The organism is Amycolatopsis sp. MJM2582 (assembly GCF_000754115.1).
GTDB classification, from domain to species: Bacteria; Actinomycetota; Actinomycetes; order Mycobacteriales; family Pseudonocardiaceae; genus Amycolatopsis; species Amycolatopsis japonica.
Map to the genome: position 1 here is coordinate 1,057,159 of NZ_JPLW01000003.1, position 213,055 is coordinate 1,270,213.

Sequence of the window (213,055 nt, forward strand, 5' to 3'; positions counted from 1 at the left end):
TCAACTCGGTGTCCTTCAGCGCCGACGGCGGCGCGGTCGCGACGGCGGGCTGGGACAAGACCGCGCGGGTGTGGAATGTCGCCGATCCGGCGAAACCCGGGCCGGGCGTGCTGGTCGGGGAGCATCCGGGCCGGGTCAACGCGGTGGCGTTCAGCCCGAAGGCGGCGGTGCTCGCCACCGCGGACGGCGAGGGCACGGTGCGCCTGTTCGACGTCCGCGACCTCGCGAAACCGGTGCTGACGGCCACGCTCACCGGGCACACCGGCAACGTCAACGGGCTCGCCTACGCCCCCGACGGGCGGACGCTCGTCTCGACCGGCGCCGACAAGACCGCGCGGCTGTGGGACGTCGCCGATCCGCTCCAGGCCAAACCGCTCGGAGTGGTGAACGGGCACACCGCCGGCGTCCACTCCGCGGCGTTCAGCCCGGACGGACGGACGCTCGCCACCGCGAGCATCGACCAGACCGCGCGCCTGTGGAACATCGCCGACCCCACGGCGCCGTCACCGCTGGGGACGATGACCGCGCACAAGTCCATCGTGCGGTCCGTGGCGTTCAGTCCCGACGGGACGACGCTGGCCACGACCGGTTTCGACCGCGCCGCGCGGCTGTGGGACATCACCGATCCGGCGAAGCCGCGCGAGAAACCGGCGCTCGTCGGGCATACCGCGGCCGTGGTCTGGGCGGTGTTCTCCCCGGACGGCCGCACACTGGTGACCGCGAGCGACGACCAGACGGTGCGGATGTGGGATCTGCCGGGGCCGGCGATCAGCGGCCCGGCGAGGTCGGCCTGCCGGGCGGTGTTCAGCGCCGGCGGGGAGCTGCTGGCCACCGGCAGCCAGGACGGCGTGGTGCGCCTGGTCGACGTGTCCGACACGCGGAACCCGCGTGAGCTGAGCAAGATCACCGGCTTCGGCCAGGGTGTCTGCGGGCTCGCGTTCAGTCCGGACGGCCGGGCGCTCGCCGCCGGCTCCTGGGACCACACGATGCGGCTGATCGACGTCACCGATCCGCGCAAGCCGGTCGACGCGGGCGTCTTCTACCGCCCGGCGGACGAGATCGACCCCGTCGCGTTCAGCCCGGACGGCCGGACGCTCGCGACCGCGGGTTCCGGGCACACGATGAAGCTGTGGGACGTGGCCGACATCCGGCGGCCCGTCGAACTCGCGACCCTCACCGGGCACGAGGACGACGTCCACTCGCTCGCGTTCAGCCCGGACGGCCGCACCCTGCTCAGCGGGGGCTGGGATCACACCGCTCGGCTGTGGGACGTCTCGATGCCGAAGGCGCCGAAGCAGCTTTCGGTACTGAAAGGACACTCCGACACGGTGTTCTCGGTGGCCTACAGCCCGGACGGGAAACTCGCCGCCACCGGAAGCGCCGACCGCACGGCCCGGCTCTGGGACGTGACGGATCCGGCGGCACCCCGGGAGGCTGCGCTGCTGGCGGGGCACACCGACAACGTCATCTCGGTCGCGTTCAGCGGCGACAGGAAGACCTTCTCGACCGGCAGCTACGACCGGTCCGTGCGACTATGGGACGTCTCCGATCCGGGATCCGTCCGCGAATCGGCGAACCTGACCGACGACGTCGACCGGGTCAACGCCGTGGCGTTCGCCCCCGACGGGCACACCCTCGCGGGCTCGGTCGCGGACGGCAGCGTGCGGTTGTGGGAGACCAGCCCCGAGCGGGCGGCCGAACGCATCTGCGCGACGGTGTACCCGCGGATCACGGCGGGCGAGTGGGAACAACACCTGCCGGGGCTCGATTACCAGCCTCCGTGCCCGTGACCACGGCCGATTCGTTGTTCGGCGTTGTTGTTCGGTGAAATCGCGGTGACACCGAACAACGAAGAGGCGCTAGAAATACCCCTGGACGTGCGATGCGTCCCCACATCGTTCACTCACCGGGGGTCTGAAGGGCTCCTTCAGGGCATTCACCAGTGTCCTGAAGGAGCCCTTCAGCTTTTTTCGCCCGCGTTTCGTCCTCTGGATGCGGTAGTTGCACGCGCAAGCACCGCATCCAGAGGACTAAATGCGTGAGGGGGTCAGGCCGCCGGGATCCAGTCGGGGTTGGACGCCAGGACGGTCAGCTGCTGGGTCGCGCGGGTCAGCGCGACGTACAGCACCCGGCGGCCGGTGGTCGACTCGGTGATGAGGTCGTTCGGCTCCACCAGCACGACGGCGTCGTACTCGAGCCCCTTGGAATCGAGGCTGCCGACGACCTTCAGCCGCTCGTCCGAAAGCCCTTCGAGCCAGCCCTCGACCTCGGGCACCCGGTCCATGGCGGTGATCACGCCGACGGTGCCTTCGACGGCCCCCATCAGTTCCTTCACCGCGGCCTGCGTCGCCGCTTCCAGTCCGGACGCCTCGACGGGCCGGACCTCCGGGGTGATGCCGGTCTGCCGTACCGCGCGCGGAAGCTCGTCGGCCTCGGCGTGCCCCGCGACGACCTTCGCGGCCAGATCGAAGATCTCCGCCGAGTTCCGGTAGTTGGTGCGCAGGGTGAACCGGCGCCGGGTCGTCTTGAGCCCGAACGCCTGGTCCCGCGCCATCGCGGCCTCGGCCGGATCCGGCCACGAACTCTGCACCGGGTCGCCGACCACGGTCCAGCTCGCGTACTTCCCGCGCCGCCCGACCATCCGCCACTGCATCGGCGAGAGGTCCTGCGACTCGTCGACGACCACGTGCGAGTACTCGTCGTAGTGCTCGGGCCGGGTGGGGGCGCCACCGCGCTCCGGGTTGACTTCGATGTTCTGGCGGGCCCGTCGGCTCTTCGGCGGCGTGCCGATGAGGACGCGGAGCTCGTCGAGGAGCGCGACGTCCGCGATGGTCCAGCCGCGCGAGCGGTCGGCGAAGTCGGCCGCGAGCATGCTGATCTCGTTGCGGTTGAGCAGGCCCTTCGCCGCGGAGGCGAGCCGCTTCTCGGTGCCCAGCCACCGCAGGATCTGCGCCGGGTACAGGATCGGCCACCAGACCACGAGGAACCGGTGGAACTCGATGCGCTCGCCGAGCTCGGTGATCAGCTCGGCCTTGTCGATCTGACGGCCGTCGTCCTTCGCGTGCTGCTCGGCCTTCGCGGCGAGCGCGTCGAGCAGGAGTTCGGCGGCGCGGATCCGCGATCGGTTCGGCGGCCCGCCCGCGGTGTGCACCTTGCGGCGCACCTTGTCGAGCTCGCGCGCGTTGAGCCGCAGCACCTCGCCGCGGTACACGATCTTCATGTCCTCGGGCGCGTCTTCCGGTGTGTCCCGCAGCGCGCGCAGCAGGATCTTCCGCATCCGCAGCGAACCCTTGATCGCCGCCAGGGGAGCCGGGTCCTGCCGGGTCGCTTCGAGGCCGTCGAGGACCTCGCCGAGCGCGCGCAGTTCGACGTTCGTCTCACCCATCGACGGCAGCACCCGCGAGATGTAGCTGGTGAACACGCCGGACGGGCCGATCACCAGCACTCCCGCGCCGCCGAGCTGACGGCGGTGGCGGTAGAGCAGGTACGCCGCGCGGTGCAGGGCGACCGCGGTCTTGCCGGTGCCGGGACCGCCGGTGATCTCGGTGACACCGCGCCAGGGCGCGCGGATGACCTCGTCCTGTTCCTTCTGGATGGTGGCGACGATGTCCCGCATCTTCTCGCCGCGCGACCGGCCGAGCGCGGCCATCAGCGCGCCTTCGCCGACGATCTGCATGTTCTCGGGGACCGCGTCGGCGATCAGGACGTCGTCGTCGACGTCGAGCACGGTCTGGCCGGAGCACCGGATCACCCGGCGCCGGACGACGTCCATCGGCTCCTCGGCCGTCGCCTGGTAGAACGCCGCGGCCGCGGGCGCGCGCCAGTCGGTGACGAGGTTGTCGAACTCGGCGTCGCGGATGCCGAGACGGCCGACGTAGATGTGGTCGTTGTCGAGGTGGTCGAGCCTGCCGAAGACCAGGCCCTCGTACTCCGCGTCGAGGGTCTGGAGGGTCTGATTGGCGTGGTACACCATCATGTCCCGCTCGAACAGCATGGACGCCTGCTCGAAAATGGCTTCCCGCCCGGCGCCATGGCCGATCTCGTAGCCCTTGGTACGCATGGCCTCAGCCTGGGCTCGCAGCTCGGCGAGCCGGGTGTAGACGGTGTCCACATGGGCTTGCTCGATGGCGATCTCGGCCCGTCTGACCCGAGGTTCGGACACGCAACGCTCCTAAACGCTTCTATCGCCTCCGAGGGCGAAGGACGACTCTACGCGAGCTGGACGGAGGCTTCACCAAGTCCCGGCCAACGTCACGGCGGAAGGCGTTGAGGCACGATGCTCCCATGACCAGGATCGTGGCGGGGACCGCGGGCGGCAGGCGGCTGAAGGTCCCGCCGAAGGGCACGAGGCCGACCTCGGAACGGGTGCGCGAGGCGCTGTTCAACGCGCTGGAGGTCGCCGGCGAGCTGCAGGGGGCCCAGGTCCTCGACCTTTACGCCGGTTCGGGCGCGCTCGGGCTGGAGGCGTTGTCCCGCGGCGCGTCGGGCGCACTGTTCGTCGAGTCGGACCGGCGCGCGGTCGAAGTGCTCAAGGGGAACGTCGCCGCGCTGGGGCTCGGCGGCGCGGTCCGGGCGGGCGCCGTCGAGTCCGTCGTGGCCGCTCCGGCGGCGGACACCTTCGACATCGTCCTCGCCGACCCGCCCTATGCTGTGGATTCCACCCGCCTGGGGGAGGTCATGGCCGCGCTTGCGGCGAACCGGTGGATCAAGGACGGGGCGCTGGTGGTCATCGAGCGGGCGGCGCGCGACGGCGAGCCGGACTGGCCGGCGGGCTTCGAGCCGATGCGGACGAAGCGCTACGGCGACACGGCGCTCTACTGGGCCGAATATCAGGTGTGACGCAACCCTGATGAGCGCGCAAGGGGCCACTCTCCTTGGTAGCGTCCGCGCCATGCGGCGTGCGGTCTGTCCCGGGTCCTACGACCCGGCCACCAATGGACATCTCGACATCATCGAGCGGGCGGCGAAGCTGTTCGACGAGGTCGTCGTCGCGGTGGGGGTGAACAAGAGCAAGAAGGGCCTGTTCACCACCGAGGAGCGGATGGACATGCTGCGCGAGATCACCGCGAAGCTGCCGAACGTGCGCGTCGATTCCTGGCAAGGACTCCTGGTCGACTACTGCCGCGAGAACGACATCATCGCGGTCGCGAAGGGCCTGCGGTCGGTCAGCGACTTCGACTACGAGCTCCAGATGGCACAGATGAACCGCGAGCTGACCGGGCTCGAAACCCTGCTGATGGCGAACAACCCGGCGTACGGATTCGTGTCGAGCTCGCTGGTCAAAGAGGTGACCGCGCTCGGTGGCGACATCGAGCACCTGGTGCCGCCGATAGTGTTCAAACGCCTCTCGGAGAAGTACTCCGAACGAGGTTGACCCGAACGGCCGAAGCCGTTGGTCGGGCAGTCGCGGGCGGCGATGAAGAGTTCATCTCGACGCCTTCTGGTGAATACACGATCGAGTTACGGTCCGAAAATGACCAACAAACGATCGCGGATCGCCGCCGCGCTGCTCGTTCTGCTTGTCAGCTTCTTCGGTGGGCTCAGTGCCGCGCAGGCCACGGCCGCTCCCGTCTCCGTCCAGCAGAACCCGTGCGGGGATCTCACCGGGTTCAAGCACGTGTCGTTGTCGTCGCTGCCCGCCGAGGCGTCGACGACCTACGACCTCATCAAGAAGGGCGGGCCGTTCCCGTACCCGGACAAGGACGGCACGGTCTTCTCGAACCGGGAGAACATCCTCCCGAAGTGCGCGTCGGCCTACTACCACGAGTACACGGTCCCGACGCCCGGTTCGCCGGACCGCGGCGCGCGGCGCATCGTCACCGGCAACGGCGGGGAGTTCTTCTACACCGCCGATCACTACAAGACCTTCTCCGTGATCGACGTCGACGGAACCCCGGCGCCGTCCTGCGGTGACACCTCGAAGCTGACGACGATCGGCTACTCGACGCTGTCGTCCGCGGCCAAGTCCGTGGTGGACAAGGCCCGCGGCGGCGCGACCGGCACCGTCTACGAGAACCGCGAAGGTGTGCTGCCGTCGTGCGCCGCCGGCTACTACCAGCTGTTCCCGGTGGGCACGAGCGACCGCGTGATCTCCGGCAAGGGCGGCGAGATCGTCTACACGCCGGACCGCTACGTCACCTTCAAGCTGGTGAACCTCGCCGGCTGACCCGTCCGTGCAACGTTTCGTGCCTCCCCGTCCGTGAGATACACCGGAACACGGACGAGGAGGCACGATGCGGTCTGGGGACGATGCGAGCTTCAGGGAGTTCGCCAGGGACAAGGCGCTACCGCTCAGACGGACGGCGTATCTGCTCTGCGGCGACTGGCATCTCGCGGAGGATCTGGTCCAAACCGCGCTCATCAAGCTCTACCGGGTCTGGCCGAAGGTCCGCCGGAAAGGGCCCGTCGACAACTACACGAGGCAGATCCTGATGCGCTGCTGGCTCGACGAGCGGCGACGACCTTGGCGGAGCAAGGAGAACCGCGACGGCGTCGTCCCCGACGAGCCCGCCGCTCCGGCCACGGCCGGCATCTCGGATTCGCTGCTTCGCGCCCTCGCCGAAGTTCCCCCGAAACAGCGCGCCGCCGTCGTGCTGCGCTACTGCGCCGATCTCCCGGTCGCGGAGGTCGCCGTCGCGCTGCGCTGTTCGGAAGGGACGGTCAGGAGCCAGGCCGCGCGGGGACTCGACGTCCTCCGCGCGGCCCTGCAGAGACAGCACGACGAGGCTGTCTCCGGGAGGAGCGCGTGATGGACGAACTCGAAAACAGGCTGCGCGGGATCACACTGGCCGAGCCACCGCTCGGCTTCGACCCGGACGAAGTCGCTGGGAAGGCGGCGAAGAAGGCGCGAAACCGGCGAGGGATCGTCGCCACGAGCGTCGCGACGCTGGCGGTGATCGCGGCGGCGGTGGTGTTCGTGGCGCCCGGGGGCGGCCCCGCGCCGCTGGCACCGGCGGCGTCGTCGCAGGCCGCACCGAAGGACCCGCTCCAGCACCTGAAGGATGTGATGCCGAAGGTGCTCACCGGCGCGAAGGACATCCAAGTGCGGGACTTCGTGGGGTTCGGGGACCTGAAGACCTCGGAAGTCAGGTACACCGATGCCGAAGGGCGGCAGCGGGGTGTCAACCTCACGATCGCCGGTCCGGTGAGCACGAAGGACGGATACCCGCGCGAAAACCGGTGTGACCCGGCGAAGAGGGCCGACGCGATCGGGTCGGATCGCAAGCCGACGCGGTGCGTGGAACTTCCCCAGCCGGACGGGAACTTCGTGGTGATCTCCGAAACCGCGCCGAAGTCGGCGGAATCGGACGGCGACGTCATCCTCGGTCAAGGTTTCACGACCGGGAGGGTCGTCACCCGCGGCGCGATCGCCTTCCCGCCCGGTGGCGGTGGCTCGGTCAACATCGCCGATCTCGGCACGCTGGACGACGGCGACCGCGGTGCCCCGTCCTTGACCGACCAGCAACTGCTCGCGTTGGTCCTGGATCCGGCGTTCGCTCCGAGGTGATCATGGCGCGCGGTACCGGCGGGGACACGCCCGGTACCGCGCGCTTTCACCCCTTACGGCGGTGATGAGGGCAAACTGAACTCAGGGAATGTGGGGATCGCTGTAGGTAGGGAGTGGCCGTGTACCGGGTTTTCGAGGCGCTCGACGAGCTCGTCACCATCGTGGAGGAAGCCCGCGGCGTGCCGATGACCTCCAGTTGCGTCGTCCCGCGTGGCGACACCCTGGAGCTGCTCGACGACATCCGTGACGCCCTGCCGGGCGAGGTCGACGACGCGCAGGACGTGCTGGACAAGCGTGATCAGCTGATCCAGACCGCCCGCACCGAGGCGGCGGAGACGATCACCACGGCGAACACCGAGGCCGACCGCACGGTCGCCGACGCGCAGGCCGAGGCCGAGCGCATCCTCGCCGACGCCCGCGCCCGCGCCGAGCAGATGATGAGCGACGCGCACGCCGAGGCCGAGCGTATGGTCGCCGCCGGGCAGGCCGAGTTCCAGAACCTCACCGACCGCTCGCGTGCCGAGTCGGAGCGGATGATCCAGGCCGGTCGCGACGCCTACGAGCGCGCCATCGAGGACGGCCGCGCCGAACAGGCCCGGCTCGTCGCCCAGACCGAGGTCGTCCAGGCCGCGCACGGCGAGGCGGCGCGCATCGTCGACGAGGCGCACGTCGAGGCCGACAAGCAGCGCGGCGACTGCGACGCCTACGTCGACGGGAAGCTTGCCGAGTTCTCCGAACTGCTGGCGACCACGCTGCGGACGGTCGACTCCGGGCGCAACCACCTGCGGTCGCCGGTCAACCTGCCGGGCAACAGCCGGACCTCGCTGTACGACTACCAGAGCTGATCGCCTGGGCACCTTCTGAAGTACGTGAAGGCCCCCTTCACTGCGCTAGACGCGGTGAAGGGGGCCTTCACGTCAGATGAAGGTAGTGAAGGCCTCCTTCACTACCTTCAGGGTAGGTAAGGGGGCCTTCACGGACGGGCTCCATCCGGTGCGCGCCCAATGTGGCATCGGAGACGCTCAGTGTCCCCAATGCCACATTGGGGGCACTCATCCGTCGAAGCGAGTCCCTCAAGGAGGCCTTCACGGACCTCCCGGCCTCCGGCCGCCCGAAAGTGAGTGGCGGTACCTGCGTACCCTGGTGACCGATGTCTGAGAACAAGTCGCCGCAGGCCAGGCCTGCGCAGCTGGACGACCGGAACCCGTGGGTGCTCGACACCCGCGAGCTCGGCCGTCACGCCGGCCTGAGCAAGGCCGTCCAACGCTCGATCCCCGTCGAGTCCGCGCTCGGTGTGCCCGACGTCATCACCATCGACGCCGGCTCCAGCCTGGAGCTCGACCTGATGCTCGAATCCGTCGTCGAGGGTGTGCTCGTCAGCGGTACGGCGTCCGCCGTCGCGACGGGGCACTGTTCGCGGTGCCTCGACCCGATCACCGAGGACGTCGAGGTCGACCTGACCGAGCTCTTCGCGTACCCCGGCTCCGCGACCGAGGAGACCACCGACGAGGACGAGATCCCCCGCCTGGTGGACGACCGGATCGATCTCGAGCCGACCGTCCGCGACGCGGTGGTGCTGGCGCTGCCGCTGGCCCCGCTGTGCACCGAGGACTGCCGGGGACTGTGCACCGAATGCGGTGTCAAGTGGGCCGATCTCGAGCCCGGGCACGGGCATGAGAAGATAGACCCTCGGTGGGCCGCGCTGGTCGATCGTTTCGAGGACGAAACGGGCGATGACCAGGCCGATGGCCCCGGAAAGCAAGCCTGACGAGCACCAGCTCGTTCCGGAGAAGCAAGTTCGCTCGCGACCGCGGGCAGACCGTCTGAAGGAGATCTACTCGTGGCCGTCCCGAAGCGGAAGATGTCGCGATCCAACACCCGCGCGCGCCGCAGCCAGTGGAAGGCGGCTCCGGTTCAGCTGGTGCCCTGCTCCAACCGCGCCTGCAAGCAGCCGAAGCTCCAGCACATCGCGTGCCCGGCCTGCGGCCAGCACAACGGTCGCCAGGTCGTCGAGCCCGCCTGATCGGCAGCTGACGACATGGGGGGCAAGTCGGCCGGTGGACCACCCGCGGACCCCGCACCACTGCTCGAAGCACTCGGGATCACGATCGAGCCCGAGCTGCTGACGTTGTCGTTGACCCACCGTTCTTATGCCTATGAGAACGGTGGGTTGCCGCCGAACGAGCGTCTGGAGTTCCTCGGGGACGCGGTGCTGGGCCTGGTCGTCACCGACCACCTCTACAACACCCATCCCGAACTGGCCGAAGGTCAGCTCGCGAAGCTCCGTGCCAGCGTGGTCAACATGCACGCGCTGGCCAGGGTCGCGCGCGGCCTCGGCGAAGGCGGGCTGGGCAGGCACCTGTTGCTGGGCAAGGGCGAAGAGCTCACCGGCGGCCGGGACAAGGCGAGCATCCTCGCCGACGGGCTCGAAGCCGTCATCGGCGCCGCGTACCAGCAGCACGGCATCGACGTCGCGCGCAAGCTCGTGCACCACCTGTTCGACGACCTGCTCGCCGAGGCGCCGCTGCGTGGCGCCGGCCTGGACTGGAAGACCAGCCTCCAGGAGCTGACGGCGTCGGCCGGGCTCGGTGTGCCCGAGTACAAGGTCGAGGACACCGGGCCCGATCACCGCAAGGAGTTCAGCGCCACCGTCCTCGTCGGCGGGCGCGAACTCGGCTACGGCTCGGGAACGACCAAGAAGGAAGCCGAGCAGAAGGCCGCCGAGACGGCCTGGCGCCAGCTTTCGTCCGAGCTCGACATCGAGCAGCCGCCGAAGACGACCTGAGTCCCCTTCACCGGGACGGTTCGTTGACGCACGAGTCGGTGAATCAGTAACCTCATCGCAGTCCGCCGCCACTGACGCGACCATTCAGGTCGCCTGTCGAGAGGTCGGCGGATGCGTCATTTCTGCCTGGTCACAGCTGCGCTTTTGACGCTGGTGACAGGTCCTGCCACGGCTTCGGCCGCCCAGGTCGTCCGGGTGACGTCGTTGAGCGCGTTGCAGTCCGCGATCGACAAGGCCGGTCCCGGCGACGAGATCCGGCTGGCCGACGGGAGCTACTCGGCGGGCTCGGCGATCGCGATCAAGCGGTCGGGAACGGCGAACGCGCCGATCACCATCACCGCGGAACACGTCGGCAAGGCCGAGATCAAGGGATCCGCGGGGTTCTCGTTCTCTTCGGGCGCTTCGCATGTCGTGCTGCGCGGGTTCAAACTCCGGCACGGCGGCTCGATGAGCGTGCCGGTGGGCAGCACGCACAACCGGCTGACCCGGCTCGATGTCCAGCTCTCCGGCGGCGGCAACTGGGTCACGCTCAACGGTGACGACACCGAGTTCGACCACAACGTCCTGCAGAACCGCACCACCCAGGGCGTCTTCCTGCAGGTGCTCGGCCCGGCCAAGGACATGGCGAAGCGAGTCAAGGTGCACCACAACTACTTCGCCAACCACAAGTTCACCGGTTCGAACGGTGGCGAGTCGATCCGGTTCGGGCTGAGCCACCACCAGAAGTATTCGGCGGGCGGGGTCGTCGAGTACAACCTGTTCGAGAAGGCCGACGGTGATTCCGAGGCGATCTCCGTGAAGTCCTCGGACAACGTCGTCCGGTACAACACGATCCGCGACAGCCGCGGCTTCATCGTGCTGCGCCACGGGGATCGCAGTGTGGTGGAGGGCAACATCCTGCTGGGCCGGTCCGGGATCCGCTTCCACGGCAACGACCACAAGATCGTCAACAACTACGTCCACACCACGGCGGACCGCGGGATCGTGTTCGGCTCGGGCAACGAGGCGGACAGCGGGCCGGACAGCAAACTCCACGACCGGCCCGACCGGGTCGTGGTCGCGTACAACACCGTCGTCGGGACCACCGACGGCATCCACGGTGACGGCGGCGACTTCAAGCCCAAGGACTGCGTGCTCGCGAACAACATCCTGCAGGGGACCGGAAAGCTCGTGAGCATGCCGGGCGGTTCGGACGTGAAGTACGAGGGCAACATCGCCTGGGGCGGGCCGGCCGGAATGCCTTCGGGTGGCTACAAGGCCGTCGATCCCAAGCTGGTTCAGGACGGGTTGTACCGGCTGTCCGCCGGAAGCCCGGCGATCGACGCCGGTGTCGGCTCCTACCCGTACGCGGGGACCGACTTCGATCTGCAGACGCGGTCGGGGAAGTACGACGTCGGAGCCGACGAACTCTTGCCCGGCGGGGCGCGGAAAGCCTTGACGCGGGCGGATGTCGGGCCGCTCGCTCCCTGACCGTCCTCACCGTTCACGGGGGCCGGTGGGAGAATCGGCGGTATGCCCGAACTCCCCGAGGTCGAGGTCGTCCGTGCCGGGCTCGAGGCGCATGTCTCCGGCCGGACGATCACCGAGGTCGAAGTCCTCCACGCCCGCGCGATCCGCCGCCACGAACTCGGCGCCGAGGACTTCAGCGGACGGCTTTCCGGCGTGAAGATCGCCGCCGCCCGGCGCCGCGGCAAGTACCTGTGGCTGGAGCTTTCCGACGGTCAGGCCATGCTCGCGCATCTCGGCATGAGCGGCCAGATGCTCGTCCAGCCCGGGGACGCGCCGGACGAGAAGCACCTTCGCGTGCGATTCCGCTTCGCCGACAAAGGGCCGGAGCTGCGCTTCGTCGACCAGCGGACCTTCGGCGGGCTCGCGCTCGCGGAACTCACCGAGGTCGACGGGACGGCGCTGCCGGGCACCATCGCGCATATCGCCCGCGACCCGATGGATCCGCGGTTCGACCTCGACCAGGCGGTCCGCGCGCTGCGGTCGAGGCGGACCGAGCTCAAACGCGCCCTGCTCGACCAGACGCTCGTCTCCGGGATCGGCAACATCTACGCCGACGAGGCGCTCTGGCGGTCCAAGCTCCATTGGGCCCGCCCGACCGACAGACTCACCGCGGCCCACGGCCGCACCGTGCTCACCGCCGCCAGCGAGGTGATGGCCGAGGCGCTGGTCGTCGGCGGGACGTCGTTCGACGCGCTTTACGTCAACATCAACGGCGAGTCCGGATACTTCGACCGCTCGCTCGACGCGTACGGCCAGGAAGGACTGCCCTGCGGACGGTGCGGGACGCCCATCCGGCGCGATCCCTTCATGAACCGTTCGTCGTTCTCCTGCCCCCGTTGCCAGCCGAAGCCGCGCACGAGGTGAAAACTGTCGTGTACGGCGCGGGGCCCGCGTCAACTAGCATGAACGGGCACGACATGTAGGGAGTGGGATGGTGGCCGCGACCGAGCCCGGTAAGACGACGCTCGCCGAGAAGATCGACAAGCTGTTCCAGATCGTGCTCAGACCCGATCGCGAGCCGTACAGCCACGAGGAGGTCGCCAAGGCCTGCCGCGAGGCCACCGGCGAGAGCTTTTCGACGACGTACCTGTGGCAACTGCGCACCGGTCGTCGCGACAACCCGACGAAACGCCATCTCGAGGCGCTCGCCCAGTTCTTCGGCGTCTCGCCCGCGTACTTCTTCGACGACGAGCAGAGCGCCAAGATCGCCGAGGAACTCGCGCTCCTCGGTGCCCTCCGCGACGCCGGCGTCCGCGACGTCGCGCTCCGGGCCGTAACGCTTTCCCCCGACGGACTCGACACCATCAGCGACATGATCGACGCGATCGCCCGCAGGGAATCCGGACGGGGCGGCCAGAAGAAGGAGTCGTGAGTGGATCGCCGCCGTAAGGAGTTGTGGCGCCGCTGCCGGAGTCTCGCCGACGGCGTGGCGCTTCCCGAACCCTTCGACGCGGAGTCCTTCGTCGCCGAACTGGCCGCCGGACGCGGCCGCCCGATCGAATTGATGCAGGTCAGCGTCCCCTCCAGCGGCCCGTGCGGGCTGCTGATGAGCACCGAGCGCGCGGACTACATCCTCTATCCGACCAACACCACCGCCCTGCACCGGCGGCATATCCTGCTGCACGAGGTCGGCCACCTGCTGTGCGGTCACGTTGGGGCTAACGCGGGAGCCGACGGGATCGCGCTCGACGCCGCCGCCAGCAAGGCCCTCATGCCGAATCTGGCGCCCGAGCTCGTCCGCCGTGTCCTCGGCCGCACGAGTTACAGCGCGGTCGAGGAGCAGGAGGCCGAACTGCTCGCCAGCCTCCTCGCGCAACGCGTGGCGCGGACGTCGGTGCGCGGCACGGTCCGGCACCACGAGGACGGAAGTGATCTCGCCGGCGGATTGGCGCGGGTCGACGACCTCTTCGGCAGCCGGAAACGGCGCCTGCCGTGACCGAGACCATCGCGTACTTCTGTTGCGTGGTGGCCTTCGCGGGTTTCGGGTACAAGCTGATCCAGGCCCGGCACACCCAGCCTCGACGGCGGATGTGGTTCCTCAGCGGCTTCGGGATGTGCATCGCGGGCGGCATCATGCTGCTCACCCCGGCCATGGAGAACGCCGTCGGCGTCGAAGAACCCATCGGCAGCCTCCTGAACCTCGCGGCCGACCTGCTCAAGATCGGCGCGATGGCCTTCGCGGTCGCGTTCGCGCATTCGCTGAAACTGGGGGAGGGCAAGCGGATCGGCTGGCACGCCCTGCTGTCGTGGACCGTCGTGGCCGCCGAGATCGCGCTCTTCTTCCTCTCCGGCAGCTACCGCGTCGGCGAGCACACCGCCGCCGGACCGGGCGGGCTCGGCTGGTTCGTCGCGTACAACGTTCTTTTCCTCGTCTACGGCCTGATCAGCCTGCTGACGTTCTCGATCGTCTTCGCCCGTTTCGCGCGGCATGCCGATCCCGGCCCGCTTCGCACGGGGCTGTGGCTGCTCGTCGGCGGCGGGGTTTCCGCGCTGGGCTGGACTTTCTGGGACGTCGACGACATCTACGTCCTCGCCACCACCGGCGCGGTCGACGCCGGTGAGGACACGCTCTCGGCGATCCTGGCGGCGCTGAGCGTCGGGCTCGCCGGGGCGGGCGCGACGCTCAGCGTGTGGGGGCCCGCGCTGGCCACCCCGTTCCGGCTGCTCGGCACGTACCGGACGTACCGGCGGATCGAACCGTTGTGGGCCGCCTTGCGCGAAGCCGTCCCGGGAATCGCACTGGACCCGGGCCCCGGTATGCCGGGTGGCGTGGAATTCGCCTTGTACCGCAGGGTCATCGAGATCCGGGACGGCCATCTCGCACTGCGGCCCTACTTCGATCCGGACCTCCCGCCGGTCGCCGAGGCCGAAGCACGCAAGGCGAAGATCCCCGACGCCCGCGTGGCCGCGACGGTCGAGGCCGCGACCTTGGCCGCCGCGCTCGTCGCCTCCGAGGCAGGCCGCCGGTACGCCCCCGACGACGTACCGGCGACCTACCTCGACGAGCCGGACATCGCCACCGAAGCGGCGTGGCTGGTGGAGGTCACCCGCGCCTGGCGACGGTCCGCCGTGGTCGGCCGCATTCGGGACCGGGTCCGCGAATCCGAACTCGCGTGATTCAAGCCGGAACTCGCGTGATCGAAGGCGTCATTCACGAGTTCCGCCTCCAATCACGCGAGTTCCGTGCCCGATCACGCGAGTTGCGACTAGACGATCGCGGTGACGGCGGCCGCGGCCGCGACCAGTGCCAGCCAGACCGGCGGGGCGATGTCCTTGACCCCGTCGCCCGCCCGCGCGTGGGAGATGGCCGCCCCGATCAGCAACGCCACCAGTCCGATCGCCGCGGCGATCCCGAGTGGCGGCCAGAAGAATCCGGCCGCCAGGCCCGCCGCCCCGGCGATCTCCAGCGCCCCGATCCCCTGGATCCCCCGGACCGAGAAGCCGAGCCTCTCGGTCCGGGAGACCAACGCCGGCTGACGCAGGACCTTCGCCACCCCCAGTACGGCGAAGATCGCGATCAGCATCACCGACAACACCACATGAGCCACGTCCATAGCGGAACTCCTTGGTGTGTAAGGAATCTCAGACGGTGACGCGGCGCATCGTGGTGAACCCGCCCGCCCCGGCGAGGCAGACCAGCAGGGCGAGCACCCCGGTCATCCCGCCGACGGTCAGCGTGCTGAAGAACTCTCCGAGCTTCGACCAGGAATCCGTCCAGCTGAGCAGCAGCACCCCGCCCAGCAGCACCAGGACCTGCGCCGCGCCGAACAGGACGACACCCACCACCGCGGCGCGCCGGTAGATCAGGCCGTACCACATGCCGTAGACGAACATCAGCAACAGGAACACGAACGAGGTGAGCAGCGTCAGGTACCAGGGACCGTCGAGCAGCCAGGGAACGCGGAAGTAGTTGAGACCGAGCCCCCAGCCCCCGGTCGCGTCCTCGATCACCTGGAACACGGTGACCCCCACCGCGTACACCGCGGAGAGCCCGGCGACCAGCAGGATCGTGCCGAGGTAGTAAGACCGCCTCGACACACCGAGCGCGAGCCCGAACGGGAGCGATTTCGTCATGCTCAGCGCCCCGCAGACGAGCATGAACACGAACAACGTGAACAGGCCGCCGGAGTAGTTCTCCTCGGGTGTTTCGGGGATCAGCGAGAAGATCGCGAGATTCACCCCGAAGGCGAAGAACGTGACGCCGACCGGGAGGACGACGTACTGGAGCCGGTCCACCAGGTGGTAGCGCGCGACGTTGACCAGGGTGTTCATGCGGACGCCTCCTCTGCGGTCTGTCCGTTGGAGGTGTGCACCATCAACTGCTGCAAGGAAAGCGGCTCCAGCTTCAGATGCAAGGCCTTCGCCTTCGCCTTGTCGGCGGGGCCGAGCGCGTCGGCGACGGTGATCGAAGCACGCGACCCGATCTTGCGGCGGTGCAGTACCCGGCGGCCGGCGACGAAGTCGTCCACCGCGAGGGCGGGGCCGGAAACCGTGACGGCCGTGCCGCGCAGTTCGTCGGCGGGCGCGTCGAGGACGACGCGGCCCTTGTCGATCATCACCACGTGCTCCAGCAGATCGGCGACCTCGTCGATCAGGTGCGTGGAAAGCAGGATCGTGCGCGGATGGGCCGAATAGTCGTCCAGCAACCGGTCGTAGAACAGTTGGCGTGCGACGGCGTCGAGTCCCGCGTACGGCTCGTCGAGCAGCGTGAGCTCCGCCCGGGCCGCGAGCCCGATCGTGATCGACAGCGCCGAACGCATCCCTCGCGAGAGCTTCTTGATCGGGCGTTTCGTCGGCAGATCGAAGTCACGGAGCAGGTCTTCGGCCAGTTCCGCGTCCCAGTTCGGGTAGAACCACGACGCCGCCGAAAGGGCGTGCCGGACCTTGAAGTCCGGGAACTGCTGGTCTTCGCGGACGAGCACCAGGCGCCGCAGCACCCGCTCGTTCTCGACCGGGGTCTCGCCGAACACGCGGACCGAGCCCGCGCTGGCGAACTCCTGCGCGGTGACGATGCGCAGGAAGGTGCTCTTGCCCGCGCCGTTGCGGCCCAGCAGGCCGGTGATCTTTCCTTCTTCGATGTCGACCGAGACATCGCCGAGCGCGGTGTGGTCGCCGTAGCGCCGGGTCAGGCCGGTGGTCGAAATGGTCGGCGTCATGCGGCGGGTCCTCCGTTCCGGTGTCCGTTCCCGCGGATGAGCGAGATCAAGGTTTCGTCGTCGATGCCGAGGCGCTTCGCTTCGATGAGCATCGGGTCGAGGTACTGCTCGGCGAACCGCTGCCGCCGGTCGGTGAGCAGCTTCTGCCGCGCGCCGGTGGCGACGAACATGCCGATACCCCGGCGCTTTTCGAGCAGGCCGTCGTCGGCCAGCACGTTGATCCCCTTGGCCGCCGTCGCCGGATTGATCCGGTAGAAGGCGGCGAGTTCGTTGGTTGACGGCACGCGTTCCCCCTCGGCCAGGCTTCCCTCGGCGATGTCGTCGGCGATCTGTTCGGCGATCTGCACGAACAGGGGTGTTCCTTCGTCGAGCACGACACCTCCGTCCCCAGTCTTCGAGCACCCTCTCGGGGTGCGGTGGTTCATTACTGGACTAAGTAACCCATGAACCACCCCGTCGGCGCAAGTGGCTTCCGCCGTGCGCACTACTGTGCAATGCGTGGTACCTTCTGTTGCGTAAGACTGGGAGGGACGCGACTGTGGAGATCAGTCAGCTACTTAAAGGCGTGCTGGACCTCGCCGTTCTCGCGGTGCTTCGCGGAGAGGACGGCTATGGCTACGACGTGCTCCGAAGACTCCGTATCGCGGGGTTGCAGGAAGTGGGCGACGCTTCGGTGTACGGGACGCTTCGGCGGCTGTACAAGGCAGGCCTGCTGACGTCCTATGTGGTGCCGAGCGAGGAAGGCCCGCACCGCAAGTACTACAGCCTCAACGAGCCGGGTCGTCAGCGCCTCGAAGAGTCGGGGCAGACCTGGCGGACTTTCGCCACGACAATGAACAGCCTGTTGGGAGAGGCAGCATGAGCACGCAGAATCCGACCGCCGTGCGGGTGTATCTGGCGAGGGTCAGGAGCGCGCTCGCCGACCTGCCCGAGAGCGAAGTCGAGGAAATCCTCGAAGACGTCCGGCCGCATCTCGCCGAGATGGAGGCGGAGCTGGGGGAGAACCCCAAGGTCGACGCCTTGATCGAACGTCTGGGGAGCCCGGAATGCTATGCCGCCGAATTGCGGGCGTCCGGCGGCTATCCGCCGCGTCCGCCCGACGCGGGCGACAAGACCACCGCGCTGAAGGTGAAGACCGGGATCGGCGGAGCGCGGTTCGCGTTCTGGGGCTTGGTGTTCTCGGTCGGCGGCTTCGCGTTGTTCGGTTTCGCGGCCGCGGTGTGGGTGCGGGTGGAACCGTTGCTGGGCCTGCTTTTCGTCGCACCCGTACTCGCGATCAGCGTCGCCTACGTGGTGCGGAAGGGGGTCGCCCCGATCGTCGAGCTGCCCGAGGTGGTCAAGCTCCGCGAGCTCGCGACGTCGTTCCAGAACAACCGGAACAGCAAGGGAGTCAACTACTTCCGCACGCTCAAGCCGGCGTGGTGGGTGCTGTGCGCGGCGGTGCTGGTCATCTTCGGCCTGCTGCTCGTGCTGCGCGACACCGAGGCGGTGCTGTTGCTGCCGCTGATGCTGCTGGCCGCCGTCGCGGTGGTCTGGGCGGGCCCGAAGCTGAAGACCGACCGGCGGCTGCTGTGGCTGGCCGTGCCGATCTCGGCGTTCGTCATCGGCAGCATGCTCGGCGGGGCGGGAGCGGCGGTCGACCTGATCGCGAAGCGGTCCTATGGCGGCGGTTCCTACAACAGCTCCTATGGGCCGAGCTACAACGACAGCTACGGGAACCCGCAGCTGACGTACGGCAGCCAGGACGTGGAGAACATCTACGCGTTCGACGCCGAAGGCAAACCGCTGACCGAGATCTACCTCTACGACGAGAACGGCCGCCCGCTCAGCACGACCCGGTACGCCTGCGAGCAGAGCACGGGCGAGAAGCGGAAGATCGGCGACGACAACCGCTATCCGCGGCCGCGGCTCGATCGGGGAGTCCGGGACAACGACGGAAACCTCAACGGCTACAACGGTTACCGCAGCTACTGTCTGGAAAGGACGGACGTGCCGTTCAGTGCGGCGATCCCGAAGATCACCCCGGCGCCGCCTTCCACGACCGCCCAGGCGCCGCCGTCTTCCCAAGCGCCGCCGTCGAACTCCACCCAGCCGACACGCTAGGTGGCCGGGTGGAGGCGGACGCCGGGGGCCGCCTCCACCCGCGTTTCGTCCTCTGAATGCGGTGGTTCGCGATGCCAACGACCGCATTCAGAGGACGAAATGCGGCACCTCGTGGGGTGAGGCTCAGTGGTTGAACGCGCTCCTGGCGGCCAGGTCGGCCAGCAGGGCGCGGCCCTTCTCGGCGTTGCGCGGCTGGGCCAGGACGTCGTAACGCCGGGCGACCAGCTGGCTCTGCGAGATGAACCCTCGCTTGTTCTTCGACGACGCGTACCCCAGCGCGCCGAACAGCAGGTTGAACCCGATACCGCCGACGAGGCCGACGATGATCGGCACCAGCCCGGCGCCGGGGTTCAGCAGGCTCAGCACGAGCCCGAGGAACACACCGAACATCGCGCCGGACAGCGCCGAGCTGGTCAGCACCTTGCTCCAGCCCATGCGTCCGGCGATGCGCTCCACCAGGATCGGCTCGACACCGACGATCGTGACGTCCGTGATCGGGAAGTCCGTTCCCGCGAGGTGGTCGACGGCACGCTGCGCTTCGGAGTACGACTCGTACGAGCCGATCGGCCACCCACTGGGCATCGTCGGGAGCTGAGCCCGCCCCTGGGGCTCGGTGAACGTGGTCTGCTGCGTGAATGCCTGTGTCATTCCTTCTCACCTCTCTTGATCCGTACAACGTCCCGGATGCGCGGATCTCCTCCCGGTGCGGCGGGATTCACAGCATCTTCTCAGCCGGGCATCACAGACAATCCGCCCAGGGATCAACTACGGTGAGCAATGGGTAACGAACCAGACCATTGACGGAGTTGACCGGGTTCGGCCGACCCGGTAGGAAGAACCCGCAAAGGTACCGCTTCGAACCTTTAGGTGAGGCTGATGGCGAACAGGCGCGGCATGCTCACGCTGGATCGGCTCCGGGAACTGGTCGAGGACGGCACCGTCGACACGGTGCTGGTGGCGATCACCGACATGCAGGGCAGGCTGCAGGGCAAACGCTGCGCCGCCGAGTACTTCCTCAACGAGGTCGTCGAGCACGCCACCGAAGCGTGCAACTACCTCCTCGCCGTCGACGTGGACATGAACACCGTCGACGGCTACGCGATGTCGTCCTGGGAGACCGGCTACGGCGACTTCGTCATGCGCCCGGACTTCGACACGCTGCGCTTGCTCCCGTGGCAGGAGGGCACCGCGCTGGTCCTCGCCGACCTCGAACGGGTGCAGGGCGGCGCGGTGGCCCCCTCGCCCCGCCAGATCCTCCGCGGCCAGCTCGACAGGCTCGCCGAGCGCGGTCTCGCCGCCTACGTCGGCACCGAACTGGAGTTCATCGTCTTCGACGACACCTTCGAATCGGCCTGGGACAAGCGCTATCAGGACCTTCGCCCGGCCAACCAGTACAACGTCGACTACTCGATGCTCGGCACCGCCCGGATCGAACCGCTGCTGCGCCGCATCCGCAACGACATGGGCGGCGCCGGGCTGTACGTCGAGTCGGCCAAGGGCGAATGCAATCCCGGCCAGCACGAGATCGCGTTCCGCTACGCCGACGCGCTGACCACCTGCGACAACCACAGCGTCTACAAGACCGGGTCGAAGGAGATCGCCGCGCAGGAGGGCAAGAGCCTCACGTTCATGGCGAAGTACAACGAACGCGAGGGCAACTCCTGCCACATCCACATCAGCCTGCGCTCGGCCGCGGGCGACCCTGTTCTGGCCGGAGACGGACCAGGTGGATTCTCGCCGCTGATGGAGCACTTCCTCGCCGGTCAGCTGGCCGGACTGCGTGAGCTGACCTACTTCTTCGCGCCGAACATCAACTCCTACAAGCGGTTCGTGCCCGGGAGCTTCGCGCCGACGGCCGTCGCGTGGGGCACGGACAACCGCACCTGCGCGCTCCGCGTCGTCGGGCACGGGGACTCGCTGCGCACGGAGAACCGCGTCCCCGGCGGCGACGTGAACCCGTACCTCGCGGTGGCCGCGCTGATCGCGGCCGGGCTGCACGGTATCGAGAACGAACTGGAGCTGGAGCCGGAGTTCCACGGGAACGCCTACGGTTCCGCCAAGCCGACCGTGCCGACCACCCTGCGGGAGGCCGCGGCGCTGCTGGACGGGAGCGAACTCGCGAGGACCGCGTTCGGGGACGAGGTCGTCGACCACTACCTGAACGCGGCGAAGGTCGAGCTCACCGCGTACGACGCCGCCGTCACCGACTGGGAGAGGATCCGTGGCTTCGAACGCCTCTGAACCCCTGATCGGGCTCACGTCCTATTTGGAACCCGCGAAGTTCCTGGTGTGGGAGACCGAAGCGGCGCTGCTCCACCGCGTCTACGTCGACGGGATCGTCGCGGCGGGTGGGATCCCGGTCCTGCTGCCACCGGTGAGCGAGGCACACGATCGGCTGATCTCCGCCGTGGACGGTCTCGTGCTCGTCGGCGGCGCGGACGTCGACCCGGCACGTTACGGCCAGGAGCAGCACGCGACGACGTACACCAGGCCGAACCGGGACGCGTTCGAGTTCGGGCTGCTGCGGTCCGCTTTGGACAGTGGGAAACCGGTGCTCGGCGTGTGCCGCGGGCTGCAGGTGCTCAGCGTCGCGCTGGGCGGCACGCTCGTCCAGCACCTGCCCGAGACGGTGGACAGCAAGGATCACCAACCCGCGCCCGCGACCTTCGGCACCACTACGGTGACGCTTGCCGAGGGCAGCCGCGTCGCGTCGATCCTCGGCACGGAGACCAAGGTGCCGTGTTACCACCATCAGGCGATCGACAAGCTCGGTGACGGGCTGGTCCCGGCCGGCTGGGCCGCCGACGGGACCATCGAGGCGGCCGAACTGCCCGGCGACGGGTTCGTCCTCGGCGTCCAATGGCATCCCGAACAGAACCCCGACGACATCAGGCTTTTCGAAGCGCTGGTGAAAGCTGCGAAGGAGCGCGAATGACCACGTTCGAGGTGATCAACCCCGCCACCGAAGAGGTGGTGAGGTCGGTCGAGCTGACCTCGGCCGAGGAGACCGACGCGGCGATCGCCCGCGCGCACGCGGCGTTCCCCGCCTGGCGCGCGGTGGCCCCCGCCGACCGGGCGCGGCTGCTGCGCCGGTTCGCCGACGCCGTCGACGCCGACATCGAGAACCTCGCCGCGCTGGAGGTCGCCAACGCCGGCCACACGATCGGCAACGCGCGCTGGGAGGCGGGCAACGTCCGCGACGTGCTGACGTACTACTCGGCATCGCCCGAACGGCTGAGCGGCAAGCAGATCCCGGTGCCCGGCGGTGTGAACATGACGTTCCACGAGCCACTGGGCGTGGTCGGGGTGATCGTGCCGTGGAACTTCCCGATGCCCATCGCGGGCTGGGGATTCGCGCCGGCGCTCGCCGCCGGGAACACCGTCGTGCTGAAACCCGCCGAGCTCACCCCGCTCACCGCGATCCGCCTCGGCGAACTCGCCCGCGAGGCGGGGATCCCCGAAGACGTCTTCCAGGTGCTCCCCGGCAAGGGATCCGTGGTGGGGCAGCGCTTCGTGGACCATCCGGCGGTGCGGAAGGTGGTGTTCACCGGCTCCACCGAGGTCGGCAAGCAGATCATGGCGGGCTGTGCCGCGCAGGTGAAGCGGGTGACGCTGGAGCTCGGCGGCAAGAACGCGAACATCGTGTTCGCCGATGCCGACCTGGAGAAGGCCGCCGCCACCGCGCCGTACGGCGTCTTCGACAACGCCGGGCAGGACTGCTGCGCGCGGTCGCTGATCCTGGTGCAGTCGAGCGTGTACGAGAAGTTCATGGAGCTGCTGGAACCCGCGGTGAACGGCGTCGTCGTCGGGGATCCGCGGCTGGAGGTCACCGAGATGGGCCCGCTGATCTCGGCGGGGCATCACGCGAAGGTGTCGTCCTATGTGGACGATTCCGCGCCGGTCGCCTTCCGGGGCAACGCGCCCGTCGGTCCCGGGTACTGGTTCGCGCCGACCGTCGTCACGCCGCCGGACCTGCGGCATCCGCTCGCGTCCGAGGAGATCTTCGGCCCGGTCGTCGCCGTGGTCCCGTTCGACGGCGAGGCGGACGCGGTGACCATGGCCAACCGGACCGAGTACGGGCTGTCCGGCTCGATCTGGACCCGCGACGTCGGCCGCGCCTTCCGCGTCGCACGCGGTGTCGAGGCCGGGAACCTGTCGGTCAACTCGCATTCGTCCGTCCGGTACTGGACGCCGTTCGGCGGGTTCAAACAGTCCGGGCTGGGCCGTGAGCTGGGGCCGGACGCCGTCGACGCCTTCACCGAGACCAAAAACGTCTTCATCAGCACGGAGGAATAGGAATGGTTCAGCGTTTCGAAGGCCGCGTCGCCGTCATCACCGGCGGCAGCAGCGGGATCGGCCTCGCCACCGCGCGGCGGCTGGCGAGCGAAGGCGCGAAGGTCGTCATCGGCGACATCTCCGCCGAGGCGGGCAAGGCCGCGGCCGACGAGGTCGGTGGCCTGTTCGTGCAGGCCGACGTCACCGACGCCGAGCAGGTCGAGGCCCTGTTCCAGACCACTGTGGACACCTTCGGCTCGGTCGACGTCGCGTTCAACAACGCCGGTATCTCCCCGCCCGAGGACGACTCGATCCTCACCACGGGTATCGACGCGTGGGAGAAGGTGCAGAAGGTCAACCTGACGTCGGTGTACCTGTGCTGCAAGGCGGTCCTGCCGCATATGCAGCGGCAGGGGAAGGGCTCGATCATCAACACGGCGTCGTTCGTCGCGGTGATGGGCGCGGCGACGTCGCAGATCTCGTACACCGCGTCCAAGGGCGGGGTGCTGGCGATGAGCCGGGAACTGGGTGTGCAGTTCGCGCGGGAGAACATCCGGGTGAACGCGCTGTGCCCGGGTCCGGTGAACACGCCGCTGCTCAAGGAACTGTTCGCGAAGGACCCCGAGCGGGCCGCGCGGCGGCTGGTGCACGTGCCGGTCGGGCGGTTCGCGGAGCCGGAGGAGATCGCGGGCGCGGTGGCGTTCCTGGCGAGCGACGACGCCTCGTTCATCACGGCTTCGCAGTTCCTGGTGGACGGGGGCATCTCGGGCGCCTACGTCACGCCGCTCTGACCCCCGCCCGCGTTTAGTCCTCTAAATGCGGTGCTCCTCGGGCTCCTCTGTCCGTGAAGGCCTCCTTCCCTACTCTCAAGGTAGGGAAGGAGGCCTTCACGGACTCGGGGCCGGCCGTCGCGCTCGGTCCTGGGGGCCGAAGGACGCGTTCCCCTCATTTCATGCCGTGAAGGGGTCCTTCACCCCAGGCCCAGCTGTGCCCGGCCCGCATTTAGTCCTCTGAATGCGGGCCGGAACTCGCGTGATCAGAGCCGGAACTCGCAAGTGACGTCGTCGGTGGGAAGTAGACGCGCGCTGAACAGGCCAGGTACGGTGTGCGCACAACTGCAGATCGGGCCGTCGAGCTGGAGCGGGAGAGCCCCCATGAACGTGGTGGGGCACCGAAGGAGCAAACTCCCCGGAATCTCTCAGGTACCCACTACCGCTTCACGCGAGGCCACTCTGGAAAGCAGGCGCGCAAGTGCGCCTCACCCAAGGTGAAAGCCACCCTCATCGGTGGTGAAACTCTCAGGTGCCATGACAGAGGGGGAGTTCCCAGCGCACCGGTCTATCCGGCGCCTGACCCAAGGAGCTCCCTTGACCAGTACGTCCTTCGACGACCGGCACATCGGCCCCTCGGAGTCCGAGCAGGCCAAGATGCTCGCCGAGGTCGGCTTCGGCAGTCTCGATGCCCTGGTGCAGGCCGCGGTGCCGTCCGCGATCCGCGTCACCCGCGACCTCGACCTTCCCCCCGCCGCGTCCGAAGAGGACGCCATCGCCGAGCTTCGCGCGCTCGCCGCGCTCAACAAGCCGATGACGCAGATGATCGGCCTCGGCTTCCACGACACGGTCACCCCGGCGGTCATCCGCCGCAACGTGCTGGAGAACCCGGCCTGGTACACGGCGTACACGCCGTATCAGCCGGAGATCTCGCAGGGCCGTCTCGAAGCCCTCCTCAACTTCCAGACCATGGTCTCCGAGCTGGCCGGTCTCGCCACCGCGAACGCCTCCCTGCTCGACGAGTCCACCGCCGTCGCCGAGGCCGTCATGCTGATGCGCCGCGCGTCGAAGGCGAAGTCGAACAAGGTCGTCCTCGACGCCGAGTGCCTGCCGCAGACCATCGCCGTCGTCCGCACCCGCGCCGAGGCCATGGGCGTCGAGGTCGAGGTCCGCGACCTGCTCACCGGCCTGCCGGAGGAGTTCTTCGGCGTCGTCGTCCAGTACCCGGGCGCTTCCGGCGTGCTGCGCGGCGCGGGCTTCTACTCCGCCATCTCCGAGACCGCGAAGGCCGCCGGCGCGCTGTACACCGTCGCCGCCGACCTGCTCGCCCTCACCCTGATCACCGCGCCGGGTGAGTTCGGCGCCGACATCGCCGCCGGTTCCACCCAGCGCTTCGGTGTCCCGCTCGGCTACGGCGGCCCGCACGCCGGGTACATGGCCGTCCGCGCCGGGCTCGAGCGCTCGCTGCCGGGTCGCCTGGTCGGCGTGTCGGTCGACGCCGACGGCAACCCCGCGTACCGCCTCGCCCTGCAGACCCGCGAGCAGCACATCCGCCGCGAGAAGGCCACCTCCAACATCTGTACCGCGCAGGTCCTGCCCGCCGTGCTCGCCGCGATGTACGCGGTCTACCACGGTCCGGACGGCCTCAAGCGCATCGCGACCCGCGTCCACGAACTCGCCGCCGGACTGGCGGGAGCCCTCCGTGAGGGTGGCGTCGAGGTCGTCCACGAGGGCTTCTTCGACACCGTCCTCGCCCGCATGCCCGGCCAGGCCGAAGCGGTCGTCGCGGTCGCGCGCGAGAACGGGATCAACCTCGGCCCGGTCGACGCCGACCACGTCCGCATCGCGGTCGACGAGGTCACCACGCCCGCGATCATCGCCAAGGTGCTCAACGCGTTCGGGATCGAAAACCCGGCCGGAAGCGCCCAGGCCCTGCCCGCGGGCCTCGGCCGCCAGAGCGAGTACCTCACCCACGAGGTCTTCCACTCGCACCGCTCCGAGACCGCGATGCTGCGTTACCTGCGGAGCCTTTCGGACCTCGACTACGCGCTCGACCGCGGCATGATCCCGCTCGGCTCCTGCACGATGAAGCTCAACGCCACCACCGAGATGGAGCCGATCAGCTGGCGCGAGTTCGCAGGGATCCACCCGTTCGCGCCCGCCGACCAGGCCGAGGGCTACCACACCCTGGTCGAGCAGCTGTCCGGCTGGCTCGCCGAGGTCACCGGCTACGACAAGGTGTCGCTGCAGCCGAACGCGGGCAGCCAGGGCGAGCTCGCCGGTCTGCTCGCGATCCGCGCGTACCACCACGCCAACGGCCAGACCGAACGCGAGGTCTGCCTGATCCCGTCGTCCGCGCACGGCACGAACGCCGCCTCCGCGGTGATGGCCGGGATGCGCGTCGTCGTGGTCAAGTGCACCGACGAGGGCAACGTCGACCTCGAAGACCTGCGGGCCAAGGTCGAGGCCAACCGCGACACGCTGTCCGCGATCATGGTCACGTACCCGTCCACGCACGGCGTGTACGAGAACGGCATCGACGAGCTGGCCAAGATCGTCCACGACGCGGGCGGCCAGGTCTACGTCGACGGCGCGAACCTCAACGCGCTGCTCGGGCTCGCGAAGCCGGGTGAGTTCGGTGGCGACGTCTCGCACCTGAACCTGCACAAGACCTTCTGCATCCCGCACGGTGGCGGCGGCCCCGGCGTCGGCCCGGTCGCGGTGCGCGCGCACCTCGCGCCGTACCTGCCGAACCACCCGCTGCTGGAGAAGGCCGGACCCGAGACCGGTGTCGGCCCGATCAGCGCCGCCCCGTACGGCTCGGCGTCGATCCTGCCGATCTCGTGGGCGTACGTCCGCATGATGGGCGCGGGCGGGCTCACCGCCGCGACGCAGGTCGCCGTGCTCGCCGCGAACTACGTGGCCAAACGCCTCAACCAGCACTACCCGGTGCTCTACACCGGCCAGGACGGCCTGGTCGCGCACGAGTGCATCCTCGACCTGCGCGGGCTCACCAAGGAGACCGGCGTCAGCGTCGACGACGTCGCGAAGCGCCTGATCGACTACGGTTTCCACGCCCCGACCATGTCGTTCCCGGTCGCGGGCACGCTGATGGTCGAGCCGACCGAATCCGAGGACCTCGGCGAGATCGACCGCTTCATCGCGGCGATGATCGCCATCCGCGCGGAGATCGACGCCGTCGCGCAGGGCAAATGGGCCGCGGACAACAGCCCGCTGCGCAACGCCCCGCACACCGCCGAGACCCTCGTCGGCGACTGGGACCTGCCCTACGACCGCGAACTGGCGGTGTACCCCGCCGGAGTGAACCGCAAGTCCAAGTACTGGCCTCCGGTGCGCCGCATCGACGGTGCGCGCGGGGACCGTAACCTCGTCTGCTCCTGCCCGCCGCTCAACGCCTACGAGAACTGAGGCACTTGATGTCGAAAGAGACGTCCCTGCACGGAGTCCACAAAGGACTGGGTGCGCTGTTCACCGATTTCGCGGGCTGGTCGATGCCGATCCGCTATTCCAGCGAACTGGCGGAGCACAAGGCGGTCCGCGAGGCCGCCGGTCTGTTCGACCTGTCGCATATGGCCGAGATCGAGGTGACCGGCCCGCAGGCCGCCGACACCCTCGATTACGCGCTGGTCGGCAACCTGTCCGGCGTGAAGCCGGGCCGGGCGCGCTACACGATGATCTGCGACGAGAACGGCGGCGTGCTGGACGACCTGGTCGTCTACCGCCTCGCCGACGAGAAGTTCCTGGTCGTGGCCAACGCGGGCAACGCCGACGTGGTCGCGGAGGCGCTGGCCGAGCGGGTCTCGGGTTTCGACGCGGTCGTCGAGAACAAGTCCGAGGACGTCGCGCTGATCGCCGTCCAGGGTCCGAAGGCCGTCGAGATCCTCGGTGCCGTCACCGACGCCGACCTGGGCGCGCTCAAGTACTACGCGAGCGTCCCGGCCGTCGTGAAGGGCCACGACGTCCTGCTGGCCCGCACCGGCTACACCGGCGAGGACGGCTTCGAGCTGTACGTCCCGGCCGGTGAGGCCCCCGCCGTCTGGCGCATCCTCACCGAAGCCGGCGAGCCGCACGGCCTGCTCCCGGCGGGTCTCGCCTGCCGCGACACCCTGCGTCTCGAAGCCGGAATGCCGTTGTACGGCAACGAACTCAGCCTCCAGCTGAGCCCGTTCGAGGCAGGCCTCGGCAGGGTGGTCAAGTTCGAGAAGCCGAACGACTTCGTCGGCAAGGCCGCGCTCGAAGAGCTGTCCAAGAAGGACGTTCCCCGGGTCCGCGTCGGGCTCAAGGGCTCCGGTCGCCGCGCGCCGCGTCACGGCTACACCGTCCTGGCGGGCGAGACCGAGATCGGCGAGGTCACCAGCGGTGCCCTCTCGCCGACGCTGGGTTACCCGATCGCCATGGCCTACGTGGACCGGGAGCACTCCGAGCCCGGCACCGAGCTTTCCGTCGACATCCGGGGCCGTATCGAGCCCGTCGAGGTCGTCGCCCTGCCCTTCTACTCCCGCGCCTGAAAGGCCCTTCCCACATCATGAGCATCCCCCAGGACCTGAAGTACACGAAGGAACACGAGTGGCTGAACGTCGCCGACGGCGTCGCCACCGTGGGCATCACCGCCTTCGCCGCCGAGTCGCTCGGTGACATCGTGTTCGTCCAGCTCCCCTCGGTCGGCGACACCGTCACCGCGGGCGAGGTGTTCGGCGAGGTCGAGTCGACCAAGTCGGTCAGCGAGCTGTACGCACCCGTGGACGGCGAGGTCGTCGAGGTGAACGAGGCCACAACGGACACCCCCGAGCTCATCAACTCGGACCCGTACGCCGAAGGATGGCTCCTGAAGGTGCGTCTGTCCGGCGACGTGCCCGCCCTGCTCGACGCCCAGGCGTACGCCGTCCTGACCCAGGAGAACTGACATGTTCAACGCTGCCCTGTCCGATGTGGACCCCGAGGTCGCCACCGCCGTCGCGGCCGAACTCGACCGGCAGCAGTCGACCCTGGAGATGATCGCCTCGGAGAACTTCGCCCCGGTGGGCGTGCTCGAGGCGCAGGGTTCGGTGCTGACCAACAAGTACGCCGAGGGCTACCCCGGCCGCCGCTACTACGGCGGTTGTGAGCACGTCGACGTCATCGAGCAGCTGGCGATCGACCGCGCGAAGGCCCTCTTCGGCGCCGAGCACGCCAACGTCCAGCCGCACTCGGGCGCGCAGGCCAACGCCGCCGCGATGGTCTCGGTGCTCAACCCCGGCGACACCATCCTCGGTCTCGACCTCGCCCACGGTGGTCACCTGACCCACGGGATGAAGATCAACTTCTCGGGCAAGCTCTACAACGTCGTCGCGTACCACGTCGACAAAGAGACCGGGATCGTCGACATCGAGGAGATCGAGCGCCTCGCCAAGGAGCACAAGCCGAAGCTGATCATCGCCGGCTGGTCGGCATACCCCCGTCAGCTCGACTTCGCCGAGTTCCGCCGTATCGCCGACGAGGTCGGGGCGAAGGTCATGGTCGACATGGCGCACTTCGCCGGTCTGGTCGCGGCCGGGCTGCACCCGAGCCCGGTGCCCTACGCCGACATCGTCACCACGACCACGCACAAGACCCTCGGCGGTCCGCGCGGCGGCATCATCCTGTCCCGCCAGGAACTCGCCAAGAAGATCAACTCGGCGGTGTTCCCCGGCCAGCAGGGCGGTCCGCTGGAGCACGTCATCGCCGCCAAGGCCGTCGCGCTCAAGATCGCCGCGAGCGAGGAGTTCCGCGAGCGTCAGCAGCGTGTGCTCGAAGGCGCGAAGATCCTGGCCGACCGCCTTTCTCGCACGGACTGCAGCGAGGCCGGCGTCCGCGTGCTGACCGGCGGCACCGACGTGCACCTGGTGCTCGTCGATCTGGTCAACTCCACTTTGGACGGTCAGCAGGCCGAGGACCGGCTGCACTCGGTCGGTATCACGGTCAACCGCAACGCCGTCCCGTTCGACCCGCGTCCGCCGATGGTCACCTCCGGCCTGCGGATCGGCACCCCGGCGCTGGCGACCCGCGGCTTCGGTGCCGAGGACTTCGCCGAGGTGGCCGACATCATCGCCGAGGCGCTGCGCCCGGACTTCGACGAGGACCTGCGCCAGTCGCTGGCCTCCCGGGTCGAACTGCTGGCCAAGAAGCACCCGCTGTACGCGGACCTCAACCGATGAGCGCGCTCCCCGAGGGGCGCAAACTTCTCCGGCTGGAAGTCCGCAACGCGCAGACCCCGATCGAGAAGAAGCCGCCGTGGATCAAGACCCGTGCGCGTATGGGTCCGGAGTTCACGGAGCTCAAGGGCTTGGTCAAGCGTGAAGGCCTCCACACCGTGTGTGAGGAGGCCGGTTGTCCCAACATCTACGAGTGCTGGGAAGACCGCGAGGCGACGTTCCTGATCGGTGGCGACCAGTGCACGCGGCGGTGTGATTTCTGCCAGATCGACACGGGCAAGCCTGAGGCGCTGGACCGGACCGAGCCGCGCAAGGTCGCCGAAAGCGTCCAGGCGATGGGCTTGCGCTACTCGACGGTGACCGGTGTGGCGCGTGACGATCTGGAGGATGGCGGTGCGTGGCTGTACGCGGAGACCGTCCGGCAGATCCACGCGTTGAACCCGGGTACGGGTGTCGAGCTGTTGATTCCGGATTTCAACGCGGATCCGGATCAGCTCGCCGAGGTGTTCGGTTCCCGTCCCGAGGTGCTCGCGCACAACGTCGAGACCGTGCCGCGGATCTTCAAGCGCATCCGTCCCGGCTTCCGCTACGCGCGGTCGTTGGAGGTCATCACGAAGGCCCGCGAGGCCGGTCTGGTGACGAAGTCGAACCTGATCCTCGGCATGGGCGAGACCCCCGAAGAGGTCGCGCCCGCGATGAAGGATCTGGTCGACGCAGGCTGCGAGATCCTCACGATCACCCAGTACCTGCGCCCGTCACCGCGTCACCACCCCGTGGACCGCTGGGTCAAGCCGGAAGAGTTCGTCGAGCATTCGAAGGCAGCTGAAGCGATGGGCTTCGCTGGTGTGATGGCCGGGCCGCTCGTACGCTCGTCGTATCGGGCCGGTCGGCTGTTCGCTCAGACGAAGGCCCACCGCGGCGAAGCGCTGTCGGAGAATTTGGCCCATCTCGCCGCCGAAGGGCCCGCGGCCCAAGAGGCCAGCTCACTGCTGGCCAGATAGGAAGGAGGGCAGATCAATGGCGATCAGCGTCTTCGACCTGTTTTCGATCGGCATCGGCCCCTCCAGCTCCCACACGGTGGGCCCGATGCGCGCCGCACTGACCTTTGTGGACGGTCTGGCGGCCGACGGTGACCTCACCGCGACGGCACGCGTCCAGAGCGAGCTTTTCGGCTCGCTCGGCGCGACCGGGTTCGGGCACGGCAGCGACAAGGCCGTGCTGCTCGGGCTGTCCGGGGAGCGTCCGGAGGAGATCGACACCGACACCGTGCCCGGCAAGATCGCGGCGATCCGCGAATCCTGCCGGCTGAAGGTGCGGGGCGAGCACGAGATCGTGTTCACCGAGGACACCGACCTGACCATGCACCGGCGGAAATCCTTGCCGGCGCACCCGAACGGGATGATCTTCCGCGCGTTCGACGCCGACGGGAAGGTGCTGCGCGAGCGCACCTATTACTCCGTCGGCGGCGGGTTCGTCCGCGACGAGTCCTACGAGACCGACACCGTCGTCGTCGAGGACTCGACGAAGCTGGAGTTCCCGTTCCGCACCGGCGCGGATCTGCTGAAGCACTGCGAGGACACCGGGCTGCCGATCAGCGAGATCATGCTGCGCAACGAACTCGCGTGGCGCACCCGCGAGGAGATCCGCGAAGGGCTGCTGGAGATCTGGCAGGTCATGGCGGAATGCGTGCGCAACGGCTGCGAGCACGAGGGCGTCCTGCCGGGCGGCCTGAAGGTTCCGCGGCGCGCGAAGGCGTTGCACGAGAAGCTGCTCGCGGAGGACGGCGTCGGCGATCCGCTGTACGCGATGGACTGGGTGAGCCTGTACGCGCTGGCGGTCAACGAGGAGAACGCCGCGGGTGGCCGCGTCGTCACCGCGCCGACCAACGGCGCGGCGGGGATCATCCCGGCCGTTCTGCACTACTACCAGCGGTTCATCCGCGGCTCGTCGGACGACGGCATCGTGACGTTCATGCTCACTGCGGGCGCGATCGGCTCGATCCTCAAGCAGACGGGGTCGATCTCGGGCGCCGAGGTCGGTTGCCAGGGTGAGGTCGGTTCGGCCAGCGCCATGGCCGCCGCCGGGCTCACCGAGGTCCTCGGCGGTTCACCCGCGCAGGTGGAGAACGCCGCCGAGATCGGCGTCGAGCACCACCTGGGGCTCACCTGTGACCCGGTCGGCGGGCTGGTGCAGATCCCGTGCATCGAACGCAACGCCGTCGGCGCGTCGAAGGCGATCCACGCGGCGCGGATGGCGATGCGCGGCGACGGTTCGCACGTCGTGACGCTGGACAAGGCGATCAAGACGATGCGCGAGACCGGTGCCGACATGAGCGTCAAGTACAAGGAGACCGCGCGCGGCGGCCTCGCCGTGAACGTCATCGAATGCTGATGTCCCCGCGTTCAGTCCTCTGGATGCGGTAGTTGCACACGCAAGTACCGCATCCAGAGGACGAATTGCGGGCCGCCTAAACTCGAGTGGTGGAGTCGAAAGCGGGTGACGCGCTGTTCCGCCCGGTGCGCGCGGGCAACGCCTTCGAGGAGACCGTCGAAAGGCTGCTCCAGGCGATCCGGCTGGGCGTGGTGGGCGCGGGGGAGCGGCTGCCCTCGGAACGTGAGCTCGCCGAGCGGCTCGGGGTCAGCCGGGTGACGCTGCGCGAGGCCATCCGCGCGCTGTCCGACGCGGGTTACGTCGAGTCGCGGCGCGGACGGTACGGCGGCACGTTCGTCAACGACGTCCTGCCCGACCCGCCCGCCGCCGACGGCCGGAAGGTCGACAACGCCACGCTGGAGGACGCGCTCGGCCTCCGGCACGTCCTGGAGACCGGTGCCGCCGAGATGGCGGCCTCGCGTTCGCTCAGCCCGGCCGACCGGCAGCATCTGACCAGCACGCTCGCCGAGGCCGCGGCGGCCGACGTCGGTGACTACCGGCGCAAGGATTCGCGGCTGCATCTGGCGATCGCCGAGGTCACCGCGTCCGGCTCGCTGACCACCGCGATGGCCGACGCGCGGATGCGGGTCAACCAGCTGCTCGACATGATCCCGCTGCTGGAACCGAATCTGGAGCATTCCAACGCCCAGCACGAGGCCATCGTCGACGCGATCCTGGCCGGGGACTCCGAGGCGGCCCGCCGGGCGATGACGGAACATGTCGAAGGGACCGCGTCACTGCTTCGCGCTTTCCTCGCTTGAGGTCAGCAGGGCGTGCGCGAAATCGATCGCGTGCGGCGTATCCGGGAAGACCCGGCCCTCCGCGCGGAGCCGGTCCGCGACGCCGAGTTCGTCGAGCACCTTCTCGTGGCCGGGTTTGATGCCCGACACCAGGACCGTGATCCCGCGATGTTCGAGACGTTCGATGGCGTCGCGCAGGACGAGGGCGCCGGTGGCGTCGATGGCCGACACCCGCGACATCCGGAGGATGACCACCCGGACGTCGGCGACCTCGGACAGCTCCAGCAGGAACTGGTGCGCCGCGGCGAAGACGAGCGGTCCGTCGAGCCGGAACGCGACGATGTGCTCGTCCAGGAGCGCCCGCTCCTCGGCGACGTGATCGGCGTGGTCGAGCGCCACCTCTTCGATGCGAGCCGCCTTCGCGATCGCCCGCAGCGCCAGTGCGCCAGCCACGACGAGACCGAGGATCACCGCGGTGACCAGGTCCAGGATCAGCGTCGCGGCCGCGGTGAGCACGAGGACCAGCGCGTCACGCCGGGTGGACCGCAGGAGCGCTCGCACCGAGCCCGCCTCGACCATGCGGACGGCGGTGGCCAGCAGCACCCCGGCGAGTGCCGCGATCGGGATCGTGGCCACGAGCGGCGCCGCCGCGAAGACGATCACCGCCAGCACCATCGCGTGGGTGAACGAGGCCAGCCGCGACTTCGCCCCGGCACGGACGTTGACCGCGGTGCGCGCGATCGCCGCGGTGGCGGGCACACCGCCGAACAGCGGGGTGACGAGATTCGCGAGGCCCTGCCCGAAGAGTTCCCGGTCCGGGTCGTGGCGTTCGTTGACGCTCATCGCGTCGGCGACCGTGGCCGACAGGAGGCTTTCCAGCGCGGCCAGCGCCGCGACCGCGACGGCGGAGGGCGCCAGCGCGCCCAAGGTCGACAGATCCAGGAAGTCCAGCGAGGGCGCGGGAAGACCGTTGGGCAGCGCGCCGATCCGCGCGACCGGCAGCTGCGCGAAATGACTCACGAGGGTCGCGACGGCCACCGCGACCAGCGAGAACGGGATCGACGGCCGCCATCTCGCGCCGAGCAGCATCAGGGCGGCGACCCCGGCGGCGATCGCGATCGACGGCCAGGCGGGATGCCCGGCGAAATCGGCCACCGCCTTCGCCGCGACGACGGCCACCTTCTCGCCTTCCGGGGTGGCGACGCCGAGCGCGGCGGGGACCTGCTGCAACGCGATGACCCCGGCGATGCCCAGCGTGAAGCCTTCGACCACCGGCGTCGGCACGTAGCGCATGTACCGGCCGGCGCGGGCGACCGCGAGCAGGAGCAGCAAGACCCCGGCGAGCAGGCCCACCGTCAGCACGCCGCCCGCACCGTGCGTGGCCATGATCGGTACCAGCACCACGGTCATCGCGCCGGTCGGCCCGGACACCTGGAGATTGGAGCCGCCGAAGATCGCGGCCAGCGCGCCGGCGACGATCGCGGTGACCAGCCCGGCTTCGGCCCCGAGGCCGGACGAGATGCCGAAGCCCAGCGCCAGCGGCAGGGCGACGATCGCGACGGTCAGGCCCGCCGTGAGGTCCCGCCGGGGAGCGCGCTTGAGCGTCCGCAGGTCTTCACGTCCGGGCAGGAGCGAGCGCAGTTCCGAAAGTCTCAGACCCGCCACGCCGTCACTCCGCGTCGCGTAGCTGGGCGAGCAAGGCGTTCTGGTCGGCCAGCAGCTCGGTGAGGATGCGCCGGGCCGCGCGCAGGAGCTCGACGACGTCGCCGCCGGCGAGCGCGTACACCACCGTCGAGCCCTCACGGGTCGAGGTGACGATCCCCGATCGCCGCAGGACGGCCAGCTGCTGGGAGAGGTTGGAGGCCTCGACCTCGATCTCGGCGAGCAGTTCGCGGACGGCTTTCGGGCCTTCGGCGAGCAGCTCCAGTACGCGGATCCGGACCGGGTGGCCCAGCATGCGGAAGAACTCCGCCTTGGCCTGGTACAGGGGGACGGGCATCTGGCCACATTATCAAATGAAGAATTCTTCAAGTCGTGAACAGGAGGCAGTTTGGTGACTTTCCCACAACCTTTTCACTCGTTCGGGCGTCTAACCTGGCGTGGAAAACCCGGATGAGGCAGACGCACCCGAGTCGGAGACCACGGCCACCCCGGAGCCGAAGCCGAAGAAGCGCAGGTGGCGCAAGATCGTCGCGTGGACGCTCGGCCTGGTGATCGGCATCCCGGTCGTCGCGTTCGGGCTCGCGTACGTCCTGCTCGACGTCCGCAGCCCGCAAGAGGTGCTCGCCGATCTCGACAAGACCGTCGTCCTGCAGAACGCCGACGGTTCCGAACTGCTCAAGGTGGTCCCGCCCGGCGGTGACCGGCTGTTCGTGCCCTACGACGCCGTCCCCGCGAAACTGCGCGACGCGATCGTCGCGACCGAGGACCCGACCTTCTGGGACAACGAGGGTTTCGACCTCACCGGGCTCGGTCGCGCGCTGGTGACCGGGGTCGGCGGGGGCTCGGGGATCACCCAGCAGTACATCAAGAAGTCCACCGGCAACGAGGACGCCACCCTCACGCGGAAGTTCTCCGAACTCGTGCTGGCCACGAAGATCACGCAGCAGCAGACCAAGAAGGAGATCTTCGAAAGCTACGTCAACATCATCTCGTTCGGCCGCGGCACGTACGGCCCGGCGTCGGCGATGAACGCCTACTTCGGACGCAAACTCGACGACTCGATGACCTGGAGCGAAGCGGCCTTCCTCGCGGGGATGATCCAGTCGCCCTCGGTGCACGACCCGTACGCCTCCAGCCACGAGCACGCCATGAAGCGCTGGTCCTACGTGGTGAACAAACTGGTCGCGCGTGGCTATGTGAGCCAGGCGGAAGCGGTCGCCATGACCTATCCGGAGGACGCGATCCAGGCGCCGTCGGAGACCCGCGCCGGTCGCGTCACCTACGAGCAGTACCACATCAAGCAGCAGGTCCTCGCCGAACTCGAGCAGGTCGGCTACCCGCTCGACCGGCTGCGCGGCGGCGCCATGAAGGTCGAGACGACCATCGATCCGCGTGCCCAGGCCGAAGCCGAGAAGGCGGTCAAGGAGCGGTTGAAGGGTCAGCCTGAGCATTTCCGCGCGTCGCTGGTCGCCGTCGAACCCGGGACGGGGGCCATCCGCGCTTATAACGGCGGCGGCTGGAGCGTGCACGACTACGCGGGCACCCCGTACGGCACCGGCTCGGCGTTCCAGCCGTTGATCCTCGCCGCCGGGCTCGAACGGGGCGTGAACGTGGACGAACCGCTGAAGTCACCCGCGTCGGTCGATTTCCTCGGCGAGACCTTCGAGTTCCAGGACCAATGCGGCGAAGGCGGGAAGTGCACGCTGCGCGAGGCGATGGGGCGGGGCGCTCAGGGTCCGTTCGTCGACCTGGCGAAGAAGCTCGGCGCCGAAGCGGTCCGGGAAGGCGCTCGCGCGGCCGGGATCCCCGAGTCCGTCGACGGCGCCGTGACCCTGCGGGAGAAGGACGGGTTCCTGATCGGCCCGGGGATCGCCGTCGGCCGGTATCCCTTACGCCCCAGCGACATGGCCGGTGCATACGCGACCTTCGCCGCCGACGGCATGCGCGCCACCCCGCATCTGGTGTCGAAGATCCGGGACGAGAACGGCGAAATCGTGTGGGAACGGCCGCCGGACAAGACGCCCGCCTTCCAGGGCGACGAGGCGCTGAGCCGCCGGATCGCGGGGACGATGAGTCAGGTGCTGGCCACCGGTCTGAAGGATCGTCCGGCGGCGCTGAAGACCGGCGACTTCCGGTTCGACGAGACGGACGACAACGCGGGCGGCTGGGCGGTCGGGTACACGCCGCAGCTCGCGACCGCGGTCTGGGTCGGCTCTGACGAGCCGCGCCGGATGCGGGACGCCGCCGGGGAGAAACTGACCGGCAGGACACTGCCGTCGGACATGTGGCAGCGCTTCATGAACGGTGTCCATCGAGGACAGCCGGCGCGGTGGCCAGACGGCTCCGAACCGCGTCCCGCCACGACTGCGCCGCGGTGATGCTTCGGTCCAGTGGGTCGTGAGTGGCGATTCGTGTTCTAACCCGAAACGCCACTCACGACCCGCTGGACCGAGGCGGTTCCGTCAGGGCTTCACGAGAACGACGGTCAGGCCGTCGTAGCCCTTGCTGCCGACCGTCTGGATCGCCGTCGCGTCGACGCGGGGTTCGGCGGCGATCATCTCGTGCAGCCGCCGGATGCCCTGGATGTTCGGGTCCTCGCTGGCGGCGTCGGTCACCGCGCCACCGCGGACGACGTTGTCGACCACGATCACGCCGCCGGGCCGGACGAGCTTCAGCGACGCCTCGAAGTAGGCCGGGTTGTTGGCCTTGTCGGCGTCGATGAACGCCAGGTCGATCGGGCCGTCGACCGACGGCAGCAGGTCCAGCGCCTTGCCGACGCGGACGTCGACCAGCCCGCCGAGCCCGGCCGCGTCGATGTTGCGGCGCGCGACTTCGGCGTGCTTCGGGTCGTATTCGAGGGTGACGAGCCTGCCCTGCGGCGGCAGGGCGCGGGCGAGCCAGATCGTGCTGTACCCGCCGAGCGTGCCGATCTCCAGGATGGACCGGGCGCCGATCATCCGCGCCATCAGGTTGAGCAGTTTGCCCTGATTCGGCGCGACGGCGATCGACGGCAGCCCGGCCTCGTCCGACGCCTTCCGCGCGCCTTCGAGGGCGGGGTCGGACGGGACGAGCACCCCGGACAGATAGTCGTCCACTTCGGACCACAGTTGCTGTGACATGGCACCTCCGCCGCCAACCTACTCCGAGTGCATCAGGCGGCGCGGCGTCCGGCTTTCGGGATCACCAGCGGGGTACCGGTTTCCGGGCACGGCATGACCCGGCAGGGCAGCTCGAAGATCTTTTCGACGTTGGCGGCGGTCACGACCTCTTCGGGCGCGCCGGTCGCGAGGACCTCTCCGCCGCGCATCGCGATCATGTGCGTCGCGTAGCGGGCGGCGTGGTTGAGGTCGTGCAGCACCGCGACCAGCGTCCGGCCCTGCTTCTGGTGCAGTTCCGCGCACAGGTCGAGGATGTCCATCTGGTGCGCGATGTCCAGATAGGTCGTCGGCTCGTCGAGCAGCAGGAGATCGGTCTCCTGCGCCAGCGCCATCGCCATCCACACGCGCTGCCGCTGACCACCCGACAGTTCGTCGACCAGCCGCTCGGCGAGATCGTCGACGCCGGTGGCGCGCATGGACTCCGCGACCACGGTGGCGTCCTCACGGGACCACTGGCGCAGCAGGCGCTGGTGCGGGTACCGGCCGCGCGCGACGAGGTCCGCGACGGTGATGCCGTCGGGCGCGATCGAACTCTGCGGCAGCAGGCCGAGCCGCCGGGCGACCTCCTTGGCGGGGAAGGAGCTGATCACCTGGCCGTCGAGGAACACCGAACCCTGGCGCGGTTTGAGCATCCGCGCGAGCGCGCGCAGCAGGGTGGTCTTGCCGCAGGCGTTCGGCCCGACGATGACGGTGAACGACCGGTCGGGGATGACCACCCCGAGGTCTTCGGCCACGGTCCGGCCGTCGTAGGCGAGCGTCAGCGCGTCCGCGTGCAGACGGGACGTCGTGCTCTGCTCGGTGAGGGTTTCCACGGTCTCCACGCAGGTTAGGCTAACCTAGGACGTCGCCGTTGTGGTGTTCCGTAGGTCGCAGTCGGCTCACAACGTGCTTCGATGGCATCATCCCCAGTGCAATCGCGTGAATGCACTCGGTGCGATCGAAGGACGGCATGGAGGACTACCGGATAGTCGCGGACGAGATCTCCGCCGACGTCGAGGCTGGCAGGCTCCGGCCGGGCGACAGGCTGCCGCCGCAGCGGCGGTTCGCGAAGGAACGCGGGATCGCGAACTCGACGGCCGCGCGGGTCTACGGCGAACTCGTCCGGAGGGGTGTCGTGGTCGGCGAGGTCGGCCGGGGCACGTTCGTCCGCGCCGGCCGACCGCCGCTGGAGACCGCGCTCGCCGAGCCGGGTGGTGCGACGGTCGACCTCGAACTCAACTTCGCCGTTCTTCCGGAACAGTCGGCGCTGGTCGGGAAGGCGCTGGAGCCGCTTCTGCGCGAAGACGTCCTGACAGCGGCGTTGCGGCCGGGAAACGTCTCGGGCTCGAAGCAGGCGCGTGACGCCGTCGCCGGCCTGATCGCGAAGGACGGCTGGACGCCCGAAGTCCTCTTCGCCGGAAGCGGGCGCCAGGCCATCGCGGCCGCTATCGCCGCCTTCGTGCCGATGGGGGAACGGCTCGCCGTCGAAGCCATCACCTACCCCGTGGTCAAGGCGCTGGCCGGGCGGCTCGGCGTGCAGTTGGTGCCCATCGAGACCGACGACCGGGGTCTCATTCCCGAGGCGCTCGAAGCCGCGTCCGTCCGCGCGCTGTACGTCCAGCCGACGCTGCAGAACCCGCTCGGGTCCACAATGGACGAAGCACGCCGGGTCGAGCTGGCCGAAACCGTGCGCCGGATGGACATCCCGGTGATCGAGGACGGGATCTACACCTTCCTGCGGCCCGAGGTCCGCCCTTTCGCGGCGTACGCGCCGGAACGCACGGTGTTCGCCGACAGCATGTCCAAACGGCTCGCGCCGGGGCTGACCACCGGATTCCTCGCCGTCCCGGCGGCATGGACGGAACGGCTCGCCGCGGCCGTGCGCTCGGGCGGCTGGGTCGCGCCCCGGCTCGCCGTCGAAGCGGCCACCCGGTGGATCACCGGCGGCACGCTGGAAACCGTCGAACGGGCGAAACGCCTCGACGCCGCGGAACGCCAGCGGCTGACGGCGGAACGCCTGGCCGGGTTCACCCTGCGCGCGGATCCGCGGGCGTACCACTGCTGGTGGGAGCTCCCGGAACACTGGCGCGCCGAGACCTTCGTCGCCGCGGCCGCGCGCCGCGGGATCGCGGTCACGCCGGCGGCCGCGTTCGCCGTCGTCCCCGGTCACGCCCCGAACGCGGTGCGGCTCGCCGTCTCGTCGCCGCCGCTCGAAACGCTCGCGGCCGCTTTGGACGTCCTCGCCGGACTCGCCTCCGGCCGCCCCGAGGACGCCGGCGTCGACTGACTCCCCGCGTTTCGTCCTCTGGATGCGGTAGTTGGCAGCGCGAACTACCGCATTCAGAGGACGAAACGCGTCAGGGGCGGGGTGCCCATTTGCCGATGAAGCTGCCGCAGGTGACGGTCTGCCCGGTCAGGCGCGACCGCAGCGCGTTCTCCAGCCCGAGGTAGTCGAAGATCGGGGCGTCCCCGGCGACCTGGGCGGGCACCGGCCCGCCCTTGGCCAGCACCGGCATGCTCACGGTCTGGAACAGCACGAGGTAGTCGCCGTCGCGGTTGAGCCCGTCGGCCGCCGCGAGCATGCGTTCCGGGGCGTCGGCGACGATCTCCAGCGGCAGCGGCCATTCCAGCGGGAACGGGTTGCGCAGTCCGAAGGCGGGATACGCGAACGGGTTGTCGGGCAGGACGGCCGTCCGCCCGGCGGGGAACCGCGTGACGCAGTCCTGGATCTGGGAGATGTAGGTGTAGGTGCCCGGATTCGTCCGGATGCCGCGCATCGACGGCGTCACCGTGCCGAGGTCGCCGGTCAGCTTCTCGTGCGCCATGTCGAGGTACGCGGCTTCGTCGTGATGCGCGACCACGGCCCAGCCCGACGCCAGCACCGCGACCAGGCCCATCGCCGTCGCGCCCACCAGACGCACCCGGCGAGGCGGTTCCGGCAGTGGCGGCAGCGCGTCCGCGAGCAGCAGGATCGCCGTCAGCGCCAGTGTTCCGGTGAACAACGTCGGGGTGTCGTTGCCCCACGACAGGCTGGTCATGAAGCCGGTCGCGAAGACCAGCGCGCCCATTCTCGGGAATCGCCGCGTCGCGACCCAGTTCACCAGCAGCGCGACACCGAGGATCCACCAGAGGACGTCCGCCCAGCGCGACGCGCCGGTGAAATGCCCGTCGACGACGGTGCCGACCACCACCGCCACCCCCGCCAGGAGCAGCAGCCGGGCGAGGAGCGCCCCGGCGAAACCGGCGCGGTCGCGGAAGGTCCCGAGCAGGGCAAGGAACACCCCGGCGATCAGGAAGAACGTCAAGCCCCGCACCGGTGGACGCAGCAGGGACGCGGGATTTTCCAGCCACAGCCCGAGAAGCCGCTCGCCGTACGCGGGAAGACCGCCGGTGAGCTGCTCGGCCATCGCGCCGAGTCCGCCGTCGAGGGTGACGATTCCGACGTAGAAGACCAGGAAAGCGCCCAGCGCCAGCAGATCCCAGGCCAGCCGCCCCCACCAGCGGCCCGTGCGGAACGCTCCCTCGCGCAGCGACGGGTGCAGCAGCAGCCAGCACAGCGCGATCAGCGGCACCGGCGCGAAACTCTGTTTGACGAACACCGAGGTGCCCAGCAACACCAGGCCGAGCCGTCGAGGCCACGCCTTACCGTTGCGCAGCCCCGAATCCAGTGCCCAGGCGCCGCACGCGGTCAGGAAGATCCCGTCGATCGTGTGCCACGCCATGAGCGGGAACGCGTTGAGGTTCAGCAGCGACGCGGCCGCCGTCAGCCCGGTGAGCCCCGGCCCCCAGTCCCGCACGCGGCGGCGGGTGACCAGGACGGCGAACGCGATGGTCGCCAGGATGATCTCCAGCATGCTGAGCACGCTGGAGACGAAGAACAGCGGCCCCGGCAGCAGGAAGTCGACGATGTGCAGGTACGCCGAACCCAGCGGCCGCGCGGAGATGATGTCCGAATGCGGCACCTCCCCGTGCCGCACCCGCCAGGCCTGGGCCAGGATGAAACCCTGGTCCGACGGGTGGAAACCGAAGCGCCCCACCCGGAGTTCGGTGGCGACGGCGAGCGCGAGCACCCAGGCCGCGTGCAGGGAAAGCCGCAGCACTGTCCTGGACGGACGTACCACCTGCGCGCCCGGTCCGGTCGACAGCGGGGGACTGGCGACGTCCACACTGCCCCTTCCCGGTCGTCCCTACCTCGGCCCGTGCCCGCCGACCCCCCGGCGTATCGGAAACCGATGGTAGCGGCCGGGGGCGTCCCCCGATCGAGCCCCGGCGGCGGGACGTCAGGGACGACGGCGCCAGACCAGCCGGGTGACCGCGCCCGCCACCGAGGCGAGCGGGGCCTTTCGGGGCAGGCCACGGGATTCCGGCGCGGATTCGGGCATCGCGCGGTAGACGAGGTGGGCGAAGAACCGGGCCGTCTTCGGTGCGACGAGCGTCACCAGTTCGGCGGCCGTGCCCTCGGGCAGGTTCAGGATCTCCGGTCGTTTCTCCAATGCCTTCACCACGAGCGCCGCGGCGCGTTCGGGAGAGCTCGACGGCATGCCGCGATAGGAACCGGTCGGGGCGATCATGTCGGTGCGCACCAGCGGCATCCGGACCGAGGTGAAGGTGACGCCGTCGGAAAGCGTTTCCCGCCCGGCGGTCAGCCCGAACTCCTCCAGCGCGGCCTTCGAGGCCAGGTAAGCGGAAAACCGCGGGGTGTCGGTCTGGAGTCCTTGGGTGGTCACGTTGACGACGTGGCCGAAACCGCGCGCGGTCATCGACGGCAGCAGGCCCAGCGTCAGCCGCACGGGTCCGAAGTAGTTGATGGCCATCGTGCGCTCGAAATCGTGGAACCGTTCGGTGGACAGCGAAAGCGACCGCCGGATCGAGCGGCCCGCGTTGTTGACCAGCATGTCGACGGCGCCGTGCGCGGCGAGCACGTCCTTGACCAGAGCGTCGACGGCGCCGCCGTCGGTGAGGTCGCACGGATACGCGGACGCCTTGCCGCCCGCCGCGACGATCTGCTCGCGGACCTCTTCGAGTTCGTCGGCGCGCCTGGCCACGAGGATCACTTCGCCACCCTTCGCGGCGACGGCGAGCGCCGACGCGCGCCCGATACCCGAGGACGCGCCGGTGATGAGGACCTTGCGGCCGTCGAGCGGTTCCGGGCCGGGACGGCGGCGGCCGCGATCGGGATCCAGGTGCGCGAGCCAGTACCGGTAGAGCGGGCCGGCGTACTCCTTCAACGGGGGCAAGGTGATCCCGCTGCCTTCGAGCGCGGCCGTGGTCGCGCTCGTGTCGAAGTCGACCTCCATGCTCAGATGCGGCAGGACTTCGAGCGGGATGCCGAGTTCCGCGAGCACCGCCGCACGGGCCGACCGTCCGCCGGGGACCCGGTCGAAACCGGCGGCCGCGGATTTCGCCAGCCGGGTTCCCGCGCGCTTGAGCGCTCCGGAAGGCCGGGCGGGAAGGACGGCGGAGATCTTCGGCCCACCCGCGGCCCGCGCGAACGCGTTGTAGACCTCGTGAAGCGGCTGCGGTCGCGGCGACGCGAGGTGGTACGTGCTGCCACTGGGCGCGTCGATGTGCATGAGGTGTTCCATCGCTTCGACGACGTAGTCGACCGGAACGAGGTTCGTGGCGCCGAGATCCGGAGCGGCCAGCGGAAGACGGCGGGGCAGCGCGGCGAGCCGCGAGATCGCGGGGAGGAAGTAGTACGGACCGTCGATCTTGTCCATCTCACCGGTGCGCGAATCGCCGGCCACGGCGGACGGCCGGTACACGCGGAACGGCGTTTTCCCGTGCCGTCGCACGAGTTTCTCCGCCTCGAACTTCGTCGCGTGGTACGGCGACGCGAAACCCTGGCCGAGGTCGAAGTCGGCCTCGGTGAACCGTCCGGCGTACTGCCCGGCGACCGCGATCGACGAGACGTGGTGGAAGAGCCCGGCCTTCGTGGCGGCGGCGAACTCCAGGACGTTGCGCGTGCCGTCGACGTTGGCCGCGCGGTTCGCCGCTTCGTCCGCGGTGAGGTCGTAGATCGCGCCGAGATGCACGACGTGGTCGAGGGGTCCCACGCGGGCGGGATCGATGCCCAGCGAGGGTTCGGTCAGATCGCCGGTGACGGGAACGAGCTTCTCGTGGCTCGGGAGCTTCCCGCGTGAGGTCTCCCTCACGAGAACATGGACGGCTACGGTCTCAGGTCGCCGTAGTAGGCGCGCGACCAGGCGTTTTCCCAGAAAACCCGTCGCGCCCGTCACGAAGTAGGTGGTCATGGCCGGCTCCTTCCGAACGGGGCCGACTCTACCTACTCAGAAGTAGGAACGGTAGTTGTCATTCACTGTGGTCCGGATGTTCGGCCACCGCGACCACGGCGTCGCGGAGCGCGGCGCGCAGGCGCCCCACGTCCAGCGGCCCGAGTACGGCGGCCTCTCCGGGCGGCGCCACGAGCACGATCTTGTCGCTGCTCACGAACACCGTCACGTCCCTGCGCCTGCCCGCGAGATCCCGGCAGCCGACCGACCATTCGTCCCGGGGTGCCAACGTCCTCATCCTCCCGTATCCCATGATCTCCCTTTCTCGTCCGAGGCTGGGACGAGGCGCTTTCGGGGGCGTGACGCCGATTACCCCATGTTCCTACTGATGGGTTAACCGATCCTTCATATCGTGATCGACTTCCGCTCTCGCTAGGCCGGAAGGGGAGGAACGGGAGTAGCGTCCGGGGGAGGGACTGCTTGGGAGGTCATGGATGTCCGAACCCAGGAAGATCGTCATCGTCGGCGCCGGTCTCGCCGGGGCGACGGCCGCCGGAACGCTGCGGGAACGCGGTTTCGAGGGCGAGATCGTGCTTCTCGGCACCGATACACATCGCCCGTATGAATTACCGCCCTTGTCCAAGGGACTTCTCATGGGCAAGACCGATGAACCCGACTGGGTGCACGGCGAAGGTTTCTACGGCGAAAAGGACATCGCCTTCCGGAGCGGGGTGACCGCGACCAGGATCGAACTCGGCGCGCGGCTCGTGCACGACGACGCGGGCGGCGAGCACCGGTTCGACCGGCTCGTGCTCGCGACCGGCTCCCGGCCGCAGTCGCTACCGCTGCCCGGCGGGGATCTGCCGGGGCTGCGGACCCTGCGCACCCTCGACGACGCGCTGGCACTCCGCTCGGCGTTCAAGGACGCGCGGCGGGTGGTGATCGTCGGCGCGGGCTGGATCGGGACCGAGGCCGCGGCGGCCGCCAGGGAACACGGCGCCGAGGTGACCGTGGTCGACCAGGTCGGCTCGCCGTTGCTCGCGGTACTGGGCGAGCAGGTGTCCGGCGTCTTCAAGGACCTTCATGCCCAGCATGGGGTGAACTGGCGGCTGGGTGAAGGCGTCGCCGGCTTCATCGGCGGCCCGGACGGGGTGACCGGTGTCCGCTTGCAGAGTGGTGACGAGCTTCCCGCCGACGTCGTGCTGGTGGCCGTCGGCGCCGCGCCGCGGGTCGACCTCGCGCACGCCGCCGGGCTGGAACTGTCCGACGACGGCGGTGTCTGCGCCGACGCGGGCCTGCGGACGGCCGCGCCCGACGTCTACGCGATCGGCGACATCGCCGCGCATTTCCACCCCCGCTACGGAAAACGCGTCCGCGTCGAGCACTGGTCGAACGCGAAGTGGCAGGGCGAGCACGTGGCCGGGAACCTGCTGGGCGAGAACGAGCCGTACTTGCGGAGTCCGTATTTCTTCTCGGACCAGTACGACCTCGGATGCGAGTACCGCGGTCTCGCCGACCCCGAAACCGACGAACTCGTGGTGCGGGGCGATCTCGCGGCGCGGGACTTCACCGCGTTCTGGCTGCGGGACGGACAGGTGGCCGCGGCGATGAACGTCAACCAGTGGGACGACGGGGACGCCTTGAAGGCCCTGGTCGAGGGACGCGCGGCGGTGACCGCGGAGCAGTTGAGGACCGCCGATCTCAAGTCTCTTGTCTGACGGTGTGGTGCCCCGGATGTCATGAAAGGGCCGTTCAAGACGTTTTTCGTCCTGAACGGCCCTTTCATGACATCCGGGGAAGCTTTCATGACATCCGGGGAAGGTGGTCAGGCCTCCTGGGCGACAGCCACGAGAGGGACCGAAGCGCGCGAAGGCCGCGTCATGGTCCCGAAGGCCAGCAGCGCCAGCACGCCGAAGCCCGCCATCACGATCCCCATCGGGACCGCGGTCCCCGGACCGCCCAGCCCGACCAGCGGCGTCGCCAGCCCGCCGACGACGAACTGCAGCACACCCAGCAGCGCCGACGCCGAACCGGCGGACCGCGCCTGTTCGGCGAGCGCCAGCGAACTCGCGTTCGGCGCCACCATGCCGATACTCGACACCAGGATGAACAGCGGGATCAGCAGCCCGATCAGCCCGAGGTCCAGCACCGTCGCGGCCAGCACGCCGAAGCCGGCCACCGCCGCGATGACCAGGCCGACGGTCAGCAGCGTCCGCTCCGGGAAACGTCCGACGATGCGCCCGTTCAGCTGTCCGACGGCCACGATGCCGATGCCGTTGAGCCCGAACACCAGGCTGTACGCCTGCGGGCTGAGCCCGTAGACGCCCTGCAGTGCGAAGGAGGAGCCGGAGATGTAGGCGAACAGGCTGCCGAACATCAGCCCGGAGGCCAGCGCGTAACCGAGGAAGCCGCGATCGCCGAACAGGCTCGCGTACTTCCGCAGCACCGAGCCGAACCGCGCGGGGGTGCGGCGTTCCTCGGGCAGGGGTTCCGGCAGCAGGAAGAAGACGACGGCGAGCAGGACCGCGCCGAACACGGTCAGGCAGACGAACACGCCGCGCCACGACGTCCAGTTGAGGATCTGGCCGCCGATGATCGGCGCCAGGATCGGGGCGAGGCCGTTGACCAGCATGAGCAGCGAGAAGAACTTCGTCATCGCGGTGCCGGAGTAGAGGTCGCGCACGGTCGCCCTGGCGATCACGATGCCCGCCGCGGCGCCGAAGGCCTGCACCCCGCGCGCGGCGATGAGCAGTTCGGCGGTCGGGGCGACGGCGCACAGGATCGAGCCGACCATGTAGAGCGCGAGCCCGGCCACGAGCGGTTTGCGGCGGCCGATCGCGTCGGACAGAGGTCCGAGGATCAGCTGGCCGAGGGCGAGCCCGATGATGAACGCGCTGAGCGTGAGCTGCACGGTCGCGTCCGCCGCGCGCAGTTCGCCCGCCATCTGCGGCAGCGCGGGCAGGTACATGTCGATGGACAGGGGCCCGAAGGCGGACAGGCCGCCAAGGATCAGGACGAACCGGGCGCGTCCGGTCGTGAGAGGGCGCGCGACGGTTTCTTCCACTCGCTCGGGCGCGATGGTCATGCTCTTCCTTTCCCCAGCCAAGGTTCCGCGACGAACAACTTGCTTAGAGTAGGTAACTATTCCCGCTGTGAGTCTCGCCACCCAGACTTCGCAAGACTGATCCGATCAATTTTCGGGACAAATCCGGACGGCCCCTAGATCTTGGCGAACGTCGTCGGGTATACATCGGATGTCTGTTCGTTGCTGTGGGAGCCGTTGATTGTTGACGGTTCGGCTGGAAGGGAAAATCCGTGCAGCTGTTGCGACTCGGGGAGCCGGGAAGTGAGCGTCCGTTCGTACGTGCCGGGGACGGCACGCTGCGCGACCTCTCGGCGCTGACCGCCGACATCGATGGCAGCTTCTTCGCGGGCGACGGCGTCGCCAGGGTCGCGGCCGCGCTGGCCGCCGGCGAGCTGCCCGAAGCCGGGCCCGAAGTCACCTCGGCCAGGGTCGCCTCGCCGATCGCGCGGCCGGGCAAGGTCGTCTGCATCGGCCTTAACTACCGGCAGCACGCCGAGGAATCCGGCGCCGAGGTCCCGACCGAACCCGTCGTCTTCATGAAGGCTCCCGACGTCGTCGTCGGACCGGAGGACGACGTGCTCGTGCCGCGCGGCTCGACCAAGACCGACTGGGAGGTCGAGCTCGGCGTCGTCATCGGCAAGACCGCGCGCTACCTCAAAAGCGCCGAAGAGGCCCTGGAATACGTCGCGGGCTACACCGTCTCGAACGACGTGTCCGAACGCGAGTTCCAGCTCGAACGCGGCGGCACCTGGGACAAGGGCAAGTCGTGCGAGAACTTCAACCCGCTCGGCCCGTGGCTGGTCACCGCCGACGAGGTGGCCGACCCGCAGGGCCTCGGCCTGCGGTTGTGGGTCAACGGCGAGAAGAAGCAGGACTCGTCGACCAAGGACATGATCTTCTCGGTCGCCCAGATCGTGCACTACGTGAGCCAGTACATGGTGCTGCGCCCCGGTGACCTCATCAACACCGGCACCCCGCAGGGCGTCGCGCTCGGCCAGCCCGAGCCGAAGCCGTATCTGACCGAGGGTGACGTCATCGAGCTCGAGATCGACGGCCTCGGCCGCCAGCGTCAGAACGTCAGGCAGGCGTGATGGCGAAGATCGTGGGCATGGAGGTGCTCGACGTCCGCTTCCCCACTTCACGGGAGCTGGACGGTTCGGACGCCATGAACCCGGACCCGGACTACTCGGCCGCGTACGTCGTGCTGCACACCGACGGCGGCCCGGACGGCTACGGGCTCGCCTTCACCATCGGACGCGGCAACGACGTCCAGGCCGCGGCGATCCGCGCGCTGGAACCGCACGTCGTCGGCAGGGACGTGCCCACCGACGCGGCCGGGCTCGGCGACCTGTCGCGGGCACTGGTCGGCGACTCGCAACTGCGCTGGCTCGGCCCGGAAAAGGGCGTCGCGCACATGGCGATCGGAGCGGTGGTCAACGCCGCCTGGGATCTCGCCGCGCGGATCGCCGGGCTCCCCGTCTGGCGGTTCGCCGCCGAGATGTCGCCGGAGGACCTGGTCTCCCTCGTCGATTTCCGGTATCTCTCCGACGCGCTGACCGAACAAGAGGCGCTCGACATCCTCCGCGCCGCCGAACCCGGCCGCGCCGAACGGATCGCGAAGATCGAACGCGACGGCTACCGCGCGTACAGCACTTCCCCCGGCTGGCTCGGTTACTCGGACGCGAAACTGGTCCGGCTCGCCGAACAGGCGGTCGCGGACGGCTTCGAGATGATCAAACTGAAGGTCGGCGGGAATCTCGAGGACGACGTCCGCCGGATGAAGCTCGCCCGCGAGACCGTCGGCCCGGACATCCGGGTCGCCGTCGACGCGAACCAGCGCTGGGACGTCTCGACCGCGATCACCTGGATGACCGCGCTGGCCCCGTACGACCCGTACTGGATCGAGGAGCCCACCTCGCCGGACGACGTGCTCGGGCACGCCGCGATCGCCAAGGCGCTCGCCCCGATCCGGGTGGCCACCGGTGAGCACGTCCAGAACCGCGTGGTGTTCAAGCAGCTGCTGCAGGCGGGCGCGATCTCGGTGCTGCAACTGGACGCGGCCAGGGTCGGCGGGTTCAACGAGAACCTGGCGATCCTGTTGCTGGCGGCCAAATTCGGGGTGCCGGTCTGCCCGCACGCCGGCGGGGTCGGGCTGTGCGAACTCGTCCGGCACCTGTCGATGTTCGATTTCGCGGCGGTGTCCGGGAGCGACACCGACCGGTCCATCGAATGGGTCGACCACCTCCACGAGCACTTCACCGATCCGGCCGCCGTCGTCGACGGCCGCTACGTCGCCCCGTCCGCGCCGGGTTTCTCGGCCCGGATGCACGACGCGACCCTGCGCCGGTTCACCTTCCCCGACGGTCCAGAGTGGACGGAGACAAACCAGTGAGTGAGTTCGAAGGCCTCGTCGCCGCCGTCACCGGCGGTGCCTCGGGAATCGGCAGGGCCACCGCGGACCTGCTCGCCGCGCGCGGGGCGAAGGTCGCGGTGCTCGACCTGAATCCCGGCGACCTGCCCGAAGGCCTCACCGGATTCCGCTGCGACGTCGGCTCCGACAAGGAGGTCCGCTCGGCGATCGACGCGGTCGCCGAGCGATTCGACAGGCTCGACATCCTGGTCAACAACGCGGGTATCGGCGCGCAGGGCGACGTCGCCGCCAACAGCGACGACGAATGGCACCGGGTGCTCGACATCAACGTCGTCGGCATGGTGCGGCTCGCGCGGGCGGCGTTGCCGCATCTGAAGAACTCGCCGTCGGCCGCGATCGTCAACACCTGTTCGATCGCCGCGTGGGCGGGCCTGCCCAACCGCGCGCTGTACTCGGCCAGCAAGGGCGCGGTGCTCTCGCTGACCTTGGCGATGGCGACCGATCACCTCGCCGACCGGATCCGCGTCAACTGCGTCTGCCCCGGCACCGCGGACACCCCGTGGGTCGGCAGGCTGCTCGACGCCGCAGGCGATCCGGAGGCGGAACGCGCCGCGCTGGCCGCCCGTCAGCCGATGGGCAGGCTGGTCACCGCGGACGAGGTCGCGAACGCGGTCGTGTATCTCGCCAGTCCGCTGTCGGCTTCGACCACCGGCACGGCGCTCGCGGTCGACGGAGGGATGTACGGGTTGCGTCCGCGCGGCCCGGTCCACCACCAGTAGTTTCGCTGCCATCAAGGAGGATGCGGTGCGTACGAGGGTGATCAAGGTGGCCGCCGCGGCCACCGCGCTCGGGCTGGCGTTGTCGGCCTGCGGGTCCACTAAGAACAACGCAGCCACTGCTCCCCAGGGCGGAGGCGGCAAGGTCGGCGCGACGATCCCGTTGCTGACCTCGCCGTTCTGGCAGGCCTACAACAACTACGTACCGCAGAAGGCGAAGGAGCAGGGCGTCGAGGCGCTGCCCACGGTCAACGCGGACAGCGATCCGGCGAAGCAGATCACCGACATCAACACCTTGCTCAACCAGGGCGTCAAGGGCCTGCTCGTGACGCCGCTGGACTCCGCCGCCGTCGTGGCGGGCCTCAAAGCGGCGGAGAACAAGGGCGTCCCGGTGGTGGCCGTCGACGTCGCGCCGGAGGGCGGCAAGGTCGCGATGGTGGTGCGCGCGGACAACAAGGCGTACGGCACCAAGGCCTGCGAGGCGATCGGCGCGAAGGTCACTTCGGGCAAGGTCGTGCAGGTCATGGGCGACCTGGCCTCGGTCAACGGCCGCGACCGCTCCGAAGCGTTCCGTCAGTGCATGAAGACGAAGTTCCCGGGCGTCCAGGTGCTGGAGATCGCCGCCGAATGGAAGGCGGACAAGGCTTCTTCCGGCCTGGACAGCCTGCTGACCGCGAACCCGGACATCAAGGCCGTGTACATGCAGGCGGGCGGCGTGTACCTGGCGCCGACGCAGCAGGCGCTCAAACGCAAGAACCTCTCCTTCCCGGTCGGCGACCCGAAGCACGTCGTGCTGGTCAGCAACGACGGCATTCCCCAGGAGCTGGCCGCGATCCGCGCGGGCGAACTCGACGCGACCGTCTCGCAGCCCGCCGACGATTACGCCAAGTACGGCATGTACTGGATCAAGAAGGCGATGGCGGGGGAGACCTTCAAGGCGGGGCCGACCGACCACGGCAGCACCGTCGTCGAGGTCCGGCCGGGGATCCTCGAAGACCAGCTCCCCGCGCCCGTCGTCACCAAGGACAACGTGGACGACAAGGCACTCTGGGGGAACAACCTGTGAGCGCGCTGCCCGCCGGGTCCGCCGCCGTGCCGGTGGTCAGCGCACAGGGTGTCGGCAAACGCTACGGGCCGACCGTGGCGCTGTCCGACGTCAGCCTCACCGTGCACCCCGGCGAGTCGCACGCGCTCGTCGGCCGCAACGGTGCGGGGAAATCGACGCTCGTCTCCATCCTCACCGGACTGTCCAAAACGGACACCGGTCACGTCGAGTTCGGCGGTGTCCCCGCGCCGCCCTTGTCCAGACAGGACGACTGGAAACGCGCGGTCGCCTGCGTCTACCAGCACGCGATGGTCGTCCCGCAGCTGACCGTCGCGGAGAACCTGTTCCTCAATCGCCAGTCGGGCAAGGGTTTCACGATCGGCTGGCAGCGATTGCGCCGTCAGGCACGGGAACTGCTCGACTCCTGGGACGTGGCGGTCGACGTCGACACCCCGGCGGGCGAGCTCTCGGTCGAGGATCGGCAGTTCGTCGAGATCGCCAGGGCGCTCTCGTACGGCGCCCGGTTCATCGTGCTCGACGAGCCGACGGCGCAGCTGGACAGCCAGGCGATCGACCGGCTTTTCGCGCGGATGCGTCAGATGCAGGCGAACGGCGTGACGTTCCTGTTCATCTCGCACCACCTCCACGAGGTGTACGAGGTGTGCCAGGCGGTCACCGTGCTGCGCGACGCCAAACACATCCTGACCGCGCCGGTCTCCAAGGTCGGCCGCGCCGAACTGATCGACGCGATGACCGGTGAACAGGGCGGCCTTTCCGTCCGCGACGCCTCCACGCGCGAGGCGCTGGACGAGGACGCCGCCGAGGTCCTGGCCGTCGACGGGCTTTCCGGTGACGGCTTCGCGGACGTGACGTTCCGGATCCACCGCGGCGAGGTGATCGGGCTCGCGGGCAGCAACGCCAGCGGCAAGCATCAGGTCGCCGAAACCGTGTACGGACTGCGTCCGCCGTCCTCCGGCACGGTCCGGATGGACGGGAAACCGTTGGAACCGGGCGACATCCCGGCCGCGATCCGTGCCGGGATCGGCTGTGTGCCGAGGGATCGTCATCACGAGGGACTGGTGCTGGAGCACTCCATCGCCGACAACGCCACACTGTCCATTTTGGACCGCATGGGCAAGGGTGGTCTCGCGGCACCGGGCGCGCGGTACGGCCGGGCCGTGCGGGCGTTGCGGGACTACGACATCGTCGCGGCCGACGCGGACCAGCCGGTGTCCGACCTTTCCGGCGGCAACCAGCAGAAGGTCGTCCTGGCCCGTGCGCTGGCCGGTGATCCGCGCCTGGTGGTGCTGATCAACCCGACCGCGGGTGTGGACGTCAAATCGAAGGAGGCGCTGCTCGCGGTCGTCGACCGGGTGCGGGCCGAGGGCAAGGCGGTGCTGATCGTCAGCGACGAGCTGGACGATCTCCGCCTGAGCGACCGGGTGCTGGTGCTGCGTGCCGGCGCCGTGGTCGCCGAACACCGGGCGGGCTGGTCCGACGGCGACCTGGTGGCCGACATCGAAGGAGTCGAGCGGTGACCGAACTGATGACCGATCCGAAGACTTCGACGCTCACGGCCCCGCCGAAGCGCCGGAAGTTCCGCTGGCTGCGCGAACTCGCGCTCGTGCCGGCGCTCGTCGTGGTGCTGATCATCGGAGGACTGATCAGCGACACGTTCCTGACCTTCGGCAGCATCGTCGGGATCCTGTCCGCTTCGGCCGCGCTGTCGATGGTGGTGCTGGGCGAATCGCTCGTACTGCTGACCGGGAAGTTCGACCTGTCACTGGAATCCACCATGGGCATGGCGCCCGCCTTGGGCGCGATGCTGGTCATCCCGGTGGCTTCTTCGGGTTTCGGCACCGAGATCCCCGGTTTCGCGGGCATCCTCGCCGTGCTGGTGGCCGGTGCCGCGGTCGGCTTCGTGAACGGTTTCCTGATCGTCAAACTGAAGCTGAACGCCTTCATCGTCACGCTGGCGATGCTGACGGTGCTGCGCGGTACGCAGATCGGGTCCACGCAGGGGAAGACGCTCTTCGACCAGCTGGACGTGTTCACCGCGCTCGCCACCACGACGTTCATCGGGCTGCCGATGTCGGTGTGGCTGGCCGCGGCGCTGTTCACCGTGTTCGGGCTGGGGCTGCGGTATCACCGGATCGGCCGGTCGCTGTACGCCATCGGCGGCAACCGCGAAGCCGCGCGGGCCGCCGGTATCCGCGTCGACCGGATCTCGTGGGGTGTCTTCGTCGTGGCCGGTGTGCTGGCCGCGCTGGGCGGGCTCGCGTACACCGGTTACGTCGGCGCGCTCGGTGCGGACCAGGGCGACGGATTGATCCTTCAGGTGTTCGCCGCTGCGGTGATCGGCGGTGTCTCACTGGACGGTGGGAAGGGCACCCTGGTCGGGGCGCTCACCGGTGTGCTGCTGCTGCAGACCGTCACCAACCTGCTGCAGGTGGCGCAGGTGCCGCCGGAATGGCTGAAGGCGATCTACGGCGTGATCATCCTGGTCGCGTTGATCATTTCCCGCTACGCCGGTGGGAAGGCCCAGACCTAGCCCTCTCGCCGATGCGATGAACGGTCCTTTCCTTGCAAATTTTGCGAGGAAAGGACCGTTCCTAGCGCGCGAAGGGCCGGTTAGAGGGCGTGAGAGAGGAGAGAGCGGTGTCAGGAAGCTTCGGCGGCCGTGGTGGGGTCGTCGGCGGTGCCGAGCGCGTTGCGGAGCCATTGCTCCACCCCGGCCACGTGCACGGTGGCCCACGAACGCGCGAGTTCGGGTTCACGGGCCGCGATGGCCTCGTAGATCGCCGTGTGCTGCTCGCGGGTCTTCGCGACCGCGCCCTCCTGGGTGAGCCCGCGCCAGATGCGGGCGCGCGCGGTGGGGCCGGACAGGCTGTCCAGCAGCGAGCACAGCACCGGATTGCCGGAGCCGTCGGCGATCTTGCGGTGGAACTGCAGGTCGTTCGCGACCAGCGCCTCCACCGTCGGCGAGTCGGCCAGTTCGTCGAGCAGGCGGCCTAGTTCCGCGATGTCCTCGTCGCTCATGTGCAGTGCGGCCAGCGCCGTCGCCGCCGGTTCGAGGATCCGGCGGACGGCGAGGAAGTCCAGCACGGTGTCGTCGCGGTGGAAGTCCACCACGAACGTCATCGCGTCGAGGAGGAGATTCGGTTCGAGGCTGGTGACGTACGTCCCGTCGCCCTGGCGGACGTCGAGCACGCGGATCAGGCACAGCGCCTTCACCGCTTCGCGCAGCGAACTGCGGGACAGGCCGAGCCGCTGGGCCAGTTCGGCCTCCTTCGGCAGCCTGTCGCCCGGAGCAAGCTCGCCGGAGATGATCATGTCCTTGATCTTGTCGATCGCGACATCGGTGACCGGCATGTTCCACCGCCCTCCCCGAAGACCTCGGATGTTTGAGTGTTAGTTGACAGAGTGCCATGTTTCGAATGAAGGAGGCGCGGTGACCCACGGTGTCGCACTACAAAGAGTGGCACTCCACACCCGGCTGAAGCCGGGCAAGGAGGCCGAATACGAGTCGGTCCACGCCGTCATCCCGCCCGACCTGGACGAAGCCCTGCGCGGTGCGGGGGTGCGTTCGTGGCGGATCTGGCGGGACGGTCTCGACCTGTTCCACGTGGTCGAGGTCGAGGACTACGCGAAGATGCGCGCGGTCCTGCGCGATCATCCGGCCAATATTCCCTGGCAAGCTCGGATGTCCGAACTGCTCGACGTCGAGGACGACTACTCGGGCAACGATTCGGGGATCGGCCTCGTCTGGGAGCTTCCGTGAAGCTTCCCCTGTCCCCGCTGGGGCTCGGCTGCGCGCAGCTGGGCAACCTGTACCACGCCATCACCGACGAGACGGCCGAAGCGACCGTCCGCCAGGCGTGGGACGAAGGCATCCGCTATTTCGACACCGCCCCGCACTACGGTCTCGGCCTGTCGGAACGACGGCTGGGCGCGGCGCTTTCGGCGTATCCCCGCGCGGACTTCGTGGTGTCGACCAAGGTCGGCCGGGTACTGGAGCCCGATCCCGACGGCGCTTCGCGGACCGACTCGCAGGGGTTCGTCGTTCCCGCCGCGTACAAACGACGGTGGGACTTCAGCCGCGACGGGATCCTTCGGTCGCTTGAGGACAGTCTTGACCGGCTCGGACTCGACCGCGTCGATGTCGTCTACGTGCATGACCCCGACGAGCACTTCGAGGACACCGTCAACGGAGCCTTCCCCGCGTTGCTCGAATTGCGGGAGCAGGGTGTCGTCGACGCCATCGGCGCCGGGATGAACCAAGCGCCGATGCTCGCGGAATTCGTCCGCCGGTTCGATCTCGACGTGATCCTGCTGGCGGGCCGGTACACCCTGCTCGACCAGCCCGCTCTCGACGATCTCCTCCCGCTGTGCGCGGAACGCGGGGTGGACGTGGTGGCGGGCGGCGCGTTCAACGCCGGGATCCTCGCCACCACGGCACCGGGCACGATGTACGACTACGCCGAGGCCCCGGCCGAGCTGGTCGAACGCGCCCAGCGGATCGCCGACGTCTGCGCGCGGCACGGTGTCGAACTCCCGCAAGCCGCGCTGGCGCTGCCCGCCGCGCATCCCTCGGTGGTGTCCGTCGTCGTCGGCGCGCACGATCCGGACCAGGTCCGGCTCAACGCCGAACGCTTCCGCCGCCCGGTGCCGCGCGAGTTGTGGACGGACCTGATCCGTGCGGGACTGTTGCGTGAGGACACCGTGCTGCGGGAGGAAGGACAGCCGTGATCGACGCGCACCACCACCTTTGGGACCCGTCGCGACGGGACTACCCGTGGATGACCGGCACGGCGCTGGAACCGATCCGGCGTCCGTACACAGTGGACGATCTCCGCGCGGTGACGAAGGCGGCGGGGGTGAAGGGGACCGTGCTGGTGCAGACGGTCTCGTCGGAGGAGGAGACGCGCGAGTTCCTTTCCGTGGCGCGGGACGAACCGCTGATCGCCGGCGTCGTCGGCTGGACCGATCTCACCGCTCCCGACGTCGCCGAGCGCTTGGCCGCGTTTTCCGGGCCGCTGGTGGGAATCCGGCACCAGGTCGAGGACGAGCCGGACCCGTCGTGGCTGACGCGGCCAGAGGTCCTGCGCGGTCTCGCCGCTCTCGGCGAGGCCGGGCTGGCGTACGACCTGCTGGTCAAGCCGCCGCAGCTTCCCGCGGCCCTCGCCGCCGCGAAAGCGTTGCCGGATCAGGTTTTCGTCCTCGACCACGCCGCGAAGCCGCCGATCGCCTCGGGCGAATGGCAGCCGTGGGCGGACGGTGTCGCGGCCTTGGCGGAGCTGGACAACGTGTACTGCAAGCTTTCGGGGCTGGTGACCGAGGCGGACTGGGCACGGTGGAAGGTCGGGCAGCTGGCGCGCTGGTCCGAGCACGTGCTGGAGTCGTTCGGGGCTTCGCGGCTGATGTTCGGCTCCGACTGGCCGGTCTGCGAACTGGCGGCCGCGTACGAAGTCGTCGTGGACACGGCGTTTTCGCTCACGGGTTCGCTGAGCGACGCCGAGCGGCTGGAGTTCTTCGACGGGACGGCGCGGCGGGCCTATCGCCTTACGTGAGGGAGTCCGCGGTGCGAGCGGGCTCGCCACCGAGGCCTAGCACCCCTCGTACTGTCCAAAAAGGACGCTCTTTTGCGAGCAGTGCGTCCGATTTGGGAATTTTGTGCAGTATTGCCCGAGGGTCGTGAGTGGCGATGCGCGTTCTAACCCTCTTTGCCACTCACGACTCCCCGGAAAACCTTCACGCGAGTCACGAGATACGACGAAACCCCGGCGGGAGGCCGGGGGAAGGGGGAAAGTGGGCGGCGCGGGGTCCGGGCGCCTGAGAACCGCCGATCGACGACCTGCGGCAGGGGAGAAAAGATCAGAACTCGTCCTGTTTGACCATCGTCCGCAGGCGGGCCAGTGCGCGGTGTTGTGTCACGCGTACGTTGCCGGCGGAGATCCCGAGTGCCTCGGCGGTTTCGGCGGCGGACAGGCCGACGGCGATGCGGAGGGCGAGGATCTCCTGCTGCACCCGCGGGAGGGTGGAGAGCAGGCGGTTGAGGCGGGCACCGAGGTCCAGGTGCAGGGCGTGGGTTTCGGGTTCGTTGTCGCCGATGGGCCGTTCCGGCAGTTCAGGTACCGGTTCCGACCGGTCGCGGGAGACGGCGCGGTAGGCGTCGGCGACCTTGTTGGCGGCGATGGCGTGCACGAGGTAGAGGAACGAGCCGCCGCGATCCTGGTAGCCGGGCAGTGCTTTCAGCACCGCCATGCACACTTCCTGCGCGACGTCGTCCGCCGACAGGTAGGACAGGTCGCGGCCGCCCATTCTGGCGCGGCAGTAGCGGACCACGACGGGGCCGATCATCCGCAGCAGGGACTGGATCGCGGCGGGATTCCCGTCGCCCGCGTCCTTGACGAGGGGATCGAGGTCCTCCTTCGTCAGCCGTCCGCCCGGTCGAGGCAGGTGCTCCGGAGTCGTGTATCCGGGGACCGCATCGGGGGTGACGGTTCTGGACGCGCTTGAAGTTGCTTGCATGGTCGTCCTCCCCGGCCGACCCTGCGACCGTCGCTGTCGAGGGGTCAACACTCCGTAACGATTGAGGGCGGCAGATGCTCCGTAAGATCAGATTCATCTGCCGCCGTTGCGACGCAGCGTAATCGTAAGCGTGGATCGGACGGCAGTAAAGATTTCAACTAGAGATAGCCCGTTCGCCGGAGTCGGCTTAATACAACCGAGACTCTGTGTCGCGAAAAGAGGCTTCGGCGTCGCTGGATGTGCGCGGGACTTAGCGCACCGCAATCAGCGCGGCCGCCGTCGCTACGACGAGTGCCGACGTTGTGACAGCAAGGATCGGGTTAAGAGGTTTCGGGGTTTCCGGACGGCGCAGTGCTCGTTCACGGATCGCGCCGACGGCGGTCAAGGTGACCACCATGGCCCCCGCGAAGGCGACCGGGATGACCGCCGTACCCCATCCTCGCCGGGCCGCGGTGTGCAAGAGAAGGAGTGTGCAGCCAGTAGCCGCGAGCGCGGTCCGGCGCCAGGCGAGCCCCGTCCGTTCCGCTTGCGCTCCGTGATCGGCCGGGTTCACGAGAAGACGACCAGTGCCGCGGCGGTCAGGGTGATCACGAGGATTCCGGCGGTCAGCAGGAGCAGCATCCCGCTCTTCGGCAGCGGCCGCCCCGTGCGCATCGCGGTCTGCACCCTCCGCCAGCGCGGATAGGCGCTCCCCGCGAGTATGGCGGCCAGTACGACGCACAGCCCGGCCAGGACGGTGCTCAGCGCGCTCGGATCGGGGACCAGTTGATGGACGGCGACGCCGCCGGCCAGCAGGCCCAGTGCCGTCCGGAGCCAGGCGAGGAACGTCCGTTCGTTGGCGAGCGTGAAGCGGTAGTCGGGTTCCGAGCCGCCGTCGTGCGGGCCGTTGATCTCTGCCACGCGATGAAGACTAAGCGTTCCGGCGCGCGAAGACCCACCAGCGAAGAACCGCGAAGCGCGCGATGCCGCCCACGACGCTGGCCGCGAGCAGCGCGCCGGTCTGTTCCAGCGCGGTCGGCTCGGTGATCACCGCGTCGAGGGACGCGAGCACGATCGAGCCGTACACGGCGTAGAAGGCGAAGGTCACCAGATCCTGGAAATGCCGCTTGCCCGCGTGACTCTTGCGGGTGGCGAAGGTGACCCGGCGGTGGAACTCGGTGTTCCCGACGGTGGTGACCGCGAGGGCGACCAGATTCGCCAACTGCGGGCCGAGGATCGGTTGCAGGAGAAGGAACAACACCGCCTGCAGGCCGGTGGCGGCGACGCCGGCGACGACGTACCAAGCGGCGTGGTTGCCGAGTTCGTGGTGCCGCTCCGGCGCGCGCCGGATGATCCGGTGCCCTGGCGCCCACCTGGTGGTGGTCATACCGACGACGCTACTCCTTGTTTCACAAACTTGTGAAGCTAATGAACCACCTGAGAAACTGTGATCCCCGCGACAGCGCCGCCGTTTGGCCTGCGGAGACGCCGGGTACGCCACCGGGACGGGGTCGAGTACAGCACGCCCCGGGCAACGTCCGACCAGGAGGGAGCGGCCGATGAGCGATCGCGAGAGCGCGGAGCCGGAAACGCTGGATCCCAGTGAGGCGCTCGACGAGGACGAACTCCGCGTCGACCCGCTCGAAGAAGGGGTCGAACCGCCCGAGCACTGGAGTGGCGCCGACCGGTTCGGGACCACACCCGCGGAGATCCGCGAAGGTGAGTCGCACGCCATGCGGCTGGCGGAGGAGGAGCCGGACGTCGGCGAGAAATGATCTTCACTCAGACGGCGGGCCATGCCGACACCCCCTAGCGTGGTCGGTCAAGTGCAAGACCGCGACGAAGGAAGGGCAGAGATGCTGACAGTCACCGAAGCCGCCGCCGAGGCGATCACCGCACTGACCGGGCAGGAGAACGGCCAGGACGGAGGCGGGCTGCGGTTCGCCATGCATTCCCAGCAGGGGGACAATCCCCAGCTCGCGGTTTCCGTCGCTCCGGAGCCGGAAAGCGGCGACAAGGTCCTCGGCGCCGACGGCGGCCCGAAGGTGTTCTTGGAGCCGGAAGCGGCCGCGTTGCTCGACGACAAGGTCCTCGACGTCCAGCAGGACGAAACCGGCGAAGTCGCCTTCGCCGTACTTCCGCAGGCCCAGCCCCAGCCCGGCAGCTGAGCCCGGCGGTCCCAGCTTTACGTCCCGTCGCGTGCCGGTCCTGGTCGTGAGTGGCGTTTCGGGTTAGAACCCGAAACGCCACTCACGACCCACAGCGGAGGCGCCGCTGCCCAGGCTCAAGTACGGGCCCAGGCGCGGACCAGCTCGCCGGCTCGCTCGCGCAGGAGTTCCGCCGCGTGCGCACGCGCGTGGTCGAGTGAAGGCGCGTGGTCGATCAGGGCGGCGCTGCCCACGACCCCGAGGCCGGTGAGCTGGCTCTCGTCCAGCTGGATCCGCCCGGCCAGCACCATCAGCGGTACCGCGTGTTCCCGTGCGCGGGCCGCGATGCCCGCCGGTGCCTTGCCGTCGAGGCTCTGCTCGTCCAGCGAGCCTTCGCCGGTGATCACGAGGTCGGCGTGTTCGATGGCGCCGGCGACCCCGGTGAGCCCGGCGATGAGCTGGAAACCGGATTCGACGCTCGCACCGAGTCCCGCGATCGCGCCCGCCGCGACTCCGCCACCCGCGCCCGCTCCGGGAACATCGGAGACATCGGGCGCACCGGCGGTCCGCAACGCCTGCGCCCAGCGGGACAGAGACTCGTCCAGTTGCTCGACTTCGCGCGGGCCCGCGCCCTTCTGCGGGCCGAAGATCGCGGCCGCGCCTCGAGGGCCGAGCAGCGGGTTCGTGACGTCGGTGGCGACGGCGACCTCGACGGAGCCGAGCCGTTCACGCACCGGGCCGAGTTCGGCCAGGGCGACCCGGCCCAGCGTGCCGCCGCCGAGCCCGACCGGCGCGCCGAACGCGTCGAAGACCCCGGCACCCAGCGCCGCCAGCATCCCGGCGCCGCCGTCGGTACTCGCCGTCCCGCCGACGGTCAGCACCAGCCGCCGCGCGCCGTTGTCGAGCGCGTGCGCGAGCAGTTCCCCGACGCCCCAGGTGTGCGCGGCGAGCGCCACCTCCGGGCTCGGCTCGACGAATTCGATCCCGCAGGCGCGGGCCGATTCGATGTAGGCCGTGCCGTCGAGTGTCACGTAGCGGGCGTCGACTGTGTCGTCGAGCGGCCCGCGTACGGGGAGTTTCACGAGACGGCCACCCGCCGCGACGAGGACGTCGAGTGTTCCTTCGCCGCCGTCGGCGACCGGGCAGGACGAAACCTCGGCTTCGGGCAGCGCGTCGCGGACGCCGTGGGCGATCGCCTCCGCGGCCTCGACCGCGGTCAAGCTTCCCTTGAACTTGTCGGGCGCGATGACCACACGAGTCATGGACGAACCTCCGTCAGCGGGTTTCCGCCGGTGAGCACCGACGCGACGTTCTCGGCCGCGAGCACGGCCATGGCAGTACGGGTCTCGACCGTCGCCGATCCGAGATGCGGCGTCAAGACGACGTTTTCGCGATCCAGCAGCCGTGGTTCGACCTCGGGTTCGGCCTCGAACACGTCGAGGCCGGCCCCGGCGATTTCCCCGGCTTCGAGCGCGTCGGCCAGCGCGGCCTCGTGGACGACGGGACCGCGTGTGGTGTTGATCAGATACGCGCCCGGTTTCATCGCCTTCAGCGCGTCCGCGTCGACGAGATGCCGGGTCTCCGGCGTCAGCGGGCAGTGCAGGGACACGACGTCGGAGCTTCGCAGCAGTTCGTCGAAGGGCATGTACTTCGCGCCCAAGGGCTTCTCGACGTCTTCGGCGGCCCTCGATCGTCCTGAGTAGACGATCCGCATGCCGAAACCGAGCGCCCGGCGCGCGACCGCCTGCCCGATCTGTCCGAGCCCGACGATCCCGAGTGTCTTGTCCTGCAACGAAGAGCCGAGCAGGAAACCCAGATGGAACGACCAGGGCGTGCGGGAGCGGATCAGCCGTTCGCCCTCGCCGAGCCGTCGCGTGACCGCGAGGATCAGCCCGAACGCCAGATCCGCGGTGGCGTCGGTGAGCACGCCGGGGGTGTTGGTGACGGTGACGCCGCGGCCGGCCAGCGCCGGGACGTCGATGTTGTCGTAGCCGACGGCCACGTTCGCCACGACCTTCAGGTCCGGGCCCGCCGCGTCGGCGACCTCCCCGTCGATCCGGTCGTGCAGCATGCCGACGATCGCGGACGAGCCGCGGACGAACTCACGCAGTTCGTCCGGCGTCAGCGGCCGGTCGGCGCGCGACAGTTTCACCTCCCCGGCCTCGGCGAGCACTTTCAGCGCTTCGTCGGGAATCCACCGGGTCACCGCGATCGTCGAGGTCACGCGCTCAGCCTAGTGTGCGGCGGTTGGTATCCCAAATACGGGAAATCCCCGCTATGAGGGAGGCGCTTCCCCTGCGCGGGGGAGTCGTCACCGTCCGATATCCCGGGATGGTGAGTGGTGCGGAAAAGCTCCGCGACCAGGGGATTCAAGGGGTGGAACATGACCGGCGGGTGAGCCACGTTGGGCGACGGCCGTCTTCTGCTAGCACTTAGTCCTCTGAATGCGGTAGTTGCGCGTGCAAGGACCGCTGTGTCGGATCCCGGGTTCTGGCCGCGTTCGCGCTCGGTTGCACGGTCGCGTCAGCTGAGCTATGTTCATATGCAGAACATGTGTGCGCGATCCGAACAGTGTCATGAACAGCCTGGAGGGTGGGGATGGCGGAGCTGCTGTCGTTGAAGGAGGCCGTGGCACGGCTGGTGCACGACGGCGACACCGTCGCGCTCGAGGGCTTCACGCACCTCATCCCCGTGGCCGCCGGGCACGAGATCGTCCGCCAGGGCCGCACCGGCCTGACGTTGGTCCGCATGACGCCGGACATCGTCTACGACCAGCTGATCGGCGCGGGCTGCGCGAGCAAGCTGATCTTCTCGTGGGGCGGAAACCCCGGGGTCGGTTCGCTGCACCGGTTCCGTGACGCGGTCCAGCACTCCTGGCCGGTGCCACTGGAGATAGAGGAACACAGCCACGCGGGTATGGCGAATCGGTACGTCGCCGGTGCTTCGGGCCTGCCGTTCGCCGTCCTGCGCGGCTACACCGGAACCGATCTCCCGGCCCGGACCGACACGATCAAACCCATCACCTGCCCGTTCACCGGTGAGCGGCTGGCCGCGGTCCCCGCGCTCAACCCGGACGTCACGATCGTCCACGCCCAGCGCGCCGACCGGGCGGGCAACGTCCAGATCTGGGGGATCACCGGCGTCCAGAAGGAGGCGGTGCTCGCGGCGAAACGGTCGCTGGTCACCGTCGAGGAGGTCGTCGACGAGCTGGAGCCCCGGCCGGGCGCGATCGTGCTGCCGTCGTGGGCCGTCACCGCCGTGGCCGAGGTGCCCGGCGGCGCGAGGCCGTCGTACGCGGCGGGCTACTACGAACGGGACAACGACGCCTACCAGGCATGGGACGCGATCGGCCGGGACAGGGAGAGCTTCACCCGCTGGCTCGACGAGCTGACGGGAGTGAAGGCATGACCGAGTACACCTCCGACGAGATGATGAGCGTCGCCGCGGCCCGAGCGCTCGGCGACGGGATGTCCTGTTTCGTGGGCATCGGCCTGCCCAGCACGGCCGCCAACCTGGCTCGCCGCGGGCACGCGCCGAACCTGACACTGATCTACGAATCCGGCTGCCTCGGCGCCAAACCGACCAGGCTCCCGCTGTCCATCGGCGACGGCGAACTCGCCGACACCGCGGACGCCGTGGTCAGCGTCCCCGAGGTCTTCAACTACTGGCTCCAGCCGGGGCGGATCGACGTCGGCTTCCTCGGCGCCGCCCAGCTGGACAAGTTCGGCAACATCAACACCACCGTCATCGGCCCCGACTACGCCAACCCCAAGGTGCGTCTGCCCGGTGCGGGCGGGGCGCCGGAGATCGCCGCCTCCTGCCGCGAGGTGTTCGTGGTGCTCCGGCAGAGCCCCCGCACGTTCGTCGAGAAGGTCGACTTCGTGACGTCGTTCGGCCACGGCACCGGCAAGGGCGATCGCGAACGCCTCGGCCTCCCCGGCGCCGGGCCGACGCTGGTGGTCACCGACCTCGGCCTGATGCGGCCCGACCCGGAGACCGCCGAGCTCACGCTCACCGAACTGCACCCCGGGGTAGAGGTCGATCAGGTCGTCGAAGCGACCGGGTGGAAACTGAAGGTGTCCGGCGACCTGGGCACCACCCCGGCGCCGACCGAGGCAGAACTCCGCATCCTCCGAGACCTCAAAAGGGCGAGCGCATGACCGACGTCTTCCTGTTCGACGCCATCCGTACCCCGTTCGGCAAGTACGGCGGCGCCCTGTCCGGGGTGCGCCCGGACGATCTCGCCGCCACCGTGCTGCGGGCGCTGGCCGAGCGCAACGACCTCGACCCGGCCACCGTCGACGAGGTCGTACTCGGCGACGCCAACGGCGCGGGCGAGGACAACCGCAACGTCGCGCGGATGGCGGCGCTGCTGGCGGGCTGGCCGACCACCGTGCCCGGCGCCACGGTGAACCGGCTGTGCGGCTCGGGCCTCGACGCCGTCGTGCAGGCAAGCCGGACGATCCAGGTCGGCGACGCCTCGCTCGCCGTCGCCGGCGGGGTCGAGTCGATGAGCCGCTCGCCGCTGGTCATGCAGAAACCGGAGAAGGCATTCCCGGCGGGCAACCAGACGCTGTACTCCACCGCGCTGGGCTGGCGCATGGTCAACCCGAAGATGCCCGAGCAGTGGACGGTCTCGCTCGGCGAGTCCACCGAGCAGCTCGCGGAGCGTTACGGCATCGGCCGCGACGAGCAGGACGCGTTCGCCGTCCGCAGCCACGTCAACGCCGCCCGCGCCTGGGACGAGGGCTTCTACGACGACCACGTCGTCCCGGTCGCGGGGGTCGAACTCACCCGCGACGAAGGTATCCGCCCGGACTCCAGCCCGGAGAAGCTCGCGAAGCTGAAGCCCGTCTTCCGTCCACAAGGGACGGTCACGGCCGCGAACGCGTCGCCGCTGAACGACGGCGCCTCCGCACTGCTGCTCGGCGACGAGGCGGCGGGCAAGCGGCTGGGCAAGGCGCCGCTGGCCAGGATCGCCGGCCGGGGCGCGGCGGGTGTCGATCCGGACGTCTTCGGCATCGGCCCGGTGCGCGCGGCCGAGATCGCCTTGGAGCGGGCCGGGATCGGCTGGGAGGACCTGGCCGCGGTGGAGCTGAACGAGGCCTTCGCCGCGCAGTCGCTGGCCTGTCTGCGGGACTGGTCGAAGCTCGACCCGGAGATCGTCAACGTGAACGGCGGAGCGATCGCGATCGGGCATCCGCTGGGCGCTTCCGGCGGCCGGATCGTCGGCACCCTGGCCCACCACCTGCGCCGCACCGGCGGCCGATGGGGTCTGGCCGCCATCTGCATCGGCGTCGGCCAGGGGCTGGCCATCGTCGTCGAAGCCCAGTGACCCACTGACCCGCGCTGGAGGGAACAGCATGTCGGCACCCGCAGAACTGAGGCTCCCGCGCTACCGGCGCGATCCGGAAGGCACGCATCCGCCGCTTGATTCCGCCGGTTACCGGTCGACGGCGCTGCGGCACCCCAAGGAGCCGTTGATCGTGCTCCCGCATCTGCTGACCGAGGTCACCGGGCCCGCGCTCGGCCCTGGCCGGATCGGCGAGTTCGACAACGACCTCACCAAGGGGCACGCGGGGGAGCCGCAGGGCCAGCGGATCATCGTCACCGGGCGGCTGCTCGACGGCGACGGGCGGCCGATCCGCGATTCGCTCGTCGAGATCTGGCAGGCGAACGCGGGCGGCCGGTACCGGCACACCGGCGACCGCTGGCCGTCGCCGCTCGATCCGAACTTCGACGGCGCGGGCCGGACGCTCACCGACTCCGAAGGGCGCTACACCTTCACCACCGTCAAACCGGGCGCGTACCCGTGGAAGAACCACGACAACGCCTGGCGGCCGGCGCATATCCACTTCTCCGTCTTCGGCAGCGCGTTCACCCAGCGGCTGGTCACCCAGATGTACTTCCCGGAAGACCCGCTGTTCTCGCAGGACCCGATCTTCAACTCCATCCCGGACGAGAAGGCGCGGCAGCGGATGATCGCGCGTTTCGACCTCGACCGCACGGAAGCCGAGTGGGCGCTGGCCTTCCAGTTCGACATCGTCGTGCGCGGCCGCGAGGCTTCGGTCTTCGAAGACGAGGAGGACGAGCACTGATGCCGGAGACGACGCCTTCCCAGACCGTCGGCCCGTACCTGTCCATCGGCCTGCCCTGGCCGGACGGCCCGGACGTAGTCCCCGCGGACGAGCCGGCCGCGATCCGTATCCACGGCCGCGTCCTCGACGGCGCGGGCGAACCTGTGCCGGACGCGATGATCGAGACCTGGCAGGCCGACGCCGACGGCCGGTTCGACCACCCCGACGACCCGCGCGGAGCGGTCGCGAGCGGGTTCCGGGGCTTCGGCCGCTGTCCCACCGATCCGAACGGCCATTACGAGATCCGGACGATCATGCCCGGCCCACTGCCCGGACCGGCGGGCGGCGAGCAGGCGCCGCATATCGACGTCTCGGTGTTCGCGCGCGGGCTCCTCCACCGGGTGGTCACGCGGATCTACTTCGAAGACAACGACAACTCCGGGGATCCGGTGCTGGCGTCGGTCCCGGAGGCGCGCCAAGGCACCTTGATCGCCACCAAGACCGGCGACGGCTACCGGTTCGACATCCGGTTGCAGGGCGAAGGGGAGACGGTGTTCTTCGATGTCTAGGTCTTCGATATCCGAGCCGGTGAAGGTGCACAGCGTCGCGGAGGGGCCCGCCGACGGCCCGGTCGTGGTGTTCAGCGGATCGCTCGGCAGCGATCACCGCATGTGGGAACCGCAGGTGAAACCCTTGGTGGAGCGGGGTTTCCGGGTGATCCGGTACGACACCCGCGGGCACGGCGCCTCCCCGGTGCCCGCCGGGCCGTACACGCTCGCGGATCTCGGCGGTGACCTGCTCGCGCTGCTCGACGAGCACGGTGCCGAACGAGCCCATGTCGTCGGGCTGTCGCTCGGCGGGATGACCGGGATGTGGCTCGGCGTCAACGCCCCGGACCGGATCGCGAGTCTCGTGCTGTGCTGCACGTCCGCGAAACTCGGCCCGCCGAGTATGTGGGCGGACCGGGCGAAGACGGTCCGGGAGCACGGCACCGCGGCGGTCGCCGAGGCCGGGGTCGGCCGCTGGCTGACCACCGGGTACGCCGCCGCGTATCCGGAACAGGCCGAGTACCTGCGCGAGATGATCGCGGGCGTCCCCGCCGAGGGCTACGCGGCGTCCTGCCAGGCCATCGAACGGATGGACCTCGTCGACGATCTGCCCAAGATCGCGGCGCGGACCCTGGTCATCGCCGGGGGCCAGGATCCGGCCACTCCGGTCGAGCACGCCGAGGTGATCGCCGGCGGCATCCCGGACGCGCGGCTCGAGGTCGTCGAAGACGCCGCGCATCTGGGGAGTTTCGAGCAGCCGGAGCGGTTCAACACCCTGATCCTCGAACATCTGGAGGCCGCCCGATGAGCGAAGACCCCTACGAGACCGGCATGAGGGTGCGCCGCGAGGTCCTCGGGGACGAGCACGTCGACCGGGCCGTCGCGCGCACCACGGAGTTCAGCCGCCCGTTCCAGGACTACATCACCCGGGGCGCCTGGGGATCGGTCTGGTCGCGGGACGGGCTCGACCGCAAGACCCGCAGCTGCGTCACCCTGGCCGCGCTCACCGCGCTGCACGCCCACGACGAACTCGCTATGCACGTCCGCGCCGCCGTCCACAATGGACTCACCGCGCAGGAGATCTCCGAGGTGCTGCTGCACACCGCCGTCTACGCGGGTGCCCCGGCCGCCAACGCGGCGTTCGCGGTGGCCCAGCGGGTACTGGCCGAACTCGGTGAGCCTGCCGCTCAGAAAGAAGGTGACAGCTAGGGTTCTCCCATGGACGAAGGCGAGGTGACCGAGCGCGGGGCGCATCATGTCCAGTCGCTGGAGCGCGGGCTGGCCGTGATCAAGGCGTTCAACGAGGACGCGGCCGAACTCACGCTGAGCGACGTCGCCCGGGCGACCGGGCTGACCAGGGCGGCCGCCCGCCGGTTCCTGCTCACCCTCGTCGACCTGGGCTACGTGCGCACGGACGGCAAGTACTTCTCGCTCACCGCGCGGGTCCTCGAACTCGGCTACTCGTACCTGTCGAGCCTGTCGCTGCCGGAGGTCGCCCAGCCGCATCTCGAACGGCTCTCCGCCGAGGTGCGCGAGTCGAGTTCGATCTCCGTGCTCGAAGGTCCGGACATCGTCTACGTCGCGCGTGTGGCCGTCTCGCGGATCATGACCGTCAGCATCAACGTCGGGACCCGTTTCCCGGCCCACGCGACGTCGATGGGGCATGTCCTGCTGGCGGGCCTGGAGGACGACGACCTGCACGGCTACTTCGACGCGGCCAAACTCGAAAAACTGACCGCGCATACGTTGACCAGGCAAAAGGACCTGCTCGCCGAACTGGAGAAGGTGTACCGGCAGGGCTACGCGATGGTCGATCAGGAACTCGAAGAGGGCCTCCGCTCGATCGCCGCGCCGATCCGGGACCGGCGGGGGAAGGTCGTGGCCGCGGTCAACCTCTCCACCCACGCCAGCCGCACCACGCCGGAGTCGGTCGAAAAGGAACTGCTGCCGTCGCTGCTCGCGGCGGCGCGGGCCATCGAGGCCGATCTGGCCTCGGCGCCGCCGACCAGGGCGAGGCATGGCTGAGGTCGCGGGGCTGCTCCTCGCGGCCGGGGCCGGGCGCCGGTTCGGCGGACCGAAAGCACTGGCGGTCCTCGACGGCGAACCGTTCGTCGTCCGGTCGCTGCGGGTGCTCGCCGAAGCGGGCTGCGTCCCGGTCCGGGTGGTACTGGGCGCCTCGGCCGCACAAGCCCGCGCGCTCCTGCCCGATCCCGAGGCCGCCGTCGTGGTCGAAGACTGGGAGTCCGGTATGGGTGCGTCATTGCGCGCGGGTCTGCGCGCGCTCGCCGAAACCGATGCCGAAGCCGCCGTCGTCCATCTCGTGGATCTGCCCGGGGTCGGTGCCGAGGTGGTCCGCCGGGTCGCCGACGGGGCCGATGAGAACACCGTCGCGCGTGCCGCTTACGACGGAGTTCCCGGTCATCCCGTGGTTCTCGGCCGTCGCTGGTGGCCGGAGATCGTCGCGGGCGCGTCCGGGGACAAGGGCGCCCGCGACTGGCTCCGCGCACGCCAGGACCTGAGGCTCGTCGAATGCGGTGACCTCGGCACCGGGCACGACGTGGACCGCCGCGAGGATCTTCCAGGCTGATCTCCGGCTCACCGGGGCTTACGATCGAGACCGTGACCGTCGAATCGCCCGAGAAACTGGCCGAAGCCCTCGAAGCGGTCGGCTATCTCGCCGACGACGGCATCGCCACGGCCGGGTTCCTCGCCGTGGCGCTCGGCCGCCCGTTGTTCTGCGAGGGCGAACCGGGTACCGGCAAGACCTCGCTCGCGCTGGGACTGGCCGAAGCGCTCGGCATGCCGCTCATCCGTCTCCAATGTCACGAGGGGATCGACGCGGCGCAGGCGCTGTACGAATGGGACTTCCCCCGCCAGCTGCTGCACCTGCGGGCGCTCGAAGCCGCAGGTGACGGCGGCCTTGACGTCGAGACCGCCGAACAGTCCCTCTACACCGAACGGTTCCTGCTCTCCCGGCCGCTGCTGAAAGCGTTGCAGACCGCGCCGTGTGTCCTCCTGGTCGACGAGATCGACCGGGCCGACGACGAGTTCGAAGCCTTCCTGCTGCAACTCCTCGACGAGAACGCGGTGACGATCCCCGAGTTCGGCGAGGTGCGTGCCGAGCACCCGCCTCTCGTGGTGCTCACCTCCAACCGGACGCGGGAGGTGCACGACGCGCTGAAACGCCGCTGTCTCTATCACTGGCTGGAACATCCGGACCTCGGCCGCGAGGTCGAGATCCTGCGCCGCAAGATCCCGCGTCTCGGCGAGACGCTCGCGGCCCAGGTCGCGACGGCGGTGCACCGGCTCCGCGCGTTGGAGTTGCTGAAACCGCCCGGGGTGGCGGAATCCTTGGACTGGGCTCAGGCGCTCCTCGCGCTCGGGATGTCCGAATTGGACGCCGCGGCCGCCGCCAGGACGCTCGGCTCGGTGCTCAAGTACAGCGAAGACCTGGACAGGGTCCGGGCCAAACTGGACAAGCTGCTCGCCTGAGGTTCAGCGGCGCCGCAGCGACGCGTCGAGCAGCGCGGGCGGGGTGTCGTGTTTCTCCTCGGGGGCGAGGTCGGTGCCCGGGGCGACGATCTCGTCGATCGCGTCGAGGACGTCGGACGGCAGCACCGTGTCCGCGGCGGCGAGTTGCGACTCGAGGTGTTCCAGCGTGCGGGGCCCGATGATCGCGCTCGTCACTCCCGGATGCGCGACGACGAAGCCGAGCGCGAGCTGGATCAGGCTCAGCCCCGCCTGGTCGGCGACCTTGGCCAGCCGTTCGACGGCCTCCAGCCGGGTCCGGTTGACCTGGCGGGTCAGGTCGAAACGCTGTGGCAGGACGGCCGAACGGTTCGTGCTGATCTCGCGGCCTTCCCGGACCGCGCCGGAGAGCCAGCCGGACGCCAGCGGGCTCCACGCCAGCACGCCCATCCCGTACTCCTCGGTCACCGGCAGCACATGCGTTTCGATGCCGCGCTGCAGGATCGAGTAGCCGGGCTGCTCCGTGACGTACCGGCTCAGCCGGTGCTCGCGAGCGGCCCACTGGGCCTGCACGATGCGATACGCGGGGAACGTCGACGAACCGAAGTAGCGGATCTTCCCCGCGCGCTGAAGATCCGTGAGCGCGGAAAGGGTTTCCTCGTCGCTGGTCGTCGGGTCCCAGCGATGGATCTGGTAGAGGTCGACGTGGTCGACCCCGAGGCGGCGCAGGCTGTTGTCCAGCTCGGTGACCAGCCATCGGCGAGAAGCGCCTTGGTGATTGCGCTCTTCGCCCATCGGCATGCTCGCCTTCGTGGCCAGCACGATGTCTTCGCGGCGGCCGGCGATGGCCTTCCCGACCATCGTCTCCGACTCGCCGGCGCTGTACATGTCGGCGGTGTCGATGAGATTGACGCCGCCCGCCAGCGCGGCGTCGACGATGGCCGTGGCCTCGTCCTGGGTGGTGCGCCCGATCGCGCCGAAGTTCATCGCGCCCAGCGCGAGCGTGCTGACCTGCACACCGGTCCTGCCCAAGGTGCGGTACTGCATGACGAGGTCCTCCATGGCAAGATGAGCAAGCGGAACGTTGCTCCGCTAACGATACGGAGCAGCGTTCCGTTTGGCAAGCTCGTGGAGGAGTGCGTGATGAGTGACGAGGGCACCAAGGCCAAACGCGCCGACGCCCGGCGCAACGAGAAGACCCTGCTCGACGCCGCCGCGGCCGTCTTCGTCACGTCAGGCGTCGAGGCACCCGTTCGCGACATCGCGGCGAAGGCGGGCGTCGGGATGGGCACGATCTACCGCCACTTCCCGACCAGGGCCGACCTCATCATCGCCGTCTACCGGCATCAGGTCGACGCGTGCGCCGAAGCCGGACCGGAACTGCTGGCGTCGAGCGATTCCCCGTACGAGGCGTTGCGGCGCTGGATCGATCTCTTCGTCGATTTCCTGGTCACCAAACACGGTCTGGCGGCGGTCCTGCAGTCGGACAACGCCGGGTTCGAGACACTGCACGCCTACTTCCTCGACACCCTCCTGCCGGTGTGCGCCCGCTTGCTCGACGCGGCGGCGGAGGCGGGCCAGATCCGCTCCGATCTGCAGGCGCTCGAAGTCATGCGCGGTGTCGGGAACCTCTGTATCGGCGCCGAAAACGATCCGCGCTACAACGCGCGCAAGATGGTCGAGGTCCTCATCGCGGGCCTCAGGACCTAGGTCCCCTTCTCACCCGAATGCATGGCGACGGCCCATTCCGCGCGCTACAACTCGGTTATGGGACGTACACGGTGTTGTGTGGTGGGGGGCGGTCCGGCGGGGATGGTGCTCGGACTCCTGTTGGCGCGGGCCGGGGTCGAGGTCACCGTTCTCGAAAAGCACAAGGACTTCTTCCGTGATTTCCGTGGCGACACGGTGCATCCGCCGACGTTGATGTTGCTCGACGAACTCGGCCTCGGCGATCGCTTCGCGGAATTGCCTTCGCGGCGGCTGGAGAAGATGCGGATGCTGATCGGTGACGCGACCATCGTCGCCGCCGATTTCAGCCGGATCCCCGGGCCGCACAAGTACATCTCGATGGTCCCGCAATGGGATTTCCTGAATCTGCTCGCCGAAGCCGCGGCCGAGGAGCCCACGTTCACCCTGGAGATGGGCGCCGAGGTGCTCGGTCTGCGCGAGGGCGGCGGCGTGCGCTATCGCGATGCCGACGGTGAGGAGCGGGAACTGGCGGCGTCGCTCGTGGTCGGCTGCGACGGCCGGGATTCGCTGATCCGCGCTGAGGCGGGGCTCGTGCCGAAGGAGTACGAGGTGCCGATGGACGTCTGGTGGGTCCGGGTGCCGAAACTCGAGGACACCGGTAAGGAGGCGCAGGTGTTCGGCCGCTTCGAAGGCGGCCTCGCCGGCGTGACCATGGATCGCGGCGACTACTTCCAGACCTCGTACCTGATCCGGAAGGGGCAGGACGCCGCACAGCGGGCCGAAGGCATCGAGAAGTTCCGGGAGCGGATCGGTGGCCTGTTCGGCTGGAACGACGAGCAGTTGAGCGAGATCCGCGGCTGGGACGACGTCAAACTGCTGAACGTGCGGATGTCCAAGCTGCCGCACTGGTACTCGGACCGCGTGCTCTGCATCGGCGACGCCGCGCACGCGATGTCACCGGTCGGCGGGATGGGCGTCAACATCGCGGTGCAGGACGCCGTGGCGGCCGCGCGGATCCTCGCCGCCCCGCTGCTGCGCGGGACGCTGACCGCCCGGGACCTCGCCCGCGTGCAGCGCCGGCGGGCCGTGGCCGTCGGGCTCGCCCAGAAGCAGCAGTTGGAGGAGCACAAGATGCTCATCGAACCCGCTCTGGACGGGACTTTGACCGAGCGGACGGTGCCGCTTCCGCTCCGCATTGCGGACCGGTTTCCGCAGCTCACCGCCCTGGCAGCGGTCATGGGCGGCATCGGCCCCTTGCGCGAGAAGACCCCGGCCTTCGCCCGACGAGGCTCATAATGGAGGGGTGAGCGATCCACTGGCCGGCTTCGTCGGCTTCGCGGAGACATTGCGCGAAGCCGGTTTGCCGTGTGACGCACACCGAACCCAGGCGTATCTCGAAGCCGTCAGCGCGATCGACCTCGCCGATCCCGAACAGCTGTACTGGGCCGGACGGCTGACACTGTGCGCGGATCCCGACGACATCCCGCGCTACGACGCCGCGTTCGACGGCTGGTTCACCGAAAAGGAAGCCGCACCACGACGCCGAAGCCGGGAAGCGGCGCCGAAGCGCGCCAGGATCGCGACGCTCGCGCACGCGGGCCAGGGCGAATCCGGCGCGGAACCCGACGAACTCCGCGTGGCGGCGAGCGACGAAGAACTCCTGCGCCACCGCGACCTCGCCGAGCTGAGTGTCGCCGAACGCGCTCACCTGCGGGAGCTGCTCGCGAAACTGCGTCCGGCGCTCCCGCCGCGATCCTCACCGCGCCGTCGCGCCGCCCGGCGGGGTGCTCTCGACCCGTCACGCACGCTCCGGGCGATGCTGGCCGGCGGCGGCGAGCCCGTCCGCCTGGCGTATCGGCGACGGAGCACCAAACCGCGCCGCCTCGTCCTCCTGATCGACGTTTCCGGCTCGATGGGGCCGTACGCCGACGCGCTGTTGCGATTCGCGCACGTCGTCGCCCGGCGCGCTCCCGGCCGGGTCGAGGTGTTCACGCTGGGCACCCGGCTCACCAGGGTCTCCCGCCAGCTCCGGCTGCGCGATCCCGAGCACGCGATGCTCGCCGCGGCCGCCGCGGTCCCCGATTTCGCGGGCGGGACCCGGCTCGGCGAGACCCTGCGGGCGTTCCTCGACCGGTGGGGACAACGCGGCGTGGCCAGGCGATCCGTGGTCACCGTGTTCTCCGACGGCTGGGAACGAGGCGACACCGCCCTGCTCGGCGAACAGCTCGCCAGGCTGCGGCGGCTCGCGCACGTCGTATTCTGGGTGAATCCGCACGCGGGGCGGGCGGGTTACGCTCCCGTGCAATCCGGCATCGTGGCCGCGCTCCCGTACCTCGATCGGCTGCTCGCCGGGCACAGCATGGCCACCTTGGAACGACTTCTCGTGGAGATCGCCGATGCGTGACGTACTGGACGAACTGCACCGCCGCTGGGCGGCAGGCGAGACGGTGGGGGTCGGGACGGTGGTGGCGACGTTCTCGTCGGCGCCACGGAGCCCCGGCGCGGCGATGCTCGTCGCCCCGGACGACACGGTCACCGGCAGCGTCTCCGGCGGCTGCGTCGAGGGCGCCGTCTACGAACTCGCCCGGCAGGTGGTCGCCGAACGCGCGCCCGTGCTGCAGCGCTACGGCGTTTCCGACGACGACGCGTTCGCCGTCGGGCTGACCTGCGGCGGGATCATCGACATCTACGTCCAGCACATCGACCGCGATTCGATGCCCGAGCTCGGCGACGTCGTCGAATCGGTCCACAGTGGACAGCCGGTCGCCGTGGTCACGGTGATCGAGCACGAACGCGAGGGCATGGTCGGGGAGCACCTGATCGTCTGGCCGGATCGCGTCGCCGGTTCGCTCGGTTCGTCGCGGATGGACGACGCGGTCGTCGACGACGCGCGCGGCATGCTCGCCGGCGGCCGCACCGGCACCCTGCACTACGGGCCGGACGGGCAGCGGCGCGGCGAGGGCATGACGGTTTTCGTCAACTCCTTCGAGCCGCCCGCGCGCCTGCTGGTCTTCGGCGCGATCGACTTCGCGGCCGCGATGGCGAAAATGGGCGCGTACCTCGGCTACCAGGTCACGGTCTGCGACGCGCGTCCCGTCTTCGCGACGAAGACCCGCTTCCCGGACGCGCACGAGGTCGTCGTCGACTGGCCGCATCGCTATCTCAAGGCGGAAGCCGAAGCGGGCCGGGTCGACGGTCGCACCGCGATCGCCGTGCTCACCCACGACCCGAAGTTCGACGTGCCGCTGCTGGAGGTCGCGTTGCGGCTCGACGTCGGCTACGTCGGCGCGATGGGTTCACGCAAGACCCACGACGACCGGTTCGCGCGGCTGCGCGAAGCCGGGGTCACCGAAGCGGAACTCGAACGGCTGTCTTCGCCGATCGGGCTCGATCTCGGCGCGCGGACCCCGGAAGAGACCGCGGTGTCGATCGCGGCGGAGATCATCGCGCTGCGCTGGAGCGGTTCGGGATCGCGACTCGCCGAACTCAGCGGCCGGATCCACGGCTGACGCCGGGCACCGGGATCGCCTGGCTCGACTTGACCACCTCGAAGGCGGGCAGGGTTTCGAACCGTTTGACGCGCTCGTCGAACAGTTTCCTCGACAGGTACCGGCTCGCCTTGAGATCCGGCGTGAGCAGCACGACGACGTAGTCCCACTGCCCGACGATGCTGTAGCAGTGCTGCACGCGGGGCTCGGCCAGCATGCGCTCGCGGAAGGCCGCGTGGCTTTGCTCGTCGTCGTCGGTCAGCGCGACCAGGATGACCGACGTCATCCCCGCGCCGAGCGCCTCCGGATCGAGTACGGCGACCTCGGCGCGGATCACGCCGTCGGCGCGCAGCCGGGTCAGCCTTCGCTGGACCGCGCTGGGGGAGAGGCCGACGGCGTCGCCCAAGTCGTGCAGGGGACGGGCCGCGTCGGCCTGGACGAGGTCGAGCAGCAGGTGGTCGAGTTCGTCGAGGGACACGCAAGAATCTTGCACGCGGGCGGGAAAATTTACAATCGGCGTGCTCGGCTCCCGGCCTAGCTTGAGTGACATGGACCTGAATCTGGACAACGTCGCCGAGGCGGCGAAGGTGATCGACCCCGTTTTCCTCGACTCCCCGCAGTACAGCGACGAACAGCTGAACGGACGGCTCGGCCGGCCCGTGCTGGTGAAGATCGAAACGCTGAACCCGTTGCGCAGCTTCAAAGGCCGCGGCGCGGACTACTTCGCCGCCGGGCTGGAACCGGGGGCCACGATGGTGTGCGGGACCAGCGGCAACTTCGGACAGGCCATCGCGTTCGCCGCCAGGAAGCACGGCCTGCGGGCCGAGGTGTTCGTCCCCGCCGACATCTCCCCGGTCAAACTGCGGCGGATGAAGACGCTGGGCGCGCGGGTGCGCCGGGTCGATGGCGAGGCGAAGGTCGCCGCGGCCGCCTTCGCCGCCGAAGCCCCCGATCGTGTCTTCGTGGTCGACGGCCGAGAGCCCGCGATCTCCGAAGGCGCGGGCACGATCGGGCTGGAACTCGCGCGGGAGGACGGGATCGACGCGGTCGTGCTCCCGGTCGGCGACGGCGCGCTGATCGCCGGGGTCGCGCTGTGGCTCAAGGCGCATAAGCCGGACGTCCGGATCGTCGGCGTCGGGACCACGTCGGCGCCCGCGATGGCGAAGAGCTGGCTGGCGGGCGAGCCGATCACCGTCGACCGGGCCGACTTGTTCGCCGGCGGTATCTCGATCCGTACGCCGGAACCCGGATCCATCCGGCGGCTGCGGTCGCTCGTGGACGATTTCGTGCTGGTCGGGAACGACGATCTGCGGGCGGCCATGCGGCTGGGCGCGGAAACCCTCGGCGTCCTCCCGGAACCCGCCGGCGCCGCGGGCCTGGCCGCGCTGACCGTGCACGACATCCCGGGGGACCGGGTCGCCACCGTGATCACCGGTGCGAACGCCCCCTTGCCGACGGCGTGGTCGTGAGTGGCGTTTCGGGCTAGCCGCCAACCGTGTCCTGGAGACCTGCTGGCGGTCTTGCGTGACTGGATGGACGACACACGTGATCAGACGGACGACACGTGTGTCTGGACGGACGACTCGCAGTGGAGGCTTCGCCGCGGGCGTGCCGTCCATCTGATCACGCGTGTTGCCCGTCGGATCACGCGTGTCGTCCGGTCAGTCACGCGAAGCCGTCGTTGGGTACAGGTGGTCGTGAGTGGCGTTTCGGGTTAGAACCCGAAACGCCACTCACGACCACCTGTACCGAATGGACACTCGCGCTTCCTCCGCATCTGCGCCCTTTCCCCTTTCCTCGCAACGCACCTGCGGAACCGCGGTCGAGTCACCCCCTGGTGGGGGTTGCCCTGGCAGGAGCGACGTAGCACGCTCGACTGTGAGTCCGATCACGGTCGTTCCGGGGTCGGTCCGTGACAACCGAATGACCGGCCGCTCCCGAACGACCCCGGACCAGCGCGGGGTTTCTCTTGCTTTTGGAGGCCTGATGCGCATCACCGTCACCGTCGACGGCACCAGCTACACAGACGACGTCGAGCCCCGCACCCTCCTCGTGCATCATCTGCGCGAACGGCTCGGGAAGGTAGGCACCGTGGTCGGTTGCGACACCAGCAACTGCGGCGCCTGCACCGTCCACCTCGACGGGCACAGCGTGAAATCCTGTTCGGTGCTCGCGGTCCAGGCCGACGGCTGCGAGGTCACCACGATCGAGGGACTCGCCCGCGACGGCGAACTCCATCCGGTGCAGAAGGCCTTCCATGAGAACCACGCGCTCCAGTGCGGTTTCTGCACGCCCGGCATGATCATGCAGTCGATCGACCTGCTCGCCGACAATCCCGACCCGGACGAGCAGGCCGTCCGCGAAGGACTGGAAGGCAACCTGTGCCGGTGCACGGGCTACCAGAACATCGTCCGCGCGGTCCGCGACGCCGCCCACGAGATGCGGCCCGGCGCCGGTCCCGAAGCCGAGCGGCTCGCCTCGGACACCGCCTCCCGAGTCGGCGCGGGTGGTGAGTGATGACCTCCACGATCGAACCGGAGGTCGGCAAGTCCCGCCGCCGCAAGGAGGACGAGCGTCTCATCACCGGCCGGACCCGCTGGACCGACAATCTGACCCTGCCCGGCATGCTGCATCTCGCCGTGCTCCGCAGCCCGTTCGCGCACGCCAAGATCGTCTCGATCGACGTGACCGAGGCGAAATCCGCGCCGGGGGTGGTCGCGGTCTTCACCGGGAAGGACCTCGACCCCGAGGGCGCCATCGGCATGCCGTGCGCCTGGCCGATCACGCCGGACATGAAATCGCCGAGGCGGCCCATCCTCGCCTCGGACACGGTGAACTTCGCCGGTGAGGGTGTCGCGGTGGTCGTCGCCCGCACGTCGGCCGAAGCGCACGACGCGCTCGAAGCGATCGACGTCGACTACGACGAGCTGCCGGTCGTCCTCGGCCTGGAGAACGCGCTCGCCGAGGGCGCGCCGCTGGTGCACGAGGAGCTCGGCACCAACCAGAACGCGGTGTGGGTCTTCGATTCCGCCGACGCGGGAACGGGGTCCAGCGTCGAGGACGCGATCTCGAACTCCGAGGTCGTGCTCAAACGGCGGTTCCGTCAGCAGCGCCTGGTGCCGGCGTTCATGGAACCGCGGGCGTGCGTCGTGGACCCGACGGGCAACCAGCTGGTGATGTGGTCGGCCACGCAGGTGCCGCACATCCTCAAGACGATGACCGCGGCCACGCTCGGCCTGCCCGAGCACAAGGTGCGGGTGATCGCGCCGGACGTCGGCGGCGGGTTCGGCGGCAAGATCGCCGTGCTGCCCGAAGAGATGATGGCGACGCTCATCGCGCAGCGGCTCGGCAAACCGGTGAAGTGGAACGAGTCCCGTTCGGAGACGATGGTCGCCGCGCACCACGGCCGCGACCAGATCCAGGACCTCACCATCACCGCGAACCGCGACGGCACGGTGACCGGCCTCAAGGTCGAGCTGCTCGCCGACATGGGCGCGTATCTCGGGCTGGTCGGACCCGGCGTGCCGATCCTCGGCGCGTTCATGTTCAACGCGATCTACAAGTTCCCGGCGTATCACTTCGCCTGCACCAACGTGTTCACCAACACCACGCTCACCGACGCCTATCGCGGCGCCGGGCGGCCGGAGGCCACGTTCGGGATCGAACGGATGATGGACGAACTCGCCGTCGAGCTGGGCATGGACCCGATGGAGATCCGCGAGAAGAACTGGATCAAGCACGAGGAGTTCCCGTTCACCACGGTGGCCGGGCTGACCTACGACTCGGGCAACTACGAGGCCGCCACCGAGAAGGCCAAGCAGCTCTTCGACTACGACGGCCTCCGCCGCGAACAGAAGGAACGGCGGGAATCGGGCGACCCGGTCCAGCTCGGCATCGGCATCTCGACGTTCACCGAGATGTGCGGTCTCGCGCCGTCGCGGGTGCTCGGCTCGCTGGACTACGCGGCGGGCGGCTGGGAGCACGCGGAGATCCGGGTGCTGCCCACCGGCAAGATCGAGGTCATCACCGGCGCCTCCGCCCACGGACAGGGCCACGAGACGGCGTGGAGCCAGATCGTCGCCGACAAACTCGGCGTCCCCTTCGAGGACATCGAGGTCATCCACGGCGACACCCAGTCCTCGCACAAGGGCATGGACACCTACGGCTCCCGGTCGCTGGTGGTCGGCGGGATCGCGGTGGTCAAGGCGGCCGACAAGGTGCTCGCCAAGGCCAAGCCGATCGCGGCGCATCTGATGGAATGCGCAGAGGACGATCTCGAATTCTCGGCGGGCAAGTTCTCGGTCAAGGGCACGGATTCCTCGACGTCCATCCAGGACATCGCGTGGGCCGTGTTCTCGGCGCACAACCTGCCGGACGGCGTCGAGCCCTCGCTGGACTCGTCGGACACGTTCGATCCGGAGAACTTCTCCTTCCCGCACGGCACGCATCTCTGCGCGGCCGAGGTCGACACGGAGACCGGACGCGTGCGGTTGCGCTCCTACGTCTGCGTCGACGACGTCGGTGTCGCGGTCAATCCGCTGATCGTCGAAGGCCAGGTGCACGGCGGGCTCGCGCAGGGCATCGCGCAGGCGCTGTTCGAGGAGGCCGTCCACGACGAAGGCGGCACGCTGACCACGGGGACGTTCGCCGACTACCTGCTCCCGTCGGCGGCGGATCTGCCCAGCTTCACCACCGACCGCACCGAAACCCCGTCGACGACGAACCCGTTGGGCGCCAAGGGAGTCGGGGAGGCGGGCACGATCGCCTCGACCCCGGCGGTGGTCAACGCCGTGGTCGACGCCGTCCGGCATTTCGGGGTGAACGACATCGAAATGCCGTTGACCCCGATGCGGGTCTGGCACGCCATCCAGCACGGGTCGGCCGCCGCGGGCGGACTGGGCTCGGAAGCCGGTGGCGGTCTCGGTTCGATCGACGCCACCGGAGGTGCCCAGTGATCCCGGCCCCGTTCGACTACGTCGCTCCGTCCACAGTGGACGAAGCGATCAGCGCGCTCGCCGAAGCCGGTGAGGACGCCAAGGTGCTGGCGGGCGGGCAGAGCCTGCTGCCGGTGTTGCGGATGCGGCTCGCTACGCCGACCACGCTGGTCGACCTCGGAAAGGTCGCCGAGCTGCGCGGTGTCCGTGAGGACGGCGACGCACTGGTGATCGGCTCGATGACCACGCATTACGACGTCCAGCGGGACGCGTTGGTCGCCGAGCACGCCGCGCTGCTCAAGGCCGCCACCGACACGGTGGCCGATCCGCAGATCCGCCATCGCGGCACGTTCGGCGGCGCCATCGCGCACGCCGATCCCGCCGGTGACCTGCTGGCGCCGGTGCTCGCGCTCGGCTGCGAACTCGTCGTCGCCGGGCCGGGCGGGCGGCGGACGGTGGCCGCGGCGGACTTCTTCCAGGACATGTTCACCACCGCGCTCGCCGCGGACGAACTGCTGGTCGAGGTCCGGGTGCCGAAGCACACCGGCTGGCACGCCCACTACGAGAAGTTCAACCGGGTCGCGCAAGCGTGGTCGATGGTCGCGGTCGCGGCCTGCGTCCGCACCGAGGCGGGCACCATCGAGGAGGCACGGGTCGCGCTCACCAACATGGGCTCGACCCCGGTACGGGCGGCCGGGGTCGAGGAGGCGCTGGTCGGCTGCGCGGCCACCGCCGGGGCGATCCGCGGCGCGGCCGAACGCGCGGCCGAGGGCACGAATCCCACGGCCGACGGCAACTCCGACGTCGAGTACCGGCAGCACCTCGCGCGGGTGCTGACCGGCAGGGCGGTCCTCGCGGCCGCGGGTAGCTAAGACACAGAAGGGAGGTCGGCCCGTGCGGCTCGACCACGAATTCACCGTTCCCGCCCCCGTCGGCGAGGTCTGGAAGGCCGTCGTCGACCCGGAACGGGTGGCGCCGTGCATGCCGGGCGCCACCGTCACCGAGGTCGACGGGGACGCCTTCAAAGGCACGGTGAAGGTCAAGCTCGGGCCGATCTCCCTGCTCTACAAGGGAACCGGCCATTTCGTCGAGAAGGACGCCGACGCGAAGAAAGTGGTGATCAAGGCCGCGGGCAAAGACGCCCGAGGGGCGGGCACGGCGTCGGCGACCGTGACGCTCACCCTGACCGAGAAGGACGGCGTCACGCACGGCGCCGTCGCCACGGAGCTGGCCGTCACCGGGAAGCCGGCGCAGTTCGGGCGAGGGATGATCTCCGAGGTCGGCGGGAAGATCCTCGACTCGTTCGCGGAGTGCCTGTCCGGCAAGCTCGGTACCCCTGAGCCTGAGAAACCGAAGGAACACCCGCCGTTGAAGGCGGTGAAGCCGGTGTCGGAGGGCGAAGCCATCGATCTGATGGAGTACGCGGGCGAATCCGTGGTCAAACGGGTGGCTCCGGTGCTGGTGGCCGTCGCCGGGGTGCTGCTGATCGTCGCCATCGTGCGGGCTGTGACGCAGCGGACGAAATAGTCGGGGGCCGCCACCGTTGAACCCGGTATGAAGGCGGATCACGAAGTCGACGTGGCGGTGATCGGGGCGGGCCAGGCCGGCCTGTCGGCGGCGTATCACCTGCGCCGCGCGGGATTCGCCAACGAGGCGGGTTTCGTCGTGCTCGACCACGGCAAACGACCCGGCGGCGCGTGGCAGTACCGGTGGCCATCGCTGATCGTCGAGAAGGTCCACGGCATCTACGACCTCCCCGGGATGGCCTTCGGCACCCCGGATCCGAAGCTGCCCGCCGCCGACGTCGTCTCCGAGTACTTCGGCCGCTTCGAGCGCACGTATGACCTCCCGGTCCATCGTCCGGTCGATGTCCTGTCGGTGAGCGCGGGGGAAGATCGGCTGATGGTGGCGAGCGCGGCGGAAACGTGGGCCGCGCGGGCGGTGATCAGCGCGACCGGAACCTGGGACCGGCCGTTCTGGCCGCACTATCCGGGGCAAGAGACCTTCCGGGGCCGCCAGCTGCACACCGCCGACTACACTGGCGTCGAGGCTTTCCGCGGGAAGCGGGTCGTCGTGGTCGGCGGTGGTTCGTCGGCCGTCCAGCTGCTGCTGGAGATCGCGCCGTTCGCGCGGTCGACGCGCTGGGTGACCCGGCGCCCGCCGGTGTGGCGCGAAGAGCCGTTCAGCGAGGACTGGGGCCGCGAGGCCGTCGCGAAGGTCGACCGTCGCGTCCGTGAGGGCCTGCCGCCCGAAAGCGTCGTCAGCGTGACCGATCTGGCCGTGACCCCCGAAGTACGCGCGGGGCTGGACGCGGGCGTCCTCGACCGGCGCCCGATGTTCCACCGGATCACGCCGGACGGTGTGGAGTGGTCGGACGGCACCTTCGAGCCCGCCGACGTCATCCTGTGGGCCACCGGGTTCCGTGCCGCGATCGACCATCTGGCGCCGCTGCACCTGCGCGCCGCCGGGGGCGGGATCCGGATGGACGGCACCCGCGTCGTCGCCGAACCGCGGCTGCACCTGGTCGGCTACGGCCCGTCCGCCAGCACCGTCGGCGCGAACCGGGCGGGCCGCGCGGCCGTCACCGAGATCCGGCGCCTGCTCGGACGCTGAGCCGGTCGAGGATCGCGGCCAGATCGGCGGGCCGCCGGAAGAAACCGGCGTGGCTGCTCGCGAGGTCGTGGACGTCGAACGGGTTGTCCGGAGTGAGCGCGTCGCCCTCGGCGATGTAGCGGTCCTGCACGGCGAGCGGCATGGACCGGTCGCCGGTCAGCCTCACGAACGTATGCGGGATCCGGCCCCAGGAATCCTTGTCGGCGCGGTGGTCCCACTCCTGACCGGTCAGCCAGGACACCTCGTCCGGCTGGCTCGTGACGACGACCTGGAGGAACTGCTCCTCGGTGAGTTCGGCGGCGATGGCCTTCCGCAGCGCCTCGCGTTGTGCGCGGTCGGCGCCACGCCAGTTGATCCGGACGAATCCCTGGCGCGCCGGATCACCGACGAAAAGGGGCGCCATCGCGGAGAAGAAGTCGCCGGAAGCCCATTCGGGCGACATCGCGTACTCGCCGGGGTGGCGGTCCACCGGGCACTGCGCGGCGACGTAGACGACGCGGTCGATCAGCTCGGGGATCGCGTTGGCGGCGGCGGTCACCGGGAGCCCGCCGAAACTGTGCGCGACGAGGACGACGGGGCCGTGGTGGCGCACCCGTTGGACCGCCTCGACGACCGGCCGCACGAAGTCGGCCGCGGTCACGTCGCTCATCACCGACGGCTCGGCCGCAAAGGTTTCGAGGTCCTGTTCGTGATAGGCCCTGGTGAATCCCGCGCCCCTGCCGGGGAGATCGATCGCGAGCGTCCGATGCCCGCGCAGCACCATTTCCCGCTGAGTGGCCGTCCAGGCGTGTGCCGAACTTCCCGAACCGTGCACGAAGACGAAAGTGGGAATCATGCGTTCGATTGTGGCGGAATCGAACGCTCGAAACCGGCGGTCGCCCCAAAGGGTGGCAAAGAAGGAACGGCCGGGCGTTCTCGTTTATCGGCCGGTATCTCGCGAGGACCGCATCACTCCTTTGGCAGTGGAAACGAAAACCACGGAATTCGCACTGGGGGATGACCATGCCACCGATCGACCACCTCGCACCGCCGCATCGCGTCCGTTCCGGAACCTGCCTCACGGATCTGCTCGGGCAGTGGTCCCGGACGCGGCCGGAGGCGGTGGCCGTCGTCGACGGCGACCGGGAACTGACCTTCCGCGGACTCGAAGAAGCGAGCGCGGGACTCGCCGCGTATCTCGCCGAGCTGGGAATCGGGGTGGACGACACCGTCGGCCTGCACGTCGAGCCCTCCGCGGACCTGATGATCGGCGCGTGGGGAATTCTCGCCTCCGGCGCGGCTTATCTGCCGTTGTCCCCGGAATATCCGGAAGACCGGCTGCGGTACATGCTCGAAGACAGCGGGACCGGCGTCGTCGTCACGCAGCCGCATCTCGCCGGGCGCCTGGCCGGGCTGGTGCCAGCCGGGACACGGATCGTCTCGGTGACCGACTCCGGAGCGACCGGTGTACCGCTCGGACCCCGGCCGGAGTCGCTCGCGTACGTCATCTACACCTCCGGCAGCACCGGGAAACCGAAGGGCGTGATGATCGAGCACCACAGTGTCGTGTCACAGCTGCGCTGGCTGCGGGCCTGCGGTCACCTGGACACGGACGTCACGGTGCTGCAGAAGACGCCGATGAGCTTCGACGCCGCGCAATGGGAGATCCTCGCGCCCGCCGCCGGCGCCCGCGTGGTGATGAGCGCGCCGGGGAGTTTCCGGGATCCCGAAGCCCTGATCGACACGGTGGTGAAGCACGGCGTCACGACCTTGCAGTGTGTTCCGACGCTGCTGCAGGCGTTGCTCGACACCGAACGTCTCGCGACCTGCACCACGCTGCGGAAGCTGTTCTCCGGCGGCGAGGCGCTTTCGCGGCGGCTGGCCAAGGACCTCGCCGGTGAGCTGCCGTCGGCACGGCTGATCAACCTCTACGGGCCGACCGAATGCACGATCAACGCGACCGCCCACGTCGTCGACCCGGACACGATCGACGAGAGCGCCGGAACGGTCCCGATCGGCGTGCCGGTCGACGACACCGAGTGCTTCGTGCTCGACGACGCCCTCTCCCCGGTCGACATCGGGGAGACGGGCGAGCTGTACATCGGCGGCGTGCAGCTCGCGCGGGGCTACCTGAACCGGCCGGAGCAGACGGCCGAGAAGTTCGTGCCGAATCCGTTCGTGCCGACCGGACGGCTGTACCGCACCGGCGACCTCGTCCAGTGGAACCCCGACGGCACCCTCCAGTTCGTCGGCCGTGCCGACAACCAGGTCAAGCTGCGCGGCTACCGCGTCGAGCTGGACGAGATCGCGGTGGCGATCGAGGAGCACACCTGGGTGCGCCGGGCCGCGGCGGTGGTGACCGACGACGCGCGGACCGGCTCGAAGGCGCTCGTCGCCTGTGTGGAGCTGAATCCGCGCGAAGCCGCGGTGATGGATCAGGGCAACCACGGCGGGCACCACCAGTCGAAGGCCAGCAAGCTGCAGGTCAAGGCGCAGCTGTCGAATCCCGGTGTCCGCGACGTCGCGGGCTTCCCCGCAGTCGCGTTGCCGGGCAAACGGGCGACCGGTCTCCAGCGGCGGGAAGTCTTCGCCCGCAAGACGTATCGCTATTACGAGGGCGGCGCGGTCACTCGCGACGACCTCGCCGCGCTCCTGGCACCGGAACCGGTTCGCACATATTCGCGCGAACCCGGCGAGCTCGCGTTCGCCGAACTGGGTGAGCTGCTCCGGTGGTTCGGCCGGTTCCACAGCGACGAGCGGCTGCTGCCGAAGTACGCGTACGCCTCACCGGGCGCGCTGTACGCGACGCAGCTCTACCTGGAGACCAGCGGTCTCGACGGTCTCGGCGCCGGGCTGTACTACCACCACCCCATCGACCACACGCTGGTCCGGATCGGCGCGAGCACGGGCACCGGGCACTCGGTGCACTTCATCGGGCGTAACGGCGCCATCGAGCCGGTTTACAAGAACAACATCCGCGAGGTCCTCGAGTTCGAGACCGGACACATGGTCGGGGTGTTCGAGGAGATCCTGCCCGGATACGGCCTCGCGATCAGTCCGGCGGCGTCCGACCCCACGGTCGCCGCGCGGGCCGGTGCCGCCGCCGATGACCACTACCTCGGCACATTCTCCTTGCACGCCAACGATGGCGAGCGTCGGCGGGACGACGTCGAGCTGTTCGTCCAAGCGCATCCGGGCCGCGTCGAGGGGCTGCCCGCCGGCACCTACCGCTGGCGCGGCGGTGACTTCGAACGGATCTCCGGCAAGCTCATCGAGGCCAAGCACGTGATCGCGATCAACCAGCAGGTGTACGGACGCGCGGCCTTCGGTATCACCGCGGTGAGCCGCACCGCCGACGAGCGGCTGGCGTACATCGGTCTCGGCGCGAAGCTGCATCACTTGCAGCGCAACGGTTCGGGTTTCGGTTTCATGTCGTCGGGCTACAGCTCGAAGAGCGGCAACCCGTTGCCCGCCGCCCGGCGGATCGACGACATCCTCGCCGGACAGGGGATCGCCCCGGGGCCGTCGTACTTCTTCGTCGGCGGCAAGGTGAGCCCGGAGCAGGCGCTCAGCGAGGGCATGCGCGAAGACGCCGTGCACATGAAGGGCCCGGCGGAGATCATCCGCGACGAACTCGCGACCACCCTGCCCGACTACATGATCCCGAACCGGGTGCTGGTGCTGGACGCGTTGCCGTTGACCGCCAACGGAAAGGTCGACGCGCACGCGCTGGCCGAGACCGACGCCGCCCGTTCCGCGAGCACGGGCGCGCCCTATGTCGCTCCCTCGACGAGCCACGAACGGTGGCTGGCCGGAGTGTGGGGCAAGGCGCTGAACTACGACGACGTCTCGGCGCACGACGACTTCTTCGCCGCGGGAGGCAACTCGCTGACCGCGGTCTCCCTGGTGAACCGGATCAATCGCGAGTTCGGCACCCGGTTGCCATTGCAGGTGGTCTTCGAATGTCCGAAGCTGGCCGACCTGGCCACCCGCATCGGCGAGGACTCCACCGGGCCGTCGTCACGGTTGGTCCCGCTGGCGACCGGCGAAGGTCGTCCGGTGTTCTGCTGGCCCGGCCTCGGCGGCTATCCCATGAACCTGCGGTCGCTGGCTTCGGAAAGCGGCCTCGGGCGGCCGTTCTACGGTGTGCAGGCCCACGGGATCAACGCGGGCGAGACGCCGTACGCCACGGTCGAGGAGATGGCGAAGGCCGACGTCGCCGAGATCCGGCGCGTCCAGCCGGAGGGGCCGTACACGCTGTGGGGCTACTCGTTCGGCGCGCGGGTGGCCTTCGAAGCGGCCTGGCAGCTGGAACAGCAGGGGCAGCGGGTGGCGGATCTGCTGCTGATCTGCCCGGGCAATCCCGAGGTCGGCGGCGAGCGGGTGGCGAGCTACTCGAACCCGGCGTACCTGACGATCCTGCTGTCGGTCTTCCTCGGCTCGATCTCCGGGTCCGAAACGGTGGCCTGCCGGGAAACGGTCCGTGACGAAGACGGCTTCGTGGCCTTCGTGGCGAAGCTGCTTCCCGCGCTTGACGAGCAGCTGATCCGGCGGATCGTCCGGATCGTGGAGGAGACCTACGAGTTCGACTACACCTTCCGTGAACTCGCGCGGCGGCGGATCGCGGCCCGGGTGACGCTGTTCAAGGCCGACGGCGACGACTACTCGTTCGTCGAGAACAGCTCCGGGTACTCGGCCACGCCACCGGAGGTCGTGACGCTCGAAGGCGATCACTACAGCGTCCTCAAGGAGAACGGGGTCGCTGAACTGGTTTCGGCGATCCGTGCCCGGCTGAGCTAAGGAGAAGCGCCAGTGCCCGACTCCCTCGGTCCCCGCCTCAAGGTCGGCGTCGTCGTCCCGTCCACCAACACCTCGGCGCAGCCGGAACTGGACGCGCTGCGCCCCGACGGCGTCACCAACCACACCGGCCGGATGGTGATCGACGACGACCCGATGGTCGACGAACCCGGATTCGACCACGTCATGCACGGGATCCGGCGGTCGACGGGGCAGGCGATCCGCGGTGTCGTCGGCTGCGACCCCGACTGCGTGATCATCGGGGTCTCCCCGGAGAGCCATTGGGAGGGAACGGAGGCGCACGGCCGCGTCCTCGGCGTGATGCGGGAGACCGCGGGTGGGCGTCCGGTGACGATGAGCCCGGACGCGATCGACGCCGCGCTCGCCACGTACGGCGCCCGCCGGATCGCGGTGATCACGCCGTATCTGCCGGTCGGCGATGGTCCGGTGCGCCGTTTCTTCGGCGACAGCGGCTACGACCTGCTGCGCGTCCACGGTCTCGGCATGCCCAGCCCGGCCAAGATCTCGCACATCTCCGAGACCGCGCTCCGCGACGCGGTCAAGGAGATCGACCACGCCGACGTCGAGGCCATCGTCCAGGTCGGCACCAACGTCGCCATGTCGCGGCTCGCGGCGACCGCCGAGTTCTGGCTCGGCAAACCGGTGCTCTCGAACAACGTCGTCCTGTACTGGCACGCCCTGCGGCAGAACGGCGTCGCCGATCGCGTGCGCGGCTTCGGCTCCCTGCTGGCGGAGCACTGACCGGTATTTGACTGATCGTTACAGAACGTGGGATGCTGGGCGGTATGCCCCGCCCCAAGGGTTTCGATCCCGCCGAGGTGCTCGACGCCGCGGTCGGCACGTTCTGGCGCAAGGGATACGCCGCCACGTCGGCCCAGGACCTGGTCGACGGCACCGGGCTCGGACGGGGCAGCCTGTACAACACGTTTTCGGGCAAGCAGCAGCTGTTCAGCCAGGCGCTTCGGCGCTACGAGGAGACGTCCGCGACCAGGGTCGAGGAGATGCTGGCCGCGCCGGGCACCATCCGAGCGCGGATCAGACGTGTCCTGATGGACGTCGTCGACGACGAGCTGGACCCGTCCGACGCGCATCGCGGCTGCCTGGCGGTCAACGCCGCCCTCGAACTCGGCGGCATCGACGACGAGGTCACCGCCCGCGTCCGCCACAACTTCGAGCGGGTGGAGAACGCGTTCCACGCCGAGTTCGCCGCCGCCCGGGAGCAGGGCGAGATCGGCGGCGATCCGCGGGCACTGGCGCGGTTCACCCTCGCCGCGATGTACGGACTGCGGGTTCTCGGCAAGACCGCGGACCGGCAGGCACTCACCCAAGTAGTCGAAACCACCATCCAGGCGTTGTGATGTTCCAGGTTTCGTGACAGAACCCCAGCCCTCACACGAATTTCTTGTGTCCGAGTTCTTTAACGAGCATTCCACTATCGGCAAGGAGCAGGCAACTCATGACGGAGACCGTCGCGGTGCTCGGCACCGGAATCATCGGTGCCCCGGTCGCGCGCAACCTGAGCGAGGCCGGGTTCGCGGTCCGGGCCTGGAACCGCACCGCGGCCAAGGCCGAGGCCCTCGCCGAGCATGGTGTCGGAGTCGCCGGTAGCGCCGTGGAAGCCGTCGAAGGCGCGCGTGTCGTGATCACGGTCCTCACGGACGGCCAGGCGGTGCTGGCGGCCATCCGCGCGGCCGCCCCCGCCGCGGGCACGATCTGGGTGCAGCTCAGCACCGTCGGCGACGCCGTCGAGGAGCTGGCCAAGTACGCCGACGAGCAGGGGCTCGTCTTCGTCGACGCGCCGGTGCAGGGCACCCGCCAGCCCGCCGAACAGGGCCAGTTGATCGTGCTGGCGGCGGGCGCGGCCGAGGTTCGCGAGACCGTCCAGCCGCTGTTCGACGCGATCGGCAAGCGCACGCTGTGGGTCGGCGAAGACGGCCGCACCGGCGCCGCGAGCAGGCTCAAGCTCGTGCTGAACACCTGGGTGATCGCGCTGACCCACGGCGTCGGCGAGGCGCTCGCGCTGGCCGAAGGGCTCGGTGTCGACCCGCGGCATTTCGTCGACGTCGTCACCGGCGGCCCGATGGACAACGGCTACTTCCAGGCCAAATCCGCCGCGATCCTCAACGACGACTACACCACCGCCTTCTCGGTCGACAACGCCGAGAAGGACGCCCGGCTCGTCCTGGCCGCCGCGGCCCGCGCGGGGGTCCGGATGGACGCCGTCGAAGCCGGGCGAGCCCGTTTCGCCCGCGCGTCCGAGGCCGGGCACGGCGACGAAGACATGGCGGCCGGCTACTTCGCCAGCTTCACCGACCGCGTTTAGTCCTCTAAATGCGGTCGGACAGGTACCGGACCTGGGCGGCCTTCCCGCGCTCGATCCCCTCCCTTCCCGAGAGGTGCTCCGGAACGCCGACTTCCCACCACGCGCCGGCCTCGGTCCACGAGTCCGGCCGGGTCCGCACCACGACCACCGCCGGTCGCTTTCCGGCCACCGCGGCTTCCCGTGCCTTCGCGTAGGCCGCGCGCACGTCGTCCACAGTGGACGCCGGGAACACCGCGCACCCCAGCGACTCCGCGTGCCGCGCGAAATCGACTCGAGGGGGAGTGGTGTGCGCGCTCCGGCAGTCGCCGAGGAGGTTGTTGAACGGTTTGCCGCCCTGCCCCTCCTGCAGCCGCGCGATGACCGCGTAACCGTCGTTGTCGCAGACCACCGCCACGAAAGGATGCCCGGCGAAGGCGGCCGAGAACAGTTCCGAGTTCAGCATCAGGTACGAACCATCGCCGAGCATCGTGGTGACCAGGCCCTCGGTATGCGCCATCGCCGCACCCCACGCGCCCGCGAGCTCATAACCCATACAGGAGAACCCGTACTCGACGTCCATGCTGATCGAGCCCGATCCGCGCCAGCCGCCGATGAGCTCGCCCGGCATCCCGCCGGAAGCGGTCATCACGTAGTCGTGCGGCTCGGAGAGATCGTTGACCGCGCCGACGACCTGGGCATACGTCGGCACTTCGCCGGAAACGGCGCGCAGATTGTCGATATGCGTGTCCCAACGGCTTCTCTCCGCCGCGGCCCGCTCTGTCCACAGTGGATCGATCTGCCAGTTTTCGAGCTGGGCCGACAAATCCACGAGACCCGCGTCGGCGTCGCCCACGACGGCCAGCGCGCCGTGCTTGACGGCGTCGAACCGGGCGGCGTTCAAGGTGATCAGCCGGACATCCGGGGAGAACACCGTCCAGGACGCCGTGGTGAAGTCCTGCAATCGGGTGCCGACGGCCAGCACGACGTCGGCTTCGGCGGCCAGCACGTTCGCCGAGGTCGAGCCCGTGACGCCGAGCGGACCGGCGTGCAGGGGATGGCCGTGCGGCACGAGCGTGCGTCCCGCCGTGGTTTCGGTGATCGGGATGCCGTGCCGCCCGGCGAAGGCCAGCGCACGCTCACCCGCGCCGGAATACCGGATGCCACCGCCGAGTACCAGCAACGGTTTCCGCGCGGCCCGCAGCACGCCTGCCGCTTCGGTGAGCGCCCGGCGATCGGGCCGCGGCCGCTGCGGGCGATGGGTCACCGGCGCGAACAACGCTTCCGGGAAGTCGAAGGTCTCGGCCTGGACATCCTGGGGGAGCGCCAGCGTCACCGGCCCCGCGTCCGCCGGATCGGTCAGCACCCTGGCGACCTGCGGCAACGTCGAGAGCAGCTGCTCCGGCCGGGTGATCCGGTCGAAGTACCGGCTCACCGCGCGGAAGGCGTCGTTGACCGTGGCCGTCGGATCGCCGAAATGCTCCACCTGCTGGAGCACGGGATCGGGGGCGCGGCTGGTGAAGGTGTCGCCGGGGAGCAGCAGCACCGGCAGCCGGTTCGCATGCGCGACCCCGGCCGCGGTGACCATGTTCAGCGCGCCGGGCCCGATCGACGACGTCACCACGCCCACCTGGCGCCGATGCGTCGCCTTGGCGTAGCCGACCGCCGCGAGCGCCATGCCCTGCTCGGTCTGCCCGCGCCACACGGGAAGCTCGTCGCGGTGCTCCTCCAGCGCGGTGCCGAGACCGAGGACGTTGCCGTGCCCGAAGATCGCGAACACCCCGGGGAACAACGGGACTTCCCGCCCGTCGAGGGTTTCCGATCGCTGCGCGAGCAGCCAGCGCACCAGGGCCTGTGCCGTGGTCAGCTTCATGAGACCCGCCCTTCATGGCTCGTGACCGGGCAGCGCGGGTCGAGCTCCTGGTCGTTCCAGGTGTCGCGGACCCAGCCGTGCGCGGGGTCGTCGCAAAACGCCATCGACCGCTCGTCGGCGGGCCCGGCCAGGATGTTCAGGTAGTACATCGGGTAGCCCGGCGCGGCGACGCAAGGACCGTGATAGCCGCGCGGGATCAGGAAGACGTCCCCGTCCCGGACCGCGACGTCCTCGTCCAGCTCACCGTCGGCGGTGTACGTCCGGTGCAGGCCGAACCCTTCGCGGGAAGGGGTCACACCGTCGCGGCCGGCGATGCGGAAGTAGTAGATCTCCTCGTTGACCACCTCGCATTCGGACACCTCGTCGTGTTTGTGCGGCGGGTACGACGACCAGTTGCCGCCCGGCGTGATCAGCTCGCACGCGTTCAGCTTGTCCGCGTGGTCCCAGACGCCCGGTACACCGAAGTTGGTGACCTGCCTGGTCGCCTGCCCCGCCCCGCGTACCTCCACCGGAACGTTCTCGGCCGGTCCGTAGCGCGGTTCGAGACGGCGGCCGCAGCGGGCCATCGGCAGCGCGACCTCGATCCCCGCCGCTGTCGACAACTCGACTTCGGCGTCGCGCGGCACATAGGCGAAATCCGTGACGCGGGTGAACACCGAATCCCGCCCCGCCAGCTCGAAGACCTGCCCGTCGACCCGGACCGTGCACGATCCCGCCAGCGGAAGGACGAACGCTTCGTATTCGCCGGTGCGTACCAGCCGGGTCTCGCCGGCGGCCAGCGAGAGCACCCGCAGCCCGCTGTAGGTCCAGCCCGCCGAGTCCGGGGTGAGCCGGACCGGATCCCGACCGTCCGAAAGCGTCCCGAGTGGACGGTGCAGCTTGCTCACAGCAACTCCTCGATCTCGTCGGCGGTGGGCATGGCGTCGGCGCAGGCGAGCCGGGAGGCGACGAGCGCGCCCGCCGCGTTGGCGTAGGTGGCGATGCGCACCGGATCCCAGCCGGAGAGCAGACCGTGGATCAGCGCGCCACCGAAACCGTCCCCGGCGCCGAGCCCGCAGACGACCTCCACCCGCTGGGGCGGCACGGTCCAGCGGCCTTCGGCGGTCGCCACCAGCACGCCCTCCGCGCCCTTCTTGATCACCGCCAGTTCGACACCCCTGGCCAGCATCCGGGACGCGGCCTCGTCGGGATCCGCCGTGCCGACGGCGACCTCCGCCTCGGCGCGGTTGCCGACCGCGACCGTGACGTGGTCGAGCATCCAGCCGATCTCCGCGCGTGCCGTCCCGGTGTCCGGCCAGAACATCGGCCGGAAGTCGAGGTCCAGCACGGTATGCGACCGGCGGCCGCGCCGTTCGAGCATCCGGCGCTGGGTGGAGCGCGCCGGTTCGACCGAGACACCGGTCCCGGTGACCCACAGCAGGGGAACGGATTCCACGACGTCCCAGGGCACATCGTGTTCGTCGATGGTCAGATCCGGGGCGATCGGCGACCGGTAGAACAGCAACGGCGGATCCGCGGGCGGGTCCAGCGAGCAGAACACCACCGGCGTCTGCAACCCTTCCGACGTCCCGACGTGCTCGGGGGACACGCCGAACTCCCGCAGCGCCTGCCGCACGTACTCGCCGAAGCCGTCCGGGCCGACCTTCGTCAGCACCGACGTCGAGCGGCCGAGCCGCGCGGCGGCGACCGCGACGTTGGTCGCGGTGCCGCCGAGCGATTTGGCGAAGGTGCTGACCCCGGCCAGCGGCACGCCGCTCTGCTCGGGGTAGAGGTCCACCCCGACCCGGCCGACGGTCAGTGCTTCGAGAACGGTCATGAAGGGGACTCCGCGGCTCGCAATTCGTGTTCGAGGGCTTCCAGTTCCGCGCCGCCCGCCATCTGCCTGGTCAGTTCGGCCAGGTCGATCTCGGACTTCTCGTAGGCGCCGAGCGACGCGCCTCGTTTGAGCAGCAGGAAACGATCGGCCACCGGATACGCGTGATGCGGGTTGTGCGTGATCAGGACGACGCCGAGCCCGCGGTCACGGGCCTGCGCGACGTACTTGAGCACGACCCCCGCCTGTTTGACGCCCAGCGCGGCCGTCGGCTCGTCGAGGATCAGCACCTTCGCGCCGAAGTACACGGCCCGCGCGATGGCGACGCACTGCCGCTCGCCACCGGAGAGCGTGCCGACCGGCTGCTCGACGTCGCGCAGGTCGATGCCCATGTCGGACAACGCCTTCTTGGTCGTCTCGCGGCCCTTCTTCCGGTCCAGCGCGCGGAACGGGCCGAAACCCACCGTCGGCTCGGAGCCGAGGAAGAAGTTCCGCCACACGCTCATCAGCGGAACGACCGCGAGATCCTGGTACACCGTCGCGATCCCGCGATCGAGCGCTTCACGCGGCGAGGCGAACTTGACCGGCTCGCCCTCGACCAGGAACTCGCCCCGGTCGTGCTGATGGACTCCGGCCAGGATCTTGATCAACGTGGACTTCCCGGCGCCGTTGTCGCCGAGCACGCAGGTGACCTCGCCCGCGTTGACCACGGTGGAGACGTCGCGCAGCGCGATCACGCTGCCGTAGGTCTTGCCGACGTCCTTCACCTCGAGGAGACGACTCATCGCCGGACCCTTTCCGCTCGCCGCCGGAAGGCGTTGTTGACCAGGACCGCGGACAGCAGCATCACCCCGAGGAACAGCATGAACCAGTCGCTGTCCCAGCGGGCGAACACGATTCCCTGCCGCGCCATACCGAAGATCAGCGCGCCGATCGCGGCGCCGATCGCCGAACCGAACCCGCCGGTCAGCAGGCAGCCGCCGATCACGGCCGCGATGATGTACTGGAACTCCAGCCCGATGCCCTGGTTCGCCTGGACACTCGCGAACCGCAGGATGTTGATCGAGCCGACCAGCCACGCGGCGAGCGCGGTGGTCATGAACAGCAGGATCTTGGTGCGCACCACCGGCACCCCGACCGCGCGCGAACTCTGCGCGGAGCCGCCGACGGCGAAGATCCAGTTGCCGAAGCGGGTCCTCACCAGCAGCCAGGCCGCCAGCACGGCGAACCCGATCCACCAGAGGATCGAGATCTGGAACGCCGTCCCACCGATGTCCACAGTGGACGCGAAGACGAAGCCGGCGGACTCGTAGCCGTCGGTCGAACGCATCCCGGACACCTGGACGGTGCCGGTGACCAGCCGGGTGACGCCGAGGTTGAGGCCTTGCAAGGCAAGGAAGGTGCCCAGGGTGACGATGAAACTGGGCAACCCGGTGCGCATCACCAGCCAGCCGTTGAACGCGCCGACCGCGAGGGCGAAGACCAGCGACGCGAACAGCGCGAGCCAGACGTTCCAGCCCGCCTGCGTCGCCAGCGTCGCGGTGACGAGCGCCGTGGACGCCGTCATGACCCCGGCGGAGAGGTCGAACTCGCCGCCGATCATCAGCAGGGACACCGCGACCGCCATGATGCCGAGCGTCGAGGCGTCGTCCAGCCAGGTCGCCACGCCGCTGCCGCTGAAGAACTGGTCGGTGACGACGGTGAAGAACAGGAAGACGACGACGGCGCCGAGCAGCGCGCCGATCTCGGGCCGGACGACCAGCCGGTCCATCAGCCGCGGTTTCGCGATCCGTTCGTCGAGGGTGGTGGTTGTCATCGCGTGCCCCTTTGCACGTACTGGCCGACGGTGTCCACAGTGGATTTGTCGACCAGGTCGGGCCCGGTGAGCACCGGCTTCCCGCCGCCGACGACGTTCGCGTTGTCCCGGTAGAGCTTGAGGAACTGCACCGGCAGATAGCCCTGCTCGTACTGCTGCTGATCGACCGCGAAGACCACGTCGCCCGCCTTGATCGCGCCGACCACGTCGGTGTTGAGGTCGAACGTGCCGACCTGGGCCTTCGAGCCGACCGCCTTGATCGCGCTCACCGCACGGGCGGCGACCTGCGAGTTCAGCGTCAGGACGGCGTCGAGGGAGGAGTCGGTCTGCACCGCGCCCCTGATCCGGGATTCGGCGTCGGTGGGGTTGCTGATGTCGACCTGCAGGGTCTGCACGTCGCCCGCGAAGCCGGTCTTGGCGCCGTCGCAGCGCTGCGCCTGCCCGACGTTGCCCGCTTCGTGGACCACGCAGAGCAGCTTCTTCTTGCCGAGCTCGCGGAACTTCTTCCCGGCCTCTTCACCCGCGATGGTCTCGTTCTGCCCGACGTGGGTGAGCGCGCCGTACGCGGCGCTCTTGTCCTCACCGGAGTTGATGGTGATGACCGGGATCCCGGCGCGGACCGCGTTCTCGATCGAGGTTTTGAGCGCCTCCGGGTTCGCCATCGAGACCACGAGCCCGCCGACCCGCTGGGCGACCGCGTTGTCGATCAGCTTGGCCTGGTTGCCGGGGTCTCCGTCCGAGTTGTACTCGACCTGGACGTCGAGCTGCCTGCCCGCCTCTTCGGCGCCGTTCTTGACCACGTTCCAGAACGCGTCACCGGCCGTGCCGTGCGAGATGACCGCCACCCGCAGCGGCCCGCTGGGCTGGGTCGTCGCCGGGCCCGCGCCGGCGGCGGGTTTCTCCTCGGCCTTCGGTCCGGTGCACGCGGACAGGAGCAGCAGCCCCGCCACGACCACCAAAACCTTCTTCAAGCGATGGGACATCGTCGTCTCTCCTCGCTTCTTCCGTTACCTGGCAGCCGTGAGCCGGCTGACGATTCCGTCGAGATGCGCCAGGCTCCTGGCGACGTCCCGCTTCGGCAGATCCTCCGGGCTCCCCTCGCTCAGCGCGGTGTCCTGTTCGAGCACGTACCAGCCGTCGTAACCCGCCTCGTGGACGGACCTGACCATCGTTTCGATGTCGACGTCCCCGTCGCCCAAGGGGACATACAGACCTTTGCCCACCGCTTCGGCGTAGGGAAGCCTCCCGGCGCGGACCTCCTCGGCGAGTTCGCCGCGTACGTCCTTGAGATGCAGGTGCCCGACCCGGCCGGGATGGCGTTTCGCCAGCGCGACCGGATCGGTCCCGCCGATCAGGAGGTGCCCGGTGTCCAGGCACAGCGGGAGATCGGAATCGGCGAGGAAACGCTCGACCTCCCGTTCGGTCTCCACATGCGTCCCCACATGCGGGTGCAGCACGGTGCGGAGGCCGTGTCGCGCGGCGATTTCCTTGATCTCGCCGGAGGTTTTCACGAGGGTCGCCCATTCGGCGTCGCTCAGCTCCGGCCGATCGTCGTAACCGTCGAGCCCCGTCGCGGCGGCGAGGACGAGCATGCCGCCACCGCAGGCGGCGAACAACGCGGCGGATTCTTCGGCCTCCGCCAGCGCGGCTTCGGGATTCTCGTGCAGGACGACGGCGAGGAAGCCGCCGACCAGTTCGAGCCGGTGGCCGTTCAGCCGTTCGCGCAGCTCGGCCGGGTCTCGCGGCAGGTACCCGGGCGGGCCGAGCTCGGTGGCGCGCACTCCCAGCTCCGCCATTTCGCCCAGTACGGTCCCCGCGTCGAGCACACGGCCCCAGCCGGGGACTTCGCAGACGCCCCAAGAGATCGGGGCGGCGGCGACGCGGATCCGGGGTGTCGTGACGGTCATCGGCGGCCTCCGGGGATCGGGGTTAGAGCGCTCTATTGATTAGAGCGCTCTAATCATGTAGCGTCCGTCACAGTAAAGTCAAGGGCAGGGGGACGAGGGAAATGGCGCGACCGACGATGGAAGACGTCGCCGCGAAAGCGGGGGTGTCCCGCGCGCTCGTGTCGCTGGTGATGCGGAACGCGCCGAACGTCTCGGACGAGCGGCGCACGCGCGTGCTCTGTGCGGCGCACGAACTGGGTTATGAGCCGCACGCGATGGCCAGGTCGCTGGCGAGCCGGACGTCGACCGTCCTCGGCGTGATGGTCTCCGATCTCCGCAACGCGTTCTTCGCCGACGTCGTCGAGGGGCTCGACGCGGCGGCCGAAGCGGCCGGGTTCCATTTGATCCTCAACACCGGTGGCCGGAGTCCCGCGCGGGAGCGTGCCGCGCTGAAAAGCCTGCTGTCATTCCGGCCCGCCGGGGTGATCCTGCTGTCCCCGGTGGTCCCCGCGTCGGCGATCGAGGAAGCGGCCGCGCAAAGTCCGGTCGTCCTGGTGTCGCGGACATCGCGCGCGGCGGGTGTGGACACGGTGAACGACGACGGAGAGGCCGGCTCCGCCCTCGCCGTCGATCACCTGGTTTCCTTGGGGCATAAAAGGATCGCCCATCTGGACGGGGGGCTCGCCGCCGGTGCGGCTGCCCGGCGCCGGGGATATCTGCAGGCCATGCGGCGGCATCGGCTGCATCCGGTCATCGTGCGCAGCGAGCACACCGACACCGCGGGGGAGAAGGCCGTGCACGAACTGCTCGGCGATCCACCGGAAGGCGGAATGCCGACCGCGCTGGTGGCGGGCAACGACTTCAACGCCGTCGGCGCGATCTCCGCGTTGGAAGAGGCGGGCCTGCGCGTGCCGGAAGACGTTTCCGTGGTGGGCTACGACAACACCTCGCTCGCCGCGTTGCGCCATCTTTCACTGACCACTGTGGACCAGCCGCGTACCGAGATGGGCAGGCTGGCTGTCGAAGCACTGCTCGAACGGATCCGGGGTGAACGCGCCGAACCGGTCCGCCATCTGCTGCACCCGTCGCTGGTGGTCCGATCGACCACCGCCGCTCCAGAAAGGTAACCACATGAGGTTGGGACTCGCCGGCACCGGCCGGATCGGCACTTCGCACGCCGAGACCTTGAAGAGCTTCGACGAGGTTTCGTCCGTGGTCGTCGCCGACGTCGACGCCGCCCGCGCCCAGGCCGCCGCGGCGAAACTCGGCGTCGAAGCGGCGGCGGACATCCCTTCGCTGTTCGCGTCCTCTTTGGACGGTCTGGTGATCGCCGCGGCGACGGACGCGCATCCGGAGCTGATCCTCAAGGCGGTGGACGCGGGGATCCCCGTGTTCTGCGAGAAACCGGTCGCCGCCGACATCCCGGGAACACTCGCGGTGATCGACAAGATCTCCGGTGCCGACGTCCCGGTGCAGATCGGTTTCCAGCGCCGGTTCGACGCGGGCTACGCGGCCGCACGCGCGGCGGTGGCGTCGGGCGACCTCGGCTGGCTGCACACCTTGCGCGCGACCACGCTCGACCCGGCACCGCCGCCCGCCGAGTACGTCGCGCACTCCGGTGGCCTGTTCCGCGACTGTGGCGTGCACGACTTCGACGTCGTCCGGTTCGTGAGCGGCCGCGAGGTCGTCGAGGTCTACGCCGTGGGAACGAACAAGGGCGAGCGCTTCTTCGTCGACGCCGGCGACGTCGACACCGCGGCCGCGACCCTGACGCTGGACGACGGAACGCTCGCGGTGGTCTCGCTGACGCGCTACAACGGCGCGGGCTACGACGTCCGGCTGGAAGTGCTCGGCTCGGCGGGCAACGTCGTCGTGGGTCTGGACGACCGAGCGCCGCTGACCTCGGTGGAACCCGGTGTCCAGCCGTTGCCCGGCCCGGCGTATCCCGGGTTCATGGAACGCTTCCGCCCCGCGTACGTCAGCGAGTTGAAGACGTTCCTCGACGTCGCCGCCGGTCGCGCGCCGAGCCCGTGCGGTGCGGCTGATGCGCTGGAGGCGTTCTACATCGCCGAAGCGTGCGAGGTCTCGCGCCGCGAACGCCGCCCGGTGCGGGTGGAGGAGGTCCGCGTCTGAGGCACGCTCGCCGCCGCGAGTCGTCCGCCCGGACACGCGTGTCGTCCCTCCCATCACGCGTGTCGTCCATCCAGTCACGCGAAACCGCCGGCTGCGCAGGTCCCTCCAACGGCCCGGAAGGCCCCCTTTGTTGCGCCTAGCGCCAGGGTTCCGGCAAAGTGGCATAAGCGGCGACCAGGGGGCTCGTCACGCTGATCCCCCCGCATCGCTCGACCGTCCACAGGGGACACTTCCAAGGCGGTCTTGCCTGGTTTGGGCGTTTTCCGGGGTGGTCGTGAGTGTTTTTGGTCGTTCTAACGACAATCGCCACTCACGACCCCATTCGGAAACCGTACAAATAGGAATCAAACGGACATTTACTCGACCGTCGGCGTCCTTTGTGGACGGAACAGGGTGAACCTCCTGTCATCCGCACCCGCGACAGCTTCCTGCCATCGGCCACCACCAACCCGCTCCGCTCGCTAGGGTGGTCGCGAACGTCAGCGACGAACGCGCGGAGAGCGAGAGCGGATGCAGCCGAATCCACCGGGGCCCGGCTTTCCTCAGTATGGTCAGCCGCCGATGCCCAAACCGCGGGCCAACGCCCCGGCCGCGGTGATCGCCGGGGTCCTGGCGCTGCTCGCCGCCGCCATGCTCGTCTGGTTCGCGCTCTACAACGTCTTCGTCGCCACGGAGGTGAACGGCGGCTTGTCGGGCATCACGGTGCAGAACATGGCCAGCGGCGTCATCTCCGCGGTCTTCCTGGTGATCGCGGCGGTGTTCACGTTCGCCCGGCGGATTCCCGGCGCGTGGACCCTGTTCGGGCTCTGCGTGTTCTACGTGGTGGCCGTGTTCGTGGGGATGCCGCTCGTCTGGGGCACGCCCTTGAGCAGCCAGGTCAAGTGGCTCTTCAGCTTCGACGACGGCGACAGCACCGCGATGGCGCTGATGATCGTCTTCAGTGTCCTCGCGGCGGTCGCGGCGGCGATCGCCGGCAGCGTGAAGCCATCCGGGGCGAAAAGCTAGAGCTCGTCCAGGATCAGCTTCGCGCGTTCTTCGACGAGCCGGTAGCCGGAGCGCGCGGCGAGTTCGAGGGCCAGCTCACCGTGTGTCCGGGCTTCCGTGACCTTTCCCAGTTTCAGCAGGGTTTCCGCGAGCCCGGTCCGTGCGGCGGCCTCACACCAGAAGAAGCTGGTCGTCCGCGCGATGGACAACGCGAGCCGGTAATGCTCGGCTGCCTCCTCGGGCAGGCCGAGCCGTAGGCAGACCTCGCCGAGCCCGACGAGCGTCCAGGCCTCGGTGCCCCGGTCGCCGATCTTGCGGGTGAGTTCGACGGCTTCGAGCGCGTCCGTGCGGTTCTGCTCGCTCGGGTCGCGCCTGCTTTCGAGGACGGCCCTGCCGGACAGCGCGGTCGCCTCGCCGTAGGTGTAGCCCAGTTCGCGGTTGGCCGCGAGCGCGCGGGTGTAGAAGTCGTAGGCGTCGTCGGGAAGGCCGAGGTCACGGTGCACGTTGCCGAGGTCGACCAGCAGCACCGCGACGCTGAACCGCGCGCCGTCCCGTTCGGAGACCGCGAGCGCGCGGGTGAAGTTGGCGAGCGCCTCGTCGAGCTGACCCGTCTGCCAGTACGGGAAACCGAGGTTCGCCAGCGCCATCGAGACGGCGGGCATGTTCAGTTCTTCGCACAGCCGCAGGGATTCCAGCCCACAGCGGATGGCCTCCTGCGGGTCGCCGAGCCGCTGGTGCACGGCGCTCAGGTTGTTGAGCACGGCCGCGCGGCCGGCGTCCCAGCCGTCGAGGAGGTCGCCGCGCAGAGCGCTGGTGAGGTGTTCGCGCGCTTCGTCGTAGCGGCCGCTGTTGACGCAGGCGAGCGCGATGCTCAGGTGCATCGCGGCTTGTGCCTGCCCGGCTTCGCTGCGGCGGGCGGCCTTGAGCGCCGTCGATGCCGTGTCGATCCATTCCGCGTGATGACCGCGCTGGTGGAAGAAGGCGCGGAGCGCGTCGGCGAGATGCCACGAGAACTCGGGCGGGCCGTGTTCGGCGCTGTGCTCGACGGCGGCGGCGAGGTTCGGCCACTCGGCGTCGAGCCACGCCAGCGCCTCTTCGGTGTCGGCGAAGGGTGCGTCCGCCGGTTCTTCACGTGGCAGCCGCAGGAAATGCGGGATGAGGGCGCGGCCCGCGGCGTCGGCCGTGGTCAGGTAGCTCTCGAAGAGCCGCCTTTCCGCGGCCTCCCGTTCTGCCTGCGTGTCCTCCGACAGGGTGCGGCCCGCCGCGAAACTGCGGAGAAGATCGTGGAACCGGTAGCGCCCCGGCGTGTAGCGCTCGACCAGATGCGCTGCCGCGAGCGCCTTGAGCTGCTGATTCGCCTTCGAATGCGGGACGCCGGTCAGCGCCTGGGCGGCAGGGGCGGTGAACGTCTGTCCGGGGACGAGCGCGAGACGGCGGAACAGCTCGCGATGTTCTTCGGGAAGCGCGCGGTAGGAGACGCCGAACGCCGTGGTCACGGCGCTTTCCTCGGCGCCGTCGACGGTCAGTTCCGCCAGCGGATCGCCACCGGCCAGCTCGCGGGCGAGTTCGGCGATCTCGGGTTCGCCGCTCGCGCCGAGGTTGGCCGCCGCGATCCGGAGGGCGAGCGGGAGATGCCCGCACAGCCGGGCCAGTTCCGCGGCCGCGCCTTCCTCGGCGGCGACGGTCTCGCTGCCGAGCACGGCCTCCAGCAGATGCCGCGCGTCCTCGGCGGGCAGCACGGACAGCGGGAGCGCGCGGGCGCCGGTACGGGCGATGAGGTCGCCGAGCCGTTGGCGGCTGGTGACCAGGACGGTGCCCGACGGTGGCAGTAGCGGCAGCACCTGCCCGCTGTCGCGCACGTTGTCCAGCACCAGGAGCACGCGCCGGTCGGCGAGAAGGGAACGGAGCAACGCGGCCCGCGTGTCGATGTCCGGCGGGATCGCCTTGGGCGCGGTGCCGAGCGCCTGCAGGAGCTGGGTGAGCGCGACGGCCGGGGTGAGCGGTTCGTGGTCGGGATCGAAACCGCGCAGGTCGAGATAGAGCTGGCCGTCGGGGAAAGCGTCGCGGACGTGGTGGGCCCACCGGACCGCGAGCGCGGTCTTGCCGACCCCGGCGGTCCCGCTGATGACCCAGATGTCGGTCCCCTCGCCCGCGTGCCGGGTCGCCTCGTCGAGCCGCTCCAGTTCGGCCGCGCGCCCGGCGAACCCGCGGACGTCGTGCGGCAGCTGGGCGGGGCGGACCGGCTCGGGCCTGGTCGCCGGTTCCAGCGCGGGATCGGCGCCCAGGATGGCGGTTTCCAGCCGCCGCAGCTCCGGGGACGGGTCGAGACCCAGCTCGGAGCCGAGCCGGTCCCGCAACGCGCGGAAGGCTTCGAGGGCGTCGTCGGTGCGGCCTTCGCGGTGCAGCGCGAGCATGAGCTGCCCGACGAACCGCTGCCGCAGGGGATGCGCGGCGACCAGTTCGGTCAGCTCGGCGAGGACCTGCCTGCCGCGTCCGAGCCGCAGCTGCGCTTCGGCCCGGTCCTCCAGAGCCGTCCAGCGTGCCTCGTGCACGCCGCCGCGGAGCCGTTGCGCGACCTCGCCGCTCACCACGTCGGACAACGCGTCGCCGCGCCACAGGCCGAGGGCCTCGTCCAGGAGCTCCACGGCCGTCTCGTCGTCGGCGTCGCGGGCTTGCGCCGTCAGCTCGGTGAAGCGGTGCAGGTCGACCTGGCGCGCGTCGACCTTGAGCAGGTACCGGGTCCCCTCGGAGACGATCTCCGGCCCGCCCGCGCCGCGGAACACCGCCCGCAGCCTGGACACCAGCGCTTGCACGGTGTTCCGCGCACTGGCGGGCGGTTCCTCGGGCCAGAGCAGGTCGATGATCCGGTCGCGCGGCACCGGCTTGCCCGCCTCCAGCAGCAGGACCGCCAGCACGAGCCGTTGTTTGGGCGAGCCGAGATCGACCGGAACGCCACCGGCCCACGCCTCGACGGCGCCGAGGACGCGGAACTCCACCCGGCCACCTCCGCTCACCCTCGTCAGAGCCTGCAAGCGTAGTGCAAGCGCCCTGCATCCGGACGGCGTGATCCTTGCCAGGTGTCCACCGAGGACCCGTCGCCGGAACCGTGCCCAACCAACCAGACGGGCAGGACCCCCCATTCGGTTCCGGTACGACGGTGGGCACCTTCAACTTGCACAGGCACCGCCATCTGACGGCGGTGGGGGTTGGGGGTAGTGCCAGCTCGACGTCTTCCCCCGTGTCGTCGAACTGGCGCTTCTTCTTGACTGGGGCTGGGGTTTTCCGTGAAGGCCCCCTTGAGGGATCCAGAGTCCCTCAAGGGGGCCTTCACGTCTTTTCCGCGTGATCACTTGACAGGCGCCGACGTCTGCCTGCACCCTTTCACTACTTAATTAGTGAAAGGGTGTTGCCAGTGGTCACCTTCCACCTGGACAAGGGCTCGGGCGTCGCGACGTACGTCCAGCTCGTCCAGCAGGTCAAGAACGCCCTGCGGCTGGGGTTGCTGGAGCCGGGGGACCGGCTGCCGACGGCGAAGGAGGTGGTCGCCGAGCTGGCGATCAACCCCAACACCGTCCTCAAGGCCTATCGCGAACTGGAGCGCGAAGGGCTTGTCGAAGGGAAGCCGGGCCTCGGCACCTTCGTTCAGAAGACGCTCGGAGGCGCTTCGTTCGCGGAGCGCACGCGGTTGCGGAAAAGCCTGGGGGCTTGGGTCCGCGACGCGCGGGAATCGGGGCTGGATCAGGAAGACGTCGAGGCACTGTTCACCTCCGTGGTGGTCGACGGCTTTCGAGGGGAGCGGACCGCGTGACTGAGAAACCCGTCCTCGAGGCGACCGGCCTCGCCAAGCGCTATCGCCGCAAGTGGGCTTTGCGCGACTGCTCCCTCTCCGTCCCGAAAGGACGGGTCGTCGCACTGGTCGGGCCCAACGGCGCCGGCAAGACGACCTTCCTCCACCTGGCCGTCGGACTGCTCGACGCGACCCTCGGCTCGGTCTCGATCCAGGGAACCGCCGCCTTCCTCGCGCAGGACAAGCCGTTGTACCCGGGCTTCAGCATCGCCGAGATGCTCAAGTTCGGCAGGCGCCTCAACCCGGGTTGGGACGACGAGTTCGCACTCAAGCGCATCGATTCGCTCGGACTCGCCTTGAACCACAAGGTCGGCAAGCTGTCCGGCGGGCAGCGCGCGCAGGTCGCGCTCACCCTCGCGCTCGCGAAACGGCCGGACCTGCTGGTACTCGACGAGCCGCTCGCGAACCTCGATCCGCTGGCCCGGCACGAGGTCATGCGCGGGCTGATGGAGGCGGTCGCCGAAACCGGCATGACCGTGCTGCTGTCGTCCCACGTCGTCTCCGACCTGGAGAACACGTGTGACTGGCTGATCGTCCTCAACGGCGGCCGTGTCCAGGTCAGCGGCGACATCGACGAACTCGTCGCCGGGCACCGCACCCTCACCGGACCGGTGGAGGAGGCCGACGCGCTGGCCAAGCGGGTCACGGTGGTCGACGAAGCCCGCGCGGGGAGGCAGGCGACCGTGTTCGCCCGCACCGAGCCGGTTCCGCTCGGTCCACAGTGGAGCGAACGACCGGCGAACCTCGAAGAACTGGTGCTCGCGTACCTGCGGCGACCCGAATCCGCGAGCCTGCCTCGCCCGACACTGGCTTCGGCTTAAGGGAGAACGATGTTCTGGCTCACCTACCGCCAGCACCGGATGCAGCTGCTGATCACGGCCTGCCTGCTCGTCGCCGTCGGGATCCTGTTGCTGGTCAACGGGAACGCCGCCGCGGACAGCCCGGATCCGGCGAAACTCTTCAAGGATCTGTACACCTATCTCTCCTGGCTCCAGGTCGTCCCGGTGGCGATCGGTGTCTTCTGGGGCGCCCCGCTGGTGGCGGCCGAATACGAGCGCGGCACGACGAAACTCGCCTGGACCCAGTCGATCTCGCGGTTCCGCTGGCTCGGCGTGAAGCTGGGGTTCCTCGCCGTCCTCGCCACCCTCGGCGGGCTCGCGTTCGGCGCGATGATGCAGCGCTGGGTGGAGGCCTTTCCCACCGATCGCGGCGACATCGCCTTCACCAGCCGCTTCGACAACCCGGTCCTGTTCACGATGACCGGCGTCGCGCCAGGTGCGTGGTGGCTCTTCGGGTTCGTGCTCGGTACCGCCGCGGGCGCGCTCATCCGCAAGACCCTGCCCGCCATCGCCGTCACCATCGCGGTGGCCGTCGGCCTGATGATCGGGCTGAGCAACGTCCGTGACGGCTACGCGGAACCCGAACTCGTCCCGCTCGGCAAGGAGCCCGTCGGCCGGGTCGTGGAGATGATCAGGGACGCCGCCGGGGAGATCACCGCGCTCAAGGTCCTGCCGCAGGACTGGTACTGGCGTTTCCAGTGGACCGAAGCCGCGATCCTGACGGGGTTCTCGCTGCTGCTCGCCGTCGCCGCGACCTTCGCCGTCCGTCGCCGCTCTTAGAAAGGCACCACTCGTTGCTTTGGCTCACCTGGCGGCAGCACCGCACCCAGCTGCTCGTCACCCTCGGGTTCCTCGCCGTGATCGGCGGGATCCTGCTCCTGTCCGGACAAGCCGCGCTCGGCTCGGCGAGCGGCAAGATCGCTTCGTACTGCTACGGCGGCGGAGTGCCGTGCCGCGAGTACGACGCGGGGCTGGAAGACCTCTACCAGAAGGTCTACCCACTGATCGTGATCCTGCCGTTTGTCCCGTTGCTGGCGGGTGTCTTCTGGGGCGCGCCGTTGCTCGCCAAGGAATACGAACGCGGCACGTATCAACTCGTCTGGACGCAGTCGGTGAGCCGCGGGCGCTGGCTGGCCGCCAAGTTCGGCGTCCTCGCGGTGGCCGCGGCGCTCGCCGGGCTGGCTTTGGGACAGATGTTCGGCCGGTGGCTGGAGATCTTCCCCGGCAAGGCGGAGACGCTGAACGAGACGTCGTACTTCGGTGCCGTCGGCGTCGCGGCCGCCGCGTGGTGGTTGTTCGCGTTCGTCCTCGGTGCCGCGGCCGGGGTGCTGGTGCGCAAGACCGTGCCCGCCATCGCGATCACGGCCGCGGTGTTCGTCGCGGCCTCGATCACCCTGATGCTCCTGCGACCGCACTACGCCGAGCCGGTCCGGACGGTCGGCGTCGATCCCTCCACAAAGGACGGATTGATCGTGCGGGCGGGCCGGGTCGCGCCGGATGGCCGGGAGCTGCGTCTGCTCGACGAGGTGCCCGAATGTCCTCGCGGCAAGTGGATGACAGCTTGTGTCGAGGCGGCGGGCTACCGGGACTTCACCGTCTACCAGCCCGCCGGCCGGTTCTGGCGGTTCCAGTGGACCGAGGCGGGCATCCTGCTCGCCGCGACCGCGGTGCTCGGGGGTGCCGCGGTAGGGGGCACGGTCCGCCGCCGTCGCTGAGACGGCGGCGGACCGAGACCTCAGTCCAGCTGCAGTTCGGGCCGGTACAGGTCGAACCAGTGGTAGAGGTCCAGCGCCCGGTCGATCCCGGAGCGCTGGGCCGAGGACATCGTCGCCGGGTCCACTTCGGACACCCGGTGCAGCCAGTCGCGGTCGACCAGCTCGAACACCGGGTTGTCCCGTTCGGTCAGGGCCTCCTTGGCCTGCTGCTGCAACGCCGCCGCGTAGCCGGGGTCCTGAGTGGACGGATACGGGCTCTTGACCCGGTCCCGCACCGAGGCGGGGAGCACGTGTTCGGTCGCGTGCCGCAGCAGGCTCTTCTCCCTGCCGTCGAACGTCTTCAGCGACCAAGGCGTGTTGTAGACGTACTCGACGAGGCGGTGGTCGCAGAACGGCACGCGCACTTCGAGCCCGACCGCCATCGACGCCCGGTCCTTGCGGTCCAGCAGCATCCGCACGAACCGGCTCAGGTGCAGGTTGCAGACCGTGCGCATCTTGCGGTCCTGTTCGCTTTCACCGTCGAGGTGCTCGACCTGGGCGACGGCGGTGGCGTACTGGTCGGCGATGTAGCCGGGCAGATCCAGCTTCTTCTGGACCTCGCCGCGCAGGAGGGCGCCCCGCTCGCTGGTGAGCCCCATCCGGAAGGCGAGCCAGGGGAACGTCCCCGAGTTCACCGCGGCCTCGTCGTGGAACCAGCGGTACCCGCCGAAGACCTCGTCGGCGGATTCGCCGGACAGCGCCACCGTCGACTCCGCCCGGATCGCCTTGAACAGCAGGTACAGCGACGTGTCCATGTCGCCGAGCCCGGCCGGGATGTCCCGCGCGGTCAGCACCTTGCGGCGAACCTCCGGGTCACTGAGCTCCGCGGGGTTCAGCACGACGTCCTTGTGATCGGAGCCGACCAGCTGCGCGACGTCGCGGATGAAGGGCGAATCCGGGGTGTCGCGCACCTCGTCCGGTTTGAAGTTCTCCTCCTGGCCCTGGAAATCGACGGAGAACGTGCGCAGCCGCTCGCCCTGTTCGGCCAGCCGCGCCGCGGCGAGACCGGTGACGGCGCTGGAGTCGAGCCCGCCCGACAGCAGGACACAGCGGGGCACGTCGGCGATCAGCTGACGGTGCACGATGTCCGTCATCAGCTCGCGGACCCGCTCGACCGTGGTCTCCTGGTCGTCCGTGTGCTGCTTCGCGTCGAGCTTCCAGTACGTCCGCGTGCGGATCCCGGAGCGGTCGACGGTGACGATCGTGCCGGGGCCGACCTCGTGCATGCCCTTCCACAGCGACCAGCCCGGGGTTTTGGTCATGGCCATCAGTTCGCGCAGGCCGTCGGTGTCGACCACCTTGCGCGCCAAGGGATTCGCGAGGATCGCCTTCGGCTCGGAACCGAAGAGGACGCCGTCCGGGGTCGGGTAGTAGTAGAACGGCTTGATGCCCATGCGGTCGCGGATCATCACGAGCTTCTCGTCGCGCTCGTCCCAGATCGCGAAGGCGTACATGCCGTTGAGGTGGTCGACGACCTCGTCGCCCCACTCCAGATAGCCGTGGAGCACGACCTCGGTGTCGCTGTCGGTCTCGAACTTGTGGCCCCGCTTGAGAAGTTCCTCGCGCAGCTCGGTGAAGTTGTACGCCTCACCGCTGTAGACCATCGCGGCCAGCCCGGCCTCGGCCATCGGCTGCCTGCCGCCCGGCAGGTCGATGATCGCCAGCCGCCGGTGGCCCAGTGCGACGTTCGGCCGGACCCAGGTGCCCGAGTCGTCCGGTCCGCGGCACGCCATCGTCTCGGTCATCGCGTCGACGAACTCGCGACGTCGTGTCAGATCCGTGTCATAGGAGACCCACCCTGCGATTCCGCACATCGCTACCTCCTGGTGATTAGTTAGCGCATACAACTATCCGTAACACTGGTGTAACACGGTTCGCGCGGCTTGTCTGCCCGAATTGCACGCTCCGTCCGCAGTGCGTCACGGTCTGTGGGGCACGTCACCGGGCATCAAGAAGTCGTAAAGGCACCCGATCGGGGCATCAAGAGGCCGTCAGTCCGTCGCCGGAAGCGCCCTGACCTGGCGCAGTGTTGCGAGGTCCTGGTCGCCGATGGGGTGACCTGTCCTGAGAGGTGCCTAGTGGCCGACTTGCTCTACGCCGTGCTCCTGATCGGCGTATTCGTGGTTCTCGCCCTGACCCTTCGCGGTCTGGAAAAGCTGTGACCGGCACGGGAGCCGTGGCCAACGTCGTCGGCGGATTGCTGGCGCTGGGGCTGATCGTCTATTTGTTCATCGCACTGGTCAGGCCGGAGAAATTCTGATGTCAGACACGATGGCCGGCCTCCTGCAGGCCGGCCTCCTCTTCGTCGCGCTCGCCGTGGTCTACCGGCCACTGGGCGATTACATGGCGCGCGTCTTCACTGTGTCTTCTGTCGAGAAGCACACCAAGGCCGAACGCGGCCTGTACCGCCTGTTCCGGGTGAACCCCGGATCGGAACAGCACTGGAAGACCTACGCGTCCGCCGTGATCGGCTTCTCGTTCGTCTCCGTCGTCTTCCTGTACCTGCTTCAACGGCTCCAAGCGATCCTGCCGTGGAGCCTCGGCAAGGAACCGGTCTCGCCGGCGGTCGCCTTCAACACCGCCGTCAGCTTCGTGACGAACACGAACTGGCAGTCCTACAGCCCCGAAGCGACCATGGGTCACTTCGTGCAGATGGCCGGCCTGACCGTGCAGAACTTCCTGTCCGCCGCCGTCGGCCTTTCGGTCGCCATCGCGGTCGTCCGCGGCTTCGTCCGCTCGAAGACCGACCGCCTCGGCAACTTCTGGGTGGACCTGACGCGCGGCACGATCCGGATCCTGCTCCCGATCGCGTTCGTGGCGGCTATCGCGCTGATCGCGCTCGGCGTCGTGCAGAGCCTCAAGAGCGGCGTCGACGTCCTGAACCCGGACGGCAGCACGAGCAAGATCGCGCTCGCGCCCGCCGCGAGCCAGGAGGCCATCAAGGAACTCGGCACCAACGGCGGCGGCATCTTCAACGCCAACTCCGCGCACCCGTTCGAGAACCCGAACGCCTGGACCAACCTGATCGAGATCTTCCTGATCCTGGTCATCCCGGTGTCGCTGACCCGTACATTCGGCAAACTCGTCGGCAACACGCGGCAGGGTTACGTCCTGCTTTCGGTGATGGCCGGACTGTTCACCGCGATGCTCGCGGTCACCTGGCTGTCCGAAGCCAACGCGAGCGGGCCCGCGTCGCTGGCCGCCGGGGCGAACCTGGAGGGCAAGGAACAGCGGTTCGGCATTGGCCTGAGTTCGCTGTTCGCCAACGCCACCACCGGCACGTCGACCGGCGCGGTCAACGGAGCGCACGACAGCTACAGCGGGCTCGGCGGCGGAGGCGCGCTGCTCAACATGCTGCTGGGCGAGATCTCGCCGGGCGGGGTGGGCACCGGTCTGTACGGCATCCTCGTGATGGCCGTGATCGCGATGTTCCTCGCCGGGCTGATGGTCGGCCGGACGCCGGAATACCTGGGGAAGAAACTCGGCAAACGCGAGGTCACCTGCGCCGCCGTCTCCATGCTGGCGATGCCGACCGTGGTCCTGCTCGGCTCCGGTGTCGCGCTGATGCTGGCCGACACCCCGGCCGCCATGACGAACTCGGGCGCGCACGGCCTTTCCGAAGTCCTTTACGCCTACGCCTCGGCGGGCAACAACAACGGCAGCGCGTTCGGCGGGCTCACCGTGACGAACGACTGGTTCCAGTCTTCGCTGTCGGTGGCGATGCTGCTCGGCCGGTTCGTCCCGATCCTCGCCGTGCTGTGCCTCGCCGGATCCCTCGCCTCCCAGCGGAAGGTTCCGGAGACCGCCGGCACGCTGCCCACCACCGGGCCGCTCTTCGGCACGATGCTCGCCGGCACGATCGTGCTCGTCGCGGCCCTCACCTTCATCCCGGCGCTCGCGCTCGGGCCCATAGCAGAGGCACTCGCATGACCATGACTCAAGAACGCACCCCGGAGGAGATCTCCCAGCACCACGTGGAGAACACCGGCCGGGTCGGCGCGGGGATCTTCAGCCCGCGCCAGCTGCTGACCTCGCTCCCGGAGGCGCTGCGCAAGCTCAACCCCAAGCACCAGCTCGGCAACCCGGTCATGTTCGTGGTGTGGATCGGCTCGGCGCTGACCACGGTCTTCGCGATCACCGACCCGAGCGTGTTCACCATCCTCATCACGATCTGGCTGTGGTTCACCGTCCTGTTCGCGAATCTCGCCGAGGCCGTCGCGGAGGGCCGGGGCAAGGCACAGGCGGAAACCCTGCGGCGCAGCAAGAAGGAGACCGTCGCGCGCCGTCTCACCGAGGACGGCGACGAGGAGACCGTGCCGGGCGCCGACCTGCGCGTCGGTGACCTGGTGGTCGTCGAGGCCGGACAGGTCATCCCGGGTGACGGCGACGTCGTCGAGGGCATCGCGACCGTCGACGAATCGGCCATCACCGGCGAGTCGGCCCCGGTCATCCGCGAATCGGGCGGTGACCGGTGCGCGGTCACCGGCGGCACCACGGTGCTTTCCGACCGCGTCGTCGTGAAGATCACCACCAAACCCGGCGAGTCCTTTGTGGACCGCATGATCGCCTTGGTGGAGGGGGCTTCCCGGCAGAAGACGCCGAACGAGATCGCGCTGACGATCCTGCTCTCGACGCTCACGATCATCTTCCTGCTCGCCGTCGTGGCGCTGCAGCCGATGGCGGGTTACTCGGGCAGCCAGCAGTCGGTGATCGTGCTGACCGCGTTGCTGGTCTGCCTGATCCCGACGACGATCGGCGCGCTGCTGTCCGCGATCGGCATCGCGGGCATGGACCGGCTGGTGCAGCGCAACGTCCTCGCCACCAGTGGTCGCGCGGTGGAGGCCGCGGGCGACGTCTCGACGCTGCTGCTGGACAAGACCGGCACGATCACCTTCGGCAACCGGAAGGCCACCGAGCTGATCCCGGTCGGCGAGTCCACTGTGGACGAAATCGCCAAGGCGGCGCGGCTGTCCAGCCTCGCCGACGGCACGCCGGAGGGCCGCAGCATCGTCGAACTCGTCGCGAGGGAGCACGGGCTCGCGGAGACCGCGTCCGCCGACGAGAAGCTCGCGGACTTCGTCGAGTTCACCGCGCAGACCCGGATGAGCGGTATCGACATCGGCGGACGGCAGGTCCGCAAGGGTGCCACCGCGGCCGTCCGGCAATGGGTCCGCGAACGCGGCGGCGACATGCCGGACGAGACCGAAAGCGTCGTCGACGAGATCAGCCAGCAGGGCGGGACCCCGTTGGTGGTCGCGGAGTACGACGGCGCGAAAGCGTTCGTGCGCGGCGTGATCCGGCTGTCCGATGTGGTCAAACCCGGGATGAAGGAGCGGTTCGTCCAGCTCCGTTCGATGGGGATCAAGACCGTCATGATCACCGGGGACAACCCGCTCACCGCCAAGGCCATCGCGCAGGACGCGGGGGTCGACGACTATCTCGCCGAGGCCAAACCCGAAGACAAGATGGCGCTGATCAAGAAGGAGCAGGAGGGCGGGCGGCTGGTCGCGATGACCGGCGACGGCACCAACGACGCCCCCGCGCTCGCGCAGTCCGACGTCGGCGTCGCGATGAACACCGGGACCTCCGCCGCCAAGGAGGCGGGGAACATGGTGGACCTCGACTCCGACCCGACGAAACTGATCGAGATCGTGGAGATCGGCAAGCAGCTGCTGATCACCCGCGGCGCGCTCACCACGTTCAGCGTCGCCAACGACCTCGCGAAGTACTTCGCGATCCTGCCCGCGATGTTCACCGGTATCTTCGCCCAGCTCGGCGCGCTCAACATCATGCAGCTCGCGACGCCGAAGTCGGCGATCCTGTCGGCCGTCATCTTCAACGCCCTGATCATCGTCGGGCTGATCCCGCTCGCCCTGCGCGGCGTCCGGTACAAGCCGTCGTCGGCCTCGGCGCTGCTGCGCCGGAACCTGCTGGTCTACGGCCTCGGCGGCATCGTCAGCCCGTTCCTCGGGATCTGGCTGATCGATCTGCTCGTCCGTCTCATCCCTGGAATCGGGTAACGCCATGAACGCATTGCTGAAGCAGACCCTCGCCGGGCTGCGTGTCCTGCTCGTCTTCACCGTCCTGCTGGGTGTCGTCTACCCGCTCGGCGTGTGGGCGGTCTCCCGCATCCCCGGTCTCGAAGGCAACGCCGAGGGCTCGGTCATCAGCCAGGACGGGCAGGCCGTCGGCTCGTCGCTGATCGGCGTCGACCCGGTCGCGGCGGACCCCGCCAAGGACCCGTGGTTCCACAACCGCCCGTCCGCGGGCTCGAAGGACGCCCTCGGCCCCGGCGACCCGTCGTCGTCCGGCCCGTCGAACAAGGGCCCGTACAACGAGGACCTGGTCGCCGCGATCGGCGAACGCAAGAAGCTCATCGCCGCCCGCGAAGGTGTCCAGGAGTCGCAGGTGCCGCCCGACGCGGTGACGGCGTCGGGATCGGGGATGGATCCGGCGATCAGCGTCGCCTACGCCGACCTCCAGATCCCGCGAGTGGCCAGGAACACGGGCCTGTCCGAGGAGAAGGTCCGGCAGCTCGTCGCGGAGAACACGAGCGGCGCCGGGATCGGTGTGCCGGGCGTCAATGTGCTGAAGGTCAACTTGGCCGTGCGCGACGCGGCCGGAGGAGCACACTGACAGACGTGGACGAGAACACGACCAAGCCGCGCCGGGGTGAGCTGAGGATCTACCTCGGCGCGGCCCCGGGCGTCGGCAAGACCTACGCGATGCTCGGCGAGGCGCGACGCCGCCTCGACCGGGGCACCGACGTGGTCATCGGCCTGGTCGAGACGCACGGCCGGAAGAAGACCGCGGAGCTCGTCGAAGGCCTGGAGATCGTGCCACGCCGCCGGTCCGCGCACCGGGACCGCGAGTTCGAGGAGATGGATCTCGACGCGCTGCTCGCCCGCGCCCCCGAGGTCGCGGTGGTCGACGAACTCGCGCACACCAACGTGCCCGGTTCGCGCAACGAGAAGCGCTGGCAGGACATCGACGAACTGCTCGCCGCCGGCATCGACGTCCTCTCCACGGTCAACGTGCAACATCTGCAGAGCCTCAACGACGTCGTCGAGCGGATCACCGGCGTCACCCAGCAGGAGACGGTGCCCGACGAGGTCGTGCGGCGGGCCGAGCAGCTGGAGCTGGTCGACATCACGCCCGAGGCATTGCGGCGGCGCCTGGCGCACGGCAACGTGTACCCGGCCGAGCGGATCGACGCGGCGCTGGGCAACTACTTCCGGCCCGGCAATCTCACCGCGCTGCGTGAGCTCGCGCTGCTCTGGGTCGCCGACCAGGTCGACGTCGCGCTGCAGCGGTACCGGGCCGAGCAGAAGATCACCGACACGTGGGAAGCCCGCGAACGGGTGGTCGTGTCCATCACCGGCGGGCCGGAGAGCGAGACGCTGATCCGCCGTGCGAGCCGCATCGCGAACCGCGCGGGCGCCGAACTGCAGGTGCTGCACATCCTGCGCGGCGACGGGCTCGCCGGGATGGGGCCGACGGCGGTCGGCAAGTACCGGAAACTCGCCGAAGAGGTCGGCGCGACCTTCCACACCGTCGTCGGCGACGACGTCCCGACCGCGCTGCTCGACTTCGCGCAGGGCGTGAACGCGACCCAGCTGGTCGTCGGGACCTCACGCCGGTCACGCGTGGCGCGGCTGTTCGACGAAGGCATCGGCGCGGCCGTGGTCCAGCGGTCCGGCCCGATCGACGTCCACATGGTCACGCACGCCCAAGCGGGCGGACGGCTGCGTGCCCGGTTCAACCGCAGCCCGCTCACCCCTTCGCGGCGGCTGACCGGCTGGGTGCTCTCGCTGGTGCTGCCCGCGTTGGCGACGCTGGTCGGTGTCCTGCTGCGGGATCACCTCGACTTCTCCACCGACGTGGTCGACTACGTCCTCGCGACGGTGCTGGTCGCGCTCGCGGGCGGGCTCGGGCCCGCGCTGCTCGCGGCGGTGGTCTCGGCCGGGCTGCTGAACTTCTTCTTCACCCCGCCGCTGTACACCCTGACCGTCCACGAACCGCGCAACGTGATCACGCTGGTCGCGATGGTGCTGGTGGCGATCCTCGTCGCGGCGGTCGTCGACACCGCCGCCCGGCGCGCGACGCAGGCCGCGCGGGCGCGGACCGAGGCGGCGTTGCTGGCGTCGTACGCGCGGACCGTGCTCACGCACACCAACCCGATCGAGCGGCTGCTGGAGAAGGTCCGCGAGAACTTCGGGATGACTTCGGTGACCCTGCTGGAGAAACGGGACGGGAAGTGGAAGCGCGTGGCGAACGCCGGCACGGATCCCTGCGCGGACCCGGATCAGGCCGACGCCGACATCGCCGTCACCGCCGACGTCCACCTGACCCTGCGGGGCCGCGCGTTGCCCGCGTCGGACCGGGGAGTGCTGGAAGCCGTGGCAGGGCAGGCGTTGCTGGCCCTGCGGCAGCAGCGGACGGCGAAGGCGGCCATCCGGGCCGAACGCAAGGCCGAGGCGACCGAACTGCGCACGGCGTTGCTGTCGGCCGTGGGACACGATCTCCGCACCCCGCTGACGTCCATCAAGGCGTCCATCGGCAGCCTGCGCGCGACCGACATCTCACTGTCCGAAGAGGACACCGACGAGCTGCTCGAAGCGATCGAGGAATCGGCGGACCGGCTCGCCGGGCTGATCGACAACCTGCTCGACTCCTCGCGGCTGGCCACCGGTGCCGTACGCCCGCACCTGCGCCCGGTGGGCTACGACGAGGTCGTCTCGCACGCCTTGTCCAATGTGGACAACTCGGATTCGGTCGTGGTCGCGATCGACTCGCGGCTGCCGTCGGTGTGCGCCGACCCCGGCCTGCTGGAACGGGTGGTGGCGAACGTGATCGACAACGCGCTGCGTCACGGCGCGTCCGGCGAACCGGTCTCGGCACGCGCCAGCACGCATTCCGAACACGTCGAACTGCGTATCGTCGACCACGGGCGCGGGCTCAAGAAGGGCACCGCGGATTCGGCTTTCGCGCCGTTCCAACGGCTCGGGGGAGACCGGGACAGCGTGCCCGGCGTGGGACTGGGGCTGTCGGTCGCCAAGGGGTTCACCGAGGCGATGGGCGGGCGGATCCGGGCGGAGGACACGCCGGGCGGCGGGCTCACCGTCGTCATCTCGCTGCCCGCATATGTTGGTCAGGATCCGGAAAAGAGCCTCCTCGCTTTCGACGACGAGGGCCTCGAGAACGAAGAGGAGGAGCGAGTGCGATGAGCGCAGACAACGCGTCGGCGACCGTGCTGGTCGTCGACGACGAACCGCAGATCGTGCGAGCCCTGCGGATCAACCTGTCCGCCCGCGGCTACAAGGTGATCACCGCGCACGACGGGACCGCCGCGCTGAAGGCCGTCGCCGAGACCAAACCCGACGTCGTCGTGCTCGACCTCGGCCTGCCCGATCTCGACGGCACCGAGGTCATCGCCGGGCTCCGCGGCTGGACGACGGTGCCGATCATCGTGCTGTCCGCGCGCGGCGACTCGGCCGACAAGGTGCAGGCCCTCGACGCCGGCGCCGACGACTACGTCACCAAACCCTTCGGCATGGACGAACTGCTCGCACGGCTCCGAGCCGCCGTCCGCCGGTCGGCCACGTCCAGTGTGGACGGTGCGGACGCGGTGGTGGACACGGGATCCTTCCGGATCGACCTCGCGGCGAAGAAGGTGCGGCGGGACGGCAAGGAAGTGCATCTCACCAAGACCGAGTGGGGTGTGTTGGAGCTGCTGGTGCGCAACCGCGGCCGCCTGGTGGCGCAGAAGCAGCTGCTGCACGAGGTGTGGGGGCCGACGTACGAGACGGAGTCGCACTACCTGCGGGTGTATCTGGCGCAGTTACGGCGGAAGCTGGAACCGGAACCCTCGCGGCCGCGGCACCTGCTGACGGAACCGGGGATGGGGTACCGCTTCGAAATGTGATCCCCTCGGGTCCCGGATGTCATGAAAGGGCCGTTCAGGACGTTTTTCGTCCTGAACGGCCCTTTCATGACACGCGGACGGCACTCCCGAACGCCATGAAAGGACCTTTCCTTGCAAAATTTGCAAGGAAAGGTCCTTTCATGGCACGCGGTGAGGCTTACTGGGCGCTGCTCGTCGAGGTGTCGGTGCCGGAGGTGCTGGACCGGCCCGGAGTCGACTCGCTAGGGGCGCCGCTGGAGCTGGAGCCCCCACCTGTGGTGGTAGTGGTCGTCGGGCTCCCTGTCGAGGTCTCCGGCGGAGTGCTCGGCGGAGTCGTCGCCGGCTTCGACGAGCTCGGCTTGGTCGGCGTCGTCGGCGGCAGCACCGTACGCGTCGGCTCACCCCCGCCCGGCGTCGTCGCGGGCGGCGGGGGCGGGGCGACGACGCTCGTCGTCTCCTTGCCGTCCGGGCCGACCGACGTGACCGTGGTCGGCGGCGCCGTCGAGCTGGACGGCGCGCCGGGGGTCGGCGAGCCGCTGACGGTCATGGGGCCGCCGGGGACGGCGTTGCCCGGCACCAGCTGGACGCCGGCGGGGGCGACGCCCTGCCCGCCGCCGGGGATTCCGGTGCCGCCCGCGGTGGCGGACACGCCGGGACCCGCGAGTTCGGCGATCGCGGCGAAGGCCGTCGCCACCACGAGGCCGCTGACGCCGAGTACGGCGTAGCCTGCGCGGTTGAGCTTGCCGGTGGCGCCGCGCGGGGGTGCCACGGACACACGTGCGCTCGAATCAGACCCGTCGGGACGGGGCATGTGCTGGCTCCTCGGATGGGGGGCTTCGGGGAGTTCGGCTACCCGGGCGAGGTAGCCCGAAGTGGGGACCCGGCGCGGAGATTATCACCGCCGCTTCACCGTCTGCGAACTACAGCGAGCGTCGTGTTCACCCTCCGCGTTCATCCACATGGTGCACGATAGGGGTCGTGAGTGAAGAAGTAACACACATCAGGTTGACCGCGTGGGTGCACGGACGGGTGCAGGGTGTCGGTTTCCGCTGGTGGACCCGCAGCAGGGCGCTTGAGCTGGGGTTGGTCGGCAGCGCGGGCAATCTGGCCGACGGACGTGTCGAGGTGGTGGCGGAGGGTGATCGTGAACACTGTGAGCGGCTTTTGGTGGCTTTGCGCTCCGGGGAATCACCCGGAAGTGTGGACCACGTCGTCGAACGCTGGTCGCCCGCGAAGGGCGGGCTTCGCGGGTTCGTGGAGCGCTGAGGCCCCGCGTCCCACGATCACCGTGAGCACACAGGTAGCCTGGGCCGATTGAACGACCGGTTCCCGCAGCCAGAGGGGTCAGCACGACGTGCACCTGAAGAGCCTGACGCTCAAGGGCTTCAAGTCCTTCGCCTCGGCGACGACGTTGCGTTTCGAGCCGGGCATCACCTGCGTGGTCGGACCGAACGGGTCCGGCAAGTCGAATGTCCTCGACGCGCTTCGCTGGGTCATGGGCACCCAGGGCGCGAAGGACCTTCGCGGCGGCAAGATGGAAGACGTCATCTTCGCCGGGACCGCCGGCCGTGCCCCGCTCGGGCGCGCCGAGGTCACCCTGACGATCGACAACGCCGACGGCGCGCTGCCGATCGAGTACTCCGAGGTCTCCATCACCCGCCGGATGTTCCGTGACGGCGCGAGCGAATACGAGATCAACGGCGACCGCTGCCGTCTGATGGACGTGCAGGAACTGCTGTCGGACTCCGGTATCGGCCGCGAGATGCACGTCATCGTCGGGCAGGGGCAGCTTTCGGCGATCCTCGAATCGAAGCCCGAGGAGCGCCGCGCCTTCATCGAAGAGGCCGCCGGTGTCCTCAAGCACCGCAAGCGCAAGGAACAGACCCTGCGCAAGCTCGCGAACATGCAGGGCAACCTCGACCGCCTCGGCGACCTCACCACCGAGCTGCGCCGCCAGCTCAAACCGCTGGGCAAGCAGGCCGAGATCGCCCGCAAGGCGCAGTGGGTGCAGTCCGAACTGCGTGACGCCCGGCTGCGGCTGTTCGCCCACGACCTCGTCACCCAGCGTGCGGGCATCGCCAAGGAAGAGGCCGACGAGCGCGTCGCGCGTCAGCGCCGCGCCGAGGTCGAGCAGGCGCTGGAGATCGTCGCCGCCGAAGAGGCCGAGCTCGAAGCGTCGCTCGCCGAGGACGCGCCGAAGCTGGCCGCGGCCCAGGAGACTTGGTACAAGCTGTCCGCGTTGACGGAGCGGCTGCGCGGCACGGTGCGGCTCGCGCTGGAGCGCCAGCGACACCTGTCGTCCGACGTGCAGCAGGCGAGCACCGGCCGCGACCCCGACGAGCTGCTGGCCGAGGCCGAGCAGGTCGCCGAGCGGGAGCAGGAGCTCAACGAAGCCGTCGCCGAGGCACGCCTGGTGCTTTCGGAGACCGTCCAGCGGCGTGAGCAGCTCGAACACCTCGTCCAGGCCGCCGAGCGCGCGCATATGGCCGCCGTCCGCGCGATCGCCGACCGCCGGGAAGGGCTCGCGAAGCTCACCGGGCAGGTCGAGGCGCTGCGCAGCAAGAACGGCGCGACCTCCGACGAGATCGACCGGCTCACCGTGTCGCTCGAAGAGGCCGCCGAGCGCGCGGAGATCGCCGTCGAGGAACTCGAAGAGGCCAAGGCCGAAGGCGGTGTCGAGGAGTCCGACGACCTCGACCTGCAGGCCCACCACGATCGCGCCGTGGAGGCCAACAACGCCGCCAAGGCCCGCGTCGAAGAGCTGGTCAAGGCAGAGCGGGCCGCCGAACGCGAGATCGCGTCGGAGAAGGCGCGCGTCGAGGCGCTGTCGATGGGCTTGCGGCGCAAGGACGGCGCCGGCGCACTGCTCGGCGCGCAGCACGAACTGCCGGGCCTGCTCGGCTCGGTCGCGGCGCTGCTCACCGTCGAAGCCGGACACGAGGTCGCGCTGGCCGCCGCGCTCGGCCCGGTCGCCGACGCGGTCGCGGTCAACGGCGGCGCCGACGCGCTCGCGGCGCTGAAGTTCTTGAAGGACAACGATTCCGGCCGCGCGGGCATTCTGCTCGGCGGCCCGGAATCCACTGTGGACACCAGCGCCTGGCCGTCACTGCCCGAGGGCGCGCGCTGGGCGCGTGAAGTGGTCACGGCGCCGCCCGCGTTGCGTTCCGCCGTCGAGCACGCGCTCGACCGGGTGGCCATTGTGGACGGTCTGGAATCCGCGCGCCGTCTCGTCGAGGTGTACCCCGAGGTCAGCACGGTCACGCCCGAGGGCGATGTCTTCGGCGCGCGCTGGGCGGTCGGTGGTTCGGCTCGCAGCGAGAGCGTCATCGAGGTGCAGGCCGCGGTCGACGAGGCGGGCGACCGGCTGAACGCCGCCGAGCGCGCGCTGGAACGCACCGCCGCGGAGCTCGAAGGCGCCCGCGCCGGGCAGGCCGCCCGGCGCGAAGAGGTCGGCAGGGCCAAGGAAGCGCTCGGCGACGCGAAGGTCCGCAAGGCCCGCTCTTCCGAGCGGCTGAACCGGCTGCAGCAGGCCGCGCGTGCCGCACAGGCCGAAATGGACCGGCTGAGCAACCAGCGTGCCAAGGTCGAGCAGAGCCGCGAGCAGGCGCTGCAGCAGCTCGCCGAACTCGAAGAGCGGCTGGCCGCCGTCGCCGAACAGGAAGTCGACGAGGATCCGGACACCGCCGAGCGCGACCAGGCCGCCGAAGACCTCGGCACGGTCCGCCAGGAGGAGATGGAGTCCCGGCTCGCGCTGCGCACCGCCGAGGAGCGCGCGCGGAGCATCCAGGGCAAGGCCGAATCGCTCCGCCGGGCCGCGCACGCCGAGCGGCAGGCCCGCGAACGGGCCGAAAAGTCCAGGGCCGCGCGGAAACGCGGCGCCGAGATCGCCAACGCGGTGGTCAACGGCGGCGAGATCGCGTTGGAGCGCATCGAGGTCTCCGTGCAGCGCGCCGCCCACGAACGGGACGAGGCGCAGGCGCAGCGCCAGTCGCGGGAGACCGCGCTGACCCAGGTCCGCAGCAAGGTCCGCGAGCTGACCGGCGAACTGGAGAAGCTCACCGACGCCGTCCACCGCGACGAGGTGCTGCGCGCCGAGCAGCGGCTGCGGCTCGAACAGCTCGAAACCAAGATCGCCGAAGATTTCGGCATCGGTCTCGAGGACCTCGTCTCCGAGTACGGTCCGGACGTTCCCGTGCCGCCGAGCGCGGGGGAGATGGCCGAGTACGAGGCCGCCAAGGAACGCGGCGAGGACGTCACCCCGCCGCCGCCCATGCCGTTCGACCGCGACACCCAGGCCCGCCGGGCGAAGCGCGCGGAGAAGGACCTGAGCCTCCTGGGCAAGGTCAACCCGCTGGCGCTGGAGGAGTTCGCGGCGCTGGAGGAGCGCTACAAGTTCCTCTCGACCCAGCTCGAAGACCTCAAGGACACCCGCAAGGACCTCGAAGCCGTCATCAAGCAGGTCGACGAAAAGATCCTCGAGGTGTTCGCGTCGGCGTACGAGGACGTCGCGCGCGAGTTCGAGACCGTGTTCGGCGTGCTGTTCCCGGGTGGCGAGGGGCGCATGGTGCTCACGCAGCCCAACGACCTGCTCTCCACCGGTGTCGACGTCGAAGCGCGCCCGCCGGGCAAGAAGGTCAAGCGGCTCTCGCTGCTTTCCGGTGGCGAGAAGTCGCTCGTGGCCGTCGGCATGCTGGTGGCGATCTTCCGCGCCCGGCCTTCGCCCTTCTACGTCATGGACGAGGTCGAGGCCGCGCTCGACGACACCAACATGCGACGGCTGATCGGGCTGCTGGAACAGCTGCGGGACTCTTCGCAGCTGATCATCATCACCCACCAGAAGCCGACCATGGAGATCGCCGACGCCCTGTACGGCGTTTCGATGCAGGGCGACGGCATCACCAAGGTGATCTCGCAGCGGCTGCGAACGTCCGAAGAGGACCCGGTTCCCGCCTAGCGGTTATTCGTGGGGCACGGCGAAGGTGCCATGCTCACTCGCTCGGAGGTCGGCCTCGGGGTTGCGAAAGTGGCTTTCGCAACGCCGCCTTCCGCCAGGCCGCACCGGGTCGAGGGGGTCGTGAGTGGTAAGTGGGGTTAGAACGACACTTGCCACTCACGACCACCGCGCTCATCACTACTTCGCGACCCAGAAGGCGTAGTCGGCCGCGTACCGGACGGCCGTCTGTGCGCCACTCGCGCACGTGCCCGCCGGAGCCAGTCCGCTGTGGGTGCGGAGCCGCTGGACGTAGGTGACCTTGCCGAAGATCCCGTCACCGCTGTTCAGGTTCGCCTTGAGCAGCAGTTCCGGCACCGCGTTCGGTCTCGGGTTGGACGCGCCGGGAACGGCCGCGGCCCCGACCGTGCTGCCGTCCACAGTGGACGTCCACACCGGACCCTTGCTGTGCAGCGCGATCGTCCGCCCGCGGTGGCTCAGCGTCGCGGCGGGCTGGATCAGCGCCCACGTCCCGTTGGTGCAGCCGTAGATCTGGACGCCCTCGCCCCGGTAGGTGGCGATGCGCTTGTTCCCCTCCGGCACTTTGATCGCGTCCGGCACGCCGGTGCTCGTCGCGGCGTACGCGGTCGTGCCACCGCCGATCAGCAATGCGGCGACGGCGATGGCCACGGTTGCACGTTTCATCGTCTCTCCCTCTCCTCGCCCGCCGTCTTCGGGCGGGTCCCGAAGCCGACACGGAGGAAAGGGAGAGACGGTTCAGCACTGTGACTCAGGTCACACTTGCGAGGGTTCCTTCACGTCCGGTTCGGCCAGCGGGTCCACGCTCCCGTGCCGCAGCGAAAGCAGCCCGCCCACGACGAGCGTGATCACCACACCGCACAGCGTGTACCAGGGCCACGCCAGCGCCACCGTGTTCCCCGACGCCTTGCCGAAGTCGACGCCGATCAGGCTGCCGTCCGGTTTGTTGAACTTGACGCCCAGGATGATGAACGCCATCACGATCACCGTCGACACGAACGCCACGATCGCGTCCGCCTGCCTCGCCCGCTTGAACAGCAGGCCCAGCAGGAACGCGCCGAGCAGCGCGCCGTAGGTGTACCCGGTGATGCCGAGCGCCTGCACCACGATCGGATCGGCCGAGGTCTTGTTGGAGGAGGCGAAGAAACCCGCGCACAGGATCAGCGCGCCCGCCCAGACGATCGTCCAGATCCGGCCGTGCTTCAGTCGTTCGGCTTCCGGGAGTTCCCGGCCGATCACCCGTTCGTAGACGTCGGTCACCGTCGACGACGCCAGCGCGCCGAGCGACGAACTCAGTGCGGCGGCGAGGATCCCGGCGATCACGAACCCGGACAGGCCGCTCGGCAGATCGTTCACGATGAAGTTCGCGAACAGCTCGTCCTTGTTGGCCAGCCCGAGGCCTTCCGGCTTCGGCTTGGTCGGGGCGAGGCCGTTGTAGAGCGCCCACAGCAGCACGCCGATGAACAGGAACAGCGCGAACTGCAGGAACACCACGAAACCGCTGGCCACCAACGCCTTCCGGGCGGCACGCAGATCGTTGGTGGACTGCAGGCGTTGCACGATCAGCTGATCGGAGCCGTGCGAGGCCATCGAAAGCACCGCGCCGCCGATCAGCGCGGTGAAGAACGCGTACTGCCCGGTGAGCATGTTCGAGGAGAAGTCGAAGATCTGGAACTTGTTCGCGTCGACGGCCTTGCCGAACCAGCCGTCCGGCAGCCTGCCGGAGATCGCCCAGATCACCACGACCGCGCCGAGGATGTACCAGAGCATCTGGATCGCGTCGACCCAGACGACCGCGCGGACCCCGCCGAAGAAGCTGTAGAGCACCATCGCGATGCCGAGCCCGACCACGATGGTCCAGTACGAGACGTTCAGGCCGTAGGCCGCCATCACCACCTTGATCGGGATCGCGGTGGCGAACAGCCGGATGCCGTCGGCCAGCGTGCGGGTGAGCAGGAAGGTCACCGACGCGGTGCCCTGCAGCCCGCTGCCGAAACGCTTGCCCAGGAAGGCGTACGCGGTGACCAGGTTGCCCGCCACGTAACGCGGCAACAGCACCATCGACACCACGATCCGGCCCGCGATGTAGCCGATGGCCAGTGCGAGGTAGGTCATCCCGCCGTCGCCGGGGGTGGCGATGTAGGCCACCGTCGGCACGGAAAGCACGGTGAGGGTGGACGTCTCCGCGGAGACCACCGAAAGGCAGGCCACCCACCAGGAGATCTTGCCTTCACCGACGAAGTAGTCGGAGCCGGATTTCTGTTTGCCGCCGATCCAGACGCCCAGCAGGGGCATGCCGACCAGGAAAAGCCCGATGATCGCGAGGTCAAGTGCGCGCATCCATATCTCCTATCGCTCGCCGGTCTTCGCCGCTACCCGTAGCCGGGTCACGGTTGAGGTGTGCGGGGCGGGGAGCCGCAGGGGGCCCGCGCCCGGGGTGATGCTGCCGAGCAACCGGTGGCCGCGGGCGCCGGTCGCCGACGGGAGGTTCCCCGGGACGCCCGACCAAGTCAGCCAGCCGAGCAGAATGGTCAGGTATGCCTCTTTGCCCGCGCGCGGCAGCCCGTGGTCGTCGCTGGTCTTCAGCGCCGTACCCGGCAGGTTCCTGGTGAGCGCGGCCATCAGCGCCGGGTTGTCGGCGCCGCCGCCGGAGACGATCAGTGTGGCGATGTCGTGGCGACGGCATTCCGCGGCGATCGTCACCGCGGTCAGTTCGGTCAGCGTCGCCAGGAGGTCTTCCGCGCCGACCGGCGGGAGTCCGTCCAGCGCCGCGTCGAGGTACGCGCCGTGGAACAGTTCCTTGCCGGTGGATTTCGGTGGCGCCGCCGCGTAATACGGGTCGAGCAGGAGCTTCGCAAGCAGGTCGGGCCGGACGGTGCCGCGCAGGGCGAGCGCGCCGTCGATGTCGGCACGGCGGCCGGTGGCGCGGTGCGCGGCGATGTCCATGAGGGCGTTGCCGGGGCCGGTGTCGTAGGCCAGAACATCACCGTCGGCGGGGACCACGGTGATGTTCGCGATCCCGCCGATGTTCAGCGCCGCGACCGGGCCGAGCGCGGCCATTTCCCGGAGCCACAACGCGTCCATCGTGCTGGCGAGCGGTGCGCCGTGCCCGCCGGCGGCGACGTCACGCACGCGGAGGTCGGCCACCACCGGCAGTCCGGTGCGTTCGGCGATCCACGCCGGATTCCCCAGTTGCAGGGTGCCGCGCGCGGTGCCGTCCTCGACCCAGTGGAACACCGTCTGGCCCAGCGAGGCGACGACGTCCGCTTCGCCGCCGGCCAGTTCCTCGACGCCGCGCGCGGCCGCCTCCGCGAAGGCCTGGCCCACCAGGGTGTCGAGTTTCGTGAGCTGCTCGGCGTCGCAGGGATTCGGCGGGAGCGCGGCGAGCAGGGCATCGCGGAGCGTTTCGGGATAAGGGACTTCGAGCTGGCCGAGCGGCGAGAGCACCACCGTGTCCCCGTCGGCGCGCAGTTCGGCGGCCGCCACGTCGATCCCGTCGATCGAGGTGCCGGAGATGAGCCCGATGACCCGGACCCCAGTGCCGGAGTGAACCGTCATTCGGAGTGGTTTATCCGTCGTGGCGGAGAGCGCGCAAGCGGGGTCGTTTCTTCTTGTCCGAAATGAGTCCTATCCAGTGGGTGCTTGACAAGATCGGCTTCCTTCCCGTGGGGCGTCTGAGCGCGACGCGGTGCGGATGCGAGGATGGCGCCGTGTCGAGTACCCCCTGGTTCTGGATCGTTGTCGTTGCCGTCGTGGTCCTGGTCGCCGTCCTGGTGGCCGGGCTGCTCATCGCGCGCCGCCGCCGGATCAGCCTGGACGAGTCCAAGGCTGCCGACGTCGTCGAGAAGCCGAAGGGCGGCGGCTATACCGCCACCGGCGGGATCGCGCTCGCCCCTGGTGGAGAGGCGACCGACGAACCCGAGCACCCGGTCGAGGACCGTCCCGAGACCGAGGGCCAGCCCGCCGTCGGAGACGACGCGTCGGTGCCGAGGGATTCCGCGCAGCGCACGGTGCGCGACGTCGAACTCCCCGAACCGGCCGAGGAAGTGGCCCCCGAGCCCGCTCCCGTCGAAGAGATCGCTCCGGCCACCGGACGCCTGGAGCGGCTGCGCGGCAGGCTGGGCAAATCCCGTTCGGTGTTCGGGCAGAGCCTGCTCGGTCTGCTGGGCGCCGGCGACCTGGACGAGGACTCGTGGCAGGACGTCGAGGACACGCTGCTCATGGCGGACCTGGGCGCCGCGACGACCACCGAGATCGTCGAGCGGCTTCGTGACGAGCTGAAGCGCCGCGCCGTGCGGACGTCGGAGGAGGCGCGCGCGGTCTTGCAGGAGGTGCTGACCGCCGCCCTGTCGACCGACGCGGTGCGGGCCGTCCGCGCGCTGCCGCACACCGTCGACGGGAAGAAGCAGCCCGCCGTCGTGCTGGTCGCCGGGGTCAACGGCACCGGCAAGACCACCACCACCGGCAAACTCGCCCGCGTGCTCGTCGCGCAGGGGAGCACCGTGGTGCTCGGCGCGGCCGACACCTTCCGCGCCGCCGCGGCGGACCAGCTCCAGACGTGGGCCGAACGCGTGGGCGCCGAGGTCGTGCGCGGCAAGGAAGGCGCGGACCCGGCGGCGGTCGCCTTCGACGCCGTCAAACGCGGCACCGAGGCGGGCGTGGACGCGGTCCTGGTCGACACCGCCGGCCGCCTGCACACCAAGACCGGCCTGATGGACGAGCTGGGCAAGGTCAAGCGAGTCGTCGAGAAGCAGGCGAAGGTCGACGAGGTGCTGCTGGTGCTCGACGCCACCACCGGGCAGAACGGGCTGATGCAGGCCCGCGTGTTCTCGGAGGTCATCGACGTCACCGGCATCGTGCTGACCAAACTGGACGGCACCGCGAAGGGCGGCATCGTCTTCCAGGTGCAGCGTGAACTCGGGGTGCCGGTGAAGCTGGTCGGCCTCGGTGAGGGGCCGGACGATCTGGCGCCGTTCGAGCCGGGCGCGTTCGTGGAGGCCCTGCTCAGCAGCTAGCGGATGCAATGAAAGGTCCTTTCCTCGCAAATTTTGCAAGGAAAGGACCTTTCATAGCGCGCGTCAGGCCGTGACAGGGACGTTCTCGTCCGGCGAAACCGGCGCGGTCTTCTTGTCCCGCATCACCAGGAACGCGACCACCGCCGCCGCCAGCACACCGACCGCGCTCGCCAGGAACGTCGTCGACATCGCCGAGGTGAACGACTCGCGGGCCGCGGCGATGAGTCCGTCGTTACCGGTCGCGAAGGCGTCGCCGATCGAGAGCCGCGCCTGCGCCGGGGCGTTGGCGGGCATGTGCGACGTGAACAGACTCGACACGATGCTGCCCAGGATCGCGATGCCGAGCGCGGCGCCCAGCTGCTGGATGGTGTCGTTGAGCGCGGAACCGACGCCTGCCTGCTCCTCCGGGACCTCGCCCATCAGCGCCGCGATCGCCGACGGCATCGCCACCCCGCCACCCGCGCCGAGCAGGAACAGCGCGGCCGCGGGCAGCAGGAAGCCCTCGTGCGCCGACATCGTCGCGAGCAGGCCGAAGCCGCCCGCCATCACGATCATCCCGGCCGTGGTCAGTGCCCGGTTGCCGATCTTCTGGCCCAGCGTGGCGCCGAGGGTGTTGAACAGCAGCGACGCGACGGCCATCGGGATGAACGCGAGACCCGCCTCGGTCGGGGTGTAGCCGAGCACGAACTGCAGGTACTGGGTCAGGAGCAGCAGCAGACCGCCGTTGCCGATCTGCACCAGCGTGAGCGACAGGCTGCCACCGCTGAAGTTGCGCTTGCGGAACAGCTTCAGCGGGACCATCGGCGACGGCGTGTGCCGCTCCCAGAACACGAAGCCGGTCAGGCACACGATCGCGACCGCCAGCGGGATCAGGGTTCCGGCTTCGGCGAGGCCGTGCTTGGGCAGTTCGATGATCGTCCAGACCAGCGAGACCATGCCCGCCGCGGAAAGGACGGCGCCGAGCGGGTCCGGCTTCTGCCACGGGCCCTTGGATTCGGGCATCAGCGTGAGCGCGGCGATCACCGCGATGACGACGATCGGCACGTTGATCAGGAACACCGCGCCCCACCAGAACCACGCGATCAGCACGCCACCCAGCACCGGGCCGCCGATCAGGCCGATCATCGCGACCGCGCTCCACGCCGCCATCGCCTTGCGGCGCTCCTCGTCGTCGAAGACGGTGATCAGGATCGACAGGGTGCTCGGCATGATCAGCGCGCCGCCGACCCCCATCACCGCGCGGGACGCGATCAGTTCGAGCGGGTTCGTGGCGAACGCCGCGACGAGTGAGGCCGCTCCGAACAGGAGGAGGCCGACGATCATCACCTTCCGGCGCCCGAACCGGTCGCCGAGGCTTCCCGACGTGAGCAGCAGACCGGCGAACACCAGGATGTAGGAGTCCAGGATCCACTGCGTGTCCTGGGCGCTCGCGCCGAGATCTTCGGCCAGCGGTGGCACGGCGACGGTCAGCACCATGTTGTCGACGACCAGCACGAGCGTGCTCAGGCAAAGGACGATCAGGATCCACCAGCGGCGTGGATCGCGGATGGGCACGTTCATCGGGAAACCCCCAGAGAAGTGTTTGCGTACGTTGTTCGACTGATGCGCACACTGTACGCAGAACGAAACGGCGTACGCAAGGGGGTACTACGTGCGCTAAAGTGGGCGGTATGTCAGTCGATGAACAGCCGATCCAGTCGGTGTGGACCCGCCCTCGCCGTAAGCGGGATCAGCCCGCGTTGAGTCAGGCGCAGATCGTGGCCGAGGCCGTCCGGCTCCTGGACGTCGAAGGTGTCGACGCGCTGAGCATGCGCAGGCTGGGCACCGCGCTGAACGCGGGCGCGACCTCGCTGTACCGGCACGTGGCCAACCGCGACGAGCTGATCGAACTGGTCGTCGACGAGGTCTACGGCGAGATCACCGTGCCGGACGGCGATGATCCGGCGCGGTGGCGGGAAGCGGCGGTCGTGGGGGCGGAAAGCGTCCGCGCGATGATCCTGCGGCACCCGTGGGTGGCTTCACTGCTCGGTTCGGTCGGCCTGTCGTACCTCGGGCCGAACGTCATGCGGCTCAACGAGCGGCTGCTGGGTGTCTTCGTGAGCGCGGGTTTCCCCGGCGACGAGGCGAATCAGGCGATCAGCGCGGTCATCTCCTACGTCATCGGCATGGGGACGACGGAGGCGGCGTGGCTCACCACCGTCGCCAAGAGTGGTCAGAGTGAGCGCGAGTGGGCGGAACGTCTGCGCCCCGCCGTCGAGGAGGCCGCGCGCGAACACCCGCACCAGCGGGAAATGCTGGCCAGGGGAGAGGACGAAGCCGATCCTGTCCGGCTTCGCGACGAGAAGTTCCGCTACGGGCTGGACAGGATGCTCGACGGTTTGGAGACCAGGCTCAAACGGTGACCCCGTCCTTCGAAAGGGTCGAGCCGAGCGAGGTCGCGATCCGCTGGACAACGGGCGCGATCCGCTCGACGGCCTCCATCGTGAGCCGCCCCGAAGGTCCGGACACCGAGACCGCCGCCGGCACCGGCGCGCCCGGGACCGCGACGGCCACGCAACGGACGCCCAGTTCCTGCTCCGCTTCGTCGAGCGCGTAACCCTGTTGGGCGATCTTCGCCAGCTCCAGCAGGAGCGCGTCCTGGTCGGTGAAGGTGTGCTCGGTGTAGGAGGGCATCCCCGTCCGGGAGAGCAGCGCCGTGACGTCTTCGGACGGCAGATGCGCGAGCATCGCCTTGCCCACACCGGTGCCGTGCGGCAGGAGCCGCCGCCCGACCTCGGTGAACATCCGCATCGAGTGCTTCGACGGCACCTGGGCGACGTACACGACCTCGTCGCGCTCCAGGACGGCGAGGTTCGCGGTCTCGCCCACCTCGTCGACCAGCTCCGCGAGCAGCGGACGCGCCCACGAGCCGAACTGCATGCTGGCGTTCTCACCCAGCCGGATGAGCCGGGCGCCCAGCGCGTACCGGCGGTTGGTGTTCTGCCGGACGTAGCCCAGATCCACCAAGGTCCTGATCAGCCGGTGGATGGTCGGCATCGGCAGCCCGGACAGGGTCGCCAGCTCCGAAAGACTGGCCTCCCCGCCCGTGTCCGCGAGATGCTCGAGGAGCTCGAAGGCCCGCTGAAGTGACTGGACGCCGCCATCGCGCCCGTTCTTCTCCGCTGCCACCGTGGTACTCCTTACGTCGGCGTTGATGTTCCGCTATGCAGAAACTATAGTCCGTCATGTAAAACCGTAGGGACGTTATTTATCCGAACTCGGGGTGTTACTCATGTCTGAAGCTCAGGTGCTCGGCGATCCGGTCGAGCGCGGGGACGAAATCCTCACGCCGGAGGCGCTCGCCTTCCTCGCCGGCCTGCACGAGGCCTTCGCCGCCCGCCGCGACGAGCTGCTGCAGGCCAGGAGCAAGCGCCGCGAGGAGGCCAGGACCACCGGCAAGCTGGACTTCCTGTCCGAGACCAAGGAGATCCGCGAGGGCGACTGGAAGGTGGCCGAAGCCCCGCCCGCCCTGCGCGACCGCCGCGTCGAGATCACCGGTCCGACCGACCGCAAGATGACCATCAACGCGCTGAACTCCGGCGCCAAGGTCTGGCTCGCCGACCTCGAAGACGCCAACACGCCGCACTGGGCGAACGTCGTCTCCGGCCAGGTCAACCTGTACGACGCGGTCCGCGAGACCATCACGCTGGAGAGCGGCGGCAAGAGCTACGCGCTGAAGGACGACGTCGAGCACGCGACCATCGTCGTCCGTCCGCGCGGCTGGCACCTCGACGAGCGCGGCCTTTCCTTCGGCGGACGCCAGGCGGTCGGCGCGCTGGTCGACTTCGGCCTGCACTTCTTCCACAACGCGCAGGAGCTGCTCAACCGCGGCAAGGGCCCGTACTTCTACCTGCCGAAGATGGAGAGCCACCTCGAAGCCCGGCTCTGGAACGACGTCTTCACCCACTCGGAGAAGACGCTCGGCATCGAGCACGGCACCGTCCGCGCGACCGTGCTGATCGAGACCATCCCGGCCGCGTTCGAGATGGAAGAGATCCTCTACGAGCTGCGCGAGCACGCCTCCGGCCTCAACGCCGGCCGCTGGGACTACCTGTTCAGCGTCATCAAGTACTTCCGTGACGCGGGCGAGAAGTTCGTCCTGCCGGACCGCAACTCGGTCACCATGACCGCGCCCTTCATGCGCGCGTACACCGAACTGCTGGTGCGCACCTGCCACAAGCGCGGCGCGTTCGCGATCGGCGGCATGGCCGCGTTCATCCCGAACCGCAAGGACCCGGAGGTCACCGCCGCGGCGCTCGACAAGGTCCGCGCCGACAAGAGCCGTGAGGCGGGCGACGGCTTCGACGGTTCCTGGGTCGCGCACCCCGGCATGGTGGACATCTGCCGCGAGGAGTTCGACAAGGTCCTCGGCGACAAGCCGAACCAGCTCGACCGCACCCGCGACGAGGTGTCCGTCACCGCCGACCAGTTGCTCGACGCGGCTTCGACGCCGGGTGGCGCCACCGCGGCCGGTCTGCGTGCCGCCGTCGACGTCGGCATCCGCTACATCGCCTCCTGGCTGAGCGGGAACGGCGCGGCGGCCATCCACAACCTGATGGAGGACGCGGCGACCGCGGAGATCTCGCGTTCGCAGGTGTGGCAGTGGGTGCGCAACGGCACGCAGCTCGACACCGGCGACAAGGTCACCGCCGAACTGGTGCGCGGCGTGCTGGCCGAGGTCCGCGGCGAACTCGCCGCCGAGATCAAGCCGGAACTGCTGGAGCCCGCCGTCGAGCTGTTCGAGCAGGTCGCGCTCGCCGACGAGTTCCCGGACTTCCTGACCCTGCCCGCCTACGAACGGATCAAGTAGACAAATGGGGAACGGGCGGCTCACCGAGGACGTCTACACCGCCGCTGACGCGCGCCTCGCCGAGGCGGACGCGCGCGTCGCGGCCAAGTACCCCGGCGAGCCGCCCGGCCGCCAGCCCGTGCACACCGTGTACGTGCCCGCGTCGCAGTACAAGACGCGGCTCGTGGCGGATTGGGGCAAGCAGGCCCTGCGGGTCTTCGGCGAACACGCGGACCAGCTGGGCCTGGACGCCGACATCGCCGACCGGGTCCGGACCAAACTGCTGACCGAGCCGATCGAAGACCTGCGGATCGACTTCGAGGACGGCCTCGGCAGGCCCGGCGACGAGGAAGAGGACGCCGTCGCGCTCGCCGCGGGGCGGACGCTCGCCGTCACGGGCGGCACGCCGTTCGTCGGCATCCGGTTCAAGAGCTTCGAAGCCGCGACCCGTCGTCGCGGCATCCGCACGCTCGATCTCTTCCTGGCCGGATTGCTGGAAAGCGGACCGCTGCCGGACGGTTTCGTCGTCACGCTGCCGAAGGTGACCGCCGTCGAACAGGTCGAGGTGGCGGCGGACGTCATGGAGCGTCTCGAATCCGCGTACGGCCTGGCAGAGGGCGCCTTGCGGTTCGAAGTCCAGATCGAGACCGCGCAGTCCATTGTGGACATCGATGGGACAGTGGCGGTCCCGCGGATCATCGAAGCCGCGCGCGGCCGCTGTTCCGGTCTGCACTACGGCACCTACGACTACAGCGCCGGGCTCGGCATCAGCGCCGAGTACCAGAGCATGGAACACCCGGCCGCCGATTTCGCCAAGCAGCTCATGCAGGTTTCCGCCGCGGGTACCGGCGTCCGGCTTTCGGACGGCTCGACGAACAAACTGCCCGTCGGCGACGCGATCCTCCCGGCCTGGCGCGAACATCTGCGTTTGGTGCGGCGCTCGCTGGAGCGGGGTTTCTATCAGGGCTGGGATCTGCATCCGCATCAGCTGCCGACCCGGTTCGCCGCCACATACGCGTTCTTCCGCGAGGGTTTCCCGGCGGCGCTGGGCCGGCTGCGGGATTATGCGGACCAGACCGGCCGTGGGGTGTTGGACGAACCGGCGACGGCGCAGGCTCTGGCGAGCTTCTTGTTGCGGGGGCTGGATTGCGGCGCCGTGGATACGGGGGAGCTTTCGTTTTCGCGGGCGGAGTTGGACGCTTACGCGCGAAGGACGGCGTGATATCGGGCGAGAATCTCGTCCAGTGAGCCGCGGGCGCGGATCCGGCCTTCCTCCATCCAGAGGGCGGTGGTGCACAGTTCGCGCAGCAGCTCGTCGGAGTGCGAGGCGAACACCAGCACGCCCGAGCGGCGGGCGAGGTCGACCAGCCGTCCGCGTGCCTTGGTGAGGAATGCCGCGTCGATCGCGCCGAGACCCTCGTCGAGAATGAGGATCTCGGGATCGATGGTGGTGACCACGCCGAGCGCGAGCCGCACCCGCATGCCGGCGGAGTAGGTGCGCAAGGGCAGGTGCAAGTAGTCGCCCAGCTCGGTGAACTCGGCGATGTCGTCGACCCGTTTCTCCATCTTCTTGCGGCTCATGCCGAGGAACAGGCCGCGGATCAGGATGTTCTCGTGGCCCGAGACCTCGGGATCCAGCCCCACTCCGAGGTCGAACACCGGCGCGATCCGCCCGACGACCCGCGCGCTGCCCCTCGTCGGTTCGTAGATGCCGGACAGCAGGCGCAGGAGCGTGGACTTCCCGGCGCCGTTGTGTCCGACCAAACCGACGCGATCGCCCTCGCCCAGTGACAGGGAGATGTCCTGCAAGGCCTCGATGATCGGGACTTTCGCGCCGGTGCCGATCTTGCCGCCGACCTTGCCGAGCACCCGTTTCTTGAGCGACCGGGTCTTGGCGTCGAAGATCGGGAAATCGACGTAGGCGTCCTGTACCTCGATGCTCACCACGGGCAGTCCTCCTCGCGCTCGACAGATGCGAACGGAAGTTATCATTCGCGTTTGTGGTAACGTCCGGCCGGTGAGTCAGTCATCCACCGATCAGGGCTTCCGGCCGCCCCAGCAAGCCCGCAGCCGGGAGTCCCTGCAGAAGGTGCTGGCCGCCGCCGAGCACGTTCTGGCGAGCCAGGGCTTCGAGGAGTTCACCGTCGCGGCGGTCGCCGAGCAGGCGGGAATGTCGGTGGGGGCGATCTATCGCCGGTTTTCCGGCAAGAACCAACTGCTGTACGCCGTGAAAGACCAGCTGCTCGGACAGCTGGAATCCGGTGTCGGCGAAGCGCTCGGCTCCGCTGAGCCCGGGCTGCGCGGGGTCGTCGGCGCGTTCACCCGGGCGCTGGCAGGGACATTCGCCCGCCACGACCGGATCTTCTCCGAGTTGCTCGACAGCCAGCGAGCCGAGGGGCGGGATCGTGGCCTCCAGGCGTTGGCCGCGATCCACCGCGATTTTGTGGAGGCGGCTCAGCCTTGCCTCGAGGAGATCCGCCGGGCGGATCGGGACGAGGCGATCCGGATGACGAGCCGGACCATCATCGGATCCTGTGTGCACCGGGCCGCCAGTGGCCGGTTCTGGTCCGACGGGCTGAGCTGGGACGTTTGGGCGCGTGAGACGACCGAGATGGCTCTGGCTTATCTGGCTTGAGTCTTGTGCTTGCGGTTCGTCGCCGAGGACGAGTCCTGAAGATTTCGATTTGGTCGTGATCGGCCCGGTCGCGATGGGCTGTGTGGATTTTGGGGCGTTGGATGACCCGAAATCCACACAGTCGTGCTTGATCGGACCGGTCACGATGGTCGTCCGCTAGGGAGGGCCTGGACGTTCGACGAATCTCGGGAAGGCGCAGGCCTCAGTCGCGGATACGGAGGGCTTTGTCGCGGAGTGGCGGGTCCTGGGGATCTTCGGTCGGGCGAACGCGATGGACTGTGTGGGTTTTGGGACGTCAGATGTCCTGAAATCCACACAGTCACCGTCTGCGGGCATGCCGAAGGGCCCGTCGCCGGCGTGGCCGACGGGCTCTTCGGGTTCAGACGTGGTGCAGGGTGTTACGCCGGGGATGTCGGAGCGGGTCCCGGTATTGGGGTGGGATGAACTCCGGTAGCCCATCGGCGGCCATCCGTACTTCCCAGTCGCCGTGGTGAATCAACCGATGATGGAAACCACACAATAGGACCAGGTTCCGGAGATCGGTCGGACCTCCGTCTGCCCAATGATGAATATGGTGAGCGTGGCAATTCTTGGGTTTCCGATGGCAGCCGGGGAAGGCACAGCCACCGTCGCGGATGTTCAACGCCCGTCGCTGCCCGGGGGTGACGAACCGTCTCAGCCGCCCCATATCCAGCGGCTCACCCGAGGCACCCATAACCACCGGCAACATCAGGCAATCGCAAGCGGCCAGCCGGGCTTCGCGGGCGGTCATCATCCCGACGAAGTCGAGACAGGCGGTCCCGAGACCGGATTTGAGCTCTTCCAGTCCGACGGTGACATGCACCAAGGTTCGGTAGCCGCTAGTCCCCGGTTGATCGGGACACGCGATGGCCAGGTCCAGGAGTTCGGCCCAGGCGTCTCCCATGCGTTCGCATTTCATCCGCAGATCCGCTTGGCCGAACTCGTCCACCGGCCGCGGCTGGGCATGCGCCTCCAGAGCAGCCGCCGTGCGGGCGCCGGTCTCGTCGTCGAGGAGGCCGGTGAGTTTCCAGAAGCCGTCTTTGCGGCGTTCCAGGGTGATTTCGCGGCGTGGTTCTTTCGGTTCGGGGTCTTTGGGTTCGTTGCCGTCGGGGTTGAGCCAGCCCTGCAGTTTCGCTTCGGCGTTGGCGAGTTGGCGGGGTCCGGCATTCGGGGCAAGCTCGGCCAGGATCTTCTCCGCGCTCTCCCGATCCTCGGCAGACGTGTCGGCGGGGAGCCGTTTCAAAATCTCCAAGATCTGATCGATCCGCTCATCCCCCACCAGTCCCTGAGCGGCGACCGCGGCGGTAGCGGGAGCGACAGGCGGAACTTCCGTGCCGTCCAAAGCGCGGGTCGGGTTCAGGGCGATGGCCCGCTTCACCACCGCGCCCGCTTCGCCGCGCGACAGCCCGGCCAGATCCGCGAACCAGCTGGCCGTGCTGCCGTGCCCGTACAAGTCTTTCGCGCCCCGATTCTCGATCTCCGCCAGGAACCGCCCTAGACAGGCGGTCGCGATCCGGATCACCTGCAAGGACTGTTGCACACCATGGGCAAGCTCCAGCTTGCCAGCGCGCCACAGCTCCTGCGGCAACTCGGGGAGAAAGGTCTCGGACACGACTCCATAATACCCGAATATATCGAACATGTGTTCGTAATTTTAAGCAACAAGCCAACTCGCGCCGACAACACTGAAGGGTGAAACAGCCGCCAATGCCGCATCACCCTGGGCAACCCTCGTATTTAGTCGACTAAATGCGAAGAACACCTCGCAGTTAGTCGACTAAATGCGGAACTCAAGCGACGGGCTTCACATAGCGCAGGCAGGGAACCGAAACCGGTCCGTCGGGGCTGAAGACCCGATTGTCGAACTCGCCCTCGTCGACCCATCCGCACCGTTCGTAAAACCGCCGGGCCCGCGTATTCCCCGGCACCACCGCGAGCCAGGCGCGGGAATGCCCGCCCGTACGCACCAGCCGTTCGGCTTCGGCGAGCAGAGCCCCCGCGACTCCGCTCCCACGATGGTCCGAGGAAACGTAGACCTGTTCGACCTCGTCCCCGACGACCATCACGAAACCCGCCACCGCGTCGCCCAGTACGGCGACGGTCGTGTCGCCGACGCGGTCCGCGGCCCGAGTCCAGAACGAATCACGGGTCCGGAGCCGGACGAGCGCGTCCGGCACGTTGCCGAGATGGCCGTCCTGCCAGCCGTGGTACCAGATCTTCGCGACGGCGTCGGCGTCCGCGGCGGTGGCCGGTCGAATCGTCAAAGGCATGCCCGGAGTTTAGGAAACCAGCGCGCCGATCCGCCGTTCCACTTCGTCCGCGCTCGCGTTCCCGGCGACCAGCGTCACCACTCCTTCCCCGGGCAAGTCGGCCAGCAGGGTCGGATAGCCCGTGACGCCCAGTTCCCGCGCCCGCCGGAAGTCGTCCGCGGCGGAAACCCGGTCCAGTGCGGCCTCGACGGCGTCGCCGTCCAGGCCCGCTCGCTGCGCGACCACGCGATAGGTCGAGACCTCGGAAAGGCTCAGACCGTCGAGGTAGAAGGCCTCCTGCAGCAGGGCCGCGAGCCGCACCGCGCGGTCCGGCGCGACCTCGCGCAACGCCGCCATCCCGCAGGCGGCGGCCTCGGAGTCCATGACGAACTCGCCGTCCGCGATCAGCCGTTCGTAGCTTTCCCCGAACGGCGCGCCGGTGCGGCGGGTGATCTCGGCGTTGGCTCCCTGGACGTAGCCGAACTGCCGGATCGGCACCCGGCGTCCGCCGAGGAACAGACCGCCGGAAACCACTTCGACCGGCAGATCCGGATGCCGGTGCGCGACGTCGGCCATGGTGCGGGCGAACCCGTAAGACCAGCCGCAGTACGCGTCGAAGACATAGATGAGCTTCATGTCGAGACTCAACGATGTCTGACTCGTCAGGTATTCCTAACGGAGCTTGGGGAGTGCGTCACGTGCCGAGTGGCTCAGCGTCCGCAGGTCCTGGGCGAACCGCTCGCGGTGGTCGGCGGGCAGCGGGTCGAGGAAGAGCCGCTGGATGTTCTCGACATGCACCCGCGCGGCCCGCACCGTCGTCTCCTCGCCTCGCGCGGTCAGCCGGACGAGTTGCACGCGGCGGTCCTGGGGATCGGAGGAACGCACGACCAGGCCGAGTGTGGTCATCCGGTCGACCAGCCGGGTCGCGCCGCCGGTGGTCAGCACCTGCTCCTGCGCGATCGCGCGCATGCTCATCCCGGCCGCGCCCGACCTGCCGACGATCAGGAGGACTTCGAACATCAGGTGCGAGATCCCGCATTCGGCCTCCAGCGCCCGGCCGAGCAGGTATTCGAGCCGGTTCGCCGCGCCCATCATCCGGCCGAAGGCGAGCACGCGCGGGTCGTAGGCGGCTTCTTTCGCCGTGGTGATGCCCATTTCAGCTCCCTGCCGACAAGGCCAAATAGACGTCGAGCTGTTCGGTGAACTCGGTCAGGTCCGTGCCGAGCAGTTCGCTCGCGCGCCCGATCCGGTACCGCAACGTGTTGACGTGGACGTGCAGCGCCCGCGCGGCCCGCGTCGGAGAGCCGGAGCATTCGAGGAAGACGCGCAGGGTGTGCACCAGATCGGTGCCCTGTTCGGCGTCGTAGCTCAGCAACGGGCCCAGCACCCGGCGCCGCAACGCCGCCCGCAGGTCGTCGGGAGTCCCCGCCAGCAGCAGCCGGTGCATGCCGATCTCGCCACCGGGGACGACCTCGATCGTGCCGGGCCGTTCCGCCGCCACGGCCAGCGCGTAGCGCGCGACCTCCTTAGCGCCCCGCAGCACGGAGACCGGGGAACGGTCGCTGATCCCGATCAGCACCCGGCGACAGGGCAGCAACGACTCCACTGTGGACAGTGTGGCGGTCACCGCGGCGGGCCATTCTTCCGGCCACTCGCCGTCGTCCTCGGCCACCGCCCACGTGGTTTCGCCGACGGGACCGACCAGTGCGCCCGGCGGCAGCAGTTCCGTCAGGATGCCGCGTGCCGCTTCGGATCCTTCGGTGCGCGCGACGACGAACCGCAGATCGCCGCGCAGTCCGGTCGCGGCCAGCGCCGCGTGCGGATCACTTCCTTCGTCGAGCGCGGCGAGCAACGGTTCGAGCACCCTGTCGGTGACGGCGCGCACCTCGTCCGCCCGCGTGCGCGCGAGCCCGATCAGCCCGGCGAGCTCTTCGGCGATCTCCGCCTGGGCGGCGGTCAGCGCGCCGCCGATCGCGAGCAGCCACGGCAGCGCGTGCCTGCCGCCGACCGGCCGGACCGAGACGTCGTCCGCCTCCAGGGAACGGCCGCCCGCGGCGACGAACCGCCGCACCAGATCCGACCCCGTGCCGACGGGTTCCACCCAGCAGGGGAGGCCGATCTCGGCGCGCGCCCGCTCCAACAGCGTCTCCACCGACGCGTCTTCCGTCGCCGCTGAAAGCAAACGTTTGCGCGCGCCTTCCGCGGCCGCGGCGAGCGCCAGAACGACCCGTTCGGTGACGACCGAGAACGACAGGTCCGCCGGCACTTCCAGCAACGGGATTCCGTGTCGCGTACAGGCTTCGACGAGATCCTCGGGAATGCCGTCGGAATCCGCACCGGACGCCGCCAGCGCCGCCGCCCCCGCCTTCGCGAGCGCCGCGACGAACGCCTCCGAATCACCCGGCCCGCGCCACCACAGCAACCCGCTCAGGACGAGTTCGCCGGCCGACACGTACCGCCCGGGATCGGACAGTTCCGTGACGTAGATCCGGGACACCGGACGGTCGAGCAAAGCCGTCCCGGCGCGTACGCGCAAGCGCAGGCCGGGCAGCGCCAGCAGAGTTTTCACGGTCGTCATCAGGTTTGTAGGAAAGCACAAAACGACCGGCGTGTGCAGGGGACATTTCATGCTTCGGCACCGTTGCCGCCATACGGGCGCAGGGCGTCTACTGAGTCAGCCGTCACAGATCGCCGCCGAACCGAGGAGCCCGAGAGTGGATTTCCTGCGCCCCAGCTCGCTGACCGAGGCGCTCGCCGTCAAGGCCGAGCGACCCGACGCGGTGCCCATCGCGGGCGGTACGGACGTCATGGTGGAGCTCAATTTCGACCACCGCCGCCCCGGCGCGCTGCTCGACCTCAACCGCGTCACCGAACTCGCCGAGTGGAGCGAGACCGACGGCAAGATCCGCCTAGGCGCCTCGGTGCCCTACGTCCGGGTGATCGCTGAGCTGGGTGAAGTTCTGCCCGCGCTGGCGATGGCTTCCCGCACCGTCGGCTCGCCCCAGATCCGCAACCGCGGCACCGTCGGCGGCAACCTCGGCGCCGCCTCGCCCGCCGGAGACACCCATCCCGTACTGCTCGTGCTCGGCGCCGAGGTCGAGGCCGCGTCGGTGCGCGGGACCCGGCTGATCCCGGCCGAGGAGTTCTACCTCGGCGTCAAGCGCAACGCCCTCGAACCCGACGAGCTGATCACCGCGGTGCACCTGCCCGCGGAGGTCGGGCCGCAGCAGTTCGCGAAGGTCGGCACGCGTAACGCGATGGTCATCGCGGTCTGCTCGTTCGCGCTGGCGCTGCATCTCGACACCCGCGAGATCCGCGCGGCGGTCGGCTCGGCGGCGCCGACCCCACGTCGCGCGACCGCGGCGGAGGAGTACCTCGGCGCCGAACTTCCCTGGTCCACCAAGGCGTCGCTCACGGATTCGGTCAAACGCCGGTTCGGCGAGCTGGTGGCGGAGGCGGCGTCACCGATCGACGACGTCCGCGGCAGCGCCGACTACCGCAAACACGCGTTGTCCGTCCTGGCGCGGCGGACGCTGACCTGGGCGTGGAACGACTTCCAGAAGGGTGAACGCGAGTGCGCGTGAACGTGACGATCAACGGCGAGTCCCGCCAGGCCGACGACGTCTGGGAGGGTGAAAGCCTGCTGTACGTGCTCCGCGAACGGCTCGGCCTCCCGGGCTCCAAGAACGCCTGTGAACAGGGCGAATGCGGCTCCTGCACGGTGTACCTCGACGACGTCCCGGTGTGTTCGTGCCTGGTCGCGGCCGGTCAGGTCGAGGGCCGCGAGGTCCGCACGGTCGAAGGGCTCGCCGAGGGTGACAAGCTGGACCGGGTGCAGCAGTCCTTTGTGGACGCGGGTGCCGTCCAATGTGGCTTCTGCACCCCAGGCCTCGTGGTGGCCGCGCACGATCTGCTCAACCGGGTCGAAAACCCCGCCGACGAGGAGATTCGCGAGGCGCTGGCGGGGAACCTCTGCCGGTGTACCGGATACGAGAAGATCCTCGACGCCGTCCGGTTGGCCGCGACCAGGGGAGAGACCGCGTGAAGACCGTCATCGAGAACGCCGCGATCGCCACCGTCGACGGCGCGGGTACCGAGCACGCCTCGGGCCACGTCGTCATCGAGAACGACCGCATCGCGGCGGTCGGTGCGGGGAAGGCGCCCGACGGCGAGTACGACGAACGCGTCGACGGCTCCGGCTGCCTGGTCACGCCCGGTCTGATCAACACCCACCACCATCTCTACCAGTGGGCCACGCGTGGTCTCGCCGCCGACCACACGCTCTTCGAATGGCTGGTCGCGCTCTACCCGGTCTGGGGCAGGCTCGACGCCGAGATCACGCACGCGGCGGCCACGGCCGGGCTCACCCGGCTCGCGACCACCGGCTGCACCACGGTCGCCGACCACCACTACGTCTTCCCGCGTGACGGCGGTGACCAGGTCGAAGCCCTCGCCGCCGCCAGGATCCGCGTCGGCGTGCGGCTGCACGTCGTCCGCGGCTCGATGGACCGCGGCGAGTCCCAGGGCGGGCTCCCGCCGGACAACCTCGTCGAAGAGACCGAGGCCGCGCTGCTCGGCACCGAAGCCGCGATCGACCGCTTCCACGACGACTCCGCCGGCGCGCATCTGCAGATCGCGGCCGGTCCCTGTTCACCGTTCTCGGTGAGCGAGCGGCTGATGACCGGCGCGGCGGAACTGGCGCGCCGCAAGGGGGTCCGGCTCCACACGCACCTCGCCGAGACGGTCGACGAGGAGAAGCAGTGCCTCGCCGAAGTCGGCTGCACCCCGGCCGAATACGCCGACAAACTCGGCTGGCTCGCGGACGACGTCTGGCTCGCGCATTCGATCCACCTCGCCCCGGAGGCGATCCGGCGGATGGGCGCCACCGGCACCGGTGCGGCGCATTGCCCGACGTCCAACGGGCGGATCGGCGCCGGGATCGCGCCGGTGCGGCAGCTGCTCGACGCCGGGGTGCCGGTCGGGCTCGGCGCCGACGGCGCGGCGTCCAACGAATCCGGTGGCCTCGGCGAGGAACTGCACCAGGCGCTTCTGCAGGCCCGGCAGCGCGGCGGACCGCGCGGGCTGACCACGCGCGAGGCGCTGTGGATGGGCACGATGGGCGGCGCGCGCTGCCTCGGCAGGCAGAAGGACCTGGGCTCGATCGAGGTCGGCAAGCTCGCCGACCTCGCGGTCTGGAACCTGAACGGCCTGAACTACGCCGGGATCACCGACCCGGTCGCCGCCTTGGTGCTCGGCACCACCCCGCCGGTCGAGCGGCTGTACGTCGGCGGCGCCACCGTCGTCGACGGCGGAACCCTGCGCGAGGAATCCGAAGACGAGATCGCCCGTGAGCTGGCCGTGGCCAGTGCCCGGCTGAGGGAGACGGTATGACCACCACTGAAGTCTCCAAGCAGACTGAGAGCGGCGTCGGGTCGAGCCCGCGGCGGCCCGACGGCACGGTCAAGGTCCGCGGCGAGTTCGCCTACTCGTCGGATCTGTGGCACGAGGACATGTTGTGGGGCGCGACGCTGCGCAGCCCCCATCCGTACGCGCGGATCACCGGTATCGACATCACCGAAGCCCTTGCCGTGCAAGGGGTGTACGCGGTGCTGACGCACGAAGACGTGCCTGGTGTGAACAAGTACGGCCTGGAGCACGCGGATCAGCCGGTGCTCGCCGTCGACGTCGTGCGCTATCAGGGCGAGCCCGTCGCGCTCGTCGCCGCGGACCACCCCGAGACCGCGCGCCGCGCGATGAAACGAATCAAGGTCTCCTACGGGGTCCTCGAACCGGTGACGGATTCCGAGAAGGCCGCCGCCGGTGAGGGTGCCGAGCTGCACCCCGGCGGAAACGTCGTGCGCTACGCCAAGATCCGCCACGGCGACCAGTCGGTGAAGGCCGACGTCGTGGTGTCCGGCGTCTACGAGGTCGGCATGCAGGACCAGGCCTTCCTCGGGCCGGAGTCGGGTATGGCGATCCCGGACACCGAAGGCGGAGTCGACCTGTACGTCGCCACGCAATGGCTCCACGTCGACCAGCAGCAGATCGTCGCCGCGCTGGGTCTGCCCAAGGACAAGGTCCGGCTGACACTCGGCGGGGTCGGCGGCGCGTTCGGCGGCCGTGAGGACCTGTCGATCCAGGTCCACGCGTGTTTGCTGGCGCTGCACACCGGCAAGCCGGTCAAGATGGTCTACAACCGCGAGGAATCGTTCTACGGTCACGTGCACCGCCACCCGGCGAAGATGTACTACGAGCACGGCGCGGACAAGGACGGCCGGCTCGTCTACGTGAAGGCGAAGCTGTACCTGGACGGTGGCGCGTACGCGTCGTCGACCGGCGCGGTGGTGGCGAACGCGGCCACGCTCGGTGTCGGTCCGTACAATGTGGACAGTGCGTCGGTCGATTGCTGGGGCGTGTACACCAACAATCCACCCTGCGGTGCGATGCGCGGTTTCGGCGCGGTGCAGGCGGGTTTCGCGTACGAGTCCCAAATGGACAAGCTCGCCGAGGCGTGCGGCCTCGACCCGGTCGACATCCGGATCCGCAACGCGATGGCCGAAGGCAGTGTCATGCCCACCGGCCAGATCGTCGACTCGGCCGCCCCGGTCGCCGAGCTGCTGGAACGCCTGCGCGCCAAGCCGTTGCCGGTCGCGCACGAGGAATTGGACCTGCGCCGAATGCCCGGCGGCGTCTCCAACACCACGCACGGCGAAGGTGTCGTCCGCGGTGTCGGCTACGCGGTCGGCATCAAGAACATCTGCTTCTCCGAGGGTTTCGACGACTACTCGACGGCCCGCGTGCGGCTGCAGCTCGTCGGCGGCGAACCCGCGGCGACCGTGCACACCGCAGCCTGCGAGGTCGGCCAGGGCCTGGTGACGATCATGCAGCAGATCGTGCGGACCGAACTCGGCATCGAGCAGGTGACGATCCTGCCGATGGACACCAACATCGGCAACGGCGGTTCGACGTCGGCCTCCCGGCAGAGCTACGTCACCGGCGGCGCCGTGCAGGCCGCGTGCGTCGCGGTGCGATCCGGGCTGCACAAGCATCTGGCGGGCAAGCTCGCCGCGGACGGGAAGCTGGACGTCGTCGCGAACAAGGTCGTCTCCGCCGACGGCAGTGTGCTCGCGGACCTCGCCGACGTGCTCGGCGACGAGGTGTTCGACGAGACCGTCGAATGGCGGCACCGTCCGACGGTGCCCATCGACCCCGAGACAGGGCAAGGGAACGCGCACGTCCAGTACGGTTTCGCGGCACACCGCGCGGTCGTGGACGTCGACACCGAACTCGGCCTGATCAAGGTCGTCGCGCTCGACTGCGCGCAGGACGTCGGCAAGGCGCTGAACCCGCAGGCGGTACTCGGCCAGATCCAGGGCGGTTCCGCGCAGGGGCTCGGGCTCGCGGTGATGGAGGAGATCCAGACCGACGGTGGGAAGATCCGCAACCCGTCGTTCACCGACTACCTGATCCCGACCGTGCTGGACATGCCGCCGATGGACATCGACGTCCTCGAACGGCCCGACCCCAACGCCCCGTATGGTCTGCGCGGGGTCGGCGAACCACCGACGATCTCGTCCACCCCGGCGATCGTCGCGGCCATCCGCGCGGCCACCGGGCTCGCGCTGCCCCGTGTCCCGGTGCGTCCCGAACACCTCACCGGCACCTGAGAATCCGTACTGTTTCGAGCTAGGAGCACATCCGTGGGTACCCGTCTGTCCATTTCGGAGTCCGACGAGCAGAAGTGGCTCGCCGAAGCCGTCCAGCTGGCCACCGCGAACGTCGAAAACGGTGGCGGCCCGTTCGGCGCGATGATCGTCCGCGACGGTTCGGTGCTGGCCACCGGGACCAACCAGGTGACCCCGACGCTGGACCCGACGGCGCACGCGGAGGTGGTCGCGATCCGCGCGGCCTGCCAGGCGATCGGCGACTACAAACTCGACGGCTGCGTCCTCGTGACCTCCTGCGAGCCTTGCCCGCTCTGCCTTTCCGCCGCGCTCTGGGCGCGTGTCGGCAAGGTCGTCTACGCCGCGGACCGCCACGACGCGGCCGAGGCGGGCTTCGACGACCGCGAGTTCTACGACCTCTTTTCCCGCCCGCGCGAGACCTGGTCACTACCCGTCGGCCAACTGTCCCTTCCGGACTCCTTCGCGCCTTTCCAGGCCTGGCTGTCGAAACCCGACAAGAAGGCTTACTAGTCTCTTCCCGCCCCACAACGTTGTGGAGTAGGCATGACCCAATTAGGTACTGAGCGTCCCCACCTGCCCTCGTCCGAGCCGAGGCGGCTGTCCGGGCTCGACCGCTGGTTCAAGATCTCCCATCGCGGCAGCACGATCGGCCGCGAGGTGCGCGGCGGGATCACCACGTTCGTCGCGATGTGTTACATCGTGTTGCTCAACCCGCTCATCCTCGGCGCGTCGGCCGACATCACCGGCGCGAAGCTGACCACCGAGGCGATCACCACCGCGACCGCGCTGGCGGCCGGCGTCACCACGATCCTGATGGGACTGGTCGGCAACGCGCCGCTGGCGCTCGCGGCGGGCCTCGGCGTGAACGGTGTCGTCGCCTTCCAGATGGCTCCGGCCATGACGTGGGCGCAGGCCTTCGGGCTCGTCGTCCTCGAAGGCTTCTGCATCGTGCTGATGGCCGTTTCCGGGGTCCGGGAGCGGATCATCAACGCGATCCCGATGGCGCTCAAGGTCGCGATCACCGTCGGGATCGGGCTCTACATCGCGCTGGTCGGCCTGGTCAGCGCCGGATTCGTGACCAGGACACCGGATTCCGCGCAGTCGACGGTGCCGGTGCGGATGGGGATCGCCGGCCACCTCGAAGGCTGGCCGATCGCGATCTTCTGTGTCGGGCTGCTCCTGATGATCGTGCTGGTGAGTCGCGGGGTACCGGGCGCGGTGCTGATCAGCATCGCGGTCGCGACCGGGCTCGCCGTGCTGGTCAACAGCGTCTTCCACGTCGAGGGCTGGGGCCTGGTCGAACCCAAGGTGCCCGACCAGGTCGTGGCGCATCCCGACTTCAGCCTGCTGGGCGACATCGATCTCTTCGGCGGATTCGGCTCGGCGGGCGCGGTGACCGCGGCGGTCTTCCTGTTCACGCTGGTGCTTTCCGGGTTCTTCGACGCGATGGGCACGATCACGTCGGTCTCGGAGGAGGCCGGCCTGGTCAAGAACGGCAAGGTCGAGGGGATGGGCCGCATCCTGCTGGTCGACGGCGCGGGCGCGCTGGCGGGCGGCGTCACCGGATCGGCGCCGAACACCGTGTTCCTCGAATCGGCGGCAGGCGTCGGCGAAGGCGCGCGGACCGGGCTGGCGAGCATCGTCACCGGCGGGTTGTTCACCGCGACCCTGTTCCTGACGCCCATCGCGGCCATCGTCCCGGCGCAGGCCGCGGCGCCCGCGCTGGTGGTCATCGGCGGGATGATGATGGCGCAGTGTGCGCGGATCCCTTGGCGGGACCTGGATTTCGCGATCCCGGTGTTCCTGACCATCGCGCTGATCCCGTTCACCTACTCGATCACCAACGGGATCGGTGCCGGGCTGGTCGCCTACGTGCTGATCAAGATCTGCAAGGGCAAGATCCGCGAGATCGGCTGGATCCTCGGGATCCTGGCCGCGGTGTTCGGGGTGTACTTCGGGATCGAAGGGATCATGTCGTGGTTCTGATGTTCCTCAACGGCGGCGGGATGCGTGGCGGACCGCTGCACGAACAGCTGCAGGGCGCGCCGTTGTGCTGCGTGGCCCGCTCGGCGCCCAAGTACCACTATTTCTCCGTGGGCGACCGGTTCCCGGCGATGCACGAGGGCGGTTCCGCGTCGGTCGTGGGCGAGGTCTACGACCTGCCGCTCACGGTGCTGCGGGACCATCTCGTCCCCGCCGAACCACCGGAACTGGAACTGGGCGTCGTCGAACTGGAGGACGGCGCGGCCTGCCTCGCCACCGTCCTGCGTTCGTCCTATGTGGACTCACCTGACCTGACCGACATCTCCGCGGTGGGGGACTGGCGGGCGTATCTCGCTTCCCGCTAGTGGTCCGTGAAGGCCTCCTTGAGGGACCCAGGGTCCCTCAAGGAGGCCTTCACGGAACGTCAGAGCACGAAGACGAGATCGCTCGCCGCCGCGTGGAACATCTCGGGCGAGCCCGCGTAGAAGGCCCGCCAGACACCGGGCTTACGGTGCTCGGCCGAAGCCGCGAACGCCCAGGTCGTGCCGTTCCAGGTGGCGTCGACCGTCGCCGCCGTGGTCCAGCGGTAGGTGCTGAACGAGAAGTACTGGAGCTCGACCGGGATCGGGTTCGCGGTGTACCGGCCGGGGAACTCGATCGTGCCGGACCCGGTCACGGCCTTGGCCGCGTCCCGGCCCGCCGCGAACGACGTGATCTTCGCCGGGTGGAGCACGACGATCTTTTCGGTGTCGGCGCCCGAATTCGCGACCGACGGATCGGTGGAGAAGAAGTCGGCACGGTAGTTGCCGGTGCGGATCGGGGTCAGCGTCGCGCTGTAGGCACCGGCGGCGTCGGTGACCGGCTTGGCCTGCGCCTCACCGCAGAAGCCGTTGAAACAGAACGAGATACCCACCTCGGCGCCCGCGATCGGGGTGGCGTCGGCCTTGGTGAGCTTTCCCGAGATCGTGACGGTCTTCCCGGCGTCGATCTTGGTGGCGCTGGTGGTCGCGGTCAGGGTCGACGGCTGCGCCTCGGCGGCGGTCGCGGGCATCGCGCCCGCGGTGAGCAGTGCGGCCACGGCGATGGTGCCGAGTACGAGCTTCCTGATGATCATGGGCTCCCCAAACGGATTCCGGTGTTGGCGACGGCTAGGTCGGCCGGAAGCCGTTGTCCGTTGCGGGGAAATCCCTGTGTTCAGAAGCCCGCCGTCGGTGCTTCACGCATCAGGGAGCAACGTGCGCGCGAAGGCCACGGACGACGCCCCCGCGACCTCTAGCGCTTCGGTGTTACGCAGCGATCGGCTCAGTACGAACGCCCCTTCGAGGCTGTTCACCAAGGCGATCGTGAGCCGCCGAGCGGACTCGGGTTCGAGGCCGTACTTGCCCAGCTTCTCGGCCCCGGTCTCGATCCACGCGGTGAACACGTCGGCCGTCGCGATCCGGAGTTTCTCGTTGGTGCTCGCGACCTCGAGCGCGACGGTGGCGATGGGGCACGCGTCGGCGTAATCGGTCGCCTTCAGCGTCTCGGCGGCGCTGGCGAAGCAGGCCTCGATACCGTGGATCAGGTCCGGCTCGTCGGCGAAGAAGATCTCGAACAGCGCGAGGTACATCATCCCCGAGGTGCGGATGACCTCCTCGCCGAGCTGTTCCTTGCCGCCGGGGAAGAAGTGGTACAGCGAGCCGAAGGGCGCGTTCGCCGCCTCGACGATTTGCTTCACCCCGGTGCCGGTGTACCCGTTCCGCCGCAGCAGTTCGGCGCCGGCGTTCACGATGCGTTCCCGCGTTCCAGTCACGCCCTCCATGATAGAGCGTTCTATCAAGTTCCGGTGGTCCCTTCGACCTTGGTTCACCTCCCGGCGCTACCTGCGGTCGATGTTCGCGTGGCGTGCCCGGCTCTAGCGTCTGGAGCCGTTGGGAATCCAGGAAGAAGGGGGAAGAACATGAAACGGCTCTTGGCCGTCGGGTTGCTCCCGGTGATCGTGAGCGGGTTGCTCGCCGGGGCCGGCACGGCTTCGGCGGGCGTCCCGGCGCACTACACCGGCCAGAAACTGGATTGGCATCCCTGCGCGGCGGAGGAACTGGTCACGTTGCCGCCGGGCACCGATATCGGCGGGCTCGAATGCGCGACGTTCCGTACGCCTCGCGACTGGGATCGCGCGGACGAGCGGCAGGACCTGACCATCGCGGTCAGCAGGCTGAAGTCCACCGGGACTTCGACCGCCTCGCTGCTCACCAATCCGGGTGGGCCGGGCGGTCCCGGGCGCTGGTTCCCGGTGACCTTCCGCGGGCAGGAGAAACTGCGCGAACACCAGGACATCATCGGCATCGACGTGCGCGGGACCGGCAAGAGCACCAACGTCACCTGCCGGGGCGCGGCAGACCTCATCCGGCAGCTGGATCCGCGCGACCGTGACCCGCGCAATCTGAACCAGATCCTGGCCAACGCCGAACACGTGGCCCGGTCCTGCCAGAGCGCCGGCGGCGAACTCGGCCCGCTGATCACCACCCACCAGACGATCCGGGATTTCGACCTGCTCCGGACGTTGCTCGGCCGGGAGAAGATCAACTGGATCGGTTACTCGGGCGGCACCTGGCTGGGAGCGCACTACGCCCAGCAGTTCCCGCAGCGGACCGGGCGGTTCGTGCTGGACTCCTCGACGGAGTTCACCACGGACTGGCAGAAGACGTTCGACCGGCAGCCGGTCGGTTTCGAACGGCGCTGGCGGCAGGACTTCCTGCCGTGGATGGCGCGGTACGACGCGAAGTATCACTTCGGCACCAACGGCGAAGAGGTCCGGCAGACCTATGAACGGGTCCGCTATGCCTTGTCCCGCAACCCGATGGACGGGAAGGGGCCGATGGAGTTCGACACCGCCATCGTCTACATGCTCTACAAGAAGGCGACCTTCCCGGCGCTGGCCGAACTGCTGGTCAAGGTCCGGGACGCGATGGAGAACCCGGGGGCGAAGGCTGAGGCCAAGGCCGCCGTCGAGGCCGCGGGTGATCAGCCCGACGCGCAGGACGCCACCTTCTGGAACACCCTTTGTGGTGAGGGACGGTTCATCGGCACCCGCGAGTCGCTGATCCGCGCTTCGCAGCGGAACCTGGATCGTGGTCTGCTCCTGGCGGGCGGTGGCACGCTGAGCGCGTCGGTCTGCCTGTTCTGGGACAAGGAACCGCGTCCGCTGCCGAAGCTGGACGGCAAGGGCGTCCCGCCGGTGCTGATCGTGCACTCCGAGCACGACCCGGCCACGGCGATCGAGGGCGCCCGGAAGGCGCACGCGGGGTTCGCGAACTCGCGCATGCTGACCGTGACCGGTGAGGGCGACCACGGGCTCTACGCGGACGGGAATCCGAAGGTGGACGAGATCGTGGACGCCTATCTGGTCGACGGGGTGGTCCCCGCCGACCAGAGCGTCCCCGGTATGCCGCTGCCGGTGCCCTAGAAGGCGGCGAGGGTGTGCCAGGCCAGACCGGCGTCCTCGGCGTCATCACGGAGGACGACACCCTCGATCAGGCCGTACGGGCGGTCGGCGGCGTAGAAGACCTCGTTGTCGTTCTTCAGCCCGAAGGGTGACAGGTCCACCAGGAAGTGGTGCTTGTTCGGCAGTGAGAGCCGGACTTCGGCGACCTCTTCGCGTTCCTTGAGCACAGCCTCTCCCATGGCGTACAGCGTCTGCTGCAGGGAGAGGCTGTGCTTGTCCGCGAAGGTCTCCAGCAGGATCCGCCGGACCTCCGCGTGGCTCGTGGCCCAGTCGATGCCGTCGCCCTGGTAGCGCCAGCGAGCGGTCACGGCGGTGGCGAGGATGCGGTCGTTCGTCTCGGCCAGCGTCGTGTACTCGTCGCGCGGGAAGCCGTGGAACTCCGAACCGGTCGACTTGAGCACCACGAGATCGTCCAAACCGGACACCACCCAGGCCTGGTCACCCTGGACGGTCACGGCGGTCGTCCGCTTTTCGCTGCCCGCCTGGGAGAACGCGTGATCGTGGCCGGAGATGCGGTTCCAGCCGTGTTCGTCGATCAGGATCCGGGCGCCGGTGATGTGCTCGAACGAGCCGACGAAATGGCGTCCGAGCCGCAGCGCGAAGTCCTCGATCTCGCCGACCGGAGCTTCCTTGGCGAAGGCGTAGACGGTGTTCTTCTGGGTGTCGGTCGCGACGACGTCGGCGTTGTCACCGGTGAGGTGCGTCGCCGCGAGGTCGCCGCGAAGCGACGTCGAAACGGTGAGGTCCTTGAGGTGGTGGACGGTGCCTTCGCGCTGAACGGTGACGAGCCGGACTTCGGCCTTGCCGTACTGGTTGGGGCCCAGGGTGATGGCCACGGGCGATCAGCTCCCTCGATAGGTGGAATAGGCGAACGGGCTCAGCAGCAACGGCACGTGGTGGTGCTCAGTCCCGTCGGCGATGCGGAAGGTCAAGGTGACTTCGGGGAAGAAGGAGTCCGGGCCGAGGTAGGCGCCGGTGTCGAAGACCAGCCGGAACACCCCGGGTTCGAGGGTGTCCGGGCCGAGGTCGCGGATCCGGCCGTCGGCGTCGGTCCGGCCTTCGGCGACGGGATCGCCCGCGCCGGTTTCGAGCCGCACGCCGACGTCCGCGGCGGGCCGTCCCGCGGCGGTGTCGAGGATGTGCGTGGTCACGAGGCTCATGCCGTCACCGCCTTCTCCAGCCGCAGCGCGGCGATCTTGGCCAGCTCTTGACCGGCCACTTCGAGTTCCTTCTCCGGGTCGTTCGAAAGCCTCGAACGCAGGTTTTCCAGCAGTTCGGCGCCACTCCGTCCGCTCGCGCAGACCAGGAAGACGTGTCCGAAGGTCGCTTCGTATTCGGCGTTGGCCGCGGCGAACTCGCGCGCCGCGTCACCGTCCACACCGGACTGTTCGGAGCGCGACCAGCCCGCTTCGGTGCTCTGGCCGCCGGCTTTCTCCCCGATCCGGGGATGGGCCGACATGGCGCGCCGGACCTCTTCGGGGCGCAACGGGGTGAGCGCCTCGGACGCGGCGAGCAGCGCGGCGAGGTCGGCGTACGGGCGCCTGGCCAGCAGGGTTTCCACCCAGCGCGGGACGTCGAGGCAGGCGGTCAGCGCCGGCCGGACGTCCTGTGCGGGAGCCTCGTTGAACTCTCGAATGGTGAGCGGCACGGGAACTGACGGTACGGCGACGATTCGGCCGTCGTCAACATTTTGTTGAATCAGCTCTTCAGTCTTGGTCCCGGTTGAGGTAGTTGTAGACCGTGAACCTCGTGACCCCCAGCGCCTCCGCGACGGTCGACACCGACTTGCGGAGGCCGAACGCGCCGCGTTCCTTGAGCAGCCGCACCGCGCGCTGCTTGGCGGCGCGGTCGAGGGTGTCGAGTTTCCCGCCGAGCTCGCGTTCGACGTCGCCGATGAGGCGGGCGAGGGCGCTGTGCAGTTCGACCGCGGGCTCGGTCGTGTCGTCGCCGACCTGCCGGAGCTGGAGGGTCACGCGCGTGGCGCCGCCGTCCAGTGCCGCCCTGGCGATGGCGGGAAGCGCGTCGAGGAGTGCGTCGGCGTCGCCGCGGACGAGGGTGCCGAGCGGGCCGAAGTCGGCGGACAGGCCCGCGCCTTCCGCGGTGTCGCGGGCTTTGACGGCGTGTTCGGGTGGCGGACCCTCGCCGTGGAACGGTTCGCTGGTGAACTCGGCTTCTAACTGCACGAAGCGAAGGTAGCGCCGCTTGGGCTCGTTGACGAGCAGGGTGGCCGGAGTTAATGTCGGAGTGCGAAACCTCGATTCCACCCAGTGGAAGTTGGAGGCTTTTAGATGGACTTGGTGATCAAAGCCGCCCGAGCCGTGACGGCCGCCGGAGAGGTACCCGCGACCATCGGTGTCGATGGCGGCCGCATCGTCGCGGTGGAGCCCGCCGGAGCCGATCTGGACGGCGATCGGGTGCTCGAACTCGATGATGACGTCGTGCTGCTACCGGGTCTGGTCGATACCCACGTGCACGTCAACGACCCGGGCCGCACCGAATGGGAGGGGTTCGCTTCGGCGACCCGCGCGGCCGCGGCGGGCGGGGTCACCACGATCGTGGACATGCCGTTGAACAGCCTGCCGCCGACGGTCGACGTCGCGTCGCTGGAGGTGAAGCGCAAGACCGCCGAGGGCAAGGTGCACGTCGACGTCGGGTTCTGGGGCGGCGCGATCCCCGGCAATCTCGCGGAGCTGCGCGGCCTGCACGAGGCAGGCGTCTTCGGGTTCAAGTCCTTCCTGCTGCATTCCGGTGTCGACGAGTTCCCGCCGCTGGACGCGCGCGGGCTCGAAGAGGCGATGACCGAACTGCGGACCTTCGACGGCATGATCATCGTCCACGCGGAGGACTCCGACGCGATCGATCACGCGCCCGACCCGCACGGCGAGAAATACGAAGACTTCCTGCACTCGCGGCCGCGTGGCGCGGAGAACGTGGCGATCGCGCAGGTGATCGAGCTGGCGAGGAAGACGGGCGTCCGCGCGCACATCCTGCACCTGTCGTCCTCGGACGCGCTGCCGATGGTCGAGAGTGCGCGGCGCGACGGCGTCCGGCTGACCGCCGAGACCTGCCCGCACTACCTGAGTTTCACCGCGGAGGAGATCGGCGACGGCGCCACGCAGTTCAAATGCTGCCCGCCGATCCGCGAGGCCGGGAACCGCGAACTGCTGTGGAAGGGGCTCGCGGACGGCGTCATCGACTGCGTGGTGACCGACCATTCGCCGTGCACTCCGGAGCTGAAACGCTTCGACAGCGGCGATTTCGGGCTCGCCTGGGGCGGGATCGCCGGTCTGCAGCTCGGCCTGCCCGCCGTCTGGACCCAGGCGCGGCAACGCGGGTTCGCCCTCACCGACGTCGTCCGCTGGATGGCCGAACATCCGGCCGCGCAGGCGGGGATGCGCCGCAAGGGGCATCTCGCGCCGGGCTACGACGCCGACTTCAGCGTGTTCGCACCCGACGAGGCTTTCGTCGTCGACGTCGCGAAATTGAAGCACCGCAACCCGGTCAGCGCCTACCACGGACGGCCGCTGGCCGGTGTCGTCCGGAGCACGTGGTTGCGGGGCGAGGAGATCACCGGTGAAGACCCGGCAGGCGTTCTGCTGACCCGGGGTGATTGCTGAGATGGAGGATGCCGTGAACGACCGTCCTGAGTGGACAGCCCTGCCCGATCTGGCCTCGCGCAAGTTCGGCGGGACCGTGATGTGGGCGACGGACGAGTTGTTCGCCGAGAAGGAGAACCTGGTCAACCCCTGGGTGCCCGCGCATCAGACGGAGACCTTCGGCCCCAAGGGGCAGGTCTACGACGGCTGGGAGACCCGGCGGCATCGCGAACCCGGTGACGACCAGGCGGTGATCCGGCTCGGCCTGGCGGGCGCGATCACCGGTGTCATCGTGGACACCGCGTTCTTCAAGGGCAACTACCCGCCGTTCGTCTCGGTCGAGGCGTGCGCCGTCGACGGCTATCCCAGCGCGGCCGAAGTGGCCGAAGCGGACTGGGACGTGCTGGTGAAACGCGGCGCGGCGGCGGGGCACACGGAGAACTTCTTCGAGATCGGCGGGAGCAAGCGCTACACGCACGTCCGGCTGACCATGCATCCGGACGGCGGCGTGGCCCGGCTGCGGGTGCACGGCACGCCGATCCCGGATCCGCGCCTGCTCGACCTCGGCGCGCTCGACCTCGCCGCGCTGGAGAACGGCGCGGTGGTCACCGGGTGCAGCAACATGTTCTATTCCTCGCCCAACAACCTCTTCTCGCCGGGACTCGCCGCGCATCAGGCCGAGGGCTGGGAGACCGCGCGGCGCCGGGACGACGGGAACGACTGGGTCACGGTGCGTCTCGCCGGCGCGGGCGTCATCCGGTTCGCCGAGTTCGACAACAGCAATCTGAAGGGCAACGCGCCGGGCTGGGCTGCGCTGAGCGGCCGGGACGGCGACGGCGAATGGGTCGAGCTGCTGCCCAAGACGCGGTTGCAGCCGGACACACGGCACCGGTTCGCCCTCGCCGCCGGACCCGAGGTGACCGAAGTCCGGCTCGACATCTATCCCGACGGCGGGATGGCGCGCCTACGTCTCTTCGGCGCGCTTTCGGAGCGTGGCCGCGCTGACGTCGCTTCGCGTTTCGAGTCCGCCCGCTCCTGACGCATTTCGTCCTCTGAATGCGGTAGTTGGCATCGAGGACTACCGCGTTTAGAGGACGAAATGCGGGGTCAGGGACGGGCGCCGGGCCGGTTCAGGTACGCGGAGAACAGCGAAAGGACGATGCCGACCGAGAAGATCGCGGTGAGCCACCAAGCGCCGCCGATGGACAGGTTCCACACCAGGGCACCCGCCATGAGCAGTGCCATGACGATGTTCCTGAGCTGCAGCGGCGTCGGTTTGGCCATGCCGCCACCCTCTCACGGGCCGGGCAGGCCCTGGTCAGGGGGCGGACTGGCGACGTGAGCTGATCACGCCGGTGTTGAACCCGGCGAGGTGGAGCCCGCCGGCGAACCGGGCGTGCTCGATCTTCACGCAGCGGTTCATCACCACGTCCAGCCCCGCCTCCTTGGCGAGGTCGGCGACGGGCTCGTGCCACAGGCCCAGCTGAAGCCAGAGCGTGCGCGCTCCGGCCTCGACGACCTCCTCGGCCACGCCGGGGAGGTCGTCGTGCTTGCGGAACACGCTGACCAGGTCGGTCTCGCCGGGCACGTCGGCCAGTGACGGGTACACCGGCCGCCCGAGGAGTTCGTCCAGCCGCGGGTTCACGAAGTTGACCTCGTACTTGCTGGAGGAGAGCAGGTACGTCGCGACGAAGTAGCTCGGCCGCGCGGGATTGTTCGAAGCGCCGACGATGGTCACCGACCTCGTCCGGGAGAGGATGCGGCGCCGCTCGACCGCGCCGACGTCGTAGGTCATCCCGCCACCGCCTTGCCGAGCGCCTGATCGAGATCCCACAGGATGTCCTCGACGTCCTCCAGCCCGACCGACAGGCGGATCAGGTCCGCGCCCACCCCCGCCGAACGCAGCTGATCCTCGGAGAGCTGCTGATGGGTGGTGGACGCCGGATGGATGACCAGCGTCCGCGCGTCCCCGACGTTCGCCAGATGCGACAGCAGCTCGACCGAGTTCACGAACGTCTCCCCGGCCGCGCGGCCGCCGTCGACGCCGAAGGAGAACACGGCACCCGGCCCGGCGGGCAGGTACTTCTTCGCTCGGTCGTGGTGCGGGTGACCCGGCAGGCCCGCGTAGTTCACCCAAGCCACCCGGCTGTCGTTCGCGAGGTACTCCGCGACGGCTCGCGCGTTGGCGACGTGGGCGTCCATCCGCTGCGGCAGCGTCTCGACCCCTTGCAGCAGTAGGAAGGCCGAGTGCGGGGAGAGGACGGCGCCGATGTCGCGCAACTGCTCGGCGCGGAGCCGGGTGCAGAAGGCATATTCGCCGAAGTTCTCCCAGTACTTCAGGCCGCCGTAGCTCTCGACGGTCTCGGTCATCCGCGGGAACTTCCCGTTGCCCCAGTCGAACTTCCCGGACTCGACGACCACCCCGCCCAGGGTGGTCCCGTGCCCGCCGAGGAACTTCGTCGCCGAATGCAGCACGATGTCCGCGCCGTGCTCGATCGGGCGGCACAGGTACGGCGTCGCCAAGGTCGCGTCGACGACCAGCGGGATGTCGTGCGCGTGCGCGAGCTCCGCCAGCCCGGCGATGTCGGCGATCCCGCCGCCCGGATTGCCGATGATCTCCGTGAAGATCAGCTTCGTCCGGTCGGTGATGGCGGCCGCGTAGTCCTCGATGCGGTCTCCGCTGACGAAGGTGGTCTCGATCCCGAAGCGGCGCAGCGTCCCGGTGAGTTGCGTGACCGTGCCGCCGTAGAGCCCGCCCGCCGAGACGATGTGGTCGCCTGCCTCTGCGAGGGCGGAGAACGTCAGGAACTCCGCCGCCTGACCACTGCTGGTCGCGACTCCGCCGATCGCGCCTTCGAGACTGGCCAAGCGTTCCTCGAAGGCCGCGACCGTCGGGTTGCCGATGCGGCTGTAGATGTTGCCGTACTTCTGCAGCGCGAACAGGTTCGCCGCGTCGGCCGCGTCCTCGAAGACGAAGCTCGTGGTCTGGTAGATGGGCACGGCGCGGGCGCCGGTCGCCGGGTCGGGTGTCCCGCCCGCGTGCAGGGCGCGGGTGCGGAAGCCCCAGGTGCGTTCACTCATCGCGCCCGACGCTACCTCGCGTCCCACTCCGTGACCATCGATCCCAGCAAGTGGCTACTTGCGGTCCAGGGTGATCACGGTGCCGGGACGGTGACCGTTCCGGCGCGGGGTGACCGGACGCGGTTCACGGGACACCGCGACCCCGGCCGGCCGGTGCCGGTCCACCGGTAGTACCTCGCGCGAGTTCGTCCGGTCGGCCAGCCGCAGGGACTGGGCCGAGGTCAGCCACTCCTCGGCGGGTTCCGCGATTTCGAGCAGCAGCGCCTCGAACTCCGACCGGGTGGTCTCGAGGATGTGCGGAGCCGCGAGCCACCGCAGCACCTGACGTCCGGTGACCGCCATCCGCTGCCGTGGCGAGGACACCAGCCGCTGGTCGAAGTAGCGGATCAGCACCTCGTCCACGGTGTCCCACGCGTTGGCCGCGCCGAACAGGTCCAGCACGTCCTCCGAACCGAGGATCTTGAACGCCTCGGTCAGCAGTTGCATGACTTCGACCCGCAGGACGTTCAGGTGACCGTACGAGGTGAACTTCAGGTTGTTCCGCAGGTCGAGACCGCTGCGCCGGACGACCGCCACACTGCCGAAACTCGGGTCGTACGCGCGTTCGCGGACGACGTCGGAGATCCGCTTGTCCCGCCAGAACAAGGCGACCTGGTTGCTGAACTGGGTGAACAGCTGGTGGAAATCGGTGTTCGGCCGCGAGTTCGCCGAACCGAGCCCCTTGCCGTAACCCAGCACGCGCCGGTACGCGCTGACGCGATCCCGCCTGGTGTAGCGCAGGACGTCCCGCCGGTCGAACCGGTACAGCCCGAACGCGCCGGGGCCGTCCGAAAGCCGGATGGCGCCGCCCTGGAACAGCTCCTGCAGTTTCTGCACGACGCGGAACACGCCGATCCGTTCGTGCTGGTACAGGTAGTACAGATCACCGACCGCGATGACCCGTTCCGAGGCGACGGTCTCGTCGTAGGCGTCGACACCCGGCGGCATCGCCGTCGCGCCGAGGTCCGCGGCCGAACCGTCGCCGAGCCCGACGAGCTGCGCGATCCCACCGTCCGCCGGCCCTGGTTTGCCCCGCTGTTCCGCCTCGACGGCGGTGAGCATGTCGTCCAGTTGTTTGAGGACCGCGTCGCCGAGTTTCGGATCGCTGCCCAGTTCGTTCGCGAGCTTCCCGGCGACCTGACCGCGCAAGGCCGCGACCCGGTCGAAGAGTTCCCGGTATTCCTTTTCCGTGCCCATCGTCTTCCTCCCGTACGGGTCCGGCTACTGCCCGGGCCGCTTGCGCGTGGTCCGGGGTTTCGGCGGTTCCTCCGCCTCGGGTGGTGTCTGGCCTTCTCCGGCGCCGTGCCCCTCACGGAGCTCGGCGACCGAAGGCACCGTCGGCGTCCGGCCGGGCGGCGGCGTGAGCTGCGGGGTGGGCGGTGCGGGCGGATTCGGGTCGGACGACGACGGCGAGCCGTCCCGCCCGATCGGCTCGGCGATCCGGACGACCTCCTGGAGATGGTCGTCGAGTTCGTCGATGGCCCGCTGCACACGGGAGCTGAAGAATCCCGGGGGAAGCGAGGCACGGAAGTTTCCCGGCACGTCGCCGTTGGGACCGCCGGTGCTCTGCCGGGGAAGGTTCGCCACGATCCGCTGCAGGCGTTTCGCGATCTGCAGGAACGACGTGCCGACACCTTCCTTGCCCGCCGACTCGATCAGCTTGCCACCCTCGAAGGTGGCGAACTCGCGGATCCAGCGCAGCAGCCCGCCGAGCGACATCGTCCCGCCCTGCGGATCGGGGACGCGGAGCACTTCGAGGTCCTCCTGCTGGACGAACACCGACCGCAGCATCGCGACGACCTCGTCGACCTGCGACGCGGTCGCGGACAGCAGCCGGGAGAGCGCGACCACGGCGGGACCGAAGAACGGCTGGCCGCCGGCCGGCTGCGAGAACGGGTCGATCTTGTCGCGTGCGTCCTGCCAGCCCCTGAACAACGAGACCACCCAATCCGTCAGCGTGATGAAGGAGGTCTGGATCCGTTCCTCTTCGATCGTGTTGACCTTGCCCGAGACCAGGCCGAGCTCGTCCCGCAGCTGGCCGAGATGTCCTTGCGTACGGTCTCCGGCGCCGACCGCGAGCCCGCCGTTGCCGAGCAGCAGCAGGAAGAGCTGATCGACCCGCGCCACGCGGATCAGCGGGCTCTCCAGCTCCTGCCGGATCTGTTCGAGATCGTGCCGGACGAGCGCGCGGAAACCCTCGGCGTTCTCGGGGTCCGAGTCCGTCCTCAGTGGACGGAGCGAATCGAGCAGCGCCAGCGAGTCCTTGACCGCGCTCCTGGCCCTCGCCGCGAGCGAGGCCTGGCCGCCGGTGACGGCGCCGAGATCGGCCTGGATCGCGTATCCGCGCGGAGTCCATTTCGCCTCGGTGCGGCCCTGGACCTCGTTCAGTTCGAAACTGCCGGTCAGCGCGGCCACGAACCCTTTGGTGTCGCCTTCGCGCCACTTCCAGCCGAGCATGTCGCTGATCGTCTGTTCGGCGAGTTTGCCGGGGGCCGCCGCCTGCGGTGGGTACTGCCCGGTCGACAGCGGATACGCGCTGTCGATGTCCTGTGCGCGCGGCAACGTCGCGCCGCGGTCGTCGTTGATCGTCATCGGGTCGCCCCACATCCCTTGAATTCGGCCAGTTCCACTGCTTCACGCCAGCACCGCACCATCACGTCCTCCGCCGAGGACAAGGCGGTGGCGCATTGGTCCACCCCGGCATGGAAGCTCTTCGCCCAGCCCCGCCATTCCTGTTCCCGTCCGTGCACCGCGCGCAGCAGCCCGGAGACCGCGTGGTGCGAACGGCAGTGCCCGTCCACCCGCCGTCGCAGGTTCAGCAGCGACGACGCCGTGGTGTGCAACGACTCCGCGCTCACCGGGCCCTGTGTCGCGCGTGTGGCCGCCTCGATCTCTCCGGTGCCGTCGAGGACGACCTCGGCGAGATGATCCGCCGCGGCCAGCCCGACGCCGGCGGGCCGGTCTTCGGCGACGCTGATCTCCAAGGCCCGCCAGCACGCGGCCACCTGGTTCACTTCCTTGCCCAGCCGGGAGAATTCGGTGTCGAGCGTCATCTCGCCCTCCTGCCGAGCTCTTCCATGAAGAAGCCGAAAAGCCGTTTCGGCGGGGCCATCCGTTCGTCGAGGGCGAACCGGACCGCGCCGATCAGGAACCGTTCCGGCACGACGCCGGGGGAGACCCCGTCGGCCAGCCTGCCGGCGGCTTCTTCGATCATCGCCTGTTCCTTGGCTTCGAACCGCAGCACCTTCGCCAGGGGACGGTGCCCCAGCGAGGGGAACGACGTGAAGCACATCGCGTCCACCACCACGGGGATCGCCTTGTCCGCCGTCCTCAGCAGCGCCGGTGGCGCGTTCACCAGCTTCGCCCGCGGGTACAACTTGTGCCACATCTCCGCATACGCCTCCGCGTGCCGGGTGAAACCCATGCGGCGCAACAGCTCCACCGAGATCTTCGCGCGGAGGTACGGCACCGGGTGCACCGCGCGCGGGGTGAATCCCGTCGTTTCGAGTTCGGTGCGCCCGATGACGTCGAACAGTGATCCGACGACCGCCGGGCCACCCAGCAGCAGCGCGGACAGATCGGCGAACGTCTCCCGGTTCCACCTGACCCAGATGCCGGTCACCTCCCGTGGGACCCCCGCTTCGACGAGCCTCGCCGCCACCTGCAGCGGGATCGCCCTGGCGATGCCGAGATCGTTCTGCAGGTTGTGACTCACCTCGTGCAGGACCGCGCCGAGCGTCCACGGGTTCACCAGCCGGTGGTACGGAAGCTGGATCAGCGGAAAGGGATTGAGCCGGTTCCCCAGCCGCCGCAAGGGAATCCCGCGGCGCGAGGTGGCCGGACCGGATCCGGTGCGCAGGTAGCAGAACGGTGGCGGGGTCGGGATCGACCGCCAGCGCCCGATCCCGAGGTAGGCGTACTGATAGCAGTCGAGCGCCACCCGGTCGCACGCCACCAGCCACGGGGCGAACGCGCCTTGCCGCTGGTTGAACAGATCGAGGTAGAAGTCCCAGACCCCTTCGGTGGTCTTGACCCAGCGCTGTGCCCGGGATTTCGCCCGCAGCAGCCGGGCGAGTTCGGCGCGCGCCGGCCGATCCACCGCCTCGTCCGCGGCACGGCGAACCGCACGGGTCGCGGAGTACAACGGCTTCCGCAAGGTCGCCATCGTCCGGTTGACCGCCGCGAGATGCGCCCGGCTCGGGCCGGTGGCCGGGTCACCGAACTCCGACCAGCGGAACGGCCGCAGCGCCTCCAGATGCCGTTCCACGTTGGTGGCCTGGGACAGCACCCAAGCCGTCAGTTCGTCGTCCCCGGACGGCCTCGCCCGCCGGAACCCGGTGGACGAGGCCGATTCACCGGATGCCGCGGGCAGCGCCTCAGCGGCGGCGCGCACGGCCGCGCGCCTTGCCACGACGGGCGGCGCCCGCCCGGCCCCGGGACTGTGTCCGGCGCCCGCCGCGGGCGGCGGGACGGCGACGGCGCTGCTGGGGACGGCCGCGGCGCCGCTGCTGGCTCCGGCGGTTCGCGGGCGCGTTCTGCGCGCTGTTCACGGTGTGGCCGACCAGCCTGCGCGTGATGTACCGGGCGTTGATCGGGCGGCCGTCGGCGTACCGGCGCCCGACGTCGCGCGCGGTGCGGCCGATGATCTTCGGGATGTGCCGGACGGCACGGCGGGTCGCCGGGTTCCGCCACAGCTTGCGCCCGAGGTTGACCGCGCCGCGGATCAGCTGCGGACCGTGTTTGATGATCTTCGGCGCCGCCCATTTCGCCGCCTGGAACGCCAGCGGCGCGAGCGCGCCGAGGAAGGCCTCCGCCTCGTCCTCGGTCTCGGCGTTTTCGGCCTGGAAGGCCAGTTGCGCCATCATCTCGGCGTCGGGATAGACCCGCCGTGCCGGATGCGTGAAGTCCTCGTCCTCGGATTCCAGTTCGAACTCGTCCTCGAGTTCGCGGACGACGGCTTCGAACTCGGACTCGAATTCGTCTTCGTCCTCGTACTCGCCGTAGACCTCGTCCTCCAGCTCGTCTTCGAGCTCCCGGGCCAGGCCGCCGAGCTCGTCTTCGAACTCGTCCTCGTCCTCGAATTCGCCTTCCAGTTCGTCCTCGAGTTCGTTTTCGAACTCGGCCTCGAGTTCACGGCTCAGCTCGTCTTCCAGCTCGCCGTCCACTGCCGCATAGCCACGGCTCATAACCGTTCTCCTCTGCTCCGGTGAAAATCCGCGATCGCCGGCGCGGTGCGTCGGTGAGCACTCACCCGACACTGCCCGCGCACCCGGGGGCACCGGTAGTCACACGTTCTCGCGTGACATGAATCGACTAGTTCGTACTTGTCACACAAACCGACGATGCGCTTTTCCTGTCGGAGGGGTTTGCTGGAGAAGGAGGGAGACCTAGAGGGGGGAGGCCGGTCTATGTCCACGAGCCCGGTGATGGGATTTCCTGCGTCGTCGCTACACGATCTCGCGCGGCAGCGGGCGACGGTCGTCACGGAGGACGAAACCGTACGAAAGCTGGCGAGATCACTCGTCAGACGTGTCATGGAACTGAACGACGGGGGCGCCGTGCAGCGGAAACCGCTGCTCGACGTCACCGAGCACGGCGTCAGATGCCTGCTCGTGCCGGTGACGCCAGAACCGCACGACCTGCTCAGCCCGCGCGAGCACGAGGTGGCGCGCATGGTCGGCCGCGGCTATACGAACAAGCAGATCGCCGGCGTGCTGGAAATCAGCCTGAACACGGTTTCCGCGCATATGCGCCGGATCTTCACCAAACTGGGGGTCGGCTCGCGGGCGGCGATGGTGGCCGCGTTGACCGGTGAGAATCTCGCCGCCGGATGAGGCGGGATTCTCACGCGTCCCATTGGCCACAGAACCGCGTCGGCGGGCCTGAGCGCGCAGGTCGGGTTGGTCGTGAGTGGCGTTTCGGGTTCTAACCCGAAACGCCACTCACGACCACCTGTACCGATCGGCCGCACTCGCGTGATCGAAGCCGGAACTCGCGTGATCGAAGCCGGAACTCGCGTGATCAGCGGCGGAACACCCCGAGTGCGGCTCCAATCACGCGAGTCACGTCCCCAATCACGCGAGTCACGTCTTTGCTCACGCCGCGCCTCTGTTCCTAGTCCGTGAAGGAGGACCGGTGTTTGTTGATCTACGGCTGACCTGTGTGGCTCTGTTCCAGACCGGGTCAAGCGTTGTCGATGAAGGATTTGGGACGTTCAGTGTCCCAAATCCTTCATCAACGAACCCAAAACGTGGAGGAGCCAGGACGTTCAACGCCCCGAACCCCTCAGGTTCGACCCACACCAGTGGGTGAGCAAAGACGAGGCCCTCAAGGAGGCCTTCACGGACTTTCGACCAGTAGGTACAGAGGGCACGGTTGGCTCGAAGCCGAAACGCCACTCACGACCATCTGTACCGATCGACTTCCGGCCCCTGCCCACGTTGCGAAACCCTGCCAATTCACCTTGTCCCGTAAAGAAACCGCGCACTAACCGAGTGCGGCGCGAAGCCGCTGGTCCCGTTCTTCCGGCGTCTGCCGGGGGCAACTGGTGCACTTCGGATTGCCGGCTTCGTAGATCAGGCAACAGGAAGCACGGCGCACCACGGTGTTCCGTCCGACCCGGGAGAACCGAGGCTCCGGCATCCCGAGCCCGATCGCGGCCACGAGCGGTGCCGCCAGCGCGATCGCCCGTTCGGTGTCGCCGGTCCACAGCAGGCGGTTGCCGATGGAATCCGTCGCGATCGCGCCCAGCGCGCGCGGATTCGCTTTGGTGACAGCCGAAATCGTGCCGATCGCGGTGCTCAGCGTTCCGGCGAACGCGGCACCGAGTTCGGCCAGACCGCCGTCGAGGGTCCGGGAAGACCGGGCGCCGGTGAAGCGACCGTCGGGGACGAGGTCGATCGTGACGGCGTCGAGTGACGGGTCCAAGGGTTCGCCGCGGACGAGGGATTCCACCGAAGGAGCGACGAGGACGGAGGAGAGCGAGTACCACCAGATCGTGCCGAGGACTTCGGGCCGTGAGCAGCCGTAGAGCTTCGCGGCGCCGCCGATGCGGGCGCTGACCCAGGCGGCGTCGGCGAGCAGTGTCGCGGGTGCCTCCATCAGGACACCGGCCGGTACAGCGTGACGCTGAACGAAATGGTGACGTCCACCGATCCGGTGATCGCGTCGAGGCGTTCACGTCTGCCGTCGCGGTGGAGGTGATGCGCGCTCGGGCCCATCTCCACCACCTGACGGATCTGGGCGGGCTTCAACGCCACCTGCTGGGTGACCTCGTGCCGGTCCACCCGGGTGAAGCGTTCGCCGAGGGTGTCCTCCAGCCGCGCGTCCTTGCTGCCGTCGACGGAGATCACCAGGTCGCCCAGCTCCCGGAGGTGGCCGGGGTTCGGCGTCGCGACGACCAGCAGCCCGTCCTTTGTCAGGACGCGGTGGAACTGCGGGGCGTTGCGCGGTGCGAAGACGTTGAGGATCAGCGACGCGCTCGAATCCGCCACCGGCCAGGGCTCCCAGAGATTCCACACGGCCGCGCCCGCGCGCGTGTGCGCGCGAGCGGCCCGGCGCAGGGCGACGGCGGAGACGTCGAGCGCCAGTCCGTACGCGGCGGGAACGGCGTCGAGCACGTGCGCGAGGTAGTAGCCCGTGCCCGCGCCGGCGTCGATGACCATCCCGTCCTCGATGTGCTCCGAAGCCACCTTCGCGAGAGCGTCGGCGAGGGGCAGGTAAACACCCGACGAGAGGAGGTCGACACGGGCCGCGACCATCGGCGCCGTGTCCGCGGTGCCCGCCGGGATGCGGGCATGCAGAAGGTTGACGTAACCCTGCTTCGCCACGTCGAACGAGTGGCCCCGATCGCAACGCACCGTGCGCTCGGTTACCCCGACCGGGTCACCGCAGACCGAACACCGCAACGACCGGACGATCGCCGGTGGCAGAGGGTCATGGCCGAATACACGCGCGTTCATGTCCCTATTCGACCACGAGGTTTCGCAACCGGACAGAACGCACCAGGTCAGCGGAAACCTGGCCGTAACAACGCCGCACCGACAGTTCACGCGGGTGAAACCTGAATCGCCGCCCGAGGAAACACCCCGGTCCAAAGATTCCTGCGCAGTACACCCCAGGCACGGGAGGAAGATTGTGCTGAACGCAGGAGACACCGCATGGGTGTTGATCAGCGCCGCGCTGGTCATGCTCATGACACCGGGATTGGCGTTCTTCTACGGCGGCATGGTCCGCGCGAAGAGCGTTCTGAACATGTTGATGATGAACTTCATCGCGCTCGCCGTAGTCGGTGTCCTCTGGACGCTGTACGGCTTCACGATGGCGTTCGGCAACGACGTGGGCGGCGGGTTGCTCGGGAACTTCGACTTCGCGGGTCTCTCGACCATCTCCGGCAAACTCGCCGGATTCGCGACCGCCGCGACCAGCACCACGCCCGAGGTCGCCTGGCCCGGCGCGGACGCGCTGCCGCTGTTCGCCTTCGTGATGTTCCAGCTGATGTTCGCGATCATCACGCCCGCGCTGATCTCCGGTGCCATCGCCGACCGCGCCAAGTTCTGGGGCTGGACGCTGTTCGTCGCGGTGTGGGTGACCATCGTGTACTTCCCGGTCGCGCACTGGGTGTTCTCGTTCAACGGCTTCATCAGCGCCGATTCCGTCGGCGGCTGGATCGCCAACCAGCTCAAGGCGCTCGACTTCGCCGGCGGTACCGCGGTCCACATCAACGCCGGTGCGGCGGGTCTCGCGCTCGCGATCGTGCTCGGCAAGCGCAAGGGCTGGCCGAAGGGCACCGGACGCCCGCACAACGTGCCGTTCGTGCTCCTGGGCGCCGCGCTGCTGTGGTTCGGCTGGTACGGCTTCAACGCCGGTTCGTCGCTGGCCGCCAACGACCTCGCCGCCGTCGCCTTCACCAACACCACCGTCGCGACCGCGGCCGCCGTGCTCGGCTGGCTGATCATCGAGCAGATCAAGGTCGGCAAGCCGACCACCCTCGGCGCCGCTTCCGGTGCCGTCGCGGGTCTCGTCGCGATCACCCCGGCGGCGGGCTTCGTCAGCCCGCTGGGTGCCATCGCCATCGGTCTCATCGCCGGTGCCCTGTGCGCCCTGGCGATCAGCCTCAAGTTCCGCTTCGGTTTCGACGACTCCCTCGACGTCGTCGGCGTCCACCTCGTGGGTGGTCTCGTCGGCACGCTGCTCATCGGCTTCTTCGGCACCACCAGCGTCAACTCGCTCGGCGTCGACGGCCTCTTCTACGGCGGCGGCCTCGGCCAGCTGGGCAAGCAGGCGCTCGCGGCGGCCGTGGTCCTCGGCTACTCGTTCGTGCTGACCTTCGTCATCGGCTGGGTGATCAAGAAGCTCGGCGGATTCCGCGTCAGCGCGGAGGACGAGGTCAGTGGTATCGATGAGGCCCAGCACGCGGAGAGCGCGTACGACTTCACCGGTTCGGGCGGCGGCCTCGGCCAGCCGAGCTCCATCCCGGTCAAGACGTCCACCGGAACCGCGGCCACGAAACTCGAGGAGAGCAAGGCATGAAGCTGATCACCGCGATCGTCAAGCCGTTCACGCTCGACGACGTCCGCTCCGCGCTGGAGCAGCTGGGCGTGCTCGGCATGACGGTCAGTGAGGTACAGGGCTACGGCAGGCAGAAGGGCCACACCGAGGTCTACCGGGGTGCCGAGTACTCCGTGGACTTCGTGGCGAAGCTGCGGGTCGAGGTCGTCACCGACGATTCCAACGTCGAGAAGGTCCTCGACGCGATCACCACGGCCGCCCACACCGGCAAGATCGGTGACGGGAAGATCTGGGTGACGCCGGTGGAGACGGTCATCCGGGTACGCACCGGCGAGCGCGGCTCGGACGCCCTATAGGCGCCCACGATGGCCGACGGGGGTGAACTGGTCAAGGCCACCGAGCGTTTGCTCGAGGGCAGGCACGGGAGGTTGGGCGCGGCCGCGTTGCGCGCGGCATGCGTCGACCTCTACGAATTCTGGTTGGGCAAGGGCGCTTCGGCGGCCGGCGTCGACACCGCTGAACCCGGTGTCGCGCTGGCCGCCGTCGGCGGCCTGGGGCGCAGCGAACTGGTGCCCTTCTCCGATCTCGATCTGTTGTTGCTGCACAACGGGAACTCGCGGGTCGGCGAGATCGCGGACGCGATCTGGTACCCGTTGTGGGACGCCAAGATCGGCCTGGATCACTCGGTCCGCACGCCGGGTGAGGCGCTGAAGGTGGCGTCGGAGGATCTGCGGACCGCGATGGGGCTGCTCGACATCCGACACATCTCCGGGGACGCGGAAATCACCGCCAGGCTGGCCGCCGCGGCACGGGACCAGTGGCGGCGGACCGCCCGGAAGCGGATGGACGAACTGTCGGACGCGGTCCGGCAGCGCTGGGCCCGCAGCGGTGAGATCGCACAGTCCGCCGAGCCGGATCTCAAGCACGGTCGAGGCGGCCTTCGCGACTTCGCCGTCCTCGAGGCGCTGGCGGCGGCACAGCTGACGGCGAGGCCCGGCGAGGAACTGCGGGCGGCCAAGAGCCTGCTGCTCGACGTCCGGACGGAACTGCGTCGCGAACTGCGCCGGGAGCGGGACATCCTCAGCGCGCCGGAAGCCGAGACGGTCGCGGGCGAACTCGGCTTCGGCGATCGGTTCACGTTGGCGCGCAAGCTTTCCGGCGCCGGGCGGACGATCGCGTACGCGGTCGACGTCGCGCTCCGGTCCACTGTGGAGCCACCGAAGGCGCGGTTCGGCCGCCGTCCGGTGCGGACTCCGCTCGACGAGGGTGTCGTCCTGCACGGCAACGAGGTCGCGCTGGCGCGGGACGCCTTGCCCGCCAAGGATCCGGCCCTGCTGCTGCGGGTCGCCGCGGCGTCGGCCCGGATCCGCAAGCCCATCGCGCACGGGACCCTGCGGGCACTCGCCGACACCGCGCCCGAACTGCGTGCGCCGTGGCCCGCCGACGCCCTCAAGGCGCTGGTGGAACTGCTCGGCGCTGGCGAAGGACTCGTCGACGCCGTGGAGGCGCTGGACCGCACGGGCCTTTGGGCGCGCCTGTTCCCCGAATGGGGTGCGGTGCGGGATCTCCCGCCGAGATCGCCGGTGCATTCGTGGACCGTCGACCGGCATCTCGTGCGGGCCGCGGTCGAGGCGTCGAAACTGACGACCACCGTCTCGCGGCCGGACCTGCTGCTGATCGGCGCGCTGCTGCACGACATCGGCAAGGGCCGCGACGCGGACCATTCCGAACTCGGCGCGAAGATCAGCGCGCAGGTGGCGGCCCGGCTCGGGTTGTCGACGGCCGATTCGGCGCTGGTGTCGGCGATGGTGCGGCATCACCTGTTGCTGCCGCATACCGCGACGCGGCGCGACATCAGCGATCCCGCCACGATCCAGCGGGTCACGAAGACCCTCGACGAGAACCTCGTCCTGCTGGAACTGCTGCACGCCCTGACGACGGCCGATTCGCTGGCCACCGGGCCGGGCGTGTGGACGGACTGGAAGGCGCGCCTGCTCGCCGAACTGGTGTCCGGTTGCGAAGAAGCGTTGCACGGCAAGGGGTTCGTACCGCCGGAGCCGATGGGCGCCGAACAACGGGAGCTCGTCGCCGAAGCCGTCGCGTCCGGCCGCGGCGAGGTGCGCATCACCGCCGCCGGCAAGGTGGTGACGGTGGTGCTCGCGGTCCCCGCTCGCGCGGAACTGCTGGCTCCCGCGGCCGGGGTGCTCGCGCTGAACTCGCTCGAAGTCCACGCGGCGGTGCTGCGCGGGCACGACGGAGGACGGGCGGGAGTCTTCACGGCGTCACCGAAATTCGGCTCGCTGCCCGACGTCACACTGCTGCGGGAGCAGTTCGCGCGGGCGGTGGCGGGGACGCTGCCGCTCACGCAGCGGCTCGCGGCGAAGGAACGGGACTACGGCGGAGGGGAGACGCCGCCGGCCGGGGCGAAGGTGATCTGGTTCGACGATGAGACCAGCGGGCGCGACACGGTCGTCGTCGAACTGCGGGCCGCGAACCGGATCGGGCTGCTGTACCGGGTCGCGGGCGCGTTGCGCCGCTGCGAGGCCGAGGTGCGGTGGGCGAAGGTGGCCACACTCGGCGGTGCCGTCGTCGACTCGTTCGCCGTCGCGCCGCGTAGTGGCCGGGTCGACCAGGCGTGGCGGTCGAAGGTCGAAGCGGCGCTGCTGGCGGCAGCTTCCTGACGTTCGGGGTGTCGTGCGGGTCACGGAAGGTGGCGGTGGCAGGATGTGCGCGGTCGAGACCTGAAGGAGCCGGAGGGGGTGAGCGCGTGCCCGGTCCGCAACGCGTCACGCTGCCGCCGACCGTCGTCGCCTCCCATCTCCGCGCGTGCGCGGACGACCTCGCCGTCTCCCTCACCGCGTCCGGTCCCGCCGCGACCGTGCCCGAGCTGCTCAGTGTGGTCCGGCACCTCGTCGCGGGCCAGCAGGCGCTGGCCATCGCGCTCGAAGGTATGGCGGGCCGGGTCGAAGGGGGCGGCGAAGGCGCGCTGGCCACCGCCCCGACGGTCGACGTCGAGGTGGTCGCCGAAGTGCTCCGTGCGGCGGCCACCGCTGTCGACTGTTCGGCCGAGGCACTCGCCGAATCGCGTCCGTCATTCGAATGTGTGAGCGATTCAGTAGCCCCTGACACCCGTTTGTAGCTGTCCCGCCGCTTCGGCGCGTGGATACGCTGACCAGGCGGAGGTGGGCCATGCGCGCGGTGTGGAAAGGCACGATCGGATTCGGGACCTACGCCATTCCGGTGAAGGCGTACAGCGCGACCGAGGAGCACAACATCCCCCTCCATCAGGTGCACGAGCCGGACGGCGGCCGGGTGCGGGTGAAGTGGGTCTGCGAGGTCGACGGCGCCGAGGTGCCCGCGGCCGAGATCGCGAAGGGGTACCCGGTCCCCAACGGCGACGTCGTCCTGCTGACCGCCGGCGATTTCGCGTCGCTGCTCGCGCCGACCACCCAGTCGATGGACGTCGTCGGCTTCACCCCGGCCGACCAGGTCGACCCGATGTACTTCGCGCGCAGCTACTACCTGGAACCGGAGCCGGCGGGCACCAAGCCGTACGTGCTGTTGAGCGAGGCGCTGCAGCAGTCCGGGCGGATCGCGATCGTCAAGGTGACCTTGCGGCAACGCGAGACGCTGGGCGCGCTGCGCGTGCGGGACCAGGTGATCCTGCTCGAGACGATGCTGTGGCCCGACGAGATCCGGCGGCCGGACTTCCCGTTCCTGCACGAGGACGTCGATCTGCGGCGCGGGGAACTGCGGAACGCGGTCTCGCTGATCGAAGACCTCACGCGGGATTTCGAGCCCGGCCGGTACACCGATCGCTACCGTGAGGCGCTCGAAGCGCTCATCCAAGCCAAACTGGACGGCGACGACGTCCTCCAGCCGACCGCGGCCGAACAGGCCGAAGGTGTGACGCGGCTGCTGGCAGCCTTGCAGCAGGGCCCGGTCGAGAAGGCCAACGAAGCGGCGGAGAAGGCACGCCAGGCGCGGACGCGGGCGAAGCGGGCTTCGTCGTCGGCCAAGACCAGTTGAGTAGATCTACTCAGGGGGAGTTGGGGGTCTTCACGCTGCCGTGACCCCAGGGTGACCGGGCAAGGTTATGCCATCGCGCGGAGAGAGCGCGGGCAGCGAATCGCCTGGTACTGGGGGTCCGGCGATACCGAGTCCCGCGAAGCTCGCCAAGTGTGCTTACGGTCGGCTCGCGGGGAGGCGAGCCTTCCGTAGGGGCTCCGGTACCGGTCTGCGAGGGGCGATCGGTCCCGGAGCCCTGTTTGCGTGCTAGAGCCGCTTCGCCGCACGGAACGCCTTCGCGTAGGTGCCTTCGCCGTCGATCAGCGAGGTGCCACCGGCGTCGCCGAAGGTCGGGCCGTTGGCGACCTTCCGGCTCGACAGGACCCGCCGCCTGCCGTCACTGTCGAGACCGAGATAAATGCCCGTGTGCGACACCCGGGGCCCGAGCGCCGGCTCCAGGTTGAAGAACAGCAGATCGCCGGGCTGGAGGGCCGAATAGTCCACGGCCTGCGTCTTGGCGTCCTCGATCAACGGGGTGCCCGGCCCGAGCTCCGACATCGCCCAGGCACGCCGCGGCAACCCCGGCCCTTTCGTGTTGGTTCCGAGCAACGGGTAGCCCGCGCGGTAGCCGTAAACCATGCGCACGAAGCCGGAGCAGTCGAGCGAGCCGAACCGAGCCCGCTCCGCCTTCTCGTGCTTGTCGGGGAAATCCCAGTCGATGCCGAGGTAGTCGTAGAAGTCCGACTTTTCGAGGCGGCCTTCGGCGCTGTCGGGACCGAAGGCCGCGTCGCCCGCTATACGGAGCTTCTTGGATGTCTGGGGAGCGAAACCGTCGGTGTATTGCAGGGCTATCGCCAGCAGATCCGGCGACGTGTCGCCGAGTGCCTTGGGCAGCCAGTCGCGGAACCACGCTTCGTTCTCCGCGCCCGCTTTCCACGGTTCGGGAGCGAACCGGATCCAGGCGGACGAGGTGACGGTGGCCGGGGTGAACTTCGGTTCGGCGAACGTCCGGCTCTTACCGGTCAGCATGGCCGAGCGGGATCCGTCGGTGAGGGCCGCCAGTTGAGTGCCGAGGGAATCCCGGACGACGGTCCTGGCGGGGTTTTCGAGCCGTTCGTAGGTGTATCCACCGATCGCGGCGTCGCGATCCGCGACCGCCGACGCCGAAACCGCGGTGATGTCCTGCTTCTCCTGCTTCGCGACGTAGACCGCCGCGGTGCCCGACACCCCGATCACCGCGGCCAGCACACCGATCCGGATCGCTTTGCGCATCGACGTCCTCACAACGTGGGAACCAGCCCGACCAGCACGCCGCTGATCAGGATCGCGTAACTGGCGAGGCTCACGCCCCCGGTGGCGAGGACGGTCGCGGCCGGCGGTTGCCGGACCAGCTGGTAGGCCACCAGCCCGGGGACCACGAAGCCCAGCGTCTGGTGCACGAACAACAGCGGGAAGTCGGCCTGCAGGACCAGCAGCAGGGTGGTCTGCAGGACGACCCCCAGCAGGACCACCGCGGCGAACAGGCGTTTGCCGTACAGGATCACCACCCGCTGCAGGATCTTGGTGCCCGCATAGGTCAGCGCGGTCATGAGCACGATGATCGCCGCGCGCCGGAAGTCCTCGACGATGGTCAGCGCGATCCAGCCGGGCGTGATCATGCCGCCGGGGGACAGATTCGTGGTCAGGTAGCAGACCAGGGAAAGCAGCAGTCCGATGGCGAGCCCGATGGTGGCGACCTCGGGGGAGAGCGAAGTGGTGAGCATCAGGAGGCGGCCGTTTCCAGTTTCGCGAGTTCGTCGATGAGCAGTTCGCCCTGACCGTGGATGTTGCCGATGGCGATCAGCGACGCGTGCCGGTCGATACCTCCGATGATCTTGCGCAGCAGCTCTTCGGACGGCCGTGAGCCGCCGAGGTCGACGACGCGGTCCTGCCACTCGTCGGGGATCGCGATCCGGGCGCTGCGCGTCGGCTCACCGATCAGCACCACCCGTTCCGGTGCGACCCGCGGGATCAGCGCGCCCATCTGGCCGTTGCGCTCGACCCGGTCGGGGCGGCAGTTGATGATCACGTGCAGCGGATCGGCGATCGCCCCCTGTGCACGGAGCTGGTCGATGTTCATCAGGGTCGATTCGGGATCGTTGGCGGCGAAGACGTTCGCGAAGCGCACGAGCCGCCGTCCCGCGCGGTAGCGGTGGACCTGGAGCACCCCGGGATCGGGCGGTGCGTCCCACATCCCTTCCAGCGCCAGGCGCCGGTTGACCTTGAGCAGGTCGGCGACGGCCAGCGCGATCGCCACGTTCTCCTTGAACGTGATCCAGCCGAATCCGCGCATCTCCTCGTCGGTGACGCTCTCCGGATCGACGGCGATCAGGCGGCAGTTCCGTTTGTCCGCCTCCTCCTGGAGGATCGCGAGCCGGTCCTTCTCCGCGGTGAGGCAGATCCCGCCGACCGGCATCGAACGGCTCAGCGAGCGTGCCACGTCGTCCAGCGTCGGTCCCATCTCCGCGAGATGGTCCTCCCGGACGTTGCACAGCACGCCGATGGTGGAGCGGATCAGCTTGCTCTGGTTGATCTCCTGGAGGTCCGGCATCACCGCCATGCACTCGATCACCAGCGCGTCGGGCCGGTACGCGGCGGCACGGCGGACGATGCCGATCTGCTCGACGACGTTGGCGATGCCGAACTTGCGGTAGACCGGCTCCTCACTGCCGTCGGGGTGGATGAACCGGGCCGCCGTGCCGGTCGTCTTCGCGGTCGTCACGAGGCCGCCGCCCCGCAGCGCGCCCGCGCAGAGGCGCGTGATCGACGATTTCCCGCGGATGCCGTTGACCAGTACCCGGGTCGGAATGCTGTGCAGGTTGCGGTAGTGGCGGCGCTGTTCGGCGACGCCCGCCGCGAGCATCGCGACCGAGGCCGTGAGGAGCACGAAATAGAGGAACGTCATCGCCGGCTCCGGCCTCGTTCCGCCAATTCGGGCTCACGGTGCCGCCGTGCCTGCGGCTCGGCCGACCGCGGCGCGCGGGGTTTCCCCGGCTGTGGTTCGCGCCTCCGGGCCTGCCGTGGCCGGTCACGATCGGGCTCGATCCGCTGGAGCAGTTTGGTCTCGTCGGTCGCCGCGCCGACCGGACGGCGGACCTCGCCGAGGCGGGCCTTGCCGTCGGTCAGCGCTTGACGGCAGATCTCGACACAGGAGGCGATGGTGCCGATCTCGTCCTGGCGCTGGGGGTAGACCACCGCGCCCATGCCGACGCCCTTGGCGATCGGCACGGCGCTTTCGGCCACCCGCCGCAACGGCAGGACGACGACCAGCAGGTGCCAGGCGAACGACATCAGGGCGACGACGGCCGTGAGGAGCGCGGCGACCCTGGCACCCGAGCGCACGGTGTTGTCGGCGACGCCCAGGGCGCCGATCGGCTGGTCGGCGACCACGACCCAGTTCAGTTCGGCGACACTGCCTTCGTCGGCGAGGCGGCTCGCGACGACCAAGGACGAATCGGTGCTCTCACGGGCGTCCTTGCCGGATTGTGCGGCGACGACGTTCTTGACCAGCACGGAGTCGGTGAGTTCGGAGAAGGCGAGGTAGCCCTGGGTGTCGGCGATGGTCCGCTTGCCCTCGTCGACCACCCGGACGCGGCCACCGGCCGAGCCGAGCACCGACGCCATCCTCGGTATGTCGTACTCGGCGACCAAGACGTTCTTCGAGTCCGGCAACTGCGCGAAGGCGTACACCACGGGCACCCGGCCGCTGGTGTTGTGCTGGCGGATGCCCGAACCCTCGGGCAGCTTCCCCGTATCGCGAAGCGACTCGCGCCCCTCGCTGTGCAGCACCTTGCCTTCCGCGTCGGCGACGTAGACGCTGCGGAACCGGCTTTCGTTCTCGGCGAGCTCCCCGAGCATGCCGTCGAGCCGGTCAGGCCGCACGGTGGACCCGAGCCGGGCGACGGAGCGCAGATCGCCGAGCCCCTGGGCGAGGCTGCGGCGCAGGGTTTCCGCCGAATGCGTGACGCGGCCGCCGTACTCGCTGAGCACGGCGGGGGAGACCGCGGCGTGCTGACGGCCGAGGGTCGCGGCGACGGCGACCGACCAGCCGAGCAGCGCGAGGGTGACCATCGCGACGGCGAGCTGCGCGGAGAGGATCGGCTTCACCTTGGCGCCGGGCCGTCGCCTGGCGAGTTTCGACCGGTAGCGCTCCACCGCGCGGGTCAGCCGGTTCACCTCGCGGATCCTGGACTGCCGCACCGGCTTGCCGAGCTCGCCCGCCGCGACCGCGAGCGCGTCGGCACGAAGGCGGAGGACCGGTTGCACGACGGTGCGCCGCAGCAGCACGAACCCGGCGATGGCGAGTACCAGCAGGACGGCGGCCGGAATCAGGCCCGGCCAGCGGACCGGCACCGGCTCGACCGGGAACCGGCTGAGGGTGACGGCCGACATTCCGAGACTTCCCGTGGTGCCGTCCGACACGATCGGGGCATAGGACACGACCGGTGCGATCCGCTCGCCCGGTTTGGCCGGATCCGTCGCGGCGTCGCCGGTGAGGACACCCGATTCCCCTGTCGCGGCGGCCGCCGCCGCGCGGGTGAGCAGGCTCTGGGCGACGCTGTCGGTTTGGGGTACATCGGCGCCGGACGACGAGAGCAGTGCGCCGTCCGGGGTGACCAGCCGGATCTGCCGCACGGTGCCGTTGTCGAGCTCCGCCGAGACACCACGCAGCGGGGTCGACACGACGAGGAGCCTGCCGGCGCGGGCGCCGGTGAGCGGCAGCGCGGTGAGGACGAGCGGACTGTCGCCGGGCCGGGCGATCGGACGGACGACGAGATTCGTGACGTCGACGTCGCGGAGGTTCTCGACCGCCACCGGCTCACCATGGGTGGCCACGACCCTCTTCGCGGCGGGGTCGAAGACGGCGATTCCGCGCCAGTCGGGGTATGTCTCGCCGAGGCGGGCGAGAACCGCGTTGTCGGAGGTCTCGTCGAACACGCCGGAGTCGAGGGCGACGCGCAGGTCGCCCGCCGCCGAGGTGGCCGAGGTGGCCAGCGTCTGGGCGAGCGCGGTGGTCGCTCGCTGCCTGCCCGCGGTGACCTCGTCCGGGACCTGCCCGTCCGTGTCCGCGCGGAGCAGCGAGAGCGGCCCGGCCGTCGACAGGTAGAGGGCGGTGAAGGCGGTGATCACCAGGAGCAGGACGAAGGTCGTCACGGAGGCGACCCCGACACCGCGGGGGAAGCCCGCTTCCGGGATCTGGTCGCGCAGGCGCGCCGCGGGGTCGGGCTGGTCCTTCTGCCGCTTCACTGGCCTTTGGCCCTTCGATTCAATCGGCTGATTCGCGGCTCACGTCGGCCTATAGCGGAACGTGTTCCCGATCGGGTTACAGCGAGGTATCAAAAGTGTCGGCGAGGACGTTACAGTCCGCTGCAATGTCGGCAAAGCGCGGATCAGGCTACCCGTTCGGCTTAATCAGTAGAGTCGGGTGGTGATCAGCCGAACTCGAATGTTGCTCAGCGTGACCGGCGTAGCCGCCGCGCTGGCCTTGGTGCTGACCCTCGTGCTGGTCCTCGGTGACGACGAGTCACCGCGACCCCCTCTCGACCTGGAGGCAGACCTGAGTTCGCTGGTCGCGGGATTCACGTCGTCACTTTCCGCTGAGCAGGACTACCGATCGCCCGAGGCGGGAGAACGTCGCACGGCAGCCGCCGGATTCGCCGCGGTGCTGGACGCCGCGCCCGCCGGTGCGGTGGACCTCGGAAAGCTCGGTTTCGCGGTGCGCGACGGGGTGGACCGCAAGACCGGGCGGCCCTACACGCTGGTGATGAACGAATCCGGTACCGAGCGCTCCTGGGGGATGTACTTGATCGACAGGTCGGCTCCGCCGTCGCTGGTGGTCGAGGTCCCGCACCCCGCGTCCGATCTCCGCACGGAGTCGTTCGGCCTCGACTACTTCCGCCGGGTGCCGGGTGCGGTGCTGCTGATCGCGGGCGCGCACCGGAAGGCGGACGATGGCCGCGCCGACGTCGCGCACGAAGTGGACTCCGTCTTCCACGTGGTGGCCACCACCCTGGCCGGACGAGGTCTGCCGCAGGTCCAGCTGCACGGCTTCGACGACCAGAACATGCCCGACGACGACATCGTGCTCTCGTCCGGCGCGACGGTGGCCGGCCCACCGGCCCGGCGTGCCGCCGATCGGCTCGCCGCCGCCGGGCTCGCCGTCTGCCGGGCTTGGGAATCGTCCTGCGGAGCGCTGGAGGGGATGAAGAACGTTCAAGGCAAGGCCGCGGCGAAGGGCGGGACGGTTTTCCTGCACGTCGAGATGAGCCGTACGGTCCGCGAATCCAGCGCCGCCCCCGCGAACGTGATCCAGGCTCTGGCCGAAGCCGACCTCCGCGAACCCTGAGCCCGCGCGATCGGGTCTTCTCGACCGTGTCAACGTCCGCCCCGAACACCGACTACCCTGGGAAGCCGCCGGTTCGTACCGGCGAGCCACAACGACCCCGCTGGAGCGTGCACACCCGTGTTCGACACCCTCTCCGATCGGCTCACGTCCGCCCTGCAGACCCTGTCTCGCAAGGGCAGGCTCTCCGACGCCGACATCGACGCCACCGCGCGCGAGATCCGGATCGCGCTGCTCGAGGCGGATGTCGCGCTGTCTGTGGTCAAGGACTTCATCGCCCGGATCAAGGAGCGCGCCAAGGGCGCCGAGGTGCACGGCGCGCTGAACCCGGCGCAGCAGGTCATCAAGATCGTCAACGAGGAACTCGTCACCATCCTGGGCGGCGAGACCAGGCGGCTCACGTTCGCGAAGAACCCGCCGACGGTCATCATGCTCGCGGGTCTGCAGGGTGCCGGTAAGACGACGCTCGCGGGCAAGCTCGCGATGTGGCTGAAGAAGCAGGGCCACGCGCCGATGCTGGTCGCGTGTGACCTCCAGCGCCCCAACGCGGTCACGCAGCTGCAGGTCGTCGGCGAGCGGGCCGGGGTCGCGGTCTTCGCGCCCGAGCCCGGCAACGGCGTCGGCGACCCGGTCGACGTCGCCCGCCGCGCCATCGACGAGGCCAAGCGCGCCCAGCACGACATCGTCCTCGTCGACACCGCCGGCCGTCTCGGTGTCGACGAAGAGCTGATGAAGCAGGCCGCGGACATCCGCGACGCCGTTTCGCCGGACGAGACGCTGTTCGTCGTCGACGCGATGATCGGTCAGGACGCGGTCACCACGGCCGAGGCGTTCCGCGACGGCGTCGGCTTCACCGGTGTCGTGCTCACCAAGCTCGACGGTGACGCCCGCGGTGGTGCCGCGCTTTCGGTCCGCCAGGTCACCGGCCAGCCGATCCTGTTCGCCTCCAACGGCGAGAAGCTCGAAGACTTCGACCTCTTCCACCCGGACCGGATGGCCAGCCGGATCCTCGGCATGGGTGACGTGCTCAGCCTCATCGAGCAGGCCGAGCAGCACTTCGACCAGGAGAAGGCCGAGCAGACCGCGGCCAAACTCGGTAGCGGTCAGCTCACACTCGAAGACTTCCTCGAGCAGATGCTCGCGGTCCGCAAGATGGGCCCGATCGGCAACCTGCTGGGCATGCTGCCCGGCGCCGGGCAGATGAAGGACCAGCTCGCGCAGGTCGACGACAAGCAGCTCGACAAGCTGCAGGCGATCATCCGCGGGATGACCCCCGCCGAGCGGGCCGACCCGAAGATCATCAACGCCTCGCGCCGCGTGCGGATCTCGAAGGGGTCCGGTGTCGCCGTCCGCGACGTCAACGACCTGGTCAACCGGTTCTTCGAAGCGCGCAAGATGATGGCGCAGATGGCGGGCCGCTTCGGCTTCGGCGGCGGAGGCGGCGGCAGCAAGAACCGCAAGGGCAAGAAGGGGAAGAAGGGCAAGGGGCGCGGCCCGACGCAGCCCAAGGTCCGCGGTGGTTTCCCCGGCGGTATGCCGATGCTGCCCCCCGGCGGCGGGATGCCCGGCGGGATGCCCGACCTTTCGCAGCTCGGCGGCATGAACGACGTACCCGGGTTCGACCCGAAGAAGTTCAAGCTGCCGAAGGACAAGTAGCCCGTGGAGGCGCTGCACCTGGCGGGTGTCGTCCTGCCGGACGGCGAGCACCGTGAGCTGTGGGTCACCGGCGGCCGGATCACGACCGAACCGGTGGCCGGGGCGGAAACCGTTGTCCGGGAAGGCTTTCTCGTTCCCGGACTGGTCGACGCGCATTGCCATCCCGGTATCGGGGTCGGTGGGGCGACCACCCTCGAAGAGGCCGCCGAGCAGGCGATCACCGATCGCGACGCCGGGACTCTGCTGATCCGCGACTGCGGGCTGCCGATCGACGTCCGGCCGCTGCAGGAGCGGGCCGACCTGCCGCGGATCATCCGCGCCGGACGGCATCTCGCCCTGCGCAAGCGCTACATCCCGGGCCTGGGTATCGAACTCGAGGACCCTTCCGAGCTGCCGAAGGCGGTCGCCGAACAGGCCCGTGACGGCGACGGCTGGGTCAAACTCGTCGGCGACTGGATCGACCGGGGCATCGGCGATCTCGCGCCGCTGTGGCCGGACGACGTCCTCGCCGAGGCCATCGCCGCCGCGCACGCCGAGGGCGCCAAGGTGACGGCGCACGTGTTCGGCCAAGCCGCGTTGCCCGGTCTCATCGACGCGGGCATCGACTGCCTCGAACACGGCACGGAGCTCTCGTCGGACCAGCTGGACGTCCTCGCCGAACGCGGCATCGCGCTCGTGCCGACCTTGATCAACATCGAGAACTTCCCCGGTATCGCGGACAAGGCGGGCAAGTATCCGGTGTACGCGGACCACATGCGGGCGCTGCACGCCGGCGTGGGGGAGATGGTCTCGACGGCGATCGAGGCGGGTGTCCGGGTGTACGCGGGAAGCGACGCGGGCGGCATGGTCGAGCACGGCAGGCTCGTCGACGAGATCGAGGCACTGCACAAGGCGGGCATGTCCGCGGAGCAGGCGCTGGCTTCGGCTTCGTGGGCGGCTCGCGACTGGCTCGGCGTGCCGGGAATCGTCGACGGCGCCTCGGCCGATCTGCTCGTTTACCCGTCCGATCCGCGTGAGGATCTCGCGGTGCTCCGCCATCCGAGCCATATCGTGCTGCGTGGCAAGATCTACGCCTGACCCGACTCCACGTGTGACCGGAGCGGTACCTAGCGTGGAGGCGTGGTGGACGACGGGCAGGCTCGCGAGCGTCTGGTGCTCGGAGCGCACTGGGGTTTCGTAGCGTTCTTCGCGGGCATCGCCGGATACCACCTCGTCACGCTCGTCATGAGCTTCCTGATGTCGGGCCGCTTCGGCGGCTACGACCCGCTCGAACTCCGTGACGTCGGCCCGCTGCTGATCCTCGCGTTCCTGCCGACCCTCGTGCTCGGACTCGGCCCAGTGGTCGGTTCACACGTCTGGGGACAGGGGCTTCGCACGGACTTCGGGCTCAAACCCACGTGGCGCGACGTCCGGATCGGGCTCGCCTGCGGAGCCGCCGCACTCGCCGCCGGCTACCTCCTCAACCTGCTCCTGCTGGCCGTCTACGGGACCGACAGCGACGACAGGACCTTCTCCGACGTCTCGCCCGGACCGATCACCGAACTGTCGGGAACCACCGAAGGCGACACGATCTGGCTGGTGCTGGCCGCGGTCATCGTCGTCCTCGCCGCTCCCGTCACCGAAGAACTGCTCTTCCGCGGCACGCTGTGGAACGCCATGGGCTTCCATCGCCTGCCTTCCTGGGTGATCCTGCTGGTCACCGCGCTGGTGTTCGCCCAGTTGCACGGAGAGGCCGCGCGCACGATCGCGTTGTTCGGCCAGGGCATCGCCATCGGTCTGGCCCGTTATCTGTCGGGCCGGGTGAGCGCGTCCGTGATCGCGCACGCGGCCAACAACCTCCCACCGGCTGTATTGCTCTTCGCGGCGAGGTGATCGCCGGTCCAGGCGGTTAGAGTCTTTGAGTAACCGAACGATCACCGGAGGATCGGCGTGACCGTATCTCAGCCCAGGGAGCCGATCCCCGAGGCGGCGCCGCCGGACGAACTCCCAGAAGAAGTCATTGCCGGAGGTGAGGTGGCCGCGCCCGACACGCCACCGCCGCATCGCTGGGGATTCGGGGCCTTCCTCCTGGTGGAGGCCGTCCTGCTGGCGTCGGCGGCGTTCATCAGCGTCCTGCTCGGCGACGTCCAGCCCGGTCAGCCCCTGCCGATGCGCATGGTGCTGCTGGGCACCATGCTGCCGACGATGATCGCGGCGGGCGTGGCGCTGCTGATCACCCGGCTGCGGGGCAACGGCCCGTTCGTCGACCTGCGGATCGGCTGGAGCTGGGCCGACGTCAAGGTCGGCCTCAAACTCGGGGTGCTCGGGCTCGGGTTCACCTCGCTCGCCGCCTGGGCCTGGACGCAGGTCGTGGGCAACGAGAACGCGACCTCGGCGATCAGCGCGCTCGTCGAGGATCGGCGGATGTCGGTCTCGGCCGCCGTCGTCATGTTCATCTACCTGTGGTTGGTCGGGCCGATCTGCGAGGAGATCATCTACCGCGGCCTGCTCTGGGGCGCGGTGGAACGGCTGACCTGGCGCACCGAACGCTGGGGGAGGATCGCGGCGTTCCTGGTCTCCACGGCGGTTTTCGCGGCGAGCCACCTCGAACCGCTGCGCACCACGTTGCTGCTGGTGATCGCGATCCCGATCGGGCTGGCCAGGGTGTTCACCGGGCGGCTGCTCGGCAGCGTGGTCGCCCATCAGGTGAACAATTTCCTCCCGGCCGTGACGATCCTGCTCGCCTCGCTCGGGATAGCCGCGTTCTGACGGCCGATCAGCGTCTGGCAGAATGTACGCTTGCCTGCTTTGGCCGGACCCTCTCACCGCGCCCGAGCTCACCCTTCGGGTGTGCGCAGCCGTGTCCCCACTCGGCTGGCGTGCGCCTTCCACATGCATCAGAGAGAACTGAGGAGTACCCACACCCGTGGCCGTCAAGATCAAGCTGCAGCGTCTCGGCAAGATCCGTGCGCCGTACTACCGCATCATCGTCGCCGACGCGCGCACCCGCCGTGATGGCAAGGCCATCGAGACGATCGGCAAGTACCACCCCAAGGAAGAGCCGAGCTTCATCGAGGTCGACACCGAGCGGGCCCAGCACTGGCTGTCCGTCGGTGCCCAGCCGACCGAGCCGGTCCAGCGCATCCTCGAGATCACCGGTGACTGGCAGAAGTTCAAGGGCCTGCCGGGCGCCGAGGGCACCCTGAAGGTCGCCGAGCCGAAGCCGTCGAAGCAGGACCTGTTCAACGCCGCGCTCGCGGCCGCCGGTGACTCGGCCTCCGCCGAAGCCACCACGCCGAAGAAGAAGTCCGCCCCGAAGAAGGCCGAGGCCGAGAAGGCCGAAGCCGCCGAGGGTGACAAGGCCGAGGCGTGAGCTTCCTCGCTGACTCCCTCGAGCACCTGGTGCGCGGGATCGTCGACAACCCGGACGAGGTCCGGGTCGAGCTGCTGACCACTCGCCGTGGCCGCACGCTCGAGGTGCACGTGCACCCCGACGATCTCGGCAAGGTGATCGGCCGGGGCGGTCGTACCGCGACCGCCCTGCGCACCGTCATGGGCGGTATCGGTGGCCGCGGCGTCCGCGTGGACGTCGTCGACACCGATCGCTGACCAAGGACTGAACGGGATGGACGTCGTAGTCGGCCGGATCGCCAAGGCGCACGGAATCCGCGGGGAACTCGCGGTGGACGTGCGCACGGACTCGCCGGAACAGCGGTTCGCGGTCGGTTCGGCCGTCACGACGAAGCTGCGTGACGGCAGCAGCAGAGACCTCACCATCGCAGCCGCCCGCGAACACAGCGGGCGGCTGCTGGTGCGTTTCGAAGAGGTGCTGACCAGGGACGTCGCGGAGACCCTCCGCGGCGCGCTGCTGATCGCCGACACTTCGACGCTGCCGCCGACCGAAGACCCCGACGAGTTCTACGACCACGAACTCGAAGGCCTGCGGGCCGAACTGGCCGACGGCACCGTCGTCGGCAAGGTGCTCGAAATCGTGCATTCGCCCGCCGGCGAACTGCTGTCGATCGAGCACGACGGACGTGAGGTGCTGGTGCCGTTCGTGAAGGCGATCGTCCCGGCCGTCGACGTCGCGGGCGGCCGTGTGGTCCTCGACCCGCCGGAAGGCCTGCTGGACGCCTGATGCGCCTCGACGTCGTCACGATCTTCCCCGAATACCTCGACCCGCTCCGCGCCGCGTTGCTCGGGCGCGCGATCGACCGCGGCCTCATCGAGGTCGGCGTCCACGACCTGCGGAACTGGACGCACGACGTCCACCGCGCCGTTGACGACGCCCCGTACGGCGGCGGACCCGGCATGGTGATGAAACCGCAGGTCTGGGGTCCCGCCCTGGACGAGGTCTGCGGCGAGAACACCCGCCTCGTGGTCCCGACCCCCGCCGGACGGCCCTTCACCCAGGCCATGGCCCACCAGTACGCCGCCGAGGAACACCTGGTGTTCGCCTGCGGCCGCTACGAGGGCATCGACCAGCGGGTGATCGACGACGCCGCGCGGCGGATGCCCGTCGACGAGGTCTCCATCGGCGACTACGTGCTGGTCGGCGGCGAGGCCGCGGTGCTGGTGATGGTCGAGGCCGTCGTCCGGCTGCTGCCCGGGGTGCTCGGCAACTCCCGCTCCGCCGAGGAGGATTCGTTCTCCGACGGGCTGCTCGAAGGCCCCAGTTACACCCGGCCAGAGGTCTGGCGCGACCTGGCCGTGCCCGACGTACTGCGCTCGGGAAACCACGCGCTGATCGACCGCTGGCGCCGCGACCAGGCGCTGGAACGCACCGTCCGGCGCAGGCCCGAACTGATCGGCCTGCTGCCGGAAGGTAGTCTCGACAAGCACGATCTCAAGGTCCTCGACCGGTTGGACGAGGGCAGCGACCAGGCCGGGTCAACCGCCTGAGTCCTGGTCTGCAATACTTGACAGGTTGGCGTGAGTGGACGCGCGGCTTCGCAGCCGGCGCCGTACACCGGAACGCCATCAGCCCCCGGGTAGGTCGCAGTGCCCGACACTGCGCGCCCAAGCTGCACGTAAGCCATACGAAGACGAGGACGGACCACCGATGAACACCCTGGACGCGCTGGACGCGCAGTCACTGCGTTCCGACATCCCGGACTTCCGACCGGGCGACACGCTCAAGGTTCACGTCCGCGTCATCGAGGGCAACCGCGAGCGCAACCAGATCTTCCAGGGCGTCGTGCTGCGTCGCCAGGGCGGCGGCATCCGCGAGACCTTCACGGTCCGCAAGGTGTCGTTCGGCATCGGCGTGGAGCGCACCTTCCCGGTGCACTCGCCGAACATCGCCGAGGTCGAGGTCTTCAAGCGCGGTGACGTCCGCCGGGCGAAGCTGTACTACCTCCGCGAGCTGCGCGGCAAGGCCGCCAAGATCAAGGAACGCCGCGAAAACCGCGAGACGACCTCCGCCAAGTAGGTAGCCACTCGGTTACAGGTAACCTGGCGTCGTGGTCGAACCCGTGTCCCAGAACACCTCCGAAGACGAGCCCGATCGCCCCGAAGAGGAGCGCCCCACGCGGGCCTCCCGCCGGGGCCGATCCGGTTCCAAGAAATTCGGCAAGGTCAACAAGAAGCGGTCGTTCTGGAAGGAACTGCCGATCCTGATCGTCGTCGCGCTCGTGCTGACGATCTTGATCCAGCAGTTCCTCGCCAAGGTCTACATGATCCCCTCGGGGTCGATGGAGACCACTTTGCACGGCTGCTCGGGATGCACGGGCGACCGGATCCTGGTCGACCGGATCACGTACGACTTCACCGATCCCGCCCCCGGCGACGTGGTGGTCTTCAAGGGCCCGCCCGCCTGGGTCGGCGAGATCGACACGCCGGAGTCCAGCAACATCTTCGTCACCGGATTCCGCACGCTGGGTTCCCTGATCGGGTTCGCGCCGCCGGACGAGCGTGACTTCGTCAAGCGGATCATCGCGGTCGGCGGCCAGACGGTCCAGTGCTGCGACAACAACCGCGTCGTCGTCGACGGCAAGGCACTCGACGAGCCGTACGTCCACTGGGAAGAGGGCATGGCCCCCACCGAGCGGACGTTCGAGCCGGTCAAGGTGCCCGCCGGCTACGTCTGGGTGATGGGCGACAACCGCAACAACTCCAGCGACTCCCGTATCCAGGGTGGCGGTGGGGTCAACGGTGCCGTCCCGGTGGACAACATCATCGGCAAGGCACGGGTCATCGTGCTCCCGCCCGGCCGCTGGGGTGGCGTTTCGGACCACAACCCGCAGGCGAACGCTCAGCCGCTGGCGCTCGGCGCCCCGGCTTGGCAGCAGGGGCTCCCCTTGGGAGTCGGTATCGCCGCGGCGTGGCCCGTGCTCTTCCTCGGCAGGCGGATGTCGGCCGGAGTGCGCAAGGCGGTCGACCGGAGGCGGTAAGGCCTTGAGAGTTCCTGTACCGCTCACACCGGCCGAGCCGCTTCGGCCGCCGCGGGCAGTGGTGCGTGGCGACCTCTTCTGGGGTTTGCAGGGTGCGCTGGACCGGCGGGGCCTCGGGCCCGTCGCCGGAGTCGACGAGGCAGGGCGCGGTGCTTGCGCCGGCCCGCTCGTCGTGGCCGCCTGCGTCCTGCGTCCCGGAGACGCCGCCCGTCTGCCCGAGCTCACCGACTCGAAGGTGCTCACGGCGAAGGCGCGCGACCGGGTGTACGACCGGGTCGTCCAGCGTGCGGTCGACTACTCGGTCATCGTCATCCCGGCGGCCGAGGTCGATCTGTTCGGCATCCACGTCATGAACCTCGAAGGCATGCGGCGAGCCGTTTCGGCGCTACGGAACACGCCCGGCTACGTCCTGACCGACGGATTCCGCGTCTCCGGGCTGCCCGCCCCGAGCGTCCCGGTGATCAAAGGGGACAAGGCCGTCGCGTGCGTGGCGGCGGCTTCCGTGCTGGCGAAGGTCACCAGGGACCGGATCATGGGCGACCTGCACGACGTCCATCCGCACTACGGTTTCGACGTGCACAAGGGGTACAGCACCACCGACCACAGCGCCGCGCTGAACACTCACGGTCCGAGTCCGGTCCATCGCTGGTCGTACGCCAACGTGGCCACCGCGGCCGCCGCGCACCGGGTGCGGCCGCCTCACCCGGTCGTGCTGACCGTCGCGGCACTGGAAAACCCGAGCGTGCCGATACGTGCCCTCGGCCCGTACGTGGGTAACAATGAACGCTCCGCCGCTGGAACAGCAGCAAAATCGCGAGGAGGGGCGCGGATTTCATGAGCGCAGAGGATCTCGAGAAGTACGAGACCGAGATGGAGCTCTCGCTTTACCGCGAGTATCGCGACATAGTCGGCCAGTTCTCGTACGTGGTGGAGACCGAGCGGCGGTTCTATCTGGCCAACGCCGTCGACGTGCAGGTGCGCGACGGCGGTGGCGAGGTGTACTTCGAGGTCCGCATGTCGGACGCCTGGGTCTGGGACATGTACCGGCCCGCCCGGTTCGTCAAGCACGTCCGGGTCATCACGTTCAAGGACGTCAACGTCGAGGAGCTCGACAAACCGGACCTCCGGCTGCCGGAAGACGGACCGTTCTCCGGCTGATCCCCTAAGTACGTGAAGGCCCCGTTCACGGCGCTGGCCGCCGTGAAGGGGGCCTTCACGTATCCATCCCGGGGCGCATAGCACAGCCCACCGACGATTCCGCCCGCCAAGCCCCCATGACGGCCGAACCATCCACAACACCCCGGTTGTCCACAGGTGCCGAAATCGGGTCTGTCCCCAACCCCCTCACCCTGGCAGCGTCGATCGCACACGCACTGTGACGATCGCTGAGGGGGATCGAGATGACGAGCATCGCCGAACAGCCGCCCGCCGGGGCACCACGGATCGAACTGGGCCGCTGGGGTGAGGACCTCGCGGTCCGGCATCTGGAGAAGAGGGGCTATGTCGTCCTGAGCCGCAACTGGCGTTGTCGTGACGGCGAACTGGATCTCATCGCGACCGACAGGAAGCGCCTCGTCTTCTGTGAGGTGAAGACGAGGACGGGGCTGGGTTTCGGCACCCCGGCCGAGGCGGTGACCCCGGACAAGGCGGATCGCATCCGCCGTCTCGCGTACCAGTGGCAGCGCAAGTTCATGCTCCGCTGGGCCCCGGTCCGCTACGACATCATCGCGATCGTCGCCTCGCTCGACGCCCCGCCCCGGGTGCGGCATATCAAGGCGGCGTTCTGAATGGCGCTGGCGAAGGCATGGTCGGTCGCGCTTCTCGGCGTCGAGGGCCGCATGATCGAGATCGAGGCCGATATCGGCGGCGGATCGCCGAAGGTGACGATGGTCGGCCTGCCCGACACGGGGCTGAAAGAGGCCAAGGACAGGGTCCGTTCCGCCGTGCGCAATTCCGGGCGGACCTGGCCGGACGAGAGGGTGATCCTCGGCCTGTCGCCGGCGAATCTCCCGAAGGTGGGGTCCGGCTACGACCTGGGGATCGCGGCGGCGGTCATGGCCGCCACGGGCGCGGTCCCCGCCACGAAGCTGCTGAACACCATGCTGCTCGGTGAGCTCGCCCTCGACGGCCGGGTACGGGCGGTCCGCGGGGTCCTGCCGGGGCTGTTGGCGGCGCGCGATGCCGGGTACAGCCGGGCCGTCGTCCCCGCCGAGTCGCTGTTCGAAGCCGCTCTCGTGGACGGCGTGGAGGTCGGCGGAGTGGCGCGGCTGAGCGACTTCGTGGACTGGCTCAAGGGCGAAGGAGAGCTCACCCTCCCCGAACCGTCCGTCGTCCAGGCGCCGCCACAGGTACCCGACCTCGCCGACGTCGTGGGGCAGCCGGAAGCGCGATGGGCGCTGGAGGTGGCCGCGGCCGGTGGGCATCACCTGCTCATGACCGGTCCGCCCGGGGTGGGCAAGACGATGCTCGCGAAACGCCTGCCCGGTCTGCTTCCCCGATTGACCGCCGAAGAGTCGCTGCAGGTGACAGCGGTGCATTCGATCGACGGTTCGCTCTCCCGCGCCGAACCGCTGGTCACCGTGCCGCCGTTCGTCGCGCCGCATCATTCGATCAGCGTGCCCGCGCTGATCGGCGGCGGAAGCGGCCTGGCCGTGCCCGGCGCGATCAGCCGCGCGCACCGGGGGATCCTGTTCCTCGACGAGGTGTGTGAATTCGGCCCGGAGCGGCTGGAGTCGCTGCGCACGGTGCTCGAAGAGGGCGAAGTGCGGATCGCGAGAGTCAAGGGCGCCGTGCGATACCCGGCGCGTTTCCAGCTGGTGCTGGCGACCAACCCCTGCCCTTGCGCCCCGGCGAAGGACGCCGACTGCACGTGCTCGGCGACCGTGCGGAGGCGCTATTTGGGCCGCCTGTCCGGGCCATTACTCGATCGGGTGGATCTGCGGGTTCGGCTGCGCCCGCTGTCCGCGCTCAGCGCGCATTTGAGCGAGCCGCCCGAGGCGTCGGCGGCCGTTCGGGAGCGGGTGCTGGAGGCACGCGAGCGCGCAGGGAAACGCTGGGCGGAGCAAGGCTGGCTCACGAACGCGGAAGTGCCCGGTCCCGCGCTGCGCCGAGAGTTCGCCCTGCCGTCGCAGGTCACGGCGCTGCTGGACCGCGCGTTGGAGCGGGGCGCGATCACCGCGCGCGGCGCCGACCGCTGCCTTCGCATCGCTTGGACGCTCGCCGATTTGAAGGGAGCCGACAAACCGGAGCCGGACGAGGTCGCGGCGGCGCTGAACTTCCGGGAGAGGTCATCCGGATGAGTGAACTCGAAGCCGAACGTCTCGCCCGGTCGTACCTCCTGCGTGTGGCCGAGCCCCCGGCACCCGCTTTGGCCGGTTTCGTGGGCGAATTCGGCCCTGTCGTCGCCGCGGAAAGGGTGCGTCGCGCCGACTGCCCGCCGAAGGTGCGTGACGAAACGGCCGCCCGGCGAGCGCACGACTACGCCGAGCGGGATCTGGAGCGCGCCGCGGCCGACGACACCAGGCTCGTCATCCCCGAAGACGACGAATGGCCTGCCTGGCCGTTGCTTTCACTGGCGGTGGCGCAGGGCAGGGGCGTTTCCGGCATGGCGCCTCCGCTGGCGTTGTGGGTCCGCGGCCCGGTCAAGCTCGGCGAAGCGGTCGACCAGGCGATCGCGATCGTCGGTGCCCGCGCGGCGACCGGATACGGCGAGCACAACGCGGCCGAAGTGGGCTATCACCTCGCGAGCCGGGGGATCCCGGTGTTCTCGGGAGCGGCGTACGGCATCGACGGCGCGGCCCACCGAGGTGCGTTGAGCGCGGACGGGACGACGGTCGCCGTGCTCGGCTGTGGAGCCGACGTCGGGTACCCGGCACAGCACGCGACCTTGTTGCGCAACATCGGAAAGGTCGGCGCGGTGGTCAGCGAGTACCCGCCGGGTACGACGCCCGCGAGGCATCGGTTCCTCGTCCGGAACAGGCTCATCGCGGCGCTCACCGAAGGGACCGTCGTGGTCGAGGCGGGCAGGCGCAGCGGCGCTCGGAACACCGCGACCACGGCCGGGGCCCTCGGCAAGGTCGTGATGGCCATGCCGGGGCCGGTCTCGTCGGGGATGTCCGCCGGCTGCCACGCGCTGATCCGCGAAGGCGAGGCAACGCTGGTGACCTCGGTCGACGAGATCCTCGAGACCGCCGGACGGTTCGGGGCGGAGGGGGCGGATCCGGCGAAACCGCGCCGCCGCACCGATCGGCTCGGTCCGGAGGCGCTGCGCGTGCACGACGCGCTGTCCACCCGGTCGGCGAGACCCGAGGAAAGGCTCGCGGCCGAGTCGGGCATCCCGGTCGAGCGCGTCCGCTCGCTGCTTCCCGAACTGGAACTCGACGGCTTCGCGGAAAGGAGTGACACAGGGTGGCGAAAACGGACCGCCAAGACCTGACTGGCCTACACCCGAGACGCCATCCCGGCACGATCCGACCACGGACACCGCAACAGGGTGCGGCGATACTTGACCATCCGCCGTACATCGCGCAGCGTGATCGGCATGCCGTCGACCGAAGGTCCCCACGGCACGGGGAAACGCGCCCGCAGACCCGATCTGCGCGCCGCCCGTGCCGCGCTGCCGGAGCCTGTCCGGAAGCTGATCGACGACTACGAGCGGCACCTCTCCCTGGAACGCGGACTGTCCGCGCACACCGTGCGTGCCTACCTCGGCGACATCGTGTCGCTGATGGGCTTCGTGGATGGCAACGGCGGCCGGTTCGAGGATCTCGACATCGGGACACTGCGCGGCTGGCTCGCCCGGCAACGCGAGGAAGGGGCCAGCCGGACGACGCTGGCGAGGCGTGCGGCGGCGGCCCGCACCTTCACCGCCTGGGCCCACCGAGGCGGAGCGCTCGCGTCGGATCCGGGTGGCCGCCTGGTGGCGCCACGCGCGCATCGCAAGCTTCCCGGCGTCCTCCGCGCGGAGCAGGCGAGTGACGTCATGCGCTTCTCAGCCGCCGGTGCCGAACAGCGCGACCCGGTGGCTTTGAGGGACAGTGCCATCGTGGAACTGCTCTACGCGACCGGCGTACGGGTCTCGGAACTGTGCGGGCTGGATGTGGGCGACGTCGACTTCTCCCGCCGGGTCGTGCTCGTGCTGGGCAAGGGTGGCAAGGAACGTGTCGTGCCGTTCGGCGTCCCCGCCGAAACGGCCTTGCGGGCATGGCTGGACGAGGGCAGGGGAAAGCTCGCCGTCGAAACGAAGGAGCCGGGGAAAGCGGCGCTCTTCCTGGGGGCTCGGGGCGGCAGGCTCGACCCGCGGACGGCCCGGCGGATCGTCCACGACGCCGTCGGTTCGGTGCCGGGCGCGAACGACATGGGGCCGCACGGCCTGAGGCATTCCGCGGCCACCCATCTGCTCGAAGGCGGCGCTGATCTTCGAAGCGTTCAGGAACTGCTTGGTCACGCTACGCTGGCTACAACGCAGCTCTACACTCATGTGACCGTCGATCGGCTGAAGGCGATCCACGACCGCGCGCACCCCCGGGCCCGATGATGCCGGGGAGAACTCGGCAGGTGACCCAGCGGCCCGGACCGGCGGCGCACGCGCATCCGCACGAGCACGGAGACCACGCTGAGTCGCATGCTGAGAACGGCGATCCGATGACCGCCGACCCACATGTCACCGAAGCCGCCGGGAAACATCGTCCCGGCGGGGACGGTCCTGCCGTCGCACCCGAAGCACGGTCCGGCTACGAAGTGGACGCCGGGATCCAGGCGCTGTGGCGGCAGTTCACCGAGTCGCCGGACCAGGTCGTTCGCGACCGGCTCGTGCTGCACTACGCCCCACTCGTCAAGTACGTCGCCGGCCGGGTGGGCACCGGGCTGCCGACCCACGTCGACGTCGGTGACCTGATCCAGTCCGGGATCTTCGGCCTGGTCGACGCGATCGAGAAGTTCGAACCCGCCAGGGGCCTGCGGTTCGAGACCTACGCCATGCAGCGCATCCGCGGCGCGATCCTCGACGATCTCCGTTCCCAGGACTGGGTCCCCAGGGCGGTCCGCAGCAAGGCCCGCGAGGCCGAGCGCGCCCTGGAACGCCTCGGCGCCCGGCTGAACCGCACACCGACCGACGCCGAACTCGCGGCCGAGCTCGAAATCAGCGTGGACGATCTGCGCGAGTTCTACGGGCAGATGCAGCTGACCAGCGTCATCGCACTGGAAGACCTCGTCGCCGCGGGCAAGGACAGCGGCTCGCTGGTCGACACCCTGCCCGACGACGGCGCCGTCGACCCGGTGGCCGTCCTGGTCGACCAGGACAACCGCCGCCAGCTGGCGCAGGCGATCGCGCAGCTCACCGAACGCGACCGGATCGTGGTCGGGCTCTACTACTTCGAGAGCCTGACGCTCGCCGAGATCGGCAAGGTCCTCGGCGTCACCGAGTCACGGGTCAGCCAGCTGCACACCCGCGCCGTCATGCGACTGCGTGCCAAACTGGTCGAGCAGGCCTAGCCCCGCTCGCCGCGGCGAGTTCCGCCTCCAATCACGCGTGTTCGCTCCCCAATCACGTGTGTTCCGCCTCCAATCACGTGTGTGCGCCGTCCGATCACGCGTGTCCTCCGCCAACACACGCCGATCACTGCGCTTGCGGAGAAGAAGCACGTGGAGGCACCGAGGCTCGGCTGCCGAGTCGTTCCACAACGGTCACTCAATCTCCTTCCCACGGTTTGAGCCGGATCTCGGACGGCTCGCCGATCAACGCGAGCGGATCGACGTACTCCTCACCCCGCCGGACGCCGAAATGCAGGCACGCCGCCTCCGGACAGCCTGGATGGCCGGCCATGAGCGTCCCGAGCACCTGCCCCCGGTAGACCTGATCACCCGCGGTGACCGTCGGGGCGAGAGGTTGGTAGGTGGTGCGAAGCCCTCCGTCGTGGTCGATCGACACCACGCCGCGGCCCGCCACCTGCCCGGCGAACATCACCACTCCTTCGGCGGCCGCGAGCACGTTCGTGCCCGGTGCCGCGGCGAGGTCGACGCCTCGATGGCCGGGCCCGTATGGCGTCGAGGGTGGCTCGAAGTACCTGGTGACGCTCGGTACCGGCGAAAGCGGCCAGGAGAGGCGCCCTTGCGGGGAGGGCGCGCCTCTGGCCGTTCCCGGCATCGCCGCCGACGCGAAGATCGCGAGCACTGTCGCGAGGATCGCGAGGCGCGGAAGCCGCCGAGGGCGCCCAGGGCGGCGGTGCCTCCCGCCCGTGCGGTCGAGAGCGAAGGAGTGCCTGGTGACAGGGCGGGAACAGGTCGTCATGGTCATGTGTTCCAGGCTGGGGGACCGGCGTGGCGGGCGGGGCGCGCCGGGGGAATCTGTGGATAACCGAGGCGGTTGTGGACAACCCCTTCATCAGGGGCTGCCGGTGCGGTACCCGGTGGCGACAGGGAGTAGACTCTTTTGCGCGGTCCGCGGCAGCGGACTGACTTCGCGTGCACGTGCGCGCTCCCGATGGCCGATCTCCTCACGGAGGGTCAGGACAGACGGGGGCACACGGCCCGGCGGTCCTTGAGGTCACTTCGCCACAGGGTCCGGGCCCGAGCATCGGCACCAGGGCGATCGGCCACCCGGCCGAGAGCGACGAACCGAGCAAGCGCGTTCCGGCGGAGCCGGGCGCGCACGACACAGAAGAGGTTGATTCCGGCAATGGCCGTCGTCACCATGAAGCAGCTGCTCGACAGCGGCGTGCACTTCGGGCACCAGACCCGTCGGTGGAACCCGAAGATGAAGCGCTACATCTTCACCGAGCGCAACGGCATCTACATCATCGACCTGCAGCAGACGCTGACGTACATCGACCGTGCGTACGAGTTCATCAAGGAAACCGTCGCGCACGGCGGCACCATCATGTTCGTCGGCACGAAGAAGCAGGCTCAGGAAGCCATCGCCTCCGAGGCCTCGCGCGTGGGCATGCCCTACGTGAACCAGCGCTGGCTCGGCGGCATGCTGACCAACTTCCAGACGGTGCACAAGCGTCTCCTCCGCCTGAAGGAGCTCGAGTCGCAGGAGCAGACCGGTGGTTTCGCCGGCCTGACCAAGCGCGAAATCCTCACGCTCACCCGTGAGAAGGACAAGCTCGAGAAGACCCTCGGCGGTATCCGCGACATGGCCAAGGTGCCGAGCATCGTGTGGATCGTCGACACGAAGAAGGAGCACATCGCCGTCGGCGAGGCTCGCAAGCTGAACATCCCGGTCGTCGCGATCCTGGACACCAACTGCGACCCGGACGAGGTCGACTACCCGATCCCGGGTAACGACGACGCGATCCGTTCGGCCGCGCTGCTGACCAAGGTCGTGGCCGAGGCCGCCGCCGCCGGTCTGATGGCCCGCTCCAGCCGCAACGGTTCCTCCGCCGACGCCAAGCCCGAGGCGGGCGTCGCCACGGACGAGCCGCTGGCTGAGTGGGAGAAGGAGCTGCTCGCCGGCTCCGAGACCGCCGCCGCGGACGCCAAGGAAGCCGCCGCCGCGACCGACGCGCCGACCGAGGCCCCGGCCGAGCAGGCCACCGCCTCCTCCTGATCCACCAGCTCGTGGGGCCGCCTCCGGGCGGCCCCACGAGTGAATTCCCCAAAAGACTTTCTCGTACCTGAAAAAGGACGGACACACCCACGATGGCGAACTACACCGCCGCAGACGTGAAGCGTCTCCGGGAGCTGACCGGCTCCGGCATGATGAACTGCAAGAAGGCGCTGGAGGAGAACGACGGCGACTTCGACAAGGCCGTCGAGTTCCTGCGCATCAAGGGCGCCAAGGACGTCGGCAAGCGCGCCGAGCGCGCCACCGCCGAGGGCCTCGTCGCCGGTGACGGCGGCGTGCTGATCGAGCTCGACTCCGAGACCGACTTCGTCGCGAAGAACGAGGACTTCCAGGCCCTCGCCGCGAAGATCGTCGAGGTCGCGAAGGCCGAGAAGACCAGCGACGTCGAGAAGCTGAAGGCCGCCTCGCTCGACGGCAAGACCGTCGAGGAGCAGGTCCAGGAGCTGGCCGCCCGCATCGGTGAGAAGCTCGAGCTGCGCCGTGTCGCCGCTTACGAGGGCACCACCACCACGTACCTGCACCGTCGCGGTGCCGACCTCCCGCCCGCCGTCGGCGTGCTCATCGAGTACACCGGTGAGGGCGAGGAAGCCGCCGAGGCCGCTCGTGGCGCCGCCATGCAGGTCGCCGCGCTCAAGGCGAAGTACCTCACCCGTGACGAGGTCCCGGCCGAGGTCGTCGAGAACGAGCGTCGCGTCGCCGAGGCGACCGCCCGCGAAGAGGGCAAGCCGGAGCAGGCCATGCCCAAGATCATCGAGGGCAAGGTCAACGCCTACTACAAGGACAACGTCCTGCTCGAGCAGCCGTCGGTCAAGGACAACAAGAAGACCGTCAAGGCCCTGCTCGACGAGGCCGGCGTGACCGTGAGCCGGTTCGCCCGGTTCGAGGTCGGCCAGGCCTGATCCAGGCGCGGAACACAAGAACCACCACTGTGCCCCGTCTCCGTCCATCGGGGACGGGGCACAGTCGGGTTTCAGAGCATTAGGGAGGGCGACATGGGTGTCCGGGTCGAAGGCGGATACCGGCGGGTGCTGCTGAAACTGGGCGGCGAGATGTTCGGCGGCGGTTCCATCGGGGTTGATCCGGATGTGGTGCACTCGGTCGCCCAGCAGATCGCCGATGTGGCGCGGACGGGCGTGCAGATCGCCGTCGTGATCGGCGGCGGCAACTACTTCCGCGGCGCGGAACTGTCGCAGCGCGGCATGGACCGCGACCGCGCGGACTACATGGCGATGCTCGGCACCGTCATGAACTGCCTGGCGTTGCAGGACTTCCTGGAAAAGGAAGGCCTGCCCACCCGGGTGCAGACCGCCATCACCATGGGGCAGGTCGCCGAGCCGTACATCCCGCGCCGCGCCGAGCGTCACCTGGAGAAGGGCCGCGTCGTCATCTTCGGCGCAGGGGTCGGCATGCCGTACTTCTCGACGGACACCGCCGCCGCGCAGCGCGCGCTCGAACTCGGCTGCGAAGCCGTCTTGATGGCGAAGGCCGTCGACGGCGTCTACACCGCGGACCCGAAGAGCGACCCGACCGCCGAGATGTTCCACGAGATCAGCCACCGCGAGGTGCTGGAACGGGACCTCAAGGTCGCCGACGCCACCGCGTTCAGCCTGTGCATGGACAACAACATGCCGATCATCGTGTTCAATCTCCTCACCGAGGGGAACATCGCCCGCGCGGTCAGCGGTGAAAGGATCGGCACCCTGGTCGACACCCCCGCCGACGGGGTGCCCGCGTAGTCCTGCTCTGATCTCCGTAATCGGTACGCATACACAACAACGGGAGTTGCCGTGATCGACGAGACCCTCCTCGACGCCGAGGAGAAGATGGAAAAAGCGGTGTCCGTCGCCAAGGAGGACCTGTCGTCGGTACGCACCGGCCGGGCCCACCCGGGGATGTTCTCGCGCGTTGTCGTCGACTACTACGGCGCGCCGACCCCGCTGAACCAGCTGGCGGGCGTCAACATCCCCGAAGCCCGGATGGCGTTGATCAAGCCTTACGACCAGAGCTCGCTGAACGCCATCGAGAAGGCGATCCGCGAGTCGGACCTCGGCGTCAACCCGAGCAACGACGGCAACGTGATCCGCATCGTCATCCCGCAGCTCACCGAAGAGCGCCGCAAGGAGATGGTGAAGGTCGCCAAGTCCAAGGGCGAGGACGCCCGCGTCTCGATCCGCAGCGTCCGCCGCAAGGCCAAGGAAGAACTCGACCGGATCAAGAAGGACGGCGAGGCGGGCGAGGACGAGGTCGTCCACGCCGAGAAGGAACTCCAGAACCTCACCGACACCTACACCCACAAGGTGGACGAGCTGGTGAAACACAAGGAAGCCGAGCTACTCGAGGTCTGATGAGCCAGGTGAGCGAGGAACGCGAGGATCGGGTGGAGAACCCGGAACCGGTTCCGGCGGAGAAGCCGGAACCGGCGCAAAAGGTTTCCCGCGCCGGCCGTAACCTGCCCGCCGCGATCGGGGTGGGGCTGCTGCTGGGCGCGGCGATCGTCACGTCCCTGCTCACCGTGCGCTTTCTGTTCATCGGCATCATCGCGATCGCCATCGCGGTCGGCACGATCGAGCTGGCCGGGGCACTGAAGCGCGCGGCGGGCATCCGGATCGCGCTGGTCCCGGTGCTCGTCGGCGGTCAGGCGATGATCTGGCTGGCCTGGCCGTATGGCCGCGAAGGCGCGTTGACGGCGTTCGTACTGACGGTGCTCGTCTGCCTGCTGTGGCGGTTGCCCGGCGGCGCGGACGGGTATCTGCGCGACATCAGCGCGTCGGTTTTCGCCGCCGCGTACATCCCGCTTTTCGGTGCCTTCGCCGCCATGCTCGTCCCGCCGGAGGACGGCGTCGGCCGGGTGCTGGCGTTCATGATCGGCGTGGTCGCCTCGGACACCGGTGGCTACATCGCCGGTGTGCTGGGCGGTAAACACCCGATGGCGCCCACGATCAGCCCGAAGAAGACCTGGGAAGGGTTCGCCGGTTCCCTCGTGGCCGGTGTCGTCGCCGGCGCGCTGACCCTGAGCCTCCTGCTCGATGGCCACGCCTGGCAGGGTGTGCTGTTCGGCGCGGCGATCGTCTGCACGGCGACACTGGGCGATCTCGTCGAGTCGCTGATCAAACGCGACCTCGGCGTCAAGGACATGGGGAACATGCTGCCGGGACACGGCGGCTTGATGGACCGGCTCGACTCCTTGCTTCCTTCGGCCGTCGTCTCCTGGTTGCTGCTTTCGGCGTTCGTCCCCGTTTAGCCTCGGCCCGCTCAGTCGTCGTAGGGATCGTCGACTTCGGCGGTGCCCCAGCCTTCGACGGCCCGGGAGTGGTCGATCACGGCGAAGACCGAACCATCCGGGTCGGCGAGGATCGCCATCCGGCCGTACGGGGTGTCGTAGGGCTGGACCACGACGGCACCGCCGAGCATCAACGCCTGTCCGGCCGCGGCGTCCGCGCCCCGAGCCGGATCGAGGGCGAGGTAGACCATCCAGTGCGGGGGAGTGTCCGGCCGGTATTCCGAGCCCATGACGTACCGGTACAGCACCGGTTCGTGCTCGATGAGCCATTCGGCGTAGTCGAGCGAAGCGCCGTCGCCGATCTGGTGGCTGGTGTAGTTGAAGAGGCGGCAGTAGAAGTGATCCGCCGCCGCGCCGTCGTGGGTGTTGAGATCCGCGCCGCTGAAGGTGTTCGGCACCCCGGTCGCGAACTCCCAGGTGGCGGGCGGCTCCCAGAAGACGACGTGCGCGCCGCACGCGTCGATGGCGTGGACGATGCTGCCGCGATGGGGGATCGCCATCGGTCCGAGCGTGACCCGGCCACCGAGACTGTCCACCCATTCGGCGGCGGCGGCCGCCTGGGGCACCGAGATGTGGACGCTCCAGCCGGACGGCCCCTCCGCGCCCGCGCGGTACAGACCACCGGCCGGGACACCGTTCAGCGTCGCGATCGAGTACCGGCCGGTCGGCGTCGCCGGATCACGCTGAACGGTGAACTCCCAGTCGAAAAGCCCGCTGTAGAAGGCTTGTGCGGCCGCTTCGTCTCTGCACGCGAGCTCGATCCAGCAGGGGATTCCCGAAGGTATGACGGAAGTGTGGGCGGCCGAGCCAAGCGACATGCGGTTCTCCCTTACCGGTGGGAGTAAAGTCTAGTCGCTGACCGCATTGTTTCCGTCAAAGATTTCGGCCCGGATACCCCGGAACCCGGCCCGGCGTCCCTTCGTTGGAGCTTCCGTGCGCTGGTTTCCCCGAGCTCTCTCCTCCTCCCGCCGCGGCGGCGAGGAGGTGCTGCCGAGTCCGAACATCTGGTACTACCAAAAGGCCTACGAGGTCGAAAACCGCGCGCAGGACGTCGACGACGAGATCTGGCGCGTGCTCGCCGGGGCCCGCGATTGGTCGGGGGCGGACGTTCTGGACATCGGCTGTGGTGACGGTTTCCACCTGCCGCGGTTCGCCGCGACTGCGCGGTCGGTGGTCGGCGTCGAACCCCATGAGCCGCTCGTGCGTGACGCGCGGAACCGGGTGGAGCGGCTGGCGAACGTCGAGGTGCGGCAAGGGCGTGCGCAGCGGCTTCCCTTACCGGACGCGGCTTTCGACGTCGTCCACGCCCGCACCGCGTACTTCTTCGGCCCCGGTTGCGAACCCGGTCTTCGCGAAGCGGAGCGGGTGCTGCGCCCGGGTGGGCTGATGATGATCGTGGATCTCGATGTGACGAGTGAGCCCTACGGCCGCTGGATGCGGCTGGATCTGCCGCACTACGACCCGCCCGGGGTCGAGAAGTTCTTCGCCCGTCAGGGATTCGACTGCCGCAAGGTGATGACGCGGTGGCTGTTCGAAGACGCCGCCGCGATGGAAGCGGTGCTGAAGATCGAGTTCAGCGCACCGGTCGCGGCGAAGGCGATCGCGGAGGTCCGGCGGCTCAACGAGGTTTCGTCAGGTGCCGGGGAGAAGCAGGTGACGCTGCCGGTGGGCTATCGCGTGCATACGCGCACCAAGCCCACCGGCCTCGTCGTGCCGGATCACTCCGTGCCCTCGTCCGGGGTGGTGTCCTCGGCCTCGCCGAGGATTCCGTAGATCGTCCGGCGTGCCTCGTTGAGGACGTCGACGGTGCGGGCCTGCTGGCTTTCGCTGCCGGCGTGCATGACCTGCGCGACCGCCGCGGCCAGGGTCGCGCCTGCCTTGCGCAGGTTCACCTCGACCGGGTCGACGTCGTGGGCGATCTGCTCCCACGGCGGGACGGCGTCCTGCTGCTCGGCCGCGGTACGGCCGGATTCGGTGAGCTCGAACAGCTTCTTGCCGTTCTCGTCCTTGCTGATCACCAGGCCTTCGTCGGCCAGCATCTGCAGGGTCGGGTAGACCGAGCCGGGGCTCGGCTTCCAGAAGCCGCCGCTGCGTTCGCCGATCTCGCGGATGATCTCGTAGCCGTGCCTCGGCTGCTCGGAAAGCAGCGCGAGGATCGCGGCACGGACGTCACCGCGTTTGCCGCGCCGTCCACCGGGGCCGCCGCGACGGCCGTGCCGATGCCGGTGGCCCGGTCCGCCAGGGCCCGGCGGGAAGTCGCCGAAGCCGCCGCGAGCCCAGGGCCCGAAGGCGGGTCGGCCGTGTTCTGGAGGGAAAGGTCGTCGTCGCATGATGTGAATCCTCTCTTCGTAATGTTCCGACTCGTTCACGATATATCGGAAACAGTCGTACGACAACCCTGATCGTGTGAGTTGGGTCTCAGAGGCTTGTGGCGCCGTGATCTGGGAAACAGTGATCCAGGGCGGCCCGGGTGCGCGAAAGGTGGACATGGGACACTGGGTGAGCTATGACTGCCCTCCCTCTCGTCTTCGACGCGCCCAAGCGCGGCCTCCCGCCGCGCCACCTCGCCGATCTCACCGCCGCCGAGCGGGCCGCGGCCGTCGCCGAGCTGGGGGAGAAGCCGTTCCGCGCGAAACAGCTTTCGAACCACTACTTCTCGCGGCTCACGGTGAACCCGGAGGAGATGACCGACATCCCGGCGGCGTCGCGGGAGAAGCTCGTCGGCGATCTGATGCCGACGCTGCTCACCGAGATCAAGGCGCTCGCCTGTGACGACGGGACCACCCGTAAGACCTTGTGGCGCGCGCACGACGGGACGCTGCTGGAGAGCGTGCTGATGCGCTACCCGGACCGCGCGACCCTGTGCATTTCGAGCCAGGCGGGCTGCGGCATGGCGTGCCCCTTCTGCGCGACCGGCCAGGGCGGTCTCGACCGGAACCTGTCGACCGCGGAGATCGTCGACCAGGTCCGCTCCGCCGCCGCCGTGATGCGGGACGGGCTGATGCCCGGCGGGCCCGGCCGTCTGTCGAACATCGTCTTCATGGGGATGGGCGAGCCGCTCGCGAACTACAAGCGGGTGGTGGCGGCGGTCCGGCGGATCACCGATCCCTCGCCGGAGGGTCTCGGGATCGGTCAGCGTTCGGTGACCGTGTCGACGGTGGGTCTCGCGCCGGCGATCCGGAAGCTGGCGGACGAGAAGATGCAGGTGCGCCTGGCGGTTTCGCTGCACACGCCGGACGACGAACTGCGGGACACGCTGGTGCCGGTGAACGAGCGCTGGTCGGTGGACGAGGTCCTGTCCGCGGCCCGGTATTACGCGGACACTTCCGGCCGCCGCGTGTCGATCGAGTACGCGCTGATCCGGGACGTCAACGACCAGCCTTGGCGTGCCGAACTGCTGGCGAAGCGGCTTCGCCAGCACCTGGGCCAGTTGGTGCACGTGAACGTGATCCCGCTGAACCCGACGCCGGGAAGCAAGTGGGACGCCTCGCCGAAGCCGGTGGAGCGGGAGTTCGTCCGGCTGGTGAACGCGGGCGGTGTGGCGTGCACGGTACGTGACACGCGTGGTCAGGAGATCGCGGCGGCGTGCGGTCAGCTCGCCGCCGAGAACTGAGTTCTTCCTTTCAGTGATGGAGATATTGTCGTGATGTATGCCCCCAGCCTGTTGGATCCGGCTGCGGAGGAGCTGAAGCTCGCGGACGTGCTCGGCCATGGCGCGACCGGTGTCGCGCGCGAGGCCAGGACGTTGCTCGGTGAGCGATTCAGCTCGGTGACCTTCATGTACGTCCTGATGCGGGCGTTCGAGGTGGAGTACACGGCGGCGCGGGACGCTTCGCGCTGGCACGAGTTCCACGGCGGACCGTACGCGCTGTCGGACGCCGACCTCGAAGCCCTGCTGGCGCCCTGGCTCGGGGCACCGGCCGCGTCGATCACCGCGTAGGCGGGAATCGACGCGACCGTCCTTTGTGGATGGTCAGTGTGGAGCCGGCCGGTAGACGAGCTCCTGGACGCGCCCGTCGAACGTCCGGCTCTCGAGCAGTTCCAGGTCGAAGTCGGCCGCACCGCGGAAGATCGAGTCCGCCCCGGTTTTCCCGGTGATCACCGGGAAAACCGTCACCTGCACGCGATCCACCAGACCGGCGGCCATCAGCGCCCGGTTCATCGACAGGCTGCCGTGCGAGCGCAGCGGCACTTCGGACTCCTCCTTGAGCCGGGCGACGACGTCGACCGCGTCCCCGCTCACGACGGTCGCGTCCGGCCAGTCGAGCGGCTCCCGCAACGTGGTCGAGACGACCGTCGCCGGCAGGTGCTTGAGCCGGGAGACCCACGGATCCAGCGCCTCGAAGTCCGGGACCTCCGCGTTGAGCATCTCCATGTTCGCCCGGAACGTCGTGGCGCCGAAGACCATCCGCTGCTCCTCGGAGTACAGGGCGAGGCGGTGTTCGAGGAATTCGGGGCCCTGCTTGCCCCAGTAACCGCCCCAATCGCCGGTGTGGGCGCCGTAGCCGTCGAGGCTGGAAAAGACGTCGAACGTGTAGGTCGCGGTCATGATGCTCCTTCGGTGAGTTCGTCTCTCACCCTGGCTACGAACGCGGGCGGCGCGGATAGACATCGTCGGCGGAAAAATCTTCGCGAGAGGGTGGCGAGACCGTCCTCGGCTTGCTGTTCGTCGACGAAGGCGAACCCGACCCGGCCGACGGTTGTCCGCTTAGTCTCCTTCGCGCTGGGCCGGACGGACCAGCCGCACGGCGGTCTTCACCCTCGGCGGCGACACTCGATGGAGACTCTGAGGAGGTGGACCGGATGTCCACGACCAAGGCGAGACAGGTGCGCCACAACAAGGCCGTCCAGGTGCTCGGACGGATCGGCATGGGCTGCTACGGACTGGTGTATCTGCTCATCGGGTACCTGGCGGTGCGCGTCGCCGTCGGCGGTGGCGGCCAGGAGGCCGACGGACGCGGCGCGATCACCGAGGTCGGTTCGACCCCGGTGGGCGGGGTGCTGTTGTGGGTGCTGGCGGTGGGACTGGTGGCCTACGGCCTGTGGCAGGGGTTGCTGGCCGCGGTCGGCTACACGTGGATCGACAAGCAGCGCACTCGCACCGTCAAGCGGGTGACGTCCGGAGTGCGCTGCCTGGTGGGGATTTCGCTGGGCGTGTACGCGGCCAAGGTCGCCCTAGGGGCGGGGGAACAGGGCAGTGGCGACCAGAAGCAGCAGGAGTTCACCGCGTGGCTGCTCGGATTGCCCGCCGGTCCGTTCCTGGTGACCGTGGTGGCCGTCATCGTGTTCGGCGTCGCGGTGGGTTCGGTGGTGAAGGGGATACGCCGGACCTTCGAACAGGACCTCGACCTCGCGAAGCTCCCGTCGGGGACCCGGCGATGGGTGGAGCGGCTGGGCAGGATCGGTTACGTGGCAAGGGGTGTCGTGTTCGGTGTGGTCGCCGTACTGATCGGGTACGCGGCGCTGACGCATGATCCGTCCCGTTCCGGCGGGCTCGACGCCGCCCTGCGGACCTTGGCCGCCCAGCCGTTCGGCACCGTGCTGCTCATCGTGGTGGCGATCGGGGTCGCGGCCTTCGGTGTGTACTGCGTCGGGGCGGCGCGGGCGCAGCGTGGATGAGCCGTCAGGCGGACTCAGCGCTCGCCGGTGCTCGGCGCGGTCGCGAGAACAGCCGGGTCGAACTCTCGAATCGCGGTTCGCACGGCGAGTTCCAGGATCGGGGCGGGTTCGCCCAGTTCCCTGACGGCCGCGGCGTGTTCTTCCGCCGCCTTGCGGAGGTTGAGGATGGCGGATCCGTCTTCCAGCCAGTAGTCGGGCAGCGAAGTCGCGGCATGCGCGATCCGCACCAGCGACAGCCCCAACCTCGTCTTCGCCTGCAATGCTTGGAGGGCGGGCGTCTTGAGACTCATATCGCCGATCTCCTCCTGCGCCCGCTCGGCCGTGATCTCGCCGCTGCGCGTGGCCGCGAGGCGCTGGTGGAGCACCCACAGACCGTCGAGTTGGTCATCGCAATCGGGCACTCCGCGCAAGGCGGCCCGGACGGCGCCACCCAGGTCGTCGAGCACCAGATTCCGGATGATCACGTCCACGCTGAGCGGCTCGTCCGGTGTCCGTCGCTGCAATTCGACCGCTCCGCGCGCCGCTCGGAGAAGGTCGCGGGCGAGCCCGCCGGACCAGGCATGGCACAGCATCGCGACGATGGGTGGGAAGCCGGTGCAGCGCGAGTTCACGACGTCGAGCGACTCGTCGAGGGTCAGCCAATCGGTGTGCACGACGGTGTCGAACGACGAGTCGAATGCGTCGCGTCCGGCCAGCCCTCGTTGCTCGAACGAGTCCAGGGCGTCAGTGGACACGGTGACCAGGAAGTGCACTCTCTGGATGTGGAAGAGGTCTTTGAGCTCGTTGACGATGGCGACGAGATGATCGGGATCGTCGATCTTGTCGAGTTCGTCGACGCAGACGACCATCCGAGTGGCCTTCGTATGCCTCGCGAAGCACTTCAGCAGATCACGTAGTGCACCGACCAACTCGGACCGGGTCATCGCGCGGCTCTTGAGCTTCAAGGTGCTTTCCCCGCCCGCCTCGAAGAAGGACCGAACCTTCAACGTGCTCTTCACCGTGGTTCCCTGCTCCGTTTCCCACCTCAGTTCGCGTAGCAACTCGCGCGCTTGCCGGATGTCCGGCGGCAGGGTTTCGGTGTTGAGCCGCAGCATGACCTTGGCCAGTTGAACCGTCGCCACGAGGACGAGCAGGACGATCGAAGCCGCGTTGGCGATCAGGCCGCCGAAGGAATCGCTGGACAGCCATGAGTCAGATCGCGAGAGTGAGGACGAAGGAGCCAAAACGTCCGGTACGAACCCGGCCAGTATCCCGGCGCCCGTCAGCATCAGCAGTGTTCGCCCGCTGAACCGCTCGATCGCGTCGCGCAACCGGTTCGCCGTTTGGCGGCCGTGGCCTCTCGAGATCGCGGTCGCGACTTCGGCGAGCAGGATCCTGATGAATTCGCCGGCGTCGTATCGCACGGGGGAGGGGACGATGACCACCGGTCCGCCGATGTCGGGATCCGCGACAAGTGATCGCATCACGGTGGACTTGCCCGATCCACGGGTCCCGGCGAGACCGACCGCGGACGCTTCGTGCTCAAGGATGAATTCCTTGACATAGGCGGTGGTCTTGGATTGGCGGAAGTGCGCCACATCGAGTTCCACGAGCCGAGGGGCGTGGGTGGGGAACGCGATGATCCCCCGGGGCCCCAAAGTCGAGTTGATGGCCGCGGACAGGGCTTCTTGCACCGCTGACGCCATCGATCTTTCCAGTACGCCGCCGGCGGTCGTCGCCGGCCGGAGCGCCGCCCGGGTCGCTACGCGATGTCGCAGCCCCTGCCCCAGGATGGTGGCCGCGCAGATCGCCGCGGCCAGCCAACTCAGAAAGGACAGCATGGTGAGGTTCTGTGCGATCCAGCTTTCCTTGGAGCCGGCCGCCAGCGTGTCGATGAGTTTCGTCCGGGGAGCGAACGAGAAGAGCAGGGAAATCGCGACCAGGAGAAGCAGCACGGTGTTCAGCGCCAACATGCGGAGCACGTTCCGCCGTGAAAGCCTTCTCGCGACGCTGGTGGCGGAGTCGATCGCATTGCCGTAGGCGATCCGGTCGGGCTCCGTCGCCTTCTTGATCTTGACGGTTTCGTCGTCCAGCAACCGCTGCAGAATTTCGGTGCGGCAGGCCTTGTAGTGTTCGAACTCCTGGCGTTCGAACAAGCGGCCCGCGATTTCCCTGATCTGGGTCGTGACGAGAGGTTCGGCCACGGTGCGGTAGTCCCGCGCGTTCACGGCTGCGTGATGATCGGCTGACGGCCGTCGATACCGACGAAGGTCGACGCGGCGATGCGGTCGCCTCCCTCGCGGACCGCGCCACCTGCCTCGAGACGCTGCCAAAGGCTTGTCATGGGTGACCTTTCGACGTTCCGGCCGGACGTCGGTCAGTCGCGGCGGCCCTTCGCGTCGTTACGGCGGCGAGCCGGAGCGCGATCCCACTTTGGGACACCGCATTCAAAGCGCGAACGCGGCGCGGTAGTCCCTCGGCGAGGTGCCGAGAAGCCGGGTGAACATCGTCGAGAACGCGGCGGGGCTCTCGTAGCCGAGCGAGGCGGCGATCGCGGCGATGGGCAGGCCGTCCGACAGCAGTGACAGGGAATGCAGGACGCAGGCCCGCTGCCGCCAGCGGGCGAAACCCATCCCGGTCTCCGCGGTGAAGAGCCGGTTCAGCGTCCGTTCGCTCACGTGCAGCCGGTTCGCCCATTCGCTCGCGGGATCGTGGATGTCCGGATCGTCCAAAAAGGACTCACATTGGGCTCGCAGCCGTTCGTGTTTCGGCAGCGGGAGGTCGAGCCGGACCGGGGCGGACCGGCGGATCTCGTGCAGGGTCAGGCCGATGACCGCGGCGTCCCGGCCGCGGGCGGTGTACAGCTCCGGCACGCCGACGGCCTCGTTCAGGAGTTCCCGGAGCAGCGCGGACACCTCGACGACCTGGCAGCGACGCGGGAACCACGGCACCGCCTTCGGTTCGATGTACAGGCTCCGGGTGCTCACGGTCGTCGTGAACACCTGATGGACGGTCTCCGGCGGGACGAGCACCGCGCGGCGGGTCGGGATGGTCCACGTGCCGTCGGCCGTTTCGACCCGCATCGACCCGGTCGCGCTGTAGAGGAACTGCGCCCGGCGGTGCCGATGCGGGAGGATCCGGTGCCCCGGTGGGTAATCGGTGCGGATCGCCACCACCGGGCGGTCGAGATGGTCGACCTCGTCGATGGGGACGTCACGCACCTCACCAAGGCTACGCCGGGTGTCCGATCCGCGAAAGAAACTGTCGCCCTTTCGAATGCCCGCCGTGCCGGGGCGGCCTACCGTCGAGGGAGTGCTGATCAAGATTTCGGTGCTCCTCGGGTTCGGTTGCCTGAGCGGCGTCATCACCGTCCTTTTCGGATTCGGCGGCGGGTTCATCACCGTGCCCGTCGTCTACGCCTTCGCACTCGCGGATCCGGAGCACGCACAGGACGCGATGCACGTGGCGGTGGCCACGTCGACCGCGGTGATGGTGGTCAACGCGGGGAGCGCGACCCTCGCCCAGCTGGGGACGGGCCGGCTTCGCCGCGACTACCTGTGGCCGCTCGTCGCCTTCATCGGTTTGGGTGCCGTCCTCGGCTCCTTCGCCGCCACCGTGGCCGACGAAAGTGTCCTGCGCTGGCTCTTCGTCGCCTACCTCGCGCTGACCATCGCCGACAGCGTCGCCCGGAAGGGTTTCGTGAGCAGGCGTGAGGACGACGGGCCACGTGCGCTCGGCGGCGTCACCACCATCGCGGGCGGGACCGGGATCGGTGCCGTGGCAAGCTTTCTCGGCGTCGGGGGCAGTGTCCTCACCGTGCCGCTCATGCGGCGCAAGGGCCTGCCGATGGCCGACGCGACCGCGCTCGCGAACCCGCTGAGCCTGCCCGTGGCGGTGATCGGCACGGCCGTCTACGCCTTCGCGGCGACGGGCACGTCCTCGGGCGGTGCTCACGTCGGCTACGTCGACCTGGTGGCCGCGGGCGCGCTGCTGTGCGGATCGCTCCCGACCATCGCCGTGACGCGCCGGGTGGTCGGCCGGATCCCGGACCGCGCGCACGCGATCGCGTACCTCGCCCTGCTCGGCGCCGCGCTGATCGCGGTAGTGATCGGATGAGTCCATGCCTTGTCAAGCCCTTGACAAGGCATGAGAGGCATGGCAAGGGGTTATCGCCAGGCAAAGATCCGACGAATCCTCTATCTCTTTTTCGGATCTTGCGCCAAGATCTCCCGCATGAAACTGAGATCGATCACCAAACGCATGTTCGTTCTCGGGCTGCTGACGGTTCTCGGCACCACCGGGGCGACGTCGGTGGCCACCGCCGAACCCCAGGCCCCGCCCTCGGACGTCAACGCGACCGGGAAGCCGCGCGGCGGCTGGGAACCGGTCGGCCCGAACAGCGTCGGCGGAATACTCGCCGTTTCGCCCGCCGGCCTCGCGATGATGCAGCCGAGCCCGCCCGCGCTGTGGCTCTCCGGCGATCGCGGCGCTTCCTGGAGTGTGCGCCGCGGTCTGCCGCAGGACACCTCCATCCAGGGCTTCTTCGTCGATCCGGCGAACCCGGACCGGATGCTCGCGGTGGGCAACAAACCGGCGGGTTTCCTCGGCGAATGGCGCGGCATGCTGGTGCGGACCACCGACCGCGGCCAGACCTGGGAAACCCTGCGCGAGTGGTACCCCGACGGCGCGTTCGGGATGGCCACGGACCCGACCGGCCGGGTCGTCGTGGTGCAGAACATGGATTCGCTGAGCGTCAGCACCGACGGTGGCGAGCACTGGAACGACGTGCCGAGGACCTGGCCGCGTGAGGGCAACGCCTCGCCGGTCGGTGCGCTCAAGCTCACGCTGGTCGGCGACGACGCCTACCTCACGACGGTCTACCCCGAGTACGCCCTTTGGGTGGTCCGCGGGGTCAGCGGCAAGGAGCCGCAGGCCGAACTCGTCTACCGGACCAACGGCGAGATCAACCAGGTCGCCTCGGACGGCAAGCGATTCGTGGTCACGGTCGGCCCCGAACTGCACGGCTCGACCGACGGCGGCAAGACCTGGACGGTGCTGCGCCGCGATCCCGGCGAGCAGACCCTGCGCGAACCGCGTTTCCTCGGCGGACGGCTGTACGTGTCGACGTATAACGACATAGACGTCAGCGCGGACTTCGGCCGCACCTGGTCCCGCAAACCGGTGCCCGCGCCGGGCGAAGGCGTCAGCGACATGATCGACCTCCCCGCCGGACCGGGTAAACCCGCCACCACGCTGATCTCCTCGCTCTATCGAGGCGTGTACGCGGACGAGGGCAAGCGGGGCTACCAGCAGATCGGTGTCCCCGGTGAATCCATCCGCGACCTCGTGACCACCGGGAACCTGGTGCGCGAGAGCGTCGTCGCGGCGGGCGTGCAGGAGATCTACAACACGCCGCTCCCGCGCGGCAAGGTGGCCGCGGCGGATCGGGTCTGGCAGTCGCACCCGGCCGACCGGCTGCACGAGGACGCGCGGCTGTCCGTCTCGCCGGGCCGTCCGGACGTCGTCTGGCAGGTCACCCGGAACGGTTTCTCGCTCGACGTGCTCCGCAGTGGCGACGGCGGACGCACCTGGGACTTCGCGGCGAAGGCGAAGGAAGGCCTCCCCAGGACGATCTTCGCCCACCCGGCCGACCCGAACCGGGTGCTCGTCTCGGCCTTCGCTCCCAGCGGCTACGTGCTCTACCGCAGCAACGATGCGGGGAAGACCTGGGAGAAGCTCGCGACCGACAACGGCTTCATCGCGTTCGCCGGTGACCCGTGGAACCCGGACCGGGTCTGGGGCGGCGACTCCGACGGCCTGTCCCGCTCGGACGACGGCGGCAAGACCTGGACCCACGTGACCAGCCAGCCGGTCAGTTCGATCTCGGTCAGCCGATGGGGTGGCGGCCGCGTGCTCATCGGCGGCGCGGGCATCCACCTGAGTGAGGACGGCGGCAAGACGTTCCGCCGGGTCTTCGACGGCGAGGACCCCCGTGAGATCAGCCGGATCCTGCCGCATCCGTTCGACTTCCGGGTGTGGTTCGCGAGCAACACGGCCGGCGGCGGCGTGCTGCGCAGCACGGACTTCGGCCGCACCTGGTCGCCCGTGCCCGGAGCGCTGCCCGATTCCAGGGTGCTTTCCCTGGCGGTCAGCGCGGACGGCCGGTATCTGTTCGCCGGCACCGCGCAGTCCGGCGCGTACCGGTTGACGCTGTACTGAGTCCGAAACGCTTCGTGGCCGGAGGAAGTTCCGGCCACGAAGCGTTTACGCGTGCCTCACCGGATGTCAGAGTCGGGGACATGGCCATCGATGTCGCCGCCCTCCGGCTCCACTTTCCTTCCCTCGCCGACGGAACCGCCTTCTTCGACGGACCTGCGGGTACTCAGACACCCCAGCCCGTCGCCGACGCCATCGCCGGGACGCTGACCGGTCCGTTGTCGAACCGGGGCAAGGTCAGCCCGTCCGAACTCAACGCGGAGAACGCCGTCTCGGGCTTCCGTGACGCCTACGCGGACTTCCTCGGCGTGCCCGCCGAAGGCGTCGTCCACGGCCGCAGCGCCACCCAGCTGACGTACGACTTTTCCCGGCACCTGGCCAAAAGCTGGTGCGAGGGCGACGAGATCGTCGTCAGCCGTCTCGATCACGACGCCAACGTCCGGCCGTGGGTCCAGGCCGCCGAGCGCGCCGGGATGACCGTCCGCTGGCTCGACATCGACCCCGACACCACGGAACTCGACCTCGATTCCCTCGTCCTCACCGAACGGACGAGGCTGGTCGCGGTCACGGCGGCCTCGAACGTCCTCGGCACCAAGCCGCCGATCCGCCGGATCGCCGATCTCGCCCACGACGCCGGGGCGCTGGTGTTCGTGGACGGAGTGCACTACGCCGCCCACGAACTGGTGGACGTGCCGGCGCTCGGAGCGGATTTCTTCGTCTGCTCGCCGTACAAGTTCCTCGGCCCGCACTGCGGCGTGCTCGGCGCGTCGCCCGCCCTGCTCGAAACCGTCGAGCCGGACAAGCTCGTGCCGTCGCCCGACACCGTGCCCGAACGGTTCGAATTCGGCACGCTGCCCTACGAGATGCTCGCGGGTGCCACGGCGGCGGTGGACTTCCTCGCCGCGCTGGACCCCAAAGCGGGCGGATCACGGCGAGAACGGCTCGCGAACTCGATGAATTCGTTGCACGAGCACGAAAACACGTTGCGCGCCAGGCTGGAGGAAGGGCTGGGCGACGCCGTCACCGTCCACTGCAAGGCGGCGGACCGGACCCCGACCGTGCTGATGAGCCTCGGTGGCCGCGAGCGCGAGGCGCAACTGCATCTCGCCGAAAGGAACGTCGTCGCGCCGGCGGGATCCTTCTACGCCTACGAAGTCTTCGCGGCCTTGAAGCTGGAGGATCCGGCGCTCCGGGTCGGGCTGGCCCCGTACACCAGCATCGATGACGTCGACAGGCTGCTGGACGGGCTTTCGACGTTCGGGTGAAGACGGATCGTGAGTGAGTTGTGTGGTTGGCAGCCCGTCGGCTGGCCCTGGCGTTGGGGTCGATCACAAGCCTCGTCCGCACGACCTTGTGATCGGCCCCATGGACGTACGGTGACCGGACCGACACCCTGGGAAGGAACGCCGTGGGCATCGGGGCCCTGGCGAAACGGGACGGGTGGCCACCATGGGCAGACTTCGCGCACGGACATTGATCGCCGGGATGGTCGCGCTCGCCACCGTCGGTCTCGCACCCGCAGCGACGGCCGCGACCGCCATCGACACCCGATGGAGCGAACCAGGCCCCTACGCGGTGACCGTCGAAGCCCTCGACAGCGCGCACACCGTGTACCGGCCTTCGCGGCTGGAGAGGCATCCGGTCATCCTGTGGGGCAACGGGACCGGTGCGAACCCGAAGACCTATGACGGCCTGTTGCGGCATCTGGCCTCCCACGGTTTCGTCGTCGCGGCGGCCGACACGCCGAACGCGGGTTCGGGACAGGAGATGCTGGCCGGTGCCACGACCTTGATCGCCGAGAATTCCCGTCCCGGCAGCCGCTACGAGGGGAAGATCGACACCGCGCACATCGGCGCCACCGGCCATTCGCAAGGCGGCGGGGGAGCGATCGTCGCCGGCGCCGACTCGCGCGTCACCACGACGATCCCGATCGAGCCTGGACCGCAGGGTTCCGCCACGGCACTCAAAGGCCCTTCGTTCTTCCTCGGCGGCCAGTTCGACACCATCGTCATCCCCGGCCTGCTGGTCATCCCGCGCTACCGCCTCGCGGACCAGGTCCCCGCGATCTACGGCGAACTCCGCGGCGCGACCCATTTCACGCCCGTCGGCGACGGAGGCGGGTTCCGCGGCGCCATCACGGCGTGGTTCCGGTTCTGGCTTTCCGGCGACGAGCGGGCCCGCGCGGAGTTCTTCGGCCCGTCCTGCGGGTTGTGCCGGGACGGCGCGTGGTCCGATGTCCAGCGCAACACGAAGGCGCTGGCCGTTCCGGGAGCTTGATCGCCGTTCCTGTCGGTGGTCCGGGTTAGGGTCTGCCCCAGCAGCCTGACCTGGAGGGATACCTGACATGACCACTCTCGACAACCGGCCGAACACCGCGCTCCTCGTCGTCGACGTCCAGAACGCCGTCGTCGACGAGGGTTACGAGCGCGACGCCGTGGTCGCGAAGATCGGCGGTCTCGTCGGCAGGGCACGGCGGGAAGGCGTCCCGGTCGTGTGGGTGCAGCACTCCGACGACGGGCTCGTGCGGGGAAGCCAGGAATGGCGCATCGTCGGCGAACTGGACCCGGAGGAAACCGAGCCGGTCGTCGAGAAGTCCTATGGGGACTCGTTCGAGGACACCGACCTGGAGAAGGTGCTGGCCGAACGCGGTGTCGGACGGCTGGTGGTGGTCGGGGCCGAGACCGACGCCTGCATCCGTTCGACGCTGCACGGCGCCATCGTCCGCGGGTACGACGCGACGCTGGTCGGCGACGCGCACACGACCGTGGACAAGACCGAGTGGGGCGGAATCGCGCCTGAACTGGTCATCGCGCACACGAACCTGTACTGGCGGTATCAGGCCGCGCCGGGCCGAAAGGGAGGGACGGTGATGAGCGAAGACGTCGATTTCAACGGCTGAGCCGGCTTCACGGCGTTTTCGGCCAGTGAGCGAGTAGCAGGCCGGCGTCAGCGGCGAAAGCGTTGTGGCAGTGGGACTTCGCCGCCTGCAGCACACGGCGGGCGATCTCGGGCGGTACGTATCCGGCATTGGCTTCCAGGCTTCCGGCGAGTGAGAACCGTGCGCCGTCGGCGGAACGCGCCTCCGAGAGGCCTTCGGTGTGCAGGACGAGGAGATCTCCAGGCTGGAGACGGGCGGTCGAGATCCGGCCCGGCGTTCCGGCACCGAACGGCGATCGTGGTGCACTGTCCACTGTGGCCTGTCCGGGTCTGTGTCCGTTGCCGAGCACGAGCGGTGCTTCCCCACCCGCTTCGAGGTGGCGCAGATCCCCGTGGGCGAGGTCCACTTCGGCCAGGGTCCCGCGAACCGACGCTTCGGCGCCGAACTGTGTCGAAAGCGCTTTGTCGACAGCGCTCTCTTGGCCGCGCAGGCCTTCGCCCTCGCGGCGGGCGGACCGGTAGGCCGCGAGTGCCGCCGACACCGCCAGGCCCGAGGACTCGGACTCGCGGCCAGCGTCGAAGATCGCCAGCCATGCCGTCGTTTCGGAAAGGGCGTAGTCGAAAGTGACGCCGCGAACGTCGTAGGCGGGCTCGACTCCGCCTGCCACCACGACGTCGCGCGTCGCCGCCGTCAACGGGGGCAGGTGCTGCCAGAGCAGTTCGGCCATGGGGTCGCGGCGTCGTCGGCGGCGTGTCATGTCGAGGCCGTCGCCGTAGCGCATCGCCGCGGCGATGAGGTGGCCGGACAGTGACGCGAGCCAATGGCACTGGGTGCGCAGTGAGGGGTCGTTGAGGTCGGTGTTCGGGCCGGCTTCGACCTCGAGCACGCCTACGCGCTCGTCGCCGTCCAGCAGCGTGGTCCACAAGCGCGGTCCGACGGAGTTTTCGGCCATCATGGTGCCCGCCTGCCGATACGCCTGACCGGCGGTGCTGGTGTCGATCGCCAGCGGTACCCGGCCGGGCGACCGCTCGGGAAACGGGATGAGCCGGTGCTGGTCGTAGTCGGCGAGGTAGACGGCTATCCGGAGGTCCAGCGCGCGCCCCGCCGCCGCGATGACCTCGGGCAGTCGCTCCGGGGCGACCCGGTGGGCGCCGTCGAGAAGTCCCACCAGTGCGGCCAGCGGGCCGCGGGGGCGGGTGTCCTCACTGGGTTCGCGGCTGTACGGCGCCCGTCTCGCGCCGGAGATCTCGTCGAGGCGTTCGTTGACCGCGTGGGCGACCATGTCCCGTTGGATCCGGGGCAAGGGGAGCAGTCCCTGCAGGAACGCCTCCAGTTCGACTTCGCTGACGTCACCGCCGAGCGCGAAGTACCTCAGCCATAGCTGCTCCATCGTGAGCCCGGTGCGCGCGAAGCAGGCAGCGACGATCCGTCGCTGCTCCTCGGCCTGGAGCGAGGACAGAGTGACCACCCCCGGGGATCTCGGCGATACGGCGCCTGGGTACCAACCACGGCGCCGGCTGAAACATGGCGGAGAGGAGGTCGCGTTACGCCAGGTGGCCGAGCGGTTCGTCGACCGCGTGCCGGGCAGAGACGATCCGGGACGGGCAGAACGTGGGTCGCGGTAGGCGGGGTGATCGCATTCGGCTAAGGTCGGCTTCCGAAAGCGGTTCTGAGCGTTGAGAAGTTAGCGCCGATCCGCCGGTAACCGGGTTGGTTGCGGCGGTTGGTGGGGCGCGCCCGGCGCCGGGTCCCGCCGGGGGGGCCCGGGGGGATCACGCCGCTGTGCAGGAGGGGGGGGGGCGGGGCTTGGG

At 69.2% G+C, this 213,055-nt stretch carries 205 protein-coding genes, 1 pseudogene and 1 riboswitch (1 of these 207 cut by a window edge); of the genes and pseudogenes, 135 read left to right on the forward strand and 71 right to left on the reverse strand.

All coding sequences use genetic code 11. The annotated features are described in order from the left end of the window. Positions 1–1,790 carry the 3' portion of a WD-40 repeat protein gene (locus ED92_RS23765; RefSeq protein WP_037342118.1) on the forward strand. It extends 2,005 nt beyond the left edge of the window, so the window shows 1,790 of its 3,795 coding nt (coding positions 2,006–3,795); the start codon falls outside the window, past its left edge; the stop codon is at positions 1,788–1,790. A 257-nt stretch (positions 1,791–2,047) separates the two neighbouring features. Here ED92_RS23765 and ED92_RS23770 read toward each other — a convergent pair whose 3' ends face one another. After that, positions 2,048–4,162, reverse strand: a complete 2,115-nt coding sequence (locus ED92_RS23770; RefSeq protein WP_037342119.1) for an AAA family ATPase — start codon at positions 4,160–4,162, stop codon at positions 2,048–2,050. 122 nt (positions 4,163–4,284) lie between these two features. Between ED92_RS23770 and rsmD the strand changes: the two genes are divergently transcribed. From rsmD to ED92_RS23840, 14 genes are all read left to right on the forward strand, one after another. After that, on the forward strand, positions 4,285–4,839 hold the full coding sequence (gene rsmD, locus ED92_RS23775; protein WP_037342121.1) for a 16S rRNA (guanine(966)-N(2))-methyltransferase RsmD: 555 nt from the start codon (positions 4,285–4,287) through the stop codon (positions 4,837–4,839). A 52-nt stretch (positions 4,840–4,891) separates the two neighbouring features. Further along, on the forward strand, positions 4,892–5,374 hold the full coding sequence (gene coaD, locus ED92_RS23780) for a pantetheine-phosphate adenylyltransferase (RefSeq protein ID WP_016336395.1): 483 nt from the start codon (positions 4,892–4,894) through the stop codon (positions 5,372–5,374). A gap of 99 nt (positions 5,375–5,473) precedes the next feature. Beyond that, positions 5,474–6,166 (forward strand): ribonuclease domain-containing protein, encoded by a 693-nt coding sequence (locus ED92_RS23785; protein ID WP_037342124.1) that lies wholly within the window; start codon positions 5,474–5,476, stop codon positions 6,164–6,166. 67 nt (positions 6,167–6,233) lie between these two features. Then, on the forward strand, positions 6,234–6,749 hold the full coding sequence (locus ED92_RS23790) for a SigE family RNA polymerase sigma factor (RefSeq protein WP_037342126.1): 516 nt from the start codon (positions 6,234–6,236) through the stop codon (positions 6,747–6,749). After that, complete coding sequence (locus tag ED92_RS23795; protein ID WP_037342127.1) at positions 6,749–7,507, forward strand: hypothetical protein; 759 nt, start codon at positions 6,749–6,751, stop codon at positions 7,505–7,507. The genes ED92_RS23790 and ED92_RS23795 overlap by 1 nt, the downstream gene beginning before the upstream one ends. Before the next feature lie 119 nt (positions 7,508–7,626). Further along, positions 7,627–8,352, forward strand: a complete 726-nt coding sequence (locus tag ED92_RS23800; protein ID WP_034323487.1) for a DivIVA domain-containing protein — start codon at positions 7,627–7,629, stop codon at positions 8,350–8,352. 305 nt (positions 8,353–8,657) lie between these two features. Then, positions 8,658–9,275 (forward strand): DUF177 domain-containing protein, encoded by a 618-nt coding sequence (locus ED92_RS23805; protein ID WP_037342128.1) that lies wholly within the window; start codon positions 8,658–8,660, stop codon positions 9,273–9,275. A 72-nt stretch (positions 9,276–9,347) separates the two neighbouring features. Continuing rightward, positions 9,348–9,530 carry a 50S ribosomal protein L32 gene (rpmF, locus tag ED92_RS23810; RefSeq protein WP_005160412.1) on the forward strand — a complete coding sequence of 61 codons (183 nt, stop codon included), beginning with the start codon at positions 9,348–9,350 and terminating at the stop codon, positions 9,528–9,530. Positions 9,531–9,545: 15 nt separating this feature from the next. Beyond that, complete coding sequence (gene rnc / locus ED92_RS23815) at positions 9,546–10,292, forward strand: ribonuclease III (protein ID WP_081975895.1); 747 nt, start codon at positions 9,546–9,548, stop codon at positions 10,290–10,292. Positions 10,293–10,403: 111 nt separating this feature from the next. Further along, positions 10,404–11,762, forward strand: a complete 1,359-nt coding sequence (locus ED92_RS23820) for a polysaccharide lyase 6 family protein (RefSeq protein ID WP_037342129.1) — start codon at positions 10,404–10,406, stop codon at positions 11,760–11,762. 42 nt (positions 11,763–11,804) lie between these two features. After that, positions 11,805–12,665 carry a bifunctional DNA-formamidopyrimidine glycosylase/DNA-(apurinic or apyrimidinic site) lyase gene (gene mutM / locus ED92_RS23825; protein WP_037342130.1) on the forward strand — a complete coding sequence of 287 codons (861 nt, stop codon included), beginning with the start codon at positions 11,805–11,807 and terminating at the stop codon, positions 12,663–12,665. Between the two features lie 67 nt (positions 12,666–12,732). Further along, positions 12,733–13,173: a helix-turn-helix domain-containing protein gene (locus ED92_RS23830; protein ID WP_016336386.1), complete on the forward strand. Its 441-nt coding sequence runs from the start codon at positions 12,733–12,735 to the stop codon at positions 13,171–13,173. Then, positions 13,174–13,737: a hypothetical protein gene (locus ED92_RS23835; RefSeq protein WP_037342131.1), complete on the forward strand. Its 564-nt coding sequence runs from the start codon at positions 13,174–13,176 to the stop codon at positions 13,735–13,737. After that, positions 13,734–14,918 (forward strand): MAB_1171c family putative transporter, encoded by a 1,185-nt coding sequence (locus ED92_RS23840; RefSeq protein WP_037342132.1) that lies wholly within the window; start codon positions 13,734–13,736, stop codon positions 14,916–14,918. The genes ED92_RS23835 and ED92_RS23840 overlap by 4 nt, the downstream gene beginning before the upstream one ends. Positions 14,919–15,007: 89 nt before the next feature. Here the strand turns inward: ED92_RS23840 and ED92_RS23845 are convergent, their stop codons facing one another. Genes ED92_RS23845 through ED92_RS23860 form a run of 4 tightly spaced genes read right to left on the reverse strand, consistent with a single transcriptional unit; the run spans position 15,008 to position 17,331 of the window. Then, positions 15,008–15,355, reverse strand: a complete 348-nt coding sequence (locus ED92_RS23845) for a DoxX family protein (protein WP_037342133.1) — start codon at positions 15,353–15,355, stop codon at positions 15,008–15,010. Between the two features lie 28 nt (positions 15,356–15,383). After that, complete coding sequence (locus ED92_RS23850; RefSeq protein WP_037342134.1) at positions 15,384–16,073, reverse strand: hypothetical protein; 690 nt, start codon at positions 16,071–16,073, stop codon at positions 15,384–15,386. Further along, positions 16,070–16,957: an ABC transporter ATP-binding protein gene (locus tag ED92_RS23855; protein WP_037342136.1), complete on the reverse strand. Its 888-nt coding sequence runs from the start codon at positions 16,955–16,957 to the stop codon at positions 16,070–16,072. Before ED92_RS23855 ends, ED92_RS23850 begins: the two co-directional genes overlap by 4 nt. After that, positions 16,954–17,331: a GntR family transcriptional regulator gene (locus tag ED92_RS23860; RefSeq protein ID WP_037342138.1), complete on the reverse strand. Its 378-nt coding sequence runs from the start codon at positions 17,329–17,331 to the stop codon at positions 16,954–16,956. Before ED92_RS23860 ends, ED92_RS23855 begins: the two co-directional genes overlap by 4 nt. Before the next feature lie 164 nt (positions 17,332–17,495). Between ED92_RS23860 and ED92_RS23865 the strand changes: the two genes are divergently transcribed. Both ED92_RS23865 and ED92_RS23870 read left to right on the forward strand, forming a co-directional pair. Then, positions 17,496–17,819 (forward strand): PadR family transcriptional regulator, encoded by a 324-nt coding sequence (locus ED92_RS23865; RefSeq protein WP_034323457.1) that lies wholly within the window; start codon positions 17,496–17,498, stop codon positions 17,817–17,819. Beyond that, on the forward strand, positions 17,816–19,060 hold the full coding sequence (locus ED92_RS23870) for a DUF1700 domain-containing protein (protein WP_037342139.1): 1,245 nt from the start codon (positions 17,816–17,818) through the stop codon (positions 19,058–19,060). Before ED92_RS23865 ends, ED92_RS23870 begins: the two co-directional genes overlap by 4 nt. 123 nt (positions 19,061–19,183) lie before the next feature. Here the strand turns inward: ED92_RS23870 and ED92_RS23875 are convergent, their stop codons facing one another. Continuing rightward, entirely contained in the window at positions 19,184–19,708 is a 525-nt protein-coding gene (locus ED92_RS23875; protein ID WP_016336377.1) for a general stress protein, read from the reverse strand. 228 nt (positions 19,709–19,936) lie between these two features. Here ED92_RS23875 and ED92_RS23880 point away from each other — a divergent pair, with 228 nt between their 5' ends. The 11 genes from ED92_RS23880 to ED92_RS23930 all read left to right on the forward strand — a co-directional run bounded on the left by ED92_RS23880 (position 19,937) and on the right by ED92_RS23930 (position 33,487). Then, positions 19,937–21,301: a glutamine synthetase family protein gene (locus tag ED92_RS23880; protein ID WP_081975896.1), complete on the forward strand. Its 1,365-nt coding sequence runs from the start codon at positions 19,937–19,939 to the stop codon at positions 21,299–21,301. Next, a complete protein-coding gene (locus ED92_RS23885) occupies positions 21,282–21,995 on the forward strand; it encodes a gamma-glutamyl-gamma-aminobutyrate hydrolase family protein (RefSeq protein ID WP_037342140.1) in 714 nt (237 codons plus the stop codon). Before ED92_RS23880 ends, ED92_RS23885 begins: the two co-directional genes overlap by 20 nt. Then, positions 21,992–23,356, forward strand: a complete 1,365-nt coding sequence (locus ED92_RS23890; RefSeq protein ID WP_037342141.1) for an aldehyde dehydrogenase — start codon at positions 21,992–21,994, stop codon at positions 23,354–23,356. Before ED92_RS23885 ends, ED92_RS23890 begins: the two co-directional genes overlap by 4 nt. A 2-nt stretch (positions 23,357–23,358) precedes the next feature. Next, positions 23,359–24,126, forward strand: a complete 768-nt coding sequence (locus ED92_RS23895) for a 3-oxoacyl-ACP reductase (protein WP_037342142.1) — start codon at positions 23,359–23,361, stop codon at positions 24,124–24,126. A 340-nt stretch (positions 24,127–24,466) separates the two neighbouring features. Then, positions 24,467–24,560, forward strand: a riboswitch (glycine riboswitch). A 142-nt stretch (positions 24,561–24,702) separates the two neighbouring features. Further along, on the forward strand, positions 24,703–27,534 hold the full coding sequence (gcvP, locus tag ED92_RS23900; protein WP_037342144.1) for an aminomethyl-transferring glycine dehydrogenase: 2,832 nt from the start codon (positions 24,703–24,705) through the stop codon (positions 27,532–27,534). Between the two features lie 8 nt (positions 27,535–27,542). Further along, the gene (gcvT, locus tag ED92_RS23905) at positions 27,543–28,634 is read left to right on the forward strand and encodes a glycine cleavage system aminomethyltransferase GcvT (protein WP_037342145.1); all 1,092 of its coding nucleotides are present in this window, start codon (positions 27,543–27,545) and stop codon (positions 28,632–28,634) included. 17 nt (positions 28,635–28,651) lie between these two features. Continuing rightward, the gene (gcvH, locus tag ED92_RS23910) at positions 28,652–29,029 is read left to right on the forward strand and encodes a glycine cleavage system protein GcvH (protein WP_016336369.1); all 378 of its coding nucleotides are present in this window, start codon (positions 28,652–28,654) and stop codon (positions 29,027–29,029) included. A 1-nt stretch (position 29,030) separates the two neighbouring features. Next, a complete protein-coding gene (gene glyA, locus ED92_RS23915; RefSeq protein WP_037342146.1) occupies positions 29,031–30,299 on the forward strand; it encodes a serine hydroxymethyltransferase in 1,269 nt (422 codons plus the stop codon). Further along, a complete protein-coding gene (lipA, locus tag ED92_RS23920) occupies positions 30,296–31,297 on the forward strand; it encodes a lipoyl synthase (protein ID WP_016336367.1) in 1,002 nt (333 codons plus the stop codon). The genes glyA and lipA overlap by 4 nt, the downstream gene beginning before the upstream one ends. A gap of 16 nt (positions 31,298–31,313) precedes the next feature. Next, entirely contained in the window at positions 31,314–32,687 is a 1,374-nt protein-coding gene (locus tag ED92_RS23925) for an L-serine ammonia-lyase (protein WP_037342148.1), read from the forward strand. An 89-nt stretch (positions 32,688–32,776) separates the two neighbouring features. Further along, complete coding sequence (locus tag ED92_RS23930) at positions 32,777–33,487, forward strand: FadR/GntR family transcriptional regulator (RefSeq protein WP_052120855.1); 711 nt, start codon at positions 32,777–32,779, stop codon at positions 33,485–33,487. Here the strand turns inward: ED92_RS23930 and ED92_RS23935 are convergent. Both ED92_RS23935 and ED92_RS23940 read right to left on the reverse strand, forming a co-directional pair. Then, the gene (locus ED92_RS23935) at positions 33,461–35,131 is read right to left on the reverse strand and encodes a SulP family inorganic anion transporter (RefSeq protein WP_037342151.1); all 1,671 of its coding nucleotides are present in this window, start codon (positions 35,129–35,131) and stop codon (positions 33,461–33,463) included. The two genes, ED92_RS23930 and ED92_RS23935, sit on opposite strands and share 27 nt — an antisense overlap. A 4-nt stretch (positions 35,132–35,135) precedes the next feature. Then, positions 35,136–35,465 (reverse strand): helix-turn-helix transcriptional regulator, encoded by a 330-nt coding sequence (locus ED92_RS23940; RefSeq protein WP_007031391.1) that lies wholly within the window; start codon positions 35,463–35,465, stop codon positions 35,136–35,138. Positions 35,466–35,565: 100 nt separating this feature from the next. Here ED92_RS23940 and ED92_RS23945 point away from each other — a divergent pair, with 100 nt between their 5' ends. Next, complete coding sequence (locus ED92_RS23945) at positions 35,566–37,506, forward strand: transglycosylase domain-containing protein (RefSeq protein WP_037342153.1); 1,941 nt, start codon at positions 35,566–35,568, stop codon at positions 37,504–37,506. An 84-nt stretch (positions 37,507–37,590) separates the two neighbouring features. Here ED92_RS23945 and ED92_RS23950 read toward each other — a convergent pair whose 3' ends face one another. Both ED92_RS23950 and ED92_RS23955 read right to left on the reverse strand, forming a co-directional pair. Next, on the reverse strand, positions 37,591–38,247 hold the full coding sequence (locus tag ED92_RS23950; protein ID WP_037342155.1) for an O-methyltransferase: 657 nt from the start codon (positions 38,245–38,247) through the stop codon (positions 37,591–37,593). A gap of 32 nt (positions 38,248–38,279) precedes the next feature. Beyond that, positions 38,280–39,107 (reverse strand): ABC transporter ATP-binding protein, encoded by an 828-nt coding sequence (locus ED92_RS23955; RefSeq protein ID WP_037342156.1) that lies wholly within the window; start codon positions 39,105–39,107, stop codon positions 38,280–38,282. Between the two features lie 128 nt (positions 39,108–39,235). On the opposite strand from ED92_RS23955, the gene ED92_RS23960 reads away from it, so the two are divergent. Then, positions 39,236–40,552 carry a PLP-dependent aminotransferase family protein gene (locus ED92_RS23960; RefSeq protein ID WP_037342158.1) on the forward strand — a complete coding sequence of 439 codons (1,317 nt, stop codon included), beginning with the start codon at positions 39,236–39,238 and terminating at the stop codon, positions 40,550–40,552. Positions 40,553–40,622: 70 nt separating this feature from the next. On the opposite strand, the gene ED92_RS23965 is transcribed toward ED92_RS23960, so the two are convergent. The 3 genes from ED92_RS23965 to ED92_RS23975 form a co-directional block, all read right to left on the reverse strand. After that, a complete protein-coding gene (locus ED92_RS23965) occupies positions 40,623–42,431 on the reverse strand; it encodes a hypothetical protein (RefSeq protein WP_037342159.1) in 1,809 nt (602 codons plus the stop codon). A gap of 114 nt (positions 42,432–42,545) precedes the next feature. After that, entirely contained in the window at positions 42,546–44,519 is a 1,974-nt protein-coding gene (locus tag ED92_RS23970) for an SDR family oxidoreductase (RefSeq protein ID WP_037342161.1), read from the reverse strand. Positions 44,520–44,577: 58 nt separating this feature from the next. After that, the gene (locus ED92_RS23975; RefSeq protein WP_039922712.1) at positions 44,578–44,796 is read right to left on the reverse strand and encodes a hypothetical protein; all 219 of its coding nucleotides are present in this window, start codon (positions 44,794–44,796) and stop codon (positions 44,578–44,580) included. Between the two features lie 196 nt (positions 44,797–44,992). Between ED92_RS23975 and ED92_RS23980 the strand changes: the two genes are divergently transcribed. Then, positions 44,993–46,216 (forward strand): NAD(P)/FAD-dependent oxidoreductase, encoded by a 1,224-nt coding sequence (locus ED92_RS23980; RefSeq protein ID WP_037342162.1) that lies wholly within the window; start codon positions 44,993–44,995, stop codon positions 46,214–46,216. Between the two features lie 107 nt (positions 46,217–46,323). Here the strand turns inward: ED92_RS23980 and ED92_RS23985 are convergent, their stop codons facing one another. Then, positions 46,324–47,583: a Bcr/CflA family multidrug efflux MFS transporter gene (locus ED92_RS23985; RefSeq protein ID WP_037342164.1), complete on the reverse strand. Its 1,260-nt coding sequence runs from the start codon at positions 47,581–47,583 to the stop codon at positions 46,324–46,326. Positions 47,584–47,813: 230 nt separating this feature from the next. On the opposite strand from ED92_RS23985, the gene ED92_RS23990 reads away from it, so the two are divergent. Genes ED92_RS23990 through ED92_RS24015 form a run of 6 tightly spaced genes read left to right on the forward strand, consistent with a single transcriptional unit; the run spans position 47,814 to position 54,326 of the window. Continuing rightward, the gene (locus tag ED92_RS23990) at positions 47,814–48,674 is read left to right on the forward strand and encodes a fumarylacetoacetate hydrolase family protein (protein ID WP_037342165.1); all 861 of its coding nucleotides are present in this window, start codon (positions 47,814–47,816) and stop codon (positions 48,672–48,674) included. Continuing rightward, positions 48,674–49,975, forward strand: a complete 1,302-nt coding sequence (locus ED92_RS23995; protein WP_037342166.1) for an enolase C-terminal domain-like protein — start codon at positions 48,674–48,676, stop codon at positions 49,973–49,975. The genes ED92_RS23990 and ED92_RS23995 overlap by 1 nt, the downstream gene beginning before the upstream one ends. Next, entirely contained in the window at positions 49,972–50,733 is a 762-nt protein-coding gene (locus ED92_RS24000; protein WP_037342168.1) for an SDR family NAD(P)-dependent oxidoreductase, read from the forward strand. Before ED92_RS23995 ends, ED92_RS24000 begins: the two co-directional genes overlap by 4 nt. A gap of 25 nt (positions 50,734–50,758) precedes the next feature. Then, positions 50,759–51,796, forward strand: coding sequence for a sugar ABC transporter substrate-binding protein (locus ED92_RS24005; protein WP_037342169.1), 1,038 nt, complete (start codon positions 50,759–50,761; stop codon positions 51,794–51,796). Beyond that, entirely contained in the window at positions 51,793–53,313 is a 1,521-nt protein-coding gene (locus ED92_RS24010) for a sugar ABC transporter ATP-binding protein (RefSeq protein ID WP_037342170.1), read from the forward strand. Before ED92_RS24005 ends, ED92_RS24010 begins: the two co-directional genes overlap by 4 nt. Next, on the forward strand, positions 53,310–54,326 hold the full coding sequence (locus ED92_RS24015; RefSeq protein WP_037342171.1) for an ABC transporter permease: 1,017 nt from the start codon (positions 53,310–53,312) through the stop codon (positions 54,324–54,326). Before ED92_RS24010 ends, ED92_RS24015 begins: the two co-directional genes overlap by 4 nt. A gap of 110 nt (positions 54,327–54,436) precedes the next feature. Here ED92_RS24015 and ED92_RS24020 read toward each other — a convergent pair whose 3' ends face one another. After that, a complete protein-coding gene (locus ED92_RS24020; RefSeq protein ID WP_016336349.1) occupies positions 54,437–55,147 on the reverse strand; it encodes a FadR/GntR family transcriptional regulator in 711 nt (236 codons plus the stop codon). 106 nt (positions 55,148–55,253) lie between these two features. Between ED92_RS24020 and ED92_RS24025 the strand changes: the two genes are divergently transcribed. Genes ED92_RS24025 through ED92_RS24035 form a run of 3 tightly spaced genes read left to right on the forward strand, consistent with a single transcriptional unit; the run spans position 55,254 to position 57,345 of the window. Further along, a complete protein-coding gene (locus tag ED92_RS24025) occupies positions 55,254–55,556 on the forward strand; it encodes an L-rhamnose mutarotase (protein WP_016336348.1) in 303 nt (100 codons plus the stop codon). Then, entirely contained in the window at positions 55,553–56,524 is a 972-nt protein-coding gene (locus ED92_RS24030) for an aldo/keto reductase (RefSeq protein ID WP_037342172.1), read from the forward strand. Before ED92_RS24025 ends, ED92_RS24030 begins: the two co-directional genes overlap by 4 nt. Further along, positions 56,521–57,345: an amidohydrolase gene (locus ED92_RS24035; RefSeq protein ID WP_037342173.1), complete on the forward strand. Its 825-nt coding sequence runs from the start codon at positions 56,521–56,523 to the stop codon at positions 57,343–57,345. The genes ED92_RS24030 and ED92_RS24035 overlap by 4 nt, the downstream gene beginning before the upstream one ends. Positions 57,346–57,649: 304 nt before the next feature. Here ED92_RS24035 and shbA read toward each other — a convergent pair whose 3' ends face one another. From shbA to ED92_RS24050, 4 genes are all read right to left on the reverse strand, one after another. After that, the gene (gene shbA, locus ED92_RS24040; protein WP_016336345.1) at positions 57,650–58,306 is read right to left on the reverse strand and encodes an RNA polymerase sigma factor ShbA; all 657 of its coding nucleotides are present in this window, start codon (positions 58,304–58,306) and stop codon (positions 57,650–57,652) included. A 250-nt stretch (positions 58,307–58,556) separates the two neighbouring features. Then, the gene (locus tag ED92_RS43825; protein ID WP_081975897.1) at positions 58,557–58,859 is read right to left on the reverse strand and encodes a DUF202 domain-containing protein; all 303 of its coding nucleotides are present in this window, start codon (positions 58,857–58,859) and stop codon (positions 58,557–58,559) included. Then, on the reverse strand, positions 58,856–59,206 hold the full coding sequence (locus tag ED92_RS24045; RefSeq protein WP_037342175.1) for a YidH family protein: 351 nt from the start codon (positions 59,204–59,206) through the stop codon (positions 58,856–58,858). Before ED92_RS24045 ends, ED92_RS43825 begins: the two co-directional genes overlap by 4 nt. Before the next feature lie 10 nt (positions 59,207–59,216). Further along, positions 59,217–59,672: a GtrA family protein gene (locus ED92_RS24050; protein ID WP_016336342.1), complete on the reverse strand. Its 456-nt coding sequence runs from the start codon at positions 59,670–59,672 to the stop codon at positions 59,217–59,219. Between the two features lie 172 nt (positions 59,673–59,844). On the opposite strand from ED92_RS24050, the pseudogene ED92_RS24055 reads away from it, so the two are divergent. Further along, positions 59,845–60,045, forward strand: a pseudogene (locus ED92_RS24055) (hypothetical protein); the annotation flags it as partial. 96 nt (positions 60,046–60,141) lie between these two features. Next, positions 60,142–60,453 (forward strand): hypothetical protein, encoded by a 312-nt coding sequence (locus ED92_RS24060; protein WP_037342176.1) that lies wholly within the window; start codon positions 60,142–60,144, stop codon positions 60,451–60,453. 116 nt (positions 60,454–60,569) lie between these two features. Here ED92_RS24060 and ED92_RS24065 read toward each other — a convergent pair whose 3' ends face one another. After that, entirely contained in the window at positions 60,570–61,694 is a 1,125-nt protein-coding gene (locus ED92_RS24065) for a glycerate kinase (protein ID WP_037342177.1), read from the reverse strand. Continuing rightward, positions 61,691–62,656 (reverse strand): D-glycerate dehydrogenase, encoded by a 966-nt coding sequence (locus tag ED92_RS24070; protein ID WP_037342179.1) that lies wholly within the window; start codon positions 62,654–62,656, stop codon positions 61,691–61,693. Before ED92_RS24070 ends, ED92_RS24065 begins: the two co-directional genes overlap by 4 nt. Positions 62,657–63,030: 374 nt before the next feature. Here ED92_RS24070 and ED92_RS24075 point away from each other — a divergent pair, with 374 nt between their 5' ends. From ED92_RS24075 to ED92_RS24120, 10 genes are read left to right on the forward strand one after another with little or no spacing between them, the layout of a single operon-like run. After that, positions 63,031–63,840 (forward strand): CoA transferase subunit A, encoded by an 810-nt coding sequence (locus ED92_RS24075; RefSeq protein WP_037342180.1) that lies wholly within the window; start codon positions 63,031–63,033, stop codon positions 63,838–63,840. Next, positions 63,837–64,592: a CoA-transferase subunit beta gene (locus ED92_RS24080; RefSeq protein WP_037342182.1), complete on the forward strand. Its 756-nt coding sequence runs from the start codon at positions 63,837–63,839 to the stop codon at positions 64,590–64,592. The genes ED92_RS24075 and ED92_RS24080 overlap by 4 nt, the downstream gene beginning before the upstream one ends. Continuing rightward, the gene (locus ED92_RS24085; RefSeq protein ID WP_037342184.1) at positions 64,589–65,767 is read left to right on the forward strand and encodes a thiolase family protein; all 1,179 of its coding nucleotides are present in this window, start codon (positions 64,589–64,591) and stop codon (positions 65,765–65,767) included. Before ED92_RS24080 ends, ED92_RS24085 begins: the two co-directional genes overlap by 4 nt. Positions 65,768–65,795: 28 nt before the next feature. Then, positions 65,796–66,530: a protocatechuate 3,4-dioxygenase subunit beta gene (pcaH, locus tag ED92_RS24090; RefSeq protein WP_037342185.1), complete on the forward strand. Its 735-nt coding sequence runs from the start codon at positions 65,796–65,798 to the stop codon at positions 66,528–66,530. Beyond that, positions 66,530–67,078 (forward strand): protocatechuate 3,4-dioxygenase subunit alpha, encoded by a 549-nt coding sequence (gene pcaG, locus ED92_RS24095; protein ID WP_037342187.1) that lies wholly within the window; start codon positions 66,530–66,532, stop codon positions 67,076–67,078. The genes pcaH and pcaG overlap by 1 nt, the downstream gene beginning before the upstream one ends. Then, positions 67,071–67,865 carry a 3-oxoadipate enol-lactonase gene (gene pcaD, locus ED92_RS24100; RefSeq protein ID WP_037342188.1) on the forward strand — a complete coding sequence of 265 codons (795 nt, stop codon included), beginning with the start codon at positions 67,071–67,073 and terminating at the stop codon, positions 67,863–67,865. Before pcaG ends, pcaD begins: the two co-directional genes overlap by 8 nt. Next, a complete protein-coding gene (pcaC, locus tag ED92_RS24105; RefSeq protein ID WP_037342190.1) occupies positions 67,862–68,266 on the forward strand; it encodes a 4-carboxymuconolactone decarboxylase in 405 nt (134 codons plus the stop codon). The genes pcaD and pcaC overlap by 4 nt, the downstream gene beginning before the upstream one ends. A gap of 9 nt (positions 68,267–68,275) precedes the next feature. Further along, positions 68,276–69,082 (forward strand): IclR family transcriptional regulator C-terminal domain-containing protein, encoded by an 807-nt coding sequence (locus ED92_RS24110; RefSeq protein ID WP_037342191.1) that lies wholly within the window; start codon positions 68,276–68,278, stop codon positions 69,080–69,082. Then, positions 69,075–69,644: an NTP transferase domain-containing protein gene (locus ED92_RS24115; RefSeq protein ID WP_037342192.1), complete on the forward strand. Its 570-nt coding sequence runs from the start codon at positions 69,075–69,077 to the stop codon at positions 69,642–69,644. Before ED92_RS24110 ends, ED92_RS24115 begins: the two co-directional genes overlap by 8 nt. 32 nt (positions 69,645–69,676) lie before the next feature. Then, entirely contained in the window at positions 69,677–70,549 is an 873-nt protein-coding gene (locus ED92_RS24120) for a MoxR family ATPase (RefSeq protein ID WP_037342193.1), read from the forward strand. A gap of 3 nt (positions 70,550–70,552) precedes the next feature. Here the strand turns inward: ED92_RS24120 and ED92_RS24125 are convergent, their stop codons facing one another. After that, positions 70,553–71,572: an aldo/keto reductase gene (locus ED92_RS24125; protein ID WP_037342615.1), complete on the reverse strand. Its 1,020-nt coding sequence runs from the start codon at positions 71,570–71,572 to the stop codon at positions 70,553–70,555. A gap of 96 nt (positions 71,573–71,668) precedes the next feature. On the opposite strand from ED92_RS24125, the gene ED92_RS24130 reads away from it, so the two are divergent. Genes ED92_RS24130 through ED92_RS24145 form a run of 4 tightly spaced genes read left to right on the forward strand, consistent with a single transcriptional unit; the run spans position 71,669 to position 75,723 of the window. After that, positions 71,669–72,235 carry a TetR/AcrR family transcriptional regulator gene (locus tag ED92_RS24130; RefSeq protein WP_037342195.1) on the forward strand — a complete coding sequence of 189 codons (567 nt, stop codon included), beginning with the start codon at positions 71,669–71,671 and terminating at the stop codon, positions 72,233–72,235. A gap of 57 nt (positions 72,236–72,292) precedes the next feature. Further along, positions 72,293–73,510, forward strand: coding sequence for an FAD-dependent oxidoreductase (locus tag ED92_RS24135; RefSeq protein ID WP_081975914.1), 1,218 nt, complete (start codon positions 72,293–72,295; stop codon positions 73,508–73,510). 7 nt (positions 73,511–73,517) lie between these two features. Then, positions 73,518–74,618, forward strand: a complete 1,101-nt coding sequence (locus ED92_RS24140; RefSeq protein WP_037342197.1) for a VWA domain-containing protein — start codon at positions 73,518–73,520, stop codon at positions 74,616–74,618. Next, positions 74,611–75,723: an XdhC/CoxI family protein gene (locus ED92_RS24145; RefSeq protein WP_037342199.1), complete on the forward strand. Its 1,113-nt coding sequence runs from the start codon at positions 74,611–74,613 to the stop codon at positions 75,721–75,723. Before ED92_RS24140 ends, ED92_RS24145 begins: the two co-directional genes overlap by 8 nt. Here ED92_RS24145 and ED92_RS24150 read toward each other — a convergent pair. Next, a complete protein-coding gene (locus ED92_RS24150; RefSeq protein WP_037342200.1) occupies positions 75,701–76,180 on the reverse strand; it encodes an Lrp/AsnC family transcriptional regulator in 480 nt (159 codons plus the stop codon). The two genes, ED92_RS24145 and ED92_RS24150, sit on opposite strands and share 23 nt — an antisense overlap. Before the next feature lie 70 nt (positions 76,181–76,250). Between ED92_RS24150 and ED92_RS24155 the strand changes: the two genes are divergently transcribed. From ED92_RS24155 to ED92_RS24180, 6 genes are all read left to right on the forward strand, one after another. Then, positions 76,251–77,171, forward strand: a complete 921-nt coding sequence (locus ED92_RS24155; protein WP_037342201.1) for a threonine/serine dehydratase — start codon at positions 76,251–76,253, stop codon at positions 77,169–77,171. Between the two features lie 517 nt (positions 77,172–77,688). Beyond that, positions 77,689–78,219, forward strand: coding sequence for a (2Fe-2S)-binding protein (locus ED92_RS24160; RefSeq protein ID WP_037342203.1), 531 nt, complete (start codon positions 77,689–77,691; stop codon positions 78,217–78,219). Next, the gene (locus tag ED92_RS24165) at positions 78,219–80,657 is read left to right on the forward strand and encodes a xanthine dehydrogenase family protein molybdopterin-binding subunit (protein WP_037342205.1); all 2,439 of its coding nucleotides are present in this window, start codon (positions 78,219–78,221) and stop codon (positions 80,655–80,657) included. The genes ED92_RS24160 and ED92_RS24165 overlap by 1 nt, the downstream gene beginning before the upstream one ends. Further along, positions 80,654–81,508, forward strand: a complete 855-nt coding sequence (locus ED92_RS24170) for a xanthine dehydrogenase family protein subunit M (RefSeq protein WP_037342206.1) — start codon at positions 80,654–80,656, stop codon at positions 81,506–81,508. The genes ED92_RS24165 and ED92_RS24170 overlap by 4 nt, the downstream gene beginning before the upstream one ends. Before the next feature lie 22 nt (positions 81,509–81,530). Next, positions 81,531–82,163, forward strand: a complete 633-nt coding sequence (locus ED92_RS24175) for an SRPBCC domain-containing protein (RefSeq protein ID WP_037342207.1) — start codon at positions 81,531–81,533, stop codon at positions 82,161–82,163. 27 nt (positions 82,164–82,190) lie between these two features. Then, positions 82,191–83,249: an NAD(P)-binding domain-containing protein gene (locus ED92_RS24180; protein WP_037342209.1), complete on the forward strand. Its 1,059-nt coding sequence runs from the start codon at positions 82,191–82,193 to the stop codon at positions 83,247–83,249. On the opposite strand, the gene ED92_RS24185 is transcribed toward ED92_RS24180, so the two are convergent. Then, positions 83,218–84,084: an alpha/beta fold hydrolase gene (locus tag ED92_RS24185; protein ID WP_037342210.1), complete on the reverse strand. Its 867-nt coding sequence runs from the start codon at positions 84,082–84,084 to the stop codon at positions 83,218–83,220. The two genes, ED92_RS24180 and ED92_RS24185, sit on opposite strands and share 32 nt — an antisense overlap. Before the next feature lie 161 nt (positions 84,085–84,245). Between ED92_RS24185 and ED92_RS24190 the strand changes: the two genes are divergently transcribed. The 4 genes from ED92_RS24190 (at position 84,246) to ED92_RS24205 (ending at position 90,369) form a co-directional block, all read left to right on the forward strand. Continuing rightward, positions 84,246–88,028: an amino acid adenylation domain-containing protein gene (locus ED92_RS24190; RefSeq protein ID WP_037342212.1), complete on the forward strand. Its 3,783-nt coding sequence runs from the start codon at positions 84,246–84,248 to the stop codon at positions 88,026–88,028. 12 nt (positions 88,029–88,040) lie between these two features. After that, entirely contained in the window at positions 88,041–88,787 is a 747-nt protein-coding gene (locus ED92_RS24195; RefSeq protein WP_037342214.1) for an arylmalonate decarboxylase, read from the forward strand. Positions 88,788–88,831: 44 nt separating this feature from the next. Next, positions 88,832–89,404 carry a TetR/AcrR family transcriptional regulator gene (locus ED92_RS24200; RefSeq protein ID WP_037342616.1) on the forward strand — a complete coding sequence of 191 codons (573 nt, stop codon included), beginning with the start codon at positions 88,832–88,834 and terminating at the stop codon, positions 89,402–89,404. 68 nt (positions 89,405–89,472) lie between these two features. Beyond that, on the forward strand, positions 89,473–90,369 hold the full coding sequence (locus ED92_RS24205; protein WP_255355372.1) for an NAD(P)-dependent oxidoreductase: 897 nt from the start codon (positions 89,473–89,475) through the stop codon (positions 90,367–90,369). A 4-nt stretch (positions 90,370–90,373) separates the two neighbouring features. Here ED92_RS24205 and iolD read toward each other — a convergent pair whose 3' ends face one another. From iolD to ED92_RS24240, 7 genes are read right to left on the reverse strand one after another with little or no spacing between them, the layout of a single operon-like run. Next, complete coding sequence (iolD, locus tag ED92_RS24210) at positions 90,374–92,218, reverse strand: 3D-(3,5/4)-trihydroxycyclohexane-1,2-dione acylhydrolase (decyclizing) (RefSeq protein ID WP_037342216.1); 1,845 nt, start codon at positions 92,216–92,218, stop codon at positions 90,374–90,376. Then, complete coding sequence (iolB, locus tag ED92_RS24215; protein WP_037342217.1) at positions 92,215–93,105, reverse strand: 5-deoxy-glucuronate isomerase; 891 nt, start codon at positions 93,103–93,105, stop codon at positions 92,215–92,217. The genes iolD and iolB overlap by 4 nt, the downstream gene beginning before the upstream one ends. Continuing rightward, positions 93,102–94,034: a 5-dehydro-2-deoxygluconokinase gene (gene iolC, locus ED92_RS24220; RefSeq protein WP_037342219.1), complete on the reverse strand. Its 933-nt coding sequence runs from the start codon at positions 94,032–94,034 to the stop codon at positions 93,102–93,104. The genes iolB and iolC overlap by 4 nt, the downstream gene beginning before the upstream one ends. Continuing rightward, on the reverse strand, positions 94,031–94,816 hold the full coding sequence (locus ED92_RS24225; RefSeq protein ID WP_037342220.1) for an ATP-binding cassette domain-containing protein: 786 nt from the start codon (positions 94,814–94,816) through the stop codon (positions 94,031–94,033). Before ED92_RS24225 ends, iolC begins: the two co-directional genes overlap by 4 nt. Further along, positions 94,813–95,847, reverse strand: coding sequence for an ABC transporter permease (locus ED92_RS24230; RefSeq protein ID WP_037342222.1), 1,035 nt, complete (start codon positions 95,845–95,847; stop codon positions 94,813–94,815). The genes ED92_RS24225 and ED92_RS24230 overlap by 4 nt, the downstream gene beginning before the upstream one ends. Next, on the reverse strand, positions 95,844–96,830 hold the full coding sequence (locus tag ED92_RS24235; RefSeq protein ID WP_037342223.1) for a sugar ABC transporter substrate-binding protein: 987 nt from the start codon (positions 96,828–96,830) through the stop codon (positions 95,844–95,846). Before ED92_RS24235 ends, ED92_RS24230 begins: the two co-directional genes overlap by 4 nt. 24 nt (positions 96,831–96,854) lie before the next feature. Continuing rightward, positions 96,855–97,754 carry a sugar phosphate isomerase/epimerase gene (locus ED92_RS24240; protein ID WP_037342225.1) on the reverse strand — a complete coding sequence of 300 codons (900 nt, stop codon included), beginning with the start codon at positions 97,752–97,754 and terminating at the stop codon, positions 96,855–96,857. A 101-nt stretch (positions 97,755–97,855) separates the two neighbouring features. Here ED92_RS24240 and ED92_RS24245 point away from each other — a divergent pair, with 101 nt between their 5' ends. The 3 genes from ED92_RS24245 (at position 97,856) to ED92_RS24255 (ending at position 100,871) form a co-directional block, all read left to right on the forward strand. After that, on the forward strand, positions 97,856–98,860 hold the full coding sequence (locus ED92_RS24245; RefSeq protein ID WP_037342226.1) for a LacI family DNA-binding transcriptional regulator: 1,005 nt from the start codon (positions 97,856–97,858) through the stop codon (positions 98,858–98,860). A gap of 4 nt (positions 98,861–98,864) precedes the next feature. After that, entirely contained in the window at positions 98,865–99,866 is a 1,002-nt protein-coding gene (locus tag ED92_RS24250; RefSeq protein ID WP_037342227.1) for a Gfo/Idh/MocA family oxidoreductase, read from the forward strand. A 561-nt stretch (positions 99,867–100,427) separates the two neighbouring features. Next, on the forward strand, positions 100,428–100,871 hold the full coding sequence (locus tag ED92_RS24255) for a hypothetical protein (RefSeq protein WP_081975899.1): 444 nt from the start codon (positions 100,428–100,430) through the stop codon (positions 100,869–100,871). Here ED92_RS24255 and ED92_RS24260 read toward each other — a convergent pair. After that, the gene (locus ED92_RS24260) at positions 100,868–103,846 is read right to left on the reverse strand and encodes a BTAD domain-containing putative transcriptional regulator (protein ID WP_037342229.1); all 2,979 of its coding nucleotides are present in this window, start codon (positions 103,844–103,846) and stop codon (positions 100,868–100,870) included. The genes ED92_RS24255 and ED92_RS24260 overlap by 4 nt on opposite strands. A 416-nt stretch (positions 103,847–104,262) precedes the next feature. Here ED92_RS24260 and ED92_RS24265 point away from each other — a divergent pair, with 416 nt between their 5' ends. The 4 genes from ED92_RS24265 to ED92_RS24280 are packed head-to-tail and all read left to right on the forward strand — an operon-like array spanning position 104,263 to position 107,251. Next, the gene (locus ED92_RS24265; protein WP_016336295.1) at positions 104,263–104,658 is read left to right on the forward strand and encodes a GntR family transcriptional regulator; all 396 of its coding nucleotides are present in this window, start codon (positions 104,263–104,265) and stop codon (positions 104,656–104,658) included. Further along, complete coding sequence (locus ED92_RS24270; RefSeq protein ID WP_037342231.1) at positions 104,655–105,518, forward strand: ABC transporter ATP-binding protein; 864 nt, start codon at positions 104,655–104,657, stop codon at positions 105,516–105,518. Before ED92_RS24265 ends, ED92_RS24270 begins: the two co-directional genes overlap by 4 nt. A gap of 9 nt (positions 105,519–105,527) precedes the next feature. After that, a complete protein-coding gene (locus ED92_RS24275) occupies positions 105,528–106,316 on the forward strand; it encodes a transporter (RefSeq protein ID WP_037342233.1) in 789 nt (262 codons plus the stop codon). A gap of 14 nt (positions 106,317–106,330) precedes the next feature. Continuing rightward, a complete protein-coding gene (locus ED92_RS24280; RefSeq protein WP_037342234.1) occupies positions 106,331–107,251 on the forward strand; it encodes an ABC transporter permease subunit in 921 nt (306 codons plus the stop codon). Positions 107,252–107,271: 20 nt separating this feature from the next. Here the strand turns inward: ED92_RS24280 and asnB are convergent, their stop codons facing one another. Further along, positions 107,272–109,104 (reverse strand): asparagine synthase (glutamine-hydrolyzing), encoded by a 1,833-nt coding sequence (gene asnB, locus ED92_RS24285; RefSeq protein WP_037342235.1) that lies wholly within the window; start codon positions 109,102–109,104, stop codon positions 107,272–107,274. 344 nt (positions 109,105–109,448) lie between these two features. On the opposite strand from asnB, the gene kdpF reads away from it, so the two are divergent. From kdpF to smc, 9 genes are all read left to right on the forward strand, one after another. Continuing rightward, on the forward strand, positions 109,449–109,550 hold the full coding sequence (kdpF, locus tag ED92_RS24290; protein ID WP_007031325.1) for a K(+)-transporting ATPase subunit F: 102 nt from the start codon (positions 109,449–109,451) through the stop codon (positions 109,548–109,550). Beyond that, positions 109,550–111,220 (forward strand): potassium-transporting ATPase subunit KdpA, encoded by a 1,671-nt coding sequence (gene kdpA / locus ED92_RS24295; protein ID WP_037342237.1) that lies wholly within the window; start codon positions 109,550–109,552, stop codon positions 111,218–111,220. The genes kdpF and kdpA overlap by 1 nt, the downstream gene beginning before the upstream one ends. Further along, positions 111,217–113,310, forward strand: a complete 2,094-nt coding sequence (kdpB, locus tag ED92_RS24300; protein ID WP_037342238.1) for a potassium-transporting ATPase subunit KdpB — start codon at positions 111,217–111,219, stop codon at positions 113,308–113,310. Before kdpA ends, kdpB begins: the two co-directional genes overlap by 4 nt. Before the next feature lie 4 nt (positions 113,311–113,314). Continuing rightward, positions 113,315–113,926, forward strand: a complete 612-nt coding sequence (locus ED92_RS24305) for a potassium-transporting ATPase subunit C (RefSeq protein WP_037342239.1) — start codon at positions 113,315–113,317, stop codon at positions 113,924–113,926. A 5-nt stretch (positions 113,927–113,931) separates the two neighbouring features. Next, positions 113,932–116,517 (forward strand): sensor histidine kinase KdpD, encoded by a 2,586-nt coding sequence (locus ED92_RS24310; RefSeq protein ID WP_052120825.1) that lies wholly within the window; start codon positions 113,932–113,934, stop codon positions 116,515–116,517. Further along, positions 116,514–117,215, forward strand: a complete 702-nt coding sequence (locus ED92_RS24315; RefSeq protein ID WP_037342241.1) for a response regulator — start codon at positions 116,514–116,516, stop codon at positions 117,213–117,215. The genes ED92_RS24310 and ED92_RS24315 overlap by 4 nt, the downstream gene beginning before the upstream one ends. A gap of 140 nt (positions 117,216–117,355) precedes the next feature. Next, positions 117,356–117,919, forward strand: a complete 564-nt coding sequence (locus ED92_RS24320; protein ID WP_235213355.1) for a hypothetical protein — start codon at positions 117,356–117,358, stop codon at positions 117,917–117,919. A 253-nt stretch (positions 117,920–118,172) separates the two neighbouring features. Next, the gene (locus tag ED92_RS24325) at positions 118,173–118,460 is read left to right on the forward strand and encodes an acylphosphatase (RefSeq protein WP_037342243.1); all 288 of its coding nucleotides are present in this window, start codon (positions 118,173–118,175) and stop codon (positions 118,458–118,460) included. Between the two features lie 88 nt (positions 118,461–118,548). Beyond that, on the forward strand, positions 118,549–122,148 hold the full coding sequence (gene smc, locus ED92_RS24330; protein ID WP_037342245.1) for a chromosome segregation protein SMC: 3,600 nt from the start codon (positions 118,549–118,551) through the stop codon (positions 122,146–122,148). Between the two features lie 177 nt (positions 122,149–122,325). Here the strand turns inward: smc and ED92_RS24335 are convergent, their stop codons facing one another. The 3 genes from ED92_RS24335 to ED92_RS24345 all read right to left on the reverse strand — a co-directional run bounded on the left by ED92_RS24335 (position 122,326) and on the right by ED92_RS24345 (position 125,721). Beyond that, entirely contained in the window at positions 122,326–122,829 is a 504-nt protein-coding gene (locus ED92_RS24335) for a DUF3455 domain-containing protein (protein ID WP_037342247.1), read from the reverse strand. A 90-nt stretch (positions 122,830–122,919) separates the two neighbouring features. Beyond that, on the reverse strand, positions 122,920–124,503 hold the full coding sequence (locus ED92_RS24340; RefSeq protein ID WP_037342249.1) for a sodium:solute symporter: 1,584 nt from the start codon (positions 124,501–124,503) through the stop codon (positions 122,920–122,922). 9 nt (positions 124,504–124,512) lie between these two features. Further along, positions 124,513–125,721 (reverse strand): anhydro-N-acetylmuramic acid kinase, encoded by a 1,209-nt coding sequence (locus tag ED92_RS24345; protein ID WP_037342251.1) that lies wholly within the window; start codon positions 125,719–125,721, stop codon positions 124,513–124,515. Between the two features lie 152 nt (positions 125,722–125,873). Here ED92_RS24345 and ftsY point away from each other — a divergent pair, with 152 nt between their 5' ends. Then, a complete protein-coding gene (ftsY, locus tag ED92_RS24350) occupies positions 125,874–127,178 on the forward strand; it encodes a signal recognition particle-docking protein FtsY (protein ID WP_037342253.1) in 1,305 nt (434 codons plus the stop codon). A 63-nt stretch (positions 127,179–127,241) separates the two neighbouring features. Here ftsY and ED92_RS24355 read toward each other — a convergent pair whose 3' ends face one another. Further along, positions 127,242–128,738, reverse strand: coding sequence for an MFS transporter (locus ED92_RS24355; RefSeq protein ID WP_037342255.1), 1,497 nt, complete (start codon positions 128,736–128,738; stop codon positions 127,242–127,244). Positions 128,739–128,848: 110 nt separating this feature from the next. On the opposite strand from ED92_RS24355, the gene ED92_RS24360 reads away from it, so the two are divergent. Further along, positions 128,849–129,580: a TetR/AcrR family transcriptional regulator gene (locus ED92_RS24360; protein ID WP_037342619.1), complete on the forward strand. Its 732-nt coding sequence runs from the start codon at positions 128,849–128,851 to the stop codon at positions 129,578–129,580. On the opposite strand, the gene ED92_RS24365 is transcribed toward ED92_RS24360, so the two are convergent. Beyond that, on the reverse strand, positions 129,570–130,346 hold the full coding sequence (locus ED92_RS24365; protein WP_037342258.1) for an IclR family transcriptional regulator: 777 nt from the start codon (positions 130,344–130,346) through the stop codon (positions 129,570–129,572). The two genes, ED92_RS24360 and ED92_RS24365, sit on opposite strands and share 11 nt — an antisense overlap. 103 nt (positions 130,347–130,449) lie before the next feature. On the opposite strand from ED92_RS24365, the gene aceB reads away from it, so the two are divergent. Both aceB and ED92_RS24375 read left to right on the forward strand, forming a co-directional pair. Beyond that, positions 130,450–132,027 (forward strand): malate synthase A, encoded by a 1,578-nt coding sequence (aceB, locus tag ED92_RS24370; protein ID WP_037342259.1) that lies wholly within the window; start codon positions 130,450–130,452, stop codon positions 132,025–132,027. A gap of 4 nt (positions 132,028–132,031) precedes the next feature. Beyond that, a complete protein-coding gene (locus tag ED92_RS24375; protein WP_037342261.1) occupies positions 132,032–133,228 on the forward strand; it encodes an aldolase/citrate lyase family protein in 1,197 nt (398 codons plus the stop codon). Here ED92_RS24375 and ED92_RS24380 read toward each other — a convergent pair. Continuing rightward, entirely contained in the window at positions 133,207–133,953 is a 747-nt protein-coding gene (locus ED92_RS24380; protein WP_037342263.1) for an ABC transporter ATP-binding protein, read from the reverse strand. The genes ED92_RS24375 and ED92_RS24380 overlap by 22 nt on opposite strands. Before the next feature lie 70 nt (positions 133,954–134,023). Here ED92_RS24380 and ED92_RS24385 point away from each other — a divergent pair, with 70 nt between their 5' ends. Next, positions 134,024–134,641 (forward strand): TetR/AcrR family transcriptional regulator, encoded by a 618-nt coding sequence (locus ED92_RS24385; RefSeq protein ID WP_037342266.1) that lies wholly within the window; start codon positions 134,024–134,026, stop codon positions 134,639–134,641. Positions 134,642–135,020: 379 nt separating this feature from the next. Here the strand turns inward: ED92_RS24385 and ED92_RS24390 are convergent, their stop codons facing one another. The 5 genes from ED92_RS24390 to ED92_RS24410 form a co-directional block, all read right to left on the reverse strand. Next, positions 135,021–136,274 carry an HNH endonuclease signature motif containing protein gene (locus tag ED92_RS24390; RefSeq protein WP_037342620.1) on the reverse strand — a complete coding sequence of 418 codons (1,254 nt, stop codon included), beginning with the start codon at positions 136,272–136,274 and terminating at the stop codon, positions 135,021–135,023. Positions 136,275–136,452: 178 nt separating this feature from the next. Further along, positions 136,453–136,932, reverse strand: coding sequence for an N-acetyltransferase (locus ED92_RS24395; protein ID WP_037342268.1), 480 nt, complete (start codon positions 136,930–136,932; stop codon positions 136,453–136,455). 9 nt (positions 136,933–136,941) lie between these two features. Continuing rightward, positions 136,942–137,547: a DsbA family protein gene (locus tag ED92_RS24400; protein ID WP_037342270.1), complete on the reverse strand. Its 606-nt coding sequence runs from the start codon at positions 137,545–137,547 to the stop codon at positions 136,942–136,944. A 36-nt stretch (positions 137,548–137,583) separates the two neighbouring features. Next, positions 137,584–138,066 (reverse strand): MarR family winged helix-turn-helix transcriptional regulator, encoded by a 483-nt coding sequence (locus ED92_RS24405; RefSeq protein ID WP_037342272.1) that lies wholly within the window; start codon positions 138,064–138,066, stop codon positions 137,584–137,586. Between the two features lies 1 nt (position 138,067). Continuing rightward, positions 138,068–139,489 carry a PucR family transcriptional regulator gene (locus tag ED92_RS24410; RefSeq protein WP_037342274.1) on the reverse strand — a complete coding sequence of 474 codons (1,422 nt, stop codon included), beginning with the start codon at positions 139,487–139,489 and terminating at the stop codon, positions 138,068–138,070. 136 nt (positions 139,490–139,625) lie between these two features. On the opposite strand from ED92_RS24410, the gene ED92_RS24415 reads away from it, so the two are divergent. Genes ED92_RS24415 through ED92_RS24445 form a run of 7 tightly spaced genes read left to right on the forward strand, consistent with a single transcriptional unit; the run spans position 139,626 to position 146,944 of the window. After that, on the forward strand, positions 139,626–140,495 hold the full coding sequence (locus ED92_RS24415; RefSeq protein WP_037342276.1) for a xanthine dehydrogenase family protein subunit M: 870 nt from the start codon (positions 139,626–139,628) through the stop codon (positions 140,493–140,495). Further along, positions 140,486–140,956, forward strand: coding sequence for a (2Fe-2S)-binding protein (locus ED92_RS24420; RefSeq protein WP_037342278.1), 471 nt, complete (start codon positions 140,486–140,488; stop codon positions 140,954–140,956). The genes ED92_RS24415 and ED92_RS24420 overlap by 10 nt, the downstream gene beginning before the upstream one ends. Further along, positions 140,953–142,302: an 8-oxoguanine deaminase gene (locus ED92_RS24425; protein ID WP_037342280.1), complete on the forward strand. Its 1,350-nt coding sequence runs from the start codon at positions 140,953–140,955 to the stop codon at positions 142,300–142,302. Before ED92_RS24420 ends, ED92_RS24425 begins: the two co-directional genes overlap by 4 nt. Next, on the forward strand, positions 142,299–144,578 hold the full coding sequence (gene pucD / locus ED92_RS24430) for a xanthine dehydrogenase subunit D (RefSeq protein ID WP_037342282.1): 2,280 nt from the start codon (positions 142,299–142,301) through the stop codon (positions 144,576–144,578). The genes ED92_RS24425 and pucD overlap by 4 nt, the downstream gene beginning before the upstream one ends. 33 nt (positions 144,579–144,611) lie before the next feature. After that, positions 144,612–145,106 (forward strand): nucleoside deaminase, encoded by a 495-nt coding sequence (locus ED92_RS24435; protein ID WP_016336263.1) that lies wholly within the window; start codon positions 144,612–144,614, stop codon positions 145,104–145,106. Positions 145,107–145,139: 33 nt separating this feature from the next. Next, positions 145,140–146,582 (forward strand): NCS2 family permease, encoded by a 1,443-nt coding sequence (locus tag ED92_RS24440; protein WP_037342284.1) that lies wholly within the window; start codon positions 145,140–145,142, stop codon positions 146,580–146,582. After that, a complete protein-coding gene (locus ED92_RS24445; RefSeq protein WP_037342285.1) occupies positions 146,573–146,944 on the forward strand; it encodes a gamma-glutamylcyclotransferase in 372 nt (123 codons plus the stop codon). The genes ED92_RS24440 and ED92_RS24445 overlap by 10 nt, the downstream gene beginning before the upstream one ends. A gap of 59 nt (positions 146,945–147,003) precedes the next feature. On the opposite strand, the gene ED92_RS24450 is transcribed toward ED92_RS24445, so the two are convergent. Both ED92_RS24450 and ED92_RS24455 read right to left on the reverse strand, forming a co-directional pair. Then, positions 147,004–147,693: a hypothetical protein gene (locus ED92_RS24450; protein WP_037342287.1), complete on the reverse strand. Its 690-nt coding sequence runs from the start codon at positions 147,691–147,693 to the stop codon at positions 147,004–147,006. Positions 147,694–147,795: 102 nt separating this feature from the next. Beyond that, positions 147,796–148,380 carry a TetR/AcrR family transcriptional regulator gene (locus ED92_RS24455; RefSeq protein ID WP_235213356.1) on the reverse strand — a complete coding sequence of 195 codons (585 nt, stop codon included), beginning with the start codon at positions 148,378–148,380 and terminating at the stop codon, positions 147,796–147,798. Positions 148,381–148,518: 138 nt separating this feature from the next. Here ED92_RS24455 and ED92_RS24460 point away from each other — a divergent pair, with 138 nt between their 5' ends. After that, positions 148,519–150,024 carry an alpha/beta hydrolase gene (locus tag ED92_RS24460; RefSeq protein ID WP_037342289.1) on the forward strand — a complete coding sequence of 502 codons (1,506 nt, stop codon included), beginning with the start codon at positions 148,519–148,521 and terminating at the stop codon, positions 150,022–150,024. Here the strand turns inward: ED92_RS24460 and pucL are convergent. Genes pucL through ED92_RS24480 form a run of 4 tightly spaced genes read right to left on the reverse strand, consistent with a single transcriptional unit; the run spans position 150,021 to position 152,246 of the window. Further along, positions 150,021–150,899: a factor-independent urate hydroxylase gene (gene pucL / locus ED92_RS24465; protein WP_037342290.1), complete on the reverse strand. Its 879-nt coding sequence runs from the start codon at positions 150,897–150,899 to the stop codon at positions 150,021–150,023. The two genes, ED92_RS24460 and pucL, sit on opposite strands and share 4 nt — an antisense overlap. A gap of 6 nt (positions 150,900–150,905) precedes the next feature. Then, positions 150,906–151,223, reverse strand: coding sequence for a hydroxyisourate hydrolase (gene uraH / locus ED92_RS24470; protein ID WP_037342291.1), 318 nt, complete (start codon positions 151,221–151,223; stop codon positions 150,906–150,908). Next, on the reverse strand, positions 151,220–151,711 hold the full coding sequence (gene uraD, locus ED92_RS24475) for a 2-oxo-4-hydroxy-4-carboxy-5-ureidoimidazoline decarboxylase (RefSeq protein ID WP_037342292.1): 492 nt from the start codon (positions 151,709–151,711) through the stop codon (positions 151,220–151,222). Before uraD ends, uraH begins: the two co-directional genes overlap by 4 nt. 58 nt (positions 151,712–151,769) lie before the next feature. Next, positions 151,770–152,246, reverse strand: a complete 477-nt coding sequence (locus ED92_RS24480; protein ID WP_037342293.1) for a helix-turn-helix domain-containing protein — start codon at positions 152,244–152,246, stop codon at positions 151,770–151,772. Positions 152,247–152,351: 105 nt separating this feature from the next. Between ED92_RS24480 and allB the strand changes: the two genes are divergently transcribed. Together allB and alc are read left to right on the forward strand one after the other, a co-directional pair. Next, positions 152,352–153,680 carry an allantoinase AllB gene (gene allB / locus ED92_RS24485; protein ID WP_037342294.1) on the forward strand — a complete coding sequence of 443 codons (1,329 nt, stop codon included), beginning with the start codon at positions 152,352–152,354 and terminating at the stop codon, positions 153,678–153,680. A gap of 1 nt (position 153,681) precedes the next feature. Beyond that, a complete protein-coding gene (gene alc, locus ED92_RS24490; protein WP_037342295.1) occupies positions 153,682–154,698 on the forward strand; it encodes an allantoicase in 1,017 nt (338 codons plus the stop codon). A gap of 68 nt (positions 154,699–154,766) precedes the next feature. Here alc and ED92_RS43025 read toward each other — a convergent pair whose 3' ends face one another. Genes ED92_RS43025 through ED92_RS42805 form a run of 8 tightly spaced genes read right to left on the reverse strand, consistent with a single transcriptional unit; the run spans position 154,767 to position 161,965 of the window. Beyond that, on the reverse strand, positions 154,767–154,943 hold the full coding sequence (locus ED92_RS43025) for a hypothetical protein (protein WP_162836896.1): 177 nt from the start codon (positions 154,941–154,943) through the stop codon (positions 154,767–154,769). Between the two features lie 34 nt (positions 154,944–154,977). After that, a complete protein-coding gene (locus tag ED92_RS24495) occupies positions 154,978–155,454 on the reverse strand; it encodes a CoA-binding protein (protein WP_037342296.1) in 477 nt (158 codons plus the stop codon). Beyond that, complete coding sequence (locus ED92_RS24500; RefSeq protein WP_037342297.1) at positions 155,451–156,740, reverse strand: O-acetylhomoserine aminocarboxypropyltransferase/cysteine synthase family protein; 1,290 nt, start codon at positions 156,738–156,740, stop codon at positions 155,451–155,453. The genes ED92_RS24495 and ED92_RS24500 overlap by 4 nt, the downstream gene beginning before the upstream one ends. A 54-nt stretch (positions 156,741–156,794) precedes the next feature. Further along, positions 156,795–157,976 (reverse strand): hypothetical protein, encoded by a 1,182-nt coding sequence (locus ED92_RS24505; protein ID WP_037342298.1) that lies wholly within the window; start codon positions 157,974–157,976, stop codon positions 156,795–156,797. A gap of 24 nt (positions 157,977–158,000) precedes the next feature. Further along, positions 158,001–159,371: a hypothetical protein gene (locus tag ED92_RS24510; protein WP_037342625.1), complete on the reverse strand. Its 1,371-nt coding sequence runs from the start codon at positions 159,369–159,371 to the stop codon at positions 158,001–158,003. Continuing rightward, positions 159,368–159,832: a hypothetical protein gene (locus tag ED92_RS24515; RefSeq protein ID WP_037342299.1), complete on the reverse strand. Its 465-nt coding sequence runs from the start codon at positions 159,830–159,832 to the stop codon at positions 159,368–159,370. Before ED92_RS24515 ends, ED92_RS24510 begins: the two co-directional genes overlap by 4 nt. Continuing rightward, positions 159,829–161,172: a hypothetical protein gene (locus tag ED92_RS24520; protein ID WP_037342628.1), complete on the reverse strand. Its 1,344-nt coding sequence runs from the start codon at positions 161,170–161,172 to the stop codon at positions 159,829–159,831. The genes ED92_RS24515 and ED92_RS24520 overlap by 4 nt, the downstream gene beginning before the upstream one ends. After that, complete coding sequence (locus tag ED92_RS42805) at positions 161,156–161,965, reverse strand: hypothetical protein (RefSeq protein WP_037342300.1); 810 nt, start codon at positions 161,963–161,965, stop codon at positions 161,156–161,158. Before ED92_RS42805 ends, ED92_RS24520 begins: the two co-directional genes overlap by 17 nt. Positions 161,966–162,313: 348 nt before the next feature. On the opposite strand from ED92_RS42805, the gene ED92_RS24530 reads away from it, so the two are divergent. After that, positions 162,314–162,613 (forward strand): helix-turn-helix transcriptional regulator, encoded by a 300-nt coding sequence (locus tag ED92_RS24530; protein WP_235213357.1) that lies wholly within the window; start codon positions 162,314–162,316, stop codon positions 162,611–162,613. Positions 162,614–163,265: 652 nt separating this feature from the next. Here ED92_RS24530 and ED92_RS24535 read toward each other — a convergent pair. Both ED92_RS24535 and ED92_RS24540 read right to left on the reverse strand, forming a co-directional pair. Then, complete coding sequence (locus tag ED92_RS24535) at positions 163,266–163,880, reverse strand: (2Fe-2S)-binding protein (protein WP_037342302.1); 615 nt, start codon at positions 163,878–163,880, stop codon at positions 163,266–163,268. Beyond that, positions 163,880–164,740, reverse strand: coding sequence for a putative RNA methyltransferase (locus ED92_RS24540; RefSeq protein WP_063777621.1), 861 nt, complete (start codon positions 164,738–164,740; stop codon positions 163,880–163,882). Before ED92_RS24540 ends, ED92_RS24535 begins: the two co-directional genes overlap by 1 nt. A 175-nt stretch (positions 164,741–164,915) precedes the next feature. On the opposite strand from ED92_RS24540, the gene ED92_RS24545 reads away from it, so the two are divergent. The 5 genes from ED92_RS24545 to ED92_RS24565 all read left to right on the forward strand — a co-directional run bounded on the left by ED92_RS24545 (position 164,916) and on the right by ED92_RS24565 (position 170,318). Then, positions 164,916–166,310 carry an ammonium transporter gene (locus ED92_RS24545; protein WP_052120827.1) on the forward strand — a complete coding sequence of 465 codons (1,395 nt, stop codon included), beginning with the start codon at positions 164,916–164,918 and terminating at the stop codon, positions 166,308–166,310. Continuing rightward, positions 166,307–166,645 (forward strand): P-II family nitrogen regulator, encoded by a 339-nt coding sequence (locus tag ED92_RS24550; RefSeq protein WP_020630602.1) that lies wholly within the window; start codon positions 166,307–166,309, stop codon positions 166,643–166,645. Before ED92_RS24545 ends, ED92_RS24550 begins: the two co-directional genes overlap by 4 nt. A gap of 9 nt (positions 166,646–166,654) precedes the next feature. After that, positions 166,655–168,970: a [protein-PII] uridylyltransferase gene (locus ED92_RS24555; RefSeq protein ID WP_037342304.1), complete on the forward strand. Its 2,316-nt coding sequence runs from the start codon at positions 166,655–166,657 to the stop codon at positions 168,968–168,970. A gap of 86 nt (positions 168,971–169,056) precedes the next feature. Further along, entirely contained in the window at positions 169,057–169,428 is a 372-nt protein-coding gene (locus ED92_RS24560) for a hypothetical protein (protein ID WP_037342305.1), read from the forward strand. A 50-nt stretch (positions 169,429–169,478) separates the two neighbouring features. Beyond that, positions 169,479–170,318, forward strand: a complete 840-nt coding sequence (locus ED92_RS24565; RefSeq protein ID WP_037342306.1) for a Ku protein — start codon at positions 169,479–169,481, stop codon at positions 170,316–170,318. A 246-nt stretch (positions 170,319–170,564) separates the two neighbouring features. On the opposite strand, the gene ED92_RS24570 is transcribed toward ED92_RS24565, so the two are convergent. The 4 genes from ED92_RS24570 to ED92_RS24585 are packed head-to-tail and all read right to left on the reverse strand — an operon-like array spanning position 170,565 to position 175,583. Continuing rightward, positions 170,565–171,569 carry a C40 family peptidase gene (locus ED92_RS24570; RefSeq protein WP_037342307.1) on the reverse strand — a complete coding sequence of 335 codons (1,005 nt, stop codon included), beginning with the start codon at positions 171,567–171,569 and terminating at the stop codon, positions 170,565–170,567. An 8-nt stretch (positions 171,570–171,577) separates the two neighbouring features. Next, positions 171,578–172,060, reverse strand: coding sequence for a poly-gamma-glutamate biosynthesis protein PgsC/CapC (locus ED92_RS24575; protein ID WP_037342308.1), 483 nt, complete (start codon positions 172,058–172,060; stop codon positions 171,578–171,580). Then, a complete protein-coding gene (gene pgsB / locus ED92_RS24580; protein WP_037342309.1) occupies positions 172,060–173,241 on the reverse strand; it encodes a poly-gamma-glutamate synthase PgsB in 1,182 nt (393 codons plus the stop codon). The genes ED92_RS24575 and pgsB overlap by 1 nt, the downstream gene beginning before the upstream one ends. Beyond that, positions 173,238–175,583, reverse strand: coding sequence for a HAMP domain-containing protein (locus ED92_RS24585; RefSeq protein WP_037342310.1), 2,346 nt, complete (start codon positions 175,581–175,583; stop codon positions 173,238–173,240). The genes pgsB and ED92_RS24585 overlap by 4 nt, the downstream gene beginning before the upstream one ends. Before the next feature lie 211 nt (positions 175,584–175,794). On the opposite strand from ED92_RS24585, the gene ED92_RS24590 reads away from it, so the two are divergent. The 18 genes from ED92_RS24590 to ED92_RS24675 all read left to right on the forward strand — a co-directional run bounded on the left by ED92_RS24590 (position 175,795) and on the right by ED92_RS24675 (position 191,198). Further along, positions 175,795–176,682: a hypothetical protein gene (locus tag ED92_RS24590; RefSeq protein WP_235213358.1), complete on the forward strand. Its 888-nt coding sequence runs from the start codon at positions 175,795–175,797 to the stop codon at positions 176,680–176,682. 117 nt (positions 176,683–176,799) lie between these two features. Next, positions 176,800–178,335 carry a signal recognition particle protein gene (ffh, locus tag ED92_RS24595; RefSeq protein ID WP_007032900.1) on the forward strand — a complete coding sequence of 512 codons (1,536 nt, stop codon included), beginning with the start codon at positions 176,800–176,802 and terminating at the stop codon, positions 178,333–178,335. A gap of 3 nt (positions 178,336–178,338) precedes the next feature. Beyond that, positions 178,339–179,412, forward strand: a complete 1,074-nt coding sequence (locus tag ED92_RS24600; protein ID WP_037342311.1) for an amidohydrolase family protein — start codon at positions 178,339–178,341, stop codon at positions 179,410–179,412. Positions 179,413–179,457: 45 nt separating this feature from the next. Further along, positions 179,458–180,207: a CPBP family intramembrane glutamic endopeptidase gene (locus ED92_RS24605; RefSeq protein WP_081975901.1), complete on the forward strand. Its 750-nt coding sequence runs from the start codon at positions 179,458–179,460 to the stop codon at positions 180,205–180,207. Positions 180,208–180,264: 57 nt separating this feature from the next. Then, positions 180,265–181,083 (forward strand): CPBP family intramembrane glutamic endopeptidase, encoded by an 819-nt coding sequence (locus tag ED92_RS24610; protein ID WP_037342313.1) that lies wholly within the window; start codon positions 180,265–180,267, stop codon positions 181,081–181,083. A gap of 157 nt (positions 181,084–181,240) precedes the next feature. Next, positions 181,241–181,687 (forward strand): 30S ribosomal protein S16, encoded by a 447-nt coding sequence (gene rpsP / locus ED92_RS24615; RefSeq protein WP_037342314.1) that lies wholly within the window; start codon positions 181,241–181,243, stop codon positions 181,685–181,687. After that, positions 181,684–181,923 (forward strand): RNA-binding protein, encoded by a 240-nt coding sequence (locus ED92_RS24620; protein ID WP_003103110.1) that lies wholly within the window; start codon positions 181,684–181,686, stop codon positions 181,921–181,923. Before rpsP ends, ED92_RS24620 begins: the two co-directional genes overlap by 4 nt. Before the next feature lie 16 nt (positions 181,924–181,939). After that, positions 181,940–182,452: a ribosome maturation factor RimM gene (gene rimM, locus ED92_RS24625; RefSeq protein ID WP_037342315.1), complete on the forward strand. Its 513-nt coding sequence runs from the start codon at positions 181,940–181,942 to the stop codon at positions 182,450–182,452. Next, the gene (trmD, locus tag ED92_RS24630) at positions 182,452–183,216 is read left to right on the forward strand and encodes a tRNA (guanosine(37)-N1)-methyltransferase TrmD (RefSeq protein ID WP_037342316.1); all 765 of its coding nucleotides are present in this window, start codon (positions 182,452–182,454) and stop codon (positions 183,214–183,216) included. The genes rimM and trmD overlap by 1 nt, the downstream gene beginning before the upstream one ends. A 160-nt stretch (positions 183,217–183,376) precedes the next feature. After that, complete coding sequence (rplS, locus tag ED92_RS24635) at positions 183,377–183,745, forward strand: 50S ribosomal protein L19 (RefSeq protein WP_005154717.1); 369 nt, start codon at positions 183,377–183,379, stop codon at positions 183,743–183,745. A gap of 31 nt (positions 183,746–183,776) precedes the next feature. After that, complete coding sequence (gene lepB, locus ED92_RS24640) at positions 183,777–184,706, forward strand: signal peptidase I (RefSeq protein WP_016336230.1); 930 nt, start codon at positions 183,777–183,779, stop codon at positions 184,704–184,706. A gap of 58 nt (positions 184,707–184,764) precedes the next feature. Beyond that, positions 184,765–185,544: a ribonuclease HII gene (locus ED92_RS24645; protein ID WP_007032893.1), complete on the forward strand. Its 780-nt coding sequence runs from the start codon at positions 184,765–184,767 to the stop codon at positions 185,542–185,544. Then, a complete protein-coding gene (locus ED92_RS24650; RefSeq protein ID WP_003096226.1) occupies positions 185,541–185,864 on the forward strand; it encodes a DUF2469 domain-containing protein in 324 nt (107 codons plus the stop codon). The genes ED92_RS24645 and ED92_RS24650 overlap by 4 nt, the downstream gene beginning before the upstream one ends. Before the next feature lie 242 nt (positions 185,865–186,106). Next, a complete protein-coding gene (locus tag ED92_RS24655) occupies positions 186,107–186,493 on the forward strand; it encodes a YraN family protein (RefSeq protein WP_037342317.1) in 387 nt (128 codons plus the stop codon). Continuing rightward, positions 186,494–188,005, forward strand: coding sequence for a YifB family Mg chelatase-like AAA ATPase (locus ED92_RS24660; RefSeq protein WP_037342318.1), 1,512 nt, complete (start codon positions 186,494–186,496; stop codon positions 188,003–188,005). Beyond that, positions 188,002–189,141 carry a DNA-processing protein DprA gene (gene dprA / locus ED92_RS24665; RefSeq protein WP_037342319.1) on the forward strand — a complete coding sequence of 380 codons (1,140 nt, stop codon included), beginning with the start codon at positions 188,002–188,004 and terminating at the stop codon, positions 189,139–189,141. The genes ED92_RS24660 and dprA overlap by 4 nt, the downstream gene beginning before the upstream one ends. Positions 189,142–189,246: 105 nt before the next feature. Then, positions 189,247–190,242 carry a tyrosine recombinase XerC gene (locus ED92_RS24670; RefSeq protein WP_052120857.1) on the forward strand — a complete coding sequence of 332 codons (996 nt, stop codon included), beginning with the start codon at positions 189,247–189,249 and terminating at the stop codon, positions 190,240–190,242. 20 nt (positions 190,243–190,262) lie between these two features. Continuing rightward, positions 190,263–191,198, forward strand: a complete 936-nt coding sequence (locus ED92_RS24675; RefSeq protein ID WP_037342321.1) for a FliA/WhiG family RNA polymerase sigma factor — start codon at positions 190,263–190,265, stop codon at positions 191,196–191,198. Positions 191,199–191,394: 196 nt separating this feature from the next. Here ED92_RS24675 and ED92_RS24680 read toward each other — a convergent pair whose 3' ends face one another. Beyond that, positions 191,395–192,000 carry a murein hydrolase activator EnvC gene (locus ED92_RS24680; protein ID WP_037342322.1) on the reverse strand — a complete coding sequence of 202 codons (606 nt, stop codon included), beginning with the start codon at positions 191,998–192,000 and terminating at the stop codon, positions 191,395–191,397. A gap of 381 nt (positions 192,001–192,381) precedes the next feature. On the opposite strand from ED92_RS24680, the gene rpsB reads away from it, so the two are divergent. The 5 genes from rpsB to ED92_RS24705 all read left to right on the forward strand — a co-directional run bounded on the left by rpsB (position 192,382) and on the right by ED92_RS24705 (position 196,513). Further along, on the forward strand, positions 192,382–193,254 hold the full coding sequence (gene rpsB, locus ED92_RS24685) for a 30S ribosomal protein S2 (protein WP_007032886.1): 873 nt from the start codon (positions 192,382–192,384) through the stop codon (positions 193,252–193,254). A gap of 92 nt (positions 193,255–193,346) precedes the next feature. Beyond that, positions 193,347–194,171 (forward strand): translation elongation factor Ts, encoded by an 825-nt coding sequence (gene tsf, locus ED92_RS24690; RefSeq protein WP_016336221.1) that lies wholly within the window; start codon positions 193,347–193,349, stop codon positions 194,169–194,171. A 93-nt stretch (positions 194,172–194,264) separates the two neighbouring features. Continuing rightward, the gene (gene pyrH / locus ED92_RS24695; RefSeq protein WP_005154669.1) at positions 194,265–195,008 is read left to right on the forward strand and encodes a UMP kinase; all 744 of its coding nucleotides are present in this window, start codon (positions 194,265–194,267) and stop codon (positions 195,006–195,008) included. Between the two features lie 51 nt (positions 195,009–195,059). Then, entirely contained in the window at positions 195,060–195,617 is a 558-nt protein-coding gene (gene frr, locus ED92_RS24700; protein ID WP_037342323.1) for a ribosome recycling factor, read from the forward strand. After that, a complete protein-coding gene (locus tag ED92_RS24705; RefSeq protein WP_037342324.1) occupies positions 195,617–196,513 on the forward strand; it encodes a phosphatidate cytidylyltransferase in 897 nt (298 codons plus the stop codon). The genes frr and ED92_RS24705 overlap by 1 nt, the downstream gene beginning before the upstream one ends. Before the next feature lie 11 nt (positions 196,514–196,524). On the opposite strand, the gene ED92_RS24710 is transcribed toward ED92_RS24705, so the two are convergent. Continuing rightward, the gene (locus ED92_RS24710; RefSeq protein WP_037342325.1) at positions 196,525–197,370 is read right to left on the reverse strand and encodes a VOC family protein; all 846 of its coding nucleotides are present in this window, start codon (positions 197,368–197,370) and stop codon (positions 196,525–196,527) included. A gap of 115 nt (positions 197,371–197,485) precedes the next feature. Between ED92_RS24710 and ED92_RS24715 the strand changes: the two genes are divergently transcribed. Further along, positions 197,486–198,325: a class I SAM-dependent methyltransferase gene (locus ED92_RS24715; RefSeq protein ID WP_037342326.1), complete on the forward strand. Its 840-nt coding sequence runs from the start codon at positions 197,486–197,488 to the stop codon at positions 198,323–198,325. Here ED92_RS24715 and ED92_RS24720 read toward each other — a convergent pair. Further along, on the reverse strand, positions 198,271–198,882 hold the full coding sequence (locus tag ED92_RS24720) for a PadR family transcriptional regulator (protein WP_037342635.1): 612 nt from the start codon (positions 198,880–198,882) through the stop codon (positions 198,271–198,273). The two genes, ED92_RS24715 and ED92_RS24720, sit on opposite strands and share 55 nt — an antisense overlap. 176 nt (positions 198,883–199,058) lie before the next feature. Between ED92_RS24720 and rlmN the strand changes: the two genes are divergently transcribed. Both rlmN and ED92_RS24730 read left to right on the forward strand, forming a co-directional pair. Then, positions 199,059–200,165 carry a 23S rRNA (adenine(2503)-C(2))-methyltransferase RlmN gene (gene rlmN / locus ED92_RS24725; RefSeq protein WP_016336213.1) on the forward strand — a complete coding sequence of 369 codons (1,107 nt, stop codon included), beginning with the start codon at positions 199,059–199,061 and terminating at the stop codon, positions 200,163–200,165. Positions 200,166–200,198: 33 nt separating this feature from the next. Next, entirely contained in the window at positions 200,199–200,492 is a 294-nt protein-coding gene (locus ED92_RS24730; protein WP_051972394.1) for a hypothetical protein, read from the forward strand. Between the two features lie 33 nt (positions 200,493–200,525). On the opposite strand, the gene ED92_RS24735 is transcribed toward ED92_RS24730, so the two are convergent. Next, on the reverse strand, positions 200,526–201,101 hold the full coding sequence (locus ED92_RS24735) for a dihydrofolate reductase family protein (protein ID WP_037342328.1): 576 nt from the start codon (positions 201,099–201,101) through the stop codon (positions 200,526–200,528). 254 nt (positions 201,102–201,355) lie between these two features. On the opposite strand from ED92_RS24735, the gene ED92_RS24740 reads away from it, so the two are divergent. After that, a complete protein-coding gene (locus tag ED92_RS24740; RefSeq protein ID WP_081975915.1) occupies positions 201,356–202,171 on the forward strand; it encodes a DUF1206 domain-containing protein in 816 nt (271 codons plus the stop codon). Between the two features lie 14 nt (positions 202,172–202,185). Here ED92_RS24740 and ED92_RS24745 read toward each other — a convergent pair whose 3' ends face one another. Both ED92_RS24745 and ED92_RS24750 read right to left on the reverse strand, forming a co-directional pair. Continuing rightward, on the reverse strand, positions 202,186–204,378 hold the full coding sequence (locus tag ED92_RS24745; RefSeq protein WP_037342330.1) for a P-loop NTPase fold protein: 2,193 nt from the start codon (positions 204,376–204,378) through the stop codon (positions 202,186–202,188). 219 nt (positions 204,379–204,597) lie between these two features. Next, complete coding sequence (locus tag ED92_RS24750) at positions 204,598–205,371, reverse strand: helix-turn-helix transcriptional regulator (protein WP_037342331.1); 774 nt, start codon at positions 205,369–205,371, stop codon at positions 204,598–204,600. A gap of 91 nt (positions 205,372–205,462) precedes the next feature. On the opposite strand from ED92_RS24750, the gene ED92_RS24755 reads away from it, so the two are divergent. The 5 genes from ED92_RS24755 (at position 205,463) to ED92_RS24775 (ending at position 211,265) form a co-directional block, all read left to right on the forward strand. Continuing rightward, positions 205,463–206,266 carry a sulfite exporter TauE/SafE family protein gene (locus ED92_RS24755; protein WP_037342332.1) on the forward strand — a complete coding sequence of 268 codons (804 nt, stop codon included), beginning with the start codon at positions 205,463–205,465 and terminating at the stop codon, positions 206,264–206,266. Between the two features lie 117 nt (positions 206,267–206,383). Beyond that, on the forward strand, positions 206,384–208,369 hold the full coding sequence (locus tag ED92_RS24760) for a peptidase S8 (protein ID WP_037342333.1): 1,986 nt from the start codon (positions 206,384–206,386) through the stop codon (positions 208,367–208,369). Positions 208,370–208,449: 80 nt separating this feature from the next. Beyond that, positions 208,450–209,631, forward strand: coding sequence for a cysteine desulfurase-like protein (locus ED92_RS24765; RefSeq protein ID WP_037342334.1), 1,182 nt, complete (start codon positions 208,450–208,452; stop codon positions 209,629–209,631). 184 nt (positions 209,632–209,815) lie between these two features. Continuing rightward, a complete protein-coding gene (locus ED92_RS24770) occupies positions 209,816–210,643 on the forward strand; it encodes an acetylxylan esterase (RefSeq protein ID WP_037342637.1) in 828 nt (275 codons plus the stop codon). A 67-nt stretch (positions 210,644–210,710) separates the two neighbouring features. Continuing rightward, positions 210,711–211,265, forward strand: coding sequence for a cysteine hydrolase family protein (locus ED92_RS24775; RefSeq protein ID WP_037342335.1), 555 nt, complete (start codon positions 210,711–210,713; stop codon positions 211,263–211,265). Positions 211,266–211,272: 7 nt separating this feature from the next. On the opposite strand, the gene ED92_RS24780 is transcribed toward ED92_RS24775, so the two are convergent. Next, on the reverse strand, positions 211,273–212,712 hold the full coding sequence (locus ED92_RS24780) for a PP2C family protein-serine/threonine phosphatase (protein WP_037342336.1): 1,440 nt from the start codon (positions 212,710–212,712) through the stop codon (positions 211,273–211,275). Positions 212,713–213,055: the final 343 nt, after the last annotated feature.

Coding starts and splice junctions, on each gene's coding strand:
- rsmD (WP_037342121.1), top strand. CDS start 4,285: ATGACCAGGATCGTGGCGGGGACCGCGGGCGGCAGGCGGCTGAAGGTC.
- coaD (WP_016336395.1), top strand. CDS start 4,892: ATGCGGCGTGCGGTCTGTCCCGGGTCCTACGACCCGGCCACCAATGGA.
- ED92_RS23785 (WP_037342124.1), top strand. CDS start 5,474: ATGACCAACAAACGATCGCGGATCGCCGCCGCGCTGCTCGTTCTGCTT.
- ED92_RS23790 (WP_037342126.1), top strand. CDS start 6,234: ATGCGGTCTGGGGACGATGCGAGCTTCAGGGAGTTCGCCAGGGACAAG.
- ED92_RS23795 (WP_037342127.1), top strand. CDS start 6,749: ATGGACGAACTCGAAAACAGGCTGCGCGGGATCACACTGGCCGAGCCA.
- ED92_RS23805 (WP_037342128.1), top strand. CDS start 8,658: ATGTCTGAGAACAAGTCGCCGCAGGCCAGGCCTGCGCAGCTGGACGAC.
- rnc (WP_081975895.1), top strand. CDS start 9,546: ATGGGGGGCAAGTCGGCCGGTGGACCACCCGCGGACCCCGCACCACTG.
- ED92_RS23820 (WP_037342129.1), top strand. CDS start 10,404: ATGCGTCATTTCTGCCTGGTCACAGCTGCGCTTTTGACGCTGGTGACA.
- mutM (WP_037342130.1), top strand. CDS start 11,805: ATGCCCGAACTCCCCGAGGTCGAGGTCGTCCGTGCCGGGCTCGAGGCG.
- ED92_RS23830 (WP_016336386.1), top strand. CDS start 12,733: ATGGTGGCCGCGACCGAGCCCGGTAAGACGACGCTCGCCGAGAAGATC.
- ED92_RS23845 (WP_037342133.1), bottom strand. CDS start 15,355: ATGGACGTGGCTCATGTGGTGTTGTCGGTGATGCTGATCGCGATCTTC.
- ED92_RS23850 (WP_037342134.1), bottom strand. CDS start 16,073: ATGAACACCCTGGTCAACGTCGCGCGCTACCACCTGGTGGACCGGCTC.
- ED92_RS23855 (WP_037342136.1), bottom strand. CDS start 16,957: ATGACGCCGACCATTTCGACCACCGGCCTGACCCGGCGCTACGGCGAC.
- ED92_RS23870 (WP_037342139.1), top strand. CDS start 17,816: ATGAGCACGCAGAATCCGACCGCCGTGCGGGTGTATCTGGCGAGGGTC.
- ED92_RS23875 (WP_016336377.1), bottom strand. CDS start 19,708: ATGACACAGGCATTCACGCAGCAGACCACGTTCACCGAGCCCCAGGGG.
- ED92_RS23880 (WP_081975896.1), top strand. CDS start 19,937: ATGGCGAACAGGCGCGGCATGCTCACGCTGGATCGGCTCCGGGAACTG.
- ED92_RS23890 (WP_037342141.1), top strand. CDS start 21,992: ATGACCACGTTCGAGGTGATCAACCCCGCCACCGAAGAGGTGGTGAGG.
- ED92_RS23895 (WP_037342142.1), top strand. CDS start 23,359: ATGGTTCAGCGTTTCGAAGGCCGCGTCGCCGTCATCACCGGCGGCAGC.
- gcvT (WP_037342145.1), top strand. CDS start 27,543: ATGTCGAAAGAGACGTCCCTGCACGGAGTCCACAAAGGACTGGGTGCG.
- gcvH (WP_016336369.1), top strand. CDS start 28,652: ATGAGCATCCCCCAGGACCTGAAGTACACGAAGGAACACGAGTGGCTG.
- glyA (WP_037342146.1), top strand. CDS start 29,031: ATGTTCAACGCTGCCCTGTCCGATGTGGACCCCGAGGTCGCCACCGCC.
- lipA (WP_016336367.1), top strand. CDS start 30,296: ATGAGCGCGCTCCCCGAGGGGCGCAAACTTCTCCGGCTGGAAGTCCGC.
- ED92_RS23925 (WP_037342148.1), top strand. CDS start 31,314: ATGGCGATCAGCGTCTTCGACCTGTTTTCGATCGGCATCGGCCCCTCC.
- ED92_RS23940 (WP_007031391.1), bottom strand. CDS start 35,465: ATGCCCGTCCCCCTGTACCAGGCCAAGGCGGAGTTCTTCCGCATGCTG.
- ED92_RS23950 (WP_037342155.1), bottom strand. CDS start 38,247: ATGTCACAGCAACTGTGGTCCGAAGTGGACGACTATCTGTCCGGGGTG.
- ED92_RS23960 (WP_037342158.1), top strand. CDS start 39,236: ATGGAGGACTACCGGATAGTCGCGGACGAGATCTCCGCCGACGTCGAG.
- ED92_RS23970 (WP_037342161.1), bottom strand. CDS start 44,519: ATGACCACCTACTTCGTGACGGGCGCGACGGGTTTTCTGGGAAAACGC.
- ED92_RS23975 (WP_039922712.1), bottom strand. CDS start 44,796: ATGAGGACGTTGGCACCCCGGGACGAATGGTCGGTCGGCTGCCGGGAT.
- ED92_RS23980 (WP_037342162.1), top strand. CDS start 44,993: ATGTCCGAACCCAGGAAGATCGTCATCGTCGGCGCCGGTCTCGCCGGG.
- ED92_RS23985 (WP_037342164.1), bottom strand. CDS start 47,583: ATGACCATCGCGCCCGAGCGAGTGGAAGAAACCGTCGCGCGCCCTCTC.
- ED92_RS23995 (WP_037342166.1), top strand. CDS start 48,674: ATGGCGAAGATCGTGGGCATGGAGGTGCTCGACGTCCGCTTCCCCACT.
- ED92_RS24020 (WP_016336349.1), bottom strand. CDS start 55,147: ATGCCGGTCACCGATGTCGCGATCGACAAGATCAAGGACATGATCATC.
- shbA (WP_016336345.1), bottom strand. CDS start 58,306: ATGCAAGCAACTTCAAGCGCGTCCAGAACCGTCACCCCCGATGCGGTC.
- ED92_RS24050 (WP_016336342.1), bottom strand. CDS start 59,672: ATGACCACCACCAGGTGGGCGCCAGGGCACCGGATCATCCGGCGCGCG.
- ED92_RS24060 (WP_037342176.1), top strand. CDS start 60,142: ATGCTGACAGTCACCGAAGCCGCCGCCGAGGCGATCACCGCACTGACC.
- ED92_RS24065 (WP_037342177.1), bottom strand. CDS start 61,694: ATGACTCGTGTGGTCATCGCGCCCGACAAGTTCAAGGGAAGCTTGACC.
- ED92_RS24075 (WP_037342180.1), top strand. CDS start 63,031: ATGGCGGAGCTGCTGTCGTTGAAGGAGGCCGTGGCACGGCTGGTGCAC.
- ED92_RS24080 (WP_037342182.1), top strand. CDS start 63,837: ATGACCGAGTACACCTCCGACGAGATGATGAGCGTCGCCGCGGCCCGA.
- ED92_RS24085 (WP_037342184.1), top strand. CDS start 64,589: ATGACCGACGTCTTCCTGTTCGACGCCATCCGTACCCCGTTCGGCAAG.
- pcaH (WP_037342185.1), top strand. CDS start 65,796: ATGTCGGCACCCGCAGAACTGAGGCTCCCGCGCTACCGGCGCGATCCG.
- pcaG (WP_037342187.1), top strand. CDS start 66,530: ATGCCGGAGACGACGCCTTCCCAGACCGTCGGCCCGTACCTGTCCATC.
- pcaD (WP_037342188.1), top strand. CDS start 67,071: ATGTCTAGGTCTTCGATATCCGAGCCGGTGAAGGTGCACAGCGTCGCG.
- pcaC (WP_037342190.1), top strand. CDS start 67,862: ATGAGCGAAGACCCCTACGAGACCGGCATGAGGGTGCGCCGCGAGGTC.
- ED92_RS24110 (WP_037342191.1), top strand. CDS start 68,276: ATGGACGAAGGCGAGGTGACCGAGCGCGGGGCGCATCATGTCCAGTCG.
- ED92_RS24115 (WP_037342192.1), top strand. CDS start 69,075: ATGGCTGAGGTCGCGGGGCTGCTCCTCGCGGCCGGGGCCGGGCGCCGG.
- ED92_RS24125 (WP_037342615.1), bottom strand. CDS start 71,572: ATGCAGTACCGCACCTTGGGCAGGACCGGTGTGCAGGTCAGCACGCTC.
- ED92_RS24130 (WP_037342195.1), top strand. CDS start 71,669: ATGAGTGACGAGGGCACCAAGGCCAAACGCGCCGACGCCCGGCGCAAC.
- ED92_RS24135 (WP_081975914.1), top strand. CDS start 72,293: ATGGGACGTACACGGTGTTGTGTGGTGGGGGGCGGTCCGGCGGGGATG.
- ED92_RS24145 (WP_037342199.1), top strand. CDS start 74,611: ATGCGTGACGTACTGGACGAACTGCACCGCCGCTGGGCGGCAGGCGAG.
- ED92_RS24155 (WP_037342201.1), top strand. CDS start 76,251: ATGGACCTGAATCTGGACAACGTCGCCGAGGCGGCGAAGGTGATCGAC.
- ED92_RS24160 (WP_037342203.1), top strand. CDS start 77,689: ATGCGCATCACCGTCACCGTCGACGGCACCAGCTACACAGACGACGTC.
- ED92_RS24165 (WP_037342205.1), top strand. CDS start 78,219: ATGACCTCCACGATCGAACCGGAGGTCGGCAAGTCCCGCCGCCGCAAG.
- ED92_RS24180 (WP_037342209.1), top strand. CDS start 82,191: ATGAAGGCGGATCACGAAGTCGACGTGGCGGTGATCGGGGCGGGCCAG.
- ED92_RS24185 (WP_037342210.1), bottom strand. CDS start 84,084: ATGATTCCCACTTTCGTCTTCGTGCACGGTTCGGGAAGTTCGGCACAC.
- ED92_RS24190 (WP_037342212.1), top strand. CDS start 84,246: ATGACCATGCCACCGATCGACCACCTCGCACCGCCGCATCGCGTCCGT.
- ED92_RS24200 (WP_037342616.1), top strand. CDS start 88,832: ATGCCCCGCCCCAAGGGTTTCGATCCCGCCGAGGTGCTCGACGCCGCG.
- iolD (WP_037342216.1), bottom strand. CDS start 92,218: ATGAAGCTGACCACGGCACAGGCCCTGGTGCGCTGGCTGCTCGCGCAG.
- iolC (WP_037342219.1), bottom strand. CDS start 94,034: ATGACCGTTCTCGAAGCACTGACCGTCGGCCGGGTCGGGGTGGACCTC.
- ED92_RS24225 (WP_037342220.1), bottom strand. CDS start 94,816: ATGAGTCGTCTCCTCGAGGTGAAGGACGTCGGCAAGACCTACGGCAGC.
- ED92_RS24230 (WP_037342222.1), bottom strand. CDS start 95,847: ATGACAACCACCACCCTCGACGAACGGATCGCGAAACCGCGGCTGATG.
- ED92_RS24235 (WP_037342223.1), bottom strand. CDS start 96,830: ATGTCCCATCGCTTGAAGAAGGTTTTGGTGGTCGTGGCGGGGCTGCTG.
- ED92_RS24240 (WP_037342225.1), bottom strand. CDS start 97,754: ATGACCGTCACGACACCCCGGATCCGCGTCGCCGCCGCCCCGATCTCT.
- ED92_RS24245 (WP_037342226.1), top strand. CDS start 97,856: ATGGCGCGACCGACGATGGAAGACGTCGCCGCGAAAGCGGGGGTGTCC.
- ED92_RS24250 (WP_037342227.1), top strand. CDS start 98,865: ATGAGGTTGGGACTCGCCGGCACCGGCCGGATCGGCACTTCGCACGCC.
- ED92_RS24255 (WP_081975899.1), top strand. CDS start 100,428: ATGCCCAAACCGCGGGCCAACGCCCCGGCCGCGGTGATCGCCGGGGTC.
- ED92_RS24275 (WP_037342233.1), top strand. CDS start 105,528: ATGTTCTGGCTCACCTACCGCCAGCACCGGATGCAGCTGCTGATCACG.
- asnB (WP_037342235.1), bottom strand. CDS start 109,104: ATGTGCGGAATCGCAGGGTGGGTCTCCTATGACACGGATCTGACACGA.
- kdpA (WP_037342237.1), top strand. CDS start 109,550: ATGTCAGACACGATGGCCGGCCTCCTGCAGGCCGGCCTCCTCTTCGTC.
- kdpB (WP_037342238.1), top strand. CDS start 111,217: ATGACCATGACTCAAGAACGCACCCCGGAGGAGATCTCCCAGCACCAC.
- ED92_RS24305 (WP_037342239.1), top strand. CDS start 113,315: ATGAACGCATTGCTGAAGCAGACCCTCGCCGGGCTGCGTGTCCTGCTC.
- ED92_RS24315 (WP_037342241.1), top strand. CDS start 116,514: ATGAGCGCAGACAACGCGTCGGCGACCGTGCTGGTCGTCGACGACGAA.
- ED92_RS24320 (WP_235213355.1), top strand. CDS start 117,356: ATGGCACGCGGTGAGGCTTACTGGGCGCTGCTCGTCGAGGTGTCGGTG.
- ED92_RS24335 (WP_037342247.1), bottom strand. CDS start 122,829: ATGAAACGTGCAACCGTGGCCATCGCCGTCGCCGCATTGCTGATCGGC.
- ED92_RS24340 (WP_037342249.1), bottom strand. CDS start 124,503: ATGCGCGCACTTGACCTCGCGATCATCGGGCTTTTCCTGGTCGGCATG.
- ED92_RS24345 (WP_037342251.1), bottom strand. CDS start 125,721: ATGACGGTTCACTCCGGCACTGGGGTCCGGGTCATCGGGCTCATCTCC.
- ED92_RS24355 (WP_037342255.1), bottom strand. CDS start 128,738: ATGAACGTGCCCATCCGCGATCCACGCCGCTGGTGGATCCTGATCGTC.
- ED92_RS24360 (WP_037342619.1), top strand. CDS start 128,849: ATGTCAGTCGATGAACAGCCGATCCAGTCGGTGTGGACCCGCCCTCGC.
- aceB (WP_037342259.1), top strand. CDS start 130,450: ATGTCTGAAGCTCAGGTGCTCGGCGATCCGGTCGAGCGCGGGGACGAA.
- ED92_RS24375 (WP_037342261.1), top strand. CDS start 132,032: ATGGGGAACGGGCGGCTCACCGAGGACGTCTACACCGCCGCTGACGCG.
- ED92_RS24395 (WP_037342268.1), bottom strand. CDS start 136,932: ATGCCTTTGACGATTCGACCGGCCACCGCCGCGGACGCCGACGCCGTC.
- ED92_RS24400 (WP_037342270.1), bottom strand. CDS start 137,547: ATGAAGCTCATCTATGTCTTCGACGCGTACTGCGGCTGGTCTTACGGG.
- ED92_RS24405 (WP_037342272.1), bottom strand. CDS start 138,066: ATGGGCATCACCACGGCGAAAGAAGCCGCCTACGACCCGCGCGTGCTC.
- ED92_RS24410 (WP_037342274.1), bottom strand. CDS start 139,489: ATGACGACCGTGAAAACTCTGCTGGCGCTGCCCGGCCTGCGCTTGCGC.
- pucD (WP_037342282.1), top strand. CDS start 142,299: ATGACCACCACTGAAGTCTCCAAGCAGACTGAGAGCGGCGTCGGGTCG.
- ED92_RS24440 (WP_037342284.1), top strand. CDS start 145,140: ATGACCCAATTAGGTACTGAGCGTCCCCACCTGCCCTCGTCCGAGCCG.
- ED92_RS24450 (WP_037342287.1), bottom strand. CDS start 147,693: ATGATCATCAGGAAGCTCGTACTCGGCACCATCGCCGTGGCCGCACTG.
- ED92_RS24455 (WP_235213356.1), bottom strand. CDS start 148,380: ATGGAGGGCGTGACTGGAACGCGGGAACGCATCGTGAACGCCGGCGCC.
- ED92_RS24460 (WP_037342289.1), top strand. CDS start 148,519: ATGAAACGGCTCTTGGCCGTCGGGTTGCTCCCGGTGATCGTGAGCGGG.
- uraH (WP_037342291.1), bottom strand. CDS start 151,223: ATGAGCCTCGTGACCACGCACATCCTCGACACCGCCGCGGGACGGCCC.
- allB (WP_037342294.1), top strand. CDS start 152,352: ATGGACTTGGTGATCAAAGCCGCCCGAGCCGTGACGGCCGCCGGAGAG.
- alc (WP_037342295.1), top strand. CDS start 153,682: ATGGAGGATGCCGTGAACGACCGTCCTGAGTGGACAGCCCTGCCCGAT.
- ED92_RS43025 (WP_162836896.1), bottom strand. CDS start 154,943: ATGGCCAAACCGACGCCGCTGCAGCTCAGGAACATCGTCATGGCACTG.
- ED92_RS24495 (WP_037342296.1), bottom strand. CDS start 155,454: ATGACCTACGACGTCGGCGCGGTCGAGCGGCGCCGCATCCTCTCCCGG.
- ED92_RS24500 (WP_037342297.1), bottom strand. CDS start 156,740: ATGAGTGAACGCACCTGGGGCTTCCGCACCCGCGCCCTGCACGCGGGC.
- ED92_RS24505 (WP_037342298.1), bottom strand. CDS start 157,976: ATGGGCACGGAAAAGGAATACCGGGAACTCTTCGACCGGGTCGCGGCC.
- ED92_RS24510 (WP_037342625.1), bottom strand. CDS start 159,371: ATGACGATCAACGACGACCGCGGCGCGACGTTGCCGCGCGCACAGGAC.
- ED92_RS24515 (WP_037342299.1), bottom strand. CDS start 159,832: ATGACGCTCGACACCGAATTCTCCCGGCTGGGCAAGGAAGTGAACCAG.
- ED92_RS42805 (WP_037342300.1), bottom strand. CDS start 161,965: ATGAGCCGTGGCTATGCGGCAGTGGACGGCGAGCTGGAAGACGAGCTG.
- ED92_RS24530 (WP_235213357.1), top strand. CDS start 162,314: ATGGAACTGAACGACGGGGGCGCCGTGCAGCGGAAACCGCTGCTCGAC.
- ED92_RS24535 (WP_037342302.1), bottom strand. CDS start 163,880: ATGGAGGCACCCGCGACACTGCTCGCCGACGCCGCCTGGGTCAGCGCC.
- ED92_RS24540 (WP_063777621.1), bottom strand. CDS start 164,740: ATGAACGCGCGTGTATTCGGCCATGACCCTCTGCCACCGGCGATCGTC.
- ED92_RS24550 (WP_020630602.1), top strand. CDS start 166,307: ATGAAGCTGATCACCGCGATCGTCAAGCCGTTCACGCTCGACGACGTC.
- ED92_RS24555 (WP_037342304.1), top strand. CDS start 166,655: ATGGCCGACGGGGGTGAACTGGTCAAGGCCACCGAGCGTTTGCTCGAG.
- ED92_RS24565 (WP_037342306.1), top strand. CDS start 169,479: ATGCGCGCGGTGTGGAAAGGCACGATCGGATTCGGGACCTACGCCATT.
- ED92_RS24570 (WP_037342307.1), bottom strand. CDS start 171,569: ATGCGCAAAGCGATCCGGATCGGTGTGCTGGCCGCGGTGATCGGGGTG.
- ED92_RS24575 (WP_037342308.1), bottom strand. CDS start 172,060: ATGCTCACCACTTCGCTCTCCCCCGAGGTCGCCACCATCGGGCTCGCC.
- pgsB (WP_037342309.1), bottom strand. CDS start 173,241: ATGACGTTCCTCTATTTCGTGCTCCTCACGGCCTCGGTCGCGATGCTC.
- rimM (WP_037342315.1), top strand. CDS start 181,940: ATGGACGTCGTAGTCGGCCGGATCGCCAAGGCGCACGGAATCCGCGGG.
- trmD (WP_037342316.1), top strand. CDS start 182,452: ATGCGCCTCGACGTCGTCACGATCTTCCCCGAATACCTCGACCCGCTC.
- rplS (WP_005154717.1), top strand. CDS start 183,377: ATGAACACCCTGGACGCGCTGGACGCGCAGTCACTGCGTTCCGACATC.
- ED92_RS24650 (WP_003096226.1), top strand. CDS start 185,541: ATGAGCGCAGAGGATCTCGAGAAGTACGAGACCGAGATGGAGCTCTCG.
- ED92_RS24655 (WP_037342317.1), top strand. CDS start 186,107: ATGACGAGCATCGCCGAACAGCCGCCCGCCGGGGCACCACGGATCGAA.
- ED92_RS24660 (WP_037342318.1), top strand. CDS start 186,494: ATGGCGCTGGCGAAGGCATGGTCGGTCGCGCTTCTCGGCGTCGAGGGC.
- dprA (WP_037342319.1), top strand. CDS start 188,002: ATGAGTGAACTCGAAGCCGAACGTCTCGCCCGGTCGTACCTCCTGCGT.
- ED92_RS24670 (WP_052120857.1), top strand. CDS start 189,247: ATGCCGTCGACCGAAGGTCCCCACGGCACGGGGAAACGCGCCCGCAGA.
- ED92_RS24680 (WP_037342322.1), bottom strand. CDS start 192,000: ATGACCATGACGACCTGTTCCCGCCCTGTCACCAGGCACTCCTTCGCT.
- rpsB (WP_007032886.1), top strand. CDS start 192,382: ATGGCCGTCGTCACCATGAAGCAGCTGCTCGACAGCGGCGTGCACTTC.
- tsf (WP_016336221.1), top strand. CDS start 193,347: ATGGCGAACTACACCGCCGCAGACGTGAAGCGTCTCCGGGAGCTGACC.
- pyrH (WP_005154669.1), top strand. CDS start 194,265: ATGGGTGTCCGGGTCGAAGGCGGATACCGGCGGGTGCTGCTGAAACTG.
- ED92_RS24705 (WP_037342324.1), top strand. CDS start 195,617: ATGAGCCAGGTGAGCGAGGAACGCGAGGATCGGGTGGAGAACCCGGAA.
- ED92_RS24710 (WP_037342325.1), bottom strand. CDS start 197,370: ATGTCGCTTGGCTCGGCCGCCCACACTTCCGTCATACCTTCGGGAATC.
- ED92_RS24720 (WP_037342635.1), bottom strand. CDS start 198,882: ATGCGACGACGACCTTTCCCTCCAGAACACGGCCGACCCGCCTTCGGG.
- rlmN (WP_016336213.1), top strand. CDS start 199,059: ATGACTGCCCTCCCTCTCGTCTTCGACGCGCCCAAGCGCGGCCTCCCG.
- ED92_RS24730 (WP_051972394.1), top strand. CDS start 200,199: ATGTATGCCCCCAGCCTGTTGGATCCGGCTGCGGAGGAGCTGAAGCTC.
- ED92_RS24735 (WP_037342328.1), bottom strand. CDS start 201,101: ATGACCGCGACCTACACGTTCGACGTCTTTTCCAGCCTCGACGGCTAC.
- ED92_RS24740 (WP_081975915.1), top strand. CDS start 201,356: ATGTCCACGACCAAGGCGAGACAGGTGCGCCACAACAAGGCCGTCCAG.
- ED92_RS24760 (WP_037342333.1), top strand. CDS start 206,384: ATGAAACTGAGATCGATCACCAAACGCATGTTCGTTCTCGGGCTGCTG.
- ED92_RS24765 (WP_037342334.1), top strand. CDS start 208,450: ATGGCCATCGATGTCGCCGCCCTCCGGCTCCACTTTCCTTCCCTCGCC.
- ED92_RS24770 (WP_037342637.1), top strand. CDS start 209,816: ATGGGCAGACTTCGCGCACGGACATTGATCGCCGGGATGGTCGCGCTC.
- ED92_RS24775 (WP_037342335.1), top strand. CDS start 210,711: ATGACCACTCTCGACAACCGGCCGAACACCGCGCTCCTCGTCGTCGAC.